We start from the raw sequence: 229129 nt of genomic DNA, 5'->3' as shown, positions 1-229129 counted from the left end.
GACCGTGGAAGGCAAGTTCAAGGACGAGATCATCCCGATGCAGGGTTATGACGAGGCCGGCTTCCTGAAGGTCTTCGACTACGACGAGACCATTCGCCCGGAAACCAACCTGGAAAGCCTGGCGGCGTTGAAGCCGGCGTTCAACCCCAAGGGCGGTACCGTGACTGCGGGTACGTCGTCGCAGATCACCGATGGTGCCTCGTGCATGATCGTGATGTCGGCGCAGCGCGCCCAGGACCTCGGTATCCAGCCACTGGCGGTGATCCGTTCGATGGCGGTGGCCGGTGTCGATCCGGCGATCATGGGTTATGGTCCGGTGCCGGCGACCCAGAAGGCGCTCAAGCGTGCCGGTCTGTCGATCACCGACATCGACTTCATCGAGCTCAACGAAGCCTTCGCCGCACAGGCCCTGCCAGTGCTGAAGGACCTGAAAGTGCTCGACAAGATGGACGAGAAGGTTAACCTGCACGGCGGTGCCATCGCCCTGGGTCACCCGTTCGGTTGCTCCGGTGCACGGATTTCCGGCACCCTGCTGAACGTGATGAAACAGAACGGCGGGACTTTCGGGGTGTCCACCATGTGCATCGGCCTCGGCCAGGGCATTGCCACCGTCTTCGAACGCGTCTAAGCGTTTCGATGACGGAAACCGGGGCCTGGTGCCCCGGTTTTTGTTTTTCCGATTTTTTTTATTTTATTTTGTAAGAGGGCCGATACATGACTTTGCAACCCGGGCTCTATCAGCACTACAAGGGACCGCAGTACCGCGTTTTCAGTGTGGCACGGCATTCCGAGACCGAGGAGGAAGTGGTGTTCTACCAGGCGCTGTATGGCGAATACGGTTTCTGGGTACGCCCCTTGAGCATGTTCCTGGAGTCGGTCGAGGTTGACGGCGAACGGGTACCACGCTTTGCTTTGGTGCAGGCCGAGCCGAGTATTTTTTCCAGGGCTTGAGGGCTGGTCGCGCAGCACCCTGTGCTTGACCTCACCTTGTTGCCACTATATATAGCGGTGCCGCGCCAGGCGCGGGCTGCGCTCTCACTTCTAGCATTCAGGAATTTTCCGATCCATGGGCAAATCGCTGGTCATTGTGGAATCCCCGGCTAAGGCCAAGACCATCAACAAGTATCTGGGAACCCAGTACGTGGTGAAGTCGAGTATCGGCCATATCCGAGACCTGCCCACCAGCGGTTCGGCCAGTGCCGTCAAGGAGCCTGCCGCCAAGCGCGGCAAGGCCGCTGCCGGCGAGGCGCCTGCGCTCTCGGCGAAAGAGAAGGCGCGCAAGCAACTGGTGGCGCGCATGGGCGTCGACCCGGACCACGGCTGGAAGGCCCGCTACGAGATCCTTCCCGGCAAGGAGAAGGTGATCGAGGAACTGCGCCGCCTCGCCAAGGATGCCGACACCATCTATCTCGCAACCGACTTGGACCGCGAGGGGGAAGCCATTGCCTGGCACCTGCGCGAAGCCATCGGTGGTGATGACAGCCGCTACAAGCGCGTGGTGTTCAACGAAATCACCAAGAAGGCGATCCAGGAGGCCTTCTCGGCGCCGGGCGAGCTGGATATCGACCGCGTCAACGCCCAGCAGGCGCGACGCTTCCTCGACCGCGTGGTCGGCTACATGGTCTCGCCGCTGCTGTGGGCGAAGATCGCCCGTGGCCTGTCCGCCGGCCGTGTGCAATCGGTGGCGGTGAAGCTGGTGGTCGAGCGCGAGCGCGAGATCCGTGCGTTCATCCCCGAAGAGTACTGGGAAGTGCATGCCGACCTCGGCACGGGCAAGGGTGCCAAGGTGCGCTTCGAAGTGGCTCGCGAGAACGGCGAGGCCTTCAAGCCGCTGAACGAAGCCCAGGCCATGGCCGCGTTGGAGAAGCTCAAGGCGTCGGCCTACACAATCGCCAAGCGCGAGGACAAGCCGACCAGCAGCAAGCCGTCGGCACCGTTCATTACGTCCACCCTGCAGCAGGCGGCGAGCAACCGCCTGGGCTTCGGGGTGAAGAAGACCATGATGATGGCCCAGCGTCTCTACGAAGCCGGCTACATCACCTATATGCGTACCGACTCGACCAATCTCTCGGCCGACGCCGTGGCGATGGCGCGGACCTATATCGAGAGCGAATTCGGCGCGAAATACCTGCCGTCCGCCCCCAACGTCTACAGCAGCAAGGAAGGCGCCCAGGAGGCGCACGAGGCGATCCGGCCTTCCGACGTCAATACCGATCCAAGCAAGCTGTCGGGCATGGAGCGTGACGCCGAGCGCCTGTACGAGCTGATCTGGCGCCAGTTCGTGGCCTGTCAGATGCTGCCGGCGCAGTACCTGTCGACCACCGTCAGCGTCGCCGCCGGCGACTTCGAGCTGCGTGCCAAGGGCCGTATCCTCAAGTTCGACGGCTACACCCGGGTCCTGCCACAATTGAGCAAGCCGGGCGACGACGACGTCCTGCCGGACATGGCCCAGGGCGAGGTGCTGAAGCTGATCCAGCTCGATCCGAGCCAGCACTTCACCAAGCCGCCGGCGCGTTATTCCGAGGCCAGCCTGGTCAAGGAAATGGAAAAGCGCGGCATCGGTCGTCCTTCGACCTATGCGGCGATCATTTCCACCATCCAGGACCGCGGCTACGTGGCGCTGCACAACCGTCGCTTCTATTCCGAGAAGATGGGCGACATCGTCACCGAGCGCCTGGCCGAAAGCTTTGCGAACCTGATGGACTACGGTTTCACCGCGGACATGGAGGAGAACCTCGATGACGTGGCCCAGGGCGAGCGCGACTGGAAAAACGTGCTCGACGAGTTCTACGGCGACTTCAAGAAGAAGCTCGAAGTGGCCGAGGGCGCGGAAAACGGCATGCGCGCCAACCAGCCGGTGATGACCGATATCCCATGCCAGACCTGCGGTCGGCCAATGCAGATCCGTACCGCCTCGACCGGCGTGTTCCTCGGTTGCTCGGGCTACAGTCTGCCGCCGAAAGAGCGTTGCAAGGCCACCGTGAACCTGGTCCCGGGTGACGAGATCGCCGCGGACGACGAGGGCGAGTCGGAGTCCCTGGTGCTGCGCGGCAAGCATCGCTGCCCGATCTGCAGCACGGCGATGGATGCCTACCTGCTGGACGAGAAGCGCAAGCTGCACATTTGTGGCAACAACCCGGATTGCGCCGGCTACGAGATCGAGGAGGGCAACTACCGGATCAAGGGCTACGAAGGGCCGAGCCTGGAGTGCGACAAGTGCGGCAGCGAGATGCAGCTCAAGACCGGCCGTTTCGGCAAGTTCTTCGGTTGCACCAACCCGACCTGCAAGAACACCCGCAAGTTGCTCAGGAGCGGCGATGCGGCGCCGCCGAAGATGGACCCGGTGAAGATGCCGGAGCTCAAGTGCGAGAAGGTCGACGACACCTATATCCTGCGTGATGGTGCTTCGGGCCTGTTCCTGGCGGCGAGCCAGTTCCCGAAAAACCGCGAGACCCGTGCGCCGCTGGTGCTCGAGATCGTCCCGCACAAGGCTGAGATCGATCCGAAGTACCACTTCCTCTGCGAAGCGCCGCAGAAGGACCCGGACGGTCGTCCGGCGGTCATCCGCTACAGCCGCAAGACCAAGGAGCAGTACGTGCAGAGCGAGGTCGACGGCAAGCCGACCGGCTGGAAGGCGTTCTACGACAGTGGCAAGTGGAAGGTGGAAGACAAGCGTCAGGGCGCCTGACCCGGTTGTCGGTTGAGGCCCTGGCCCGCGCAGGGCCGGGCCTGATGCAAAACCCGGTGCTCCCTCCCTGTAGGAGCCGGGCTTGCCCGCGAAGCTTCTGGCGTCCTTGAAGGCGCATTCGCGGGCAAGCCCGGCTCCTGCCGGAAGGGCCTGTGTGATCTCTTTTTGGGAGTGCGCCATCATGGCCAACGAACTCTATACCCGTACCAACCAGAAGATCTTCTACGCCGGCCTCGCTCTGGAAGCCCTGGGCAAGGCCGAGGAGAGCCGGGCGATGAACGCGCTGGCGCTGACCCAGGCCGAGCGCGAAGCCGCGGTATTCCATCTCTACGGCGCCTTGCTCGGGCTGTGCCATGAGATCGCCGGCTTCTACCGCCTGCCCCAGGCCAGTGCCCCGCGCGCCGAGCTGTTGCTGACCCGGGAGGTGCTGGAATCCATCGCCATTCCGGAAATGGCCGAGCTGGTGGAGCTGGCCCACAGCCCGCAAAGCTGGCTGGCACGACTGATCGCTGCCCACTCTGCGCTCTACCTGCCGCCCCAGGCGCCAAGAAAGCCCAAGGGTGACGTGTTGCAGCCGTTGATCGAGGCGGTCAGTCTGGACGAGGAGGCCGCGCCGGAGTTGGGACGCGAGGAGCTGGAAAGCTGGCGGCAGAACCTCAAGGCCCTGGCGATTCGCTTCCGTGACGGGCTGAGCGAGTGCTGATTCGCACGCTCAGGATGTAGGTTCCGTCTGTCAGTTGTTCATCAGGCGGTAACGAAAGCTGTTGAGATCTTGAGCGAGTTGCCATGAATGACTGGTATGATATTAGTGGCCTATTGGCTGAATTCGCGTGCATCCATCCGAATTGACCCTACAGGCCACCAGCCTTTCGTGGAGAACAGACTTTTATGCCTACGTCCTTTCTAGAAATTGTCGAGCTGCCGGACGGCCGTATCGAGCTGCGCCGCGCCGAGGACGAAGGTTCTCTGGTCACTCTGAACTTCTCCGAAGACGCCAAGGCTTTCCTGCAGGGCCAGCATGTCGAAGTGGCCAAGGCCATGCTGAGTGTTGGCGTGCAGATGGCGGGGCGTCTGGTGGAAGGCGAACTCGAGAAAGAAGACGACGGCCCGCGGGTTCTTCACTGAGTAGCGCTCATGCCTGGCTCGGGCACCTATCGGTAACGAGTCGTTGGTCCTGATTGGCTTCTCTGCCCTGGAGAAGCCTTGTGGGTAGGTACAAAGAGCCTGCCTGGCTTTCCTGGCTGTCCCTGGCCCCGCTTCAAGTCCACTTCAACCCAGGCGAATATTCAGGCTCTGTGCGTCGCCCTTGCGCGCGGCGTTGATCAGTTGCTGACGAGCGCTGCTGTTCAGCGGGTTCAACCAACTCACCACGGTGTGGCTGCGCCCCAGGCGCAAGGCTTCGCAAGCCAGTTGCTGGGCGTTCTGTGCGCTGCCGGGCTGCAGCAGCAGAATCCGCTCGCGGTTCAGCCCGGCTTCCCGCAGCCAGGCCTGGGTGACACTGGCGGGCGGGGCGATCAGGGTGAGCCAGCGGGCATCCTGGTCCTGGCTCAGTTCGCGCAGGATAGGAGCCAGCAGGCTCAGGCAATTCCCACCGCGCAGCGATAATTCGCTGAAGGCCTCGGGCTCGGTGCTCCAGGGTGTTTCGACCACGTCCTTCAGGGCGGGGGCCAGCGGCTGCATCATGAACGCTTCGAACAGGGGCAACTGGGCGTGTTGTGGAGTCTGGAATTGCATGACGCCTCCTTCAGCGGCGAATGACGCCGACGCTCAAACCTTCGATGACGAAGTCCTGCTCTTTCAGGTTGACTTCGATAGGGGCGAATTCGGGGTTTTCCGCCAGCAGCCAGACCTTGCTGCCTTCGCGCTTGAAGCGTTTGACGGTGACTTCCTCGCCGATGCGCGCCACCACGATCTGGCCGTTGCGGGCCTCGCGGCAGGTGTGTACGGCCAGCAGATCGCCGTCGAAGATGCCGACGTCCTTCATGCTCATGCCGTGAACGCGCAGCAGGTAGTCGGCCCGGGGGTGGAAGAAGGTCGGGTTGATGTTGCAGGATTCCTCGACATGCTGCTCGGCGAGGATGGGCGCACCGGCGGCGACGCGACCGATGATCGGCAGGGTGGATTCGTCGACCTTGGCTTCGAAGCCGGGAATGCGAATGCCCCGTGAGGCGCCCGGCGTCATTTCGATCGCGCCCTTGCGGGCCAGGGCCTTGAGGTGCTCCTCGGCCGCGTTCGGCGACTTGAAGCCCAGTTCCTGGGCGATTTCCGCACGGGTGGGCGGATAGCCGTTGTCATCCAGGCAGCGTTTGATAAAAGCCAGAATCTCAGCTTGGCGGGGCGTCAGTTTTAGCATTTTGATGGCTCTGTCTTTTTATACAGTGACTGGAATTATATACAGTGGGAGGCGCTTGGCAATCCTCCTTTTCACGGTGGCCGCCGGACGGTTGTCGGGGAGGGTGTCGGCCGCCATCGTGAGCGTGCTGCTACAGGTGGCCGGTTCTATGATTTAATACCTGACTGACTGGCCGGAAATGGACCGGCAGACTTGACATTCCGTGGGCTGAAACGTATGTTTCAAACAAGTGTTTGTCAGGCGGAGTAGCCATGGCCCAGTCGGAAACCGTTGAACGCATTCTCGATGCTGCCGAGCAATTGTTCGCGGAAAAAGGTTTCGCCGAGACCTCGTTGCGATTGATCACCAGCAAGGCAGGGGTCAACCTGGCGGCGGTGAACTACCATTTCGGCTCGAAAAAGGCCCTGATCCAGGCGGTCTTCTCGCGTTTCCTCGGGCCGTTCTGTGTCAGCCTCGATCGCGAGCTGGAGCGCCGCCAGGCCAAGCCGGAGGTCAAGCCGACCCTGGAAGAACTGCTGGAAATCCTCGTTGAACAGGCCCTGGTGGTTCAGCCGCGCAGCGGTAACGACCTGTCGATCTTCATGCGCCTGCTGGGCCTGGCCTTCAGCCAGAGCCAGGGGCACCTGCGACGTTACCTGGAAGACATGTACGGCAAGGTGTTTCGCCGCTACATGCTGCTGGTCAATGAAGCGGCCCCTCGTATTCCACCGATCGAGCTGTTCTGGCGCGTGCACTTCATGCTCGGTGCGGCCGCCTTCAGCATGTCCGGGATCAAGGCGTTGCGGGCGATCGCCGAGACCGACTTCGGCGTCAACACCTCGATCGAGACGGTGATGCGCCTGATGGTGCCCTTTCTGGCGGCCGGCATGCGTGCCGACAGCGGCGTGACCGACGAGGCCATGGCTGCGGCACAATTGCGTCCACGCAGCAAGTCGGCGGCACCTGTCGTCAAGGCCTGACGCATTCGGGTGGGCGCGCTGGCCTTGATCGGCTAAGCTTGCCGCCCATGCGCGATTCCTTTCCTCCCCCTCTTTTCCTTTTTCCCGTTCATCTGCCGGATGCCCTCCGCGGCAGGGCGTTCACGCGCCTGGCTTTTCTTCACAAGGATTTCCTATGAGTACTGCCCTGCAAGGCTCCCTGATGGTCGATATCGCCGGCACCTGGCTGACGGCCGAAGATCGCCAGTTGTTGCGCCAGCCGCAAGTGGGCGGGCTGATCATTTTCGCGCGCAACATCGAGAGCCCGCGCCAGGTTCGTGAGCTGAGCACGGCGATCCGCGCGATTCGCCCGGACCTGCTGCTCGCCGTCGACCAGGAGGGTGGGCGGGTGCAGCGTTTGCGCCAGGGCTTCGTGCGCCTGCCGGCGATGCGGGCGATTGCCGATAACCCGAATGCCGAGCGCCTGGCCGAGCACTGTGGCTGGCTGATGGCGACGGAGGTGCTGGCGGTTGGGCTCGATCTGAGTTTTGCCCCGGTGCTCGACCTGGATCATCAGCGCAGTGCGGTGGTCGGCAGCCGTTCCTTCGAGGGCGATCCCGAGCGTGCGGCCCAACTCGCCGGGGCGTTCATTCGCGGGATGAAGGCAGCCGGCATGGCGGCGACCGGCAAGCATTTCCCCGGGCACGGTTGGGCCGAGGCGGATTCCCATGTGGCGATTCCGGTCGACGAGCGCAGCCTGGAGACCATTCGCGCCCGTGACCTGGTGCCTTTCGCCCGCCTGGGCCAGCAACTGGCCGCGGTGATGCCGGCCCATGTGATCTATCCACAGGTCGATGCGCAACCCGCCGGTTTCTCGCGGCGCTGGTTGCAGGAGATTCTGCGCGGTGAGCTGAAGTTCGACGGGGTGATCTTCAGTGACGACCTGTCCATGGCCGGTGCCCATGTGGTGGGGGATGCGGCGAGCCGTATCGAGGCGGCCTTGTCGGCTGGCTGCGACATGGGGCTGGTGTGCAATGACCGGGCGGCGGCGGAGCTGGCCCTGAGCGCGGCGCAGCGTCTTAAGGTGACGCCATCGTCGCGGATTGCGCGGATGCGTGGACAGGGGTTTGCGCGGACCGATTATCGCCAGGAACCGCGGTGGCTGGAGGCGCTTGGGGCGCTGCGCGAGGCTCAGCTCATCGATTGAGTGGCGTCATAGTCGAGGGGCCATTCGCGGGCAAGCCCGGCTCCTACAGGGTATGTGTCGTACATCGGATAGGTGTAGGGCACGAATCTGTAGGAGCCGGGCTTGCCCGCGAAGCTTTTAAAGGACGTCAACGCCCGGCTTTCTTGTCCGGCAACGGCGCGAACAGCGCCTCGATATCCTCGTTCTGCAACTGCCAGTCGCCGGCCTGGCGCCCGTCGAGCACGCCGGCGGCCAGGTCGGATTTTTCCTGTTGCAGGTGCTGGATCTTTTCCTCGACCGTACCCCGGGCAATCATCTTGTAGACGAACACCGGCTTTTCCTGGCCGATCCGGTACGCCCGATCGGTCGCCTGGTTTTCCGCCGCCGGATTCCACCACGGGTCGTAGTGGATCACGGTGTCGGCTTCGGTCAGGTTCAGGCCGACGCCACCGGCCTTGAGGCTGATGAGAAAGATCTGCAGTTTGCCGCTCTGGAAGTCCTTCACCGGCGCGCGTCGGTCCCGCGTCTGGCCGGTCAGCAGGCCGTAGGCGATATGGCGTTTCTTCAGCTCGGCCTCGATCAGTGACAGCATCGAGGTGAACTGCGAGAACAGCAGGATCCGTCGGCCCTCGGCGAACAGTTCCTCGAGCATTTCCATCAGGCTGTCGAGCTTGCCGGATGCGCTGCCGCGGGTCGGTGGCGTGGCGTCGCTGACCAGGCGCAGGTCGCAGCAGACCTGGCGTAGCTTGAGCAGCGCCTCGAGGATGATGATCTGGCTGCGCGCCACACCCTTGCGGGTGATTTCGTCGCGGACCTTCTTGTCCATGGCCAGGCGCATGGTCTCGTAGACGTCGCGTTGCGCCTCGTTGAGTTCGACCCAGTGGATGATCTCGGTCTTGGGCGGCAGTTCGGTGGCCACCTGTTCCTTGGTGCGGCGCAGCAGGAACGGTTTGATCCGTCCGTTCAGGTGTTGCAGGCGAACTTCGCTGGCATGTTTCTCGATGGGCACGCGGTAGTCGCGATTGAAGCTTTTGGCATCGCCCAGCCAGCCCGGCAGCAGGAAGTGGAACAGTGACCAGAGTTCGCCCAGGTGGTTCTCCAGCGGCGTGCCGCTCAGGCACAGGCGTTGCCGCGCCTCGAGTTCGCGGGTCGCCTGGGCGGCCTTGCTCCCGGGGTTCTTGATGTATTGCGCTTCATCGAGCACCAGCACGTGCAGTGGCTGGGCCTTGAGCGTGTCGATGTCCTTGGGCAGCAGGGCGTAGGTGGTGAGAATCAGGTCGTACTCACCCAGCCGTTCGAAATGCTTCTTGCGCGCTGCACCATAGAGCGCCAGGACCTTGAGCTGCGGCGTGAAATGCGCGGCCTCGTCGAGCCAGTTGGGGATCAGGCTGGTGGGCATCACCACCATGCACGGACGGTCGAGGCGACCGGCGTTCTTTTCGCTGAGGATGTGGGCCAGGGTCTGCAGGGTCTTGCCCAGGCCCATGTCGTCGGCAAGGATTCCGCCGACCTCCAGTTGCCGCAGCGACTGCATCCAGCTCAGGCCCTCGTGCTGGTACGGGCGCAGGGTGGCGTTGAGGCCTTCGGGAATGCTCGCGCTGTATTCGCGGATATCACGCAGTCGTTCGGCCAGGCTGCGGATCTGGGCACCGCCCTCCCACAACAGCGGCAGGCCGTCGAGCGGGTTGAGCCGGGTGGCATCGGCGTTGCTCAGGCGCAGTGTGGTGGTGCCGGGTTCTTCCAGGTAGAACTCGCCGAGGGTGTTCAGTACCGGCTTGAGGCGCCCGTAGGGCAGGGCCACCTGCAGCGGGCCATGGCTGCCGCTGGGCGAGGCGGGAATGTTCACCAGGATCAGTTCGTCGTCCCGGCGTCGGGCCAGTCGCTCGGGGTTGAGCAGTTCGGTGTGCGAACGCATCAGGTTGAGCAGGATCGGCAGCAGGCTCAGGCGCTCGCCATTGACGATGATCCCCAGTTCGAGGTCGAACCAGTCGCGTTCCGGGGCTTCGTCGACGGTGGCGTACCAGTCGTCGACGGGGCTGAGGTCGAAGCCGAAGTCTTCGTCGATCTGCAATTCCCAGCCCTGTTCGCGCAGGTTTGGCAGTTCATTGAGGGTAAAGGTCAGCCAGGCGCTGTCGTTGACCATCTCGTACAGCTCGCCGGCGCTTTCCGGCAGGGCCTTGCTTTGCCGGGTGGCGACCTTGAAGCCGAGCAGGCGCAGCTGTTCGCGAAAGGCTTTTTCCGCCTCGGGCTGGCGTCGGATGCGCAGGTTCCGATGTTCCTGGCGCAGGAGGATGTCGGCGTTCTTCTGGCCGCTGGCGTACTCGCCCAGGTAGTTGAAGGACAGCGCCGCGCGGTGCTGGATGTAGCGCTGCATGCGTCCATTGCGTGGCTCGAAGGCGCTGAATTCGACACTGGCCAGCCATAGCCGTGGTACCGGCTGCACGTCCTCGAGCAGCTCCTGGGGCGGGGGTGGCGGGCGCGAGTCGAGCACCGCCTGGAGCTTTTCCAGCAGTTCGGCGTCTTTCTCCGCGGCCGGATAGGCCAGGGTCTGCTGCACCTTCAGCAGGACCGCCGCCGTATGCTTGCAGTTGCTGCGCACCGGGCAGGTGCAGGTCGCGTCGACGATCAGCAGGGTGCCCTTGGCCGACTCGCGAAGATGGATGGTCTGCCGGTAGATGTTGCCGCCAGAGCCTTCGCAACTGGCGGTGATGGTGCTGTCGGCCGCCTCGACGATCCTCACCCGGTTTTCGATCGCGTAGCGGCGACCGCGCTCCAGACTCTGTTCCTTGAAGCGGCTGGCCCATGAAGGGGCGAGCGGCTTGGTCATGGCAGGCGTCACGGGCGACGGCATAGGACGGTCACTGGTCGAGGTTCTGGGACGGCGCTTCGCGGCGTGAGGCGTTCAGCGAGGTCACCTTGAGCAGCAGGCCGAGGTGGCCGGCGTCGAGGAAATTGAGCTGGCCGTTCTTGGTCTGGCTGGTCTGGTTCAGGCGTTCGCTGGCATTGACCACGCCGTTGCTGTCGAAGCCGTTGACCCAGAACTGCGCCTGCACCTCGGTGAAGCGCTTGAGGGTCAGGCTCAGGGTGCCTTCCACCGGGAACTGGCCGAACTGCTCCTGGCCTGCGGTGATCGACACGACGCTCGGCTGGTCGCCGAGGTTCTGTTGCCAGGCCTTGTGCAGCAGCACCTCGTAGTTGCCGCTGGCGCTGAGCTTGGCCGCCATGTCGTTCAGGCTGGGGGTGCGCTCGTCACTGGCGGTGATGGCTTTCGCCCCCCGCGCCCAGTCTTCCGGTGCCGGCTGGCTCTGGAAGGGTTGTTCGAGGTTCTGCCGTACCAGGATCATTTCGACCTGGTACGGCTCGTCGGCGAAGGCGGCCGGGGTGAGCAGGGCCAACAACACGGCCAGCGATGGGATCAGGCGCATACGGCGTCCTTATCAGGCAGATTTCGGGGTGAGGCGCTCGAACAGCGCCTCCAGTGTATTAAAGCGGTCTTCCGCACGCTCCATCGGCACCATGAACCTGAAGATCGTGGCGCCTTCGAATTTGTAACGGTTGGGTTGCCCCTGGATCAGCTTGATCAGTGCCAGCGGATCGACCGGTGTGTCCGCGGTGAACTCGATGCGTCCGCCTTGCGGGCCGCCATCGATCTTCCTGATCCCCAGTTGCTCGGCTTGCAGCTTGAGCAGGGTCAGGCGCACCAGGTTCTTGGTGGGCTCGGGCAACAGGCCGAAGCGGTCGATCATCTCCACCTGCAGGTCCTTGAGGCCCTCCTCGTCGGTCGCCGAGGCGATGCGCTTGTAGAGGATCAGGCGCGCGTGCACATCCGGCAGGTAGTCCTCGGGGATCAGCGCCGGCAGGCGCAGGTTGATCTCCGGGCCGCCACCGAGCGGCTGGTCGAGGTTCGGCTGTTCGCCCTTGCGGATGGCCTTCACCGCGCGCTCGAGCATTTCCATGTACAGCGTGAAACCCACCGCCTGGATCTGCCCGCTCTGGCCGTCGCCCAGCAGTTCGCCGGCGCCGCGGATTTCCAGGTCGTTGGTGGCGAGGACGAAGCCGGCCCCCAGGTCCTGGGTGTTGGCGATCGCCTCCAGGCGCTTCTCCGCGTCGGCGGTGATCTGCTGGCGACCCGGCGTCAGCAGGTAGGCATAGGCCTGGTGGTGGCTGCGTCCGACCCGGCCGCGCAACTGGTGCAACTGGGCCAGGCCGAACTTGTCGGCCCGTTCGATGATGATGGTGTTGGCGCTCGGCACGTCGATACCGGTCTCGATGATGGTCGAGGCGATCAGCACGTTGAAGCGCTTGTGGTAGAAGTCGCTCATCACCTGTTCGAGTTCGCGCTCGCGCATCTGCCCGTGGCCGATGCCGATGCGCGCTTCCGGCACCAGCTCGGCGAGGTCGGCGGCGCACTTCTCGATGGTCTTCACGTCGTTGTGCAGGTAGTAGACCTGGCCGCCGCGCAGCAGCTCGCGCAGCAGCGCTTCCTTGACCGTGCTCTTGTTCTGCTCCATGACGAAGGTGCGCACCGACAGCCGGCGCGCCGGCGGCGTGGCGATGATCGACAGGTCGCGCATGCCCGACACGGCCATGTTCAGCGTGCGCGGAATCGGCGTGGCGGTCAGGGTGAGGATGTCGACCTCGCTGCGCAGGGCCTTGAGCTGTTCCTTCTGGCGTACGCCGAAACGGTGCTCCTCGTCGATGATCACCAGGCCGAGGTTCTTGATCTTCACGTCGTCCTGCAACAGCTTGTGGGTGCCGATGACGATGTCGATCTTGCCTTCGGCGAGGTCGGCGACGGCAGCGCTGACTTCCTTGGCGGACTTGAAGCGGCTCATCACCTCGACGGTCACCGGCCAGTCGGCGAAGCGGTCGCGGAAGCTGTTGTAATGCTGCTGGGCGAGCAGGGTGGTCGGCACCAGGATAGCCACCTGCCTGCCGCCGTGCACGGCGATGAACGCCGCGCGCATGGCCACTTCGGTCTTGCCGAAGCCGACGTCGCCGCAGACCAGACGATCCATCGGCTTGGCCGCCAGCATGTCGGCGCGTACCGCCTCGATGGCGCTCTGCTGGTCCGGCGTCTCTTCGAACGGGAAACCGGCGCTGAAGGTCGCATAGTCGGCCTTCGGATCGTTGAACGCATAGCCTTCGCGGGCGGCACGGCGGGCATAGATGTCGAGCAGTTCGGCCGCCACGTCGCGAACCTGTTCGGCGGCCTTGCGCTTGGCTTTCTGCCAGGTTTCCGAGCCCAGGCGGTGCAGCGGGGCGAGGGCATCGTCGCTGCCGGTATAGCGGGCGATCAGGTGCAGGTTGGCCACCGGCACGTAGAGTTTGGCGCCCTCGGCGTACTCCAGGGTGAGGAATTCGGCGGCCTGGTTTTCGATTTCCAGGGTCGCCAGCCCCAGATAGCGGCCGACGCCATGGTCGATGTGCACCACCGGTGCGCCTTCGCGCAGTTCGGTGAGGTTCTTGATCACCGCGTCGTTGTTGGCGTCGGCGCGTTTTTCCCGGCGGCGGCGCTGCATCACGCGCTGGCCGAACAGCGGGCTTTCGGCGATCAGGGCCAGGGCCGGGTCGTCGAGGACCAGGCCCTCGTCCAGCGGGGCGATGGTGATCGCCAGGCGTTCCTTGCCGGCGGCGAATTCCGGCCAGCTGTCGACGGTTTTCGGCCGCAGCTTGAGGCGTTCGAGCAGTTCCAGCAGGACTTCCCGGCGACCGGCGGATTCGGCGGTGAACAACACGCGGCCGGGGAACTGCTCGAGGAAGCCGGAGAGCGCCGCCAGCGGCTGGTTGGCCTTGGCTTCGATCGCCAGGTTCGGCAGCTCGCGGGCGGCGAAGCGCTCGCGGCCGACACCGGTTTCCACGTCCTGCTGGCTGGCGACGACCCGTGGCCAGCTCTTCAGGCGGGCGAAGCAGTCTTCCACCGGCAGGAACAGTTCGGCCGGCGGCAGCAGTGGCCGGGTCGGGTCGATACGGCGTTCCTCGTAGCGGTTGCGCACGTCGTTCCAGAAGTTCTCCGCGGCCTGCTCGATGCCCGGCAGGGAGAATACCTGGGTGTCCTGGGGCAGATAGTCGAACAGCGTCGAGGTTTCCTCGAAGAACAGCGGCAGGTAGTACTCGATGCCGGCGGGGGTGATCCCGCTGTTGAGGTCCTGGAAGATCGAGCAGCGGCGGAAGTCGACGTCGAAGCGTTCGCGAAAGCGCGCCTTGAAGCGGATCAGTGCTTCCTTCTGCAGCGGGAATTCCTTGGCCGGCAGCAGGCGTACCGAATCGACCTTGTCGATGGAGCGCTGGTTTTCCGGGTCGAAGGTGCGCAGCGTCTCGATCTCGTCATCGAACAGGTCGATGCGATAGGGCAGTTTGCTGCCCATCGGGAACAGGTCGACCAGGGCGCCGCGCACGGCGAATTCGCCGTGTTCGTAGACGGTGTCGACGCAGCGGTAGCCGGCCGCCTCCAGGCGGGTGCGCATCTGCTCCACGTCCAGCTTCTGGCCGACATCCAGCACCAGGCTGCTGCCGAGCAGGAATTTGGTCGGCGCCAGGCGGTGCAGGGCGGTGGTGATCGGCACCACCAGCACGCCATGCTCCAGTTCCGGCAGCCGGTAGAGGCTGGCGATACGCTGGGAGATGATGTCCTGGTGCGGCGAGAACAGGTCGTAGGGCAGGGTTTCCCAGTCCGGGAAATGCAGCACCGGCAGATCGGGGGCGAAGAAACTCAGCTCCTGCTCCAGCCGTTCGGCGCTCTGGCTGTCGGCGGTCAGGAGCAGGGTGAAGCGCCCGGCGGCGCTGGCAGCCTCGGCAATGGCCAGGCTCAGGGCGGCACCGGGGAGGTTGCCCCAGTGTTGTTTGCCTGTCGCGGCAGGCAGTAGCGGTAGACGCAGAACGGGCACGGAAGGTTGAGCTCCAAGCGTTGCGGCAAATTCATCAATTGTAACGGCCCCGGGTGCCGCCTGTCAGTCGCAGACTGTGTCTATTGCGTGGCGAGGAAAATGTAGTGGCTATGACAAAAAAAGGTGGTTTTTTCCTGAATATGTAGTGCGGTATTGCCGCTGTGTTTCGGAGGGTTACAGACAAGCCATGTCCTTCGCCCCAAAATAGGGCGCTCTGAAAGCCGCGTGTTTACTGGCCTGCGTGAGGGTCGTGATTTTTTCGAGGGAATTTTGTGTGACGAAGGGCGACAGTCGCGCATTGCTCGCAGAGCGACTCGGCGGCATAATGTAGCCCCTTTTTTAAGCCCCTACATGTGGAAGGTTCCCGTGACTCAGAAGCCCGACCAGTGTCTTGGTGAGTGGATTGATCGTGAAGCACTTGCAGAAGCGATGATTCCGCTGATCGGTCAGCTCTACCGCAACAACAATGTGGTGAGCTCGATCTATGGCCGCAGCCTGATCAACCAGTCTGTCATCGCGATTCTCAAGGCTCACCGCTTTGCTCGTCATCGTCAGAGCGACGATGCCGAACTGTCCGTCCACGAGACTTTCCCGCTGCTCAAGGCCATGAGCGAGCTCAAGCTGGGCGCCGCTTCGGTGGACCTGGGCAAGCTGGCGGTGAAATTCAAGGAACAAGGCAACGGCCGTAGCGCCGAGCAGTTCGTCCGTGAAGAACTGGCCGACGTGGTTGGCCAGCAGAACGCGGCCGCCCGCAAGGGTACCGACGTGGTGCTGTACGGCTTCGGTCGTATCGGTCGCCTGCTGGCCCGTATCCTGATCGAGAAGACCGGTGGCGGCGACGGCCTGCGCCTGCGTGCCATCGTCGTACGCAAGGGTGCCAACAACGACCTGACCAAGCGCGCCAGCCTGCTGCGTCGTGACTCGGTGCATGGTTCGTTCAACGGCACCATCGTCATCGACGAGGAAAACAACACCATCACCGCCAACGGCAACCTGATCCAGGTTATCTACGCGAAGAACCCGACCGAGGTGGACTACACCCAGTACGGCATCAAGGACGCCCTGCTGGTGGACAACACCGGTGTATGGCGTGACGCCGACGGCCTGGGCCAGCACCTGGCCTGCCCGGGTATCGACCGCGTGGTCCTGACCGCGCCGGGCAAGGGCAAGCTGAAGAACATCGTGCATGGTATCAACCATGCCGAGATCACGGCCGAGGACAAGATCGTTTCGGCGGCGTCCTGCACCACCAACGCCATCGTTCCGGTACTGAAGGCGGTCAACGACAAGTTCGGTATCGTCAACGGTCACGTTGAAACCGTTCACTCGTACACCAACGACCAGAACCTGATCGACAACTTCCACAAGGGCGATCGCCGTGGCCGCAGCGCCGCGCTGAACATGGTCATCACCGAAACCGGCGCTGCCACCGCTGCCGCCAAGGCCCTGCCTGAGCTGGCCGGCAAGCTGACCGGTAACGCGATCCGCGTTCCGACGCCGAACGTGTCGATGGCGATCCTGAACCTGAACCTGGGTACCGCCACCACTCGCGAAGAGATCAACGAGTACCTGCGCTACATGGCGCTGCACTCGGACCTGCACAAGCAGATCGACTTCGTGAACTCGCAGGAAGTGGTTTCCACCGACTTCGTCGGTTCGCGCCACGCCGGTGTGGTCGACGCCGAAGCGACCATCTGCAACGACAACCGTGTTGTTCTGTACGTCTGGTACGACAACGAATTCGGTTACAGCTGCCAGGTGGTCCGCGTGATGGAAGACATGGCCGGGGTCAACCCGCCAGCGTTCCCACGCTAAGCGACTGCAAATGAAAACGCCCCGACTTGTCGGGGCGTTTTTTTTGAGGCGCATTCAAGGATGGTTTGCAGGACATCTTTCGCGGGCAAGCCCTGCTCCTACAGTCCGAAGTCGTACCTGAATCCAATGTACGACCCAAACCTGTAGGAGCAGGGCTTGCCCGCGAAGCTTCTCTTATCTTACGCCGCGGTCTGCGCGGTGCGCAGCGCATGCTTGTTGCCACGGAACAGTACCAGCGTCGCGATCAGCCCCAGCACCGCTGCGCCGCTGAGCCAGATGCCCGGTGCCGCCTTGTTGTCCAGTACATGGATCAGGTAGGTGCAGGCCGCCGGCGTGAAACCGCCGAAGGTCGCGGTCGCCAGGCTGTAGGCCAGGGAGAAGCCGGTGGTACGCACTTCGGTCGGCATGATTTCGGTCAGGGCCACCACCATCGCACCGTTATACGAACCGTAGAGGAACGACAGCCACAGTTCGGCGATCAGCAGGCGGCTGAAGCTCGGGTCGGCCACCAGCCAGGACAGCACCGGGTAAGCGGTGAGGATGGCCAGGATGGTCGCCGCCAGCAGCAGTGGCTTGCGGCCGATCTTGTCGGAAACGCTGCCCATCACCGGCAACCAGAAGAAGTTCGACAGGCCGATGCACACGGTCACCAGCAGGGCATCGAAATCCGACAGGTGCAGTTCGGCCTTGCCGAAGGTCGGGGTGTAGGCGGTGATCAGGTAGAAGGACACCGTGGTCATCACTACCATGGCCATGCCTGCCAGCACCAGGCCGAAGTTCTGGCCGATCGAGCGCATCACTTCCGACAGGGTTGGGCGATGCTTGCGTGCCTGGAATTCGGGCGTTTCCTCCAGCGAGCGACGGATGATGAAGATCGCCGGAACGATCAGGCAGCCGACCAGGAACGGTACGCGCCAGCCCCATTCCCCCATCTGCTCGGGGCTCAGCCAGTGGTTCAGGCCCACGCCCAGCAGGCCGGCGAAGACCACCGCGGCCTGTTGGCTGGCGGACTGCCAACTGACGAAGAAGCCCTTGCGGCCCGGTGTCGAGATCTCGGCCAGGTAGACCGAGACGCCGCCCAGTTCCACGCCCGCGGAAAAGCCTTGCAGCAGGCGGCCCAGCAGCACCAGCAGGGGAGCGGCGACGCCGAGGGTCGAGTAGCCCGGTACGCAGGCGATCAGCACCGTACCGGCGGCCATCAGGGCCAGGGTGATGATCAGGCCCTGGCGGCGACCGTGGCGGTCGATGTAGGCACCGAGGAAAATCGCCCCCAATGGACGCATCAGGAAGCCGGCGCCAAAGGTGGCCAGCGAGAGCATCAGGGAAGCGAAGGCGCTGTCGGAGGGGAAGAAGGTTTTAGCGATGGCCGTGGCGTAGAAGCCATAGACCATGAAGTCGAACATCTCAAGGAAGTTGCCGCTGACAACGCGAAAGATCGCCTTGCCCTTGCCCGTATTCGAGGCCATTTTTATTCACTCACTTTGGCTGTCTTATAAGCAATCCTTCGTTTTGCTCGTCCTTACTGACTCTTTCAAGCATGCACACGCTGGCAGAACAGTTTTGTAACGATATGTGTATTAAGGTTGTCGGGCAACAAAAAAACGAGCTTGCTGGCTAAATGGCATAAGCCACGGGGTAGAGCGTTCGCTGTGGATCTTAGGGGAGTGGGAAGCATGCATTGCCCTGATGAATACTGGGCCTGCTTTAATTTGGCGCATAATGCGTAGCTCTGAATTGTGCCGACTGCGAGCCTATGCCCTCTCTTCAGTTCTTCAGGATGGTTCTGCGATCACCCGGCCCATGGCTGGCGGGTGCGGTCCTGGCGCTATCAAGCGGTTGCGACGGGCAGGGCGCGCTGGAGCGTTTTGGCGGCCCGACCATGGGCAGCAGCTACTCGCTCCAGTATGTGCGCCGTGCTGGCGGGCCAGCGCCTGCCAGGGTCAAGGACGAGGTCGAGGCGATCCTGGCCCAGGTCGACCGGCAGATGTCGACCTATCGCGGCGACTCGGACATCGTCCGCTTCAATGCTCTGCCGGCCAACCGTTGCCAGGTCATGCCGGCGTCGATTCTCGAACTGGTGCGCACGGGGGAGGCGCTGTCCGTTGCGAGTGACGGTGCCTACGACCTGACGGTCGAACCGCTGATGAATCTCTGGGGCTTCGGCCCGCAGGGGCGTGTGGAAAAGGTCCCGGATGCCGCGCAACTGGCGGCGGCCCGCCAGCGGGTCGGCCATTCCCATCTGCATGTCGATGGCGAACGCTTGTGCAAGGACGCCGCGGTGGAGGTCGATTTCGACAGCATTGCCGCAGGCTACACTGTGGACCGGATTGCCACGCGGCTGGTGCAGATGGGGATCGACAGTTTTCTCGTCGAGGTCACGGGCGAGCTCAAGGCCGTGGGGCGCAAGCCCGATGGCGGTTCCTGGCGGGTTGCCCTGGAGGCGCCGCGGGACGATCGGCAGGTCGCGCAACGGATCGTCGACATCGACGGTTATGGGGTGTCCACTTCAGGTGACTATCGCAATTATTTCGAGCAGGATGGCAAGCGCTATTCCCATACCTTCGATGCGTTGACCGGCGCGCCGGTCACCCATGACCTTGCGGCGGTCACGGTGATTCATCCCTCGACGCTGATGGCCGATGGCTTGTCGACGCTGTTGCTGATCCTCGGCCCGGAGCGGGGTTGGGACTATGCGGAAAAACACGATATCGCTGCTTTTTTTGTGATCCGTGCCGATAAAGCTTTCGTCACACGAACGAATTCGGCGTTTGACAGATTGCCGAAGGCTGCTGCGCATTAACATGTAGTGCAGGCAAAGCTGGCTTACGACGCGACCAAGGGTTAATGTGCGCGGCGTTCACGCATCTATAGACTGCACACCGAGATTTGATCCTTCATGTCGCTGCCGCGACGTGATTTAGCCGCAGGTGCCAGAGGGGTGCCTCGGCCTGTTCTGAGGAGTACGCATGGCTGTCTACAACTACGACGTAGTGGTACTGGGTTCCGGCCCCGCTGGAGAGGGTGCGGCAATGAACGCCGCCAAGGCAGGGCGCAAGGTCGCGATGGTCGACAGCCGCCGTCAGGTCGGTGGCAACTGCACCCACCTGGGGACCATCCCGTCCAAGGCCTTGCGTCACTCCGTGCGGCAGATCATGCAGTTCAACACCAACCCGATGTTCCGGGCCATCGGCGAGCCGCGCTGGTTCTCCTTCCCGGACGTGCTCAAGAGCGCCGAGAAGGTGATCGCCAAGCAGGTCGCCTCGCGCACCGGCTACTACGCCCGCAACCGGGTCGACCTGTTCTTCGGTACCGGCAGCTTCGCCGACGAACAGACCGTCGAAGTGGTCTGCCCCAACGGCGTGGTCGAAAAACTGGTGGCCAAGCACATCATCATCGCCACCGGCTCGCGCCCCTATCGCCCGGCCGACATCGATTTCAACCACCCGCGTATCTACGATAGCGACACCATCCTCAGCCTGGGCCACACTCCGCGCAAGCTGATCATCTATGGTGCCGGGGTGATCGGTTGCGAATACGCGTCGATCTTCAGTGGCCTGGGGGTACTGGTCGAACTGGTGGACAACCGTGACCAGTTGCTGAGCTTCCTCGATTCGGAAATTTCCCAGGCGTTGAGCTACCACTTCAGCAACAACAACATCACCGTGCGCCACAACGAGGAGTACGACCGGGTCGAGGGCCTGGACAACGGGGTGATCCTGCACCTGAAGTCGGGCAAGAAGATCAAGGCCGACGCCTTGCTCTGGTGTAACGGCCGTACCGGCAACACCGACAAGCTGGGCATGGAGAACATCGGCGTCAAGGTCAACGGCCGTGGCCAGATCGAGGTGGACGAGAACTACCGTACCTGCCAGCCGAATATCTACGGTGCCGGCGACGTGATCGGCTGGCCGAGTCTGGCCAGTGCCGCCCACGACCAGGGCCGCTCGGCTGCGGGCAGCATCGTCGACAACGGCAGCTGGCGCTATGTCAACGATGTGCCGACCGGTATCTACACCATTCCGGAGATCAGTTCGATCGGCAAGAACGAGCATGAGCTGACCAAGGCCAAGGTGCCGTACGAAGTGGGCAAGGCATTCTTCAAGAGCATGGCCCGCGCCCAGATCGCCGGCGAGCCGCAAGGCATGCTGAAGATCCTGTTCCACCGCGAGACCCTGGAAGTGCTCGGTGTGCACTGCTTCGGCTACCAGGCTTCGGAGATCGTCCACATCGGCCAGGCGATCATGAACCAGCCGGGTGAGAACAACACCCTGAAGTACTTCGTCAACACCACCTTCAACTACCCGACCATGGCCGAAGCCTATCGGGTAGCTGCCTACGATGGCCTGAACCGGCTTTTTTGAGCGGCTCCGGCCGGTGGCCTGAGCCGGCCGGGGAGACCGATTTCAGCCTTTCCCAAGTGTGGCCGTGGCCAAACCGGGAAAGTCTGTAATCAGGCTATCGACGCCGAAGTCGGCGAGCCTGCGCATCAGCGCCGGCTCGTTGACTGTCCACACCGACACGTGCAGACCCTGACGCTGGGCCTTGAGCAGGCGTTCCGGGGTGCAGAGTGTCCAGTTCAGTGCCAGGAACTCGCAGCCATAGCTCTGGGCGACCTTCAGTGGGTCGAGCCAGGCATATTCGGCCACCAGGCCGCGTGACAGGTCCGGGGTCAGCTCCAGGGCGGCCTTGAGCACTTCGCGGGAGCTGGAGGTGATGGTGACCTTGTCCAGCAGGCCGAAGCGCTGTGCCAGTTCTCGAATCGCCAGTACCGTGGTCGCCGCGCGGGTGCGCGAGGCGCTCTTGACCTCCAGTTGCCAGTGCTCGAAATCGCACTGCTCGAACAGTTCCTCCAGGCGCGGGATCGGGCAGGCGGTGAGCCAGCCGGGGCCACCCTTGCGCGCATCGTAGGTCACCAGCTCGGCGGCGGTGTGCTCGACCACCTTGCCACGCCGGTCGGTGGTGCGTTTGAGGGTCGGGTCATGGATGACCATCAGTTCGCCATCCATGGACAGGTGCAAGTCCAACTCGCAGCGGCGGACGCCGTGTTTGAGGCATTCCTGGAAACTGGTCAGGGTGTTTTCCGGCGCTTCGCCTTTGGCGCCACGATGGCCATAAATCAGAGTCACGACTGCTCCTTACAAGGGAAAAATGATTCGGCAAGTAATCGGGGGCGCACGATGAACCCGAGGCTCAATGGGCCTCGGGGTCGTTCTGCTCGCGGGCCAGGCGCCGTTGCTGCGCCTGTTTCTGCAAGATATAGCGGGCCAGCAACTGGCGCTGGGCATCGGTCAATGATTCGAACTCGGTGCCGATTTCGAACGAGCCCAGGCTCTGCGGTTCGCAATGGGTGACCTTGGCCCGCAGCAACAGGCCCAGTGCCTGCGGCATCAGCACCAGCTTGATCGCCAGTCGGGTGCCGGCCGGGTAGGCCACGTCATGGCCGAACTCGATACCGCCTTCGGAGAGGACCACCGACTGCGGCTCGCCGATTTCGCCGAGGATGGTCATGGCCATCACCTGGCTCAGCAGATCGATGCGCTTGTTCTGGGATTTCAGGTAGGCTGAGAGGGCGCGGTCGCGCTCGGTGACCTGGCGCAGCAGGTGCTGCGACTCGAACTCGCTCAGGTGCAGTTCGCTCAACAGGTTGAAGAGCGGCGACGCATCCTGCAACACATCCTTGCCCGCTGCGTCGGCGGCGGACAGGGGGCGGATTTCCAGTGCGATCGTGTCCTCGATACGGTAGTATTCGCGGCGATCTTCTTCATCTAATGTCGACATGGCGAACCCAAGGCAGAGGCAATGGTCTGAGTGTAAAGCTGCTGACCCGCCCTCGCCACATGGACGTCTTCTTTTCCTTCGAACCAGCCCCCGACATGTTCAGACCACTCTTCGTATTTATCGGTACGCGTTATACCCGTGCAAAGCGTCGCAACCATTTTGTCTCCTTCATCTCCCTGACTTCGATCATCGGCCTCGCCCTGGGCGTGGTGGTGATGATCGTGGTGCTGTCGGTGATGAACGGCTTCGACCGGGAAATGCGCGATCGCGTGCTGGGCATGGTGCCCCACGCCACCATCGAATCGGGCGAGCCGATCAGCGACTGGCAGAGCCTGGCGGACAAGGTCCGGCAGAACCCGCAGGTGGCCGCCGTGGCACCCTTCACCCAGATGCAGGGGCTGCTGACCAACAACGGCCAGGTGCAGAAGGTGCTGCTCAACGCCATCGACCCGGCGCAGGAGCGCAAGGTGTCGATCATCGACCGCTTCATGCAGCAGGGCCAGCTCGATGCCCTGGCGCCGGGCAGCTTCGGCATCGTCATCGGTGACAAGGCCGCGACCAAGCTTGGCGTCGGCCTTGGCGACAAGCTGACCTTCGTCGCCCCGGAGGTTTCGGTGACGCCGGCGGGCATGTTCCCGCGGATGAAGCGCTTCACCGTGGTCGGGATCTTTCATGTCGGTGCCGGCGAGCTGGATGGCTACCTGGGCCTGACCAACCTCGACGACCTGGCGCGCCTGCACCGCTGGAAGCCGGACCAGGTCCAGGGGCTGCGGCTGAAGTTCGACGACCTGTTCCAGGCGCCGCGCACGGCCTGGGAGATCGCCCAGCAGTTGGGCGAAAACCATTACTACGCCCGTGACTGGACCCGTACCCACGGCAACCTGTACCAGGCGATCAAGATGGAAAAGGCCATGATCGGCCTGCTATTGCTGCTGATCGTCGCGGTTGCCGCGTTCAACATCATTTCGACGCTGGTGATGGTGGTGAACGACAAGAAGGGCGATATCGCGATCCTGCGCACCCTGGGCGCCACGCCCGGGCAGATCATGGCGATCTTCATGGTCCAGGGCAGTGTGATCGGCGTGGTCGGCACACTCATTGGTGCGGCGGTGGGGATCTTCGCCGCGCTGAATGTCAGTGCCGCGATCTCCGCCCTCGAAGGCCTGATCGGCCACAAGTTCCTCAATGCCGACGTGTATTTCATCGACTACCTGCCGTCCCAACTGATGGCCGAGGACGTGTTGATGGTCTGTGGCGCGGCATTGGTCCTGAGTTTCCTCGCCACCCTGTATCCAGCCTGGCGTGCGGCGCGCACCCAGCCTGCGGAGGCGCTACGTTATGAGTGAGTTGGGCATGAGTGATAAAGCAGTGCTGAGTTGCCGCAACCTGGGCAAATCCTACGAGGAGGGCCCGGAGTCGGTGGTGGTGCTGTCCGGTCTGCAGCTTGAGCTGTACGCGGGCGAGCGGGTGGCGATCGTCGGCAGTTCCGGTTCGGGCAAGAGTACCTTGCTCAACCTGCTGGGCGGGCTGGATACGCCGTCCAAGGGGAGTGTCTGGCTGGCCGGCGAGGAGTTGTCGGCGCTGGGCGAAAAGGCCCGTGGATTGCTGCGCAACCGTGCGCTGGGCTTCGTCTACCAGTTCCACCACCTGCTGCCGGAATTCACCGCCCTGGAGAACGTCTGCATGCCGCTGCTGATCGGCCGTACGGCGATCCCCGAGGCGCGTCAGCGCGCCACGGCTTTGCTGGAGCGGGTAGGGCTGGGGCATCGCCTGGAGCACAAGCCGGCCGAGTTGTCCGGCGGTGAGCGCCAGCGCGTGGCGATCGCCCGGGCACTGGTGAACAAGCCCGGCCTGGTGATGCTCGACGAGCCGACCGGCAACCTCGACCACCATACCGCCCAGGGTATCCAGGACCTGATGCTGGAGCTCAGCACTTCGATGCAGACCGCGTTCCTGGTGGTGACCCATGACATGAACCTGGCGCGCCAGATGGACCGTGTGCTGCACCTGACCGACGGCAAGCTGGTCGCAATCTGATTCGCCCTGGCCGGCCCTGTGGGTGTCCTCGGTGGCCGGCTCGATTATTTTCTACGGTGGCCTGCGAATGTTCAGACCGTTATCGATTTTCATCGGCACGCGCTACACCCGTGCCAAACGCCGCAACCGTTTTGTCTCGTTCATCTCGATGACCTCGATGATTGGCCTCGCCCTGGGCGTGCTGGCGATGATCGTGGTGCTGTCGGTGATGAACGGCTTCCAGAAGGAAATGCAGTCGCGGATTCTCGGCATGGTGCCCCACGCGACCATCGTCGGGGTCAAGCCCATCGACGACTGGCAGCCGGTGGCTGCCGCGGCGATGCGCAATCCCCAGGTCACCGCGGCGGTGCCGTTCACCGAGATGGACGGCATGCTGTCGTACAAGGGGGCGATGCAGCCGATCCAGATCAGCGGGGTCGACCCGGCCCAGGAAGGCAAGGTCTCGATCGTTGCCCAGCATATCGTCCAGGGCAGGCTGGAAGACCTGAAGCCGGGCGAGTTCGGCGTGGTGATCGGTGAGATCACCGCCCGGCGTTTCCGCCTCAATGTCGGCGACAAGCTGACCCTGATCGTCCCGGAAGTGAGCCCCGATCCGGGTGGCATCACCCCACGCATGCAGCGCCTGAACGTGGTGGGCGTGTTCAAGGTCGGTGCCGAACTGGATGGTTCCATGGCGTTGATCCACATGGCCGACGCGGCGCAGATCCAGCACTGGCAGCCGAACCAGGTGCAGAGCGTGCGCCTGGCGGTCAAGGACCTGTATGCCGCGCCGCAGGTCTCCACCGCCATCGCCGGCGACCTGGGCGCCGGCTACAAGGCCGATGACTGGACTCACACCCAGGGGAGCCTGTTCAGCGCGATGAAGATGGAAAAGACCATGATCGGCCTGTTGCTGCTGATGATCGTCGCGGTGGCGGCGTTCAACATCATCGCGACGCTGATCATGGTGGTGAACGACAAGGGCGCGGACATCGCCATCCTGCGTACCATCGGCGCCACGCCGCGGCAGATCATGGCGATCTTCATGGTCCAGGGCACGGTGATCGGTATCGTCGGCACCCTGATCGGCGGTGTGCTCGGCGTGATCGCGGCGTTGAACGTCAGTGAGCTGGTGGGCTGGATCGAGCGGATCAGCGGGCAGCACATCTTCAGTTCCGACGTCTACTTCGTCAGCAACCTGCCGTCGCAGTTGCAGGGGGGAGATGTGGTGTTGATCTGTTCGGCCGGGTTCATCATGAGCTTTCTCGCGACGCTCTATCCGGCGTATCGCGCGGCGAAGACCGAGCCGGCGCAGGCGTTGCGCTACTCGTAAGCCGGGATACCGTTTTCGCGGGCAAGCCCGGCTCCTACAGATCGGTGTCGTATGCATCATGGGTGAACGACGCCGGACTGTAGGAGCCGGGCTTGCCCGCGAAGAGGCCCTCAAGCCTGGCACGGCAATTCGATGATGAACCGTGTCCAGCCTCCCTCCGATTCACAATGAATCCGCCCACCATGGGCCCGCACGATCGATTGGGTAATCGCCAGTCCCAGGCCGGCATGCTCGTTGCTCCCTTCATGGCGGGCCGGATCCGCCCTATAGAACCGGTCGAACAGCCGCGGCAGCGCTTGCGCCGCGATCCCTTCACCGCTGTTCTGCACACTGACACGCAGGCCTGCTGCCGTCGTCTCCAGATTGATCCGGATTTCACCACCCATCGGCGTGAAGCGCAGCGCGTTGTCCAGCAGATTGGACAGCGCCCGGCGCAACATGCTGCGATCGCCCAGCAGTTTCGCCGTGCCGCTGCGGCTCACGCGGACCTGGTTGTCTTCGGCCAGTGGTGCGAAGAACTCCAGCAGCACATCGGCCTCGTCGGCCAGTTCCAGCTGCTCGAACCTCGGGTTCAGCAGGCCATGGTCGGCCTTGGCCAGGTACAGCATGTCGTTGACCAGTTGCGCCATCCATTGCAGTTCCTCGAGGTTGCTGTGCAGCGCCTCGCGATAGTCCTCGAGTGGGCGTGGTCGGGTCAGGGTGACCTGGGTGTGGGTGAGCAGGTTCGACAGCGGCGTGCGCAGTTCGTGGGCGATATCGGCGGAGAACGCCGAGAGTCGCTGGAACGAGTCCTCCAGGCGCCCGAGCATGGCGTTGAAGGCCTGCCCCAGCTCGGCCAGCTCCGCCGGCATCTGCCCGATGCCTAGGCGTTGGGTCAGCGAGTGGGCGCAGATGCCGCCCGCCACTTCGCTCATGCGTCGCAGGGGGCGCAGGCCGCTGCGGGCGGCCCAGGCGCCGAGCAGGGCGGTGGCCAGGGCCGAAAGGCCGACCGTCAGCCAGATCAACTGCTGCATGCGCTGCAGGAAATGCTGGTGATGGGTGATGTCGAGGATCAGCGTCAGTTGGGCGGAGTCCGCCCGGCCCGGCGTCAGCGGTACATTGAAGATCCGGTAGGCGCTGGTGCCGCTCAGCAGGCTGTTCAGTCCGGCTTGGGCGGGCAGTTTCTCGGGCAGGGCGCGGGCGCTGTCGAACCAGAGCTGGCCGTCGGCGCCGTGGATTCTCAGGGCCAGGTCGGGGCGCAGGTTGATTTCGCCTTGCAGGCGCTCGTGCAGCGGCTGGAAGTCGCCGAGGTCGGCCACCTGGCCCAGCAGGCTGCGCAGTTCGGCCAGGCGCCCATCCAGCAACTGCTGGTCGAGTTCGACGAAGTGCGACTCGCTGGCCCGGCTGAACAGCACGCCGGCCACCAGCGACACCGTTGCGGTACAGGCGGCGAACAGCAGCGCCAGGCGCCCGGCGAGAGACAGACGCCGCATCACAGGGCCCGTTCTTCGAGTACGTAGCCCATGCCGCGCACGGTATGGATCAGCTTGTTGGAGTGGGCATCATCGATTTTCAGGCGCAGGCGGCGGATGGCGACCTCGATGACATTGGTGTCGCTGTCGAAATTCATGTCCCAGACCTGGGAAGCGATCAGCGATTTGGGCAGCACTTCGCCCTGGCGGCGCAGGAGCATTTCCAGCAGGGCGAATTCCTTGGCGGTCAGGTCGACGCGCTGGCCGGCCCGTTCGACCCGGCGGCGGATCAGGTCCAGGCGCAGGTCGGCAACCTGCAGGCTGGTGTCCTGGGTATTGCCGCCACCACGGCGCAGCAGGCTGCGGACCCGGGCCAGCAGTTCGGAAAAGGCGAAGGGCTTGACCAGGTAGTCGTCGGCACCCAGTTCCAGGCCGTGGACCCGGTCTTCTACCGCGTCGCGGGCAGTGAGGAACAGCACCGGGATTTCCAGGCCGGCGGCGCGCACCGTCTGGAGGATCTGCCAGCCGTCGCGGCCGGGCAGCATGACGTCGAGGATCAGCAGGTCGTAGTCGCCGGTCAGCGCCAGGTGCTGGCCGCTGGTGCCATCCGCCACCAGCTCGCAGTTGAAGCCGGCCTCGTTGAGGCCCTGGCGCAGGTATTGGCCGGTTTTCGCTTGGTCTTCGACGATCAGCAGTTTCATGGATGACTCGTGGCAAATGGAACGGTAACGTTATACAGGTCGTCCGGCGCTTCGGGCCCAAGCTGACAAAGTTGTAATCTGCCGGTCAGGCTGGTGGCAGCGCTCTGGTTCTACAGTCTTGCACAGAGTGAAACCTATTCCATTGGAGTGTGACCATGTTTGTGCGCAACAGCCTCGTGTTTGCCGGCCTGCTGCTGAGTTCCGCGGCCCTGGCCTCGCCCGCCGGGCATTATGACTTCGGTCAGCCGGCACCGGCCTCGAAGGCGACCCGTACCATCGAAGTGACCATGACCGATATCGCTTTCGATGCCAAGGAGCTGGAGGTCAAGGCCGGCGAGACCGTGCGTTTCGTGCTGGTCAACAAGGGTCAATTGCTGCATGAGTTCAACCTGGGCGAGGCGGCGATGCATGCCGCGCACCAGCAGGAAATGCTCAAGATGCAGCAGAGCGGCATGTTGACGCCGACCGGCATGAAGATGCCGGCGATGGATCATTCCAGCATGGCGGGCGGTGCCATGGATCACGGCATGATGAAGCATGACGACCCCAACAGCGTGCTGGTCGAGCCAGGCAAGACCGCCGAACTGACCTGGACCTTCAGCAAGGCCGGCAGCCTGGAGTTCGCCTGCAATATCCCCGGTCACTACCAGGCGGGCATGGTTGGCCGGCTGAAAATTGACCGCTGAGGCAGGTCGTCTGCCTTTGCACGCTGAAAGCCGGGCGTAAACCCGATAGACTTGTCGGGTTCATTCTTTCAGGTTTTCGTTATGCATCCCGCAGCCGAACATTCGCCGCTGGGCAAGTCCAGTGAATACATCGCCACTTATACGCCATCCTTGCTGTTCCCGATTCCGCGCGCCGCGAAATGGGCCGAGCTGGGGTTGAGTGCCGAGACCTTGCCCTATCACGGCGTGGACTTCTGGAACTGCTTCGAGCTGTCCTGGCTGCTGCCGTCCGGCAAGCCGGTGGTGGCCATCGGCGAGTTCAGCATTCCGGCCGACTCGCCGAACATCATCGAGTCCAAGTCGTTCAAGCTGTATCTCAACTCCCTGAACCAGACGCCGTTTGCCGATATCCCGAGCCTGGAGGCGGTGCTGCGCGCCGATCTGTCGGCGGCGGCGGGCAAGCCGGTGGGGGTGCGTATTCGTCGGCTGGGCGACGTACAGGCAGAAGGTGTGGTGGCCTTGCCGGGCACCTGTATCGATGACCTGGATATCAGTGTCAGTGACTACGCCCATCCGCGTCCTGAGCTGCTGCGTTGCGATCCGTCGCGCGTGGTCGAGGAAAGCGTGCACAGCCATCTGCTCAAGTCCAACTGCCCGGTGACCAGCCAGCCGGACTGGGGCAGCGTGGTGGTGGAATATCGTGGGGCCGCGCTGGACCATGCCAGCCTGCTGGCGTACCTGGTGAGTTTCCGTCAGCACTCGGACTTCCACGAGCAGTGCGTGGAGCGGATCTTCCTCGACCTGCAGCGGTTGCTCAAGCCGGAAAAACTGACGGTGTATGCGCGCTATGTGCGCCGGGGCGGGCTGGATATCAACCCGTATCGCAGTACCGAGGTGGTGGCGTTCCAGAACCGGCGGCTGGTACGCCAGTAACCCATCTGGTACGCCTCTGTGGGAGGCGGTTCCCCTCAGAGCTGACGGCTTCTGCGCAGCGGGTCAGGCCAAGTGAGCAGGCATGAAAAAGCCCCGACGAGTCGGGGCTTTTTCCATTGCGCTGTCGCTTAGGCCTGAACGACCGGGATCTTCGCGTTGGCCGCGGCTTCGCGGAACTCGGCGATCTGGTCGAAGCTCAGGTAGCGATAGATGTCGGCAGCCATGCTGTCGATGTTCTTCGCGTACTCCATGTACTCCTCGACGGTCGGCAGCTTGCCGAGAATCGAAGAGACCGCCGCCAGCTCGGCCGAAGCCAGGTAGACGTTGGTGGAGTCACCCAGGCGGTTCGGGAAGTTACGGGTCGAGGTGGAGACCACGGTCGAACCGGTCTGCACACGTGCCTGGTTACCCATGCACAGCGAGCAGCCCGGCATTTCCATGCGCGCACCGGCCTTGCCGTAGATGCCGTAGTAGCCTTCCTCGGTCAGCTGGTGAGCGTCCATCTTGGTCGGCGGAGCCAGCCACAGACGGGTCGGGATGCCGCCCTTGACCTTGTCCAGCAGCTTGCCGGCAGCGCGGAAGTGACCGATGTTGGTCATGCACGAACCGATGAACACTTCGTCGATCTTGTCACCGGCAACGGTGGACAGCAGACGGGCGTCGTCCGGGTCGTTCGGCGCGCAGAGCACAGGCTCCTTGACGTCGGCCAGGTCGATCTCGATGACCGCGGCGTACTCGGCGTCCTTGTCGGCTTCCAGCAGTTCGGGCTTGGCCAGCCAGGCTTCCATCGCCTGGGCGCGACGCTCCATGGTGCGGGCATCGCCGTAGCCTTCGCCGATCATCCAGCGCAGCAGGGTGATGTTCGACTTCAGGTATTCGGCGATCGCCTCTTCCGGCAGCTTGATGGTGCAGCCGGCAGCGGAACGCTCGGCCGAGGCGTCGGACAGTTCGAAGGCTTGTTCGACGGTCAGGTCGTTCAGGCCTTCGATCTCCAGGATGCGGCCGGAGAAGATGTTCTTCTTGCCTTTCTTCTCTACGGTCAGCAGGCCCTGCTGGATCGCGTAGTAAGGGATGGCGTGAACCAGGTCGCGCAGGGTGATGCCAGGCTGCAGCTTGCCCTTGAAGCGAACCAGTACCGACTCGGGCATGTCCAGCGGCATGACGCCGGTGGCGGCCGCGAAGGCCACCAGGCCGGAACCGGCCGGGAAGGAGATACCGATCGGGAAGCGGGTGTGGGAGTCGCCACCGGTGCCGACGGTGTCAGGCAGCAGCATGCGGTTCAGCCAGCTGTGGATGATGCCGTCGCCTGGACGCAGGGACACGCCGCCACGAGTCATGATGAAGTCGGGCAGGGTGTGGTGGGTCTTGACGTCGATCGGCTTCGGATACGCCGCGGTGTGGCAGAAGGACTGCATCACCAGGTCGGCGGAGAAGCCCAGGCAGGCCAGGTCCTTCAGTTCGTCACGGGTCATTGGACCGGTGGTGTCCTGGGAGCCGACGGTGGTCATCTTCGGTTCGCAGTAGGTGCCCGGGCGGATGCCCTCGACGCCGCAAGCCTTGCCGACCATCTTCTGCGCCAGGGTGAAGCCCTTGGTGCTGGCCGCCGGTGCTTCAGGTGCCTTGAACAGGTCCGATGGTGGCAGGCCCAGCTCGGCGCGAGCCTTGCCGGTCAGGCCGCGACCGACGATCAGCGGAATACGGCCGCCGGCGCGGACTTCGTCCAGCAGTACTTCGGTTTTCAGTTCGAAGCTGGTGACCAGCTCGTCGCTGCCGTGGCGGCGCACTTCGCCCTTGAACGGATAGACGTCGATGACGTCGCCCATGGCCAGGTTGGTGCAGTCGAACTCGATCGGCAGGGCGCCGGCGTCTTCCATGGTGTTGTAGAAGATCGGGGCGATCTTGGTGCCGAAGCAGAAGCCACCGGCGCGCTTGTTCGGTACGTACGGAATGTCGTCGCCGAAGAACCACAGCACCGAGTTGGTGGCGGATTTGCGCGAGGAACCGGTACCGACCACGTCACCGACGTAGGCAACCGGGAAGCCCTTGGCCTTGACCGCTTCGATCTGTGCCAGTGGGCCGACCGAACCTGGCTGGGAAGGCTCGATGCCGTCGCGGGCCATTTTCAGCATGGCCAGGGCGTGCAGCGGAATGTCGGGGCGCGACCAGGCGTCCGGGGCAGGGGACAGGTCGTCGGTGTTGGTTTCGCCAGGCACCTTGAACACGGTCAGGGTGTATTTCTCGGCGATGGCCGGACGGGCGGTGAACCATTCACCGGCGGCCCAGGATTCCAGGACGGCCTTGGCGTGGGCGTTGCCAGCCTTGGCTTTTTCAGCCACGTCGTGGAAAGCGTCGAACATCAGCAGGGTGTACTTGAGTTGCTCGGCGGCAACCGGCGCCAGCTCGGCGTCGTCCAGCAGGGCAACCAGGGTCTCGATGTTGTAGCCGCCCTGCATGGTGCCGAGCAGTTCAACCGCGCGCTTCTTGTCCAGCAGCGGGGACTTGGCTTCGCCCTTGGCCAGGGCGGAAAGGAAGCCGGCCTTTACGTAGGCGGCTTCGTCCACTCCAGGCGGAACGCGGTTGGTGATCAAGTCTACGAGGAAAGCTTCTTCGCCAGCCGGGGGGTTCTTCAGCAGCTCGACCAGGCCTGCGGTTTGTTCGGCGTTAAGCGGCTGGGGCACGATACCCAGGGCTGCGCGCTCTTCGATATGTTTGCGGTAGGCTTCAAGCACAGTTATTACCCTCATCAGTGGTCCCAAATGGGTGTCCGGGACGCTCATCCAGAAATGCACGGCACTCATGCGCTGTAGGGGCTTTTTGGGCCGCTTGGCCAGAGTTTCCGCGATTTCCAACAGAAGCTGTTTTCAAAGTTTTACGCCTTCGGAACGGAGCAGATGAGGGTCGGCGCGGGAACTTCCGGGCGGAAATTCCCGAGCCAACGTCGTTCTTCAGGATGAGGGTGACTGACACCCGGCGGATGAAGCGCCCTGGGACGGCTCCACCCTAAACTGTGCTCGTGACGCTTTGAAAACAGCTTCCAACGGACATTGGCGCCTAAAAAGGCAGAACGATTCTACGGCATATTCCAAAGAAAGGTAAGGTAAGCCCTACAGGTTCGGGGGTGACCCTTGTTAGACAAAGGGCTAACATGCGGGCCTGTTTTGCTTCCGCGCGTTTGTCCTGCCCATGCCCAATCAGACTATCAAGACCCCCTGCGTCGGCCTCTGCTCCACGGTTTACGGTGACCTGGTGTGTCGCGGCTGCAAACGCTTCCACCATGAAGTGATCCACTGGAATGGCTACAGCGAGGAGCAGAAGCGTGCGGTGTGGCTGCGTCTGGAACAGTTGCTGGTGCAGGTGATGGTGGCCAAGCTGGAGGTGTTCGACCCGCTCAGGCTGCGCCAGCAACTGGAGGCGCGCAAGATCCGCTTCGTGCCCCATCAGTCGGAGTATTGCTGGGCCTATCAGCTGATTGCGCGAGGAGCGCGGGTGATCAACCAGCTGGAGGCCTATGGCATGGTGCTGCTGCCGGAGTTTCGTGACTGGGGGCTGCCGGAGTTGCGCGATGCCATCGATCGCGAGTTCTTCCTGCTGTCCGAGGCGCACTACGAGCGCTATATCGCGCCGGGGTTTCTCAAGGAGGCGCTGGGCCCCTGAACCGGACGCCGGCAGGCCTCAGCCCCTGGCCAGTTCCTCCAGGTGGTCGGTGATCTCCTGGGTCTTGAGCACCAGCACATCACTTTCCAGTGAGTCCAGCACCACTTCCGCGGTATTGCCGATCAGTGCCCCGGAAATCCCGGTCCGCGCCACCGTGCCGATCACCGTGACCACTGCGCCCAGCTTGTGGGCCGTGTGCGGAATCAAGACGTCCGCCGGCCCCTCGGCAATGTGCAGGTGTTCGTCATCGACGTCGAATTCCGCCTGGAAGGCCCGGCATTGCTCGCGATAGCGCGCCTCGATGGTTTCCCGCAACTGGTACACCGGATCGGCGGCCGAGAGCATCGGCGAGGGATGGGCGCTGATCACGTGAAGGTGGCCCTTGGCCAGGCTGGCTATGTCATAGCCATGATCGATGATGTTCGCATGCAGGTGTCGATGGCCCTCGTCGGCGTTGCCGACATCCACCGCGGCGAGAATCACCCCGCCGGCCCAGGGCGTCTCGGTCTTGACCATCAGCACCGCGCAGGGGCAGAAACGCAGCAGTTTCCAGTCCGAAGGGGTCAGCAGGGCCCTTTTCAGCGGGCTGTCGGGGCGGTGCTGCTTGATCACCAGGCCGCAGCCTTCGGCCTGTTGCACGCCGATGATGGTGTCGTGCAGGGTCTTGTCCCAGGACTGTTCCGCCGTGGCGCTGTAGCCGTCGTCATGCAACTGGCTCTTGAGCAGCGAGAGCAGGGCGCTATGGTCGTGCCGCGGGTCGCACATCAGCAGATGCAGGTGGGCATCCGTGACCTTGGCGATCAGTTTGGCGCGGTTGAGCGCCAGGCTGTGGGCGTGATCGGGGTCGAGTATCACCAGAATGCTGCGAATGGCTTGCATGGTCAGCGTGCTCCCAGAGGTTCGAAGGCGGCATGACCTAACTATAGTTGCCCTGCGTTCGCCCCGAACTTGATGCATATCAAGGACGATGGCTGGTGGTCCGCCCCGGGACCCGTATAATCGGCGGCCTTGAGTTGCCTGACCCCTTGTGAGCCCCATGTTGCCGATTCTTTCGTTGTTCGACCCCCTTCGCTGCGCACTGCCGGGAGCCTTCCTGTGAACCTGCCGGAAATTCATGAGTTTCTCGGCTGTCGCACGCCGGACGCCTGGGTGCAGGCGGCGCTGGCCGATCAGGAAACCCTGCTGATCGACCACAAGAACTGCGAGTTCAAGGCGGCGAGCACGGCCCTGAGCCTGATCGCCAAGTACCATTCGCATGTCGACCTGATCAACATGATGTCGCGGCTGGCGCGGGAGGAACTGGTGCACCACGAGCAGGTGATGCGCCTGATGAAGCGTCGTCGGATCGACTTGCGCCAGCTTTCCGCCGGCCGCTACGCCTCGGGCCTGCGCAAGGTGGTGCGCAACCACGAGCCGGTGAAACTGGTGGACACGCTGGTGGTCGGGGCCTTTATCGAGGCCCGCAGTTGTGAGCGTTTCGAGGCCCTGGTGCCGCACCTGGATGAAGAGTTGGGCAAGTTCTATTTCGGCCTGCTCAAGAGCGAGGCCCGGCATTTCCAGGGTTATCTGAAGCTGGCCTACCAGTATGGCGACGCTGCGGATATCGCCCGGGTGATCGACAAGGTCCGGCTGGTGGAGCAGGAGCTGATCGAGTCGCCGGACGTCGAGTTTCGCTTCCACAGCGGTGTCCCGGCTGTCTAGTGGCCTGTGTGGCTAATTCGCGCACTCAACGCCGGGTCCAGGGCTTCGCCAGACTGCGTTGCCATTCCTCGCCGTAGCTCGGCTACGACTCGTCATGGCGCCTTGCCTGGCAAACCCCTGGACCCGAATTTGAGTATTCGAATTAACCGTACAGGCCACTAGGCGCGAACCAGCTTTTCCAGTGCCGCCTCGGCCAGGAACGACGAGCGGCTCTTGATCCGGTGGTCGCGCACGTAGCGGTCGATGCGCTGGATCACGAAGCCGGGAAGGGTCACGTTGACCTTCTCGGTCTTGCCCAGGTAGGGCGAAATATCGATTTCCAGCAGGCCCCAACCCATTTCGGCAAAGTCGGGGTTTTGCCGGTGGGCCAGCAATGGCGACGGCATCGGTACCCGCTCGCCGCTCGAGGCGATTTCCTCCAGGCGGATGTGGGCGATCTCGATGGCGGCGTCATAGGCTTCCTCGAAGCTGTCGCCGGCGGTCACGGCGCCTGGAATGTCCGGGATCTGTACGCCGGTGGCGGTGTGTTCATCACCCCATTCAATGGCAATGGGATATTGCATGATGTCCTCCTGGGTGAGCCGGTTCATGGCAGGTCCGCCCGTTTCCTTGTTTTTCAACCCTTGAAGCCCTGACCACCTGGTTCAGGAAAGCCTGACTGTCCTTCCATCAGACAGCGATTTCGAAGGTGTTCCCAGAGTTATTTCTCGAAAGTCGGCGCCACTCGTCCCCCGGCAGGTGAGGCGAGGTGGCAGGGCCGGTGTTCAGTGCGCTTTCGTCCAAGCCGGAGGCTGCCTATTTCCGCCGGCTATCAGCCGGTGCCTTCCATCGGTTGTTTGAAAAGCTTGCTAACAATTTCTTTGACATTAACTGCCTAGGCAGTAATATCTGAGCAACTCTCTGCCTAGGCAGCTTTCTGGTGACTCTATGAAGCATTTCCTTCCGGAAGACTTTCACAACTGCCATCTCGGCCTGCTCCTGGGGCGCGCGGCGTTGCTCAAGGACCGGATCATCGATACCCACATGGTGCCGTACGGCATTACCGCGGCGCAGTTCAAGGTGCTGATCATCATGGCCCAGTTCGGCGTCGATTCGCCGGCCGAGCTGTGCCGCCACCTGTCCATCGACAGCGGCTCGATGACGCGGATGCTCGATCGCCTGGAGCAGAAGGAACTGCTGGTGCGCCAGCGTTCGGAGGGCGATCGGCGTCAGGTCCGTCTGGTACTGACCGAACAGGGCCAGGCCCTGGCGGACCGCCTGCCGGAAATCGGCGCCGACGCCATGAACGAATTGGCGGGTGCGATCACCCGGGACGAGCTGCAGACGCTGGAAGACATTCTCAAGAAGATTTTGCTGGCAGCCGGGGACTCGATCACCCAGTTGCGGCTGGGTGAAAAAAATGAACGGTAAAACCTTGCGCAGCGGTTTCAGTCTGATGTTCCTGGCGATGGCCCTGGCGGGCTGTGCCAGCTACCAGGGGCTGACGACGTCTGGAGTGAGCCTGGAGGCGAAGGATCTCAAGGCCGAACAGTCGCTCAAGGGTATCCGGCTGTCGCCGGCGGCCTGGCCGTCGAATGACTGGTGGAAAAGCCTGGGCGACCCGCAGCTCGACGGGCTGATCCAGGAAGCGCTGCGCGACAGCCCGGACATGCAGGTCGCCAGTGCGCGGACCCACCAGGCCAGCGCCGCGGCCTATGCCGCCGATGCCGCCCGCCTGCCGGCTCTCGATGCCAGCGCCGGGGTGACCCGTTCCCGCCTGCCTCGTGACCAGGACCCGAGCGGGCAGGGTGGCAACTACGACACCGTGCGCAAGCTGGGCCTGGACTTCAACTACACCTTCGACCTCTGGGGCGGCCAGCGTGACGCCTGGGAGGCCGCGCTCGGTCAGGAGCGGGCCGCCGAGGTCGACCAGCAGGCGGCACGCCTGACCCTGGCCGGCGATGTGGCGCGGGCCTACAGCAACCTGGGCGAGGCGCATATCGTCTATGACCTGGCCAACGATGATCTCAAGCGCACCCGGCAGATGCTCGAACTGGGCCAGCGCCGCCTGAGTGCCGGAATCGACAGCCACTACCAGTATCAGCAGACCGAAAGCCTGGCCGCCAGCTCCGAGGAGCAGGTGATCGATGCACGCAAGAAACTGCAGAGCGCCAAGGTCGCCCTGGCCGTCTTGCTGGGCAAGGGGCCGGACCGCGGCAACGAGCTGGCCCGGCCGAAAATCCTCCAGCCCGCGGTGGTCGCCCTGCCTTCGAGCCTGCCGGCCGAGCTGCTGGGCCGGCGTCCGGACCTCGTGGCCGCGCGTTGGCGGGTCGAGGCCGCGAGCAAGGATATCGCCGCCGGCAAGACGCGTTTCTACCCCAATCTCAACCTGAGTGCCGCGGCCGGCACCGAGGCCTTGCTGGGCGACGCCCTGTTCGGTTCGGCCAGCCGTTTCTTCAGCATCGCGCCGACCGTTTCGCTGCCGATCTTCGACGGCGGCCGCCTGCGCGCCGGGCTCGATGCGAAGGATGCCGACTACGACCTGGCGGTGGCGCAGTACAACAAGAGCCTGGTCAAGGCGCTTGGGGATGTCAGCGACACGATCCAGCAGTTGCGCGAGATCGCCCGGCAGATCGCTGTCCAGCAGCATGCGGCGGATATCGCCCAGCAGTCCTATGACACCGTGGTCCAGCGTTATGGCGCCGGCATCGGCAACTACCTGGACGTGCTGACCATCGAGCAGACCCTGTTGCAGGCCCAGCGCCAGCTGGCGGAACTGAATGCCCAGCAGATCGACCTTTCCATTCAACTGATGCAGGCCCTGGGCGGCGGATTCCACGCCGAGAACATCGCCCTGGGCGATTCGAGCCCGGCTGCACGGACCCACTAATTCAAGGTACTTGTCATGGCTAACCCTGCCCAAAACAACTCCGTTGAAAACAACCCCGGTGCCGCCAACTCCGGCAAACGCAAGATCATGCTCCTGGCCCTCGCCCTGGTGGTCGCCGTCGGCGGCGCGGCGGTCTGGGGCTGGCACGAACTCTACGGGCGCTGGAGCGAAAGCACCGACGACGCCTACGTCAATGGCAACGTGGTGGAGATCACGCCGCAGATCACCGGTACGGTGGTCAGCATCGGTGCCGATGACGGTGACCTGGTCCATGAGGGGCAGGTGCTGGTGAACTTCGACCCGAGCGATGCCGAAGTCGGCCTGCAGAGCGCCGAGGCCAATCTGGCCAAGACCGTGCGCCAGGTGCGCGGCCTGTACAGCAACGTCGACGGCATGAAGGCCCAGGTGGTGGCGCAGAAGGCGGCCGTGCAGAAGGCCCAGGAAAACTACACCCGCCGCAGGAATCTCGCCGCCAGCGGTGCGATCTCCCAGGAGGAACTGTCCCACGCCCGTGACGACCTGACCTCGGCCCAGAGCGCCTTGAGCAACGCCGAGCAGCAACTCAACAGCAGCAATGCACTGGTCGACGACACGGTGGTGTCCAACCATCCCGATGTGAAGGCGGCCGCTGCCCAGTTGCGCCAGGCGTACCTGGCTCATGCCCGGAGCACGCTGGTCGCGCCGGTGACCGGTTATGTCGCCAAGCGCACCGTGCAGCTCGGTCAGCGTGTACAGCCGGGGGCCGCATTGATGGCGGTGATTCCGCTGGACCAGTTGTGGATCGATGCCAACTTCAAGGAAACCCAGCTGCGCCAGATGCGGATCGGCCAGGCGGTGGACATCGAGGCCGATCTGTACGGCAGCGACGTGAAATACAGCGGTACCATCGACAGCCTCGGCGCCGGTACCGGCAGCGCCTTCGCCCTGTTGCCGACGCAGAACGCCACCGGTAACTGGATCAAGATCGTCCAGCGGGTGCCGGTGCGTGTGCACATCAACGCCGAGGATCTGGTCAAGCATCCGCTGCGGATCGGCTTGTCGACCCAGGTCGAGGTCGACCTGCACGACCAGAGTGGTCCGGTGCTGGCACAGCAGCCGCCCCAGAAGGCTTCGTTCAGCACCAACGTCTATCAGCAGCAGTTGGCTGACGCCGATGCGGTGATCAACCGCCTGATCCATGAGAACAGCGCAACGGCGGCCAAGACCGCGCAGCGCTGAGTCGCCAGTCCCCCGCTGCGGCCCTCGCGGTCGCAGCGCCTGCCCCGTTCCAAAGGATTCGCGATGAGTTCGAACGCATCATTTTCCCCGCCGAGCCTGTTGCTCAGCACCATCGGTCTGTCGCTGGCGACCTTCATGCAGGTGCTCGACACCACCATCGCCAACGTGGCGCTGCCGACCATTTCCGGCAACCTGGGGGTGAGTTCGGAGCAGGGCACCTGGGTCATCACTTCCTTTGCCGTCAGCAACGCCATCGCCCTGCCGTTGACCGGCTGGCTGAGCCGGCGCTTCGGCGAGGTGAAGCTGTTCATCTGGGCCACGTTGCTGTTCGTGCTGGCCTCGTTTCTCTGCGGTATTTCCACCTCGATGCCCGAACTGGTGGGCTTCCGGGTGCTCCAGGGGCTGGTGGCCGGCCCGCTGTATCCGATGACCCAGACGCTGCTGATCGCCGTCTATCCGCCGGCGAGGCGAGGCATGGCCCTGGCGTTGCTGGCGATGGTCACGGTGGTCGCGCCGATTGCCGGGCCGATCCTCGGTGGCTGGATCACCGACAGCTACAGCTGGCCGTGGATCTTCTTCATCAATGTGCCGATCGGCATTTTCGCCGCCGCCGTGGTGCGCCAGCAGCTCAAGGCGCGGCCGGTGGTGATCAGTCGGCAGCCGATGGATTATGTCGGCCTGCTGACCCTGATCATCGGTGTCGGCGCGCTGCAGGTGATCCTAGACAAGGGTAACGACCTGGACTGGTTCGAATCGAATTTCATCGTCATCGGTGCGGTGATTTCGGCGATCGCCCTGGCGGTGTTCGTCATCTGGGAAATGACCGACGCGCATCCGGTGGTCAACCTGCGGCTGTTCGCCTACCGCAACTTCCGCATCGGCACCATCGTGCTGATCCTCGGTTACGCCGGGTTCTTCGGCATCAACCTGATCCTGCCGCAGTGGTTGCAGACCCAGATGGGCTACACCGCGACCTGGGCGGGGCTGGCGGTGGCGCCGATTGGCATCCTGCCGGTGCTGATGTCGCCCTTCGTCGGCAAGTACGCCAACCGGGTCGACCTGCGCCTGCTGGCCGGGATCGCCTTCCTGGCCATCGGCCTGAGTTGCTTCATGCGTGCCGGCTTCACCAATGAGGTGGACTTCGAGCACGTGGCGCTGGTGCAACTGTTCATGGGGATCGGCGTGGCGCTGTTCTTCATGCCGACCTTGAGCATCCTGATGTCGGACCTGCCGCCACAGCAGATCGCCGATGGCGCCGGCCTGGCGACCTTCCTGCGTACGCTGGGCGGCAGTTTTGCCGCATCCCTGACCACCTGGATCTGGATTCGCCGGGCGGACCAGCATCATGCCTACCTGAGCGAAAGCATCACGCCGTTCGACCCGGCGACGCGCGAGGCGCTGAACAATCTCGGTGGCGCGGGGAGCCAGGCCTACAGCCAGCTGGATCAGATTCTCAACAGCCAGGCCTACATGCTGTCGACCGTGGACTACTTTACGCTGCTCGGGTGGGGCTTCATGGGCTTGATGCTGCTGGTCTGGCTGGCCAAGCCGCCGTTCGCGGCGAAGGCCGGGCCAGCGTCGGCCGGGCATTGATCCGAGTCAGGCCCATTCGCGGGCAAGCCCTGCTCCTACGGTTCGGTGTCGTGTACGACATGAGTCTGTAGGAGCAGGGCTTGCCCGCGAAGCTTTTTACTGGAGCAGGGGTAACGCCGGCGGTGGCGGAAACTCGAACTCGCCCAGGTGGAATCCCTGCTCGTCCACCTGCAATGCCCAGCCCTGGCGATCCCAGTCACCCAGCACGATTCGCTTCGCCGCCTGGCTGCCGAGCTGCAGCTTGTGAATCGCCGGCCTGTGGGTGTGGCCGTGGACCAGGGTGTGCACGCCATACTGCTGCATGATCCGCGGGATCTCTTCCGGGGTCACATCAACGATGTCGTTGGCTTTCATCCGGGTTTGCGCCCGGCTTTCGCTGCGCAGCTTGCGCGCCAGCTTGTGCCGGGTACGCAACGGCAGGTGCCGCAGGATGAACAGGCTGATGGGGTTGCGCAGGTAGCGACGCAGGCGCATGTAGGCCTCGTCGCGGGTGCACAGGCTGTCGCCGTGCATCAACAGCACCGGCTCGCCATTGATTTGCACCACGCTCGGGTCCTTGAGCAGCGTGGCTCCGGCTGCCTTGCAGAAGGCCTTGCCGAGCAGGAAATCGCGGTTGCCGTGCATCAGGAAAATCGGGGTGCCGCCCTCGCTGACCTCGCGCAGTGCCGCGCAGATCGAGCGTTGGAAAGGGGTCATGGCATCGTCGCCGATCCAGGCTTCGAAGAAGTCGCCAAGGATATATAACGCTTGTGCCGAACGGGCTCGTCCGGCGAGGAAATCCAGAAACGCCCGGGTGATGTCCGGGCGCTCCTCTTCCAGATGCAAGTCTGAAATCAGCAGTATCACTCAACGATCTCGGCTTTCTCGATGATCACGTCTTCTGCCGGTACGTCCTGGTGGCCTGCCTTCATGGTGGTGGCAACGCCCTTGATGCTGTCGACCACTTCAGTGCCGGCGATCACCTTGCCGAATACCGCGTAGCCCCAGCCCTGAACGGTCTTGGCGCTGTGGTTGAGGAAACCGTTGTCGGTGACGTTGATGAAGAACTGCGCGGAAGCCGAATGCGGCTCCATGGTACGGGCCATGGCGATGGTGTACTTGTCGTTCGACAGGCCGTTGTCCGCTTCGTTCTGGATGCTTGGGCGCTTGTCTTTCTTTTCCTTCATGCCTGGCTCGAAACCGCCGCCCTGGATCATGAAGTTGCCGATGACGCGGTGGAACACGGTGTTGCTGTAATGGCCGGCCTTGACGTATTCAACGAAGTTGGCAACGGTCAGCGGGGCTTTTTCGGCGTTCAGCTCGAGAACGATCTCGCCGTGGTTGGTGGTCAGTTTGACTTGAGTCATGGTAGCTATCGCTCTGTTCAGGAAATTCGTGGGACGTGGCCGGCCCCTTCAAGGGGCTGCGCCACAACCTGGGCGGGGAGTTTAACGTGCTTGCCGGGCATTTCGAGGGTTTTTATACCGCCGGTATTAAAAGCAGCGGTTTTCCGGCTGGCCCTGTCAGGGGCTTGACAGGTTCGGCTATGATAGGAGTTTTGATTGACCCGGCCTATCCGGGCCACGCACTTGTTACGTCCAAGGATCTTATGAGCAAGCCCACTGTCGACCCTACTTCGAACGCCAAGACCGGCCCGGCTGTCCCGGTCAACTTCCTGCGCCCGATCATTCAGGCCGACCTGGATTCGGGCAAGCACACCCAGATCGTCACGCGTTTTCCGCCTGAGCCCAACGGCTACCTGCACATCGGTCACGCCAAGTCGATCTGCGTGAACTTCGGTTTGGCCCAGGAGTTCGGTGGCGTCACGCACCTGCGTTTCGACGACACCAACCCGGCCAAGGAAGATCAGGAGTACATCGACGCCATCGAGCGTGACGTCAAGTGGCTGGGTTTCGAGTGGGCCGGCGAAGTGCGCTACGCCTCGCAGTATTTCGATCAACTGCATGACTGGGCGGTTGAACTGATCAAGGCCGGCAAGGCCTATGTCGACGACCTGACTCCAGAGCAGGCCAAGGAATACCGCGGCAGCCTGACCGAGCCGGGCAAGAACAGCCCGTTCCGCGAGCGTTCCGTCGAGGAGAACCTCGACTTGTTCGCGCGCATGAAGGCCGGTGAGTTCAAGGACGGCGAGCGTGTATTGCGGGCCAAGATCGACATGGCCTCGCCGAACATGAACCTGCGTGACCCGATCCTCTACCGCATCCGCCATGCCCATCACCACCAGACCGGTGACAAGTGGTGCATCTACCCGAACTATGACTTCACTCACGGTCAGTCGGATGCCATCGAGGGTATCACCCATTCGATCTGCACCCTGGAATTCGAAGGCCATCGTCCGCTGTACGAATGGTTCCTGGACAACCTGTCGGTGCCGTGCAAGCCGCGCCAGTACGAGTTCTCGCGGCTGAACCTGAACTACACCATCACCAGCAAGCGCAAGCTCAAGCAACTGGTGGACGAGAAGCACGTCAATGGTTGGGACGACCCGCGCATGTCGACCCTGTCAGGCTTCCGTCGTCGCGGCTACACGCCCAAATCCATCCGCAACTTCTGCGAGATGGTGGGCACCAACCGTTCCGACGGTGTGGTGGACTTCGGCATGCTGGAATTCAGCATCCGTGACGACCTCGACCAGAGCGCGCCACGTGCCATGTGCGTGCTGCGTCCGCTGAAGGTGGTGATCACCAACTACCCGCAAGGCCAGGTCGAGAACCTCGAACTGCCCTGCCATCCGAAGGAAGACATGGGGGTGCGCCAGTTGCCGTTCGCCCGTGAGATCTACATCGATCGCGACGATTTCATGGAAGAGCCGCCCAAGGGCTACAAGCGCCTGGAACCGGCGGGTGAGGTGCGTCTGCGCGGCAGCTACGTGATCCGTGCCGACGAGGCGATCAGGGATGCCGATGGCAACATCGTCGAGCTGCGCTGCTCCTATGACCCGGACACCCTGGGCAAGAACCCCGAGGGTCGCAAGGTCAAGGGCGTGATCCACTGGGTGCCGGCGGCTGCCAGCGTCGAGTGCGAGGTGCGCCTGTACGATCGTCTGTTCCGCTCGCCGAACCCGGAGAAGGCCGAAGACGGCGCAAGTTTCCTGGACAACATCAACCCTGATTCCCTGCAGGTCCTCACCGGTTGTCGTGCCGAACCCTCGTTGGGCAACGCACAGCCGGAAGACCGTTTCCAGTTCGAGCGCGAAGGCTACTTCTGCGCGGATATCAAGGACTCGAAACCAGGAGCCCCGGTATTCAACCGTACCGTGACCCTGCGCGACTCCTGGGGTCAGTGATTCAGTCAAGGAATTAACGTGCTTACGATCTACAACACGCTCACCAAGAGCAAAGAAGTCTTCAAGCCGCTGGACGGCAACAAGGTGCGCATGTACGTCTGCGGGATGACCGTGTACGACTTCTGCCACCTGGGCCACGGCCGCAGCATGGTCGCCTTCGACCTGGTGACCCGCTGGCTGCGCTTCAGCGGTTATGACCTGACCTATGTGCGCAACATCACCGACATCGACGACAAGATCATCAACCGGGCCAACGAGAACGGCGAGTCGTTCGAAGCGCTGACCGAGCGCATGATCGCGGCAATGCACGAGGATGAGGCGCGCCTGAATATCAGGAAGCCGGACATGGAGCCGCGGGCCACCGACCATATCGCCGGCATGCACGCGATGATCCAGACCCTGATCGACAAGGGCTATGCCTACGCCCCGGGCAACGGCGACGTGTACTACCGTGTCGGCAAGTTCATGGGCTACGGCAAGCTGTCGCGCAAGAAGATCGAAGACCTGCGCATCGGTGCGCGGATCGAGGTTGGCGAGTCCAAGCAGGACCCGCTGGACTTCGTCCTGTGGAAAGCGGCCAAGCCGGGTGAGCCGAGTTGGGAATCGCCCTGGGGCGCCGGGCGTCCGGGCTGGCACATCGAATGCTCGGTGATGTCGACCTGCTGCCTGGGCGAGACCTTCGACATTCATGGTGGCGGCAGCGACCTGGAGTTCCCGCACCACGAGAACGAGATCGCCCAGAGCGAGGCGGCCACCGGCAAGACCTACGCCAATGCCTGGATGCATTGCGGCATGATCCGCATCAATGGCGAGAAGATGTCCAAGTCCCTGAACAACTTCTTCACCATTCGCGACGTGCTGGACAAGTACCATCCGGAAGTCGTGCGTTACCTGCTGGTGGCGAGCCACTATCGCAGTGCCATCAACTATTCGGAAGATAACCTCAAGGACGCCAAGGGCGCCCTGGAGCGTTTCTACCATGCATTGAAGGGCCTGCCGAACGTGCCGGCTTCCGGTGGCGAGGCGTTCGTCGAGCGTTTCACCCAGGCAATGAACGACGACTTCGGTACCCCCGAGGCCTGTGCGGTGCTGTTCGAGATGGTGCGCGAGATCAACCGCTTGCGCGAGATCGATGTCGACGCGGCGGCGGGGCTGGCGGCGCGTCTCAAGCAACTGGCCGACGTGCTGGGCGTGTTGCAGCTGGAGGCGGACGAGTTCCTGCAGGCCGGTGCCGAAGGTCGTGTCGATGCGGCACAGGTCGAGGCACTGATCCAGGCGCGCCTGGCTGCGCGGGCCAACAAGGACTGGGCCGAGTCCGACCGTATCCGCGACCAGATCACCGCCATGGGGGTGGTGCTGGAAGACGGCAAGGGCGGTACGACCTGGCGGTTGGCTGACTGAGCCTTGCGCTGAGTGAACAGAAACCCGCCTTGTGCGGGTTTTTGTGTTTTGGGGTGTCTGGTAGGGCCCTGTTCTCGGATGAATCCTGCTCCCACTGAACACAAGCCCTTTGTGCGTCGCGTTCATCCGCGAACAGGGCCGCCACAAACAACAAGGGCACCCGAAGGTGCCCTGTCTTGACTGCTATCACCTGTCAGGCATGCAGCGATTCGGCCGCATACAAGGTATTTTCCAGCAGGCAGGCGCGGGTCATCGGGCCAACGCCGCCCGGAACCGGAGTGATCCAGCCGGCGCGGGGCAGGGCGGTCTCGTAGACCACGTCGCCCACCAGCTTGCCGTCTTCCTGGCGGTTGATGCCGACGTCGATGACGATGGCGCCTTCCTTGACCCACTCCCCCTTGACCAGGCCCGGCTTGCCGGCGGCCACCACCAGCAGGTCGGCGCGGCCGACGTGGCCGGCCAGATCCTTGGTGAAGCGGTGGGTCACGGTCACGGTGCAGCCGGCCAGCAGCAGTTCCATGGCCATCGGGCGGCCGACGATGTTGGAAGCGCCAACGATTACCGCATTCATTCCGTACAGGTCGGCACCGGTGCTTTCCAGCAGGGTCATGATGCCTTTCGGGGTGCAGGGGCGCAGCAGCGGGATACGCTGGGCCAGGCGGCCGACGTTATAAGGATGGAAACCGTCCACATCCTTGTCCGGGCGAATGCGTTCCAGCAGTCTGGATGCATCCAGGTGCTCGGGCAGCGGCAACTGAAGCAGGATGCCGTCGATGCCAGGATCGTCATTCAGGCGGTCGATCAACTCGGTCAGTGCCTGTTGCGTGGTTTCGCTAGGCAGGTCATAGGCTTGTGAAATGAAGCCGACTTCTTCGCAATCCTTGCGCTTGTGCGAGACATATACCTGGGAGGCAGGATCGCTGCCGACCAGAATCACTGCGAGGCCTGGCGTACGCAGACCCTGCTGGCGACGCTCGGCGACACGTTGAGCGATCTGCTGGCGCAGACGAGCGGCGATCGCCTTGCCGTCGATTAGTTGTGCAGTCATGACGCGTGATTAACCATCGAAAGGGGTGGAAAAAGAGTGCACATTCTCGCACGCCAGGGCGCGAGGGCAAAGGCGCTTGGTCTGGATATTCCCCTAACTCCTTTATATTTCTAAATTTTTTTCAAAAAAGAGTTGACGACCTTCCGACTCGTCTATAACATTCGTCGCACTTGTCGGGCACAGCCTAGCACTGGTTGAGAAGGTCGAGCTGAATAGGCGGATGTTACAGTCTGGCTCAGCAAGATTGAAAGCTCTTAGTTTGTAGTCATTGTAGAGTACAAATTAATAAGGCGCCCGTAGCTCAGCTGGATAGAGCATCCGCCTTCTAAGCGGATGGTCGCAGGTTCGAGTCCTGCCGGGTGCGCCATTCAGGCAGCTTTGGCACAAGTAACGCAATATGGTGGGCGTAGCTCAGTTGGTAGAGCACAGGATTGTGACTCCTGTTGTCGTGGGTTCGATCCCCATCGTCCACCCCATATTCGAATAAAGACGCCAGATTAATCATCTGGCGTCTTTGCTTTAACGGTTTGATCCGCGGACGTGGTGGAATTGGTAGACACACTGGATTTAGGTTCCAGCGCCGCGAGGCGTAAGAGTTCGAGTCTCTTCGTCCGCACCAGATTGGCTTCAAATACAAAAGACGGCGCAGCACCTGAACAAGGGCTGCGCCGTTTTTGTTTCAGCGCTCGGCAGGTCCGCAAGGCTGCCGGCCCGGGTGTCGGCCGGTTGCTTCTTCCATCGGGGAGAAGGGCGGCGACGGCTCTGGCACGAGTGATTGCGTGTTGTCGGAAAAGGATGCCAACAGCCTGTTCCGACGAATAATTACCGGCTGTTTCCTGCTCGTTTTCAGCGGGGTGACTTCTTGAGTATGACCCACTAGAATGCATGCCCTTGCTTCTGAGGTCGGAAACGGCCGGCTAACGTCTGTGCAACGAGGAATATCCATGCAAGTTTCTGTTGAAAATACATCGGCTCTTGAGCGCCGCATGAGCATCACCGTGCCAGCTGAGCGCATCGAGACCCAGGTCAACAAGCGTCTGCAGCAGACTGCCCAAAAGGCCAAGATTGCAGGCTTCCGCCCTGGCAAGGTGCCAATGAGCGTGATCCGTCAGCGTTTCGAAGCTGATGCCCGTCAGGAAGCGGTAGGTGACGTGATCCAGGCTTCCTTCTATGAAGCCGTGGTCGAGCAGAAGCTGAACCCTGCTGGCCAGCCTTCGGTCGAGCCGAAGGTGCTGGAAAAAGGCAAGGATCTGGAATACGTCGCTACCTTCGAAGTGTTCCCGGAGTTCACCGTTGCCGGTTTCGACTCCATCGCCGTCGAGCGCCTGAGCGCCGAAGTGGCTGATGCCGACCTGGACAACATGCTGGAAATCCTGCGCAAGCAGAACACCCGTTTCGAAGTAGCCGAGCGCGCTGCCCAGAACGAAGACCAACTGAACATCGATTTCGTCGGCAAGGTCGACGGCGAGGCCTTCGCTGGCGGTTCCGCCAAGGGCACCCAGCTGGTTCTGGGTTCCAACCGCATGATCCCGGGCTTCGAAGACGGCCTGGTCGGTGCCAAGGCCGGTGAAGAGCGCGTTCTGAACCTGACCTTCCCCGAGGACTACCAGAACCTGGACCTGGCTGGCAAGGCCGCCGAGTTCACCGTCACCGTGAACACTGTTTCCGCGCCAACCCTGCCTGAGCTGAACGAAGCCTTCTTCGCCCAGTTCGGTATCAAGGAAAGCGGCCTGGACGGCTTCCGCACCGAAGTTCGCAAGAACATGGAGCGGGAACTGCGTCAGGCGATCAAGTCCAAGGTCAAGAACCAGGTAATGGACGGCCTGCTGGCTGCCAACCCGATCGAAGTGCCAAAGGCTCTGCTGGTCAACGAAGTCAACCGTCTGCGCGTGCAGGCTGTTCAGCAGTTCGGTGGCAACATCAAGCCTGACCAACTGCCGGCCGAACTGTTCGAAGAGCAGGCCAAGCGCCGTGTGGTTCTGGGCCTGATCGTGGCTGAAGTGGTCAAGCAATTCGACCTCAAGCCTGACGAAGAGCGCGTTCGCGAACTGATCCAGGAAATGGCTTCGGCCTATCAGGAACCCGAGCAAGTTGTGTCCTGGTACTACAAGAACGAGCAGCAGCTGAACGAAGTTCGTTCGGTTGTGCTGGAAGAACAAGTTGTGGATACTGTTCTGCAGAAGGCGAAAGTGACCGATAAATCGGTCTCCTACGAAGAAGCAGTCAAGCCGGCGGAAGCTCCAAAAGCCGACTGATTTTCTGACTCGTTGGAAATACACACCATAAGCCAGCCTCGTGCTGGCTTATGCGTATTCAAGACATGACTATTTGGGTGCAGAGCATGTTCCGTAATTCTTATATTCAGCAGAACTCTGATATCCAGGCCGCCGGCGGCCTGGTCCCGATGGTTGTCGAGCAGTCTGCTCGTGGCGAACGCGCCTATGACATCTACTCGCGTCTGCTCAAGGAGCGAGTGATTTTCCTGGTGGGTCCTGTGGAAGACTACATGGCCAACCTGATCTGTGCGCAACTGCTGTTCCTTGAAGCGGAAAACCCGGACAAGGACATCCATCTGTACATCAACTCCCCAGGCGGTTCGGTGACTGCGGGCATGTCGATCTACGACACCATGCAGTTCATCAAGCCGAACGTATCGACCACCTGCATCGGCCAGGCCTGCAGCATGGGTGCGTTCCTGCTGACCGCGGGTGCCGAGGGCAAGCGTTTCTGCCTGCCGAACTCGCGTGTGATGATTCACCAGCCACTGGGCGGTTTCCAGGGCCAGGCATCGGACATCGAAATCCATGCCAAGGAAATCCTGTTCATCCGCGAACGCCTCAACACGCTGATGGCCAAGCACAGCGGGCGTACGCTCGAAGAAATCGAGCGCGACACCAACCGCGACAACTTCATGAGCGCCACCGCCGCACGTGAATACGGCCTGATCGACGAAGTGATCGAAAAGCGTCCCGCGTGAAATAAGCGGCACAAAACAGGGGTGGTCGGCCGGTCCGATCACCTGCGGGCTTGAAAAAGCCCGCAATAGCCTTCATCTTGTGTTGCAAGCCTATCGGATTTGGATCGAACGAATGACTGACACCCGCAACGGCGAGGACAACGGCAAGCTGCTTTATTGCTCCTTCTGTGGCAAAAGCCAGCATGAAGTGCGCAAATTGATTGCCGGCCCCTCGGTCTTTATCTGCGACGAGTGCGTCGACCTGTGCAATGACATCATCCGTGAGGAGGTGCAGGAGGCACAGGCCGAGAGCAGCGCGCATAAATTGCCTTCGCCTAAAGAAATCAGCGGCATCCTTGATCAGTACGTCATTGGTCAGGAGCGTGCCAAGAAGGTTCTGGCCGTAGCGGTATACAACCACTACAAGCGCCTGAACCAGCGCGACAAGAAGAGTGACGACGTCGAACTCGGCAAGAGCAACATCCTGCTGATCGGCCCGACCGGCTCGGGCAAGACCCTGCTGGCCGAAACCCTGGCACGCCTGCTGAATGTGCCGTTCACCATCGCTGACGCAACCACCCTCACCGAGGCGGGCTATGTGGGCGAGGACGTGGAAAACATCATTCAGAAGCTGCTGCAGAAGTGTGATTACGACGTGGAAAAGGCCCAGATGGGCATTGTCTACATCGACGAAATCGACAAGATTTCCCGCAAGTCCGACAACCCGTCGATTACCCGCGACGTTTCTGGCGAAGGGGTGCAGCAGGCCCTGCTGAAGCTGATCGAAGGTACCGTGGCTTCCGTGCCGCCGCAGGGCGGTCGCAAGCACCCGCAGCAGGAATTCCTGCAGGTCGACACCCGTAACATCCTGTTCATCTGCGGTGGTGCGTTCTCAGGCCTGGAAAAGGTCATCCAGAACCGTTCGACCAAGGGCGGCATCGGTTTCAGCGCCGAAGTCCGCAGCAAGGAAGAGGGCAAGAAGGTCGGCGAGTCCCTGCGTGAAGTCGAGCCTGACGATCTGGTCAAGTTCGGTCTGATCCCCGAGTTCGTTGGCCGTCTGCCGGTGCTGGCGACCCTGGACGAGCTGGATGAGGCCGCGCTGATGCAGATCCTCACCGAACCGAAGAACGCCCTGACCAAGCAGTATGCCAAGCTGTTCGAAATGGAAGGCGTCGACCTCGAGTTCCGTGCCGATGCGCTGAAATCCGTGGCCCGACGTGCCCTGGAGCGCAAGACCGGTGCCCGTGGCCTGCGTTCCATCCTCGAAGGCATCCTGCTCGACACCATGTACGAGATCCCGTCGCAGTCCGACGTGAGTAAAGTGGTGATCGACGAAAGCGTCATAGAAGGCAAGTCCCAGCCGCTGTACATCTATGAAAACAGCGAGCCGACCGCCAAGGCCGCACCTGACGCCTGAGTGCTGAAGTGCGTGACCCGAAAAAGGGGGCCTCAGGGCCCCCTTTTGCTTTTGCGCGGGCTTTTGCGAAGAGGGGCGCTTGTTTTTTTTCCGGGTAGCCCCCATCTTGGTCCCAAGCTTTCTTTCCACCTGTTTCCGGCCTCAGGGCCGCCGTAGAGGCGAAATCATGAAGACGACCATCGAATTGCCTCTCCTGCCATTGCGCGATGTCGTGGTGTATCCGCACATGGTTATCCCGCTGTTCGTGGGGCGCGAGAAGTCTATCGAAGCCCTCGAGGCCGCGATGACGGGCGACAAGCAGATCCTGCTGCTGGCCCAACGTAATCCTGCCGATGATGACCCGGGCGAAGACGCGCTGTATCGGGTCGGCACCGTGGCGACCGTGCTGCAACTGCTCAAGCTGCCTGATGGCACCGTCAAGGTGCTGGTCGAGGGCGAGCAGCGCGGTACTGTCGAGCATTTCAGCGAAATCGACGGCCATTGCCGTGCACAGGTGGCTCTGATCGAGGAAACCGAGGCGCCGGACCGTGAATCCGAAGTGTTCGTGCGCAGCCTTCTCTCGCAGTTCGAGCAGTATGTGCAACTGGGCAAGAAGGTTCCGGCCGAAGTCCTGTCCTCGCTCAACAGCATCGATGAGCCCAGCCGCCTGGTCGACACCATGGCCGCGCACATGGCGCTGAAGATCGAGCAGAAGCAGGAAATCCTCGAGATCATCGAACTGCCGGCCCGTGTCGAGCACGTGCTGGCGCTATTGGACGCGGAAATCGACCTGCTGCAGGTCGAAAAACGTATCCGTGGCCGCGTCAAGAAACAAATGGAGCGCAGCCAGCGCGAGTACTACCTGAATGAGCAGATGAAGGCCATTCAGAAGGAACTGGGCGATGGCGACGAGGGCCACAACGAAATCGAGGAGCTGAAGAAGCGCATCGATGACGCCGGCCTGCCCAAGGACGCCCTGGCCAAGGCCCAGGCCGAGCTGAACAAGCTCAAGCAGATGTCGCCGATGTCCGCCGAGGCCACCGTGGTGCGTTCCTACCTCGACTGGCTGGTACAGGTCCCATGGAAGGCCCAGAGCAAGGTGCGCCTGGACCTCAAGCGGGCCGAGGACATCCTCGATGCCGATCACTACGGCCTGGAAGAGGTCAAGGAGCGGATCCTCGAGTACCTCGCCGTGCAGAAGCGCGTGAAGAAGATTCGCGGGCCGGTGCTGTGCCTGGTCGGTCCTCCGGGGGTCGGCAAGACTTCCCTGGCGGAGTCGATCGCCAACGCGACCAACCGCAAGTTCGTCCGCATGGCCCTCGGTGGCGTGCGCGACGAAGCGGAAATCCGTGGTCACCGTCGGACCTACATCGGTTCGATGCCGGGAAGATTGATACAAAAAATGACCAAGGTGGGGGTACGCAACCCGCTGTTCCTGCTCGATGAAATCGACAAGATGGGCAGCGACATGCGTGGCGACCCGGCCTCGGCACTGCTGGAGGTCCTGGACCCCGAGCAGAACCACAATTTCAACGACCATTACCTGGAAGTCGACTACGACCTGTCCGACGTGATGTTCCTGTGCACCTCCAACTCGATGAACATCCCGCCGGCGCTGCTGGACCGGATGGAAGTGATCCGCCTGCCGGGTTACACCGAGGACGAGAAGATCAACATCGCGACCAAGTACCTGTCGCCCAAGCAGATCCAGGCCAACGGCCTGAAGAAGGGCGAGCTGGAGTTCGAAGAGGACGCGATCCGCGACATCATCCGCTATTACACCCGCGAAGCCGGTGTGCGTGGCCTGGAGCGGCAGATCGCCAAGGTCTGCCGCAAGGCGGTGAAAGAGCATGCCGTGGAAAAACGCTTCTCGGTGAAGGTCACTTCCGACCTGCTGGAGCACTTCCTGGGCGTGCGCAAGTTCCGCTATGGCCTGGCCGAGCAGCAGGACCAGGTGGGGCAGGTGACCGGTCTGGCCTGGACCCAGGTCGGTGGCGAGCTGCTGACCATCGAGGCGGCAGTGGTACCGGGCAAGGGGCAACTGATCAAGACCGGTTCCCTGGGCGATGTAATGGTCGAGTCGATCACCGCCGCCCAGACCGTGGTGCGCAGCCGGGCCAAGAGCCTGGGTATTCCGCTGGACTTCCACGAGAAGCGCGACACCCACATCCACATGCCGGAAGGGGCCACGCCTAAGGATGGTCCGAGCGCCGGTGTAGGAATGTGTACCGCATTGGTGTCGGCTCTGACCGGTATTCCCGTGCGTGCGGATGTCGCCATGACCGGCGAGATCACCCTGCGTGGCCAGGTGCTGGCGATCGGTGGGCTGAAGGAGAAATTGTTGGCCGCTCACCGTGGCGGGATCAAGACCGTGATCATTCCGGAAGAGAACGTGCGCGATCTGAAGGAAATTCCTGACAATATTAAGCAGGATCTTCAGATTAAACCGGTTAAATGGATTGACGAAGTCCTGCAAATTGCGCTGCAATACGCCCCGGAGCCCTTGCCAGATGTGGTTCCGGAGATCGTCGCGAAGGATGAGAAACGCGATTCGGATTCCAAGGAAAGAATCAGTACCCATTAGTAGAGATCTTGCCTGGGGGGCTTCCTTGACAGCTTTTTAGAGCCCTTGTTATAAAGCGGCTCTTATAAGTGGCTGTAGGCCATTCAGCACCTGTTTTAGCTTTCACCAAAAACTTAGAAACATACTCAATAGATATAAGGGGACTTAGAGTGAACAAGTCGGAACTGATTGATGCTATCGCCGCATCTGCTGATCTCCCGAAAGCCGCTGCTGGCCGTGCGCTGGACGCAGTAATCGAATCCGTCACTGGCGCTCTGAAGGCCGGCGACTCCGTTGTACTGGTTGGCTTCGGTACTTTCTCCGTGACCGATCGCCCTGCTCGCACTGGTCGTAACCCACAGACCGGTAAGACGCTGGAAATCCCGGCTGCCAAGAAGCCAGGTTTCAAGGCTGGTAAAGCACTGAAAGAAGCGGTCAACTGAGTTTCTTCAACGCCTTTGCCTGTACCAGGTCGGGCTCGCTCCCGACCTGGCAGCGGAGCGGTAAAGCGGTTGGCCAGGCCCAGCAGGGCTGCTGACCTGTCACACCGGGGTTCGATCCTCGTCCGCTCCGCCAGTTACGAGAAGGCGCATCCTCGGATGCGCCTTTCTTCTATCCGGACTCTACCCACGCTCCACGGTTGTCCATTCTTGAGGTTCAACCGTTTCTGGGGGACGCATGCTGCAAAATATCAGGGACAATTCACAAGGCTGGATTGCCAAGACCATTATCGGGGTCATCGTTCTGTTGATGGCGCTGACCGGTTTCGATGCCATTTTCCGGGCCACCTCCACCAGTCAGGACGCGGCCAAGGTCAATGGTGAGGAAATCACCCAGAACGAGCTGAGCCAGGCCGTCGACATGCAACGTCGCCAGCTGATGCAGCAACTGGGCAAGGATTTCGACCCATCGCTGCTGGATGAAAAAATGCTCCGCGAATCGGCTCTCAAGGGGCTGATCGATCGCAAGCTGCTGTTGCAAGGCGCCGAGAAATCGAAATTCGCCTTCTCCGAAGCGGCGCTGGACCAGGTCATCCTGCTGACGCCTGAATTCCAGGTGGATGGCAAATTCAATTCCGATCGTTTCGACCAGGTGATTCGCCAACTGGGCTACAGCCGGATGCAGTTCCGCCAGATGCTGGCTCAGGAAATGCTCATTGGCCAGGTACGCGCCGGTCTGGCGGGCAGCGGTTTCGTGACTGACAACCAGGTGCTGGCGTTCGCCCGCCTGGAGAAGCAGACCCGTGATTTCTCCTCCCTGACCGTCAAGAGCGACCCGGCTGCAGTCAAGCTGACCGATGACGAGGTCAAGGCCTACTACGACAAGCACGCCAAGGAATTCATGACGCCGGACCAGGTGGTCGTGGACTATCTGGAGCTGAAGAAGTCTTCCTTCTTCGACCAGGTCAGCGTCAAGGACGAGGACCTGCAGGCCCTGTACAAGAAGGAAACCTCGAACCTGGCCGAACAGCGTCGTGCGGCGCACATCCTGATCGAAGTGAACGACAAGGTCACCGATGCCCAGGCCAAGGCGAAGATCGAGGAGATTCAGCAGCGCCTGGCCAAGGGTGAGGACTTCGCGGCCCTGGCCAAGCAGTTCTCCCAGGACCCGGGTTCGGCCAACAATGGCGGTGACCTCGGTTTCGCCGGCCCTGACGTCTACGATCCGGCTTTCGAAAAGGCGCTGTATGCCTTGAACAAGGGGCAGGTATCGGGCCCGGTACGCAGCGAGTTCGGCTACCACCTGATCAAGCTGCTGGGCGTCGAGGCACCTGAAGTGCCGACCTTCGCCAGCCTCAAGGACAAGCTGACCCGCGAGCTGAAGGCCCAGCAGGTCGAGCAGCGTTTCGTCGAGGCGACCAAGCAGCTCGAGGACTCGTCGTTCGAGGCTTCCGACCTGGCCCAGCCAGCCCAGGACCTGAACCTGAAGGTACAGACCACCGCGCCGTTCGGTCGTGAAGGCGGCGAAGGCATTGCGGCCAACCGTGCCGTGGTGACCGCCGCGTTCAGCCCGGAGGTTCTGGATGAGGGTGCCAACAGCAGCGCCATCGACCTGGACCCGGACACTGTCATCGTCCTGCGCGCCAAGGAGCACCGCAAGCCGGAGCAACTGCCGCTGGAAAGTGTCGATGCGAGCATTCGCAAGCAACTGACCAAGGAGCACGCCACCGCGGCGGCGAAGGTCAAGGCCGACGAACTGATCGCCAGCCTGCGTGAAGGCAAGGCGGTGCCGGCCGGTCAGTCCTGGAAGGTCCAGGAAGCCGTCACCCGTGGCCAGGAAGGTGTCGATCCTGCGGTGCTGCAGGCCCTGTTCCGCATGCCAAAGCCTGCGGCCAAGGACAAGCCGACCTTCGACACCGTGACCCTCGCTGATGGCAACCTGGTCATCGTGCGCCTGAGCGGCGTCAACGAAGGTGCTGCGCCGACCGATCAGGAGAAGGCATCCTACCGTCGCTTCCTCGCTTCGCGTATCGGCCAGCAGGACTTCGCCGCGTATCGCAAGCAGTTGGAAAGCGAAGCGGAAATCAAGCGCTTCTGAAGTCGCTGATACCGTTCTGCCGTAAACAGGAAGGCCGCTCAATCGAGCGGCCTTCCTGTTTCTGTCAATCCAGATGCTGTGGCGCGGTGTCCGGCCTCTTCGCGGGCAAGCCCTGCTCCTACAGTTTTGTGTCGTATGTGGAAACTGAGAGCGACACTGATCCTGTAGGAGCAGGGCTTGCCCGCGAAGGGGCCCGAGCAGGCCTACGAGGCCTTCTCGGGTGTAAGAAACGCAGCCTTCAGCAATTGCCGGGTATAGGGGTGTTGCGGCGCCTCGAAGATCTCCCGTGCATCCCCTTGCTCCACCACCTGTCCGTGCTTGACCACCATCAACTGGTGGCTCAGTGCCTTGACCACCGCCAGGTCATGGCTGATGAACAGGTAGGTCAGGTTGTACTTGACCTGCAGCGAACGCAGCAGCTCGACCACCTGGCGCTGTACGGTGCGATCCAGGGCCGAGGTTGGCTCGTCGAGCAGGATCAGCGCCGGCTTGAGCACCAGGGCCCGGGCGATGGCGATCCGCTGCCGCTGGCCTCCGGAGAACTCGTGGGGATAGCGGTGGCGGGTCTGCGGGTCGAGGCCGACTTCCTTCAGGGCGGCGATGATCGCCTGTTCCTGTTCGGCCGGGGTGCCGATCTTGTGGATGCGCAGGCCCTCACCGACGATCTCGCTGACGCACATGCGCGGGCTGAGGCTGCCGAACGGGTCCTGGAACACCACCTGCATCTCCCGCCGCAACGGCCGTACCTGTTGCTGGGACAGGCTGTCCAGCGCCTGGCCCTCGAAGCGGATGGCGCCCTGGCTGCCGATCAGCCGCAGGATGGCCAGGCCCAGAGTCGACTTGCCCGAACCGCTCTCGCCGACGATCCCCAGGGTCTGGCCCTGGGGCAGGCTGAAGTTGATGCCGTCCACCGCCTTGACGTGATCGACGGTACGCCGCAGCAGACCCTTGCGGATGGGGAACCAGACCTTCAGGTCCTCGATTTCCAGCAGCGGTGCACCCACCGGATTGGCCGCGGGTGCGCCGCTCGGTTCGGCGCTGAGCAGTTCGCAGGTATACGGATGCTGCGGTTGGCTGAACAACGCTTCGCAGTCGGCCTGCTCGACGATGCGCCCCTGCTGCATCACGCACACCCGGTGGGCGATCCGCCGCACCAGGTTGAGGTCATGGCTGATCAGCAGCAGGGCCATGCCCAGGCGCGCCTGCAGTTCCTTGAGCAGGTCGAGGATCTTCAGTTGCACGGTGACGTCCAGCGCCGTGGTCGGCTCATCGGCAATCAGCAGCTCCGGCTCGTTGGCCAGGGCCATGGCGATCATCACCCGCTGCCGCTGGCCGCCGGAGAGCTCGTGTGGCAGCGCCTTGAGGCGTTTGTGCGGTTCGGGTATGCCGACCAGTTCCAGCAGCTCCAGGGTGCGTTGGGTGGCGACCTTGCCGGTCAGGCCCTTGTGGATGGCGAGGACTTCGTTGATCTGCTTCTCGATCGAGTGCAGCGGGTTCAGCGAGGTCATCGGCTCCTGGAAGATCATCGCGATACGGTTGCCGCGAATGTGCCGCAGGGTCTTTTCCTTGAGTGTCAGCATGTCCTGGCCGGCGTACTGGATGCTGCCGCTGGGGTGGTGCGCGAGCGGGTAGGGCAGCAGGCGCAGGATCGAGTGTGCGGTCACCGACTTGCCGGAGCCGCTCTCGCCGACCAGGGCCAGGGTCTCGCCGCGACGGATATCGAAGCTGACGTTTTCGACCACCCGTTGGCGCTGTTCGCCAACGACGAACTCCACGGCGAGGTCGCGTATTTCGATCAGATTGTCCTGATTCATCTCATTTCCTCGGATCGAAGGCATCGCGGGCGGACTCGCCGATGAACACCAGCAGGCTGAGCATGATCGCCAGCACGGCGAACGCACTGATACCCAGCCAGGGCGCCTGCAGGTTGGATTTGCCCTGGGCCACCAGCTCGCCGAGCGATGGCGCCCCCGGTGGCAGGCCGAAGCCGAGGAAGTCCAGGGCGGTTAGGGTACCGATGGCGCCGGTGAGAATGAACGGCATGAAGGTCATGGTCGAGACCATGGCATTGGGCAGGATATGGCGGAACATGATCGCGCCGTTCTGCATGCCCAGCGCCCGGGCCGCCCTTACGTACTCGAGGTTGCGGCCACGGAGGAACTCGGCGCGGACCACATCCACCAGGCTCATCCAGGAAAACAGCAGCATGATCCCCAGCAGCCACCAGAAGTTGGGCTGGACGAAACTGGCGAGGATGATCAGCAGGTAGAGCACCGGCAGGCCGGACCAGATTTCCAGGAAGCGCTGGCCGGCCAGGTCGACCCAGCCGCCGTAGAAGCCCTGCAGGGCGCCGGCGACCACGCCGATGATCGAACTGAGGACCGTCAGGGTCAGGGCGAACAGCACCGAGATGCGGAAGCCGTAGATCACCCGCGCCAGCACGTCGCGGCCCTGGTCATCGGTGCCCAGCAGGTTGTCGGCCGAGGGCGGGGCGGGGGCCGGCACCCTGAGGTCGTAGTTGATGCTCTGGTAGCTGAAGGGGATCGGCGCCCACAGCACCCAGGCGTCCTTGGCCTTGAGCAGTTCGCGGATGTACGGGCTCTTGTAGTTGGCCTCCAGCGGGAACTCGCCGCCGAAGGTGGTTTCCGGGTAGCGCTTGAGGGCGGGGAAATACCAGCCGCCGTCATAGTGCACCACCAGCGGCTTGTCGTTGGCGATCAGCTCGGCGCCGAGGCTGATGACGAACAGCCCGAGGAACAGCCACAGGGACCACCAGCCGCGCTTGTTGGCCTTGAAACGCTCGAAGCGTCGGCGATTGAGGGGGGAAAGCTGCATCTCAATGCTCCCGATGTTCGAAGTCGATACGTGGGTCGACCAGGGTATAGGTCAGGTCGCCGATCAGTTTCATCACCAGGCCCAGCAGGGTGAAGATGAACAGCGTGCCGAAGACCACCGGGTAGTCGCGGTTGATCGCCGCCTCGAAGCTCATCAGGCCCAGGCCGTCGAGGGAGAAGATCACTTCCACCAGCAGCGAGCCGGTGAAGAAGATGCCGATGAAGGCCGCGGGAAAGCCGGCGATCACCAGCAGCATGGCGTTGCGGAACACGTGGCCGTAGAGCACGCGACGTTGCGTCAGGCCCTTGGCCCTGGCGGTGATCACGTACTGCTTGTTGATCTCGTCGAGGAAGCTGTTCTTGGTCAATAGCGTCATGGTCGCGAAGTTGCCGATCACCAGGGCGGTGACGGGCAGGGCCAGGTGCCAGAAGTAGTCGCAGACCTTGCCGAACAGGCTCAACTGGTCGAAGTTGCCCGAGGTCAGCCCGCGCAGGGGGAACCAGTTCAGGTAGCTGCCGCCGGCAAACACCACGATCAGCAGGATGGCGAACAGGAACGCCGGGATCGCGTAACCGACGATGATCGCCGAACTGGTCCAGACGTCGAAGTGGCTGCCATGCCGGGTCGCCTTGGCGATGCCCAGGGGAATCGACACCAGGTACATGATCAGCGTGCTCCACAGGCCAAGGGAGATCGATACCGGCATTTTCTCCTTGATCAGGTCGATGACCTTGGCGTCGCGAAAGAAGCTGTCGCCGAAATCCAGGGTCGCGTAGTTTCTGATCATGATCCACAAGCGTTCCGGCGCCGACTTGTCGAAGCCGTACATGTGCTCGATTTCCTTGATCAGTGCCGGGTCCAGGCCCTGCGCCCCGCGATAGCTGGAACCGGCCACCGAGACCTCCGAGCCGCCGCCGGCGATCCGGCTGGTGGCACCGTCGAAACCTTCGAGCTTGGCGATCATCTGCTCTACCGGGCCACCCGGGGCGGCCTGGATGATCACGAAGTTGATCAGGAGGATGCCGAACAGGGTCGGGATGATCAGCAGCAGTCGCCGTAGAATGTAAGCCAGCATCTTATGGTTGCCCCGCGCCGGTGCCGTTGGTGTTTTCCGGCGAAGCCACCGGTTTTGCGTCCGGCTTGATCCACCAGGTGGAGGTGCCGACATCGTAGGTCGGCGAGACTCTCGGATGGGCGACATGATCCCAGTAGGCAATACGCCAGGTCTTGATGTGCCAGTTCGGGATCACGTAGAAGCCCCACTGCAGCACCCGGTCCAGCGCCCGGGCGTGGTCGACCAGGCTCTGCCTTGAGTCGGCATTGATCAACTGTTCCACCAGGGTGTCCACGGCCGGGTCCTTGAGCCCCATGAAGTTGCGGCTGCCGGGCTTGTCGGCACTGGCTGACATCCAGAATTCGCGCTGTTCGTTACCGGGCGAGCTCGACTGCGGGAAGCTGCCGACGACCATGTCGAAGTCCCGCGAGCGCAGGCGGTTGATGTACTGGGAGACATCGACCCGGCGAATCACCAGGTCGATCCCCAGGTCGCCGAGGTTGCGCTTGAACGGCAGCAGCACCCGTTCGAAATCGGTCTGGGCCAGCAGGAACTCGATGCGCACCGGCTTGCCCTCGGTATCGACCATCCGATCGTCGACGATATGCCAGCCGGCGTCGAGCAGCAGTTGGTAGGCGCGGCGTTGCTGGTCGCGGATCATCCCGCTGCCGTCGCACACCGGCGGCTGGTAGGCCTGGTTGAATACCTGGTCGGGAATCCTGCCGCGCAGCGGTTCGAGGATTGCCAGTTGCGCCTTGTCCGGCAGGCCGGTGGCGGCCATCTCCGAGTTCTCGAAATAGCTGCGGGTGCGGGTATAGGCACCGTTGAACAACTGCTTGTTGCTCCACTCGAAGTCGAACAGCAGGCTCAACGCCTCGCGCACGCGCACGTCCTGGAACATCGGCTTGCGCAGGTTGTAGACGAAACCCTGCATGCCGGTCGGGTTGCCGTTGGGAATCTGTTCCTTGATCAGCCGTCCCTGGGCCACGGCCGGGGTGTTGTAGGCATTGGCCCAGTTCTTCGCGCTCATTTCCAGCCAGTAGTCGAACTGCCCGGCCTTGAGAGCTTCGAGGGCGACGCTGCTGTCGCGGTAGTAGTCGGTGGTCATCACATCGAAGTTGTAGAACCCGCGGTTGATCGGCAGGTCCTTGGCCCAGTAGTCCTTGACCCGCTCGTAGCGTACCGAGCGTCCGGCCTTGACCTCGGCGAGCTTGTACGGCCCGCTGCCGAGGGGGAATTCCAGGTTGCCCTTGTTGAAGTCGCGGGTGGCCCACCAGTGCTTGGGCAATACCGGCAACTGGCCGAGAATCAGTGGCAGCTCGCGGTTGTTGGTGTGCTTGAACTTGAACAGCACCCGCAGCGGGTCCTCGGCGACCACCTCGGCGACATCGGCATAGTAGGCTCGGTAGAGCGGGGCGCCGTCCTTGATCAGGGTTTCGAAGCTGAACACCACGTCCTCGGCGCGCATCGGGTGGCCATCGTGGAAACGCGCCTCGGGCCGCAGGTAGAAGCGTACCCAGCTATTGTCGGGGGCTTTCTCGATCTTGCCGGCGACCAGTCCGTACTCGGTAAAGGGTTCGTCCAGGCCCTGGCGGGCCAGGGTGTCGTAGATCATGCCGATGCCGTCGGCCGGCACGCCCTTATTGATGAACGGGTTGAGGCTGTCGAAGCTGCCGGAGGCCGACTCGCGGAAGGTACCGCCCTTGGGCGCATCGGGGTTGACGAAGTCGACGTGCTTGAAGTCGGCGGGGTATTTCGGCGGTTCGTCGTAAAGGGTCAGGGCATGTTGTGGTGCGGCGCCGGCGAAACCGGTCATACCGATCGACAGCAGGCCACCGGCACAGAGCAGTAGGGCGCGCAAGGGCATCATTGGGCTTTCTCCGAAGCTTTCATCCACCAGGCGCTCAGGCCCAGGGTGTATGGCGGCGTGGTGACGAAGGCGAACCGGTTGCGGTAGGCCAGGCGGTGATAGTTGAGGTACCAGTTGGGAATCATGTAGTGCTGCCACAGCAGCACCCGGTCCAGGGCGCGGCCGGCGGCCAGTTGCTCGTCCCGTGACTGTGCGGCCAGCAGGGCTTCGAGCAGGCGGTCGACCACCGGGTTGGCGACGCCGGCGTAGTTCTTGCTGCCCTTGACGGTTGCCTGGCTGGAGTGGAAGTACTGCCATTGTTCCAGGCCGGGGCTGAGCGTCTGGTCGAGGGTCATCAGGATCATGTCGAAATCGAACTGATCCAGGCGCTGTTTGTACTGGGCACGATCCACGGTTCTCAGGTGGGCGTCCACGCCAATACTGGCAAGGTTTTCGACATAAGGCTGGAGAATCCGCTCGAGGTTCGGGTTGACCAGCAGGATTTCGAAGTGCAGCGGCTGCCCGGCACCGTTAACCAGGCGTTGACCGTCCAGCTTCCAGCCGGCCTGCGCGAGCAGCCCCAGGGCGCGGCGCATGGTTTCGCGGGGAATGCCGCGGCCATCGGTGCGCGGCAGGCTGAAGGGTTGGGTGAACAGGGCGGCGGGCAACTGCTCGCGATAGGGCGAGAGCAGCAGCCACTCCTTCCCGACCGGCAGCCCGCTGGCGGAAAACTCGCTGTTGGGGTAGTAGCTCATGGCCCGCTGATAGGCATTGTTGAACAGCGTGCGGTTGGTCCACTCGAAATCGAACATCAGGCCGATGGCCTCGCGCACCTTGTCCTCGGCGAAGGCGCTGCGGCGGCTGTTCATGAACAGGCCCTGGGTCTGAGTCGGGATCTGGTGGGCGATCTGTGCCTTGATCACGTCGCCGCGCAGCACGGCGGGAAAGCTGTAGCCACTGGCCCAGTTCTTGGCCTGATGCTCGATGTAGATATCGAATTCACCGGCCTTGAAGGCCTCGAAGGCGACATCGCTGTCCCGGTAGAACTCGACCTCGACCCGGTCGAAGTTGTACTTGCCGCGATTGACCGGCAGGTTCTCGCCCCACCAGTTTTTCACCCGTTCGAATACCAGTTGCCGGCCCGGCTGGACCCGAGTGATGCGATAGGGGCCGCTGCCCAGTGGCGGCTCGAAGGTGGTGGCCTTGAAGTCGCGGCCTTGCCAGTAGTGTTGCGGCAGCACCGGCAGCTCACCCAGGCGCAGGATCAGCAGCGGGTTGCCTGAACGCTTGAAGACGAAGCGGATCCGCTGCGGCCCGAGCACATCGACCCGCGACACTTCCTGCAGGCTGGTGCGGTATTGCGGGTGCCCCTCCTTGAGCAGGAGTCGATAGGAAAACGCCACGTCATAGGCGGTGATCGGCGTTCCGTCGTGAAAACGCGCCTCGGGGCGCAGGTTGAACACCACCCAACTGCGATCCTCGCTGTACTCCACCGTTTGCGCGATCAGCCCGTAGCTGGACGTCGGCTCGTCGCCGGACGGCGCATACTGGCCGGTGCCGACCATCAGGGTTTCGTTCAGTTCGTTGACGCCATACTGCAGGAAGTTCGGCGTCGACACCGGGCTGGTGCCCTTGAAGGTGTAGGGGTTGAGCGTGTCGAAGGTACCGAAGGCCATGACCCGCAAGGTGCCACCCTTGGGCGCATCGGCGTTGACCCAGTCGAAGTGGGTGAACCTGGCGGGGTACTTGAGCGTACCGAACTGCGCATAACCGTGGCTTTCGCTGATTGTCGCGCTTGCGGGGAAGCTCAAGGCCAGGCTGATGAAGAACGGGAGGAGGGGACGCATCAGCTCAGGGATCCGGTCCAGACTGCTTGGGCTCTATGGATCTTACCTTAACAGCTTGTATCGGCAGGAAAAAGGCCGCTACTTTTGTCGGAACGGACTTGCTGGCTATCCGCCATGGTTGACTCTTCACAAACCCCTGTGGGAGCCGCCGGTCCGGCGCCCCGGTTTATCCGCGAATGGCCCTTGAGGCCCCTAAAAGCTTCGCGGATGAATCCGGCTCCCCCAGCCTACAGTTCACTCATACACAGGTGCCTTGGTGATGGGTGATCAGCGCGGCTGGGAAACCGTGAGGATCTGCCCTGGCTTGAGGGCCTGGCCGGTACGCGGGTTGAGGCGCTTGAGGTGCTGCATTTCAACGTTGAAACGCTTGGCGACAATATAAAGGGAGTCGCCTTTCTGCACCTTGTAGGTCGTGGGGGTCGCTGGCTTCCTGCTGACCGAGGCGCGGACGTTGTCCTCCATCACCAGGGTCTGGCCGACCTTCAGCTTGTGCCCGGACAGCTTGTTCCAGCGCTGCAGTTCCTTGACATCGACCTTGTTGGCCTTGGCGATCGACGACAGGCTGTCGCCGTTCCTGACCTTGTAGCGACGGTTCAGGCGAGCCGGGCCATTGCTGGCGACGTTCTCGAAAACCGGCTTCTTCGGCCGCATGCTCACCAGTTCCTCGGGCTTGAGGTTCGACAGGCTGGCGGTCAGCAACTGCGCCTTGGAGCTCGGCACCAGCAGGTGCTGCGGCCCGTCGAGGGTCGCCTTCTGCTTGTAGGCCGGGTTCAGCTGGATCATTTCGTCCTCGTCGATCTCGGCCAGTGCCGCGACCCGGGAAAGGTCCAGCGGCTGGTTGACCTCGACGCTGGCGAAGTAGGGTTCGTTGGCGATCGGGTTGAGGTTCACACCATAGGCTTCCGGCGACATCACCACCTGGGACAGGGCCAGCAGCTTGGGCACGTAGTCACGGGTTTCCTGGGGCAGCGGCAGGTTCCAGTAGTCGGTGGGCAGGCCGAGCTTTTCGTTACGCTCGATGGCCCGGCTGACCGTGCCTTCGCCGGCATTGTAGGCGGCCATGGCCAACAGCCAGTCACCGTTGAACATGTCGTGCAGGCGGGTCAGGTAGTTCAGCGCCGCGATGGTCGAGGCGGTGATATCGCGGCGCCCATCATAGAAACGGTCCTGGCGCAGGTTGAAGTTGCGCCCGGTGGAGGGAATGAACTGCCAGAGGCCGACCGCATCGGCTCGGGAATAGGCCATCGGGTTGTAGGCACTCTCGATGACCGGCAGCAGCGCCAGCTCCAGCGGCATGTTGCGTTCTTCGAGACGTTCGACGATGTAATGGATATAGAGTGTGCCGCGTTCGCTGGCGTTTTCCAGGAACGACGGGTTGCTGGCGAACCACAGCCGCTGCTGCTCGATGCGTGGGTTCACGCCCAGGCCGTCCTGCAGCTTGAAGCCCTGGCGCATGCGCTCCCAGACATCCTGTGGCGGCGTCGGGTTGGCTTTCTCGCCGGCCCATATCGGTTTCTGCTTGAGCCGGACGTTGAGATTCGGCGTCGGTTCGTTGCCGTTGTCCGAGGGATGATGAAAGCCCTGGCAACCCGCCAAAGTGGCGGACACAGCCACGGCGACCGCCTGAGCCAATTGCGTCAATGTGCCTGAATTGATGGGTTTGCGGTTAGGTGACGACATTGGCTGGAAGGTAGTTCCGGGCAAAAATGTCGGGCGATTCTAGAAAGCGCTCAGGGTCCGGTCAACTATCGAGCCTGCCCGAACCGCCCACCGCCGTGCCTCAGAACTGGTCTTTCCAGGCCCGCAGGGCAGCAAAAACCTCACTCGGCGACCGGTTGTCGCGGCCGTTCCGTTCGTCCGCTTTTTCTTTAACAGATGTTTCGCCGACCCGCAGGAATGGGTTGGTGCGCAGTTCCAGGGCCAGGTTCGACGGCAGGCTGATCCGCCCTTCGGCACGCCACTGGCCGACCTGTTCCAGTCGCGCGGCGATATCCGGATTTTGCGGCTCGACGGCCTGGGCGAAGCGCAGGTTGCCCAGGGTATATTCATGGGTACAGTGCACCGCAGTGTTGGCCGGCAGGGCCGCCAGCCGGCTCAGGGACGCGTGCATCTGCTCGGCCGTGCCCTCGAACAGGCGTCCACAGCCGGCGGCGAACAGCGTGTCGCCGCAGAACAGCAGCGGCGTTTCCTCATTCGCCTGATAGAAGGCGATATGCCCCAGGGTGTGGCCGGGCACGGCCAGCACCTGGAATGGCCGATCGAGTACGCTGATCCGGTCGTTGTCCTGCAGCGCCACGTCCCGGCCCGGGATGTTCTCGTGGGCCGGGCCGAGCACGCGGGCACCGGTGGCCTGCTTCAGGCGTTCGATACCGCCGACATGGTCATGGTGGTGGTGAGTGATCAGGATGTCGTCCAGTCGCCAGCCCGGATGCGCTTCCAGCCAGGCCAGCACCGGTGCCGCGTCACCCGGGTCGACCACCGAGCAGCGCCGTTGCGCATCGTCGCGCAGCAGCCAGATATAGTTGTCGGTGAAGGCGGGCAGTGCATCGATCTGTATCATGTTGGAGGTCGCCAAGCGGAAAACATTGGCGCATCTTAGAGGCTGGTATGGCTCATGGCGAGTTGGAGCAGACAATGACCGATAAAGCGTTCGCTCAGGCCGATCCTGACTGGCTGGCACTGGTCAGCGCGGCCCGTGACTGGTTGTCCGGGCCGCTGGGGCAACTGCTGCTCGATGAAGAGCGGCGCATGCTCGACGAGGAACTCGGGCGTTACTTCGGCGGTTACCTGGTCCATTACGGGCCATCGGCCGAGAACCCGCCGCAAGCGCAGCAGGTGCGCCGCAACGTGCGCCTGGGGGCGCCGTTGCCGGGTGTGGAGATCGTTTGCGACGAACGGGCGTGGCCGCTGAGCGAGCACGCGGCGGATGTCGTGGTGCTGCAGCATGGCCTGGATTTCTGCCTGTCGCCCCATGGCCTGCTGCGCGAAGCGGCGGCCAGCGTGCGGCCCGGCGGGCACCTGCTGATCGTCGGGATCAACCCCTGGAGCGCCTGGGGGCTGCGGCATGTGTTCGCCCACGATGCCCTGCGCCAGGCCCGCTGCATTTCGCCCTCGCGGGTCGCCGACTGGCTCAACCTGCTGGGCTTCGCGCTGGAGAAACGTCGCTTCGGGTGCTATCGTCCGCCGCTGGCTTCACCTGCCTGGCAGGCGCGGCTGGCGGGCTGGGAACGTGTCGCCGGTCGCTGGCAACTGGCCGGTGGCGGCTTCTATCTATTGGTCGCCCGCAAGATCATGATCGGCCTGCGGCCGGTCCAGCAGGTGCGACGCGAACCGGTCGGCAAACTGGTGCCGCTGCCGCTGGCCAAGGTCAACCGGCGGCCCAGCGAGCCCTGATACCGCGGGCCTTCACCTGCAACCCGGGCAGTTTTCTTTCGCGGGCCGGTCTTGCCGGTCCGGGCGCCATCGGCCAGTCGCCGATGGCCCACAGGGCATTTTTCGATGGAAAGGTTGTATGAGCGATACCGTTGAACTCTTCACCGATGGCGCCTGCAAGGGCAACCCCGGCCCGGGCGGCTGGGGCGCACTGCTGGTCTTCAAGGGGGTAGAGAAAGAACTCTGGGGCGGCGAGGCCAATACCACCAACAACCGCATGGAACTGCTGGGCGCGATTCGTGGGCTGGAAGAGCTCAAGCGGCCGTGTGAAGTGCTGTTGGTGACCGACTCCCAGTACGTGATGAAAGGCATCACCGAGTGGATGACCAACTGGAAGAAGCGCGGCTGGAAAACCGCGGCCAAGGAGCCGGTGAAAAATGCCGACCTGTGGCAGCAGCTCGACGAGCAGGTCAACCGCCACAACGTGAAATGGAAATGGGTACGCGGGCACGTCGGCCACCCGGGCAACGAACGCGCCGACCAACTGGCCAACCGCGGTGTGGATGAAGTGCGAGGAGTCAAGCATGCGTAGTGTGGTACTCGATACCGAAACCACCGGTATGCCGGTGACCGACGGCCACCGGATCATCGAGATCGGTTGCGTCGAGATCATCGGCCGCCGCCTGACCGGGCGGCATTTCCACGTCTATCTGCAACCGGACCGCGAAAGCGACGAGGGGGCGATCGGCGTCCACGGTATCACCGACCAGTTCCTGATCGGCAAGCCGCGCTTTGCCGAGGTGGCCGACGAGTTCTTCGAGTTCATCAAGGGCTCGCAACTGATCATCCACAACGCGGCGTTCGACGTTGGCTTCATCAACAACGAGTTCGCCCTGCTGGGGCAGCACGACCGCGCCGATATCAGCCAGCATTGCAGCATTCTCGACACCCTGCTGATGGCCCGGGAGCGCCATCCGGGACAGCGCAACAGCCTCGATGCCTTGTGCAAGCGCTACGGCGTCGACAACTCCGGCCGTGAACTGCACGGCGCCTTGCTCGACTCGGAGATTCTCGCCGACGTCTACCTGACCATGACCGGTGGCCAGACCAGCCTGTCCCTGGCCGGCAACAGCGGCGACGGTGCCGAAGGTGGAGCTGGCCAGGCCAGTGAAATCCGTCGGCTGTCGGCCGAGCGCAAGCCGGGCCGGATCATCCGTGCCAGCGAGAGCGAACTGGCCGAGCACCAGGCGCGCCTGGAGATCATTGCCAAGTCCGCCGGCGCACCGGCGCTCTGGACACAACTGGCGGAAGCTGCAGCGCAGTAGGGGTTGTTTGTTACAAGAGATCTCCTTTCTCTTGTTTCACTTCACATGTAGGACAAACAGCTTCTACCCTGAAGGAACAGACGGGCGGTGTCCCGTCGCTTCAGGATTGAAAAACCCATGTACAAGGATTTGAAGTTTCCGATCCTGATCGTGCACCGCGACATCAAGGCGGACACGGTCGCCGGGGATCGGGTACGGGGAATCGCCAAAGAGCTCGAACAGGACGGTTTCAGCGTTTTCTGCGCTGTCGATTACGCCGAGGGCCGCCTGGTCGCCTCGACCCATCATGGCCTGGCCTGCCTGCTGATCGCCGCCGAGGGCGCCGGGGAAAACACCCACCTGCTGCAGAACATGGTCGAGTTGATCCGCCTGGCGCGGGTCCGCGCTCCCGACCTGCCGATCTTCGCCCTGGGCGAGCAGGTCACCCTTGAAAATGCACCGGCCGATGCCATGAGCGAGCTCAACCAGCTGCGCGGCATTCTCTACCTGTTCGAAGACACCGTACCGTTCCTGTCCCGGCAAGTCGCCCGGGCGGCGCGCAACTACCTGGATGGCCTGCTGCCACCGTTTTTCCGGGCGCTGGTGCAGCACACCGCCGATTCCAACTATTCCTGGCACACGCCCGGCCACGGCGGGGGTGTGGCCTACCGCAAGAGTCCGGTGGGGCAGGCGTTTCACCAGTTCTTCGGAGAGAACACCCTGCGTTCCGACCTGTCGGTCTCCGTGCCGGAGCTGGGTTCGCTGCTGGACCATACCGGCCCGCTGGCCGAGGCCGAAGCCCGTGCCGCACGCAACTTCGGTGCCGACCACACGTTCTTCGTGATCAATGGCACCTCCACCGCGAACAAGATCGTCTGGCATTCGATGGTCGGCCGGGATGACCTGGTGCTGGTGGACCGCAACTGCCACAAGTCGGTGCTGCATTCGATCATCATGACCGGCGCGATTCCGCTGTACCTGTGTCCGGAGCGCAATGAGCTGGGGATCATCGGCCCGATTCCCCTGAGCGAATTCAGCCACGAGTCGATCCAGGCAAAGATCGACGCCAGCCCGCTCACCCGTGGGCGCCTACCCCGGGTGAAGCTGGCGGTGGTGACCAACTCGACCTACGACGGCCTCTGCTACAACGCCGAACTGATCAAGCAGAGCCTGGGCAGCAGCGTCGAGGTCCTGCATTTCGACGAAGCCTGGTATGCCTATGCGGCTTTCCATGAATTCTTTGCCGGGCGCTATGGCATGGGCACCACGCGCACTGCGGACAGCCCGCTGGTGTTCACCACCCACTCGACCCACAAGCTGCTCGCGGCCTTCAGCCAGGCCTCGATGATCCATGTCCAGGATGGCGGGGCGCGACAGCTGGACCGCGACCGTTTCAACGAAGCGTTCATGATGCACATCTCCACTTCGCCGCAATACAGCATCATCGCTTCCCTGGACGTGGCCTCGGCCATGATGGAAGGGCCGGCGGGACGCTCGCTGCTCCAGGAAATGTTCGATGAAGCGCTGAGTTTTCGCCGCGCCCTGGCCAATCTGCGCCAGCACATTGCCGCCGATGACTGGTGGTTCAGCATCTGGCAGGCGCCGCGGGTGGAAGGCATCGACAGGGTCGAGACCGCCGACTGGCTGCTCGAACCGCAGGCCGACTGGCATGGTTTCGGTGACGTTGCCGAGGACTATGTGTTGCTCGATCCGATCAAGGTCACCCTGGTGATGCCGGGGCTCACCGCCGGCGGTGCCCTGGGCGAGCATGGCATTCCGGCGGCGGTGGTCAGCAAGTTTCTCTGGGAGCGCGGGCTGGTGGTGGAGAAGACCGGTCTCTATTCGTTCCTGGTGCTGTTCTCGATGGGGATCACCAAGGGCAAATGGAGCACGCTGCTTACGGAGTTGCTGGAGTTCAAGCGCAACTACGACGCCAATGTCAGCCTGGCCAGTTGCCTGCCCTCGGTGGCCCGGCAGGGGCCGCAACGTTACCAGGGCATGGGCCTGCGCGACCTATGCGACCAACTGCATGGCTGTTATCGCAGCAATGCCACGGCCAGGCATCTCAAGCGCATGTACACGGTACTGCCCGAGGTCGCCATGAAACCCGCCGATGCCTATGATCGGCTGGTCCGTGGCGAGGTCGAGGCGGTGTCGATCGATGCGTTGCAGGGGCGGGTCGCGGCGGTCATGCTGGTACCCTATCCGCCGGGTATTCCGCTGATCATGCCGGGCGAACGTTTTACCGAGGCGACCCGTTCGATCATCGACTACCTGGCCTTTGCCCGGGCGTTCGACAGCGGTTTCCCCGGTTTCGTCGCGGATGTGCACGGCCTGCAACATGAAGACAACGGTGATGGCCGCTGCTATACCGTCGATTGCATCAAGGAATGAGGACAGGACAGTTCGCCCTATGCATTTAGTCATGAACCCGAAAGACCCTGAAGTCTCGGTCCGGGTGGCCGACGAGGGCTTCTCCGAGTACATCTGGGGCAGCGATTTCAGCTTCGAGGTCAGGGCCTATGGCCGCGCCGAGATGGGCCGCAAGGTCGAGCAGTGGCCCCTGAGCACCGTGGCTCCCTACCGCAAGTGCTATGGCATCGATCCCGAGGAATTCGCCAGCTACCGCGGCAAGGCGGACAGTGCGATCTTCATGGCCTACCTCGATGGCCGGCCTGCCGGACATGTGGTGGTCAGCACCAACTGGAACGGCTTTGCCCATGTCGACGAACTGGCGGTGGATGCCCGTGCGCGGCGTCACGGCGTGGCCAGGGCCCTGCTCGACGAGGTGCGCTTCTGGAGCCAGAGGAAGAACCTGTCGGGGGTGATGCTGGAAACCCAGAACAACAACCTGGGCGCCTGTCGCCTGTACGAGCGTTGCGGCTACGTGCTGGGTGGGATGGACCACCTGCGTTACCGCGGGATCGACGCCCAGACCCGCGAAGTGGCGCTGTTCTGGTACCTGCTGTTCGCGCCGCAGATCTGACGGTCAGGTCGGCGCCAGCATGGCCGCGGCCTTTTCGCCGATGATTTCCAGCAGGGCCTTCTGCGCGGGTGATGGCTCGCGCTCCCCGAGGGTCAGGGCATACAGGGTGATGGGGATGGCCGGCGATAGCGGGCAGACATCCAGCCCGCCATCCCTGGCCCCCACCGCCGTGAACGGGTCGACGATCGCCAGGCCTTCGCCGGCCTCGACCATGCTGCGCATCATCTGGTAGGTCTGTACCCGCGTCTGCACCTGGGGGGGCGGGCGCAGGCCCTGCAGCTTGCTGTCGAGCAGCAGGCTGAGGGTGTCCTGCTGTTCCAGGCCGATCATCGATTGACCCGCCAGATCCTGCAGGGAGATGTACTTCTGCCTGGGTTGCAACCAGCCGTGGGGGGCGAGCAGTTGCAGCTTGCCCTGGGCCAGCGCCTCGCAGCGGATCTGCGGATGTTCGGGATCGTGCAGGCTCAGGCCCAGTTCGATCTCGCGCAACAGCAGGCTGCGGACGATGTCGCGGGTGTGCTGGCTGGCCAGGGTGCAAGGGGTGTCGTGAAAGCGTCGGCGCAGGGCGGCGATGCCTTGCGGCAGCAGATGCTGGGCGAGCGTCGGGGTGCAGGTCACCCGCAGGGGCGGCGCCTGATGCTGGCGCAACTCCGCGGCCAGGCGCCGCAACGGTTCCAGTTCCCGGTACAGGTGGCTGATCTGCGGTTGCAGCTCGCGGGTTTCACGCGTCGCCTGCATACGCCCGCGCACCGTGGCGAACAACAGGAAGCCCAGTTGCTGCTCGGCCTCCTGCAGGGTGGCACTGAGCGTGGACGCCGGCAGTTGCAGCAACTCGGCGGCGGGGCCGAGGTTGCCGGTCTGCAGGATGGCCTGGATTGCTTCGATATGGCGTAGACGCATGCTTGAAGTCCATGTCCCGCACGGAGGAGGTCAGTGGACTGATCCTACCCCAAGTTGGCCTGCAAGACTGCAGGTCACCGTGCGTTCAGCCATGCGCCATCAAGGGGTGGGAAGTGTATCGGGCTCGCGAATCAGGGTGATGCCCGACTGGACCAGCAGGAACTCGTTGTCGTCGAGTTTATTGACCCGATCGCCAATGGCCAGTTTGTAGGTGGTGACGGGCTCCGTGCCGGCCAGGCCTCCCTCCGAAGGCATGGATTCCTGGAACTCATGCACGGAGTACACGCGTCCTTCCGCGTCCCGTGCATGAAATTGTCCGACGAGTACTGCAGCCATCTGTATTGAACCTCTGGAAATTAACTGCCGATTTGCGGTTCTGTAGACCTTGCCCGGCTCCGGGAAGTTTTGTCCCGGGAAAAAAATAGTCGGCCGATCCTGCCGGTTACAGCGTTGGCAAGGGGCCATATCCTGCGTTGTGCTGGGAAAAAATCTGACATTGGTCGCGGCTGATCATCTATACCTAAAGCTCCCTTGTCCCACGTATCAGGAGTGCCCATGAGTAATGTCCATACCGTCGCTGTGCTGGTTGGCAGCCTGAGAAAAGAGTCGATCAACCGCAAGGTGGCCCTGGCCCTGGCCGAGTTGGCACCGGCCAATCTGAAGCTGAGGATTGTCGAGATCGGCGACCTTCCGCTGTATAACGAGGATATCGATGGCACGCCGCCGGCGGCCTACACCACTTTCCGCGAGCAGGTTGCCGCGGCCGATGCGGTGTTGTTCGTGACCCCGGAGTACAACCGTTCGGTGCCCGCCCCGCTGAAGAATGCCATCGACGTCGGTTCGCGGCCTTACGGCAAAAGCGCCTGGAGCGGCAAGCCGGGGGCGGTGATCAGCGTATCGCCGGGGGCGATTGGCGGCTTCGGCGCCAACCACCATTTGCGCCAGTCGCTGGTGTTTCTCAACGTGCCTTGCATGCAGCAGCCGGAGGCCTATTTCGGCGGGGCGGGCAGTGCGTTCGATAAGACGGGCAAGTTGTCGGAGCAGAGCAGGCCGTTCCTGCAGGGCTTCATCAATGCCTATGGGCAGTGGGTGGAGCAGCACCAGAAGGCCTGATGGCTCAAGGGCCCTTTCGCGGATAAATCGGAGCGCCGGATCGCCGGCTCCCGCGGGGTATTGGGGGGAGCGCAAACCTGGTGAACGCCACAAGTCCCGATGGGGCCAGCGAAGGCGGTCTTGAATGCGCCAGAAGCTTCGCGGGCAACCGAGCGTCGGCCGGCCGCTCCTACCACACGGGTGTAACCCTCTGGGTGTCGGCGGTCCGGTTCATCCGCGAAGCGTTTAGCGATTCAGGCCGTTACTGGAAATCAGCAGGCCTGTGGCATCTCCCCGTTCGCCAACCGCTGGTTGATCTGCGCAATCACCTGCGGCAACTCGTTGATGGTGTCGATCAGGTAGTGGGGGCGGGAGCCTTCGAACAAGCCATGGATGCGCTGGCGCTCGGCCGCCAGGCTGGCGCTGTCCAGTGCCTGGTAGGCCTCGTAGTCCAGCCCCAGGGCGTTGCCGGAGCAGACCAGGGCCACCGTCCACATGCCCGCGCGGCGGCCTTCGAGAATGCCCGGAACCGTATCGTCCACCTTCACGCAAGCGGCGACGTCATCGATGCCCAGGGCAATCACGTTCGCCAATGCCTGGGCCGGCCAGGGGCGGCCGTTGGGCACTTCATCGGTGGCCACCACATGGTCGGCCACATAGCCCTTGCTGGCCGCCAGCTCGACCACCTTGGCCATCACCTGGGCCGGGTAGCCGGAACACGAACCGATCCTCAGCCCCTGTCGGCGCAGTTCGGCGATGGTCTCGAGTGCGCCGGGAATCAGCGCCGAATGCTCGGCGATCTTTTCGATCTGCAAGGGCATGAAGCGCTGGTAGATCTGCGTCACATCCACATCCCTGGGCGTACGGCCGAACACCTTGCGGTAGCGCTCGGCGATCTGTGGCTGGTTGCACAGGGTGCGGATGTGATCCCACTTGCCCATGCCCATCGGTCCGCGCGCCTCGTCGATGGAGACCTGCACGTCGAACTCGGCGAAGGCTTCGACGAAGATCTGGGTGGGGGCGAACGAGCCGAAGTCGACGACGGTGCCGGCCCAGTCGAGGATGGCCGCTTGCAGCCGGGTTGGTCGGGTGTAGTTCATGGTGGTTGCCTCAAGCACGGAAGTGGCTGTTCAGGGTGGGCGTGGCAACGCCCGGCACGCGCAAGGTCGCCACGCCCATCTCGTGCAGGGCCTCGCCGATGGCCTGGACCGCGGCCTGCAGGTGGTGGCGGGTGATGTCGCCAATGCAGCCGACGCGGAAGGTGTCGACCTCGGTCAGCTTGCCCGGATAAAGGATGAAGCCCTTGGCCTTGACCCGCTCATAAAGCGCCTTGAACTCATAGTGCGGGTCCTGTGGTGCATGCACGGTGACGATGATCGGTGCCTGGATCGCTTCCGGCAGGAAACTGCGCAGGCCGAGCTTGCCGAGTTCCTCGAGCAGCACCTGGCAGTTGTCGGCATAGCGTCGCAGGCGCGCCGGCTGGCCGCCCTGCTCGGCATATTGCTGCAAGGCCTCATGCAGGGCGGCGACCACATGGGTCGGCGGCGTGAAGCGCCACTGGCCGGTGCGTGCCAGGTAGGTCTGCTGGTCATGCAGATCCAGCGCCAGCGAATGCGAGTTGCCACCGGCCTCGGCCAGGCTGGCCTTGTGGGCCAATACGAAGCCCATGCCCGGCACGCCTTCCAGGCATTTGCCGGAGGCGGCGATCAGGGCATCGAACGGCACCAGCCGGGCGTCGATGGGCAAGGCGCCGAAGGAACTCATGGCGTCGATGATCAGGCGTTTGGCATGGCGGGCGACGACCTCGGCGATCGGCTCCAGCGGGTTGAGGATGCCGGTGCCGGTTTCGCAGTGGATCAGCGCGACATGGGTGATCGCCGGGTCGGCGAGCAGTCGCTGTTCGACCTCGGCCGCGTCGCTCGGCTGGTCCTCGGCGCTTTCGAGGGTGCAGAAGGCCCGGCCCAGCACCGAGCAGATGCTCGCCAGGCGCTTGCCGTAGGCGCCATTGACCAGCACCAGCACTTTGCCGTCGCGGGGCACCAGGGTACCGATGGCGGCCTCCACGGCAAAGGTCCCGCTGCCCTGTAACGGCACGCAGTGATGGCTGTCGGCAGCGTTGACAATGGCCAGCAGGCGTTCGCAGACGCTGGCGGTCAGCCGGTTGAAGCGCTCGTCCCACGAGCCCCAGTCCAGCAACAGCGCCTGGCGGGTACGGGCCGAGGTGGTGAGCGGGCCGGGAGTCAGCAGGAGGGGGGCGGTACTCATGGGGATTTCCTTGCAGCGCTGATCATTGACGGGATACACGGCATACGTTGCGGTTTGCCTTGTCATCAATCAAATTGTTTGTTGTTATGCGAGCTATCAGTGAGGCCGATGACAATGAACCTGTTCCAACTCCGTGCATTCGATGCCGTGGCCCGCGAGGGCAGTTTTACCCGTGCCGCCGCCCGGCTGTTCATCAGCCAGCCGGCGGTCACCGGGCATATCAAGGCCCTGGAGGAGCATTACCAGGTCACGTTGCTGCGCCGGACGGCACGGCGGGTGGAGTTGACGGAGCAGGGCACCCGGCTGGCGGCGATCACCCGGGCAATGTTCGGCCTGGCCGAAGAGGCGCGGGTCATGCTCGAAGCCAACCGCCAGTTGCTGACCGGGCGCCTGGAGGTCGCGGCGGATGGCCCGCACCTGGTGATGCCGATGCTCGCCCGGCTGCGCGAGCGTTATCCGGGGGTCACCGTCAACCTGCGGCTGGGCAATGCCCAGGAAACCCTGGCGGCGTTGCTCGCCGAACATGCCGATGTCGCGGTGCTGACCGAAGTCGAGCCGCGCAAGGGCCTGCATCTGCAGGCCTTGAACGAATCGCGGATCTGTGTGCTGGTGCCGGCCGGTCATCCCTGGCAGGACGAACCCGAGGGTATCGCGCTGCAACGCCTGGACCAGATGATCATGGTGCTGCGCGAACCTTCGTCGATCACCCGGCGGACCTTCGACCAGGCGTGTGGCCTGGCCGGGGTGCATCCGCGGGTGCTGCTGGAGCTGGACAGTCGTGAAGCGGTGACCGAAGCGGTGGCCGCCGACCTGGGGCTGGGGATCGTTTCCTCGCTGGAGGTCAGCCACGACCCGAGGGTCAGGGCCGTGCCGCTGATCGGCGACGGCCTGCGCAACCGGCACATGGTCGGTTGCCTGGAGCGGCGTACCGAGTTGCGCCTGATCCAGGCGTTTCTCGGGCTGCTGGCGTGATCCCCGGTTCGACTCTTCAGTCCGGTGCCGAGGGCCTGATCAGCCATTCGTAGACGCTGTTCAGTTCTGCCCCACAACTGCCGGAGAGGCTGTTCAGGCTTGCCTGGAGAAACGCCCGGCGCTGCGCGGGGCTCCAGTGCTGGCGCAGGTATTCGTGCACGGCCAGGCACTGGCCGGGGTAGAGCAGCCAGAGCTGTTCCGGCGTGTCGGCCAGTTCCAGTGCCAGCCGATGTCGCTGGCAAGGGCTCAGCATGGCCATGCCGCGGGCATCGCTGCTGCCTTCGAGCAGGATGTCTTCGCGGTTCAGGCGTGCCAGTTCCCCGAGCCCGGGCCGCGGCATGCGCACGATGTACCAGACGCTGTTGCCCAGGCAGGTGCCGGGCTGCCGTGGCTGTTCGTAGAGGTAGATTTCCCCGGGCATTTCGTCCTCGCTCCGCGGTTCGGGCGGCGCCTGGAGTTTCGGCTGCCGATCGCTCAGGAAACCGCAGATCACCAACTGTTCGGGGTCGTGGTCGACACACCCGATCAGCACCTGGCTGCCTACCATCGGGGCCCTGCCTTCGGCGACCCCGAGAGGAATCCAGCAGCCGGGAGCGGCGTCCGGCGCGTGCAGGGCATCCTGCAACTGCACATGCAGCCGTCCCTGGGCATCGGGCCGGGCCGACTGTCCCGCGGGGCCGAGGACGGTTCCCAACTGGTAGCCCCGTGGTTGCAGGCGGGGCTGGCGCAGAGGCGGGCGGAAGGGGGTGGCCCAGGGGATCGCCCGAAAGTGGTTGCGATAGCCAGGGGGGCCGAGGCCTGCGTCGTGTGGGAGGGTCTGGGGCAGCTCGCCGTCGACGTGTTGTTCACCCCAGTGCCGGACTTCGGTGATCAGCCACTGGTCGTTGAATGCCTGGCGGGGATGGTTGCCCAGATGGCGCACATCGGCGCTGTGCAGTTCGCCCAGGTCGCTGCTGCCCTGGATCAGTCGGCTGTCACAGCGCAGGCGTTCCAGGGCGCGACGGCTGCATTGCCGTTCGTGGCGCTGCCGTGGATCGCCGGGCGTCGAGTGCAGGCCGTAGGGCCCGGCCTGGTTGGCTGCGCCATGAGGGTCCGATGGCCCGTGGCAGACCGGGGACGGCCAGGGCGAGCAGCCGCTCCCGGGCGATCGCCGGCTGTCGAGCGGACGAGGCATCGCATGCCGCTCATGCAACCGGTGGACCGCCGGCTGGCCATTGAACGGCGTTTCGCTGTAGCGCAGCAGGCCCGGCCGTTCGGGGAAGGCCTGGGGATCCTCGGCGAAGACCACGACATGCTGCCGGGGGCTGTGCTCGAAGTGATAGTGGATACCTTCTTCCTCGCAGAGCCGGTTCAGCCACTGCAGGTCGTCCTGCTCATGCTGCTGGCAATACGGGCGGGGCGGGTAGGTCCCCTGGCCGAGTTCGAGGCGATAGTCGACGGGTTTCAGGCCATGGCTGTCGAGCAGTCGCGCGAGGATCTCGGGGACACTCAGGTCATGGAACACCCGACGCCTGGCGCTGTTTTCGAGCAACGCCAGGCGTGGCCCCAGCACCACCTGGTAGTGGCAGCGGCTGGCGCTGAGGTAGCAACTGCCGATTTCATGGATCAGCCCATGGATACCTGCCCCTGGCTGGCCGAAACCGAGGAACGCCGGTTGATGCAGCAAGGTCTGCAGGTCCCGCTCGGGGTCATCGCCCAGCAGCTCGATGTCGAAGCGATAGGGCTGGTTCAGGGCTTCGTGCCCACTGAAGCGAATCACCTGCAGAGGGGCGGGAAGGGAAGCGACTACCAGTGAGATCTGTCGTGCCTTGTCCTGAGCCATTTCATCTCTTTTTGTCGGGGACGTTGTGGCAGAGGGTACGAAATGACGGAGATATCGGGACCCAGCAAAACAGCTTTTGGGAAATTGCCTACGATCATCTGCGCAGAGTCGTAGCGATTGTCAGGTTTTGGTCGATCCGTGACTTTTTGCCGTATAAACTGCGCGCAAAGCGTCGGCCAATAAATGTCACGACGCCATTGATCGAGAGAGTGAGTAATGGGCGCACAGTGGAAGGTTAAACACAAAGAGGCGGCAGCCAACGCCAAGGGCAAGCTGTTCGGCAAGCTGGTCAAGGAAATCACCATCGCTGCGCGCAATGGTGCGGACGTTGCCACCAACGCGCACCTGCGCCTGGTGGTCGAGCAGGCGAAGAAGGCCTCGATGCCTCGCGACACCCTGGAGCGCGCCATCAAGAAAGGTTCCGGCCAACTGGGCGAAACCGTGCAGTACCACCGTGTGACCTATGAAGGGTTTGCTCCGCACCAGGTGCCGCTGATCGTCGAGTGCGTCACCGACAACGTTAACCGCACCGTGGCGGAAATCCGCGTGGCGTTCCGCAAGGGCCAACTGGGTGCTTCCGGTTCGGTGTCCTGGGATTTCAACCACGTCGGCCTGATCGAGGCTTCGCCGGACAGCCCGGACGCCGATCCGGAAGTGGCGGCCATCGAAGCCGGCGCCCAGGATTTCGAGCCGGGTGAAGACGGCGCGACCCTGTTCATCACCGAGACCACCGACCTCGACGCGGTGCAGAAGGCCTTGCCGGAGCAGGGTTTCACCGTGCTGTCGGCGAAGCTGGGCTACCAGCCGAAGAACCCGGTCAGCGGCCTGAGCGACGAGCAGATGGCTGAAGTCGAAGCCTTCCTCGAAGGCCTGGACAACCATGACGACGTGCAGGACATGTTCGTCGGCCTGGCGGGCTGATTCCTGTTGCGGCCCGTTCGCGGATAAATCCTGCTCCCACCCTGTATCGCGGTGACCACAAATCTTGTGGACGCCGCAAAGCTTGTGGGAGCAGGATTTATCCGCGCCAGGGGCCCGCACTACTTAGAGCTGCGCGCAAATCTCTTCGAAACCCGGCCGCGCCAAGACATCCGGCTGAATGCAACGCTCTTGCAGACCCTGCAGTGATTCCAACACTCCAGATTCGAAATCCCCGTCGACCCGTTCCAGCAATTCCCCCAGCAGAATCCCGAACGCCCGCACCTCGATCCGCTGCAACGCACGGCTTTCCAGGCTATCGGTCGGCGAATGGAACGACGCTGCGCCAAAATCCCCCAGCAGGCAATCGCCGTCGCTGTTGTAGAGGATGTTGTGTCCATACAGGTCGCCATGGCACAGCCCCAGGCGATGCAGGTGTGCACCCACCGAGGCTATGCCGCGCGCCATGCGCAGCGCCTGCGCGGGACTGAAGCGGGTGTCGTCGCGATACACGTCGCGGCTGCATGAGTCGAGGCTGGGCAGGGCGGCGAGGTTGGCGAACCGTGGATCGATCAGTTCCATCACCAGCCCGGCCTGCTCATCGGGATGACCGCTGATGCGGCCTTCGACCCGGATCAGGTTGGGGTGCAGGCCGGCGGCGATACAGGCGTTCATTTCATTCAGGGGCGAGCCGTCGCTGGTCATGCTGCCCTTGTACAGCTTGACCGCCACCGCCTTGGCCGCAGCCGAAGGACGGTTCCACAGGGCCTGGCTGATCACCCCCGAGGCGCCTTCGCCCAGCCGCTGTTCGAGCTGCAGTTGCGCCCAGTCGATATTCGGCGTGGTATCACCGGCCAGTACCTCGCCGGTGTGGTCGAGGCGCGGATTGCCGGCATAGGCGATCCAGGCCAGGCTCGGCAGGGTCAGCAGCCATGGCGGCAACTCGTCCAGCTGGTTGGCGGCGATCCGGATCAGTTCCAGGTTGTGGCAGTCGGCCAGGGTGGCCGGCAGTTGTCGCAGCCGGTTGCCGGCGAGCATGAGCTTCTGCAACCGAGGGCGGCGTCCCAGCTCGTCGGGCAGTTCGGCGATGCGGTTGTCGGTCAGGATCAGCCAGCGCAGCAACGGCGGCAACGCCGCCGCCGGCACGTGTTCGATCCGGTTGGCCTTGAACGCGACCATGCTCAGTTGGGCGCATTGGCCCAGGCAACCGGGCAGTTCAGTGAACAGGTTGTCGGAACAGAACAGGATACGCAGGTGCGGCAGGCGATGCAGGTCGTCCGGCAGGCTGCTCAGGCGGTTGCCGCTCAGGTTGAGAATTTCCAGGGAGTCGGCCAGCTGGAAGATCTCCCGGGGAAACTCGGTCAGCCCGCAGGACAGGTCGAGTCGCCGGATACCGGCCAATTGGCCGGCGCGCAGTTGATCAAGGGTGTGCATGAGCGGGCGTTCCGTACGGGTCACGATCATCGAAAAAGGCCGCCATCATAGCCGTCCGGGCGCGACCTTGCTCGTTGTCGCGCTCAGGGGCCGACTTCCACCAGTTGCCCCAGTCGGCTGCGGGTGCGCGCCAGGTCGATGGCGTTGCCACCCAGGCTGTCGCGCAGGGGCCGGGCGCCGATCAGTTGCAGGCGCTTGTCCTGGTCGTAGAGCACGTCGATCAGGTTGATGAAGCGTTGCTGGCTGGCGATCGGGCAGTCTTCCAGGCTGGGCAGTTCGTCGATGATCCAGTTGTCGAAACGTCGGCACAGTTCCAGATAGTCCATCACCGCTGTCGGCTCTTCGCACAGGTCGGCAAACTCGAAGCGCACGCAGCGGTCGTGGGTCTGGCGCACCTTGAGTTGCCGCGCACCGACCGTCAGCGGGCTGGCCGGCACACCCCGTTCCGGCAAGCACAAAGCCTGGCGCTGCTCGGCGCTGCCGGGCCAGATGTACTGGCCATGGGTGAACTGCTGCTGCGTGTGGCTGCGCGACTGGCTGCGATAGTCGTGGGGGCCGCCAACCTCCATCACCTCCATGCGTGCGTTGATCAGGTCGATGACCGGCTTGAACCGCGCGTGATAGAGCGGATTGGGCAGCAGCCCCTCGGGCGGGTAATTGGACGTCACCACCAGCAGCACCTGGCGTTGGAACAGGGCCTTGAACAGCCGGGTGATCAGCATGGCGTCGCCGATGTCATGGACATGGAACTCGTCGAAGCACAGCAGTCGGCAGTCGACGAGCAGGTCATCCAGGGTGGCGCCCAGGGCATCCGGGTTTTCGCGATGGCTGAACATGCCCTGGTGCAGGCGGGCGAAGAAATCATGGAAGTGCAGCCGCTGTTTCTCGGCGACCGGCACTGCCTGGAAAAAACCGTCCAGCAGCCAACTCTTGCCCCGGCCAACGGCACCGTGCAGGTACAGGCTGCGCAACTGCGAGGGGGCCCCCTGTAGCAGGGTCGTGGCCTGTTGCGCCATGCGTTCGATGACCCGCTGCTGGCTGTGGCTCAGGGTATAGCCCTGGTGGCTGGCCTTGCGCCGGAAGTATTCATGGACATCGTGGTGTGGCTTGGCAACGCCAGCCTTGCCCGACGCCGTCTTGCCGAAGAGACGGCGCAGTGCCGGCCAGCGTGATTTGCTGCCTGGGCGGTGAGGGGGTGTGGCGGCCAACGGAGAAAGTCCCCTTGCGTGAAGATTCCGAGCGTTGCGGTGCTGGTCTCCCGGGCAACGCTGCAACTTGGGTGGTGCAGTGCCATGTTGCCGGGGACTGCCGCGATTCTACCAATAGAAAATGAGGCGGCCAGCAATCTCTAAAGGGAATGGCTGCCGGGGCGACGAATGCCCTGTGCCGGCGCGCGCGAAAAACAGCGCCGGCATATGGCTATCTCGTTTGTTCTGCACGTTACGCGGTGAACGCGGGGCCCGGCACGATATTGCCCGCCCCGGCATCCCCGACCTGCCGGGGCGGCATCGGCGGGCCCCGACGATTCTAGCGTTCGATGCTGCGGTTCCAGCGGGCGTTCCACTCCGGACGCAGCAGGTTGACCTGATCCCAGTCGATCGCCACGGCGGTTTCCAGGTACTGCTTCATCGCCTCGACCTGGCCACGGGTGCGCTCGCTGGTCGGGGTATTGGGGTTGGACGGGATCTGGTCGCCATCCTCCAGCGCCGCCGCCTGGGCCTCGGGCGTCAGCAGGAACTCGGCGAGCTTCTGCGCCAGCTCCGGCTGGTTGTTGTTGGCAATCGCACATTCGGCGACGTTCAGCACCACCGCGCCTTCCTTGGGCTGCGCGTACTCCACCGGGATGCCCTTGAGCTTGAGCGCGGTGACCTGGGTCGGCGTCAGCGGGAACAGCGCGGCCTCGTCGGTCTGGACCATCTCCGACAGCTTGGCCGAGCTGGGAATGTACTCCAGCACGTTGCGCCCCACGCTCGTCGGCCAGGCCTTGAAGCCCGGGTCGACATTGGTCTCGTTGCCGCCCTGGAGCCGGTTGAACATCAGGAAACCGTGCAGGCCGAACGTCGAGGAGGACATCGACTGGAACACCAGCTTGTCCTTGTATCTGCTGTCGGCCATGTCCATCCACGAGGTGGGGGCGGCCCAGCCCTTTGCCTTGAACAGGCGGGTGTTGTAGGCCAGCCCCGTCACGCCCAGGCTGACCGCCACCGCTTCGTCCTTGATCCGGCCCTTGGCCGGAATCTGCGCCAGGGTCGGGTTGTCCTGCAGCTTGCTGCACAGGCCCATGGAGATCGCCCGGTACATGATCCCGTCATCGAGAAAGATCACGTGCAGTTGCGGGTTGTCCTTGCTCGCCTGGACCTTGGCGAGGATGTCGGCGGAGGTGCCGGGCACGATCACCACCTTGACGTTGTTGGCCTTTTCGAAGGGCGGCAGTACCTTGTCGGCGTACAGCCGTTCCATGGTCCCGCCGTTCATGCCCAGGTATAGCGTCGGCTCCGCCTGGGCCGGCGTGGCGAGGAGCAGGGCGGCGAGCGGCAGGCAGGACAAACCGATCAGGGCATTACGTGGGGCATGGTTCATGGCGCGATCTTCCTCTGGGTTCTGACGGCCCGCTCAAGCGGCGGGAATGGCGTGGAAACGGTGGATGGAAAAGGCCTCGATCGGCGTCGAGGACTGGCCCTGGCAGACCAGTTCGGCGAGCACTTCGCCCACCGCCGGGCCGATCTGGAAGCCCGCCCCGGCAAAACCGAAGGCGTGCAGCAGACCGGGCTGGGTCGAACTCGGGCCGATCACCGGCTGGCGATCGGGCAGGTAGCCCTCGGTGCCGCTCCAGGTGCGGATCGCCTGGGCACCTTCGAGAAACGGGTAGAGTTCGACGGCCTGGCGGAGTATTTCCAGGACCGCCTGCTGGCCCGGTCGGGCCCGGGCGCTGTCGAGGGCAAAACCCTGGCCGCCGCCCAGCACGCAGTTGCCGCGGCTGACCTGGCGGGCATAGATGCCGCCACCCTCGACGCCGGTGCTGGCATCCATCACCAGCGGCAACGGTTCGGTCACCAGCATGGCCGGGTGGCCGGCGTGAATCGGCACCGGCTCGCCAAACTGCGCGGCGAGGCTGCCGGCCCAGGCGCCGGCGCAGTTGAGCAGCCAGGCGCAGCGGATTTCCTGGCCATGGCCGGTGTGCAGGATAAAGCGCCGGCCATCGTGTTCGACCCGGCTGACCTCGCTCTGCTCCAGCACGGTCGCCCCGAGCTGGCGTGCGGCCCGGGCGAAGGCCGGCGACACCAGGCGCGGGTTGGCGTGACCGTCGTCGGGGCAGAACGAGGCGCCCTCGGCGATCTGCCCGACCCAGGGAAAACGCCGATGCAGTTGCGCACGATCGAGTATCTGCAGGTCGAGGCCGAAACCCTGGCTGCTGTCGGCGTAGGCCTGCAGGGCGGCCAGGTCGGCCGTGCTGCGGGCCAGCTTGAGATGGCCGGAGCGCTGGTATTCGCCATCGATGCCGATCAGTTCGGGCAGGCGGCTCCAGATCTCGTGGGCGCGCTGGGACAAGGGCAACTGCGACAGCGGGCGGCCCTGGCGACGTACCCCGCCATAGTTCACGCCGCTGGAATGACTGCCGCAGAAATCCCGCTCCAGCAGGGCCACGCTGCGCCCCTGGCGCCTGAGCGCCAGCGCGGCCGAGGAACCGACGATACCACCGCCCAGGATGGCCACCTCGACTTCGATCATGGCGCCACCTCCAGCCCGAACGGCAGTGGCTTGATCGGTGCCTGGGCCCGCAGACGGCCGATGGCCTCCAGGGGCCGGCCGCTCTCGCAGGCAATGATCTCCGCCGCCGCCGCACCGCAGATGCGGCCCTGGCAGCGGCCCATGCCGACCCGGCAGTGGGCCTTGACCCGGTTGATCTCCCAGTGCCCTTCGCGAACCACCGTGCGCACCTCGCCGACCCGCACTTCCTCGCAGCGGCAGAGCATCAGCTCGTCCGGCGCCTGGCGGGCCCAGTGTTCGGGAAAGGGGAAGGCATTCTCCAGGCCTGTACGGAACTGGCCGATGCGTTCCAGGCGGTTTTCCAGGTCGGCGGTACGGTCGGGGTCGACGCTGTAGCCCTGGTCTTCCAGCAGTGCCAGGGCGGCCCGTTCGCCGGCGATTTCCGCGGCGTCGGCGCCCATGATGCCGGCACCGTCGCCAGCCAGGTAGATCCCGGCCACGCTGCTGCGCCCGGCGAGGTCGCGTTCCGGCAGCCAACTGCGGTTCAGGGGGTTCCAACTGAACTGGCACCCCAGCAGGTCGGCCAGTTGGGTTTCGCTGCGCAGGCCATGGGCGAAGGCCACGGCGTCGCAGTCGAGGGCGTGCGACTGCTCGCCCTGGCGCCAGCTCAGCCCGCCTACCCGCTGTTCGCCATCGATCCGTTGCAGTTGCGCGGCCTGGTGCACGGCAATGCCGTGGGCGCTCAGCCAGCTCCGGTAGTACAGGCCCTTGGCGAGGGTCAGTGGTTGCCTGAGCAGCCCCGGCAGGGCCTGGCATTGTGCGGCGAAGGGTGAGCTGTCGAGCACCGCGACGACCTTCGCCCCGGCCTTGGCGTATTGATAGGCCACCAGGTAGAGCAGGGGGCCGCTGCCGGCGAAGACCACCCGTTCGCCGATGGCGCAGCCCTGGAATTTCAGGGCGATCTGCGCCGCGCCCAGGCTGTAGACGCCCGGCAAGGTCCAGCCGGGTGCCGGCAGCACGCGGTCGGTGGCACCGGTGGCAACGATCACCGCCGCGTATTCGAGGTGTTCGGCGCGGCCTTGGTGCAGCGTGTCGAGACCGCCGTGTTCGGCGTTCCACACCAGGGTGTCGGGGCGATAGTCGAGCTGTTCGCGCAGCTCATCGAGGGCCTGGTGGATGGCTTCGGCCTTGCCGGCCTCGAAGCCATACAGTTGTGCGGGCGAACGGCGGAAGTTTTCCGGCTGGCGCCGGTAGATCTGCCCGCCACCCCGTGGCGATTCATCCAGCAGAATCGGTCGCAGGCCATGTTCGACCAGGGTCTGGGCGGCGCGAATCCCGGCCGGACCGGCACCGACGATCAGCACGGGTTTCATGCTTTCGACCTCCCTTCGCGATTCACCTGTTGCCCGGCTTCGAGCATCGTCGAGCAGGCGCGGACCCGGCGCCCATCGGCCAGCCTGACCCAGCAGTCCTGGCAGGCGCCCATCAGGCAGAAGCCGGCCCGGGGTTCGCCGCCGAAGTCGCTGTGGCGCAGGTGCTCGCCGGCGGTGAGCAGCGCGGTCAGCAGGGTATCGCCCTGCAGGCCGCGGGCCGGCTGGCCGTCGAGGGTGAAGTCCAGGGCCGGGCGTTGTGCCTCGGCCAGTCGTTTCAGCAGCGCCATAGCGGCCTCATTGTTTGCCTACCAGGACCCGATCGAGGCCGTAGACCCGGTCGAGCAGAATCATCGTCAATGCCGTGAGCGCGATCACCAGGGCCGACACCGCCGCCATCATCGGGTCGATGGATTCGGTGGCGTACACGTACATGCGCACCGGCAGGGTCTGGGTCGCAGGGGAGGTGACGAAGATCGACAGGGTCACCTCGTCGAAACTGTTGATGAACGCCAGCAGCCAGCCGCCGGCGACGCCGGGCAGGATCATCGGCAGGGTGATCTGGCGAAACAGCGTGAAGCGCCCGGCACCGAGGGATTCGGCGGCCTGCTCGGCGCTGCGGTCCAGGCCGATGGCGGCGGCCAGCACCAGGCGCAGCACATAGGGGGTGATCACCAGCACGTGGGCCAGGATCAGCCAGCTGAAGCTGCCATTGACCCCCATCAGGGCGAACAGCCGCAGCAGCGCCACGCCGAGCACCAGGTGCGGAATGATGATCGGCGAGAGCAACAGGCCATTGAGAAAGTCCCGCCCGGGGAACTGATGACGGGTCATCGCCAGGGCGGCCGGCACCGCGATCACCGTCGCCAGGCTGGCGGCGCTGAAGGCCAGCAGCAGGCTGTTGTAGAACGCCTGGACGAAGTCCGCACGCTCGAACACGGCGCGGAACCAGCGCAGGGAAAAATCCGTGGTTGGCAGGCTCAGGGTGTTTTCCGGGGTGAAGGCCACCAGGCACACCACCACCAGCGGAGCGAGCATGAACACCACGATCAGGCTGTGGAACAGCAGGGCCAACGGGCCGTTTCTGGACATTTACGCGGCCCCCAGGGATTTCTTGTAGCGACGTTCGATCATGCGGTTCCACGACAGCATGATCAGCAGGTTGAGCAGCAGCAGCGTCACCGCGATCGCCGCGCCCATCGGCCAGTTGAGTTCCGACAGGTACTGGTCGTAGACCAGCGTCGCGACCATCTTCAGCCGACGTCCGCCGAGCAGGCCGGGAATCGCGAAGGAGCTGGCGGACAGGCCGAACACGATCAGCGTGCCGGACAGCACGCCGGGCATGACCTGCGGCAGCACCACCAGGCGCATCACCTTGGCGTGGCTGGCGCCGAGGGACAGCGCGGCCTGTTCGGCGGACGGGTCGAGCTTCTGCAACGAGGTCCAGACCGGGATGATCATGAACGGCAGCATCACATGGACCAGCGCGATCACCACCGCGAACGGCGTGTAGAGCAGCTTCATCGGGGCCAGGCCAATGGCCTGCAGGCTCTGGTTGACCAGGCCGTCGGCGCCCAGCAGCAGGCTCCAGCCGAAGGCCCGCACCACCACCGAGATCAGCAGTGGCGTGAGGATCAGGATCAGGAAGATCGAGCGCCACGGACGGCCCATGCGGCTGAGGATGTAGGCTTCGGGGACGCCGATCAGCACGCAGAGCAGGGTGGTCAGGCCGCTGATCCAGAAGGTGCGCAGGAAGATCTCGTAGAAGTAGGGATCGCTGAACAGCGCGCCGTAGTGCTCCAGGGTGTAGGCGTCGCTGCGCACGCCGCTCTGGTAGTCGAAGACGTTGAGCGACAGCACGGCGGTCAATCCCAGCGGCAGAACCAGCAGGCCGACATACAGGGCCAGGGCCGGTGCCGACAGCAGGTAGCCATGCCGGCCCTGGCGCATCCGCGCCAGCAGGCTCATGCCGACACCTCGTCGGTGTCCAGGACCCGCAGCAGTTCGCCGGGCCAATCCAGGCCGACCGGGCCGCCTTCCTCCAGGGGGGGCGAGCCGTCGTTGCGGCGAACCACGCTGAGCTCGCCCAGGGCGGTCTCGACCCGGTACAGCCACTGGCTGCCAAGGAAAAAGCGCGTGCGGATCCGCCCCTGCAGGCGTCCGCAGCCGGCGGCCAGCAGGTCGATCTTTTCCGGCCGCAGGCTGAGGGTCAGCGTGCCTTCTCCGGATAGTTGCCGGACCTGCGGACAGCCGCTGGCGTCACGGTCGCCCGGCAACAGGTTGGCCTTGCCGACGAAGCCGGAGATGAAGCGGGTACGCGGGTGTTCATAGAGGCGGTAGGGCTCGTCGACCTGGGTGATACGGCCGGCCTGCATCACCACCACGCGGTCGCTGATCGACAGCGCCTCGGCCTGATCGTGGGTGACCATCAGGGTGGTGATACCGACCTCGCGCTGGATACGGCGAATCTCGAACTGCATTTCCTCGCGCAGGTTGGCGTCGAGGTTCGACAGGGGTTCGTCGAGCAACAGCACCGGCGGTTCGATCACCAGTGCGCGGGCCAGGGCGACGCGCTGGCGTTGGCCGCCGGACAACTCGCGGGGGTAGCGTTCGGCATGCCGGTGAAGGCGCACCAGTTGCAGCACCGTCGCCACTCGCCGTTGCACGTCGGCGGCCGCTACCTTGCGCATGCGCAGGCCGAAGGCGACGTTGTCCTGGACGGTCATGTGGGGAAACAGCGCATAGCTCTGGAACACCACGCCCAGGCCGCGGCTGCTGGGCTTGGCATGGGTGATGTCGCGGTCGTCGAGCAGGATCCGCCCGGCGCTGACCTCGACGAAGCCGGCGACCATCTGCAAGGTCGTGGTCTTGCCGCAACCGGAGGGGCCCAGCAGCGAGACGAACTCGCCCTTTTCCACCGCCAGGTTGGTGGCGACCACCGCTTCGAGGGCGCCATAGCGCTTGCAAACGCCTTCAAGTCGTAGAAAGGCCATAACTGCGTTCCACCTTTGGTTGGTGTGCGCGGCGAGGCGCACGTTTCTTGTCATGGGCAGAGACGAAAGGGCATTGCGTGGGTGCGTGGTGCTCGACGTCTGTCGGCTACCGATGTTGTTCGAATCGCCCCTTGTGGACGCAGAGTAGGACGAAGCCTAGGATGTGGGAAAGAGTGAATTTCACTGAAAGAATGACTATTTTCAGTTTCATTCATTCAGTAGATTTTTAGGTGAGAAATATCCATATGAATTCCACTGATCGGAATGAAAAATCGAATGAAGTCGGAGTCGGTGCGGTCTCCCGACTGTTTGCGGTGTTGCGCAGCCTGGGTGACTCGCCGGAAGAGGGCGAGCGGGTCACGCAACTGGCCGAACGCATCGGCCTGTCCCAGCCGACCACCCATCGGCTGCTGCGCAGCCTGATGGACGAGGGCATGGTCGAGCAGGACGCGCGCAGCAAGCGCTATCGCCTGAGCCTGGAGTTCTTTGCCCTGGCGGCCCGTGCCGGGCGCAGTGGCAACCTGCGCGAACTGGTGCGCCCGGCGCTGTTGCGGCTGTCCGCTTCGCTCGGCGATTCGCTGTTCCTGCTGGCGCGCAGCGGTTTCGATGCGATCTGCCTGGATCGCAGCGAGGGGCCGTTCCCGATCCGTACCTTCACCGGCGACATCGGTGGCCGGGTGGCCCTGGGCGTGGGGCAGGGCAGCCTGGCGATCCTGGCGTTCCTGCCGGAAGACGAGCGGGAAACGGTGATCCGCTACAACCTGCCGCGGCTGCGGGATTTTCACCTGTACGACGAAGTGTTCCTGCGCTCGGAAGTCGAGAGCGTGCGCAAGCTCGGCTATGCCGGGCGCAACACCGGTGTCTTGCAGGGCATGGCGGGGGTGGCGGTGCCGATTCTCGATCGCGATGGGCGGGCGGTCGCGGCGTTGAGCGTGGCGACCATCAGCGACCGTCTCGGGCCGGACCGTTTGCCGACGGTGGTGGAGCTGCTCAAGCGCGAGGCGGCGGCGATCGGACCGCGGATCAATCCGTTCGACCCGCTGTTGCGCAGGCCTTCGCAGATTTTCGGTACCCCGGAATAGCGGCTTCCGCTGGTTTCTGTGCTGACTTCAAGAGCGTTTCGCGGCGGTCCGACGCATCGGTGAATCCGGCTCCCACAAGTGCTTGCGCCGTGCATGAATCCTGCGAAAGACGCTGGCCCTGTGGGAGCAGGATTTATCCGCGAACGGTTCACCCCGGAGCACGACTTTCTAGAACGGCGTGGCCTGCCGCAACACCTGTGCCACCGGCGTATCGGCCGGTGCCACCATGGCGTAGTTGTAGCCGGGTCCGGACCAGTACTCGGCCTGCAATTCGCCGTCCCGGCGGTGACCCCGTTCGAGCAGGTGATTCTGCGGCCCTGGCGGGCGCATGTAGTAGGTGATCCGCCGGCCTTGCGGGTCTTGGTAGAGGACCATCGCCGCCGCGCCCTGCTCGGTGCTCAGCAGCCGTGCGCTGACCGGCTTGAATCCGGCGTCGGCCAGGTTCGGCAGGCGATTGGCTCGGCTGAAGTAGCGGTCGAGCCAGCCCTGCAGGTCGCCGTTGCCGTCGACCTTGAAGTCCGCCGGCAGGATGTCCTGGGTGGCGAACATCCGGTAGGCCTGCATCGCGTCGGCCATGGGCAACGGGGTCGGCAAGGTCAGTTGGCGGGCCTGCCAGCCACTCACGCCACCGAGGCTCACCGCGATCAGCAGCACCGCGGCGCTGGCCAGGTGGCGCCGGGAGCGGTCACGGCGGCGCTGGCGGATGGCGACCGGGTCCAGGTCGGGGTTGGCCGGCATCCGCAGGGTCGCCCCCAGGGCGGCGCGCAGGTGCTGGGCATCGCGCTGCCAGTCGCGGACCTGGCGGGCCAGGTCCGGGTGGCTGGCGAGGTAGGTGTCCATCCGTTGCCGGTCGGCATCGCTGAGCTGATGGTCGACATAGGCGTGCAGGTCGCGTTCGCTGGGAGGCATGCTGATCATTTGAGTACCCGCAGGGAAGGGCTGGCGATTTCGCCGTCGCTGAGCTGGCGCAGCGCCTGGCGGGCGCGGGACAGACGCGACATCACGGTGCCGATGGGCACGTCGAGGATCTCGGCGACTTCCTTGTAGCTCAAGCCCTCCACCGAGACCCAGAGCAGCAGTGCACGCTGCTCCACCGACAGGCGTTCGAAGGAGGCCAGGGTCGATTGTGCCATCACCGTGCGTTCCGCCGAAGGTTCGCTGTCGTCGCGGCCGGTGAAGAATTCCAGCATTCGCGCATAACGGCGCTGGCGCCGGTGGGCGTCGAGGAACTGCCGGTAGAGGATCGAGAACAGCCAGGCGCGCAGGTCGCCGTCCGGGCGTTTCCTGCCCCAGCTGGACAGGGCCCGCTCCAGGCTGGCCTGGACCAGGTCGTCGGCGCTGCTCGGGTTGCCGGTCAGGGACACGGCGAAGCGCCGCATGCGCGGGATCAGTTCACGTAGCTGTTCGTCGAGATCGTTCATGGAAACCTGCAGGGTTCTGGTCAGTCACTACGCTGGATGCAGGAAGACGTCCGTGCCTGAAGGTTATTCCAGCCAGCGGAAAAATATTGATCGAAATAAATTATCGGCGCCCGGGAATAACCCCTGACGACCTGCGTCCTACTCGCTCCCCAACCGTGTGGCCGCCCAGGGCCCTGGAGTTTTTCATGGTAGATCACACCCCGCCGCCACTGAGCGGTACGAGCAAGGTCTTGCGTCTGGCCGGTATCGCCGTGGTCGTGGCGGCGCTGGCCGGCGCCCTCGGCTATGTCGGTGGCCGGCTCGATCCGCAACGCCTGACGCCCGCGCGCATCGTCGATACGCTGGAGAACAACAGCGGCCACTATCCGGGGCTGCGGCGCAACCACGCCAAGGGCGTCTGCGTCGCGGGCTACTTCGAAAGCAGCGCTGAAGCCCGTCCGTACTCCATCGCCAAGGTCTTCGCCGAAGGCAGCGTGCCGGTGGAAGGGCGTTTCGCCCTGCCGGGGGGCAACCCCTACGCCGCGGACAGCAGCGTGCCGATCCGCAGCCTGGGGCTGCGCTTCATTCTCGCCAACGGCCAGCAATGGCGCAGCGGGATGAACAGCATGCCGGTATTCCCGGTGAGTACGCCGCAAGCCTTCTACGAGCAGCTCAAGGCTTCCGCGCCGGACCCGGCGACCGGCAAGCCGAACCCGGCGGCGCTGGCGGCGTTCTTTGCCGCGCATCCGGAAACCGGTCCGTTCCTGCAATGGGTCAAGACCGCCAAGCCTTCGGCCAGCTATGCCACCGAGAGTTACAACGCGCTGAACGCCTTCTACCTGGTCAATGCCGCGGGCCAGCGCCAGGCGGTACGCTGGGGCTATGTGCCGTTGAGTCAGGACACCCCCGGCGCGGTGGCGCCGGCCGCTGCCGACTTCCTGGAAAAGGATCTGGTACAGCGTCTGGCGGCCGGTCCGCTGAAATGGGAGCTGCGCATCACCCTGGCCAACCCCGGCGACCCGATCGACGATGCGAGCAAGGCCTGGACCGGCGAGCACAAGGTGCTCAACGCCGGCACCCTGGTGCTGGAGAGCACGCAACCGCAGGACAGCGGCGATTGCCGTGACATCAACTACGACCCGCTGGTCCTGCCCAGCGGTATCGAGGCCTCGGCCGACCCGCTGCTGGCGGCGCGTTCGGCGGCGTATTCCAGTTCCTACCTGCGTCGCACCAGCGAAGTCGGCCAGTTGCCCGCCACTCACGCCCAACAGGAGTCCCGTCCATGAGCGCCCCGTTGAAACATTTCGTTCCCCTGGCGCGCCTGCTGCACTGGCTGATGGCGCTGATGATCCTGGCGATGCTGTTCATCGGCGCCGGGATGGTGGCCTCGGTGTCGGCACGGCACGAGTGGCTGATCCACCTGCACAAGCCGTTGGGGATTGCGATCCTGGTACTGGCGATCGTACGGCTTGCCGTGCGCTTCGGCACGCGGCAGCCGGCGCTGCCGGCGGATCTGCCGGGTTGGCAGGTGCTGGCGGCGAAGCTCTCCCATGTGCTGCTGTATGCGCTGATGCTGGTGCTGCCGTTGCTGGGCTGGGCGATGATTGGCGCGGCGGGTGATCCGGTGATGCTGAGCAGTTCGATCCGCCTGCCGGCACTGTTGTCGGCGGATGCCGCGACCTTTGCCTGGTTGCGCAAGGCCCACGGCTACCTGGCCTACCTGCTGTTCCTGACGGTGCTGATGCACCTGGCGGCGGCACTGTTCCATGGCTGGATCCGCCGGGATGGGGTACTGGAGAGCATGCTGCGGGGCAAGGACTGAGTTCACCCCCTCACGGACCACCCCCAATACACCAGGGCCGTGGCACTGATCGCGGCCCCCAACAGGCAGACGCCCAGCCACCCGCCCCAGGCATACATCGCCGTGGCCCCCACGGCACCGCTGGCACTTCCCACCGAATAGAACAGCATGTAGCCCGCCGCCAGCCGACTCTGCGCCTGGGGTCGGACGCTGTAGATCAGCGCCTGGCTGGTCACATGCACCGCCTGCAGGCCCAGGTCGAGGGTGACTACGCCGAGCAGCAGGGCCCAGAGCGACGATTGGGTAAAGGCGATCGGCAACCAGGACAGCAGCATCATCGTCAGCGCCAGGCCGCTGACCCACTGCGCCCGGCCACGATCCGCCCAATGCCCGGCGCGCGCCGCCCCCAGCGCGCTGGCCGCACCGGCCAGGCCGAACAGGCCGATCCCGGTATGCGATAACGATAGCGGCGGTGCACTCAGGGGCAGTACCAACGGAGTCCACAGCACGGTTCCGGCGGCAAAGATCAGCATGGCCAGCACCGCCCGGTCGCGCAGGACCTTTTCCTCGCGGAACAGCCCGAGCAGCGAGACGATCAGCGCGCCGTAGCCCTGGCGCGGCTTGGGTGGCTCATGCCGGGGCAGCACCTGCCAGAGTGCCACGGCCATCAGCAGGGTCAGCAGCGCCGACAACAGGTAGACCGAACGCCAGCCGGCCAGGTCGGCCATGCCCCCGGCGACGGTGCGGGCCAGCAGCAGGCCGACGACGATGCCACTGGTGACGCTGCCGACGACCTGGCCGCGCTCGCCTGGCGCCGCCAGTTGTGCCGCATAGGCCACCAGGGTCTGGGTCACCACCGCCAGCAGGCCGATCAGGCTCATGCCCAGCAACAGCCAGGCACTGTCGGGGGCCAGGGCCGCGAGCAGCAGGGCCAGCACCGACAGCAGCATCTGGCCGACGATCAGCCGTCGGCGGTTCAACAGGTCGCCCAGTGGCACCAGCAACAGCAGGCCCAGGCCGTAGCCGACCTGGCTCAGGCTGACCACGATGCCGACCGTGGCGTGATCCATGGCGAAGGTATCGGCCATGGCATCCAGCAGGGGCTGGGCGTAGTACACATTGCCTACCGACAGTCCGCAGGCGACGGCGAACAGCAGCACTGTGACCCTGGACAGTCGGCTGCCGGTCTGCGCGATATCGGTGCTGGCCGGGGCTTCAAGCGTCATGGCAAGGCTCCTCGAGTAGGTGGTTTCAATTTAAAACTACTTGTACCCTAGAGAGGCTGGTTTTACATTGCAACCACATTTTTCTGCCGGAGTCCCTTGCCATGGTCAAACGTTCCAGCCTGGAAGCCGCCGAATGCCCGGTGGCCCGCTCGGTGGCGGCCATTGGCGATGGCTGGTCGTTGCTGATCATTCGGGATGCGTTCGACGGCCTTCGCCGCTTCGGCGAGTTTCAGCGCAACCTCGGGCTGGCGCGCAACATTCTTGCCACGCGCTTGAAGAGCCTGGTCGGGCAGGGGGTGCTGGACATCGTTCCGGCGTCGGATGGCAGCGCGTACCAGGAGTACGTGTTGACGGAAAAGGGCCGGGGTCTGTTCAACCTGATCATCGGTTTGCGCCAGTGGGGCGAGGCGCATTGCTATGGGCCGCAGGAGCCGCACTCGGTCATGGTCGACCGCGAGCAGGGGTTGCCGCTCAGGCCGCTGGAACTGCGCGCCGAGGACGGTCGCCTGCTCGGGCCGGACGACTGCCGGCGAATCCCGGCCGTCTGACCGTCTAATCGCCGGCGAAACGCTCCTGGCTGTTGCTCAGGTGCGTCCACATCGCCGCCCGTGCCGCATCGGCATCCTGGCGGCGAATCGCGGCGAGAATCGCCTCGTGTTCCTGATTGGCCAAGCGGCCCAGGGCCTGCAGGTCGGCATTGCCGCGTTCGGCTGCGTGCACCCGGGTCCGCGGGATCATCGAGTTGCCCAGATGCAGCAGGATCTCGACGAAATACGGGTTGCCGGTGGCTTCGGCGATCAGCAGGTGGAAGCGCTGGTCGGCGGGTACGCAACTGTCGTTGTTGGCCAGCAGGCTCTGGTACTCGTCCAGCGCCGCGCGCATCTGCCGCAGCTGTTCATCGGTGCGTCGGCGGGCCGCCAGGGCGACGGCCTGGGTTTCCAGGCCCAGGCGCAATTCGAGAAGGCCCCGCACGCTCATGGCCGTGTCGGCGCTCAGGCGCAGGCCGTGGCCCTCCTCGCGTTCCAGCACGAAACTGCCGACGCCGTGGTGGGTCTCGACCCAGCCCGCGGCCTGCAGCTTGGAGATCGCCTCGCGCACCACTGTGCGACTGACCTTGTGCTCGCGAATGATCGCGCTTTCCGACGGCAGCTTTTCGCCCGGTTTCAACTCGCCCAGGCGTATCCGCTGAGTCAGGTGATTGACCAGGTCGGTGGCCAGGTTGGGCGTGCGCTTGCGGCGCGCGGTGGGGAGATCGCTGTCAGTGCTCATGGTCGTATCGTGGGGGTGTGAGGGGGAAAGCTTAACACTCGTACGACAAGTGGTGTGAGTGGGGGCGATACATGTATGACAAGTTCAGTTTTTCAGGTGTTTTTCCCGTGAAGGCCGGGTCAGTCCCGTCCGGTTCAAATGAAAAGGCTCACCAGAGAAAATATATTTATTGGAAATTAGTTGTTATAAAACAACTAATTAGATTTTTATTCCGAGCGTTTTCCTGAGCGTTGAGGGCGTGCCACAACATCGAAGTGCTTGTTAGCAGATTTTTCTACTCGTATGATGACTGTCGACTGGCTTGAGTTGGCCAGCACCCCGCACACAACAATAATCCGTGGGAGACCGTCGTGAACCACACCCTCGATCCGTCCGCGTCAGCGGCACACGATTCACTGCTGGCCGTCGCCGTGGCGAAGGTCAAGCGCCATGTCCTGCCGCTGTTCGTCATCATGTTCATCGTCAACTACATCGACCGGGTCAACATCGGCTTCGTGCGCACGCATCTGGAGCATGACCTGGGCATCGGTGCCGCCGCCTATGGCTTCGGTGCCGGGCTGTTCTTCATCGGTTACGCGCTGTTCGAGGTGCCTTCCAACCTGCTCCTGCAGAAGGTCGGCGCACGGCTCTGGCTGACCCGCATCATGTTCAGCTGGGGCGTGGTCGCCACGGCCATGGCCTTCGTCCAGAACGAAACCCATTTCTACATCCTGCGTTTCCTGCTCGGGATCGCCGAGGCCGGGTTCTTTCCCGGGGTGATCTACTACTTCACCCGCTGGCTGCCGGGGGTGGAGCGGGGCAAGGCCATCGCAATCTTTCTCAGCGGCTCGGCGCTGGCCTCGCTGATCTCCGGTCCGCTGTCCGGCGCCCTGCTGCAGATCGAAGGCCTGGGCTGGCACGGCTGGCAGTGGATGTTCATCATCGAGGGAATGGCCTCGGTGGTGCTCTGTGGTTTCACCTGGTTCTGGCTCGACTCCGCGCCACGCGACGCCAGATGGCTGGGCCGTGCCGAGCAGGAGGCGCTGGTGCAGGCGATCGACGAGGAGCAGCGGGCCCGCGAGGCGTCGATGCCGATCAGGCCGTCGACCTGGAGCCTGCTCAAGGACCGGCAGATCCTGCTGTTCTGCCTGCTGTACTTCTGCATTCAACTGACCATTTACGCGGCGACCTTCTGGCTGCCGAGCATCATCAAGAAAATGGGTGCGCTCAGCGATTTGCAGGTGGGGCTGCTCAACTCCATTCCGTGGCTGATCTCGATCATCGCCATGTATGCCTTCGCGGCGGCCTCGGGCAAGTGGAAGCACCAGCAGGCCTGGGTTGCCACGGCGCTGCTGGTGGCGGCGGCCGGGATGTTCATGTCGACCACCGGCGGGCCGGTGTTCGCCTTCGTCGCGGTGTGTTTCGCCGCCATCGGCTTCAAGTCCGCCTCGTCGCTGTTCTGGCCGATCCCCCAGGCCTACCTGGATGCGCGGATCGCGGCGGCGGTGATTGCCCTGATCAATTCCACCGGCAACCTCGGCGGCTTCGTCGCACCGGCCACCTTCGGCCTGCTGGAGCAGAACACAGGTTCGATCCAGGGCGGCCTCTACGGCCTGGCGGCGACCTCGGTGATCGCGGCGATCCTGGTGTTCTTTGCCCGCACTCGGCCCAAACCCGGGCAGGGCGTGCCGGGCAGCATCGGCCCGGCTCTGAACGAATCTCACTGAACGACACTTTTTTCGAAACGACAGTTTCGCCAGACAGGTACCCATCATGAATGCACAGATGCTCGGCACTGCCGGCCAGACCCCGGTCATCAGCGGCTTCCAGGTCATCCCGGTGGCCGGCCACGACAGCATGCTGCTCAACCTCAGTGGCGCCCACGGCCCGTTCTTCACCCGCAATCTCGTCATCATCACCGACAGCAGCGGCCGCACCGGCGTCGGCGAGGTGCCCGGCGGCGAGCGGATCCGCGCGACCCTGGAGGACGCCCGCGGCCTGCTGCTGGGCCAGTCCATCGGCAACTACCAGAAGCTGCTCAACCAGGTCCGCCAGACTTTTGCCGAGCGTGATGCCGGTGGCCGCGGGCTGCAGACCTTCGACCTGCGCATCACCATCCATGCGGTCACCGCCCTGGAGGCGGCGCTGCTCGACCTGCTCGGCCAGTTCCTCGGCGTACCGGTGGCGGCGCTGCTCGGCGAGGGGCAGCAGCGGGAAGCGGTCAAGGTGCTCGGCTACCTGTTCTACATCGGCGACCGGCAGCGCACCAACCTGGCCTACCGCAATGAGGCCGAGGCCGAGGACGCCTGGTTCCGCCTGCGCCACGAGCAGGCGATGACCCCGGAGGCGATCGTCCGCCTGGCCGAGGCTGCCCAGGCGCGCTACGGTTTCAACGACTTCAAGCTCAAGGGCGGCGTGCTCGAGGGCGCTCGCGAGATGGAAGCGGTGACGGCCCTGGCCGAGCGCTTCCCCGAGGCCCGCATCACCCTCGATCCGAATGGCGCCTGGTCGCTCAGGGAGGCGATTGCCCTGTGTCGCGACCAGCATCGGGTACTGGCCTATGCCGAGGACCCTTGCGGTGCGGAAAACGGCTATTCGGGGCGCGAAGTCATGGCCGAGTTCCGCCGGGCCACCGGCCTGCCGACGGCGACCAACATGATCGCCACCGACTGGCGGGAAATGGGCCATGCGATCCAGTTGCACGCCGTCGACATCCCGCTGGCCGACCCGCATTTCTGGACCCTGCAGGGCTCGGTACGGGTCGCACAGATGTGTCATGAGTGGGGCCTGACCTGGGGCTCGCACTCCAACAACCACTTCGACATTTCCCTGGCGATGTTCACCCATGTCGCCGCGGCGGCGCCGGGCGAGATCACCGCCATCGACACCCACTGGATCTGGCAGGACGGCCAGGGCCTGACCCGCGAGCCGTTGCAGATCGTCGACGGCTTCATCCAGGTGCCGCAGAAGCCGGGGTTGGGGATCGAGCTGGACATGGACGCGGTGGCCCGCGCCCATGAGTGTTACCGCCACATGGGCCTTGGCGCCCGGGACGACAGCGTGGCCATGCAGTGCCTGATCCCCGGCTGGTCGTTCGACAACAAGCGTCCCTGCCTGGTGCGCTGACTGCTAGTGGCCACACAGGCCCCTATACGGGGTCGAACAGCGTCACGGCGACGATCCGCTCGCCGTCGACGCGCACCAGCAAGAGCCCCCTCGGCAACGGATGACCTTTCTGATAACTCTCCACCAGCACCTGGTCCGCCGCCGTGGCGGTGACCTGCAACTGGTGGGGCGGGCGCAGTAGCGCGCGTATCTGTGGCGAGACCGGAAAGTGCTCGCGGTTGTCCCGCACCGCGTCGCAGAATTCCAGCACCACCGCGCGTGGCGCCGGCGCGGGTGGTGAAGTCATGCCTTCCTCGGCGAACAGCTGGTTGAGCCGGTCGGCGGTGGCCACGGCCCTGGGAAAGCCGGTGAAGGCCGAGGCCTGCAACAGCAGTTCGGTGTATTCGCCCGGGGCCAGCCCCGAGGCCAGGCCGGTCTTGAAGTGTACACTCAGGGGCGGGCCGACCATCCCCGCCGCGACGATGGCGGCGAAGGTCGCGGCCTCCCGCAGTCGGGGATCGAGGCCGGGGCGCTGGTGCAGGTGGCCGTAGACCACGCCGACCGCCAGCTCGCCGAGAGCGGGCGTGGTGTGGAACAGCGCATCCAGGCGGGCGCCGCCGTTGGGCACCAGGTCGATGAATTGCTTGCGGCCTTCGCAGTAGAGCTCGGCCATGGGGGCTTTGTCGTTCATGCTGTCTCCTATTGGCGATCCGGGGAATCCTTCGCGCGTCGACGACAGCAGGACATCGACAGCTGGCAGCCTAGCCAATCCGCTGGAAAATGCTAACGCCCGGGTGTTTTTCCCCACGGGGATCGCGGCTAAAGTGAGGGTTTTGCCGGAGCGGGACCATGGCGACGTTTTATGATGCACGCGGGAACATCTATGCGGTGGCGAGCCCTGAGGAGTTGCGCGCACTGGGGCTCGACGTACCGGCGGATGCCGCCCGGGCGGCGTTGCATCGGCGCGACTGGTCGGTTGCGGCGGTGCAAGCGCTGTGCGGCTGGGCGGGGCAGGAGCCGGGACGGGGAGGCAAGCACCATCGCTCCGACGGTTTGCTGGTCGGGCCGTTCCAGTGCGCGGCGCCGTTCGATCTGCTGATCGTCAATACCGACGGCACCCTGGCCGAGCGCAGTGGCAACGGCCTGACGATCTTTTCCCAGGCATTGAGCGAGCAGGGTCTGCTGGCGGCCGAAGGCAGCAGCCTGTTGCGGGTCCATCACGATCAGCCGGGCGGTTCGTCTCCTGTCGCGACGGCGGTGGAACCGGCGCAGGTGGAGGGCCAGTCGGGCTTCTGGCTGGCGCTGGGCAAACCGGAATTCGGCCCCGCGGCAGTCGCTGCCTGCGGCACCGGGGAGGCCGGGTTGAATGGCCGTCAGCTGAGCCATGTCGCGCCCCTGGCGCGCTTGAACGAGGCCTGGCAGCGCAGCCAGTTCGTGCGGGTCGGCAATCCCCATTGCGTGACCCTGGTGGAGCAGCTCTCGGCATTGCCGAGCAACCCACAGATGCTGGAGGCGGCGCTGGAGCAGGGCTTGACCGCGATTGCCTTTGCGCCACCGGTGGGGGCGGGCGAGCCGTGCCCGGCCGGGGTCAACCTGCAGTGGGCGATGCTCGTGGCGCCGGGGCACCTGCAGGCGCGGGTGTTCGAGCGCGGCGAGGGGCCGACCGCGTCCTCGGGCACCAGCGCCAGTGCGGTGGCCTGTGCGGCCTGGCGGGTCGGTTGGGTCGCCGCGGGCGAGGTCCGGGTCGAAATGCCGGGCGGTACCGCGCCGATCCGCCTGCTGGAACAGGGCGGCGAACTGCAGGGCGTGCACCTGTTCGGCACGGCCCGGCGCCAGGTCTGATCGTCCCGACCAAACACCGCTGACGTGTTGTTCGGATTCCCCTCTCTCGCCACCGGGGCGTTGCACCCTTGTCCGCCCCGGGCGCTTTTTGGCTTGATGAATCGACGGGATCGCCGGCCGATAACGGCCGTTCCCGGACCGGGTCACAAGAACGGGCCCGGATTCTCAACCCGATCAAATGGAATTTGCGATGAAAGCGCTCAGAGGTTTATGCGGTACGTTGTTGTGTGCGGGGCTGATGTTTGCGGCGGTGGCCCAGGGTGGGCAGGCGAACGGCGAGCAACTGGCGGCGTCCTCCACCGCCCCCGACGGTGTCGAGCCGAGTCCGGCGGAGATGCTGGGCGGGACCCGCACCGACTATTTCTCCTGCTCTGTCGGGCGTTTCCGGGGCGAGCTGGAGGCCAGGGTGGCCTTCGCCTCCGCCGGCAGTTCGGCCTATTTCGATGTCAGTACGGTGAGATACCGCATCGTGCGCAGCGGGGGCGAGGGCGGCGGCAACAAGGCCAATATCAATTTCCATCTGGACACGCTCAATCGCCAGGGCGTGGTCAGGGGCAACGACGTCTATCACTCGCCGGATTCGCTCAAGCAGGACGGCAACTGGCATCTGCTGGACGTCAACCGCATCGTGCGCACCGACTACCAGGGGGCGGTGACCTTCGAGTTCATCTTCGACCGCTCCAAGGCCAGCGACAGCCGTTGCGCGGCCCACAAGACCTACCAGTGGGCCGGTGCCACGGTCACCCGGGCCACGGCGGCCGAGTGATCCGGTCAAGGCGTATCGAGGGCTGACGCTTCGCGAATCAGGAAGTGATCCAGGTTCTCGATTTCACAGCTGAACACGCTGAAGGTCTGCTCCGGGTTCTTCTTGCTCGGCACCTGTTTCAGCTCCGGCGTCACCCCGTAGAAAAAGCAGTACAGGTCATCGGCCTGGTCGATCACGCTCTTGATCTCCTCGAGGAACGCCGTGCGCTGGCGGTAGTTTTCGATCAGGCTCTTGCTCAGGTAGACGTTCACCGAATAGCGCTTGCGGTCGGCCCAGACCGGCTTGTCGAAGACCACGCTGAAGCTGCTCCTGTAGTCCTTGATCTCCTTGATCCTGCCCCAGTAGATCAGCCCCTTGCGATCCTGGCAGTACTCGACCCGCTTGAAGAAGGCGTTGTAGTTCAGGCTCAGCTCGCCAATGGTCAGCGGCATGCGCTTGAGCAGATCCTTGTTGGCGAAGTTGGAGACGAAGCATTCCACCGGGTGGGCGAACACGCTGGTGCGATTCGGTGTCGCCCTGGGCGTGCTGGTGGCGCTGCTGTCGCCCGCCGGGCGGGTTGCCTCCTTCGGCTCCGGGTGGGCGGAGTCGGCTGGCGTGGTGGGCTTGCGGGTGTAGACGCGACGGCTCAGCAGCAACTCCACCGGGAAATTCTGCTCGCCTTCGATCCCGTCCGGCGCCTGGTCCGGGTCGAGCAGGTCGGGTGCGGTTTCCGGGCTGAGGTAGGGGCAGTCCGCCAGGTGCCGGGTACTGGGCGTGTTCTTGAAGTGCGGGGTGCGCTTGAAGCGGACCCGACGGGCATTGAAGGTGGTCAGGTGGTTACTGCGGTCGAAGGCGTTGCGGCAGGCATCGTTGGGGCACTGGAAGATTTCCGTGTCCGAATCGAAGGGTACGGTCTCGTCGAAGTTCAGGTCGCGGACATCGTAGATTGTCAGTTTCTCGTCGAGGCTGACGCAGTAGGCTTTGTCGAATTTCATGCTCGGTCCATCGGCGGCGCGGTAGGTCATTAATATCACAGGCATTCTGGCGTCGTGTACGTGTCGGTCGTGCCCGTTGCCGTTTCAGTAGTCGGTGGGCGCCCGGCCCAGGGTGCGACGAAACATGGTCGAGAACGCTGCCGGGCTCTGGTAGCCGAAATCCAGGGCAATGCGCGTCACCGCTTCACCTTCGGCCAGTCGCGCCAGGGCCAGGACCACGCAGACCCGCTGGCGCCACTGGGAAAAGCTCAGGGCGGTCTGGCCGTGGAACAGCCGGCCGAAACTGCGCAGGCTCATATGCAACCGCGCCGCCCAGGCCTCGGGCGACTGGCGGATATCCGGCTGTTCGACGAAGGCCTGGCACAGCGGCAGCAGGCGCGGGTCCTGGGGCAGGGGGATATGCAGCGGCAGGCTGCCGGCGGCGGCCAGTTCATGCAGCAACAGGCTGACCAGGGCCCCGTCGCGGCCCTGTTCGGCGTACTCCACCGGCATCTCGACGGCGGCCAGCAGCAGTTGGCGCAGCAGCGGCGAGACCTCCAGCACCTGGCAACTGGCACTCATCGTCGCGACCGCAGCGGGCTCGATGTACAGGCTGCGGGTGCTGACGCCGAGCATCAGCACCTGGTGCGGCACCTGCGGAGGAATCCAGACCGCCCGCTGCGGTGGCACGATCCAGTTGCCGTCGTCGGTCAGCACATGCATCACCCCGCTGGCGCCGTAGAGCAATTGCGCTCGCCGGTGCTGATGGCGGGCCAGCAGGTGGCCCCGGGGGTAGTCGGTGCCGATGGCGATCACCGCCCGGGGCAGGTGGTCGTACAGGGCGAGTGGGCTATTGAGCATGGGGATGGCGGTCTGGCCGAATCACGAATGATATTGGCTGACTTGCGCAGGCGCGCCAAGCCCTGGCGGAGCAATATGCGGGCTTCGTTCCTCAAAGGACCTGACATGATGCTTTACGGGCTGTTGGCGTTGTTGGGCGGGCTGGCCGGCGTGACCAGCGTGCTGTTCGGTTTCGGTGGTGGTTTCGTGGTGGTACCGCTGGTGTACCGGGCCCTGCGTGACAGCCCGGACCCGGCTGTCAGCGGGGCGGCGATGCAGATCGCGGTGGCGACCTCGACCTGCGTGATGATCGTCAATGCGCTGATCGCCACCGGCAAGCACCGGCGTGCCGGCAATCTGCGCGGGGAGTGGATCTGGCCGTTCGCCGGCTTCATCGGCCTGGGCGCGGTACTGGGGGCGGTGCTGGCCAGTTGGCTCAGCAGTGAGGTGCTGCGCTGGGCCTTCATCGTCTACCTGGGATTGACCTTGCTTGACTGCCTGGCGCGGCAAGGTTTCATCCGGGCGGAGGCGACCCGTCCGGTTAGGCCATTGACGCCTGGCGTGACGGTGCTGGGTGGCGTCTTGATCGGTAGCGTGGCGACCTTGCTCGGGGTGGGCGGCAGCGTCATGACCGTGCCGTTGCTGAGGCGCAGCGGCCTGAGCATGACGCTGGCCACGGCCATGGCCAATCCGTTGAGCGTGCCGGTGGCGGTGGTCGGGACGTTGACCTACGTGCTCCTGGCCGGGGTCCATCCCCTGGGGTTGGGGCCCTGGTTCGCCGGGTACGTGAACCTTCCGGCATTCGCCCTGCTGATCCTCGGCTCGCTGCTCGGCATGTGCCTGGCGACGCCCCTGATCGGGCGTATCCCGGACCGGCTGCATGCAGGGTTCTACATCGGTCTGCTGGGGCTGGTGCTGCTGGCGATGGTGCTCGGCTGACGAGGCGCCGAGCGTGAGGCTGTTCGCGGGCAAGCCCCTGCGGGTCGCTCCGCATCCGCTCTGGTGACGCAGAGCGTCACGGGCTGTGCTCCCACGCAGAGCGTGGGAGCGATCAGGGATCGAGGGCTACACGTTCAACAGGCGCTCACGCAGCTTGGCGATTTCGTCGCGCATCTGCGCCGCCGCCTCGAACTCCAGGTCGCGGGCCAGTTGGTACATCTTTTCTTCCAGCTGGCGAATGCGCTTGCTGATCTCGCTCGGCGAACGCAGTTCGTTTTCGTAGCGGGCGTTTTCCTCGGCAGCCTTGGCCATGCCCTTGCGCTTCTTGCTGCGCGAGCCGGGCACGGTGGCGCCTTCCATGATATCGGCGACGTCCTTGACCACGCCCTTGGGGGTGATGCCGTTGGCCTCGTTGAAGGCGATCTGCTTGTCACGACGCCGTTCGGTCTCGCCGATCGCCCGCTGCATGGAGCCGGTGACGTTGTCGGCGTAGAGAATCGCCTTGCCATTGAGGTTGCGCGCGGCGCGGCCGATGGTCTGGATCAGCGACCGCTCGGAGCGCAGGAAGCCTTCCTTGTCCGCGTCGAGAATCGCCACCAGCGACACTTCCGGCATGTCCAGGCCTTCGCGCAGCAGGTTGATACCCACCAGCACGTCGAAGGTGCCCAGGCGCAGGTCGCGGATGATTTCCACCCGCTCCACGGTGTCGATGTCCGAGTGCAGGTAGCGCACCCGGATACCGTGGTCGGCGAGGTAGTCGGTGAGGTCCTCGGCCATGCGCTTGGTCAGGGTGGTGACCAGCACGCGCTCTTCCAGGGCCACGCGCTTGTTGATCTCCGAGAGCAGGTCGTCGACCTGGGTCAGTGCCGGGCGCACCTCCACCTGTGGGTCCACCAGCCCGGTGGGGCGTACCACCTGCTCGACCACCTGGCCGGCGTGCTCGGCCTCGTAGTTGCCGGGGGTGGCGGAGACGAAAATGGTCTGCGGGCTTACCGCCTCCCACTCGTCGAAGCGCATCGGCCGGTTGTCCAGCGCCGACGGCAGGCGGAAGCCGTATTCCACCAGGGTTTCCTTGCGTGAGCGGTCGCCCTTGTACATGGCGCCGACCTGCGGAACGCTGACGTGGGATTCGTCGATCACCAGCAGCGCATCCGGCGGCAGGTAGTCGTAGAGGGTCGGCGGCGGGGCGCCGGCTTCGCGTCCGGAGAGGTAGCGCGAGTAGTTTTCGATGCCGTTGCAGTAGCCCAGTTCGAGGATCATCTCCAGGTCGAAGCGGGTGCGCTGCTCCAGGCGCTGGGCCTCCACCAGCTTGTTGCTGTTGCGCAGGTATTCGAGGCGTTCCTGCAGTTCCTGCTTGATCCCCTCGACGGCTTCGAGCAGGGTTTCCCGCGGCGTCACATAGTGGCTCTTGGGGTAGAAGGTGAAGCGCGGCAGCTTGCGGATCACCTCGCCGGTCAGCGGGTCGAAGGCCGACAGGCTTTCCACCTCGTCGTCGAACAGCTCGACGCGGATCGCCTCCAGGTCGGATTCGGCCGGGTAGATGTCGATCACGTCGCCGCGCACGCGGAAGGTCGCCCGGGCGAAGTCCATGTCGTTGCGGGTGTATTGCAGGTCGGCCAGGCGGCGCAGCAGGGCGCGCTGGTCGAGCTTGTCGCCGCGGTCCACGTGCAGGACCATCTTCAGGTAGGTTTCCGGGCTGCCCAGGCCGTAGATGCAGGACACCGTGGTGACGATGATGGCGTCCTTGCGTTCGAGCAGGGCCTTGGTCGCCGACAGGCGCATCTGCTCGATATGGTCGTTGATCGACGCATCCTTCTCGATGAAGGTATCGGAGGAGGGGACGTAGGCTTCCGGCTGGTAGTAGTCGTAGTAGGAAACGAAGTATTCGACGGCGTTGTTCGGGAAGAATGTCTTGAATTCGCCGTACAACTGCGCGGCCAGGGTCTTGTTCGGTGCCAGCACCAGGGTGGGGCGCTGGACCTGGGCGATCACGTTGGCGATGCTGAAGGTCTTGCCCGAGCCGGTCACCCCGAGCAGGGTCTGGTGGGCCAGGCCGGCCTCGATGCCCTGGACCATCTGGCGGATCGCCTCGGGCTGGTCGCCGGCGGGCTGGAAGCGGGTGACGAGCTGGAATTGGGACATAACGTACCTCTTGATGTGCCGCGCCGGCACTGCTGCCCGGCAGGCCGCGCAGCGACGAAAAGGATCGTCCACGACGGCATGTCGCGGAAAAAGGCATCATAAGCCTGGAAATGGTGTTTCGTCCGATCGCTTTCAAGGCAGGCGTCTGTCGGACGTCGGGTTACATTTCGACTGTCGGGCGTAAAATAAATCCAAAAAACTTGTCGGAATCCGACAATAGCCGGTCGCCGTCGCCCGTGATGGCCTCTATACTAGCTCCCCGTTTGTGCACCGCTCTAGTGCAATCGGCTGGAGCGTTGTCACCCCCGATCACCCTCCATTCAGAGCCGCCGCAATAATGAGCCTGTTCTCCGCTGTCGAAATGGCACCCCGCGATCCTATCCTGGGCCTCAACGAAGCATTCAATGCCGACACCCGTACCGACAAGGTCAACCTCGGTGTGGGTGTCTACTGTGACGAAAGTGGCAAGATCCCACTGTTGCGTGCCGTTGTCGAAGCCGAGACCCAGCGCGCGGCTCAGCATGCTTCCCGTGGCTACCTGCCGATCGACGGCATCGCCGCCTACGACAAGGCCGTGCAAACCCTGCTGTTCGGCGAGGATTCGCCGCTGATCGCCGCCGGTCGCGTGCTCACCACCCAGGCGGTCGGTGGTACCGGCGCACTGAAGATCGGGGCCGATTTCCTCAAGCAACTGCTGCCGGACGCCACCGTCGCCATCAGCGACCCGAGCTGGGAAAACCACCGCGCGCTGTTCGAAACCGCCGGTTTCCCGGTGCAGAACTATCGTTACTACGATGCCGCCAGCAACGGCGTGAACCGTGCCGGCCTGCTGGAAGACCTCAACGCGCTGCCAGCCAAGTCCATCGTCGTGCTGCACGCCTGCTGCCACAACCCGACCGGCGTCGACCTGAGCCCCTCCGACTGGCAGGACGTGCTGAACGTGATCAAGTCCCGGGACCTGGTGCCGTTCCTCGACATGGCCTACCAGGGCTTTGGTGCCGGCATCCACGAGGACGCCGCCGCCGTGCGCCTGTTCGCCGAGTCGGGCCTGACCTTCTTCGTTTCCAGCTCGTTCTCCAAGTCGTTCTCGCTGTACGGCGAGCGCGTCGGGGCGCTGTCGATCGTCAGCGAATCGAAGGAAGAGACTGCCCGCGTCCTGTCCCAGGTCAAGCGCGTGATCCGTACCAACTACTCCAACCCGCCGACCCACGGTGCGACCATCGTCGCGACCGTGCTGAACAACCCTGAGCTGCGTGCCCAGTGGGAAGCGGAACTGGCCGAGATGCGCGATCGCATCCGTGACATGCGCATGCAGATGGTCGATCTGCTGGCCCAGCATGGCGCCAAGCGTGACTTCAGCTTCGTCGGTCGTCAGCGCGGCATGTTCTCCTACTCCGGTCTGACCGTGGAGCAGGTGGCACGCCTGAAGAGCGAGTTCGGCATCTATGCCCTGGATACCGGCCGTATCTGTGTGGCGTCGTTGAACCAGCGCAACATCGAGACCGTGGTCAAGGCCATCGTCCAGGTGATCTGATCGCGGGGCGGGGCCGTTCCCGCCATGCTCTTCGGATGCAGGAAAGGCCCGCAGCGATGCGGGCTTTTCTGTTTGCGTTTCCCGCCCGGCCGGCCCCTTCGCGGGCAAGCCTTACCGGCAAACTCCCAGGTATCAGCCTCTCTGCCGCACCTTCGGTGGATTCATAAATTGTTACAAGTTTGGTAAAGCACTTTTATCAAATCCTTGTTTGTCAGGCTCCAGAGCCCGGACATAAGCTTCCCCAAGCTTCGATAGTCAACCTGAGCGCCTGCGTCCACGGTTTGAACAATGGCCTCGTTGTCCACTTCCGGTGCAAGTTGAGAAGTAAGGATTCCCGATGCAGTCAAAGTGCGAAGATTCTTTAGCCTCCCGGCCCTGTGATACTCCCGATATTTCCCCTGACCGTACCCCGCCCAGCAGCTCCCATCGACTGGCCGAAGCGCTGCTCGACAAGGCCGGCTTGCGCCTGGACGGTCGGGCACCCTGGGACATGCGCCTGAATCGACCGGGTGTGCCGGAGCGGGCCTTGTCCGAAGGCAGCCTGGGGCTGGGCGAGGCCTACATGGACGGCGACTGGGACGCCGACCAGTTGGATGAGTTCTTTGCCCGGCTGCTGCGCTCGGGGCTGGCGGATGGAGTCAACCCGATGGCGATGCTGTTGCACGCCGCCCGGGTCAGGCTGCTCAACCTGCAGAACCGCAAGCGGGCCTGGCAGGTCGGTGAACAGCACTATGACCTGGGCAGCGAATTCTACGCGAGCATGCTCGACCCGCGGATGACCTACACCTGCGGCTACTGGCGCGAAGCCGAAGACCTGGTCGAGGCGCAGAATGCCAAGCTCGACCTGATCTGCCGCAAGCTGCGCCTGGAGCCGGGCATGCGCGTGCTGGACATCGGTTGCGGTTGGGGCAGCTTCATGTCCTATGCGGCGCAGAACTATGGTGTGGAGTGCGTCGGCGTGACCATTTCCCGGGACCAGGCCGCCTGGGCGCAGCAGCGTTATGCCGGGTTGCCGCTGGAATTCCGCCTGCAGGACTACCGTGATGTCGACGAGCAGTTCGACCATATCGTCAGCATCGGCATGTTCGAGCATGTCGGGCGCAAGAACCACCGGGTCTACATGGAAACCGCCGCGCGCTGCCTCAAGGACGATGGGTTGTTCCTGTTGCATACCATCGGCAAGAACCGCCGCCATTCCACCACCGACCGCTGGATCGACAAGTACATCTTCCCCAACGGCGACCTGCCTTCCATCGGCCAGATCGGCGATGCCGTCGATGGCCTGTTCGTCGTCGAGGACCTGCACAACTTCGGCGCCGATTACGACAAGACCCTGATGGCCTGGTACGAGAACTTCGAAGCGGCCTGGCCACGCTTCGCTGCACAGATGGGCGAGCGTTTCCGTCGCATGTGGCGCTACTACCTGTTGTCCTGCGCCGGGGCGTTCCGCGCCAGGGACATCCAGCTATGGCAGTGGGTACTGTCGAAACAGGGCGTGATCGGCGGTTATCAGCGCGTGTCCTGAGTTCCGTGCAGCGTCGAGTTAATGATCGATGAATAATCTTTCATGGCTAATTAACGCCTCGAACATGGTTCGAATCAATGGAAAAATATATATAGAAACCGGCAGTGAAAAATAACAACAGAGGCCTCTGGTCGGCACTCTGAAATGTTCCGGTTCCTGTCCAGGACGCCCCAGCGGCGTGCTTCGGAGCGCGACAGACAAAGCCCGGCCAGATCCCCCGCTTGCTTACTTTTGAAAATTGTCCTTGGCCTTCGGGCCTCTCTGCCATTTTCCATGTTTCGCGTTTCCACTCTCCGCGCGGATGACGGCGTGCGCGCTGCCGTTCGCTTCAACAAAAGAGTGAAACTTCATTGACCAGGGGATAATAACGATGTCGGTAAAGATCAACTTGCTTACGCTGGCGGTATCGCTGGGCCTGGCCCAGGTCGCGATGGCCGATGCCATCGCCGACCAGAGTGACGCCAAGGGCTTCGTCGAAGACAGCAGCCTCAACCTGCACCTGAAGAACCAGTATTTCGACCGTGACCGCAAGGATGGCAAATCCGATCTCAAGGACTGGACCCAGGGGATCTTCGGCAACTACAGCTCCGGCTTCACCCAGGGCACCGTCGGTTTCGGCGTGGATGCCTTCGGCTACTGGGGCATCAAGCTCGATGGCGGCCCGGGTACCGCAGGCACCGGCAACCTGCCGATCGGCCGCGATGGTTCTCCCGAGGATGACTATGCCAAGGCCGGCGGTGCGCTCAAGCTGCGGGTTTCCAAGACCGAACTGCGCTATGGCGACATGCAGCCGACCGCGCCGGTGTTCGCCGCCGGCGGCACCCGGCTGATCCCGGAAACCGCTACCGGCTTCGACCTGCAGAGCAGCGAGATCAAGGGGCTGGACCTGGAGGCCGGCCACTTCACCAGCGGCACCGGGGTGGTCACCACCAGCCGCGACCATGATCTGTATGCCACCTACGCCAACGTCCCGACCAACGCGGTCAGCTTCCTGGGCGGCAAGTACAGCGTCAGCGACAACCTGAACTTCACCCTCTACGGCTCCGAGTTCGAAGACATCTGGCGCCAGTACTACACCAACGCCAACTACACCCTGCCGCTCTCGCCGGGGCAGTCGCTGAACTTCGACTTCAACCTCTACCGTACCCTCGACGAGGGCCAGGCCAAGGCCGGCGCGATCAACAACACCACGTTCTCCTTCGCTACCGCCTACACCTTCCTGACCGCTCACACGGTGACCCTGGCCTACCAGAAAGTGCATGGTGACACGCCATTCGACTATGCCGGCTTCGGCACCAACGGCCCCGGCGACGGCGGCGACTCGATCCTGCTGGCCAACTCGGTGCAGTACTCGGACTTCAACGGTCCGGGGGAGAAGTCCTGGCAGGCGCGCTATGACCTGAACATGCAGAGCTATGGCGTGCCGGGCCTGAGCTTCATGACCCGTTATGTCCACGGTGATGACATCGATGGCACCAAAATGGCGGCGGACAGCCCCTACCGGGCCTATGGCTATGGCGCCGACGGCGAGCACCATGAAACCGATGTCGAGGCCAAGTACGTGGTGCAGGGCGGTCCGGCCAAGGACCTGTCCCTGCGCCTGCGCCAGTCGTTCCATCGCGGCAACGCCGACCAGGCCGAGGGCAACAACAACGAGCTGCGGCTGATCGCCGATTACCCGATCTCGGTGTTCTGATCAGGCGGCGGGGGAGGAGGGCGTTGCTCCGGCCGGTGGCGGCGTGTCCGCCCGCGCCGCTTCCACACGGTTCCTGCCGGTGCGCTTGGCCTGGTACAGGGCGGCATCCGCCCGGCCATAGGCGCAATCGAAGCGGGTGCCCATGGGGCTGGCGCTGACGCCGAAACTGGCGGTGATCTGCCGGTTCACCGGCGCCCCGAAGACGTGCGTGGCAACCGTCTGGCGCAGGCTTTCGGCCAGTTCCAGGCCGGCTTCGAGCGTCCCGCCGGGAATCAGCACGGTGAACTCCTCGCCACCCACCCGGCCAATGAACCCGGCATTGCCGACGATCTGTCGCAGGCAACCGACGATGCCCTGGATCACCGCATCGCCGGCGGGGTGGCCGAACTCGTCGTTGATCTGCTTGAAGTGATCGATGTCCAGCACCACCATCACCGCTCCGGTTTTCTGCAGGGCTTGCACGGTCAGGTCGATGACCGCGCCGCGGTTCAGCACACCGGTGAGGGCATCGTGGGTGGCGCGGTACTCGAGCTGGCGTGCCAGGGTCTGCAACTGCGCGTTGAGCGTGTTCATCTCGCGCTCGGCACGGTCGCTGCGGCGGATCAGCCGGCGCGTCTCGCGCATCAGGCGCTCGAAGTGGACAGTGAGGTCGGCGAGCGCCTGCCGGTACACCGGGGCGTCGGCCTCAGTCAGGGCGAGGATCGAACGGGCGTGTTCGAGGGCGTCAGTTTCGCTGCGGAACAGGTCGGGTTCGGCTTCGTCCTGTGCCTGTGCGCCTGCGCGAGTGACTGAAGCGGTCATGCTCATCATCCTTGTCGGAGAATCATTGGGGGGACGTGGCGTGGTCGTTGAAGACAATCGCGGTGAAGTCGGCCTTCAATTCTTCGCCGAACTCGAAAATGGTCTCGTCTTCCTCGTCGTGGTACCAGTGCACCTGCATCTCGTTACCCGATTGAGCCGCCTGGTCCAGGGCATCGAAGATGCTGAACAGCATCTTGGTGCTGGAGCTGTTGAAGTAGGCCAGGGCAATGTGCGTGGTGATCACGGTGTCCTCGCGGGAGGCGAGGTAGCTGCGCAGTTGCTGGAGGACAGGGGCATAGAAGGCGGCGGCATTTTCCGGGTAGGACTCGCCTTTGATCGTCAGCAGGTTCTGATCGAAACGAAAGTCGACTTCCGGTGAGGTGGCGGTTGCTTCGATGTAGAAATTGTCCATGGTGATGGTGTCACTCTGATCAGATAGTTGCTTTGAGGCAGAACAGCGTGGTGCCAGGCTCGTCTGCCCTTGGGTAGAAGTCGAACTCCAGCGGTGCGCTCGAGTCACGCGCCATGGTCAGGAAACCCAGGCCCGCGCCCTTGCTTTCCAGCGGGGTTTCCGCGCGCAGGGTGACCTTGTAGGCCTGCTTGATCTCTTCCAGGGACATGTTGCGCAGCGGCTCGAGTTTTTCCCGCAGGCGCTCGACGTCGCCGGTGGCGATGGGGTTGGCACAGAGCATCAGGTGGCGGTCACCTTCGCTGCTGATGCACACCGCACCCTGGCGCAGCGCGGACTCCTCGCCGGGCTCGCCGGGCAGCGAGTCGGAGGAGTAGTGAATGATGTTCTGCGACAGTTCGACGAAGGACGAGAACAGCTTGCGCCGCGTCGGCCCGTTCACCCCGGAGATCTCCAACTGCAGCCGGACCACCTCGGCCATCGCGCTGACGATGGTGTGGGAGAAATAGCCCATGTGATAGAAGATCACGTTGCGCTGTTGGGCCAGATCGAAGAAGTGGTAGTCGGGATGGGCAGCATTCGAATTGATCATGGTTCGTTTCCAAGACGCGCACAGAAAAGGGTGAGGTCGTCACGCCGGGCCTGCTCTCCCTGCCAATCGGCCAGCGTGCGTTGCAGGGCTTCGCCGATCACGGTCGCCGGCTGATTGCGCTGCTCCAGTATCGTGTTGAAGGCCTTGCTCCTGCCGAAGGCGATGTGGCGCGGGCCGCCGATCTGGTCGGTGAGGCCGTCGGTGGCGATGAACACCAGGCTGGCCGGCGCCAGCGCGATGCGGTTCACCGGCCACTGGTAGTCGATGGCACTGTCCACGTAGCCGACGCCGACCCGTTGCCCGGCCAGGGTTTCCATCTGTTCGGCCGCCGGCGGCAGCACGTGCAGCGCCATGCGCGCGCCGGCGAAGCTCAGGGTCTGGCTGGCGTTGTCGAACCATAGGAACGCGGCATCGAGGCCATCATCGGATTCCGGTGTGCCATCGCTGCTGTGCACCTGGCCGAGCAGTTCCTTGACGCTGCGGTTCACCGCCGCCAGCAGTGCGCCGGGGTCGCGGGGGCCGAGCCGGGCCAGCGCCTGGGTCAGCGACGAGGAAGCGATCAGGGTCATGAAGGCGCCGGGCACGCCGTGGCCGGTGCAGTCGGCGATCGCGCCGAACCAGCCATCGGGGTAGGCGCAGAAATGATAGAAATCGCCACCGACCACATCCCGGGGTTCCCAGAGCAGGACAGCGTCGTCCAGGGTCGCCTTGAGGGTGTCCCGCGAGGCGCGCAGCATGGAGCGCTGGATGACGCTGGCGTACTCGATGCTCTGCATGATCTGGCGGTTCTTCTCGGCCTGCATGGCCGCCACCACCGCCATCAGTTGCAGGCCGCTGCCGAGCCCGGCGAAGCGTCCGTCGCGGGTGACGATGAAGCCGTCGGAGAGGGCCTTTTCCCCGGATTCCACGGTCTTGAAGGTCAGTTCCTCGATGCTCATGCCGGCGTCGACGATCAGCGGCTCCTTGTCCATGAAGGCGATGCAGCTCTTCTTGTCGTACAGCTCGCGGTGGAACGGCTTGCTCATCATCGACAGGAAGATGTTGCGATTGATCAGGCCGATGGGTCGTGCCTCTTCCACCACTGCCAGGCAGGCCACCTCCTTCTGCGAACTGAAGGTTTCCATCACCAGGGCGTTGGTGCTGCTGGCGTCTATCGCCGGCATCTGCAGGCAGAGATCTCCGGCACAACGGTGATCTCGGGAGCGTTGTGGACGCATGAAGGAGAAGCTTTCTGCACGCATGCTGGGAATCGCCGGGCAAAGTGAAGGCACAACGCTATCGCTCCAATATGACGCTTGTATGACGATCTCTCGTCTGCTCTCCCGAACCCGCTGATTCGCCAACGAATGATCCGGCTGCCGCGCGGCTGTGTATCACAGTGTGTACGCACTGCTGACTGATACATCCGGCGACGCCCTGGCCGGTTGTGCGACACAGAGGGGATACACGCCCGCGATTAACTTTGCCTGTCGAACAGCGCAGCCGCTTGAGCCGCTGATTCGCTCACCCCATCGTTGATCAAGGAGAACACCATGAAGAGCAAATACGCCGCCCTCGCCGCCACCCTCGCCATTTCCCTCAGCGCCTTCGCGGTCGGGGCCCATGCCGCCGATGACCAGGCCCCCAAGGAAAAATGCTACGGCGTGTCCAAGGCCGGTCAGAACGATTGCGCCGCCGGTGCCGGTACGTCCTGCGCGGGCACCGCCAAGACCGACTACCAGGGCAACGCCTGGGTCCTGGTGGACAAGGGCACCTGCACCCAGATCAAGACACCCAAGGGCTTCGGTTCCCTGACGGAGCAACCATGAGCCGCAGTGCCGGCGCGGTGACCGCCGGCCTCGGCCGGCTGTTGCCCGAGTCCCTGTTGCTGCTGGTGGCCCGGGTCGGGATCGCTTCGGTGTTCTTCCTGTCGGGACGAACCAAGGTCGAAGGCCTGCTGACGATCAAACCGACGACCTACGTGCTGTTCCGTTCGGAGTATGCGTTGCCGCTGATTTCGCCCGAGTTGGCGGCTCACCTGGCGACCTATGCCGAGCACCTGTTCCCGATCCTGCTGGTGCTGGGGTTGCTGACCCGGCCGGCGGCGCTGGCCCTGCTGGGCATGACGGCGGTGATCGAGGTGTTCGTCTACCCCGACGCGTGGCCGACGCACCTGACCTGGGCCGGATTGTTGTTGCCCCTGATCGCCTACGGCGGCGGCAAGTGGTCGCTGGATGGGCTGTTGCGCCGCGGCTCGAACTGACCCGCCGTCCGACGCCCTCTCGAACTGAAGATTTTCAACCACAACATCAAGCCATGACGGCTTGAGGAGATGCAGCATGCGCAAGTTACCCATCCTGGCCTTCAGCGCCCTGGCCCTGGCGGCACCGATGTTCGCCAGTGCCGCCGCCGAGCCGGCCGCACCGGCGGGTGCCAGGAACATCGTCATCGTCCATGGCTCGTTCGTCGACGGCTCCGGCTGGCGGGTGGTGCACGACATCCTGATCCACAAGGGCTACCACGTCACCGTGGTGCACCAGCCGGCCACCAGCCTGGATGCCGATGTCGCCGCCACCCGGGAGATCCTCGACCAGCAGGTCGGTCCGGTGGTGCTGGTCGGCCACAGTTCCGGCGGTGCGGTGATCGGTATCGCCGGCGACCGGGACAAGGTCAAGGCACTGGTCTATGTCGCCGGGTTGCAACCGGAGGTCGGCGAGACCCTGGGCCAGTTGCTCGGCTCCATGCCGTCGCCGAGCAATGACATCCACGCCACCCGTGACGGCCTGCTGTTCGTCGACCGGGCCAAGTTCGGCGAGGACTTCGCCGCCGACCAGACCACCAACCGCACCGACTTCCTGGCGGCCTCGCAGGTACCGGCCGCTGCCGCGACCTTCGGTACGCAGAACTGGGCGGCCGCCTGGCACAAGAAACCGAGCTACGGAATCGTCGCCACCGACGACAAGGCCCTGAACCCCGACCTGCAGCGCTGGATGTACAAGCGTGCCGGTTCCAAGGTCACCGAGATCAAGGCCAGCCACACCGTGTACATCTCGCAGCCTGAGGCGGTGGCGAAAGTCATTGAGCAAGCCGCGTTGAACGCCAAGTAAGTCCACTGACCCCCATTGCTTCACCCACAACCCTGTTTATCTGGAGAGACACCATGACCACTACCGCTTCCCGCCTGAGCCTCGCCACTGCCGCCGCCCTGATCGCCCTGGCGTCCGCTTCCTTCACCGTTTCGGCCAGCGCCGCCGACAAGGAGCAGCCGGGCCGCTGCTACGGCGTCAACAGCTGCAAGGGCGAAAGCCTCTGCGCCACCGCCAAGAACGACTGCAAGGGCCTGAACGGCTGCAAGGGGCAGGGCGTCGTGGTGAAAACCCCGAGCGAGTGCCTGAAGGCCGGCGGCACCCTGACCGAGCCGAAGTAAGCGCAAGCCGGTGGTGGGGCTACTCCTGTGGCCCCACGCATCCACACGGATACCCAAGCTTCCCTCTCAAGCGAGTACCTGCGATGTCGGTTTCCACTTCTGTTTTCTCGGGCTTCGGCCTGGGCCTGCGCAAGGAACACTATCGGGACTTCCTGGAGACCGAGGTTCCGGTCGATTTCGTCGAAGTCATCTCCGAGAACTTCATGGTCGAAGGCGGCCAGCCCCGGCACATCCTGCGCCAGGTCCGCGAGCGGCATCCGGTGGTGCTGCACGGCGTGTCGATGTCCATCGGCTCGGCGGACGGCCTGAACCCGGACTACCTGCGTCGTTTGCGGCAACTGGTCGACGAGATCGACCCGCTGTTCGTTTCCGACCACCTGAGCTGGTCGCGTATCGGCCACTTCAACGCCCACGATCTGCTGCCGGTGCCGTACACCGAGGAGGCGCTGGAGATCGTCTGCCGCAATATTTCCATGGCCCAGGATGCCCTCGGCCGTTCCATGCTGTTCGAAAATCCGTCGAGCTACCTGGCCTTCGACGGTGCCTCGATGACCGAATGGGAGTTCATCGGCGCGATGGCCGAGCGCACCGGCTGCGGCCTGCTGCTCGACGTCAACAATGTTTTCGTCAGTGCCAGCAACCATGGTTTCGATGCCCTGGCCTTTCTCGACGGCTTGCCCGCCGACCGCGTGCGCCAGATGCACCTGGCCGGGCACAGCCAGGGCGAGCACCTGCTGATCGACACCCATGACAGCCCGGTCTGTGAGGCGGTCTGGGCGCTGTATGCCGAGGCGGTGGCGCGCTTCGGCACCGCCGCGACCATGATCGAGCGCGACGACCATATCCCGCCGTTGGCCGAGCTGCTGGCGGAACTGGATATCGCCCGTGCCATCGGCGCGGCGAATGCCCGTGGCGGCCTGCGGAGGGCGGTATGAACCTGGCGCAATTGCAACAGCAGTTCCGGCAATGGCTGGTGACCGGGTCCGACGAAGCCGCAGGACGTCTCGGCGAGGGCCTGGAAGCCGGCCTGGCGGTGTACCAGAACAACTACCGGGCGCAATTGGTGGGTTGCCTGGAGCAGTCATTTCCCCAGGTGCGCCGGTGGATCGGTGACGAGGCGTTTCTCGCTGCGGCGATCACCCATATCGACCGGCAGCCACCCCATGCCTGGACGCTGGATGCCTACCCGCAGGGCTTCCATGCCAGCCTGGTCGAGCTGTTTCCAAACAATCCCGATGTGCATGAGCTGGCCTGGATCGAGTCGGCGCTCAACGATGCCTTCGTCGCCGAGGATGCCCAGGCCCTGCCACTGGAGGCGCTGGCGAGCATCGACTGGGACACGGCGCGGCTGTGCCTGACGCCGTCTTTCAGGAGCCATGCGCTGACCACCAATGCCGAACCGATCTGGGCGGCGCTGTGCGAGGAGACGCCGCCGCCTGCGAGCGAAATGCTCGCCGAGCCGGGCGGGGTGATCGTCTGGCGTCGGCAATTCACCTCGCGCCTGCGTCCGCTGGAATCCCTGGAGTACCAGGCGCTGCTGCGAGTGCAGGAAAACGGCAGTTTCGCCGGCCTGTGCCAGTGGCTGGTCGAGCGTCTCGGCGAGTCCGAGGGCGTGGCCCGGGCGGGTGCGCTGCTGGCCGGCTGGCTCGCCAGCGAACTGATCGTCGCGATCGACTGACCCCATTCTCTTTGCCAAGGAACTGCCTCATGTCCGAGTCTCTGTTCAATCGCCGTCGCTTCCTGCTGTCCGCCGCCGCCGGTGCGGCCGCCATCGGCCTGGCCGACATGGCCCCGGCGCTGGCGTCGACCGGGCAGGCCGCGCCTCGTGCCGGAGCGTCGAGCAAGCCGCTGGCGCGCCTGCCCATTCGCCAGGTGCGTACCGACCTGCTGGATATCGGTTACCACGAGACCGGGCCGGAAAACGGTCGGCCGGTAATCCTGCTGCACGGATTTCCCTACGACATCCACAGCTATGCCGAAGTCGCGCCGCTGCTCGCGGCCCAGGGTTTCCGGGTGATCGTGCCGCACCTGCGCGGGCACGGCAGCACCCGTTTCCTCGACAGCGCGACGCCGCGTTCCGGCCAGCAGGCGGCCCTCGGCCAGGATGTGCTGGACCTGATGAACGAACTGCACATCCCCGAGGCAGTACTGGCCGGCTACGGCTGGGGCGGTCGTGCGGCCTGCGTCGCGGCGGCGCTGCGGCCGAGCCGCTGCGTGGGGCTGGTGTCGACCAGTGGCTACCTGATCCAGGACATCGCCAGGGCTGCCAGCCCGTTGTCGGCCGAAGTCGAATGGGGCCTGTGGTACCAGCACTACTTCCAGACCGAACGCGGCCGCGCCGGGTTGGCCGCCCATCGTCGCGATATCGCCCGAATTCTCTGGCGCAACCATTCGCCGACCTGGCATTTCGACGAGCCGAGCTTCGAACGGGCAGCCGAGGCTTTCGACAACCCGGATTATGTCGATGTGGTCATCCATTCCTATCGGCATCGCATGGGCCTGGCCGAGGGTGATCCGAGCTACGCCGAGGCCGAGCGGAAACTCGCGCTGCTGCCGGCGCTCAGTGTGCCGACCATCACCCTCGACGGCACCGATGGCCAGGCATCCGCAGCACGTTTAAGCGGCCCGCGCAGTCACCGGCAGGTTCCCGGTGTCGGCCATAACCTGCCCCAGGAGGCGCCCGGGGTCTTTGCCGAGGCGGTGGCCGACCTGGTGCATGGCGGCAAGTGGCGCACCTGATCCCGCCAGCCGGACAATGTCGCCGTCATCGCCCTCGAGTGGGCGATGGCGGCGTTTGCCTGGAGTCGACCGCGTGCTCGATCAATGGGCGATGCGGGCGGCTTGCCTGAACCGATCCTGAACACTGACGATCCGCTGCACAAGGCGCTTGGCTCGGCCCGGGGCCGGGTGCTACAAGAACCTCTGCAACGTCATCCTGTTCAGAGGTCGCCATGAAACGCTGGATCGTCAATAACCGTGGGCTGCTGATCTTTCTCCTGTGTTTCGGCATCTTCCGCACATCCATGGCGGACTGGAATCCGATTCCCTCGGGCTCGATGCGCCCGACCCTGCTGGAAGGCGATGTGGTGCTGGTCAATCGGCTGGCCTACGACCTCAAGCTGCCCCTGAGCGATATCTCCCTGGCCCCGCTGGGCAATCCGCAGCGCGGCGACGTGGTGACGTTCACCTCGCCCAAGGACGGCATACGGCTGATCAAGCGGCTGGTCGGCGTGCCGGGCGATGTGCTGGAGATGCGCAACGAGGTGCTGTACGTCAATGGCGTGGCAGCGCACTACAGTGATAGCCGGGAGATCGCCGAGCCGAGCGGTCAGGGTGTGGACATTCCTGGCGTGTCGGTGACCGAGGCGTCGGACAACAGCGTGCGTCGGGTGCAGTTCCTGCACGGCGTCGCGGCAGCCCGGGATTTCGGCCCGATCACCGTGCCGGCGGACAGTTATTTCATGCTGGGGGACAATCGCGACAACAGTGCCGACTCGCGCTACATCGGCTTCGTGCCACGCCGCCTGCTGATCGGCCGGGCCCACCACATCGTGGTCTCGGCCGACATCCTCGACCACTGGATGCCGCGCCTGGACCGTACCGGCAAGCGGATTCTCTGAAAGGACAGGAGTGTGGGAAGGGGGAAATCCGGGGGGGGGGCAAGGCTTGAGGGCCTGTTCGCTGGCAAGCCAGGCTCCTGCAGGCGTTGTGTCGTAGATCGGTCAGGTGTTCCACCCGGCCTCCGGGCGGGAGATGGCCGGACGGCGCTCCGCTTGCCGGCGATAGGCGCTGGAACGGCGGGCCCACTCAAGAGGCTTGCTCCTTGAGCGGGCCCGGCGCAGGAGTCAGGGCTGGGTGGCCTGGAAGCTCGGCAGCGCCTGGACCTGCTCCCACCACTGGGCAAAGCCCTCGATATCGAACAGCCGCGCGGCGTCCGGGGTCTGCGAGATGTAGCTGCAGAACGGCACCAGGTAGAAGTCCGCCAGGGAGGCGTTCGGTCCGGCAATGAAGCGGTCCCGGCCCCTGATCTTCATCAGCTCGCGCAGCACCTGGCGCCCTTTCTCGATACCGGCCTCGCGAGCCGCTTCGTTCCTGCCGCCGATGAAGTCGGGGAACAGGTGGTAACCGGCCACCGCCACCAGGGCGTTGTAACCGTAGGCGTCGTAGATACCGATCGCCATGTTGGCGCGGGCGCGCCCCTGGGCGGTGTCCGGCAGCAGCGACGGGCCGGGCAGGACCTCGTTCAGGTAGTGGGTGATGGCGCCGGTTTCGATCACCTTGAAGCCCTCATGCTCGATCACCGGCACCTTGCCGAACGGGTGGCGCAGCAGGTGCTCGGGGTGATGGGGCTCGCCCTGGATGACGTCCACCGGGACCTGCCGATAGTCCGCGCCTTTTTCGGCGAGAAGCATTCTGACGGTACGGACGTAGGTGCTGCCGCTGAAGCCGTAAAGGGTGATGCTCATGATGATGACCTCCTGGATGAATCGGTGTTGTGGTAGCCAGGCCGCCCGCGGTGGGTGACTGGGGACCGGCATAGTTCATCGCATCGATGTATCCGGGATGTGTTCGGCATTCGCTGGATGCTTGAGGACGTGTGTCGCCACGCCGTGGAGACACACTGTGATACACGGCCGTCGCGGGGCAGGGGCCGGCCGTTGTCGACCAGGGGTTGACTTCTCTTTTTATATCAGTAACATAGGCGCCATTCCGCAATAGCTCAGTTGGTAGAGCAAATGACTGTTAATCATTGGGTCCCTGGTTCGAGTCCAGGTTGTGGAGCCAGATAGAAGAAAAAACCTGCAGCGATGCAGGTTTTTTTTTGCCCGAAATTCAGGCGGCTGCGATTGGCGGTCGCCCACAGTCGAGGAAATCAGCATGGCGGACATGGCCCAGCAGGACGATCTGTTTCAGGTGGACAAGCGGCTTTCCCTCAAGCCGGTGATGGACTTCAACGCCTTCCTGCTCCAGGCGTTCGCCGACGGTCCGTGCCGGTGCCTGCGCTGCCTGGAGAATTCGGGCGTCGAGACCGGCTATGCTTTCCAGCACACCTTTGAGCTGGGCAAGGTGGTCAACCGCCAGTTCGCCAGGACCACCCCGAGCGACGTACTGCTGGCGCTGAAGAAAGCCTGGCTGTCGTTCTTCAAGGCCGAGCTGGAAGTGCCGGGCCTGCTGGACCTGTCCCGGGTGCGGGAATTCGTCAAGCCCGAATTGCATATCCGCCTGCGCCCGTTGCTGCTGGCCAGCGGCCTGATCGTGGAGCGCGATGGCGAGTGGTTGCTTCAGGCGGTCGCCGAGTAATACTCAAGCCGCTTTGATACCTCGACTGCCGTCTCTGCAAGCGGCAGTCGCGTGCCAACCCTGCTTGTGGCACTGACTTGCTGTGGACTGCAATCCTCTGTGCAGCCCTGACGGCCGGTAGGGTTTTCCCCACCTTTACTGGCCTGGATCAAGGTTTTGTCTCGGACAACCCCTTAACGTGATGGACATCGGTTCCCCGCGCAGCGGCGAACCACCACTCTGTGGCCGCGATGCGCCATATGTGTGTCGTGGCCGGGCCAGGAAGTGCCGGGCTCAGGGTGGCAGTCCACTCACGTCAATCATGGATGATGCAGAACATGCAGAACCTGGATCGAAAATACGATATTCAGCCGCTTCCCCGGGCGGATATGACCCTCCACCTCAATGGCCAGGATGTGCCCGCGGCAGAAGGCGAGACCGTGCTTTCGGTGCTGCAGTCGGTCGGCCTGCGTCAGGTTTCGCGCAATGACCACGGGCAAGTGGCCGGTGCCTTCTGCGGCATGGGGGTGTGCCAGAGCTGCCTGGTGTCGATCGATGGCCGGCTCAAGCGCCGAGCCTGCCAGACCCTGGTCAAACCCGGCATGCGTATCGAAACCGGCGTCAGCCGCTTTGCCGCGCTGGAGGTGCTATGAGCCAGCTTCCAGTCATCGTCGGCGGTGGCCCGGCGGGCATGTCGGCCGCCATCGAACTGGCACGCCATGGGGTGTCCAGCGTACTGTTCGAAGAAGCCTCGCGCCTGGGTGGGGTGGTCTATCGCGGGCCCCTGCGCAGTGGCGTCGATCTCGACTACCTGGGGGCGCGCTACAGTTCGACCCTGGAAAAACTGCACGGTGAATTCGCCACCTGTGCCGACCGGGTCGATGTGCGCCTCAACACCCGCATCGTCGGCGGCGAGGGCGCGCGGACGCTGATGGCACTGGATGCCGATGAATGCCTGTATCCGGTCGAATATCCGCAACTGCTGCTGGCCTCCGGCTGCCATGAGCGCAACGTGCCGTTTCCCGGCTGGACCCTGCCTGGGGTGATGCTGCTTGGCGGTCTGCAGTTGCAGATCAAGAGTGGCGTGGTCAAGCCGTTGGGCGCGACCGTGATTGCCGGCACCGGGCCGTTGCTGCCACTGGTGGCCTGCCAGCTGCATGCCGCGGGTGTGCCGGTGGCGGGTATCTACGAAGCCAGCGCCTTTGGCCGCATTGCCCGGGAAAGCCTGGTGCTGTTGAACAAGCCGCAGATGTTCCTCGATGGCCTGAGCATGCTGGCCTACCTGAAGCTGCACGGCATCCCCATGCACTACGGCTGGGGCGTGGTCGAGGCACGGGGCCAGGACGAACTGACCCACGTGACCCTGGCGCCGTATTCCGAGGATTGGCAACCGGACCTGGCACGGGCGCATCAGCTCGAAGCCCAGACCCTGGCCGTCGGCTACGGCTTCATCCCACGCACCCAGCTCAGCCAGCAGATGGGCCTGGCCCACGCCTTCAATGCCGACGGCTACCTGTGCGCCGAGACCAATGTCTGGCAGCAGAGCAGTGAGCCGCACATTCACCTGGCCGGCGACATGGGCGGCATTCGCGGCGGCGAAGCGGCCATGCTGGCCGGACGGATCGCCGCGGTGTCCATCCTGATGCAGCGGGATGTGCTCGGTGCCGACGCGGCCCTGGCGTTGCGCCAGGGTTATCTCGAACGGCTGGCGAAGATCCGCAAGTTCCGTTCCGGTATCGACCGCTACACCCGGCGCGGCACCCGGCAGATCGACCTGGCCAGGCCCGACACGGTGATCTGCCGGTGTGAACACGCCACCCGTGCCGACATCGACCTGGCACTGTCCCAGGGCGTGCAGGACATGGCCGCGCTGAAGATGCGTACCCGCGTGAGCATGGGCGATTGCCAGGGACGGATGTGTGTCGGCTACTGCAGCGACCGCCTGCGTGATGCCACTGGTCGTGCCGACGTCGGCTGGTTGCGACCACGTTTTCCTATCGAGCCGATTCCTTTTTCCGCTTTCGAGCAACTGGGCAAGGACGCCTGAACCATGAACAGAACCTACGATGTCGTGATTGCCGGTGGTGGGGTGATCGGTGCTTCCTGCGCCTATCACCTGTCCCGTGAGAAGAACCTGCGGATCGCCCTGATCGATGCCAAGCGTCCGGGCAACGCGACCCGCGCATCAGCCGGCGGCCTGTGGGCCATCGGCGAATCGGTGGGACTGGGCTGCGGGGTGATCTTCTTTCGCATGATGTCCGCCCGGCGCCGTCGCGAGGCCCATGGTGCGGCGGTGGCGGTGGACTCCAGCACCCCGCATATCCTGCCGCAGTCGTTCTTCGACTTCGCCCTGCAGTCCAATGCGCTGTACCCGCAGTTGCATCGCGAACTGCTCGAACGTCACGGCATGGACTGCAAGTTCGAACGCACCGGCCTTAAGTATGTGATCTATGACGAGGAGGATCGGCTCTATGCCGAACATATCGTCTCGCACATCCCGCACCTGGCCGACCAGTTGCGCTGGCTGGACCGTGACGCCCTGCGCGAAGCCGAGCCGGCGGTGAGTGGCGAGGCGCAAGGCGCGCTGGAGTTTCTCTGCGACCATCAGGTCAGCCCGTTCCGCCTGGCCGATGCCTACACCGAGGGCGCCCGGCAGAATGGTGTCGATCTGTTTTTCAACACCAACGTCACCGACGTGCTGCACCACGGCGGCCGCGTGAGTGGTGTAAGGACGGCGGAGGAGGGCGAGTTCCATTGCTCCACGCTGATCAATGCCGCCGGGGCCTGGGCCGCCGAACTGAGCCGGCAGGCCACCGGGATCGCAATTCCGGTCAAGCCGGTCAAGGGGCAGATCCTCCTGACCGAACGCATGCCCGGCCTGTTGCGTGGCTGCCTGACCACCAGCGATTGCTACATGGCGCAGAAGGACAACGGCGAGATCCTGATCGGCAGCACCACCGAGGACAAGGGCTTCGACGTGACCACCACCTTCCCGGAAGTGGCCGGGCTGGTGCAGGGGGCCGTGCGCTGCGTACCGCAACTGCAGGGCATCAACCTCAAGCGCTGCTGGGCCGGCCTGCGTCCGGGTTCGCCCGATGAACTGCCGATCCTCGGACCGATGGCGGGTGTCGAGGGCTACCTCAATGCCTGCGGCCATTTCCGTACCGGGATCCTGACCTCGGCGATTACCGGGGTGATGCTCGAACGCCTGGTCAATGAGCAGCCACTGCCGCTGGATATCACGCCGTTCCTGGCGGATCGCTTCGACGCTGCCGCGACCCTGGGAGCAGTGCCGCACAAGGATCTCGCACCCGCCTGAAACCTGTGGGAGCGTTGACGCGGGGAGGCCTGCGCAAGAGGGGCTCATCCAGAGCGTGCTCGCCAGGCACGGGCGACGTGCCAGTGTCAGCCCGGCCTGAGGTTCAGGTCGTCGGGTCCCAGCGCTGGGACCAGTCGGTATCGGCCCTGACGATTTCGCGCAGCAGCTCGAAGGCCTTCTGCAGAGCGGCCGAGTCCCGTTCGCGGGCATACACCAGGTAGGTCGGGTAGCTGAACTCCGGCGCCTTGGGCACCCGCTCCATCACGCCGCTGTCCAGGTAGCTCTGGACCACGCGGGTGCGGAAATAGCCGGAGCCGCCATTGCCCAGGATGAACTGCAGGGCCACCGGGCCCAGGTTGAAGCTGGCGGCGGCCCGGGCCTTGTCCGGCAGGGCGGCGTCATGCTGGCGACGGAAGCTCTCGCCCCAGTCGATGTACACGTAAGGGTCGGGCTGTTCCACCAGACGCACCAGGATCAGCTTTTCCTCCAGCAACTGTTCCACCTGCAGCCCCGGCCAGTAGGTGGGCTGATAGACCAGCGCGGCATCGAGCACCCCCAGTTCGAGCTGGCGCAGCAACTGCTCGCCGTCGCGGATTTCCGTGCGCAGGGCGTGGGTGGGGATGTGCTCGCGCAGGGCCTTCGCCCAACTGAGAATCAGCGGGTTGCACAGGCTGACTTCGCCACCGATGTGCAGCATGTTGTTGAACCCTTCCGGCAGCGGCAGATTGCGGCGGGCGGCATCCCAGGTCTGCACCAGCTGGTTGGCGTAGACCACGAAGGCCTCGCCGTCGGCGGTCAGCCGGGCGCCGGCGCGGTTGCGCACGAACAGTCTGGCATCGAGCTGACTTTCGAGTTTCTGCACCCGGGCGGTGATCGCGGTCTGGGTCACGTGCAGCTTCTCGGCGGCAGCCACCAGGCTGCCGCAGCGGGCGATTTCGAGAAAGGTGCGGGCGAGGTCGATATCCATGGATCGTCCCGGGAGCAAGGGAAGCACAGTGTAACCGCTAGCGACCCGACCAGGTCTGCGCGCCGTTCGGTCAGTCGCTGAACACCTGGGCGATCAGCCACACGTTCGCCGCGCTGATCGCCACGAACAGCAGCCAGGCCAGGCCCCGGGTGTACCAGCGGTTGACGAATTCGCCCATCAGGCGTTCGTCGCCGGTCATGCGGATCAGCGGGTACAGGGCGAACGGCAGTTGCAGGCTCAGCACCACCTGGCTCAGCACCAGCAACTTGCCGACGGCGCCTTCGCCCATCAGCCAGACGCCGATGAACGCCGGGATCAGGGCCAGGCCGCGGGTGATCAGGCGGCGCTGCCAGCAGGGAATCTTCAGGTTCAGGTAGCCTTCCATGATCACCTGCCCGGCAATGGTGCCGGTGAAGGTCGAGCTTTGCCCCGAAGCCAGCAGCGCGATCCCGAACAGGATACTGGCGAAGGCGCCGCCCACCAGCGGATCGAGCAGGTGGTAGGCGTCCTGGATCTCCACCACCTCGGTGTGTCCGGACTGGTGGAAGGCTGCCGCCGCGAGGATCAGGATCGCCGCGTTCACCAGCAGTGCCAGGGCCAGCGAGCCGATGGTGTCGAAGCGCGCCAGGCGCACCGCATCGCGGCGGCTGGCGAGGTCCTGGCCGACCAGGCGGGTCTGCACGATGGAGGTGTGCAGGTAGAGGTTATGCGGCATCACGGTCGCCCCGAGGATGCCGATGGCCAGGTACAGCGGAGCGGCTTCGCTCAGGGCCGAGACCGAGGGCTTGAAGCCGTCGAACACCTGCGGCCAGTAGGGCTTGATCAGCACCAGTTCAATGAAGAAGCACACGCCGATGGTTGCCACCAGCACCAGCATGATCGCTTCCAGGCGGCGGAAACCGCGGTTCTGCAAGGCCAGGATCAGCAGTGTGTCGAAAGCCGTCAGGACGATGCCGAAGGTCAGCGAGCAGCCCAGCAGCAGGTGGAAGGCCAGGGCGCAGCCGAGCACCTCGGCCAGGTCCGTGGCGATGATGGAAATTTCCGCGAGCAACCATTGGGCCTTGGCCGAGCGCGGGCTGTAGCGGTCCCGACACAGTTGCGCCAGGTCCCGGCCGGTGGCGATCCCCAGGCGCGAGCACAGGCACTGCACCGCCATGCCCGCCAGACTCGCCAGCAGCACCACGAACAGCAGGCTGTAGCCATAGCGCGAGCCGGCCTCGATGGCCGTGGCCCAGTTGCCCGGGTCCATGTAGCCGATGGAGACCAGCAAACCGGGGCCGGCGAAGCGCAGCACGCGCTTGAAGAACGGCGCGCCGCTGTCGACTGCGATCGAGCCGTTCACTTCAGAAGGGCAGAAGGGGGCGGTGGCAACTTTCGGCAGGCTGAATTTCACACGGCGATCCAAGGCTGAAGGAATGGGGTCCCCAGCTTAGACGCTTGCAGGCTCCGGCCCAAGCCCGGTTGATTGTGCTTGGCATCTTGCGGGTGCTCCAGTTTGCGCGAATCGGTCGGATTTCAATCTACATAATAATCATTTGCATTGATAGATAAAGATCATTTGCGCTTCAGGCGCGGCGCGAGAAGGCAGACGGGTACACGAAAGCTGCGGGGGATTGTCGGCAGGCAACCCGTGGCGCCTGGCGCCACGGATGGAGACAAGGCCCTCAGGCCTTGGTGTCGATGGAGAGGCTGGCGCCGGAGTTGGCGAACTGTTGCAGGTTGAGCATCACGCTGATCGCCCGCTTGTACTCGGGGATCATGACGTTGGCGAACGGCTCGTTCTTGCTCGGGCCGCTCTGCAGCGTGCTGATCTGGTTGGCGAAATAGTCCAGGGCGTTGAACTTCTCGTTCGGCTTTTTCTGCGTGCCGGCGCTGGACAGCAGGTTCGCCTTGGAGGCACTGATCAGGCCCTGTTCCTTGAGAATGTCGCTGTATTTGGACAACTGCTCGGGGGTGACCGCTTTCGGGTCGAAGCCCTGGAATTTCGACTGCAACTTGTCCTTGGCCATCTTGGCCGTGTCGAGTGCCTTCGGGTCCGGCTTGATGTCCTTGAGCACCTCGTCGGTCTTGACCTTCTGCTTGGCGGCCTTTTCCGCCGCCGCGGTACCCTGCTTGAGGACCCGCGAGCGCATCTCGGTGGCCCACGCGGTGATCGAACCTACGCTCATACCCGACCCCCAGCGTTAAGGTGGCTGGCGGCCTTGGCGTCCTGCCCGGTTTCTGGTGAGAAAACCATGGGAAATGTCCTGTCGAATGTCGGGTGATTGAAAGAATTCCAACCCAGTGTATCGACGGGCCATGAACTATATTCAGTTTCGTTACAAACTTCATACAAATGCCCCCAGCCTTGCCGCTCAAGGCTGCCACGGCGTGACGTCGCCGCTGAGCTTGCGGTCGAGAAAGCACGCCGCGCTGATCAGTGCCAGGTGGGTCAGGGCCTGTGGCGTATTGCCCAGGTGCCGGGCCTGGGGATCGAATTCCTCGGCATACAGTCCCAGCGGGTTGGCGTAGCGCAGCAACTGTTCGAACTCCAGGTGCGCCTGCTCCACGCGGCCGGCGCGGGCCAGGCACTCGACGTACCAGAACGAGCAGGCGGCGAAGGCGCCTTCGTTGCCCGGCAGGCCGTCGATGGGGTGGTCGTCGTTGCGGTAGCGGTACACCAGGCCGTCGCGTACCAGGCTTTTCTCGATGGCGTCCAGGGTTGCCAGCCAGTGCGGGTCAGTGGCGCCGACGAAGCGTACCAGCGGCATCAGCAGCATCGAGCCGTCCAGGCCGGTGCCGCCGATGTGCTGGACGAAATGTCCGCGTTCGGCATTCCAGAAGTTGTTCCAGATATCGTTGTGGATGGCCTGGCGGGCCTGGTCCCAGCGGGCGAACGGCGCCGGCAGCGAACGCTTGGAGGCCAGGCGGATGGCGCGGTCCAGGGCCACCCAGCACATCAGTCGCGAATGGAGGAAGTGGTGCGGGCCGCCCCGCATCTCCCAGATGCCGACATCGGGCTTGTTCCAGTTGGCGCAGACGTGGTCGATGAGCTGGCCGACACGCAGCCAGTCCTGGTGGGAAATCGCTTCGCCGTACTTGTTGGTCAGGTACACCGCATCCATCAGCTCGCCGAAGATATCCAGCTGGACCTGCTCCCAGGCCTGGTTGCCGATGCGTACCGGGCGCGCGTCGCCGTAGCCGGACAGGTGCGTCAGCTCGATTTCGGGCAACTGCCGGGTGCCGTCGATGGCGTAAAGGATATTGAGTTTGATGGCTTGCTCGCAGCCGTCGCCGACACGCCCGCGCAACCAGCGCATGAAGTCGTTGGCCTCCTCGACATAGCCCAGGCGCATGAAGGCGTAGATGGTGAACGAGGCATCGCGGATCCAGGTGTAGCGATAGTCCCAGTTGCGTTGGCCGCCGCGGCTTTCCGGCAGGCCGAAGGTCGCGGCGGCGAGGATCGCGCCGTGCTTGCGCGAGGTCAGCAGCTTGAGGGCCAGGGCCGAACGGTTGACCGCTTCGCGCCAACGGCCACGGTAGGTGGAGCGGCCGATCCAGTGCTGCCAGAACGTCAGGGTGTGCTGCAGGGCCAGTTGGCTGTCGCCGAGCCGGACCCGTGGGTCGTCGAGGGCGCCGAGAAGGAATTCGGCTTCCTGGCCCTGGCCCAGTTGGAAGCTGGCGACGGCGGCATTGCGTTCCACCTGCAAGGGTTGGTCGGCGCACAGGCGCAGGCTCGGCTGGCCCGGTGCATCGAAGCAGACATCGTTGCCGTCGGGGCGGGCGGTGGTGGCGGCGCGGGCGTAGTCATGGCGGACCGCGCAGCGCAGGTGGAACGTCGCCTGGCCGCTGACCACCCGCACACAGCGGATCAGCAGCGGCAGGTCGTCCTGGTCATCGCTGACCGGCAGCAGGTCGGTGATCTCCACCACCGCCTGGGCGCTCAGCCAGCGGGTACGCAGGATATTGGTGTCGGGCAGGTAAATTTGCTCGCGGCGTGCGTCGGGCAGGTCCGGGGCCAGTTGGAAGATCCCGGCGTCGGGCGTGTCCAGCAGGGCACAGAAGATCGCCGGGCTGTCGAAGGCCGGCCAGCAGAAGAAATCGACGCTGCCACGGTCGTTGACCAGCGCGGCGCTGCCCCTGTCGCCGATGATGCCGTGGGCTTCGATTGGGCTCTGGGGTTCGTTGGAACGCTCGGTCATGGCCGCGGGACTCCGGGTCGAGGAACAGGCTTGGTTGACTGCGCAGCGTGGCGGCACTCACTGAGCTGACCGGTATGGCTCGACGGAAGTTCAGACCGAGGGCAGACTTACTGCTCAAGGGCGTCATCCGGCTCCAGGTTGCCACCCAGGTGATCGCCGAGCTTGAGGCGGTCTTCCTCGATCCAGCCGGTAAAATCCTCACCGTTCCGGGCAACGTACATGACTTGGGCCCAGCCGTCCTCGGTGCTGGCATGGACGGTGACACCATCGCCGGGAATGATCTTGGGGCGTTGGGAAAGGGGGGGCGATCACTCGGGCAGGGCAACGGGTGTAAGGACCGGCTGGCCAGAGAAATAGGCCAGCAGATTCTGCGCCACCAGGCTGACCGTCGCCTGCGAAGCCTCCGGCGACAGGCCGGCGACGTGGGGTGTCAACACCACATTGGGCAAGCCCTTGAGCACGTCCGGCACGTTCGGCTCGTCGTCGAAGACATCCAGCGCTGCACCGGCGATCCGCTCCTGCTGCAGGGCGGCGACCAGTTCGTCGGTGAGCACCACGCTGGCGCGGGCGATGTTGACGAGGAAACCGTCCGGCCCGAGGGCATCGAGTTCCTTTCGGCCGATCAGGCCGTTGGTCGCGGCACCGCCCGGCGTGGCGACGATCAGGAAGTCCGAGGCGGCAGCCAGCTCGACTGGCGTTGCACAGTAGGCATATTCGATAGCCTCGCGCTGACGACGATTGTGGTAGCTCACCGCCATGCCGAAACCCCGTGCGGCCCGCTGGGCAATTTCCAGGCCCACGGCGCCCATGCCGAGGATACCCAGGCGCTTGCCGGCCAGTGACGGGCGCATCAGCTTGCGCCATTCGCCGCGACGTACCGAGGCGTCGGCCCTGGGTATATCACGGACCAGCGACAGCAGCAGGGCCAGGGCGTGATCGGCCACCGACGAGGCATTGGCGCCGGCGCCGTTGGTCACGACGATGCCGCGTTGCCTGGCCGCGTGCAGGTCGACCTTTTCATAGCCGGCGCCGATCACGCAGATGATCTCCAGCCGTGGCAGGGCGGCGATTTCATCGGCGAACAGGCCGAGCGGGCCGCGGGTCAGCACGGCGTTGATGCGTGCGCCCTGGGTGGCGATGGCTTCGGCGCGCAGGGCGCTGGTGGGCGCGAGGATCAGTTCGAAGCCATGGCGCTCGATGATCGGCAGGTATTCGGTGACGGTCTCCGTCAACACCAGTACGACGTTGGACATGCGGCTCTCCGCCCGTTGGCCAGTGAATGTCGGCCAACCTAACGCCGAGGGACCGCCGGGGCAAGCCTGTCAGTTGATTCTGATTGCCACCTGGTCCTTGTGGGCGATTCCCGGGTGTTGCGCAAGGCTTGAGTACCTGTTCGCGGGCAAGCCACGCTCCCGCAGGGATCGCATTTCAGGCAGGCAGCCCGAGCAGCGCCTTGGGTTCGAGAAAGGCTTCCATTCCATAGGTACCGTACTCGCGGCCAATCCCCGATTGCTTGAACCCACCGAACGGAGCCTTCGGCTCGTGGGCCAGGGTATTGATCAGCACGCGCCCGGCCTCGATCCGTTCGGCAACCTTGCGGGCCCGTTCGATATCGTGGCCCAGCACATAGGCCTGCAGGCCGTAGGGCGTGTCGTTGGCGATACGAAGGGCATCCTCCTCGTCACGGTAAGTGATGATCGACAGCACCGGCCCGAAGATTTCCTCGCGGGCAATGGTCATGTCGTTGGTCACCGCGCTGAACACCGTCGGCCGGACGAACCAGCCGGCTTCCAGACCTTCGGGCAGGCCTTCGCCACCGCTCAGCAGGCGCGCGCCGCTGTCGAGGCCGATGCGGATGTAACGCTGCACCCGCTGCCACTGCTTCTCGCTGACCATCGGCCCGATGCTGGTGTCCGCCGACCGCGGATCGCCGCTACGGATCCCGGCAATGGCCTTGAGCACGGCCGCCTCGGCCTCGGCCAGGCGTTGCTCCGGTACCAGGATCCGGGTGCCGGCGATGCAGGCCTGGCCGCTGTTCATGAAGCCGGCCTGCAGGGCCAGGGGGATGGCCTGGTCGAAGTCGGCATCGTCGAGGATCAGCACCGGTGACTTGCCGCCCAGCTCCAGGGTGACCCGTTTCAGGCTGTCGGCGGCCGAGCGCAGGATGTGCTTGCCGACGGCGGTCGAGCCGGTAAAGGAAATCTTCGCCACGTCCGGGTGGCTGCTGAGCCGCGCACCAACGGTTTCGCCGCGCCCGGTGACGATGTTGAAGACTCCGGGCGGTAGGCCGGCCTCATGCAGCGCCTCGCTGACGATGCGGGTCTGCAGGGCACTCATTTCACTGGGCTTGATCACCGCCGTGCAGCCGGCGGCGATGGCGGCGGCGAGCTTGCCGCAGATGAAGCCGGCGTTGCTGTTCCACGGGGTGATCAGGCCGGCGACCCCGAGCGGTTGCATGCTCACCTGGGCACTGCCGGCCTGGCGGATGAAGTCATAGTCCTGCAGGACCCGGGCCGCCTCCTGCAGCACGCTCGCCGCGTGCCGGGCCATCCACAGCGAGCGCGAGGCAGGGGCACCGTACTCTTCGATGATCGCCTCGTTGAGTTGTTCTTCACGGGCGGCGATGGCGGCATGCATGCGCAGCAGCAGGGCGACACGCTCGGTCCTGCCGGTGCGGGAGAAGGCCGGAAAGGCCGCCTTGGCGGCCGCGATGGCGGCATCGGCGTCGTGCTCGTCGGCGAGACGGACCTGGCCGATGACCCGGGCGGTGCTCGGGTTGAACAGGTCGAACCATTCCTGGCCATGGGGGGTGACAAACGTGCCGTTGATGTAGATCTGGTCAATGCGTTGCATGGCGGCTCCAAAGCGTGTTCGGGTGGTGTCGAATACGGTAAGCGACTAGCATTGGCCTGATAAATGGGATAAATCGGCATGACTTGGTGAGTGATTTGGGATAATGCGCACATCAGGGCTCAGTGAACTGGAAGCGGTGCTGGCGGTGGCCCGGCACCGCAGTTTTCGCGCGGCGGCCGCCGACCTGGACGTGTCGACCTCGGCATTGAGCCATGCGGTGTCGGCGCTGGAGGGGCGGCTCGGCACCCGCCTGTTCAACCGCACGACCCGCAGCGTGGCCTTGTCCGAGGCCGGGACGCAGTTCGTCGAGCGCATCTCGCCGGCACTGTCGGCCATCCGTCAGGCCATGGAGCAGGCCGGCAGCCATGCCGGTGTGCCCAGCGGGACGTTGCGCATCAACACGTCGGTGGGGGCGGCGAACCAGGCGATGGCGTTGTTCATCGAATACATGCGGCGTTATCCGCAGATGAATGTGGATATCGTCACCGAGAGCAAGCTGATCGATATCGTGGCGCAAGGTTTCGATGCCGGCATTCGCCTGCACGAGAGTGTGCCCCAGGACATGATCGCCGTTCCCCTGGGTCTGCCGTTGCGCCTGCTGGTGCTGGGCAGCCCGGACTATCTGGCGCGGCATCCGCTGCCGCAGACACCGACCGATCTGTACCAGCATCGTTGCATTCGCCTGCGCATGCCGAGCGGCCGGATCTACCATTGGGAATTCTCGCGCCACGGCCAGAGCCTGGAGGTGGATGTGCCGGGCGTGCTGACCCTGGATGAGCCGGGCCTGGTCCTGGAGGCCGCGCGGGCCGGGCTGGGACTGGCCTTTATCTCGCAGTGGAACGCGGCGGCCGATGTGGCGGCGGGGACTCTGGTCCCGGTCCTGCAGGACTGGACACCAGCGCTCGATGGCCTGTCGCTGTACTACCCGGGCCGCCGACACGTGCCGGCGGGGTTGCGGGCGTTGATCGAGCTGATCCGCGAGCGCGGCGGGGCGCTTCTGTAGTTACTGCGGGATTGTGTTGGCTTCTTCGCGGGCAAGCCCGGCTCCTACAGTGATGAGGTGTCCGCCAATGGTGTGTACGACGCTCCCCCTGTAGGAGCCGGGCTTGCCCGCGAAGGGGCCCTTGAACTCAATGCGCCTCCCCGGCCTTGACGCCCGCCGGCAGCGCCCGGGTCAGCAGCACCGCGAGCATGCTGATGCCCAGTGCCAGCCCGACGTAATGGAAGGCGTCGTTGTAGGCCATGATCAGCGCCTGCTGGTGGGTGATTTCACTGAGCTTGCCCAGTGCCGCGGCATCGCTGCCCAGCTTCTGCGCCAGCAGTGCCAGGCGCTCGGCCACTTGCGGGTTGGCCGGGACGATGGCTTCGCGCAGGTAGTCGAAGTATTCCCGGGTTCGTGCATCCAGCAGGGTGGCGAGCAGGGCGATGCCGATGGCGCCGCCGAGGTTGCGCAGGATGTTGAACAGGCTGGAGGCCGAGCCGGCATCCTGGGGCTGGATGTAGGCGGTGGCGATCAGCGAGATGGTCACCATGATCAGCGGCTGGCCCAGGGCGCGGATGATCTGGATCTGGTTGAACTGCGGGCCGGCGAAGTCCGGGTTGAGTACCCCCGAGGAAAAACTCGCCAGCCCGAACAGGCCGAAACCCACGGCGCAGAGCATCTTCGGTGACACGAATTTCATCAGTTTGGGCACCAGCGGAATCAGGAACAGCTGCGGCACGCCCATCCACATGATCACCTCGCCGATCTGCAGGGCGTTGTAGTTCTGGATCTGCGCCAGGTACAGCGGCAACAGGTAGATCGAGCCGTACAGACCGACCCCCATGCCCAGGCTGGAAATGCTCGACAGGCCGAAGTTGCGATTGCGCAGAATGCGCAGGTTGATCAGCGGGTTGGGCCTGGACAGTTGCAGGATGACGAAGGTTATCAGGCTCAGCAGGGCGATGCTGCCCAGGGCCAGGATCAACTCCGATTCCAGCCAGTCCTTGCGATGCCCTTCCTCCAGGAACACCTGCAGGCAGCCCAGGCCGACGCCCAGTGTGACGATCCCTGCGTAGTCGGTGCTCTTGAGCAGTTCCCAGTGCGCGTCCTTCTTCTCCAGACCGTAGAGCAGGCCGGCGATCATGATCAGGCCGGGCGGGATGTTGATGTAGAAGATGTATTCCCAGCCCCAGTTCTCGGTCAGCCAGCCACCCAGGGTCGGGCCGATCGACGGGGCGAAGGTGGCGGTCATGGCAAACATCGCCATGCCCTTGGCGCGGTGGTGTTCCGGCAGCTTGATCAGGGTCAGGGTGAAGGCCAGCGGGATCAGCGCGCCGCCGGTAAAGCCCTGCATGGCACGGAACACGATCATGCTCTCCAGGTTCCAGGCCATCGAGCACAACAGCGACGAGGCGAGGAAGCCCAGCGATACCCAGGTCGCCAGGCGCCGGGCCGAGAGCAGTTGCACCAGCCAGGCGGTGAGCGGGATCATGATGATTTCCGCCACCAGGTAGGAGGTGGAGATCCACGAGCCTTCCTCCAGGGTCGCCGACAGGGCGCCCTGGATGTCCTTGAGCGAGGAGTTGGTGATCTGGATGTCGAGCACCGCCATGAAGGCACCGAGCATCACGCTCATCACCGCGATCCAGTCGCGCCGGGTCGGTTCGCCGACCGGGCGGATCAGGGCATCACCGGCCATTGCCGTTATCGCGGATATCGACCTTGACGGTGACCGACATGCCCGGACGGATCAGGCCGTGCAGCGGGTTGTCGGCGGCGAACACCAGCTTGACCGGAATGCGCTGCACCACCTTGGTGAAGTTGCCGGTGGCATTGTCTGGCGGCAGCAGGCTGAACTGCGCGCCGGAAGCGGCGAACAGGCTGTCGACCCGGCCCTGGATCGGCGTGTCCTCATAGGCATCGAACCGCAGCGTGGCGTTCTGCCCGGGGTGCATGTGGCCGATCTGGGTTTCCTTGAAGTTGGCCTGGACCCAGATGGCCTGGTCCGGAACGATGGACAGCAGGTAGGCACCGGTCTGCACGTACTGGCCGTTGCGTGCCGCGCGCTGGCCGACCAGGCCGCTGATCGGCGCGCGGATTTCGCTGCGGCTCAGGTTCAGTTCGGCCTGGGCCAGTTCGGTGCGGGCGCTGGCGATTTGGCCGTCGAGACGCTTGAGTTCGGCGGTCAGGGCGTTGACCTGCTGGCGCTGGCTCTGCAGGTCGGCCTGGGCCTTGGCGACCTGGGAGCGGGCGATGTGGTTGTCGGCGGACAGGGTGGTGACCCGCTCCTCGGAAACGTAGCCGGGCTTGCGCAGGGTCTGGGCCCGCGACAGGTCGAGCTGCGAGCGTCCCAGGCTGGCCTGGCTGGCGGCGACCTGGGCATCGGCCGCGGCAATCAGGCTGGCCTGCTGGGTCAGCTTGCTCTGCGCCTGCAGCCGTTCGGCCTCGCGGGTGGCGAGGGTGGCGTTGGCGCGCTCGACCGCCAGCTGGAAGTCGGCCACTTCGAGCCGGACCAGCAACTGGCCTTGCTCGACAGGCTGGTTGTCGGCCACCAGCACCTGGTCGATGCGCGCCGCGAGCTGGCTGGAAACCCGGGTGATCTCGCCCTGGACGTAGGCATTGTCGGTGCTTTCATAAAAGCGCCCGCGCCAGAACCACTCGGCGAAGAAGCCCAGGGCGATCAGCAGGACGAGCAGCAGGAACACGAACAGGCGGCGTTTGAGTTGGGCGGGCATGGGCAGGCAACGGTCGGAATAATTAGTGAACTTCTCGGTAGATAAATCTGGCACAGCGCCCTTAGTGGGTAAATGCCACCAATTGAGAAACCCCCGGTTTTAGTGGCCTGAGACCCTTTTTCGACCGAAGCTTGGCTTATATGCCCTCTGCCTGCCGCCCATGCTGGAGGCGAGGGCGGTCGGCCTGTTACCATTCGCCCTTTGTTTTATCTCTATTTCGAGACCATCCATGACCACTGTCCGCACTCGCATCGCGCCATCGCCCACTGGCGATCCCCACGTTGGTACCGCCTACATCGCCCTGTTCAACTACTGCTTTGCCAAGCAGCATGGTGGCGAGTTCATCCTGCGGATCGAAGATACCGATCAGTTGCGCTCGACCCGCGAGTCCGAACAGCAGATTTTCGATGCGTTGAACTGGCTGGGCATTACTTGGGCCGAAGGCCCGGACGTCGGTGGCCCGCACGGTCCGTACCGGCAGAGCGAGCGTAGCGAGATCTACAGGAAGTACACCCAGCAACTGGTCGACATGGGCCATGCCTTCCCGTGCTTCTGCACCGCCGAAGAGCTGGACCAGATGCGTGCCGAGCAGATTGCCCGCGGCGAAACCCCACGCTACGACGGTCGTGCGCTGCTGCTGTCGAAAGAGGAGGTGGCCCGTCGCCTGGCCGCCGGCGAACCCCATGTGATCCGCATGAAGGTGCCGACCGAAGGCGTCTGCGTGGTGCCGGACATGCTGCGTGGCGATGTCGAGATCCCGTGGGATCGCATGGACATGCAGGTGCTGATGAAGACCGACGGTTTGCCCACCTACTTCCTGGCCAACGTGGTCGACGACCACCTGATGGGCATCACCCACGTGCTGCGCGGTGAAGAGTGGCTGCCATCGGCACCCAAGCTGATCCTGCTCTACGAGTACTTCGGCTGGGAACAACCGAAGCTGTGCTACATGCCGCTGCTGCGCAACCCGGACAAGAGCAAGCTGTCCAAGCGCAAGAACCCGACCTCGGTGACCTTCTACGAGCGCATGGGCTTCATGCCCGAGGCAATGCTCAACTACCTGGGCCGCATGGGCTGGTCGATGCCGGACGAGCGCGAGAAGTTCTCGCTGCAGGAAATGGTCGACCACTTCGACCTGTCCCGCGTCTCCCTCGGCGGGCCGATCTTCGATATCGAGAAGCTGTCCTGGCTCAACGGCCAGTGGCTGCGCGACCTGCCGGTGGAAGAGTTCGCCCGCCGCGTGCAGAACTGGGCGTTCAACCCCGAGTACCTGATGAAGATCGCGCCGCTGGTGCAGAGCCGCGTCGAGACCTTCAGCCAGGTCGCGCCCCTGGCGAATTTCTTCTTCGCCGGCAGCCTGCCGCTGGATGCCAAGCTGTTCGAGCACAAGAAACTCTCGCCGGAGGATGTGCGCAAGCTGATGCAACTGATCCTGTGGAAACTGGAAAGCCTGCGCCAGTGGGAGAAGGACAGCATCACCGCGACCATCCAGGCGGTGGTCGATGCCCTGGAGCTGAAGCTGCGTGATGCCATGCCGCTGATCTTCGCCTCGATCACCGGGCAGGCGAGTTCGGTGTCGGTGCTCGACGCGATGGAAATCCTCGGCCCGGACCTGACGCGCTTCCGTCTGCGCCAGGCCCTGGAACTGCTGGGTGGCGTGTCGAAGAAGGAAAACAAGGAATGGGAAAAGCTGCTGGGCACTATTGCCTGAATCGGCGCCTGAGCCGGTAGTGGCCACGTCATAGCCGTCTTTGCCGGTTGTGGACGTGGCCGACAACCCCCGGTTTTCCGGGGGATTGCGGTAAGTGATTGTTATCGCGGAAAAAATTTTTGAAAAATGTTCAAAAAAAGTTTGACAGGGGAGTGGGTCGCACTTAATATGCGCCCCGTCCACAAGACAACACGGAAACACAGCGACAACGCTGAGATGATGTGAAGTCTGACACTGTGGGGCTATAGCTCAGCTGGGAGAGCGCTTGCATGGCATGCAAGAGGTCAGCGGTTCGATCCCGCTTAGCTCCACCAAATTAGAAGCTTCAGGTTACGCTACACTGATCTGGAGTTTGTGCCGCGAATCGGAACCAGCGCCGATAGGGTACACAAGGGTTACGTCCCCTTCGTCTAGTGGCCTAGGACACCGCCCTTTCACGGCGGTAACAGGGGTTCGAGTCCCCTAGGGGACGCCAGTTTCACACAAGTGACATTGCAGCTTGATGTCGCTGCGCCGAGAGGCGAAAAATCCGGGGCTATAGCTCAGCTGGGAGAGCGCTTGCATGGCATGCAAGAGGTCAGCGGTTCGATCCCGCTTAGCTCCACCAATTTACGGTTCAGTACCTGGCCACACCGGTACTGTACTGATGTTGCAGGATGCTGCAGGTGCATCGAGTCACCGGGCAGCAAAAGTCGCCAACAAGCCGACTCCTGCAATGAAAGAAGGGTTTGCGTCCCCTTCGTCTAGTGGCCTAGGACACCGCCCTTTCACGGCGGTAACAGGGGTTCGAGTCCCCTAGGGGACGCCACGATTAGCCGCTCTGCGGGATTTTTAAGGGTCATTCATCTTTGAATGACCCTTTTGTTTTTTCCGAAATTTTTATTTTCCGCACTGAATTCCTTTTCGCATTTTTCAGTCAGACCAGCGGTCATGCGAAGACCTTGCGAAAAAATATTATGAGAATAATATTTCCGATGTAATATCTGGAGATGGCAATGAACGACAAAAAGGCCCAGACCCGTGAGCGCATCCTGCAGGCTGCCAGTGCCGCGTTGATCCAGCGTGGCCCGGCCGAGCCGAGTGTCAGTGAGGTGATGGCCGCCGCCGGTCTGACCGTGGGTGGCTTCTACGCGCATTTCGAGAGCAAGGACGCCTTGATGCTCGAGGCATTCAAGCAATTGCTGGCGCAGCGTCGGGCGAAAATGGATGAAGTCGACGACGCGCTGAGCGGCGAAGAACGGCGGGCCCTGTTTGCCGCGTTCTACCTGTCGCGCAAGCATCGCGATGCGGTCGACCATGCCTGCCCGCTGCCGGCGGTGGTGGGAGAGATCGGCAGCCTGCCGGAGTGCTTTCGCGAGGCGCTCAACGAACATGTGGAATTGATGGTCGCGCAACTGGCGGCCAGTCCCGAGGACACCGACAAGGCCCTGGCCGATATCGCCCTGATGATCGGTGGCCTGGCCGTGGCCCGGGCGCTGGGCCCGGGAGAGTTGTCCGACAGATTGCTGCGTGCCGCCAAGTCGGCGGTGCGCTGAAGGTTTCGACCTGGCCTGAGGTAATACCCGATGAACACTTTGCGCTGGATACGTGGCATCAATGGCACCTTGGGACGAGTGGCACCGCGGGTGGCCGCGAGCCGGATGCGTCAGGTTTTCATGACGCCCCGCGAGCGTTCGCCGCGGGATTGGGAGTTGCCGTTGCTGGCGACGGCCGAAAGGATCACCCTGCGTTTCGGTCTTTCCGCGCTGCGCTGGGGGCAAGGCCCCACCGTGCTGCTTATGCATGGCTGGGAAGGGCGACCCACGCAGTTCGCGAGCCTGATCGAGGCGCTGGTGGCTGCCGGTTACACCGCCGTGGCCCTCGACGGCCCGGCTCATGGCCAGTCGCCCGGGCACGAAGCGAATGTGGTGGCGTTTGCCCGCGCGCTGCTCGAGGCCGCCGCCGAGCTGCCGCCGCTCAAGGCGGTGATCGGCCATTCCATGGGCGGTGCCAGCGCGATGCTCGCCACCCAGCTCGGGCTGCGTACCGAGGCGCTGGTCAGCATTGCCGCTCCGGCACGGGTGCTGGGCGTATTGCGGGGCTTCGCCCAGCATGTCGGCTTGCCGCCACGGGCGCGTTCGGCGTTTATCCGGGAAGTCGAACGGGATGTCGGGATGCGTGCCGAGCACCTGGATATCGGGCATTACCAGATGGACATGCCCGGCCTGATCGTGCATGCCGAAGACGATCAACTGGTGGCGGTGGATGAATCGCGACGTATTCACGAAGCCTGGTTCGACAGCCGCCTGTTGCGCCTGGAAAGCGGCGGCCATCAGCGGGTGCTGGCCGATCCGCGGCTGATCGATGGCGTGCTCGCGCTGCTGGCCGGGCGTAGCATGGCGCAGCGCCAGTCGGCCTGATCCGTTACACTGGCCCGGTCTTTGAATCGACCGGGAGCGGTACATGAGCTGGGATCTGGCGACACCCTTCATCCTCGACCTGCAGGTGGCCGCCGAGGACATCGACGGCCTCGGGCACGCCAACAACGCGGTGTACGTCACCTGGCTGGAGCGCTGTGCCTGGCGGCATTCCCAGCGCCTGGGGCTGGACCTGAGCGAGTACCGCCGACTGGACCGGGCGATGGCCGTGGTGCGTCATGAAATCGACTACCTGGCTGCCGCCTACGAAGGTGATGAACTGCAATTGGCGACCTGGATCGTCGATTGGGACCAGCGCCTGAAAATGACCCGACGCTTCCAGCTGGTACGCCCCAGCGACAACCTGACCCTATTGCGTGCGCAGACCACCTTCGTCTGCATCGAGCTGTCCAGCGGCAAGCCCAGGCGCATGCCTGAGGAGTTTCTCCAGGGATACGGGCCGGCGCTGCAGTCGGCCTGAGGGTGTACCGGTTTGCTGCGGAACCCCGTAAACTGCCGCGCCTTTCGATATCCGCCTTTTTCAATGAGAGTCACCCATGCAAATTGCCCTGGCGCCCATGGAGGGGTTGGTCGATAACATCCTGCGCGATGTCCTGACTCGCGTCGGCGGCATCGACTGGTGCGTCACGGAGTTCATCCGTATCAACGATTCGCTGCTGACGCCGGCCTACTACCACAAGTTCGCCCCCGAACTGCTCACCGACGCCCGCACCGCCGCCGGCGTGCCGCTGCGCGTGCAACTGCTCGGTTCCGATCCGGTGTGCCTGGCCGAAAACGCGGCGCTGGCCTGCGAGCTGGGCTCGCAGGTGATCGACCTGAACTTCGGTTGCCCGGCCAAGACCGTGAACAAGTCCCGGGGCGGGGCGGTGCTGCTCAAGGAGCCGGAACTGCTCAACAGCATCGTCGAGCATGTGCGCCGGGCGGTACCGGCGCACATTCCGGTGACGGCGAAGATGCGCCTGGGTTTCGACAGCCCGGATGGCGCGCTGGTCTGTGGTACGGCCCTGGCCGAAGGCGGTGCCGCGCAGATCGTCGTGCATGCGCGCACCAAGGTCGATGGCTACAAGCCGCCGGCCCATTGGGAGTGGGTGGCGCGGGTGCAGGACGTGGTCAAGGTGCCGGTGTTCGCCAACGGTGACATCTGGTCGCTGGAAGACTGGCGGCGCTGTCGCGAGGTCAGTGGCGCCAAGGATTTCATGCTCGGTCGCGGTCTGGTGTCGCGCCCGGACCTGGCCCGGCAGATCGCGGCCGAGAGCGCCGGTGAAGAAGTGGTCGAGATGAGCTGGGGCGAATTGTTGCCGCTGCTCCAGGACTTCTGGCTGCAGGCCCGGGCGCAGCTCACGCCGCGCCAGGCGCCGGGTCGCCTGAAGCAGTGGCTGGCGATGTTGACGCGCAACTACCCGGAGGCGGTTGAGCTGTTCAGCCATGTGCGCCGCGAGACCGACTGCGACACGGTCAGCCGTCTGCTGCAGGTGCCGCTGTCCGAAGCGGCCTGACGCGGGCGCCAGAAAAATTTTTCGACAATCTCTTGAAATGCGTTTGGGCGTTCCTATCTAAGGGGTACGCGATGCCGAATTCGGGTCGCGAATCAAACCACTCGCTGAATTTCAGGAGATTGACATGACTACCGCATTTTCCCTGGCTCCACTGTTCCGTTCCTCCGTTGGCTTCGACCGTTTCAACGATCTGTTCGAAACCGCGCTGCGCAACGAGCCGGGCAGCAGCTACCCTCCTTACAACGTTGAAAAACACGGCGAAGACCAGTACCGCATCGTCGTCGCGGCCGCCGGTTTCCAGGAAGAAGACCTGGAGTTGCAAGTCGAGAAGGGCGTATTGACCGTCAGTGGCGGCAAGCGCGAAGCCAAGGCTGAACACGTCAGCTACCTGCACCAGGGCATAGCCCAGCGTGCCTTCAAGTTGTCCTTCCGCCTGGCCGACCATATCGAGGTCAAGGCTGCCGGCCTGAGCAACGGTCTGTTGAACATCGACCTGCTGCGGGTCGTACCGGAAGAGGCGAAAGCCAAGCGCATCCCGATCGGTGGGACGCAGCAACCGGCCCTGCAGCACTAAGCTCGAGTCTGCAGGACAGAGCCCCGCTTCGGCGGGGCTTTTTGTTGGCGGCCCGGCCGTCTCCCGCAAGGGGGCTGCGGGGTTCACAAAAGTCTTTTGAAGTCTTCCAGCGGCAACGGCCGGCTGTGCAGGTAACCCTGGTACAGATGGCAGCCCAGGCCTTCGAGGAACATCAACTGTTCCGGCAGTTCCACCCCTTCGGCAATCACCATCAGCCCCAGGCTGCGGGCCATGGCGACGATCGCGCGGATGATCTCCGCATCGTTGGGGTCGTGGGTGGCGTCACGCACGAACGACTGGTCGATCTTCAGCGCATCCACCGGCAGGCGCTTGAGGTAGGTCAGCGACGAATAGCCGGTGCCGAAGTCATCCATGGCGAAACTGACGCCGAGCTTGTTCAGGCGGCGCATCTTGTTGATGGTGTCCTCCATGTTCTGGATCACGATGCCTTCGGTGATTTCCAGCTTGAGCATCGAGGACGGCACGTTGTGCAGCAGCAGGCAGCGCTCCACCCGTTCGACGAAATCGGCCTGGCGGAACTGCCGCGGGCTGATGTTCACGCACAGGCTGAAGGAGTGGGCGATCAACCCTTCGCGCAACAGCACGCCAAAGGCCTCGCAGGCGTGGTCGAGAATCCAGGTGCCGACTTCGAGGATCAGCCCGCTGTCCTCCAGGACCTTGATGAATTCGGTGGGCGATTGTGCGCCGAGTTCCGGGTGGTGCCAGCGCACCAGCGCCTCGGCACCGACGATGCTGTTGTCGCGGGCGTCCACCTGGGGTTGGAAGTGCACGCTGAACTCGCCCCGGGAAAGCGCCTGGCGCAAGTCGTTCTCCATGCGCAGGCGTTCGCTGGCGGCCTTCTGCATGGTGCTGTGGAACATCTGGGTGATGTTGCGGCCGGAGTCCTTGGCCCGGTACAGCGCGATATCCGCGCGCTTGAGCAGGTCGGCGGGGGTCGAGCCATGGTCCGGGATCAGTGCCACGCCGATGCTCGGGGTCACCTGCAGGCGCTGGCCGTCGAGGAACATCGGTTCGGCCAGCAGCTCGCGGATGGTGTCCGCCAGGTCGCGAACCTTTTGCGTCACTTCACTGCGTGAGCCTTCCAGGCCGCTGAGCAGCACCACGAATTCGTCACCGCCGAGCCGCGCCACGGTGTCTTCGATGCGCACGCTGGCCTCCAGGCGGGCGGTGACCACCTTGAGCACGGTATCGCCCACCGGGTGGCCGAGTGAATCGTTGATGTGCTTGAAGTGGTCGAGGTCGAGAAACAGCAGGGCGCCGCGCAGGTTGTGGCGCTTGAGCAGGGCGATCTGCTGACTCAGGCGGTCGGTCAGCATGGCCCGGTTGGGCAGGTTGGTCAGCGGGTCGTGGTAGGCCAGGTGACGGATCTGTGCCTGGGCGTTCTTCAGCAGGCTGATGTCCCGGGCGGTCAGCAGCAGGCAGGCGGTTTCGTTGAGGGTGATCGGCTCGACCGAGATCTCCACCGTCAGCACGTCGCCGCGCTTGTTGCGCCCGAGCATGTCGCGATGGGGAACGTGGCCGCGTTCCTTGAGCTCCTCCAGGAGTGAGGTGCGCTCCTTGTGGTCGGCCCAGATGCCGAGTTCATACACGGTGCGGCCGATGACCTCGGCGTTGGAATAGCCGGTCAGCCGGCAGAAGCCATCGTTGACCTCCAGATAGCGGCCGCTCTGGCGTTCGATGATGGTGATGGCGTCGGGGCTGGAGTGGAAGGCCTTGGCGAATTTCTCCTCGCTGGCCTTGAGTGCGGCTTCGGCCCGTTGCTGCTGGGTGATGTCGCGCAGGGTGGTGACGATGCAGGGACGCTGCTCGACCTCGATCTGCCGGCTGCTGATCACGCAGGTCAGGGCCTGGCCGCTCTTGTGGTGCACGACCACCGCGACATTGTTCAGCGCCTGGTCGCGGATCACCTGCTGGATGCGTTGCAGACGCTTGGCCGAGTCTTCCCAGAGGCCGATCTGGTCGGCGCTGCGGTGGCGGATCTCGTCCAGGCTCCAGCCGAAGGTCTGGGTGAAGGCCGGGTTGATCTCGATGAACTGGCCGGTGTCCTGCAGGGTCACGCAGATCGGGTCGGGGCTGGCCTGGAACAGGCTGGCGAACTTTTCTTCCGAAGCCTGCAGGCGCTGCTCGCGCTCTACCTGCTCGGTGATGTCGAGCAGGGTTCCGGCCATGCGCAGCGGTTTGCCTTCGCTGTCGCGGTAGAGCCTGGCGCGGCTTTCCAGATAGCGCGAGGTGCCATTTTCCAGTTGCACCCGGTAGGTGACCTGGTAGCTGCCTGCCGGGCCTTCGCGCAGGCTGCGATAGGCATCGCGCATGTTTTCGCGCTCTTCGGGAGGGACGCCGTCAAAAAAGGCATCGAAGGACTCATGGAAGGGGTGTGGTTCCAGGCCGTGCAATTGCGCCGCGCGTGCCGAGCCATAGAGCATGCCGCTGGGGATGTGCCAGTCCCAGGTACCCAGTTGGGCCGAGTCCAGGGCCAGGTCGAGGCGCTCCTGGCTGTCCTTGAGGGCCTGGGCGGCGTTGTTGCGCTCGGTGGTATCGAGAAAGGTGCTGAGCAGGTAGGCCTGGCCCTCCAGTTCGACCCGCTGGGCGCTCAGAATGCCGTCGTGGATCTGGCCGTTGCTGGCGCGGAACTGCACCTCCTGGCTGACCGGGTCGGTTCTGCCGCGCAAGGACCTGACCAGCCTTGCCCGTTCTTCCGGGTGCACCCACAGACCCAGTTCCAGGGTGGTCATGCCGATCACCTGCAGCGCCGGCCAGCCGAACAGGCTTTCGAAATACTGGTTGGCCTCGCTGATCAGGCCGTCTTCCTCACGGGTCAGCAGCACCATGTTGGGGCTCAGGTGAAACAGGGTGGCAAAGCGTTTTTCCGAGCTGCTGAGGGCCTGCTCGCGCTGGCGCTGCTGGGTGACCTCGCGGATCACCCCGATCATCCGCTGCTTGCCGTTCTTGTCCGGCAGCAGGCTGCCGCTGATTTCCAGCCAGTGCAGGCTGCCGTCCGGCCAGCGGATGCGGTGGTGCATGGCCTGTTCCACCGGCTCGCCGGCGAGTACCGCATGAAAGGCGCGCAGCGTGCGGGCGCGGTCCTCGGGCGGCAGCAGGTCGAGATAGTCGATATCCTTGGGCAGCGGCTGGTGCGGGTCGAAGCCGAACAGCGCCTGGGTGCCGCGGGACCAACTGACCTGGCCGTTCTCGATGTCCCAGGACCAGGCTCCCAGGCGCGCACCGTTGAGGGCGGCCAGCAGCTGCGGGGCGCTTTCCCAGCTCTTTTCCGACTCGTGAGGGTCGAGGGCATGGATGCGCGGCAAGGGCGGAATACGGCTAGCGTTCTTGGGCATCAACGGCAGTCCTTGGGTGAAAGGCACGTTATTGCTGCAAGAGGCCTGGGCTGAGACAGAGCCGGCTTATGCCGTAAGAGTCGGCAAATCCGTCTGCGCATCCAATAAAGCCATAAAGGCCCGTGCGGCATTCGACAGCGTCCGTTCGGTATGCAGGATATAGCCTAGCTGGCGACTGAGCTGTATGCCCGGTAAAGGTATGCGCGCGACCTGATCGTCGAGCATGGTGCGTGGCAGCACGCTCCAGGCCAGGCCGATGGACACCATCATCTTGATGGTTTCCAGGTAGTTGGTGCTCATGGCGATGTTCGGCGTCAGGCCCTGGGCCTCGAACAGGCGCTGGACGATGTGGTGGGTGAAGGTGTTGCCGCCGGGGAAGACCGCCGGTCGGTGGGCGATGTCCCGCAGGCTGACCTGGTCGTTGCTGGCCAACGGGTGCTCGGGGGCGACGACGAAATCCAGTGGGTCGTCCCACACCGGCACGGCACGGACCAGGTGATGGGGCTCCGGCGCCAGGGTGATGACCGCCAGTTCGGCGCGGCCGTGGAGAATTTCCTCGTAGGCGACTTCCGAATCGAGGAACTGAATGTCCAGCGCCACCTTGGGGTACTGCCGGGTGTAGGCCCGCAGCAGCGGAGGCAGGCGGTGCAGGCCGATGTGATGGCTGGTGGCCAGCGTCAGGCGGCCGCTGACTTCGCCGGTGAGGTTGGTCAGGGCCCGGCGGGTGTCGTCGAGCACGTTGAGGATCTGGTAGGCGCGCGGCAGCAGGGCGCGACCGGCCTCGGTCAGGCCGACCTCACGGCCCAGCCGGTCGAACAGGCGCACGTTGAGTTGCTGCTCCAGGCCGGCGATCCGTTTGCTGATGGCTGGCTGGGTCAGGTGCAGGCGTTCGCCGGCCCCGGAGAAGCTGCCGGTTTCGGCGATGGCGATAAAGGCGTTGAGGTTGGCCAGGTCCATGATCGGTATTCCAGATGGCTATCCGAAGCATAAAAATTATGAATTTGAGTTATTCACTCTAACCTCATAGCATCGACCTCACAAGCCAAAGGGTTATTGAGAACAGTCATCAATAAGCCCGGGGCATAGAAACAAGCTGATGAGGAAACGTCTGATGGCCGGCAAAACGCTTTACGACAAGCTTTGGGAATCCCATGAAGTGAAACGGCGCGATGATGGGTCGTCGCTGATCTACATCGACCGTCACATCATCCACGAAGTGACCTCGCCCCAAGCGTTCGAAGGCCTCAAGCTGGCCGGGCGCAAGCCATGGCGGGTCGATTCGATCGTCGCCACGCCGGACCACAACGTGCCGACCACCCCCGAGCGCAAGGGCGGCATCGAGGCGATCGCCGACCAGGTGTCGCGTATCCAGGTACAGACCCTCGACGACTACTGCGACGAGTTCGGCATCACCGAATTCAAGATGAACGACGTGCGCCAGGGCATCGTCCACGTGATCGGCCCGGAGCAGGGCGCGACCCTGCCGGGCATGACCGTGGTCTGCGGTGACTCGCATACCTCGACCCACGGCGCCTTCGGGGCCCTGGCCCACGGTATCGGCACCTCCGAGGTCGAGCACGTATTCGCCACCCAGTGCCTGGTCGCGAAGAAGATGAAGAACATGCTGGTCCGCGTCGAGGGGCAGTTGCCGCTCGGCGTGACCGCCAAGGACATCGTGCTGGCCGTCATCGGCAAGATCGGCACCGCTGGCGGTAACGGCCATGCCATCGAGTTTGCCGGCAGCGCCATCCGCGACCTGTCCATCGAAGGCCGCATGACCATCTGCAACATGTCCATCGAGGCCGGTGCCCGCGTGGGCCTGGTGGCGGCCGACGAAAAGACCGTCGCCTACGTCAAGGACCGTCCGTTCGCTCCGAAAGGCGCGGAGTGGGAGCGTGCCGTCGAGGCCTGGAAGGACCTGGTGTCCGATGCCGATGCGGTGTTCGACACCGTGGTCGAGCTCGATGCCGCCCAGATCAAGCCGCAGGTCAGCTGGGGCACCTCGCCGGAAATGGTGCTCGCCGTCGACCAGAACGTACCGGACCCGGCCCAGGAGCCGGACCTGGTCAAGCGCGGTTCCATCGAGCGCGCGCTCAAGTACATGGGCCTGACCGCCAACCAGGCGATCACCGACATCCAGCTGGACCGGGTATTCATCGGTTCCTGCACCAACTCGCGGATCGAGGACCTGCGGGCGGCGGCGGCGATCGCCAAGGGCCGCAAGGTGGCCTCGACCATCAAGCAGGCGCTGGTGGTGCCGGGCTCCGGCCTGGTCAAGGCCCAGGCCGAAGCGGAAGGCCTGGACAAGATTTTCCTCGAAGCCGGTTTCGAGTGGCGTGAACCGGGCTGCTCGATGTGCCTGGCGATGAACCCGGACCGCCTGGAAAGCGGCGAGCACTGCGCCTCGACGTCCAACCGCAACTTCGAAGGGCGCCAGGGTGCCGGTGGGCGTACCCACCTGGTCAGCCCGGCCATGGCCGCGGCGGCTGCCATCAATGGCCGTTTCATCGACGTTCGCGAATTGATCTGAGGAAAAACACATGAAAGCCTTTACCCAGCACACCGGTCTCGTCGCGCCGTTGGACCGTGCCAACGTCGATACCGATCAGATCATTCCCAAGCAGTTCCTCAAGTCGATCAAGCGTACCGGCTTCGGTCCCAACCTGTTCGACGAGTGGCGCTACCTGGACGTCGGTTATGCCTACCAGGACAACTCCAAGCGTCCGCTGAACAAGGACTTCGTGCTCAACGCCGAGCGCTACCAGGGTGCCAGTGTGCTGCTGGCCCGGGAGAACTTCGGTTGCGGCTCCAGCCGCGAGCACGCGCCGTGGGCCCTGGACGAGTACGGTTTCCGCAGCATCATCGCGCCGAGCTATGCCGACATCTTCTTCAACAACAGCTTCAAGAACGGCCTGTTGCCGATCATTCTCAGCGACAGCGAAGTCGACGAGCTGTTCCAGCAGGTCGAGGCCACCCCGGGTTACCAACTGACCGTCGATCTCGCGGCCCAGACCGTGACCCGTCCGGATGGCAAGGTCTATCACTTCGAAGTCGATGCGTTCCGCAAGCATTGCCTGCTCAACGGCCTGGATGACATCGGCCTGACCCTGCAGGACGGCGACGCGATCGCGGCGTTCGAGGCCAGGCATCGTGCCAGCCAGCCTTGGCTGTTTCGCGACGCCTGATCCGATGTAGGCGGGGCGGGCCTCTTCGCGGGCAAGCCCGGCGCCTACAGAGTTGTGCCGAATATACGCACCCAACCTGTAGGCGCCGGGCTTGCCCGCGAAGAGGCCCTCAAACCCCTGCAACGCCCTGGCAACCCGACAGAAGGACCACCCCATGACCAGCAATGCCCACAGCCAAGTGGTACAAAAGCAGTTCGGTGAACAGGCGGCTGCCTACCTGAGCAGCGCCGTACACGCCCAGGGCGCCGAGTTCGCGCTGCTCCAGGCCGAACTGGCCGGGCGCGCCGACGCGCGGGTGCTGGATCTGGGCTGCGGCGCCGGCCATGTGAGCTTCCACGTTGCGCCGCTGGTGGCCAAGGTGGCGGCCTATGACCTGTCGCAGCAGATGCTCGACGTGGTCGCCGCGGCCGCCACGGAGCGTGGCCTGGACAACATCGTGACGGTGCGCGGCGCGGCCGAGAGCCTGCCGTTCGCCGATGGCGAATTCGATTTCGTCTTCAGCCGCTACTCGGCGCATCACTGGAGCGATCTCGGCCTGGCCCTGCGGGAAGTGCGGCGGGTTTTGAAACCCGGTGGCGTCGCAGCCTTTATCGACGTCATGTCGCCTGGCAGCCCGTTGTTCGACACCTACCTGCAGGCCGTCGAGGTGCTGCGCGACACCAGCCACGTGCGCGATTATTCGGCCGCCGAGTGGGCGCGCCAGGTCAGCGAGGCGGGTCTGCACGTGCGCAGCACCAGCCGCCAGCGCTTGCGTCTGGAGTACACCTCCTGGGTCGAGCGCATGCGCACCCCGGCGGCGTTGCGGGTGGCGATTCGCGAGCTGCAGCAGGCGATGGGCGCCGAAGTGCGGGAATATTTTGAGATTGAGGCCGATGGTTCGTTCAGTACAGATGTACTGGTGCTGTGGGCCGAGCGATAGACTTTTTTCCAGGTCGCCCGGTATCACCGGTGCGCCGACAGATGACATGAGGAAAGCATGAGCAAGCAGATTCTGATTCTCCCAGGCGACGGTATTGGTCCGGAAATCATGGCCGAAGCGGTCAAGGTGCTGGAACTGGCCAACGAGAAGTACGACCTGGGCTTCGAACTGAGTCACGACGTGATCGGTGGCGCGGCCATCGACAAGCACGGCGTGCCCCTGGCCGACGAGACCCTGGAACGTGCCCGCGCTGCCGATGCGGTGCTGCTGGGCGCCGTTGGCGGGCCGAAGTGGGACAAGATCGAGCGGGACATCCGCCCGGAGCGCGGCCTGCTGAAGATCCGTGCGCAACTGGGCCTGTTCGGCAACCTGCGTCCGGCGATCCTCTACCCGCAACTGGCCGATGCCTCGAGCCTCAAGCGCGAAATCGTCGCCGGCCTGGATATCCTGATCGTGCGCGAACTGACCGGCGGCATCTACTTCGGCGCACCGCGTGGTACCCGCGAGCTGGAGAATGGCGAGCGCCAGTCCTACGACACCCTGCCGTACAGCGAAAGCGAAATCCGCCGTATCGCCCGGGTCGGTTTCGACATGGCCCGCGTGCGTGGCAAGAAGCTCTGCTCGGTGGACAAGGCCAACGTCCTGGCATCCAGCCAGCTGTGGCGTGAAGTGGTCGAGGAGGTCGCCAAGGACTACCCGGACGTCGAACTGAGCCACATGTACGTCGACAACGCGGCGATGCAACTGGTGCGTGCGCCGAAGCAGTTCGACGTGATCGTCACCGACAACATGTTCGGCGACATCCTCTCCGACGAGGCGTCGATGCTCACCGGTTCGATCGGCATGCTGCCGTCGGCGTCCCTGGATGCCAACAACAAGGGCATGTACGAGCCTTGCCACGGTTCGGCTCCGGACATCGCCGGGCAGGGCATTGCCAACCCGCTGGCAACCATCCTGTCGGTATCGATGATGCTGCGCTACAGCTTCAACCTGCACGAAGCGGCCGCCGCCATCGAGCAGGCGGTAAGCCTGGTGCTGGACCGCGGCTTGCGCACCGGCGATATCTGGTCCGAGGGTTGTACCCGGGTCGGAACGCAGGAAATGGGTAACGCAGTAGCCGAGGCGCTGCGGAATCTGTAATCTCTCGGGCCCACCGCCTCTTTCATCCCCGGAAGCGGTGACCCACTTTTGTAAAAGGTGTAGTTGCGATGAAACGTGTAGGTCTGATCGGTTGGCGCGGTATGGTCGGTTCCGTGCTCATGCAGCGGATGCTGGAAGAGCGGGACTTCGATCTTATTGAGCCGGTGTTCTTCACCACTTCCAATGTCGGTGGCCAGGGCCCTGCCGTGGGCAAGGATATTGCTCCGCTGAAGGACGCCTACAGCATTGAAGAGCTGAAAACCCTCGACGTGATTCTGACCTGCCAGGGTGGCGACTACACCAGCGAGGTCTTCCCCAAGCTGCGCGAAGCCGGCTGGCAGGGCTACTGGATCGATGCCGCGTCCAGCCTGCGGATGCAGGATGACGCGGTGATCGTCCTCGACCCGGTCAACCGCAAGGTCATCGACCAGCAACTGGATACCGGTACCCGCAACTTCATCGGCGGCAACTGCACCGTCAGCCTGATGCTGATGGGCCTGGGCGGCCTGTTCGAGGCTGGCCTGGTGGAGTGGATGAGCGCCATGACCTATCAGGCCGCTTCCGGTGCCGGTGCACAGAACATGCGTGAGCTGATCCGCCAGATGGGCGCGACCCACGCGGCGGTCGCCGATGACCTGGCCAACCCGGCCAGCGCCATCCTCGACATCGACCGCAAGGTCGCCGAGACCATGCGCAGCGATGCCTATCCGACCGAGAACTTCGGTGTGCCGCTGGCCGGCAGCCTGATTCCGTGGATCGACAAGGAACTGCCGAACGGCCAGAGCCGCGAAGAGTGGAAGGCCCAGGCCGAGACCAACAAGATCCTCGGTCGCTTCAAGAACCCGATCCCGGTGGACGGCATCTGCGTGCGCATCGGCGCCATGCGTTGCCACAGTCAGGCGCTGACCATCAAGCTGAACAAGGATGTGCCGATGGCCGACATCGAAGGCCTGATCAGCCAGCACAACCCCTGGGTCAAGCTGGTGCCGAACCAGCGCGAGATCAGCATGCAGGAGCTGAGCCCGACCAAGGTCACCGGTACCCTGAACATCCCGGTGGGCCGTCTGCGCAAGCTGAACATGGGCTCGCAGTTCCTCGGCGCGTTCACCGTCGGCGACCAGCTGCTGTGGGGCGCTGCCGAACCGCTGCGCCGCATGCTGCGGATCCTGCTGGAGCGTTGATTCGCTGAAGGCGTGAAGACAGCCCGCGACTCGCAAGAGCCGCGGGCTTTTTATTTCCTGTGGTGCGCTCACGGTCGCGTGGTCCCTGTGGGAGCGGGCGTGCCCGCGAAGCTTCCGGTATTTCAGGGGCGTATTCGCGGGCACGCCCACTCCTACAGAGGTACCGGCAAATTGCCTGACCGCGCGGTCACGGGTAAAGTGCGCACCCCCCCGTTTTGCCTGAGGAGAATCCCATGAGCCAGTCCCTTGATGTTGCCGTGATCGGTGCCACCGGCACGGTCGGCGAAACCCTGGTGCAGATCCTCGAAGAGCGGGATTTTCCGGTGGCCAACCTGCATCTGCTGGCCAGCAGCGAGTCGGCCGGGCAATCGGTGCCATTCCGGGGCAAGAACGTGCGTGTTCGCGAAGTCGATGAGTTCGACTTCGCCAAGGCCCGACTGGTGTTTTTTGCCGCGGGGCCGGCGGTCACCCTCAGTTTTGCGCCACGGGCGACGGCGGCTGGCTGCACGGTGATCGACCTGTCGGGCGCCTTGCCGGCGCCGCAGGTGGTGCCGGAAGCCAATGCCGAGGTGCTGTCGGGCCTGGGCAGGCCGCTGCAGGTCGGCAGCCCGAGCGCTTCGGCCGCCGCGCTGGCCGTGGCCCTGGCACCGCTCAAGGGTTTGCTGGAGATTCGCCAGGTGAGCCTGACCGCCTGCCTGGCAATGTCCACCCAGGGGCGTGAAGCGGTCAGCGAGCTGGCCCGGCAGACCACCGAACTGCTGAACATGCGCCCGCTGGAACCCCGGGTTTTCGACCGTCAGGTGGCCTTCAACCTGCTGGCCCAGGTCGGCAAGCCGGATGCCCGGGGCCATGTTCCCCTGGAAAAACGCCTGGTCAACGAGTTGCGCGAACTGCTGCAAGCACCTTTACTAAAAATTTCAGTCACTTGCGTTCAAGCCCCGGTGTTTTTTGGCGATAGCTATAGTGTGTCCCTGCAGGCCGCTGCCGACGTCGATCTGCAAGCGGTGAACGCGGCGCTCGAGGCCGCCGAGGGTATCGAGCTGGTCGATGGCGACGATTATCCGACCGCGGTCGGTGACGCCGTGGGCCAGGATGTGGTCTATGTCGGACGGGTTCGTCATGGCGTGGATGATCCGGCACAGCTCAACCTGTGGCTGACCACGGACAACGTGCGCAAGGGCGCCGCGCTGAACGCCGTGCAACTGGCCGAGCTGTTGATAAAAGACCCGCTGTAAAAGATACTTGGCGACAATTTGCAGAATGATTCTGGCCTGACGCTATGCTCAGGTTGGTTGCTGAAGGTGAGCTGCCCCACGGGCACTTGCAGGGGCATCGGCGACAACAGGGTGATGCGCTCGTATTTCCACGGCCGCACACCATGCCGCAAGGCAGCTACACCACCTTCTCGCTGGCCGAGGAACGCACAAACAAAGGAAGAGGCTGATGGTTCAAGTTCGCAAACTGGTGTTAGCAATAGCGGCCGCTTCGGCGCTGTCTTCCGGTATGGCGCATGCCCTCGGGCTTGGGGAGATGACCCTCAAGTCGACCCTGAACCAGCCGCTGCTGGTGGAAATCGAATTGCAGGATGTCGGTGGTCTCAGCGCTTCCGATATCGTGCCCAGCCTGGCTTCTCCCCAGGCGTTCAGCGATGCCGGCGTCAACCGCCAGGATTTCCTGAATGACCTGACCTTCACGCCCGTCGTCAATCCCAACGGTCGCAGCGTGGTTCGAGTGACCTCCAGCAAGCCGCTGTCCGAGGCCTACGTACGCTTCCTGGTCCAGGTGCAGTGGCCCCAGGGCCGGCTGATGCGCGACTACAGCGTGTTGCTCGATCCATCCAGATACGCACCGGCAGGCGAGGCCGCCAAGCCGGCTGTCGCGCCGAACGCGCCGGTCACCGCACCGACCCGGGCCAAGCAGTACACCACCGGGGCCAAGGATACCCTCTGGGAAATCGCTGCCAGGGAGCGTAATGGCGCTTCCGTGCAGCAGACCATGCTGGCGATCCAGGCGTTGAATCCGGGGGCCTTCGTCGATGGCAACATCAACCGCCTCAAGACCGGCCAGGTGCTGCGTCTGCCGGATACCGTACAAAGCACTGCGCTGCCGCAGTCCAAGGCGATCGCCGAGGTGGCCGCGCAGAACGCCGCCTGGCGCCAGGGACGTCGTGCCGGCCATGCCGCTGGCAAGCAGCAGCTCGACGCCACCCGGCACAAGGGCGGGGAGGGCGCGCCTGTCGCGGGCGAGCGCAAGGACAAGCTGAGCCTGGTTTCCGCCGAGAACGGCAAGAAGGGCGGCAAGGGGGCGGCCGGCGATAGCAAGGCCCTGAGCGACAAGCTGGCGGTGACCCAGGAGAGCCTCGACGCGACCCGTCGCGACAACGCCGAACTGAAAAGCCGCATGGAAGACCTGCAGAGCCAGCTGGACAAGCTGCAGCGCCTCATCGATCTGAAGAACGACCAGTTGGCCAAGCTGCAGGCCGAAGGGGCGGCCGCCGCTGCCGCTCCGGCACCTGCGCCGACCCAGCCGGCGGTGTCGGCCGAACTGGTGGCCAAGCCTGAGCCCGCTCCGGTCGTCGCCACCCCTGCACCGGCTCCCGCCGAGGCGGCCAAGCCGGTCGAGCCAGCGGTCCAGCCGGCACCGAGCGAAGAGCGCAAGCTCGACGACCTGCTGTCCAGCCCGATCCTGATGGGGCTGATTGCCGGTTCCGTGGTGCTGGTGGCGCTGCTGCTCCTGCTGTTGCTGGTCCGTCGTCGAAAGGCCCAGCAGGAAGCCGAGAAGCATCAGCGCATGGCCAAGGCGTTGTCGGAAGAGACCGACTTCGCGGCCGACCTGGACATGCCGGAAAGCAGCTTCGAGGGCCTGGAGGTACCCGCGCCCAATGTAAAGTTGGCGCCGGCCCCGGCGCCGGCTCCCGTCGCTGAACGTCCGACCGATGTCCTGGGTCAGGCTGAGCTGCACATCGAACGCGGTCATCTGAACCAGGCCGCCGATCTGCTGGAGGAGGCGGTCAAGTTCGAGCCGCAGCGCAGCGATCTGCGCCTGAAACTGATGGAAGTCTACGGTCGCCAGGGTGACCGCGATGCCTTTGTGCGCCAGGAGCGGCAACTGCCGGCCAATGGCGATAACCAGGCTCGGGTCGAACAGCTCAAGAGCCGCTTCCCTGCCATGGTGGCCGTGGCCGCCGCTGCTGCGGCAGGCCTGGGCGCAGCCGCTGCCGCCGCCGAACTGGACGAGCAGTTCGTCCAGGAGCTGCTGCAGGATGACGAGCCGGCCCCGGTCGCTGCACCGGAGCCTGTGGTTGCCGCGGCACCCGAGCCGGTTGTGGATGAATTCGACAACGACTTCGACCTCAGCCTGGATGACCTGGAAGCCGTCTCTCCGTCGGTGGCGCCAGTCGCCGCTCCGACTGTCGAGGAAAGCCTGGATGACCTGCAGCTCGACGACGATCTGAGCTTCGAGTCGGTACTGGCGCAGCAGACCGAAGCCAAGGATGATCTGAGCGGTCTGGACGATCTCTCCGACTTCGACCTGGATCTGGGCGGTGACGAACCGGTGGCTGCGGCCCAGGCCGATGACGACTTCCTGCTCGGGCTGGCCGATGATCCCAAGGCACCGGAGGGTGAGGTGCCGACCCTCGACGCGCTGGATGATCTGGGGCTGCCGGCGGACTTCGATCTTTCGCTGGCCGATGACCTGGCGACTGACGACCTGGCGGCGGATGATCTGCTGGCTGACGAGTTGTTGGCCGACACCGGGCCGAACGCCTTCACCGACGAGCTCGACGATGTCAACGCCGAGCTGGATCGCCTGTCCCAGAGCCTGGAGCAGCCGCCGCTGGCGACGCCGAGCTTTACCGAGCAGGACGCCGCCCTGGGGGATGATGAGCCGGAGTTCGATTTCCTGGCCGGAACCGACGAGGCGGCGACCAAGCTCGATCTGGCCCAGGCCTACATCGACATGGATGACAAGGATGGCGCCCGCGATATTCTGGCCGAGGTCATCAGCGAAGGCAGCGATGCGCAGAAGAGCGAAGCCAGGGAGATGCTCAAGCGCCTGGCTTGAGTCGAACCGATAGCGGTAAAAACAGCGGCAGCCCACGGGCTGCCGTTGTCGTTATGGGCGCGCGCCTTATAATGCACGCCTTTGCGTTAATCATCAGGCTGCAAGTTCTTGGCAAATATAGATAACCCGGCTGCCGAAATGGCGGCCGAAGGCTTTTTCCGCATCGCCCTGGGCGTGGAATACAAAGGCTCGCGCTACCGTGGCTGGCAGCGCCAGGCCTCGGGCGTGCTGTCGGTCCAGGAAACCCTGGAGGATGCGCTGTCGAAGGTGGCGGACTCGCCGGTCTCGCTGATGTGCGCCGGGCGCACCGACGCCGGTGTGCATGCGTGCGGGCAGGTGGTGCATTTCGATACCCGCGCCGAGCGTTCGATGAAGGCCTGGACCATGGGCGCCAATATCAATCTGCCCCATGACATCAGTGTCACCTGGGCCAAGGTCATGCCGGCGCATTTCCATGCCCGCTTCAAGGCCATCGCCCGGCGCTACCGCTACGTGATCTACAACGACCAGATCCGTCCGGCGCACCTCAATGAGGAAATCACCTGGAACCATCGGCCGCTGGATGAGCAGCGTATGGCCGAGGCCGCACGCTACCTGGTCGGTACCCACGATTTCAGCGCCTTCCGCGCCGGGCAATGCCAGGCCAAGTCGCCGATCAAGGAAGTGCACCACCTGCGGGTCACCCGGCACGGCAAGATGATCGTCATCGACATCCGTGCCGGCGCCTTCCTGCACCACATGGTGCGCAATATCGCCGGTGTGCTGATGACTATCGGTGCCGGTGAACGCCCGGTCGAATGGGCGCGCGAGGTGCTGGAGAGTCGCATCCGTCGTACGGGTGGGGTGACGGCGCATCCGTTCGGGTTGTACCTGGTGCAGGTGGAGTACCGCGACGAGTTCGAGTTGCCCGAACGTTATATCGGGCCACACTTCCTCACCGGTTTCTCGGAGCTTGCCGGCTGACGCCTGGAAAAGCATTTGCTACCATCCGGGCCTTTATCCGGAAAACCTTGGGGTTCTGACGACATGTCCGCCGTTCGCAGCAAAATTTGCGGAATCACCCGCATTGAAGATGCGTTGGCCGCGGTCGAGGCCGGAGCCGATGCCATCGGTTTCGTGTTCTATGCCAAGAGCCCGCGGGCGGTGACGTTCCAGCAGGCGCGGGCGATCATTGCCGCACTGCCGCCGTTCGTCACCACCGTGGGCCTGTTCGTCAACGCCAGTCGTTGCGAGCTGGGCGAGATTCTCGATGCGGTGCCGCTGGACCTGTTGCAGTTCCATGGCGATGAGACCGGCGCGCAGTGCGAGGGCTTCAACCGGCCGTACATCAAGGCGCTGCGGGTCAAGGCCGGTGACGACATCGCCGCGGCCTGCCGGGCCTATCCCGGTGCCAGCGGCATCCTGCTCGACACCTATGTCGAAGGCGTGCCGGGTGGAACCGGCGAGGCCTTCGACTGGTCTCTGGTGCCGCAGGGCCTGAGCAAGCCGATCATCCTGGCCGGTGGCCTGACTGCGGACAACGTGGCGCAGGCCATTGCCCAGGTCAAGCCGTATGCCGTGGATACCAGCGGCGGGGTCGAGCAGAGCAAGGGCATCAAGGACCCCGCGAAGATCAAGGCGTTCATCCAGGCGGTGCGCGCCAGTTGATTGCCGATGTGACGGGCGGCAATCTGCCGCCGTCCATGCTTACCGCCACAGAAAACAGGCGGGCCCGGTTGTCCGACGGGCCGAAAACGAATTGGAGAAAGAAAGCATGAGCAACTGGTTAGTAGACAAACTGATCCCTTCGATCATGCGTTCCGAGGTGAAGAAGAGCTCGGTGCCCGAGGGCCTGTGGCACAAGTGCCCGTCGTGCGACGCGGTGCTCTATCGTCCGGAGCTGGAAAAGACCCTGGACGTCTGCCCCAAGTGCAACCACCACATGCGTATTGGCGCCCGCGCCCGCATCGATATCTTCCTGGACGCCGAAGGCCGCGTCGAGCTGGGGGCTGACCTGGAGCCGGTCGACCGCCTGAAGTTCCGCGATGGCAAGAAGTACAAGGACCGCCTGAGCGCGGCACAGAAGCAGACCGGCGAAAAAGACGCTCTGGTTTCGATGAGCGGTACCCTGCTGGGCATGCCGATCGTGGTATCGGCGTTCGAATTCTCGTTCATGGGTGGCTCCATGGGCGCCATCGTCGGCGAGCGCTTCGTTCGTGCGGCCAACTACGCCCTGGAAAAACGTTGCCCGATGGTCTGCTTCTCGGCTTCCGGCGGTGCGCGGATGCAGGAAGCGCTGATCTCGCTGATGCAGATGGCCAAGACCTCGGCCGTGCTGGCACGCCTGCGCGAAGAAGGCCTGCCGTTCATCTCCGTGCTGACCGACCCGGTCTACGGTGGGGTTTCCGCCAGCCTGGCGATGCTCGGCGACGTGATCGTCGGTGAGCCGAAGGCGCTGATCGGTTTCGCCGGCCCGCGCGTGATCGAGCAGACCGTACGGGAAAAACTGCCGGAAGGCTTCCAGCGCAGCGAGTTCCTGCTGGAACACGGTGCCATCGACATGATCATCCCACGCCAGGAGCTGCGTCCGCGCCTGGGTAGCCTGCTGGCGCAGATGATGGGCCTGCCGACGCCTGTGTACGTGGCGGCACCTGTCGAGCCTGTCGTTGTTCCACCGGCACCGGCAAAAGTATGACCGAACGTACCCTGGGCGACTGGCTCGCCTACCTGGAGCAACTGCATCCATCGGCCATCGACATGGGGTTGGAGCGCTCGCAAGAGGTAGCGAACCGCATGGGGCTGGGCAAGCCGGCGCCCCGGGTAGTGACCGTTACGGGCACCAACGGCAAGGGCTCGACCTGCGCCTTCGTCGCCTCGCTGTTGATGGCGCAAGGTCTCAAGGTCGGCGTCTACAGTTCGCCACACCTGCTGCGCTACAACGAGCGCGTGCAGATCAACGGTGTCGAGGCCAGCGATGCCGAGCTGTGCGAGGCCTTCGTCGCGCTGGAAGCCGGCCGTGGCGATACCTCGCTGACCTACTTCGAGATGGGCACCCTGGCGGCGTTCTGGCTGTTCGAGCGTGAACAGCTGGATGCCGTGGTGCTGGAAGTCGGTCTTGGCGGGCGCCTGGATACGGTCAATGTGGTCGACGCCGACTTCGCCCTGGTGACCAGTATCGGCGTCGATCATGCCGAGTACCTGGGCAACACCCGCGAGTCGGTGGCCTACGAGAAGGCCGGGATCTTCCGTGCGGGCCGGCCGGCGCTGTGCGGTGACCTGAATCCGCCCCAGCCGCTGCTGGACAAGGCGCGTGAGCTGAACAGCCCGCTGTTGCTGCGCGGCCGCGATTTCGACCTCGCGTCCACCGACCGTCATTGGCAGTGGCGCGGTGTCGACGGCCAGGGCCTGCCGCTCGAACTGCACGACCTGCCGTTGCTGGACCTGCCGATGGAGAATGCCGCATTGGCACTCCAGGCCTATGCGCTGATGGGGTTGCCCTGGCAGCCCGAGCGCATCGGTGCCGCCCTGCAGGCGACGCGGATCGTGGGTCGACTGGACCGGCGGACCGTCAACTGGCAGGGTAGGCAGGTCAGGCTGATGCTGGATGTCGGGCATAACCCGCATGCCGCCGAGTACCTGGCCCAGCGTCTGGCACGCCAGCCGCTGGCCGGACGACGCCTGGCGGTGTTCGGCCTGCTGGCGGACAAGGATCTCGACGGCGTGGTGGCGCAGCTGGATGGCCATGTGCAGCATTGGGCGGTCACGCCGCTGCAGTCGCCGCGCAGCCGCCCGGCTGCGGACCTGCAGGTTGCCTTGCAGGCCCGCGGCGCGGCGGTGACGGTGTATGAAAGCGTGGCCACGGCGCTGGAAGGGCAGTGTGCCCAGGCCACGGTCGATGATGAGATTCTGTTGTTCGGATCGTTCTTTTGCGTAGCCGAGGCGCTGGAATGGCTGGCCCGGCGCGCCACGGAGGAAGCTGCAGATGGCATTGCTGGATAGGGCGTACAAGCAGCGGATGGTCGGCGCGCTGGTATTGGTGGCGCTGGCGGTGATCTTTCTGCCGATGCTGTTTTCCCGTCAGGATGAACAGCGCCAGGTGCGTGTCGACCCGCCAGCGGCGCCACAGGCCCCCGTGGTGCCCCAGGTGCATGTCGAGCCGGTGGCCGTGCCGGAGCCGCAAAACCTGCCCCAGGACCCCTTGCCGCCAGAGGACGACGAGGTCGTGGCCGTTCCGGCAGCGCCTGCGGCCAAGCCGGCCACTGCGACGCCGGTCGCTCCAGCCGTCCCTGCGACCAAGCCGGTGGCTCCGGTAGCGACGACCAAACCGGCGACCCCCGCGTCCGTGCCTGCTTCGGCGGCCAAGCCCGCCGCGGTACCCGCGCAGACGCCGGCCCAGGTGGTGGCGCAGGCTCCGGCGAAGCTCGATACCACGCAGAATCGCGTCGACCCCAACGGTCTGCCGATCAGTTGGTCGGTACAACTGGCCAGCCTGTCGAGCCGGGAGGGTGCCGAGAGCCTGCAGAAGAGCTTGCGCAGCCAGGGCTACAACGCCTATATCCGTTCCGCCGATGGCAAGAACCGGGTCTTCGTCGGTCCCCTGATCGAGCGTGCGGAGGCTGATCGCCTGCGCGACCTGCTCGGTCGCCAGCAGAACCTGAAGGGTTTTGTCGTTCGTTTCCAGCCCGAGCGCGGTTAAGCGCCGGGTTGTACGAAATCCACCGAACAACTGCCTTACCAGCAAGGCGGCGCTCTGCTAAAATGCGCCGCCTTATCCGTCTGTAGGCTGCACTGTGCCATTTACCTGGGTTGACTGGGCGATTATCGCGGTAATCGTCGTTTCTGCTTTGATCAGCTTGAGTCGCGGCTTCGTCAAGGAAGCCTTGTCCTTGCTCACCTGGATCATCGCCGGTGTGGTCGCCTGGATGTTCGGTGGCTCGCTGTCCGTGTACCTCACCGACTACATCCAGACACCTTCGGCTCGCGTGATCGCGGGCTGTGCAATCATGTTCGTCGCGACCCTGCTGGTCGGCGCCATGATCAATTACCTTATCGGCGAGTTGATTCGCGTCACCGGCCTGTCCGGGACCGATCGCTTTCTCGGCATGGCCTTCGGCGCCGCGCGTGGCGCGCTGCTGGTGGTCGTCGCGGTCGGGCTGCTCAGCCTCGGGCCGGTACAGCAGGATCCGTGGTGGCAGGAGTCCCGGCTCGTGCCACAATTTTTAATGGTTGCAGATTGGTCAAAGAACCTCATATTGGGGTGGAGCAGTCAGTGGCTGGCCAGCGGAATCAGCGTACCCGCTGATATTCCGTTCAAGGAGCATCTCTTGCCGGGCAAACCCGCCCAGTAAGAGTCGTTCAGTTCAGATTCATTAAGTAGGGGTTGCGTCGCATGTGTGGCATCGTCGGTATCGTCGGTAAGTCGAACGTCAATCAGGCGCTGTATGACGCGCTAACCGTGCTCCAGCACCGCGGCCAGGACGCTGCCGGTATCGTGACCAGCCATGACGGCCGGTTATTCCTGCGCAAGGACAACGGACTGGTCCGTGACGTATTCCAGCAGCGCCATATGCAGCGCCTGGTGGGCCACATGGGCATCGGCCATGTGCGCTACCCGACTGCCGGCAGCTCGACTTCGGCTGAGGCCCAGCCGTTCTACGTCAACTCGCCTTACGGCATCACCCTGGCGCACAACGGCAACCTGACCAACGTCGAACAGTTGGCCAAGGAGATCTACGAGTCCGACCTGCGTCACGTCAACACCAACTCCGACTCGGAAGTGCTGCTCAACGTGTTCGCCCACGAGCTGGCCCTGCGCGGCAAGCTGCAGCCGACCGAGGAAGACGTGTTCGCCGCAGTGACCGACGTGCACAACCGTTGCGTCGGCGGCTACGCGGTGGTGGCGATGATCACCGGCTACGGTATCGTCGGCTTCCGCGACCCCCATGGCATTCGTCCGATCGTGTTCGGCCAGCGTCACACCGATGAAGGCGTCGAGTACATGATCGCCTCCGAGAGCGTGTCCCTGGACGTGCTCGGCTTCACCCTCATCCGTGACCTGGCTCCGGGCGAAGCGGTCTACATCACCGAAGACGGCAAGTTGCACACCCGTCAGTGCGCGACCAACCCGAGCCTGACCCCGTGCATCTTCGAACACGTCTACCTGGCGCGTCCGGACTCGATCATCGACGGCGTGTCGGTGTACAAGGCGCGCCTGCGCATGGGCGAGAAACTGGCCGAGAAGATCCTGCGCGAGCGTCCCGACCATGGCATCGACGTGGTCATCCCGATTCCGGACACCAGCCGTACCGCGGCCCTGGAGCTGGCGAACCACCTGGGCGTGAAATTCCGCGAAGGTTTCGTGAAGAACCGCTATATCGGCCGGACCTTCATCATGCCGGGCCAGGCGGCGCGCAAGAAATCCGTACGGCAGAAGCTCAACGCCATCGAGCTGGAATTCCGCGGCAAGAACGTGATGCTGGTGGACGACTCCATCGTTCGCGGCACCACCTGCAAGCAGATCATCCAGATGGCCCGTGAAGCCGGGGCGAAGAACGTCTACTTCTGCTCGGCGGCCCCGGCTGTGCGTTACCCCAACGTCTACGGCATCGACATGCCGAGTGCCCACGAACTGATCGCCCACAACCGTACCACCCAGGACGTTGCCGACCTCATCGGTGCCGACTGGCTGGTCTATCAGGACCTGCCGGACCTGATCGAAGCCGTGGGCGGTGGCAAGATCAAGATCGAACAGTTCGACTGCGCGGTATTCGACGGCAAGTACGTCACCGGCGATATCGACGAGCACTACCTGAACCGGATCGAGCAGGCGCGCAACGACGCGGCCAAGGCCAAGACCCAGGCGGTCAGCGCGATTATCGATCTGTACAACAACTGATTGGAACCCGGCCCTGTGGCGCGGCGTCTGGTATGCCGCGTTCCTTGAGCAGGCCGCGATCCCTGTAGGAGCGCGGCTTGCCCGCGAAGCTTTTGGCGGCCTTGGGCGGCCTCTTCGCGGGCAAGCCCTGCTCCTACAGTCATATGCGTCTCTCCAGGGGCCGGTTCCGTATCTTCCAAAGATTGAGAGCAAGGAGTGGCAGCATGAGTCAGGAATGGGATGCCGGTCGGCTGGACAGCGATCTCGACGGCGTAGCCTTCGACACCCTGGCCGTCCGTGCCGGTCAACACCGCACCCCGGAAGGCGAGCACAGCGATCCGCTGTTCTTCACCTCCAGCTACGTTTTCCGCACCGCCGCCGACGCGGCCGCGCGCTTTGCCGGCGATGTGCCGGGTAACGTCTATTCGCGCTACACCAACCCGACCGTACGTGCCTTCGAAGAGCGCATTGCCGCGCTGGAAGGTGCCGAGCAGGCCGTGGCGACCTCGACCGGCATGTCGGCGATCATGGCCGTGGTCATGAGTCTGTGCAGCGCCGGCGACCATGTGCTGGTATCGCGCAGCGTGTTCGGTTCCACCATCAGCCTGTTCGAGAAGTACTTCAAGCGCTTTGGCGTGGAGGTCGACTACGTGCCGCTGGCGGAACTGTCCGGCTGGGAGGCGGCGATCAGGCCCAACACCAGGCTGCTGTTCGTCGAATCGCCGTCGAACCCGCTGGCCGAGCTGGTGGACATCGCCGCCCTGGCGGAAATCGCCCACGCCAAGGGCGCGCTGCTGGTGGTCGACAACTGCTTCTGCACGCCAGCGGTACAGCAGCCGCTGAAGCTGGGTGCGGACGTGGTGGTGCATTCGGCGACCAAGTACATCGACGGCCAGGGCCGTTGCATGGGGGGCGTGGTCTGCGGTCGCAACGAGCAGATGAAGGAAGTCGTCGGCTTCCTGCGCACCGCTGGCCCGAGCCTCAGCCCGTTCAACGCCTGGATCTTCCTCAAGAGCCTGGAAACCCTCAACCTGCGCATGCGTGCCCACTGTGCCAATGCCCTGGCCCTGGCCGAATGGCTGGAGCAGCAGGACGGCATCGAGAAAGTCCACTACGCCGGCCTCAAGAGTCATCCGCAGCACGAACTGGCCCAGCGCCAGCAGCGTGGTTTCGGCGGGGTGGTGAGCTTCGAGGTCAAGGGGGGCAAGGAGGGCGCCTGGCGCTTCATCGACGCCACCCGGATGATCTCGATCACCGCCAACCTGGGTGACAGCAAGACCACCATCACCCACCCGAGCACCACTTCCCACGGCCGTCTGTCGCCGCAGGAGCGTGAAGCGGCGGGGATCCGCGACAGCCTGATCCGCGTTGCGGTCGGCCTGGAAGACGTGGCTGACCTGCAGGCCGACCTGGCGCGCGGCCTGGCTGCACTGTGATCGAGTTGGGTTTCGAGGTGGGCGTTGGCAACAACGGCCGCGTCGCGCTGGTGACCGGCGCGGCACGGGGCATCGGCCTGGGGATCGCGGCCTGGCTGATCAGCGAGGGCTGGCAGGTGGTGCTGGCGGACCTGGATCCGGTGCGCGGTGGCAAGGTGGCCGAGGTGTTTGGCGAGAACGCCTGCTTCATCGCCATGGACGTCTCCGACGAGGCGCAAGTGGCCCGGGGCGTGGCCGAGGTGCTCGGGCGCTTCGGCCGGCTCGATGCGCTGGTCTGTAACGCGGCGATTGCCGATCCGCACAACATCACCCTCGAAAGCCTCGACCTGGCGCACTGGAATCGGGTGCTGGCGGTCAACCTCAGCGGGCCGATGCTGCTGGCCAAGCATTGTGCGCCGTATCTGCGCGCCCATTGCGGGGCCATCGTCAATATCGCCTCGACCCGGGCCACGCAGTCGGAGCCGGATACCGAGGCGTATGCGGCGAGCAAGGGTGGCCTGCTGGCATTGACCCATGCGCTGGCGATGAGCCTCGGGCCGGAGATCCGGGTGAACGTGGTCAGCCCGGGCTGGATCGATGCTCGTGACCCGGCGCAGCGTCGGGCCGAGCCGTTGAGCGAGAGCGACCATGCCCAGCACCCGGTGGGCCGGGTCGGCACGGTCGAGGATGTGGCGGCAATGGTGGCATGGCTGTTGTCCAAGGGCGCGGGTTTTGTCACCGGCCAGGAATTCGTGGTCGATGGCGGCATGAGCCGGAAGATGATTTACGCCGAGTAGGGCGCTGCAGCCCGCTTGGCATGAGGTTTTCGTGGTACCGGAACTGACATGAATGTGTCTTTTTCAGAAAAACTTCAAGCAGGCTATTGACTTAGGTTCTCTACCTGCGTAAATTTCGCGGCCTCGACGAAGCAAAGGGTGATTAGCTCAGCCGGGAGAGCATCTGCCTTACAAGCAGAGGGTCGGCGGTTCGATCCCGTCATCACCCACCACTTCTCGAGTCTTTCGCAAGAAAGCATCTCGCAAGAGAATCGGAAGTTCTGTGAAGAACCTCCAACCGACGCGCAGCGGTAGTTCAGTCGGTTAGAATACCGGCCTGTCACGCCGGGGGTCGCGGGTTCGAGTCCCGTCCGCTGCGCCATATTTTGTACAGATCGATTGTTTGGTAAGCAAACGAACGATCTGCGACAGGGAAGGTACCGAAGCTTTCCTTGTCACGGGTTTGAAAGTTTCAAACGGACGCAAGTCCGAGCGATACGCAGCGGTAGTTCAGTCGGTTAGAATACCGGCCTGTCACGCCGGGGGTCGCGGGTTCGAGTCCCGTCCGCTGCGCCATACAAGGCTTCGAGGCCCTTGAACTCCTCGAAGCGAAAGAAGAAGCCCCGATTTATCGGGGCTTTTTTTTGCCTGCGAGAACGCCTTCGACGCTTCAGCCACTGGCGGGGAAGCCACTGCGCCGGGCCTGGGCGGTCGTCAGTAACGCCACGGCCAGCAAGCCGGCCACTATCCACGGCAGGGCCTGCACGCCCAGTCCATTGAGCGCCAGCGCGCCACTCATGGCGCCACCGGCAATTGCCAGGTTCCACACCGTGACCAGCATCGATTGCGCGATGTCGGCGGCTTCTGCGGCTGTTTTCGCCAGGGCGGTCTGCAGCAGCGCCGGCAAGCCACCGAAGGACAACCCCCAGACCGCGACAGCGACATGAATCGGGATGGCCGAGGCATTCCATAATCCCAGTGCCACGGCCGAGCCGCCGAACAGAATGCAACTGATCAGCGTCAGTTGCCGCAGCCAGCGATCGATCAGCAGGCCGGTCCCCCAGATGCCGAACAGGGCGGCGAGGCCGAATACCAGCAGCACCTGATCAACCCGTTCGACCAGGCCAGCCGGTGCCAGGAACGGCGCGATGTAGGTGTACAGGATGTTGTGCCCCAGCACGTAGAGGAAGGTCACCAGCAACACCGCCTGCACGCCGGGCAGGCTGGCCACCTTCAGCAGCGGCAGGCGTCGGTTGGCGCTCTGCCCGGCGAAGTCCGGCACCTGCCAGCGGACCCAGCCGATCAGCAGCAGGGTCATCGCGCTCATGATCGCGAAGCTCAGGCGCCAGCCGAAGCTGTTGCCGAGGAAGGTGCCGAGGGGAATGCCCAGGGACAGGGCCAAGGGCGCTCCGAGCATGGCGATGGCGATTGCCCGGCCTTGCAGGTGGCTGGCCACCATGCGGCTGGCATAACCGGCCAGCAATGCCCACAGCAGCCCGGCAAACACTCCGGCCAGCCACCGGGCGAGCAGCGTCAGCCAGTAGTGGCTCGACACCGCGGTGACCGCATTGACCAGCGCAAAGCCGGCGACAGCGCCGAGCAACAGCGGCCGACGCCGCCAACCCTGGGTCAGCAGGGTCAGGGGAATGGCGGCGAGCAGCGAGCCGAGGGCGTAGGCGGTGATCAATTGTCCGACCAGCGCCTGGCTGACGCCCAGGTCAGTGCTCATCTGCGGCAGCAGTCCGGCCGGCAGCGCCTCGGTGAGGATGGTGATGAAACCGGCCGCGGCCAGGGCCAGCAGCCCGGAAAGCGGCAGGCGGTCGGTTTCTGCCGAAGAGGTGGCGCTACAGCGCTGTGTGTTCATGGGAGTCCTTGTCGGTGATGGGCGAGACAAGGCTGCGAGGTTAGAGAACGGCGCCAGGGAGAAAAACAGGCTAGAGTTCCAAACTTATCGGACGTTGATGTCCGTAATCCTGGAGAGCCAGACGATGGATAGCCTGGGCAGTATTTCGGTGTTCGTGCAGGTTGCCGACACCCGCAGTTTCACCGAGGCGGGCCGAGTGCTCGGGGTGTCCTCCTCGGCGGTGGGCAAAAGCATTGCCCGTCTTGAAGCCCGGCTCGGTGTGCGGCTGTTTCACCGCAGTACCCGCAGTATCACGCTCACTGCCGAGGGCGCACTGTTCCTGGAACGCAGCCGGCGCATCCTGGCCGAGGCCGAGGCCGCCGAGCAGGAACTGATCGACACCACCCGCGAGCCCCATGGCAAGCTGCGCATCAGCCTGCCGCAGTCGCGCGGGCTGGTGATGCCGGTGCTGGTGGCATTCATGCGGCGTTACCCGCAGATCGAGCTGGAAGTCGACCTGTCCGATCGCATGGTGGACGTGATCGAGGAGGGCTTCGATGCCGTGGTGCGCACCGGCCAGCCCCAGGACTCGCGATTGATGTCCCGCGCCCTGGGGCGCTACCAACTGACACTGGTGGGGGCGCCCGACTATTTTCGCCAGTACGGCACGCCACGGGTGCCGGCCGACCTGGCCGGGCATGCCAGCCTGCGGCACAAGTTCTGCGCCACCGGCAAGCTGGAACCCTGGCCGCTGCGCCTGGCTCCGGGCGAGGCGGAGCCGGCGATGAAGACGCTGATGATCTCCTCGCCGATCGAGGTGCTGGGTTACGTGGCCCAGCAAGGATTGGGGATCGCCTGCCTGCCGGACTACATGATCCACGAGGCGGTGGCCGAGGGACGATTGGTGCGGGTGCTCGACGATTACCTGGAGCACAGCGGAACTTTCTGGATGCTCTGGCCGTCAAGTCGTCATGCCTCTGCAAAACTGCGGGTACTGATCGACCACCTGAGCGAAGGTCTTTTTCCTGAAAAATCGCTGTCGTAAGGTATTTAAGACACTAAAAGCGCGCGCTCTGGAATGGCGATCTGATGCACAATACGCCCCGGACCGTTTTACTCAGGATTATCAATGTCGACATCATTCCACTTGCGTACCCTGGCATTGGCCCTGGTGCTGGTGGGCGCCGCAGGTTGCTCCTCGCCCAAGACCGCCGTTTATGAACATGAGAATTTCGACGATTCCGGAACCTTCTCGCGCAACTACTCGGTGAACGAGAAGGCCTCCTGCGAGGCGGCCCGACGCGCCTTGCTCAGCCAGGGCTATATCATCACCAGCACCGACCCCAAGCTGATCACCGGCAACAAGAGTTTCCAGCAGACCGGCGATACCCACCTGCAGATCAGTTTCAGCATCGTCTGTGCGGCCGATGGCAGCAGTGGCAAGCGTTCGACGGTGTTCGCCAATGCCCTGCAGGACCGTTACGCGCTGAAGAAGCTCAACAACTCGGCGAGCCTGGGTGTGGGCGTGCTGGGTTCGGTGTCGATGCCGATCGGTTCGACGGATGATTCGATGGTCAAGGTGGCCAGTGAGACGGTGTCCTCGGCGACCTTCTATGACCGCTTCTTCAACCTGGTGGAGCTGTTCCTGCCGCCCGAGGTGAAGAAGGAGCAGCACACCGACGAGAAACCCAAGGCCGATCTCGGCGTGCCGGAGAGTGCCGCGGCGACCCGGCCTGAAGCGGCGCCGGAACCGGCCAAGGCGGCCGAGCCGGCCCATGCGGCACCGGCTCAAGCGGCACCGGCTCATGCAGAACCTGCCCATGTAGAGCCAAGCCCCGCCGCGCCTGCCTTGACCGCTCCAGCCGTTCCAGAACAGATCAAGCCGCTGCCGGAAGCCGCGCCTGCCACACCGGCAGCCCCAGCCGAATCTGCACCGGCCAATGAAAAACCGGTCCTGCCGGCAACGACGCCGCCGGCCACTGAGTCCGCTCCGGCCACCACCGAGCCGGCTGCGCCGGCCCAGTGAGGCGTCGCTTCAGATCGCCGCGGGATCGGGTTTGTCGACCTCGATTCCGTAGCGGCTGATAGCCTGCGCCACGCTGCTGCGCGGAACCTGCCCGTCATCGGCCAGGGCCTTGAGCGCAGCGAGAACGATGAAGTGGCGATCCACCTCGAAGAACTGCCGCAGGGCCTCGCGGGTATCCGACTGGCCGAAACCGTCGGTGCCCAGGGCGACGAAACGCCGGTCGTTGACGAACGGGCGAATCTGGTCGGCGAAGATCTTCATGTAGTCCGTCGCCACCACCAGCGGTCCCTCGTGCCCGCCCAGGCAGCTTTCCACGTAGCTGCTGCGCGGTTCCTCCTGCGGGTGCAGCAGGTTCCAGCGTTCCACCGCATGCCCTTCGCGTCGTAGCTCGGTCAGGCTGGTGGCGCTCCATACATCGCAGGTCACGCCGAAATCGCTGCGCAGCAACTGGGCCGCGGCGAGCACTTCGCGCAGGATCGAACCGCTGCCCATCAACTGCACGCGGGGCTGCCCGTCGACCGGTTCGGCGCCACGTTCGAGCAGGTAGAGCCCCTTGAGAATGCCGTCCTCGATGCCCTCGGGCATCGCCGGGTGCGGGTAGTTCTCGTTGAGCAGGGTGATGTAGTAGTAGATATCTTCCTGCTCGACGTACATGCGCCGCATGCCTTCGCGGATGATCACCGCCAGCTCGAAGGCGAAGGTCGGGTCATAGGAGACGCAGCAGGGGATCGTCGCGGACAGCACGTGGCTGTGGCCGTCGTCGTGCTGCAGGCCTTCGCCCATCAGCGTGGTGCGGCCCGAGGTGGCGCCGAGCAGGAAACCGCGCGCCCGGGCATCACCGGCGGCCCAGGCCAGGTCACCGACCCGCTGGAAACCGAACATCGAGTAGTAGATGTAGAACGGCACGGTCATCAGGCCGTGGTTGCTGTAGGACGTGCTGGCGGCGATCCACGAGGAAATGCCGCCGGACTCGTTGAGGCCTTCCTGGAGAATCTGGCCGTCGCGACTTTCCTTGTAATAGCTCAACTGCCCGGCATCCTGCGGGGTGTAGAGCTGGCCTACGGCCGAGTGGATGCCGATCTGGCGGAACAGGCTTTCCATGCCGAAGGTGCGTGACTCGTCCGGCACGATCGGTACCACCAGCCTGCCGATCTGCCGGTCCTTGAGCAGGGTGCCGAGGATGCGCACGAAGGCCATGGTGGTGGAGATCGCGCGTTCGCCGGTGCCTTTCAACTGCGCCTCGAAACTGTCCAGCGGCGGAATCGGCAGGCTTTCGCACCGCGAACTGCGGGCCGGCAGGTAACCGCCGAGCTGCTGCCGGCGGGCGGCGAAGTAGCGGGCTTCCTCGCTGTCGACCGGCGGCTTGAGGTAGGGGATTTCCTCGGCCAGTTGTTCGTCCGAGACCTCCAGGCCAAAGCGGTCGCGAAAGGCCTTGACCGCGTCCAGGTCCATTTTCTTCAACTGATGGTTGATGTTCTGGCCTTCACCGGCTTCACCCATGCCGAAGCCCTTGACCGTCTTGGCGAGGATCACCGTCGGCTGGCCGCTGTGGCGCATCGCGGCGGCGTAGGCGTTGTAGACTTTCTCCGGGTCGTGGCCGCCACGGGAGAGTTTCCAGATCTCGTCGTCGCTCAGGTCGGCCACCAGTTCCAGCAGTGCCGGGTACTTGCCGAAGAAGTGTTCGCGCACATAGGCGCCGTCCTGCGACTTGTAGTTCTGGTACTCGCCGTCCACGCATTCCATCATGCGCTGGCGCAGCAGGCCGCTGCGGTCCTTCTCCAGCAGTGCATCCCAGCCGCTGCCCCAGATCACCTTGATCACGTTCCAGCCGGCGGCGCGGTACAGGCTTTCGAATTCCTGGATCACCTTGGCGTTGCCGCGTACCGGGCCGTCCAGGCGCTGCAGGTTGCAGTTGACGACGAAAATCAGGTTGTCGAGCTTTTCCCGCCCGGCCAGGGAGATCGCCGCCAGGGATTCCGGCTGGTCCATCTCGCCATCGCCGAGGAAGGCCCAGACCTTGCGCCCCTGGTGCGGCTTGAGGTCGCGATATTCCAGGTAGCGCATGAAACGCGCCTGGTAGGCCGCAGTGATCGGGCCGAGGCCCATGGACACGGTGGGGAACTGCCAGAAGTCCGGCATCAGCCGCGGGTGCGGATAGCTCGACAGGCCGTCGCCACCGACTTCGCGGCGGAAGTTGTCGAGCTGGGCTTCGCTGATCCGGCCTTCGAGGTAGGCACGGCCATAGATGCCTGGCGAAGAGTGGCCCTGGATATAGATCAGGTCGCCGTCGAAGCTGTCGGTGCGGCCACGGAAGAAGTGATCGAAGCCGACGTCGTATAGCACCGCCGCCGAAGCGTAGGTGGCGATATGGCCGCCTACGCCCGAATGCTTGCCGGCGCGCAGCACCATGGCCATCGCGTTCCAGCGGATGTAGGCATTCAGCCGGCGCTCGATGGCCAGGTTGCCGGGGTAGGGTTTCTGCCGCTCGGGGCTGATGGTGTTGACGTAGGGGGTGGTGACCCGGCCGTGGAAGTCGCCATGACGGGCGACATCGAAATCCAGCAACTGGTCGATCAGGTAGTGCGCGCGAGGGCGACCCTCGGTGGACAGGACGGACTCGATCGATTCGAGCCACTCGCGGGTTTCCTGTGGGTCGTCGTCGAGAATCAGGGCGTTGGGGTGAGTCATGCCGGGCTCCTGGAGGCTGCCGATGGGCAGCGTGATGGCGGCGCGCAGGTGACGCTCGAACCGGGTGGGTGGTGTCGCGCTGTCGCCGTAAATGATTGCAATTGCAACTACATGTCCGAATTTATCCCGCCATGCGCTACCATTGCAACCTTCCTGATCTCCCCGGAGGGTATTCATGGCTTCCAACGAGCCCGATGTATGGTTTCGCTTTGTCCGGGCTCACCGCACGGTCATCCGTGAGATAGAGCGGCGCCTGGCCGAGGCCGGGCTGCCGCCCTATGCCTGGTACGACGCCCTGTGGGGGCTGGAGAGCGGCCCGGATGGCAGCCGGCGGATGCATGAGCTGGCGGATGTCATGGCCATCGAGCGCTACAACCTCACGCGGCTGGTCGACCGGCTGGAGAAGGATGGCCTGGTGCAGCGCTCGCGTTCCGAGGGCGATGGGCGTGGGGCCCTGGCATCGATTACCGAGTCGGGGCGGGTGCTGCGCAAACGCATGTGGGCGATCTACGAGGAGGCAGTGGCCGAGTTGTTTCTGTCGCAACTCGACGATGGTCAGCGCCGTGGCTTTGCCGATGCGCTGGAGCGTACCGCCGAGCTGGCGCGCAGTGCCGGTAGCGCGTCGCGCAAGCGCGGCAAGGCCTGAGCATCGGCTTGCTGGCGATAGCGGCTCCCACAGTCAACCCAACCCATAACGCCCATGCGCCTGCCTGACGATCTGCGCCGTCACCTGGTGCTCATCCGCCAGCGCCCCGAGGGCCAGGGCGGTGATCCAGTATCGATCCGGCGCCCCCGGCCCGACCGATCCCGCGCCGAGCCCAACGAAGCGCACGCCGATAGGCCCGGCCAACGGCGCAACCACGGTCTGCGGATAACCGGTCACCGCAATCACCGGAGCCTTGCTGTCTCCCAGGCAGTCCGCCAGGTGCGAGCGCCGCTTCCGGGCGCTCGGGTGCAGGCGGTTCCAGCGCTCGGCACGACTGGCATCGCGAGCCAGGCGGGTATAGCTGGGGCAACTCCAGACCTGTGCCGTCACGCCCCAGTCCTGCTCCAGCAGGCGGGCGGCCGCCAACACTTCTTCAAGTGCGCGACCCGCGCCAAGCAGGCGGATCTGCGCAGAATGCCGTTCGCCCAGGCAATACATGCCGTTGAACGCATCCCGTGCCTGCTCTGGTGTCAGCGCCGACCCCTGTTCGCGATCATGCAATGCCAGGTAGTAGAAACCCGGATCCCCCTCGACATACAGCCGTTGCAGGGCGCCGAGCACGATCGCCCTGGCCTCGGCCGCAGACGCCGGATCGAACGGCTGGCAGCGCGGATTGCCCGCCAGCCACAACGCCAGCGAAGGCTGCGCGCCCTTGGGCCAGCGCGAGGGCAGGGTCTCGATATCGTTGCAGAAGATGCCGCGCTGCCGGGTTTCCTCGGTCACCGCGCAGAGCCCGGCGGAATGCTCCACACTGAGCAGGTACAGCAGGGGCCTTTCAGCGTGCTGGCGGGAAAAGCGGATCGACCAGGCGCTGATCCGGGACGACGGTGTCGCCGCGGGGTGTCGGTGGTTGCGGATCACCCAGGCCCGCTGCGGTACGGCGAGGTCATGCTCCAGCCGGTCGGCGATCTCCAGCACGCTGGACAGCGGTGAGCCGCCGACCTGGGGCAGGGTCTGCAATGCCTCGATACAGGCACGGGCGGTCTCGGTGGTGCTGGGTAGTGCATTCATGTTCGGGGCTGCCTGGAGGAGGGCCTTCTACCCTAAGGCAGTTGTGCATTTGATTGCAAATGCAATCAAGTGTGTCATGAATGAAAAATGACTGGAAAAAAACCTGACCCATCTGCTAGTTTTTTCAGGGAGGAGTTCGTCTGGTAAGGGAGCGCTTCATTTTTTCTTCATACGGGCAACTTATGCTGGCCCGGCGGGTCGGTAATACAAGCGCTTTTACCTGCGAATACAAGGAGCTTCACAATGGATGACTATCAAGAAGAACTGCTGGAATTCCACGCTTTCGAGATGGACCCTGTCGAACCGGCAGACGACGCTACCGAGCTGTAAACGGTGGCGTTTTTTTTGCTCAGGCGGAATGTCGCTGGCTGCGGCGGAACTCGCCGGGCGTCTGGCCGTTCCAGCGCTTGAAGGCACGCTGAAAGGCTTCGGCCGAGGCAAAGCCGAGCAGGTAGGCGATTTCGCCAAAGGCCAGTTCCGTATCGCGGATGTAGGTCATCGCCAGGTCGCGGCGGGTATCGTTGAGAATCGCGCGAAATTGCGTGCCTTCCTCGGCCAGCTTGCGCCGCAAGGTCCAGGTCGGCAGCTTCAGGCGTGCCGCCACTTCTTCCAGGTCGGGTTCCCGGCCACCATTGAGCAACGGCCCCAGCAACCGGGCGATGCGTTCACGCAGGCTGCGGGTGCGGGTCAATTGCTCCAGTTCCCGTTCGCACAGTTGCAGCAGCTGTCGCCAGGTGCTCGGGCAATGTTCCGGATTGCGCAGGCCGAGGCTGGCCTGGTCCAGGCGTAGCTGGTTGATGTCGGCGCCGAACTGCAGCGGGCACTCGCCGAGCAGGTGGTACTCGGCGGCGTAGTCGGGGGCGCCGAATTCAATGTCGATCCGTGCGGCCCGCAAGGGCTGGCCGGCGACGCTGGACAGCTGTTTCAGCCAGCCGGCGATGATCGAGTCGACCACGAAGCGGTTATAGGCGTTGTACGGGCTGATGGAATAGAAACGCAGCCAGGCACCCTCGGCATCCTCGTGGAAACTCGACTGGCCGCGGTAGTTGGAACCGTAGAGTGGTTCGAAACGGGTGAGGGTGCGGGCCGCCTCGCGCACGGTCGGCGCCTGGGCCGCGGTGATGCCGGCCAGGCCGGCCTGGCTCAGGCGGCTCAGGCGACCCATGTGCAGGCCCAGTGCCGGGTTGCCGGTGAGCTGGATGGCGGCGTGACCCAGACGCATGTAGCGCGGGATCGACAGCCGGGCACCGGGCTCGGCCAGGCGGGCCGGGTCCAGGCCATATTGTTCCAGCAACTCGCCGGGGTCGCGACCCAGCTCGCGCACCGCGTCGGCGAGGCTGTGGACGAAGCCCACCGACAGGTCGCCGAGGCGCATGGCGACCGGCTTCATGGCAACCACAGGTTGATCAGGCGGGCGCCGCGACCGGCAGCGTCGTCCTGGGTGAAGGTCTGTCCGTTATAGCTGATGAAACTCTGCCCCGAGCTGCGCTGGTCCCAGAGCTGCCCACGCAGGAACACACTGATGCCGGCGATGGACTGGCTGGCCGCGGGCCGACCGATCAGGGTCAGGCGGTGCCAGGCCTCGCCCTCGCTGAGTTCACCGGGGCGCAGGCTGATCTCGGGCGGGGTGACGGCACTTCTGAAACCACGCCAGGGCCGGTCCCAGCTACCCTTGCCGGCGACATAGGCCGGTACCGCGATCAGCTTGACCCCCAGGGCGTCGAGCTGGCTGTAGGCGTTCGGGTACCAGCTGTCGCTGCCGATGAGAATGCCCAGGCGGCCGGCCGGGGTGTCGACGACGTTCATCCCCTGGTCGGCGGCGCCCAGCACGTAGCCGCGCTGTTCGAAGGTCGGGTACAGCTGGCGTTGTGGCTGGCCGAGGGGCAGGCCATCGGCGCCGAAGGTCAGGCTGGCGTTGTACAGCGAGCCGCGACCGAATTTCAGCGTGCCCTGCTCGACGAACGGAGTGGGCAGCAGGATGGTGCCGGCCACCAGGGTCACCCCGAATTCCTTCGCCAGGCCGCCGAACAGCGCCTGGTAGTCGCTGGCCATGGCCTTGGCCTTCATGCGCAGCCGGGCATCGTCCGGGCGGCTGCGGCCCTTGGCCTTGAACAGCGTGCCAGTGAATTTTAGCGGGTTGCTGACCATCAGCCAGTTCATGGCTTCCTGCTGGTCGAGGGCCTGGAACAGGTCGTCCTTTTCTCCACGCAGCACCAGCCAGGTACCGACATGCTCGGGCAATACCACCACGGTCCTGGCGTTGAGCAGGCCCAGGCTGCGCGCCTGTTGCAGGTAGGCGGCGAGCTTGCGGTGCAGGCGAGGCAGGCTCTGGTAGTCGCTGGGGAACAGTTCCGGCTGGATGCCCAGCAGGTTGCCATGCTCGCCGGGCACGCCCTGGTTCAGCGTGAGCCGGATACGCAGGTCGGACAGGTAGTGGCCGCTGCTGCGTTGCCTGGTCCAGAGGCCGTAGCTGGTCAGTGCGGCGATCAGGGCCACGAGAAGGGTACCGACGAAAAATTTGCGCATGGGGTAAAGCTGGCGGCCGTGGGCGGAATTCATCGACTAGGGTAGGGCTGATGGCGGCAGTTGCCAAGCAGGACTGCGCATTTGGATCAATAACTTGTCAGTTTCGATCATTGAGCCGCCCTCGGCGGCTCTTTAATGTGCCAGTCATACATCAGACGGGAGCCGCAGAGCCCCCGCATTCCGTGATCTAGCCTGTCCTGGAGTTTGCCATGACCGCCACTTCGTACCCGCACCTGCTGGCCCCGCTCGACCTGGGTTTCACCACCCTGCGCAACCGCACCCTGATGGGTTCCATGCACACCGGCCTTGAGGAAAAACCCGGTGGTTTCGAGCGCATGGCGGCCTATTTCGCCGAACGCGCCCGTGGCGGTGTCGGCCTGATGGTCACCGGCGGCATCGCGCCGAACGAGGAGGGTGGGGTCTACTCCGGGGCGGCCCGGCTGACCACCCGCGAGGAGGCGGAGCAGCACCGCATCGTCACCCGCGCGGTGCACGAGGCGGGCGGCAAGATCTGCATGCAGATCCTTCACGCCGGGCGTTATGCCTACAGCCCGAAACAGGTGGCGCCGAGCGCGATCCAGGCACCGATCAACCCGTTCAAGCCCAGGGAACTGGATGAGGCGGGCATCGAGAAGCAGATTGCCGATTTCGTCACCTGCTCGAGCCTGGCCCAGTCCGCCGGTTACGACGGCGTCGAGATCATGGGGTCGGAAGGCTACTTCATCAACCAGTTCCTGGCGGCCCATACCAACCACCGCACCGACCGCTGGGGCGGCAGCTACGAGAACCGCATGCGCCTGCCGGTGGAAATCGTGCGGCGGGTGCGCGAGGCGGTCGGTACCGATTTCATCATCATCTTCCGCCTGTCGATGCTCGACCTGGTGGAAGGCGGCAGCACCTGGGACGAGATCGTGCAACTGGCCAAGGCCATCGAAGGTGCCGGTGCGACGCTCATCAATACCGGGATCGGCTGGCACGAGGCGCGGATCCCGACCATTGCCACCAAGGTCCCGCGTGCCGCGTTCACCAAGGTCACGGCCAAGCTGCGCGGCTCGGTGTCGATCCCGCTGATCACCACCAACCGCATCAATACCCCGGAAGTCGCCGAGCAGGTGCTGGCCGAGGGCGATGCCGACATGGTGTCGATGGCCCGGCCATTTCTGGCCGACCCGGACTTCGTCAACAAGGCCGCCGCCGGGCGTGCCGACGAGATCAACACCTGCATCGGCTGCAACCAGGCCTGCCTGGACCACACCTTTGGCGGCAAACTGACCTCGTGCCTGGTCAATCCGCGGGCCTGCCATGAGACCGAGCTGAACTACCTGCCGGTCAGGCAGATCAAGAAGATCGCCGTGGTCGGCGCCGGCCCGGCCGGCCTGGCGGCGGCCACCGTGGCGGCCGAACGTGGGCACCAGGTGACGCTGTTCGATGCGGCCGGCGAAATCGGCGGCCAGTTCAACGTCGCCAAGCGCGTGCCCGGCAAGGAGGAATTCTACGAAACCCTGCGCTACTTCAAGCGCAAGCTGCAGACCACCCATGTCGAACTGTGCCTGGACACCCGCGTGGACGTCGCGCAACTGGTGGCCGGCGGTTATGACGAGATCATCCTCGCGACCGGCATCAGCCCGCGGGTGCCGGCCATTCCGGGCGTCGAGCATGCCAAGGTGCTGAGCTACCTGGACGTGCTGCTCGGGCGCAAGCCGGTGGGCGACAAGGTGGCGGTGATCGGTGCCGGTGGCATCGGCTTCGACGTCTCGGAGTTCCTCGTGCACCAGGGCGTTGCCACCAGCCAGGATCGCCAGGCGTTCTGGCACGAGTGGGGGATCGACACCGGGCTCGAGGCACGGGGCGGCATCGCCGGGATCAAGCCCGAGGTCCATGCGCCGGCGCGCCAGGTGTTCCTGTTGCAGCGCAAGGCTTCCAAGGTCGGTGATGGCCTGGGCAAGACCACCGGCTGGATTCATCGCACCGGGCTGAAGAACAAGCGGGTGCAGATGCTCAACAGCGTCGAGTACCTGAAGATCGATGACGAAGGCCTGCATATCCGTATCGGCGAGGGCGAGCCGCAGGTGCTGCCGGTGGACAACGTGGTCATCTGTGCCGGTCAGGACCCGCTGCGCGAGCTGCAGGAAGGCCTGGTGGCAGCAGGGCAGAACGTGCATCTGGTCGGTGGTGCGGATGTTGCGGCCGAGCTGGATGCCAAGCGGGCGATCAACCAGGGTTCGCGCCTGGCCGCCGAACTCTGATCCCGGCCGTGTCCCGCAGTTGACTTCAGAGGGGGGGGACAGTTTGATAGACTGGGCGCCGTTTTCCAGGTTGCGGTCCCCCGATGTTGCCTCCGCCCGACTGGCGTCCCCACGCGCCACTTGAACCCCTTCACCTCGACTGGCTCGCCCGGGCCGGCGTCGAGGTGGCGGTCCTGCGCCTGGACCTGATCGATCCCCTGATCAGCGGCAACAAGTGGTTCAAGCTCACCGAGCACATTGCCGCCGCCCGCCAGGTCAATGCCACAGGCCTGATCAGCCTGGGGGGCGCCCACTCCAACCACCTGCACGCCCTGGCCGCCGCCGGCAAGCGCTTGGGCTTTGCCACCGTCGGGCTGCTGCGTGGTCATCCAGTCGAAACCCCGACGGTGCTCGATCTCCAGGTCTTTGGCATGGAGTTGCACTGGCTCGGCTACGAGGGTTATCGCAAGCGCCATGCGCCGGACTTCTGGACGACCTGGCGCAGCCGTTACCCGCACCTGCATGGGGTGCCCGAGGGCGGCGGCGGACTGGCGGGCGCGCGCGGTTGCACGGTGCTGCCCGCCATGGTCGAGGCACAACTGCCAAGGCTCGGCTGGGATGACTTCCACGGCTGGTGGCTGGCGGCCGGAACCGGCACCACCGCCGCCGGACTGGTGCTGGCCGAGGCGGGCCGGCGAGGGGTCCATGCCGCACTGGCGGTACCGGCAGACCACGGTGTCGCGCCCTCGATGACGAAGATCCTCGACGAGGCCGGTGTGACGGACAGCGGCTACGAACTGGTCGATGCCTGCCGTGGCGGTTTCGCCAGGGTCGATCCGCACCTGCAGGCCTTTGTCGCCGAGAGCGAGCGACAAGGCGGCGTGCCGCTGGAGTGCCTGTATACAGGCAAGGCCCTGCTGGCCTTGCGGGAACAGGTGGAGGCCGCACGCTTCGCTGCGGGTACGCGATTGGTCTTCGTACATACCGGTGGCCTGCAGGGCCGCCGGAGTCTGATCCTGTAGCGGCACGCCCTCCACGGGCCCTGCGAACCCGCAGGCGCCTGGCTTGCCAGCCTTCTGGCGATCCAAGGGCCCCTTCGCCGGCAATCCGGGCTCCCACAGGTGCGTGTGGGCCATGAATTTGGTGTGGAGCCGTTCAGGGCGGGCCATGCAGGGCCCACTTTCGGCCGCCGGCGCGGTACCTCAGGATGGGCGGCCGGGGATGATCCGCACCAGGGTGTTATCGCGCACCACATAGTGGTGATAGAGCCCGGCCAGGGCGTGCAAACCGATCAACCAGTAGCCCAGGGTGCCGGCCAGTTCGTGCCAGCCCTTGATTTCCTTGGCCAGCGGGCGGTTTTCGGCGATCAGGGTCGGCAGGTCGATGCCATAGAACATCACCTGGTGACCCAGGCCGCTGACCACCAGCCAGCCGAGCAGCGGCGTGGCGATCATGAACAGGTACAGCGCGATGTGCATCAGCTTCGACAGCAGCCTCTGCCAGGTCGGCGGGTTCGGTACGATCTTCGGCGCCACGCCGATGGCCCGGGCCACCAGCCGCAGCCAGACCAGGGCGAACACGGTCAGCCCGAGCATGTAGTGGAATTCGACGATCAGCGCCCGGCCACCACTGCCTTTGGGAAACTGGCCGCGAAACTCGATGCAGCCATAGACAATGACCAGTAGCACCAGCATCAACCAGTGCAGGGCGATCGACATGCTGCTGTAGCGGCTGTCGGTGTTCTTCCAGGGCATGGATTGTTCCTCACTCATCAGGGCGTGACGCTCCGTTCTTGAGCGGCGGAGTCGTTCCTACACTCTAATACGCTTTCGTGCCCTTTGCCTGAGGCAGATTGGCAGGGGCGTTGCGAAGTTTCGTGAATGAAAATGACTTTTTCCCTGCGGCTCCCTTCACGGGCTTGCCCGTGAAGAGGCGATGGTGTTTTATCGCCTGCCTGCGGAATTATCTCCCCGGTCCGGCACTCTGTTTGCTGAACCGTCCTCCACGAATCTCCCGCCGAACCCACGGACCCTGTTTTCATGCTGATAGCCGTACTGATTTTCCTGCTGACCATTACCCTGGTGATCTGGCAGCCCAAGGGGCTCGGCGTGGGCTGGAGCGCCATGCTCGGTGCGCTGCTGGCCCTGCTCAGTGGAGTGGTCCAACTCAGCGATATCCCGCTGGTCTGGCAAATCATCTGGAATGCCACCGCGACCTTCATCGCCCTGATCATCATCAGCCTGCTGCTCGACGAGGCCGGCTTTTTCGCCTGGGCGGCGCTGCATGTCGCCCGCTGGGGGCAGGGCAGCGGACGCCGCCTGTTCGCCGCCTTCGTCCTGCTGGGGGCGCTGGTCTCGGCGTTGTTCGCCAACGATGGCGCGGCGTTGATCCTCACCCCGATCGTCATCGCCATGCTGCTGGCGTTGCGTTTCTCCAAGGCGGCGACCCTGGCCTTCGTCATGGCCGCCGGCTTCATCGCCGACACCGCCAGCCTGCCGCTGGTGGTGTCGAACCTGGTGAATATCGTTTCGGCGGACTATTTCCACATCGGTTTCAACGCCTATGCGGCGGTCATGGTGCCGGTGAACCTGGTCAGCGTGGCGGCGACGCTGCTGGTGCTGATGGTGTTTTTCCGCCGTGACATTCCGGCGCGATACGACCCCGAGCAACTGGAGGCTCCGACCAGCGCGATCCACGATCGGGCAACCTTCATTGCCGGTTGGTGGGTGCTGGGTATCCTGCTGGTCGGCTGTTTCGCCCTCGAGCCGCTGGGCATTCCCATCAGCGCCATTTCGGCGGTCTGCGCCGCGCTGCTGCTGGGGATCGCCGCCCGTGGCCACCGGATCTCCACGCGCAAGGTGTTGCGCGAGGCTCCGTGGCAGATCGTGATTTTCTCCCTGGGCATGTACCTGGTGGTGTATGGCCTGCGCAATGCCGGGTTGACCGGCTATCTCGCCGGCTGGCTCGACCGTTTCGCCGAGCACGGGGTCTGGGGCGCGGCCATGGGGACCGGGCTGCTGACCGCGTTTCTGTCGTCGATCATGAACAACCTGCCGACCGTGCTGATCGGCGCGCTGTCCATCGACGCCAGCCATGCCGGCGGGGTGGTCAAGGATGCGATGATCTATGCCAACGTCATCGGCAGCGACCTGGGGCCGAAGATCACCCCGATCGGCAGCCTGGCGACCCTGCTCTGGCTGCATGTGCTGGAGCGCAAGGATATTCGCATCGGCTGGGGGTACTACTTCAGGGTCGGGATCGTGCTGACCTTGCCGGTGCTGCTGGTGACCCTGGCGGCGCTGGCCCTGCGCTTGTCCGTGTAGATCGCCGCGAGGGCCCTCAAACCGACCCCGGCACGTTCGGCCACAGATCGGCCACCAGGAACAGCCGCTCGGCTTCCTCCCAGTCCCCCGCGCCATTGCGGGTCAGGCGTACCAGCAGTTGCGCCGGCGCCTGGGGGGCGAGTTGGTCCAGCCAGTCATCCAGCCGCTCTTCGGTCCAGGCCTGCTCCTCGCCGTAGTGCGCCGGAGCCAGCCAGGCGTGGCGCGGCAGCGGCTGCCAGCGCCCTGGCGGGCTCTGCACGCGAAAGTCCGCCCAGTCGCGCTGATGCAGCCAGCGCCCGTGCAGATGCTGTGGGTGCACCCCGCGCGGCGGACACGAATTGCCGGGCCACGGATACAGCAGATAACCGCCGAGCCACAGCTGTGCACTGAAGTGCCCGACTCCCAGCGCCGCCAGCGCTTCGCGGCTTTCCGGGCGGGCGGAGATCGGCAACTGGTGCTCGCTCAGGTGCGCCAGCTTGCGGTCCAGGCGGTCATGGCAGCCGGGGCCGAGCCAGCGCTCCGGCGCTTCGCCACGACCTTGTTGCGGCCCCAGGTAGAGCTTGATCGCCAGCTCCAGATGATGCACGCCGTCGCGGTCGCGCAGCAGCAGGTCGAGTTCGCCCAGGGTATGGCCTTCGCGGCGGATCGGCAGGTTGGCACCGATCAGTTCGATACCCGGCGCGTGGCGCACGGCGAACTGCCAGAGCCGCTCGTAGTACAGCCCCAGTCGCCGGGTGGTGGCCTGGGCCAGCCAGTGCTGCAGCCCGGCACTGTCGCGATCCAGTTCGCGCAGCCAGTGTTCCAGCTGTGCGGGCGACTGCACCCAGTCGCTGCCGGCCAGCGGGTGGCGCTGGGGCCAGGGCGTGTCGAGGAGCATCGGCGGCGCCAGGATGACCCAGGCCAGGTCGCGCACTTCGGGGTGGCGCAACTGCCGGGGAAGGTTGAGCAAGCCGGGAAACAGGATCATTCTGCGAGCATAGCCGTTTGCTTCGAGGCTGAAAGGATTTTGTCTCGGACCGGGTTTCGCCCATAATCGTTCTTTTGCCTGCCGCAGAACCTTTTTCAGGAGCCCCATGGAGCAATTTCGCAATATCGGCATCATTGGCCGCCTGGGCAGTTCGCAGGTGCTGGATACCGTTCGCCGTCTCAAGCGTTTCCTGCTCGAGCGGCACATGCATGTGATCCTCGAGGACACCATCGCCGAAGTGCTGCCGGGCCACGGCCTGCAGACGTCTTCCCGGAAGATGCTCGGCGAGGTCTGCGACATGGTCATCGTCGTCGGCGGCGACGGCAGCCTGCTGGGGGCCGCCCGCGCGCTGGCGCGGCACAACGTGCCGGTGCTGGGGATCAACCGCGGCAACCTGGGCTTTCTCACCGATATCCGTCCGGACGACCTCGAGGTCGAGGTGGCCAAGGTCCTCGACGGCCACTATCTGGTGGAGAACCGCTTCCTGCTGCAAGCCGAGGTGCGCCGCCACGCGGAAGCCATCGGCCAGGGCGATGCGCTCAACGATGTGGTGCTGCACCCCGGCAAGTCGACGCGGATGATCGAGTTCGAGCTGTACATCGACGGCCAGTTCGTCTGCAGCCAGAAGGCCGACGGCCTGATCGTCGCCACCCCCACCGGTTCCACCGCCTACGCGCTGTCGGCCGGCGGCCCGATCATGCATCCCAAGCTCGATGCCATTGTGATCGTGCCGATGTACCCCCATACCTTGTCCAGCCGCCCCATCGTGGTGGATGGCAACAGCGAACTGAAAATCGTGGTATCCCGGGACATGCAGATCTACCCACAAGTCTCCTGCGACGGCCAGAACCATTTCACCTGCGCGCCGGGTGATACGGTGACCATCAGCAAGAAGCCGCAGAAACTGCGCCTGATCCACCCGCTGGATCACAACTATTACGAAGTCTGCAGGACCAAGCTCGGCTGGGGCAGCCGGTTGGGTGGTGGAGGCGACTGATGCTCGATCCCGCACGTGGCTACGATCTGATCGGTGATGTGCACGGTTGCGCTCATACTCTCGAACATCTGCTGGACATGCTCGGCTATCACAAGCTGGGCGGTGTCTGGCGGCATGCCTCGCGCATGGCGGTGTTCCTCGGCGATATCATCGACCGCGGCCCGCGCATTCGCGAGGCGTTGCACATCGTCCACGACATGGTCGAGGCCGGGCAGGCGCTGTGCATCATGGGCAACCACGAGTTCAACGCCCTGGGCTGGACCACGCCGGCGCCGCCGGAGAGTGGCAAGCAGTTCGTCCGTGAGCACACGCCGCGCCACGCGCGCCTGCTGCACGAGACCCTGACCCAGTTCGAGGGGCACCCGGCCGACTGGCACGATTTCCTCGGCTGGTTCTATGAGTTGCCGCTGTTTCTCGATGCCGGACGTTTCCGCGTCGTCCATGCCTGCTGGGATGGCGGGCTGATCGAGCCGCTGCGCGCGCAGTATCCGCACGGCCGCATCGATGAGCACTTCGTCCAGGCGTCGGCGGTGTCCGGCAGCTTTGCCTGCACCGTGTTCGATCGCCTGCTGCGCGGCACCGACATGCGCCTGCCGGACGGCCTGACCCTGACCGGTGGCGACGGCCTGACCCGCGCGTTCTTCCGCACCAAATTCTGGGAGGACGATCCGCAGACCTACGGCGACATCGTCTTCCAGCCCGACGCCCTGCCCGAGCAGGTGGCGCGCAAGCCGCTGTCGCCGCGGGAGAAGAGCGCCTTGCTGCGCTACGGCCTGGAGGAACCGATGCTGTTCGTCGGTCACTACTGGCGCAGTGGCCGGCCGATGCCGATCCGTCCCAACCTGGCCTGCCTGGACTACAGCGCGGTGCTCTACGGCAAGCTGGCGGCCTATCGGCTGGACCAGGAAACCCGACTCGACCCGAACAAGTTCGTCTGGGTCGACGTCGAACGCCCCGAGGTTCCGAAATGACCGCCACCGCTGTCCTGCGCCTGCCACTGGGCACCGACCTCAGCGGCTTCGTGCAATTGCTGCAGCGCCTGCAGGTGCCGCATCGGGTCAACGAGGAACGTGGGGAGCAGGTGCTGTGGGTGCCGGAGTCGGTCAGTGCCGATGTGCTGGCGCTTTATCAGCGCTTCCCCGACGGCGATCCGCACAATCAGCTGGAGGTGCCGTCACTGCCCGTGGCGCAGACGCCCGTTCGGCCGAGCCTGGCCCAACAGGTGCGCCACAGCCCGGTCACCGCACTGGTGCTGTTGCTGACCCTGGTGGTCGGCGCGATCACCTGGCTGGGCGACAGCCTGGCGACGCTGCACTGGTTCACCTTTCTGGATTTTCGCGTGAACGGCGAATACATCCAGTTCACCCCCCTGGACGATGGCCTGGCGGCGGGGCAGTGGTGGCGCCTGGTGACGCCGATGCTGCTGCACTTCGGTTTCCTGCACATCGCCATGAACGGTATGTGGTACTGGGAACTGGGCAAGCGCATCGAACTGCGCCAGGGCGGCATCAACCTGCTGGGGTTGACCCTGCTGTTCAGCCTGGTGTCGAACTTCGCCCAATACTACGTCAGTGGCCCGACCCTGTTCGGCGGCCTGTCCGGTGTGCTCTACGGCCTGCTCGGGCATTGCTGGATCTACCAGTGGCTGGCGCCCAACCCGGTCTACCGGCTGCCCCGCGGGGTGCTGGCGATGATGCTGATCTGGTTGCTGGTGTGCCTGTCCGGAGTGATCTCTCTCATCGGTTTCGGCGAGATCGCCAACGGCGCCCACGTCGGTGGACTGCTCATCGGATGTTTCACCGGTCTGTTGGGTGGGCTGTGGTCCCGGCGTAAACTGGCCGCCTGATTCGAATGTCTTGAAAAAGTCTGGAGACTTTCAATGTCCTCTTTCATCGAAATGATTGAAAACATCACCCCCGATATCTACCAGAGCCTGAAACTGGCGGTGGAAATCGGCAAATGGTCCGACGGCCGCAAGCTCACCACCGAACAGCGGGAGCTGTCGTTGCAGGCGATGATCGCCTGGGAGACCCAGAACCTGCCGGAAGAGGAACGCACCGGCTACATGGGCCCGCAGGAGTGCGCGTCGAAGTCGGCGCCGATTCCGAACATCCTGTTCAAGTCGGATGCCATCCATTGATCGAGCTCGGCCGTGGTGCAGTCAGCAAGATGGCGACGCGTCTGGACGCGTCGACCGTGCAATATACATTCCGCCTGGGCGACAGCGAGGTGCCGGTCAATCCGCTGATCGGCCAGAAGCTGCGTCTGGAGTTCCTCGGCGCCATCCACTGCAGCCATTGCGGGCGCAAGACCAAGACCAGCTTCAGCCAGGGCTACTGCTACCCGTGCATGACCCAACTGGCGCAGTGCGACACCTGCATCATGAGCCCGGAACGCTGCCACTACGACGCCGGCACCTGCCGCGAGCCGGCCTGGGGCGAGCAGTTCTGCATGACCGACCACGTGGTCTACCTGGCCAACTCGTCGGGGATCAAGGTCGGCATCACCCGGGCCACCCAGTTGCCGACCCGCTGGCTCGACCAGGGCGCCAGCCAGGCGTTGCCGATCATGCGCGTGGCGACCCGCCAGCAGTCCGGCTTCGTCGAGGACCTGTTTCGCAGTCAGGTGGCCGACAAGACCAACTGGCGCGCCTTGCTCAAGGGCGATGCGCCGGCGGTGGACCTGCGCCTGGTGCGCGACCAGCTCTTCGAGTCCTGCGCCGAGGGCCTGCTGGCCCTGCAGGAGCGTTTCGGCCTGCAGGCGATCCAGCCGGTGCGGGACGTCGAACCACTGGAAATCCGTTACCCGATCGAGGCCTACCCGACCAAGATCGTCAGCTTCAACCTGGACAAGAACCCGATTGCCGAAGGCACGCTGATGGGGATCAAGGGCCAATACCTGATCTTCGACACCGGCGTGATCAATATCCGTAAATACACGGCCTACCAGCTCGCCGTGCATCAGTAAAAGGACGCACCCATGCGCACCGAACAGCCGAAGATGATCTATCTGAAGGACTATCAGGCCCCCGAGTACCTGATCGACGAGACGCACCTGACCTTCGAGTTGTTCGAGGACCATACCCTGGTCCATGCGCAACTGCTGATGCGCCGCAACCCGGTACGCGGGGCGGGCCTGCCGCCGCTGGTGCTTGATGGCCAGTTGCTCGAACTGCTGTCGGTCAGCCTGGACGACCGCGAGCTGGGCGCCGCGGACTACCAGCTGGACGAGAATCACCTGACCCTGCAACCGGCGAATGAGCGTTTCACCGTCGATACCAGCGTGAAGATCCACCCGGAGAGCAACACCGCCCTGGAAGGCCTGTACAAGTCCAGCGGCATGTTCTGCACCCAGTGCGAAGCCGAGGGTTTCCGCAAGATCACCTACTACCTCGATCGCCCGGACGTGATGAGCAAATTCACCACCACGGTGATTGCCGAGCAGCACCAGTACCCGGTGCTGCTGTCCAACGGCAACCCGGTCGGCAGCGGCCCGCAGGAAGACGGACGGCACTGGGCGACCTGGGAAGACCCCTTCATGAAGCCGGCCTACCTGTTCGCGCTGGTGGCCGGTGACCTGTGGTGCGTCGAGGACAGCTTCACCACCATGACCGGGCGCAATGTCGCGCTGCGCATCTATGTCGAACCGGAAAACATCGACAAGTGCCAGCACGCCATGAACAGCCTGAAGAAGTCCATGCGCTGGGACGAGGAGGTCTATGGCCGCGAGTACGACCTGGACATCTTCATGATCGTCGCGGTCAACGACTTCAACATGGGCGCGATGGAGAACAAGGGCCTCAACATCTTCAACTCCAGCGCCGTGCTGGCCCGTGCCGAAACCGCCACCGACGCCGCGCACCAGCGGGTCGAGGCGATCGTCGCCCACGAATACTTCCACAACTGGTCGGGCAACCGCGTGACCTGCCGCGACTGGTTCCAGCTGTCGCTCAAGGAAGGTTTCACCGTGTTCCGCGATGCCGGGTTCTCCTCGGACATGAACTCGCGCACGGTCAAGCGCATCCAGGACGTCGCCTATCTGCGCACCCACCAGTTCGCCGAGGACGCCGGCCCCATGGCCCACGCGGTGCGGCCGGACAGCTTCATCGAAATCTCCAACTTCTACACCCTGACCGTCTACGAGAAGGGCTCGGAAGTGGTCGGCATGATCCACACCCTGCTCGGTGCCGAAGGCTTCCGCAAGGGCAGCGACCTGTACTTCGAGCGCCACGACGGCCAGGCGGTGACCTGCGACGACTTCGTCAAGGCCATGGAGGACGCCAACGGTGTCGACCTGACCCAGTTCAAGCGCTGGTACAGCCAGGCCGGCACCCCGCGCCTGGCGGTCAGCGACAGCTACGATGCGCAGGCGCAGACCTACAGCCTGACCTTCCGCCAGAGCTGCCCGCAGACACCGGACAAGCAGGAAAAACTGCCGTTCGTGATACCCGTGGAGCTGGGCCTGCTGGATGCCCAGGGCGCCGAGATCGCCCTGCAACTGGCGGGCGAGGCGGTGCCGGGGGCCGCCAGTCGCGTGCTCTCGGTGAGCGAAGCCGAGCAGACCTTCACCTTCGTCGGCATTGCCGCCAAGCCGTTGCCGTCGCTGCTGCGCGGCTTCTCGGCCCCGGTCAGGCTGAGCTTCCCCTACGACCGCGATCAGTTGATGTTCCTGATGCAGCACGACAGCGACGGTTTCAACCGCTGGGATGCCGGCCAGCAACTGTCGGTGCAGGTGCTGCAGGACCTGATCGGGCAGCACCGCAAGGGCGAGGAACTGGTGCTCGACCAGCGCCTGGTCGTGGCCCTGCGCAGCGTACTGGCCAACGAACAACTGGACCCGGCGATGGTCGCGGAGATGCTGTCGCTACCGAGCGAAGCCTACCTCACCGAGATCAGCGAAGTGGCCGAGGTCGACTCGATTCACGCGGCCCGCGAATTTGCCCGCCGGCAACTGGCCGAGCAACTGTTCGACGGCCTGTGGCAGCGTTACCAGGCCAACCGCGAGGTATCGAGGAACACCGCCTACATCGCCGAGAACGAGCATTTCGCCCGCCGTGCGCTGCAGAACATCGCGCTGTCCTACCTGATGCTCAGTGGCCAGCCGCAGGTACTGGCCGCGACCCTGGAGCAGTTCGACGCCGCCGACAACATGACCGAACGCCTGACCGCCCTGGCGGTGCTGGTGAATTCGCCGTTCGAGGCGGAGAAAGCCAAGGCCCTGGCGGTGTTCGCCGAGCACTTCAAGGACAACCCGCTGGTCATGGACCAGTGGTTCAGCGTGCAGGCCGGCAGCACGCTGCCCGGTGGCCTGGAGCGGGTCAGGGCACTGATGGAGCACCCGGCGTTCACCCTGCGCAACCCGAACAAGGTGCGTGCGCTGATCGGTGCGTTCGCCGGGCAGAACCTGGTCAACTTCCATGCGGCGGACGGTTCCGGCTATCGCTTCCTGGCGGACATCGTGATCCAGCTCAACGCGCTGAACCCGCAGATCGCCTCGCGCCAGCTGGCGCCGCTGACCCGCTGGCGCAAATACGACAAGGCCCGCCAGGCGTTGATGAAGGCCGAGCTGGAGCGTATCCGTGCTTCGGGCGAGCTGTCGGCGGACGTCTTCGAGGTGGTCAGCAAGAGCCTGGCCTAACCCGTACCGGGTGGGAGCAGGATTTATCCGCGAAGCCTTTAGCGCTCGGAAGGCCCCTTCGCGGATGAATCCTGTTCCCCTGGCCTGTGATCGTTCCCGCGCTCCGCGTGGGAATGCCTCCCCGGACGCTCGGCGTCCGCTCTTGTGACGCACAGCATCACGGCTGTGCTCCCAGGCAGAGCGTGTGAAGCATCATCCGTAGTCCTTGTTCATCATCCCTCCTGATGCCCCGATATTCATGTCCCCCCGCGATACCCCCGGGTTAACAAAAGATAACGTGGCGTCGATTGTCAGACGATTCCAAAGCCCGATAGGATAGTTCCAGCCTTGGAAGGGGCTCTAGATTGCCGGTTTCAGACGATCGGCAGTGCTGAAAACGCCCTCGAAGGCGCCCTGAAGGGTTGGATGACCTAACAATAATAAGGGGGAAAAGGTCTATGAATGAGCCTGTGAAGAGTACGGGTTCCCGTCGTCCGCCGAGCTGGCGGCGTGCGGTCTTGCTGACCTCGATGCTCTCTCTGTCCGGGCTGGGGCTGCCGGCCGGTTCGCTTTGCGCCGCCGAGGCCGGCACGGCCGACGGCGTCTACTCCATCGAATCCTCCAAGGCCGCCAAGGGCCTGTTGCTCGACGTGGTCCACGCCGGTGCCCGCCTGGTCGCCGTGGGGGATCGCGGGCATATCCTGTTTTCCGATGACCAGGGCACGACCTGGACCCAGGCCCGGGTGCCGACCCGACAACTGCTCACGGCGGTCTATTTCGTCGACGACAAGCACGGCTGGGCCGTCGGCCACGATGCGCAGATCCTCGCCAGCAACGACGGCGGTGCCACCTGGAGCAAGCAGTTCGAAGACCTCAAGCGCGAAGCGCCATTGCTGGACGTCTGGTTCAAGGATGCCAACACCGGTTTCGCCGTCGGCGCCTATGGGGCCCTGCTCGAAACCACCGATGGCGGCCAGCACTGGGAAGATGCCAGCGACCGCCTCGACAACGAAGACCAGTACCACCTCAACGCCATCGCCGCGGTCAAGGACTCCGGCCTGTTCATCGTCGGCGAGCAGGGCAGCATGTTCCGCTCGGCCGACTGGGGCCAGACCTGGGAACGCCTCGACGGTCCCTACCAGGGCTCGCTGTTCGGCGTGCTCGGTACCTCCGAGCCGAGCACCCTGCTGGCCTACGGCCTGCGCGGCAACCTCTATCGTTCCAGCGATTTCGGCTCCAACTGGGAGCCGGTCGAACTCAAGGCCGCCCGCGGGGCGCTGGAGTTCGGTCTGTCCGGCGGCGCCCTGCTGGCCGACGGTTCGCTGGTGATCGTCGGCAATGGTGGCAGTGTGATCCGCAGCACCGATGACGGCGTGACCTTCAGTGTCTTCAATCGTCCCGACCGCATTTCCCTATCGGCGGTCACCACGGCCGGCAACGGCAACCTGATCCTGGTCGGCCAGGGGGGCGCCCATGTCGCCTCGCCAACCGGCAGCGAGCAGGGCAAATAACAAGAAGGCGGGGAGTTTCACATGAGCAGTCATCATCAGGACAAGGCGACGTTTCTCGAACGCCTGATTTTCAACAACCGCCCGGCAGTGATCGTGATCTGCCTGCTGGTCAGCATCTTCCTGTTCTGGCAGGCGACGCTGATCCGTCCGTCCACCAGCTTCGAGAAAATGATTCCGCTCAAGCATCCGTTCATTGAAAAGATGATGGAGCACCGCAACGACCTGGCCAACCTCGGCAACACCGTGCGCATTTCGGTGGAGGCCCGGGACGGTGACATCTTCAGCAAGGCATACATGGACACCCTGCGCCAGATCCACGACGAGGTGTTCTACATCCCCGGTGTCGATCGCTCCGGCCTCAAGTCGCTGTGGAGCCCCAGCGTGCGCTGGACCGAAGTGACGGAGGAGGGCTTCGCCGGCGGCGAGGTGATCCCGCAGAGCTACAACGGCTCGGCCGACAGTCTCGACCAGCTGCGCAACAACGTGCTCAAGTCCGGCCAGGTCGGGCGCCTGGTGGCCAACGACTTCAAGTCGAGCATCGTCGATATCCCGCTGCTGGAGTCCTACCCGGACCCGCAGGACCAGGGCAGGCTGCTCAAACTGGACTACCAGAAGTTTTCCCACCAGCTCGAAGAGAAGATCCGCAACAAGTTCGAGGCGCAGAACCCCAACGTGAAGATCCACATCGTCGGTTTCGCCAAGAAGGTCGGCGACCTGATCGACGGCCTGATCATGGTGGTGATGTTCTTCGGCGTGGCCTTCGTCATCACCCTGGTGCTGCTGTACTGGTTCACCTGGTGTATCCGCAGCACCATCGCGGTGCTGATCACCACTCTGGTGGCGGTGATCTGGCAACTGGGGCTGATGCATGCCGCCGGTTTCGGCCTGGATCCGTACTCGATGCTGGTGCCGTTCCTGATCTTCGCCATCGGCATCTCCCACGGCGTGCAGAAAATCAACGGTATCGCCTTGCAGTCCAGTGAGGCCGACAATGCCCTGACGGCGGCGCGGCGAACCTTCCGGCAACTGTTCCTGCCGGGGATGATCGCGATCCTGGCCGATGCCGTGGGCTTCATCACGCTGCTGATCATCGATATCGGGGTGATCCGCGAACTGGCGATCGGCGCGTCGATCGGCGTGGCGGTGATCGTGTTCACCAACCTGATCCTGTTGCCGGTGGCGATTTCCTATGTCGGCATCAGCGGCAAGGCGGTCGAGCGCAGCAAGAAGGACGCGACCCGCGAACACCCGTTCTGGCGCCTGCTGTCGAACTTCGCCAGCCCCCGGGTGGCCCCGGTGTCGATTTTCCTGGCCCTGCTGGCCTTCGGTGGCGGCCTCTGGTACAGCCAGAACCTGAAGATCGGCGACCTCGACCAGGGTGCGCCGGAGCTGCGTCCCGACTCGCGCTACAACAAGGACAACAGCTTCATCATCAACAACTACTCCACCAGCTCCGACGTGCTGGTGGTGATGGTCAAGACCACGTCCGAGGGTTGCTCGCGCTACGCGGCCATGGCCCCGATCGACGAACTGATGTGGAAGATGCAGAACACCGAGGGCGTGCAGTCGGCGATCTCCCTGGTGACCGTGTCCAAGCAGATGATCAAGGGCATGAACGAGGGCAACCTGAAGTGGGAGACCCTGTCGCGCAACCCGGATGTGCTGAACAACTCCATCTCCCGCGCCGATGGCCTGTACAACGCCGACTGCTCGTTGGCGCCGGTGCTGGTGTTCCTCAACGACCACAAGGCTGCCACGCTGGACCGGGCGGTTCATGCGGTGCAGGACTTTGCCAAGGAGAACAGCAGGGAGGGCCTGGAATTCCTGCTTGCGGCCGGTAACGCCGGGATCGAGGCGGCGACCAACGAGGTGATCAAACAGGCGGAACTGACCATTCTGATCCTGGTGTACATCTGCGTCGCGGCCATGTGCATGATCACCTTCCGCTCCTGGGCGGCGACCCTGTGCATCGTCCTGCCGCTGGTGCTGACCTCGGTGCTGGGCAACGCGCTGATGGCCTTCATGGGGATCGGCGTGAAGGTCGCGACCCTGCCGGTGGTGGCGCTGGGCGTGGGCATCGGCGTGGACTACGGGATCTACATCTACAGCCGCCTGGAGAGTTTCCTGCGTGCCGGGCTGTCGTTGCAGGAGGCCTACTACCAGACCCTGCGTTCCACCGGCAAGGCGGTGCTGTTCACCGGCCTGTGCCTGGCGATCGGTGTCTGCACCTGGATCTTCTCGGCGATCAAGTTCCAGGCCGACATGGGCCTGATGCTGACCTTCATGCTCCTGTGGAACATGTTCGGGGCGCTGTGGCTGCTGCCGGCGCTGGCGCGGTTCCTGATCAAGCCGCAGAAGCTGGCGGGCAAGGTAGGGGGATCCTTGCTGGCCCATTGAGACCGTCAGAAAAGCTTCGCGGGCAAGTCGGATCGCCGCACCGCCGGCTCCTACAGGGCGGTGTGCATCTCGGTCTTGTGCCTGGCACGGACCTGTAGGCGCCGGGCCTGCCCGCGAACCGCCCCTGGCGGGCACCCGCTGCGATGCAATATCGCCTATCATTGCCCCTTTCCCGAAAAATGATAGAAACCGCCATGACCGACACCTTGCCCACTGCCCTTGAAGCCTGCGACATGCTGGAAATCGACGGCCTGCACGCCTTCGATTTCACCCTCGACGATGCCGGCCTGCTGATCGAGTGCATGGACGGGCGCGCCGCCAAGCGTTGGAGCTTCAGCCTGGCCCAGGTGCAGGCGGCCACCTTCGACGAGACCCTGCAGAGCTGGGTCGTGGTCGGCGACTCCGGCGAGCATCGCCTGGTGTGCCTGAGTGCGTTCAGTGCCCGGGAGCAAGCGGAGGATGAACAGGATGATGCGTAAGTTCTGGCCCCTGCTGATGGCCGGCAGCATCGGCTCGATGCCGGTCCTGGCGGCCCCAGGCGACACCGTCCAGTTGCTGGTCGGCTCCTACACCGCCGGCAGGAGCGAAGGCATCTACCGCCTGCAGTTCGACAGCCGCACCGGCAAGCTCGACCCCAAGCCGCTGCAGGTGATCAAGACCGCCAATCCTTCCTGGCTGACCCTCTCCGGCGACCAGCGTCGGCTGTACGCGGTCAATGAAAACGGCCCCGGCCAGAAGGACCCGGTCGGCCGGGTCAGCAGCTACTCGATCGACCCCAGGAGCCACCAGCTCAAGCCGATCAACCAGGTGCAGAGCCTGGGCAGCGAGCCGACCCATGCCAGCCTGAGCGGCGACCAGCGCTACCTGTTCGTCGCCAACTATTCGGTACTGGAAGATCCGGGCGGCAGCCTGGCGGTACTGCCGGTGGATGCCAAGGGCAAGCTGTCGCCGCCGGTCCAGCTCAGCAGCCACCCGGCTAGCCTGGTCAACCTGGAGCGGCAGGCTTCGGCCCATGTGCATTCGGTGGTGTCGTCGCCGGACGGGCGTTTCGTCTTCGCCAGCGACCTGGGTGCGGACAGGATTTTCGTCTACCGGTATGACCCCAAGGCCAACCCGGAACGGCCGCTGACCCCGGCCAACCCGGCCTACGTGCAATTGCCGCCGGGCAGTGGTCCACGACACCTGCTGTTCAGCGCCGATGGCAAGCATGCCTGGCTGAGCACCGAAATGAGCGCGCAGATCACCGTGTTCGACTACCAGGACGGCAAGCTCACCCAGAAGCAGCGGGTGGAACTGGCTGACCAGCAGCCGCTGTCGGACAAGGCCGCCGCGGCCCTGCATGCCTCGAAGGACGGCAAGTTCCTCTATGCCAGCAACCGTGGCACCGCCAACCAGTTGCTGGTGTTCGCCATCGACCCGGCCAGCGGCGAGCTCAAGGAACTGCAACGGCGTTCGGTGGAAGGCGATCACCCGCGTGAGTTCACCCTCGATCCGAGCGGCAGGTTCCTGCTGGTGGCCAACCAGAAGAGCAACCAGATCGTGGTCATCGAGCGCGATGCCGACACCGGCCTGTTGGGCAAAACCGTGCAGACCTTGCCCTTCGAGGCGCCGAGCTACCTCGGCTTCCTGCCGCGACAATAGACCGCAGGCCCCGGTTTACAAGGGGCTTGCACTTCTATTAATCACGCTGATATCCGCTACTGCTGCAATGAATTTCAACCCGAACAGCTCTCGGATGTACTTTGGACTCACGGCCTGAAAGGGCAAGCCAGCCAACTGACATTCGAGGGTTTTCGACATGAACTTCAATCTCTTCTCCATCATCGCCGCTTCCGCCATCTCTGCCAGCGTTGCCCTGCCAGCCAGTGCCAGCGTCGAGATCAGCGAGAAAAAATCCCATACCCAGAGCTACACCCCCAAGTACCTGCAACAAAGCGCCAACTTCTACGCCGCCCTGGATCACAAGGCTCAACACTGAGCGCTGAACCAGCCCGCAACGCCGGAGCGAATGCACTCATTCGGCAGTTGGTCCATTGACCGCCTGCCATGAGAGTGAATTCGCCCCGGCGTTGTCGTTTCTGCCGTTTTTGTTTCAACCCGATAACAGGATTCATATAAGCCGGGATTAAATTTGACGCTGGCTTATTGACTCTTGGCGATTAATATTGCTGATAACGACTATTTAAATAGTTGCCTACTTAGTTATGCGGTTATGATGGATCCTATAGGCATGACATTCGCCTGTGGAGAAAGAACACCATGGCCAGCAACCTCCTGACATCTGCCCGACACGGCGCCTACCTGGCTATTGGCCTGTATGTGGCGCTGGTGCTCGTCATCAGTCTGTCGAGCCTGCTGCACGGCTCGGACGATGCGGCGATCCAGTTGGCGACGCCGAGCATTCCGCTCGAACACAAGACCCAGTCCGCCGGCGTGCTCGCGCACAACGCCGACGCCGGGGCCTGATTCACGGCTGACGCTAGCGGGTCAGTCGGCAGCTGTAGCCGGCTTGGCCATTACCGCGATAAACAGCGGTGAGGCGAGAAACCGCTCCAGCCAGTCCCGCAGTCGCCGATAGGGTGTCTGCGCGAACCACTCCCGATCGACATGGGCGAACTGCCGGACAAAGGGGGCCAGGGCCATGTCAGCCAGGCTGCGATGCTCGGCCAGCAACCAGTCGCGCTGTTGCAGCAGATCTTCCAGTTTGCGCAGGAACGGCTCGGCCTCGGCCCGGTAGTGCTCCATCGGAAACGCCGGGTAGCGCACCGCGTATTTGTAGCGGTCCAGCCGCCGCTTGAAGTCGCCGTCGTTTTCCTCGATCAGGGCCATTGCGGCCCGGGCGGCCAGCGGGTCGCCCTGTAGCAGCCAATCTTCAGGGTCATGCCGGGCCAGCGCCCAGTGCATGATCTCCAGGCTCTGTTCGATCACCTGCCCATCGCCGCAGGCCAGCACCGGCACCGTACCCTTGGCTGACAGCGCGAGCATCGCCGCCGGCTTGGCCTTGAGGCTGACTTCCTCGATGTGCACCGCCACGCCCGAGTAGCGCAGCGCCAGGCGCGCACGCATGGCGTAGGGGCAGCGGCGGAAGGAGTAGAGCAGCGCCGTTTTCATTTCACCTCCAGGGTACTCAGGCCGTTGCCCTGGCGTTGCACCTGGATCTGCACCGGGATGCGTTCGTGCATTTCCTGCACGTGGGAAATCACTGCGACCTTGCGCCCCTGGGCCTGCAGACCGTCGAGGGCGTCCATCGCCAGTTGCAGCGATTGCGGATCGAGGCTGCCGAAGCCCTCGTCGATGAACAGCGATTCGATCTTCAGCGTGCTCGAAGCCATCGAGGCAAGCCCGAGGGCCAGGGCCAGCGACACCAGGAACGTCTCGCCGCCGGACAACGAATGCACCGAGCGCAGTTCGTCGCCCATTTCGGTGTCCAGCACCAGCAGCCCGAGCATGCTGCCGCCGCGCTTGAGGCGGTAGCGCCGCACCAACTGACGCAGTTGCACGTTGGCATGGTGGACCAGCAGGTCGAGGTTGTAGGCCTGGGCCAGCTTGCGGAAGCGGTCGCCGGTCGCCGAGCCGATCAGCGCATCCAGGCGCGCCCAGCGCTGGTACTCGGCATAGGCATGGGCAATGCGCTGCGCCAGCGCCTGGTTGGCATCCTGCCGACGTTGGTCGTCGACCTGTTCGGCCCGCAGCTCGGCGCAGTGCTGTTCGCTGGCGGCGAACTGCTGCTGACAGTCGGCCAAGGCGCTGGCCAACTGCTCGGCGTCGGGGTTGCCGTTGTGCTGGGCCTGGTGTGCCTGCAGGCGCTGTTCGCGCTCCTGCAGCAGAACCTGGGCCTGTTCGACGGCCTTTTCGTTGCGCAGCAGGTGCTGGCGCAGCTCGGCGACCTGGCTGTCGTCCAGTGCCAGCAAACTCTGCAGGGCGCTGTCGTCCAGTTCCGGGTGGCCGGTGCGCCATTCGGCGATCTTCCCCGCCAGCGCGTTGGCCTCCTGTTCCAGGGCCTGCTGATGCTCCTCCCGGGCCTTGAGCTCGGTCGCGATTTGTACCCGTTGCGTGCGCGTGTCCTGCAACGCCTGGGTGGTGCTGCTCTCGGCCTGGCGCGCCTGTTCCACCGCCTGCTCGAGTTGCTGCTGCCAGTGATCGGCACTGTCGTGTCCACCGAGCAGTTGGCTCAGTTGCTGCTGGCTGGCCTGCTGCTGCGCGGCCAGTGCCTCGAACTGTTGCCTTGCGCCTTGCCACTGCTGTTCGCGGCTTTGCTGGCGCTCCAGTTCCAGCTCCAGGGCCTGTTGGCGCTGTTGCTGTTCGGCCAGTTCATCGCGTTGCTGTTCCCGTTGCTGCAGGCGCTCGGCGAGCTGCCGGTCCAGTTGCAGGAAGGTCGCCGCCGGTTCGTTGCGCAGGGCCTCCAGGGTCGGGGCCGGCAGCAGGGTGGCGAAGGCCGCCAGTTCATCGTCCAGGCGCTGGCGGTCGCCGGCCAGTTCGCGCTGCTGCTGCTCCAGTTGCCGGGCGGCCTGCTGGTGCGCGGCTTCGGCCTGGCGCAGTTGCTGGGTCAGTCGCGCGGCGTCCTGTTGCAGGGTGAGCAGGGCGTTCTGGCGCTGCTCGTCGCGTGTCAGGTTCTGGTTCAACTGGCTGGTTTGCCGCTCCAGCCAGGCATCGCGCTGGTCGGCGTGCTGGTCCAGCAGTTGGGCCGCCAGCGGATGCGCTTCCAGGCTGGGCGCCAGGGCCTGCTGCTGGCTCGTCAAGTGCTCCTGCTGGGCCAGCAGTTCCTTCTGCTGGGCGATCAGCCCACCCACCTCGGCACGCAGTTCGGTAAGCCGTTCCTTGAGCCGGTCCACGGCAGCCTGGGCATTGGCCTGTTCACTTTCATCGTGGCGGCCAAGGCTCTGCAGTAGTGCCTCGGGCTGATGGTAGGGATGTTCGTGGCTGCCGCAGACCGGGCAGGGCTGGTCATCCTGCAACTGTGCGCGCAGTTCCTCGACGCTGGCATTGCGGGCCAGGCGTTGACGTTCGAGCAGTTCGCGGGTGACGTTGAGCGTCTGTTCGGCCACCTCCAGTTCGGCCTTGGCCCTGACTCCGTCCTGGGTCAGGCGCTCACGCTCCTGCTGGGCGCTGCTCAGGCGTTGCTGCAATTGGGCGGCGCGTTGGTCCAGGTCCTTTTGGCTGGACCATAGCCGGGCCAGGTCCTCGACGGCCCGCAACTGCTTGCGGTTGTCCTGCAGCAGGCTGCCGAGAATGCCGATCTGCTCGGCCACGGCGTCCGGTTCAGCGGCAGCCTCCTGATAGAGGACTTCCAGTTGCTGTTTCTGGGTGCCCAGCGCCTGCGCGGTTTCGCCGGCGGTGCGTTCGAGGCCGGCCAGCTCGGCCTGGCCCTGGTTGAGCCGGTTGCCGATCAGCATCAACTGCTGCAGGCGGTCGCGGTAGGCGGTCCAGGCCTCGCTCAAGGGCGCGAGATCGCTGCTGTGCTCCAGTTGCGTGGCAATCTGTTGCAGGCGCTCGGCAATCTGCTGCTGCCGCTCCTGCAGGGCCTGGATGGTCGCCTGGCCCTGGTCCCGGGCCTGCTGCGCAGTGTCTTGTGCCTGGGCGGCGAGTGCCGCATCCCTGGCCAGTCGGGCGAGGTTGCCTTGCTCGTCGAAGGCCTGGCGCAGCAGCGGGGCGCTGCCGCTCTGCTGCTGTTGCGCGCTGTTCAGTGCGGCCTGGGCGGTGGTCAGAGCCTGTTCCAGCTGTGCCTGGCGTTCGCTCAGCGCCTCATGCTGCTGGCGCTGCTGCGTGATCTGCTCGGCCAGGGGCGGCAGTTGCCCATCGATTTCCAGCTTGCGGGCAAACTGGTGCCGTTGCGGGGCCAACTGCTCCAGCCGTGTCAGCTTCAGGCGCTCGTCGGCCAGTGCCTGCTCTTGTTGCCGGAGGCTTTCCAGTTGTTCGGCAGCCGCCTGGCGGGCGTCCTGCAACTGCTGCAATTCCTTGAGCCAGCCGTGCTGCTGTTCGAGCTGGCGCAGTCGGGCCTTGTGCAGTTCCAACTGTCGCTGCGCGCTGTCGAAGCGTTCGTCGAGTTCGGCGCGGGCTTCGGGGCTCATCGGGGTGAGGCCCACCGCCTGGTCCTGCAACAGCTTGTGGGCTTCGCGGGCTTCCTTGGCCTTGTCGAAGGCGCGGCGACCGAGGCGAGTGTAGAGCGCGGTGTCGGTGAGCTTTTCCAGCAGTTCACTGCGTTCGTTGTCATCGGCCTTGAGGAAGGCGCTGAACTCGCTCTGGGCCAGCAGCACGGCGCGGGTGAACTGCTCGAAGTTCAGGCCGAGGCAGGCTTCCAGCTGGGCCTTGTATTCGCCTTTCTGGCTGGCCAGCAACTGGTCGCTGTCGAGGTCGCGCAAGCTCTGGCGGCTGGCCTGCAGCTTGCCATTGGTCTTGTCCCGGGCGCGGTTGGCTTCCCAGCGGGCGCGGTAGCGGCGACCGTCGATCCCGACGAAATCGACTTCGGCGAAGCCGGCACCGGTACCGCGGCGCAACAGGGTGCGGGGATCGCCGGTGCTGATTTCGCCATCGGCATCCGGCACCTTGGCATCGCGCGAGGCAGTGTTCAGCCGGGGGACGGCGCCGAACAGTGCCAGGCAGAGGGCGTCGAGCAGGGTGCTCTTGCCGGCGCCGGTCGGTCCGGTGATGGCGAACAGGCCGGTGCTGGCCAGCGGCTCGGCGGTGAAGTCCAGTTCGAACGGGCCGGCCAGGGAGGCGAGGTTCTTCAGGCGAATGGCAAGAATCTTCATGGCTGCTCGTCCTCCAGCTGCACTTCCTGCAACAGCAGGGCGAAGTCATCGAGGGTCTGCGCGTCCACTTCGTTGCCGTAGTGGTCCTGCCAGGCGCGGCTGAACAGGTCCTGGGGGCTGAGCTGGTCGAGCTCGACCAGGCGTGCGTTATCTTCCTCGTCTTCGCGTGCACCGCGGCCGGCGTATTCGGCGGCGATGCGCACCAGGCGCACGGCCTTGCCCTGCAGGGCACTTTCGATCTGCTGGCGCAGGTCCGGCTGCGGTTCGTCGAGGCGTACCCGCACCTCCAGCCAGGGTTGGCGTTGCAGGTCGGCCAGCAGGTCGACATCGGGCAGCTCGGCGAGCCTTTCCAGGATTTCGGCGAAGGGCAGCGGGCCCAGGCGTTGCAGGTCGACGGCGCGTGGTACCAGGCGTGGTTCGACGCTGACCAGGGTTTCGCCGTCGAGCACGATATCGAGGATCTGGTGTTTGTAGCCGATCTCCGAGAACGACAGCGGGATGGGTGAGCCGCTGTAGCGGATACGTTCTTCGCCGTTGACCTTCTGCGGCTTGTGCAGGTGACCCAGGGCGACGTAGCTGACGCTGGCATCGAACAGGCTGGCGGGCAGGGCCTCGGCGCTGCCGATGATCAGGCTGCGTTCGGAGTCTTCGGAAACCGAGCCGCCGGCCATGTGCGCGTGGCTGATGGCGACCAGTGCCTGGCCGGGCTGGCGCCTGGCCTTGGCCGCCTCGATCAGCCAGCGGTGGACCTGGCCGATGCCACGCAGGTAATCGTCGCCCAGCAGCGCGCCGGTGACTTCGGCCGGGCGCAGGAAGGGCAGGGCCAGGCACCAGCCGGCGATCTCGCCGTTGGCGGCGGGCAGCGGGATCAGCAGGCGCTCGCTGTCGAGCTGGCCGTCCTCTAGCCAGAGCACCCGGCCCAGGGCGTGGGTGCGCAGGCGGCGCATCAACGGCGCTGGCAGTTCGATGCGCGAGCCGGAATCATGGTTGCCGGCGATCATCACGATGGTCAGTTGCGGCTGTTGCTCGTGGGCGCTGACGATGAAGTCGTAGAGGCGCTCCTGGGCTTTGACCGGCGGGTTGACGGTGTCGAAGATATCGCCGGCGATCAGCAGTACGTCCGGTCGTTGGCTGGCCAACTGGGCGAGCAGCCAGGTCAGGAAGCAGGCATGTTCGAAATCCCGTTCCTGGCCATGAAGGTTCTGGCCCAGGTGCCAGTCGGAGGTATGAAACAGGCGCAAGGCAAACTCCGCGAAGACGGTGGCGACCGCTCAGGACAAGGTGGCGGTGCGAAAGACCGACAAGTCTACTGGTAAATCCGTGGGGAGTGGCGATACGGGTTTTGAGGCATCAGGAAATTTCGCATTGGCGCCCCTTTACGCGTTGCCCCCTGTAGGAGCCGGGCTTACTTGGGGTACAGCGGCGGCAGCCCGCTGTCGCCGACCGGGGCCTGGACCCGTTCGGCCGCCGGGATGGCGCGAACCACCCGCCACAGTTCCTCGCCTTGCCAGTACTGGCCGGTCTCGCTGTACAACGCGCCATTCAGGCCGTCCAGGGCATCGGACAGCGGTACGAAGCGCGCGGCCATCTCGGCCAGGGTCTCCGGCTGCTGCCGGGCCCAGGCATCGAGCGCCTGGCGCGTGGCCTGGGGATCGTTGGCCAGGCAGGTGCGCTTGAGGTCGTCGAGCAGGGTCCGCGGGCTCGGTCCGGCCTGGGCGGCGCGGTGCACCGCCGGCTGCGAGCGGGCGCGCCACCACAGGCCGAAGCCGAGCAGGGTGGTGCAGGCCAGCAGCAGCGTGCTGAGCTTCCAGATCCACAGGCTCGCCGCGTCGGCGGCGATGTTCGCCGGTACGCTGTTGACCGGCGTATCCACTGCCAGGCTCGGGTTGTTCGTGACCTGCAGGCTGCGCGCCGGCAGGGTGGTGCGCTCCACGTGCTCTTCGTGGGTGTTCCACCAGACCACGCTGATCGCCGGCAGCTCAAAGGTGCCGCTGTGGGTCGGGACCAGGGCTTCACGTTCTTCGCGACTGCCGATCAGGCCGCGTTCGCTGTTCTGGTTGCTCAGTTGCGGCTGGTCCGGGTAGCGGCGCAGGCCGCTGATACTGGTGGCCGGCAGCGGTGGCAACTGGGCGCTGGACAGGCCTTCGGCCTTGAGGGTGAGGCTGCGGGTCAGCGAGTCGCCGACCTGGCTGTGGTCCGGCTCCGGGCTCCAGCTTTCGCCCAGGCTCAGGCTGCGCGCCGGCAGCCACGGTGCATCGGCGGGCCAGGCCGCCGGTTGCGGTTTGACGTCGAGGGTCATCTCGGCCGAGCTGACGTGAATCAGCTTGCCGGGCTTGGGGCCGGCCGGTGTCTGGCCCTGATTCTGGCCCTGGCCGGTCTCCGCCAGGGTGGCGCTGAACACCAGCGCCGGAATCGCCAGCTTGCCGCTGTGCTGCGGGTAGATGGCATAGCGCAGCTCGATCACGCCATGGCGCACGCCGTTGATCAGCTTCTCGTAGGTGCGCGATTCGCCCAACTGCTCGATACGTGCATCGCCCAGTTGCAGCGGGCTGAGGTTGCTGTCGTCATACAGCGACACCGAATGGTAGATGCGCAGGGTCAGCACCGCCTGGGCCTGGACATAGACGCTGTCCTGGTCAAGGCTGGTTTCGATGAACACCGAGGCCAGGCTGTTGGCCGGTTCCTGCTGGTCGCTCTGCACCACCTGCAGGGTGATCGGCTGGCTCTGCAGTTCGCCCAGTTGCAAGGCGGGAATCACCACGTCGCCGCTGTGTCGTGGCAGCAGGGTGATGATCCAGCGGGTCGTCGCCTGCTTGTCGCCGCCCAGGGTGGTCAACTGGTTGACCTGGCGCGTGCCGCGCACTTCGAACTCGCCGGCCAGCGGCTCCAGGTCCGGCTTGCCGAACTGCGTGACATCCCGCGATTCCAGGGTCAGTTCCACCGATTCACCGGAATTCACGCGCGTGCGGTCGACGCTGGCGAGCAGCCCGTCGGCATGGGCCGGCAGGCTCCAGCAGAGCAGCCACAGCAAGAGGGCGGAAAAGCGGTTGATCATCGGGTCTTGTCCTGATGGAGCTGTTGTTCGTACCAGAATTTGCGCCTGAGCAGCTCGCCCGGATCGTCGGGGATCTGCCGCAGCCATTGTTCGAGGGCCTGGCGCTGTTCGCCCTCGATATTCTGCGCGGCGCTGCGCAGCGGTGGGCGGGTGGTCCGTTCGTCGTCCAGCTCGCTGCCCGGTACCTCATTATCACCTGTTGGCGCGGCCGAGGCATCGGTCGATGCAGTGTTCGGCGGCGGGTCCTGGGTCTGTGGCACGGCCTCGGCTGCCTGTGGCTGCGCGGGTGTGGCGCTGCTGGAGGAGGCGTCGTGCAGAGTGGAGGACGGCTCGCCGGTGGCGGCGGTTTCGTCGGGCTTGACCGGCTGGGGTTCGGAGCGGCTGCGTTGCTCTTCCAGTATCTGCTCCACCAGGGCCTTGTTTCTCAGCGCCGGGCGCAGGTCGGGCTGGCGTTCCAGGGCCTGTTCATAGGCGTCCAGGGCGGCCTCCAGCTCGCCGCCCTGGGCCAGGGCATTGCCGCGGTTGTAATGGGCGTTGGCATCGTCGCCTTCGGCGAACTTGCGGGCCGCTGCCGTATAGTCGCCGGCTTCGTAGAGCGCCAGGCCCTGCCATTGCGGGTCGTCGAAATGCCTGGCCGCCTCCAGCGGGCGCTGCTGCTCCAGTAGCCGCATGCCTTGTTGATCCGGACGCAGCCACAGGTCGGTGAATTCGAAGGCCTGGCTCGGTGGCGGGAACATCAGCAACAGCGGCAGGCAGAACAGCCAGCCGCGCCGGCCGGCACAGGCGGCCAGCACCAGCAAGGGCAGCAGCAGCCAGTAGCCCTGGTCTTCCCAACTGTCGAGCTGGACGAACTGGCCATCGTCGCGCAGATGCCGTGGCCCGTCGAGCAGGCCGAGGCCGCGCAGGTCGCTTTCGTCGACACGGCTCTGGCGATAGCGGCCGCCGACTTCCGTGGCGAAGGCCTTGAGGCCCGGGCTGTCGAGGCGCGGTACGCGGATCGCGCCCTGGGCATCCTTGAGGAAACCGCCATTCTCCTCGGCGACCGGGGCACCGTCGCGCGTACCGACACCGAGGATCAGCAGGCTGTGGGGCTGTTGCGCCAGGGCCTGGCGGATGCCTTCGCGTTCCTGTTCACTGAGGGACGAGCCGATCAGCAGCAGTCGTCCCTGGCCCTGGGCGCCGCGTTCGAGCAGGGTCAGCGCCTTGGCGACCGCGAGGTCGGCGCGATGGCCCGGTTCGGGCATGATCGATGGCTTCAGCGCATCCAGCAGGTTGCGGCTGGTGCCCATGTCATCGGACAGCGGCACCAGGGTGTGGGCGCTGCCGGCATAGACGATGATCGCCGTCTGCGCATCGCTGCGCGCGCGCATCAGGTCGAACAGCTTGCGCCGGGCCTGTTCCAGGCGGTTTGGTGCGATATCGGTGGCGAGCATGTCCGGGGTCAGCTCCAGCAGCACCACCAGCGGGTCCTGGGGCTTCTGGGTCGATTGCTCGATGCGCTGCCAGCTCGGGCCGAGCAGGGCCAGCAGGGCCAGGGCCCAGCCCAGGCCGAGGACCACCCACGGCAGCCGGCTCTCGCGACCGCTGCCGCCACCGAGCAGTACGCGATGGAAGGCCGGCGGCAGGATCATCTGCCAGCGTCCGGCCCGTTTCTGCCGATGCCAGAGCCGCCACAGCAACCAGCCGAGCAGGGGCAACAGCACCAGCCAGGCGGGGCGGAACCAGTGTGGCCAGAGGCCTGAGAGGAATTCGCCGCTCATCGGCGCCTCCGCAGGCGCAGGCGCTTGAGGCGTTCACGCCACTCGGGGTGCTGCGGGAGGAACTGGCGACGCGCCAGCCAGCGTTGCAGCAGGTTGTCCGGCCACTGCTCGCGGGCCACCAGCAGCAGGCTCAGGGCCAATGCCAGGGCCAGCGGCCAGTGATAGAGGGCGCGGGCGGGGCGGGCCTGGGTCGGTTGCTGGGCCACCGGTTCGAGTTTGTCCAGGGTGCTGCGGATGCTTTGCAGTTCCTGGCCGTCGCGGGCGCGGAAATACTGGCCACCGGTGACCTGGGCGATTTCCTTGAGGGCCGGTTCGTCGAGGTCCATGCTCGGGTTCAGTCCGAGCATCGACAGGCTGCCGCTCTGTTCCGGGTCGGCCCCGATGCCGATCGGGTAGATTTTCACCTGCTCCTCGGCCGCCAGACGGGCCGCGGTGATCGGGTCGATCTGGCCGCCGTTGTTGGCGCCATCGGTCACCAGGATCAGCACCCGGCTTTGGGCCGGCCGCTGGCGCAGGCGCTTGAGGGCCAGGCCGATGGCATCGCCGATGGCGGTGTTCTTGCCGGCGATGCCGATCTTCGCTTCATCCAGCCAGACCCGCACGGTGCGCCGGTCGAAAGTCAGCGGCGCCTGGACGTAGGCCTTGCTGCCGAACAGGATCAGCCCGACCCGATCGCCTTCGCGGCTTTCGAGAAAGTCGCCCAGCAGGTGCTGGACCAGGCTCAGGCGGCTGACGTCTTCACCTTGCCAGCGCATGTCGGGATATTCCATGGAGCCGGAGACGTCCACCGCGACCAGCAGGTCGCGGCCGCTGGCGGCGATCGGCAAGGGTTCGCCCAGCCACTGCGGTCGGGCGGCGGCGATCAACAGCAGCAGCCAGAGCAGCACGAAGCGCGCCTGCTGGCGCCAGCCGGGCAGGTTGAGGCGGGCACGACGGCGGGCCAGGGTTTCGAGATCGGCAAGAAAACTGACCTTCAGCGCCGCCTCGCCGCTGTCGGCCACCGGCAGCACCAGCCGCAGCAGCCAGGGCAGCGGGAACAGGGCGAAGATCCACGGCCAGGCGAACTCAAACATGCTTGCGGATCCAGGTGTCGATGGCCTGGTTCAGGCCGGCGATGGCCTTGTCGTCGAGTTTGCACTCGGGCTTGTAGGCGCCCTCCACCAGCACCATCCAGCGCGTCAGGCCGGCGGCCGGGCAGCGGTTGTCGAGGAAGGCCAGCCACTGGCGGCCATTGAGGGTATGACTCTGGCTGCCCGGATAGTGGTTGCGGCACAGGCGCTTGAGCAGCCCGTTGAGTTGCTGCAGCCAGGCACCGGCGGGTGCGCCGTCATAGGGCTTGGGCAGGCGCGCGAGTTCCTCCAGCGCGGCCAGCCGTAACGGGTCCAGCGGCTGTTCGGCACGCGGCAGCGGACGTCGGGCCAGCAGCCAGCGCCGCAGGTACCAGAGGCCGACGCCCAGCAGCGGCATCGCCAGCATCAGCAGCCACCAGCCCGGTGCTGGCGGCCAGAAACCCTGTACCGGTGGGGTGATCAGCGGTTGCAACTGGTCCAGGCCGCTCATGACGGTTTTCCCGGCCGTTGCGGGTTGAGGTACTCGCGCAACTGCTCGACCATTTCGCCCTGGGTGCTCAGGGGCATCAACAGCACCCGCAGCTTCTGCGCCAGCAGTTCCCAGCGGGCGGCCCGCGCGTCGCCCTGGGCACGATAGGCCTGGCGCAGTTCCGGGTTCAGCGTGTCGAGCTCCAGCAGCGCGCCACGGTCGGCGAAGCGCAGCAGGCCGGCGGCGGGCAGGGCGTGGTCGAGCGGGTCGGACACCGGCAGCAGCAACAGGTCGCAATGACGCGACAGCAGGCTCAACTGACGTTCGGCGGCATCGGTCAGCGCGCGCTCGTCGCAGATCACGATCACCAGGCTGCCCGGGCGCAGCACTTCCCGCGCACGGATCAGCGCCTGGCCCAGGGTATCCTGGCCGGCGGCGACGTCGGTGTGCAGCGAATGGTTGACCCGCACCAGCCGGTTGAGCAGTTGCAACAGGCTCTGCTTGCTGCGCCGCGGCTTGATTTCATAGTGCTCGTTGTCGCCGTAGACCAGCCCGCCGACCCGGTCGTTATGACCCAGCGCGGCCCAGCCGATCAGGCTGGCGGCCTGGGCGGCGAGCACCGATTTGAACATCTGCCCGGAGCCGAAGAACAATTGCCGGCTCTGCTCGACGAGGATGAAAATCGGTCGCTCGCGCTCCTCGTGGAACAGCTTGGTATGCGGTTCCTGGGTTCGCGCGGTGACCCGCCAGTCGATGGTGCGCACGTCGTCGCCGGCCTGGTAGACCCGCACCTGGTCGAAGTCCACACCACGGCCGCGCAGTTTCGAATGGTGCAGGCCGATCAGCGGGCTGCGCTGGCTCGGCGTCGAGAACAGCCGTACTTCGCGCACGCGATGACGCATCTCGATCAACTCGGCGAGAGTGGTACGGATGCCGGGCTCGGCGGGTAGCGGGGTGATCATTGTCGGGGTCAGGCGACGGCGACGACGTCGAGAATCCGCTGGACGACCCGATCCTGGTCGATCCCCGCCGCCTCGGCTTCGAACGACAGGATGATGCGGTGGCGCAGTACATCGAACAGCACCGCCTGGATATCTTCCGGGCTGACGAAGTCGCGTCCGGCCATCCAGGCGTGGGCGCGGGCGCAGCGGTCGAGGGCGATCGAACCGCGGGGGCTGGCGCCGTAGGCGATCCACTCGGCCATTTCCGCGTCGAACTTGGCGGGACTGCGGGTCGCCATCACCAGTTGGACCAGGTATTCCTCCACGGCGTCGGCCATGTACAGGCCGAGGATTTCCTTGCGCGCGGCAAAGATCGCCTGCTGGCTGACCCGGCGTTCGGGCTTGGCCTCGCCGTTGAGCGCTTCACCGCGGGCCTGCTGCAGGATCCGCCGTTCGACGGCGGCATCCGGGAAGCCGATCTTGACGTGCATCAGGAAACGGTCGAGCTGGGCTTCCGGCAATGGATAGGTGCCCTCCTGCTCGATCGGGTTCTGGGTGGCCATCACCAGGAACAGTGGCGACAGGTCATAGGTGCTGCGTCCAACGCTGACCTGGCGCTCGGCCATGGCTTCGAGCAGCGCCGACTGGACCTTGGCCGGGGCCCGGTTGATCTCGTCGGCCAGCACCAGGTTGTGGAAGATCGGCCCCTGCTGGAACACGAAGCTGCCGGTTTCGGGCCGATAGATCTCGGTACCGGTGATGTCGGCGGGCAGCAGGTCGGGCGTGAACTGGATGCGATGGAACTGCGCTTCGATGCCTTCGGCCAGCTCCTTGATGGCCTTGGTCTTGGCCAGGCCGGGGGCGCCCTCGACCAGCATGTGGCCGTCGGCCAGCAGGGCGATCAGCAGGCGCTCGATGAGCTTTTCCTGGCCGAGAATCTGCGCTGAGAGAAAGGTTCGCAGCGCCAGCAGCGCTTCACGATGTTCCATCGATGAGTGTTCCTGGAGAGGGGGGCGACGGCATGCGGATAAATGTCGTCGCCGGGGGCGTTACTTTAATCCATCGAGGGTCGTGGCGACTAACGGACAACGGGATTTTTCTGATTTTTCGGGAAAAATCCTGCGTTGTTGAGAGTCATTTCTCACGGATGCAGTGCACCTGCGCTTTTCAGCCCAGTTCGCTGACGTAGGTGCCGGTACCTTCCAGGATGTTCCTGAGGGTCTGCTCGATCTCGGCCAGTTCCGCAGCGTCGGTGCGGTGCAGGATTTCCAGGTGCTCTGCGCCATTGAGCGCATCGGCGTCACCCGGTGCGACTTCGATCAGCAGGCGGGTGGCGCCGAAGGTGACCTTGACCCCGTCCAGGGTCGACGGTTCGCCGTCCAGGGTGATTTCCAGCTCGTCCTCGTCCGGGTAGCGGGTCATCAGGAACATCTCGCCCTTGTCACTGTGGCAGCAGAGCATGGCCATGTTGTCTTCTTCATCGTCGCAGGGGTTGGCGATGAGGTGGGCGGTACTGAACGGCATGGGCTGGTGTCCTGTGGGGAGCGGGGGAGAGGCGATATTTTGCCTGTATCCGCAATATTTTTCAGGAACCGATGGCGACGGCCCGGCAATCGGCTCGCGGTTTCGCTTCGCCGACCGCCAGGAGACATTATGTAGGAAGTGTCTTGGTTCTAACTTCACTCATTCCATTTTGTGTTCAGAGTTCTCGTATAGACCTGTCATTTCTGACAGTAGACGATGTGCGACGAAGTCTTGATAATCATCGCCAAGCCGAGTTCCTGCGTTGTCCGGTTCAAGATTTTCCTGGAAATCTTCTAACGGAGGAATAAGGCCTTGAAAGTCTCGATCCTGATGTGTACCTACAATGGCCAACGATTTCTGGCCGAGCAGATCAACTCCTTTGAACGCCAGAGTCATTGCAACTGGAGCTTGGCGGTATCCGATGATGGCTCCAGTGATGCCACACTGGAAATAGTCGACAGTTGTACCGGTGATTGGCCAGCAGGACGGCTGAAGGTCTTTTCCGGTCCGCGCAAGGGCTTTGTCGCCAACTTCCTGTCATTGACCTTTCGTCCCGAAGTTCAGGCGGATTTCTATGCCTGGTCGGATCAGGACGATATCTGGAACGAAGACAAGCTCGAAACCGCGCTGATGTGGTTGCAGAGTGTTCCCGGGCATGTGCCGGCCTTGTATTGCGGGCGTACCCGGTTGATCTCGGAATTGGGCATCGACGCCGGTCGGTCTCCCTGTTTCTCCCAGCCTCCGGACTTTGCCAATGCGCTGGTCCAGAACATCGGGGGTGGCAACACCATGGTGTTCAACCATGCCGCCCGCGAACTGCTGCGCGAAGCCGGGCCCGATGTCTGCATTCCCTCCCATGACTGGTGGGCCTACCAGTTGGTGTCCGGGGCCCGGGACGGGGTGGTCTTCTATGACCCGCAACCCAAGACACTCTACCGCCAGCACAAGGCCAACCTGGTCGGCAGCAATGCCGGATGGCTGGCCCGTCTCCATCGGATCCGCATGCTGATCCATGGTCGTTTTCACGAGTGGAATCGGCAGAACATCCGCGCCCTGGAATTGATGGGACATCGCCTGGATAGAAGCAATGTCGAAATATTGTCGCTCTTCAAAACCGCCCGTGAGCAACCGCTGTTTCACCGGATCTCGGGTATCAGGCGTTCCGGAGTGCACAGGCAGACGCCTGTTGGAAACCTGGGGCTGATGTTCGCGGCGCTGATCAGGAAAATCTGAACAGCCGTATCTGATGTTCATTGGCTATTTGTCTGGCCTGGTTACAAGCCAGGTGTTTTTTTATTGTCAGGGGTTCGACTGCATGCTCCCACTCGCGAATAGAACGAGAGATACTTCCAGAGGGTTGTGGCGCCAGCGAAGTCTTATCCTGATGTTGGTTCGGCATGAACTTTCCAGGCGTTGCCATGGTTCGTTCGGGAAACTGTTGCGGTCATTGGCCAATCTGCTGTTCATGTGGGCTATCTATGTTTTTGTCTTTGGGGTGGTGCTCCAGTCTCATTGGCGAACGGATGGCAGTTTATTTCTGCCGTTCTCCCTGACGATCTTCATCGGTTTGATCGTTTTCAGTCTTTTTGCCGAATGCCTGGGGCGGTCACCCCATCTGGTGCTTGCCCACGGCTACTACGTGAAGAAAATCGCATTCCCTTTCGAGGTATTGCCGCTGGCATTGCTGGCGGGGGCGGTTCTCCAGTTCCTGATCAATCTCTGCGTCTGGTTGATCCTGTGCGGGCTGTTTTTTCAGATACCGCCCCTGACCTCTCTGCTGTTGCCGCTGGTGGTGCTGCCACTGGCGCTCTTCGCCCTCGGGCTGTCCTGGATCCTGGCATCGTTGGGGACCTATCTGCGCAATCTCGGGGCGTCGGTCGGCGTATTGCTGACCGCGCTGCTGTTTCTGTCGCCGGTCTTCTATCCGATCGAGGCGCTGCCCGAATCCCTGCGCCCCCTCATGGGCCTCAACCCACTCGCCCAGGTGATCGAGAACGCCCGACTGGTGATGCTTTCGGGGCGATGGCCAGATCTTTCCGCCTGGTCGCTATCGGTACTGGCCGGTGGTGGGGTGGCGTGGTGCGGGCTGGCGTTTTTTCGGATAACCCGCGGAGGGTTTGCCGATGTCCTCTGAGATCGTCCTGCGGGTCGAGGAGGTGGGCAAGTGCTATCGGCGCTATGGGCGGCCCCGCGACCGCCTGCTGCAGATGCTGCCATTGGTACGTGACTGTCCCTGTCGTGAGTTTCGGGCACTGGAGCAGGTTTCGTTCGACATGCACAGGGGCGAGGCTATCGGTATCGTCGGCCGCAACGGCGCCGGCAAGTCAACGCTGTTGCAGCTCATCGACGCGACCCTGAGTCCCAGCTCGGGACACATTTTCGTCACGGGGCGTGTTGCGGCGTTGCTGGAGTCGGGGAGCGGATTCGATCCTCGGCTCAGCGGGCGCGAAAACGTCTATCTGGTCGCTACCCTGCATGGTCTGGGCAAGGAGGAGATCGACCAGCGGTTTTCCGCGATTGCCGCCTTTGCCGATATCGGCGGCTTCATGGAGCAGCCGGCGAGTACCTATTCGAGCGCCATGCATGTGCGCCTGGCGTTTGCAGTGATCGCTCATGTCGACGCCGATATCCTGCTGATTGACGAGGCGCTGGCGGCTGCTGAGGACGGCTTTGTCGAACGATGCCTGCGCTTTCTTCGTGAGTTCAAGCAGCGGCATTCGGTGATTCTTGTCAGTCACGATATCGCGGCGATCACCGGCCTGTGTGATCGGGTGATCTGGTTGGACCGTGGCACCCAGCGACAGCTCGGAGAACCCGGCCCGGTCTGTGCAGCCTATCTGGATGACCTGCGGGCCTCGACGGCGGTCGGTCGGCGGGCTGATGCGGATGGATATGGGCGTCTTTTCAAACCAACCGGTCCTTGGTTTTCGCCGGCCCCGGCCCGGCGTATCGGCGAGATCAATGCCTGTGGTCTGGCGGGCGATCTGCAGGTGTTCCGTTTTGATCCCGAGGCCCCGGGAACCTTTGGTGGGCGGGAGGCACGCATCGTTCATGTCGGGCTCAATGATCGTGCCGGTGTCGCTTTGAGTTGGGTGGCCGGCGGCGAACGGGTCACCCTCACGATCGAAGCCGAGGTGCATGTCCACATAGAACAGCCCGTCATCGGGTTTTCCGTCAGGGATGCCCTGGGCCAGACACTATTCGGCGATAACGCCTGCACCGGTCCCCAGGGCAGGCCGGGTGCCGCTGCGGCGGGTGCCTGCCTGTCGGTGGCGTTCGAGTTTCCCATGCCGAGGCTGGCCCGGGGCGACTATGTCGTCCAGGTCGCCATCGCCGATGGCGAGCGCAACGATCATCGGCCGTTGCACTGGTGTGACGAAGCCTTGCTGATCAGATCCACCCATGACCCTCTGGCGCAGGAGCCCCACAACACGGCCCTCGTGGGCAGCGGCCTGAATAGGAGTGGCTTGTGAAGAGTTCCATGCATTCGACAAAGATAGGGAGCCACCCATGACGGAGGGACTCAGGGATCTGCTTGCGGCAGTCTCCAGGCGGGATATCTGGTTGAGTTTTGCCCTCAGTGACACTCGGGCGCGTTATGCGAGAAGTACGTTGGGGCCCTGGTGGATCACTCTGGGTACCGGGCTCGGCGTCATTGGGTTGGGGTTGGTATGGAGCGCGGTCATGGGCCTGGAGCTGCGGGCGATGCTGCCCAATCTCGCCGTGGGCCTGGTCCTGTGGTTCATGATTTCCGGGATCATTGCCGAATCGTCGAATTGCTTTGTCAATCAGTCGGCCATCATTCGAAATTATTCGTTGCCACTGTCACTGCATACCTTGCGTTTGCTTTCCAAACATCTGATCAACTTCTCACACAATATATCGATTGTTCTAATCGTGTTCTGCCTGTATGGCTTTCCAACCGTTGCGAATGTGGGCTGGGCGTTGCTCGGTCTTCTGCTGGTTATCGTGAATCTTTGGTGGATCGCCTTGTTGATCGCCACCCTGGGGGCCAGGTTTCGGGATCTTGGGCCTTGTATCGAGGCGTTGATGCCGATCCTGTTCTTCATGACGCCCATCCTCTACAAGAAGTCCGATGTCGTTTCCAGTCTTTCCTGGTTCGCCTTGAATCCCATCGCCACGCTGTTTTCCCTGGTCAAGAATCCATTGTTGTCATTGCCGATCGAGACCTTCGATTACTGCAGCATGGCTGTTCTCAGCCTGGCTGGCTGGATTTTGGCCGTCGTGGTTTTTGGGCGGTATAAAAAAAACATCGTCTTTTGGGTCTGATATGGCATTCATACAGTTGAAGAATCTTGCGCTGAGTTTTCCCGTCATTACCGAAGCGGGCGCCTCTCTCAGGACGCAATTGGTCAGGATGAGTACCGGAGGCATTATTTCCAGGGATGACTCCCATACGGTTCACATCCAGGCACTGAAAGATATCAACCTCACGCTGGTCGATGGCGACCGGGTGGGGCTGATTGGTCACAACGGTTCGGGCAAGAGCAGTCTGCTGCGGACATTGGCCGGGATCTACATGCCCTCCAGTGGCACCCGTCATCTGCAGGGCAGCGTGCGTGCCCTGTTCGAACTCGGCGTCGGCACGGACCATGAATTGTCGGGGCGGGCGAACATCGATCGCCTGGCGCGACTGTACGGTTATCCGTTGCGCCAGGTGCAGGCGGATATTGCCGAGATCGAGGCGTTTTCTGGATTGGGCGGCTATCTGGATCTGCCGATCCGCTCCTATTCCTCGGGTATGCAACTGCGGCTGATCTTTGCCATCTCGACACTTTATTCCAGCGACATCCTGCTGATCGATGAAGTCTTCGGAGTGGGCGACGAATCCTTCCAGGAGAAAGCCAGGCAGCGAATGGAAAGCATGATGCACCGCTCGAAGATCGTGGTCATGGCCTCTCACTCGAAGGAGTTGCTCAACAAGTTCTGCAATAAAACCATCAGGCTCGAATCCGGCAGCATCGTGGCGATTGAGTCGATCAAGGAGAGCGTATGAGCAAGGCCGCAATTTTCAGGATAGCCAAGGCGACCGCATTCGAGCTGTTGGGGCCCTATGCCTGCCGTCTCGCCCTGGCGAGCCTGCGCGAAGGCAAGTCGCTGTCCGGTCTCCCGTCACGGGTCAGGCTGGCTTACTACCTATTGAAAGTGGCGAATGTATTCCTTCCATTGCCCGCCTTGATGCGCGAGCAGGAAAAGTCGGAACTCGAACGACCACAACTCTATGACGAGCACTTGCTCAACCTGATGGTCAACAGGGCTTATGACCTGCCCGATGTGATCGTCGATCAGCAGGCGCCCGTGCGCATAAATGTGCTGGTGCCGGCATTTACGATCAATACCATTTCCGCAGGGTTCTTTGGGGTCTTCAATGTGGCGATGTTTATCGCCCAACAGGGTTATCGCGTGCGACTGGTACTGTTCGACAATTTCTATTATGTCGAAGACGAGTTCCGCAAGGCATTGCAAAAATTTCCCTCCATGGAGCGTCTGTTCGAATTGATGGAGGTCGAGTACATCGGTTCGCGTCTCGTGCCGTTGAGGGTGTCGCCAAGAGACAACTGTGTCGCTACGGTCTGGTATAGCGCTTACTTTGCCAACAGGATTGCCCAGTTGACGGGCGCGCGTCCATTCCTTTATCTGATTCAGGATTTTGAAGCGGCCTTTCATCCATTCAATAGTCAGTATTGTATTTCCAGGAACTCCTACGACTTCAACTATCACACCTTGTCGTCGTCGAGTGCCCTTTTAAACTATCTCAAGAGCAATGCCATCATTCCTGAGCGGCAGCCCCTGCGATCGATGAGTTTCGACAATGCCTGCTCCTCCTCGATTTACGCGCAGGAAGAGTTTTATGAGCAAAAGAGCAAAGGCCGTAAGCGGTTCGTATTCTACAGTCGCCCGGCGGTGAACCGGAACATGTTCGAAATGGCGGCGCTGGCCTTGATCGAGGCGTTCAAGAAGGGCGCGTTCGACGAGGGCGACTGGGAGTTCTACGGGATGGGCATCGGCAATGCCTCTGTCCGGTTGGCCGAAGGCGTGGAGGTGGTGCAGTTGCCCAGGATGCCCCTGGATGAATATGAGGCCGTCACCAAGACCTTCGACCTGTGCCTGACCCTGATGTCCTCGCCACACCCCAGCCTGATCCCGATGGACCTTGCCGCTTCCGGTGCCATCGTCGTCACCAACACGTTTGCGACCAAGACGCCGGACTACCTCGCCGCCATATCGAGGAACATCATTGCGGTCCCGCCCGATCTGCATCGATTGTCTTCAGCCATTATCGAGGGCGTCAAACGGACGGATGATATCCAGTCACGCTATGAGAATGCCGTCGTGAACTGGCCTAGGTCGTGGGCAGAAACCTGGACCGAAAAACATCGAACATTCATTCGCGAGGTTTTTGCCGATGCCAGGTAAAAAGGACCTTGAAGAGCGTCTCCAGGCCGTAGGGAGCCGATATGGTTGTGACAAGGTGGTCACGCACCATTACCACCGGTTTTACGCGAATCACTTGCTGGATTACGTGGGACGCCCTTTCAAACTGCTGGAAATAGGCGTGGGAGGCGAGGGCGCCGACCCGGGCGGTGCCTCGCTGAAGCTCTGGGCCGAGGTTTTTCCCCTGGCGACCATCCATGGTCTGGACATCTACGACAAGCGTGAACTTGACAGCGACAGAATCCAAACCTTTGTGGTCGACCAAGGCGACCCGCTCGCACTGGATCGTTTCATGAAGCGATACGGCCCGTTCGACATCATCATCGATGATGGCAGTCACCGGCGCAGCGACCAGTTGACCAGCCTGTTCAATCTGATCACGGGGGTGGTGGCTGGAGGGTATTACATTCTTGAGGATTACTTCACGTCCTACTGGCCGGTTTATGACGGCTCAACGCTGGCTAAGGATTTCCTCGACACGCCCGTGCGCTGGCTCAAGCAGACCATCGATATCATCAACCGGAACAATCTGCTTTCCCAGGAGATGAAAGCACTGATCCCGAGCTGGGAGATCGAGGCGCTGCATGTCTATCCCGGTGTGGCCTTCATCAGGAAAGGGGTGGGGCCCAACCGCAGTGTATTGCCCGGCGGTGATTTTGTCGAAAACCAGTTGCAGTTGGATGAGCTCAGGTATGGCCGCTACAAGACCTGGTTTTTCGACCATGCCCGTGATCCGATGAACTACCTGGCGCTGTTGCACAAGTTCAGGCAGGCACTGGACGCTGAGATTGCCGGCCTTCAGGGGGCCGGCAAACGCGACGGCTGAAGGCGGCCGGTCCCTTTCCTGGCCTGGTGAGGCGCATGGGTGGGCGTCGTCGGCTGAAAGTCTCCCGTAGCCGTTCGGTGCTGCCTGTCAATGTCCGAATATGTCGCAGCGTCGCAAGAACGCCTGTCGGCCCTCTCGTTAAGCTTCGCAACGGATAGTTTTTCCCCGGCCCCGGCCTGTAAAACCGGCGGCGGCCGTGGAAGAGGCTAATCTTCGAACGTGGATGTGACCCCTGGGTCGCGATCAGCATCATCAACCTGTCACTGTGCACTGCCCAAGCTACACCTGCCCAGTGATGAAGGCCCCCCTTTTGCGGGGGAAACTCGCGACGCTTCTCTCTATATAAAACAAAGCCCAAGCGGAGTACCACAGATGGCGTTCTTCACCGCAGCCAGCAAGGCCGACTTCCAGCATCAACTGCAAGCGGCACTGGCGCAGCACATCAGCGAGCAGGCACTGCCACAAGTGGCGCTGTTTGCTGAACAGTTCTTCGGCATCATTTCCCTGGACGAACTGACCCAGCGTCGACTCTCCGATCTCGCCGGCTGCACCCTCTCAGCCTGGCGCCTGCTCGAGCGCTTCGACCACGCCCAGTCCCAAGTACGGGTCTACAACCCGGACTATGAACGCCATGGCTGGCAATCGACCCACACCGCCGTGGAAGTCCTGCACCACGACCTGCCGTTCCTGGTGGACTCGGTGCGCACCGAACTCAACCGCCGCGGCTACAGCATCCATACCCTGCAGACCACCGTGCTCAGCGTGCGTCGTGGCAGCAAGGGCGAATTGCTGGAGATTCTGCCAAAGGGTACCCAGGGCGAAGGGATTCTCAACGAATCGCTGATGTACCTGGAGATCGACCGTTGCGCCAACGCCGCCGAGCTGAACGTGCTGTCCAAGGAGCTGGAGCAGGTGCTGGCGGAAGTCCGGGTCGCGGTCGCCGACTTCGAGCCGATGAAGGCCAAGGTCCAGGAGCTGATCCAGGGCATCGACAACAGCCAGTTCGCCATCGCCGCCGATGAGAAGGCCGAAATCAAGAGCTTCCTCGAATGGCTGGTGAACAACCACTTCACCTTCCTCGGCTACGAGGAGTTCGTGGTCCACGGCGACCAGGACGGCGGTCACATCGAGTATGACCCCAATTCCTTCCTCGGCCTGACCAAGCTGCTGCGCGCCGGCCTCACCGCCGAAGACCTGCGCATCGAGGACTACGCCGTCGCCTACCTGGCCGAACCGACCCCGCTGTCGTTCGCCAAGGCCGCGCACCCAAGCCGTGTACACCGTCCGGCCTATCCGGATTTCGTCTCCGTGCGGATGATCGACGCCAACGGCAAGGTGATCAAGGAATGCCGCTTCCTCGGTCTCTACACCTCCTCGGTCTATGGCGAGAGCGTGCGGGTGATCCCGTACATCCGTCGCAAGGTCGAGGAAATCGAACGCCGTTCCGGCTTCCAGTCCAAGGCCCACCTGGGCAAGGAACTGGCCCAGGTACTCGAAGTGCTGCCGCGCGACGACCTGTTCCAGACCCCGGTGGACGAGCTGTTCAGCACCGTGATGTCGATCGTGCAGATCCAGGAGCGCAACAAGATCCGCGTGTTCCTGCGCAAGGACCCGTACGGCCGCTTCTGCTACTGCCTGGCCTATGTGCCGCGTGACATCTATTCCACCGAAGTGCGCCAGAAGATCCAGCAGGTGCTGATGGATCGCCTGAAGGCCAGCGACTGCGAGTTCTGGACCTTCTTCTCCGAATCCGTGCTGGCCCGTGTGCAACTGATCCTGCGGGTCGACCCGAAGAACCGCCTGGACATCGATCCGGTGCTGCTGGAGAAGGAAGTGATCCAGGCCTGCCGCAGCTGGCAGGACGATTACGCCAGCCTGGTGGTCGAGAGCTTCGGCGAGGCCCATGGCACCAACGTGCTGACCGACTTCCCGAAAGGCTTCCCGGCCGGTTATCGCGAGCGTTTCGCCGCGCACTCGGCGGTGGTCGACATGCAGCACCTGCTGAGCCTGACCGAAGCCAATCCGCTGGTCATGAGCTTCTACCAGCCGCTGGGCCAGGTCGGTCAGCGTGAGCTGCATTGCAAGCTCTACCACGCCGATACCCCGCTGGCGCTGTCCGACGTGCTGCCGATCCTGGAGAACCTCGGCCTGCGCGTGCTGGGCGAGTTCCCCTACCGCCTGCGCCACAGCAACGGTCGCGAGTTCTGGATCCATGACTTCGCCTTCAGCGCCGCCGAAGGCCTGGACCTGGATATCCAGCAGCTCAATGACACCCTGCAGGACGCCTTCGTCCACATCGTTCGTGGCGATGCCGAGAACGACGCGTTCAACCGCCTGGTGCTGACCGCCGGCCTGCCATGGCGCGATGTGGCGCTGCTGCGTGCCTACGCCCGCTACCTCAAGCAGATCCGCCTCGGCTTCGACCTCGGCTACATCGCCAGCACCCTGAACAACCACACCGATATCGCCCGCGAGCTGACCCGGTTGTTCAAGACCCGTTTCTACCTGGCCCGCAAGCTCAGCGCCGAAGACCTCGACGACAAGCAGCAGCGCCTGGAGCAGGCGATCCTGACCGCGCTGGACGACGTCCAGGTGCTGAACGAAGACCGCATCCTGCGTCGCTACCTCGACCTGATCAAGGCGACCCTGCGGACCAACTTCTACCAGACCGACGCCAACGGCCAGAACAAGTCGTACTTCAGCTTCAAGTTCAACCCGCACGCGATCCCCGAGCTGCCCAAGCCGGTGCCGAAATTCGAGATCTTCGTCTATTCGCCACGGGTCGAGGGTGTGCACCTGCGTTTCGGCAACGTCGCCCGCGGCGGCCTGCGCTGGTCGGACCGCGAGGAAGACTTCCGTACCGAAGTACTGGGCCTGGTAAAAGCCCAGCAGGTGAAGAACTCGGTGATCGTGCCGGTGGGCGCCAAGGGCGGCTTCCTGCCACGTCGCCTGCCGCTGGGCGGCAGCCGTGACGAGATCGCGGCCGAAGGCATCGCCTGCTACCGCATCTTCATCTCCGGCCTGCTGGACATCACCGACAACCTGAAGGACGGCGCGCTGGTGCCGCCGGCCAACGTCGTGCGGCATGACGACGATGACCCGTACCTGGTGGTGGCGGCGGACAAGGGCACCGCGACCTTCTCCGACATTGCCAACGGCATCGCCATCGACTACGGCTTCTGGCTGGGCGATGCCTTCGCTTCCGGTGGCTCGGCCGGTTACGACCACAAGAAGATGGGCATCACCGCCAAGGGCGCGTGGGTCGGCGTGCAGCGTCACTTCCGCGAGCGTGGCATCAACGTCCAGGAAGACAGCGTGACCGTGGTCGGCATCGGCGACATGGCCGGCGACGTGTTCGGCAACGGCCTGCTGATGTCCGACAAGCTCAAGCTGGTCGCGGCGTTCAACCACCTGCACATCTTCATCGACCCGAACCCGGAGCCGGCGGCCAGCTTCGCCGAGCGCAAGCGCCTGTTCGACCTGCCGCGTTCGGCCTGGTCGGACTACGACACCAGCATCATGTCCGAGGGCGGCGGTATCTTCTCGCGTAGCGCGAAGAGCATCACCATCACCCCGCAGATGAAAGAGCGCTTCGACATCAGCGCCGACAAGCTGACCCCGACCGAACTGCTCAACGCCTTGCTCAAGGCGCCGGTGGACCTGTTGTGGAACGGCGGTATCGGCACCTACGTCAAGGCCAGCAGCGAAAGCCATGCCGATGTCGGCGACAAGGCCAACGACGCCCTGCGGGTGAACGGCAACGAACTGCGCTGCAAGGTGGTGGGCGAGGGCGGCAACCTGGGCATGACCCAGCTCGGTCGCGTCGAGTTCGGCCTCAACGGCGGCGGCTCCAACACCGACTTCATCGACAACGCCGGTGGCGTGGACTGCTCCGACCACGAGGTGAATATCAAGATCCTGCTCAACGAAGTGGTGCAGGCCGGCGATATGACCGAGAAGCAGCGCAATCAACTGCTGGGCAGCATGACCGACGAAGTCGGCGGCCTGGTGCTGGGCAACAACTACAAGCAGACCCAGGCCCTGTCCCTGGCAGCGCGGCGTGCCTACGACCGCATCGCCGAGTACAAGCGCCTGATGAGCGACCTGGAAGGCCGTGGCAAGCTGGACCGTGCCATCGAGTTCCTGCCGTCGGAAGAGCAGATGGCCGAACGCGTTGCCGCCGGCCAGGGCCTGACTCGTGCCGAGCTGTCGGTACTGATTTCCTACAGTAAGATCGACCTCAAGGCCGCGCTGCTCGACTCCAAGGTGCCGGATGACGACTACCTGACCCGCGACATGGAAACCGCGTTCCCACCGATGCTGGTGAGCAAGTTCGCCGATGCCATGCGCCGTCACCGCCTCAAGCGCGAGATCGTCAGCACCCAGATCGCCAACGACCTGGTCAACCACATGGGCATCACCTTCGTGCAGCGCCTGAAGGAGTCCACCGGCATGAGCCCGGCGAACGTCGCCGGTGCCTACGTGATCGTGCGGGACATCTTCCACCTGCCGCACTGGTTCCGTCAGATCGAGGCCCTGGACTACAAGGTCGCGGCCGAGACCCAACTGGAACTGATGGACGAGCTGATGCGCCTGGGCCGTCGTGCCACCCGCTGGTTCCTGCGTAGCCGTCGCAACGAGCAGGACGCCGCCCGTGACGTCGCGCACTTTGGTCCGCACCTGGCGGCGTTGGGCCTCAAGCTCGACGAACTGCTGGAAGGTCCGACCCGTGAAGTCTGGCAGACCCGCTACCAGGCCTACGTCAAGGCTGGCGTACCGGAACTGCTGGCACGCATGGTGGCCGGCACCACGCACCTGTACACCCTGTTGCCGATCATCGAAGCCGCCGACGTCACCGGTCACGACGCTGCCGAAGTGGCCAAGGCCTACTTCGCGGTGGGCAGTGCCCTGGACCTGACCTGGTACTCCCAGCAGATCAGCGACCTGCGCGTGGCCAACAACTGGCAGGCCCAGGCCCGCGAGGCGTTCCGCGACGATGTCGACTGGCAGCAGCGTGCGATCACCATCTCGGTGCTCAAGCTGGCCGATGCGCCGCAGGACATGGAGGCCCGTGTGGCCCTGTGGCTGGAGCAGAACGCGAGCATGGCCGATCGCTGGCGTGCGATGCTGGTGGAGATCCGTGCCGCCAGCGGCACCGACTACGCCATGTACGCGGTCGCCAACCGTGAGCTGATGGACCTGGCCCTGAGTGGTCAATCAGGGCTGTGATAGCCTGAAACAAGCTGTCATCAAAAAAAGCCCCGGCTCGTGAGAGTCGGGGTTTTTTTCGGGTTCGGGTGGAGGGTCAGATACCGATATCGCCCAGGGTCCGCACGATATTGCGCAGGGTGCCGGCAATGGTCGGGTGTTCGAGTTCGAAGCGCTCGACCGCCAGGTTCACCCCGTCGGCCAGGTTGGTGTCCTGGGTTGCGCTTTCCAGTTGCAACTGCAGTGCGATCTGCTGCATCAGGTCCTGCAGATGGGCGCGCTCGGCCTCGGACAGCGGCGGGTTCTGTTCAAGTTGCTCGCGCAGGGTGTCGAGTTGTTCTTGCAGTTCGCGGGCAGGCATGGTGGTTTCCTTCTATGGATAGTCTCTGGCATAGACCTTCGTGACGCGATAAAGGTCGGTGCCTGACTTTCAGCGTAATCCACCGCGGCGATTCGTGCCTGATCCCCATCAATGCCACCTATCAGGGCTTCTCGCCCTTGAGGCGACGCAGGGCGATGTCGGCGAGGCAAGTGGACAGTTCGCCGAGGTGGTCGATCACCGAATGCACGCCGAGGCTGAACAGTTCCACGGTCGCCTTGCCGCGCTTGCTTTCCCGCTCCTGGCGGCTCAGTGCCTGCCATTCCACCGGGGTCAGGCCGCACAGCGGGCCGCAGGAGGCCAGGCCGATGGTCCACAGCCCGGCATTGAGCCCCGACTGCAGCAGGCGCGGCTCGCCGCTGACCAGCACGCAGCCCTCCAGTTGCGGCACGCCAAGGCCCATCAATGCCTGCCAGCAGGCGTTGGGCGATGGCCAACGGGCATCAGGGCAGGCGCCAGCCGGTTTCACCCAGGCCGGCAGGGTCGCGGCCAGGGGCGTGCTGACCTCATGGGGCAATTCATCCATCCAGGCGCAGGGTACGCCGAGCTGCTGCATATCCTGCAACACTTCCAGTGCGCCAGGGGTGGCGTGGCTGTGTTCATCCGGGCGTTGGCCATGTCGGGCGCGGGCACCGAAATCCACCAGGCAGCCAGTCAGGCCGAACAGCAGGGCAGTGGGGTTGGGCAGTGGTGCGGCGGCGGTGAGTGGCATGGCAACGTCCTTGAAATAACTTCGCAGAATAAGGCGTTGCCATGACAGTTGAGTGACTCCTTGCTGTCGGTCCTACTTGTAATTCTTTGTAGGACTTGTCTGGGTCATACTGCCTAAATGCAGGTATCCGCTTTATACTGACCCCAATTGTCAGGGCATGGCGCCCGCATCCCGTCTCGTCCAAGGAGTTTCTTTTTATGCGCTGGATCGATCGTCTAGCTCAAGTGTCTTTGTGTGCCAGCATGGCGCTGGTGCCATTCGCCGCGCACGCGGCCGACGAAGATCCGTGGGAAAGCGTCAACCGTCCAATCTTCAAGTTCAACGATACGCTGGACACCTACGCCCTGAAACCCTTGGCCCAGGGCTATCAGGCCGTGACCCCGCAGTTCCTGGAAGACGGCATCCACAACATCTTCCGCAACTTCGGCGACGTCGGCAACCTGGTCAACGACGTCCTGCAATTCAAGCCCCAGGCGGCGGGTGTCGATACCGCGCGCCTGCTGTTCAACACCACCCTGGGTGTGGGCGGCTTCTTCGATGTCGGCACCAAAATGGGGCTGCAGCGCAACGATGAAGACTTCGGCCAGACCCTCGGCCATTGGGGCCTGGACAGCGGCCCTTACGTGGTCATTCCATTCTTCGGCCCGAGCACCCTGCGCGATGCACCGGCCAAGGTGGTCGACAGCTACACCGAACCCTACCGCTATATCCACGACGTGCCAGCGCGCAACATCACCATGGGCCTGGACGTGATCGACACCCGTGCCAGCCTGCTGTCGAGCGAGAAGCTGATCAGCGGCGACAAGTACATCTTCATCCGCAACGCCTACCTGCAGAACCGCGAGTTCAAGGTGAAGGACGGCAAGGTCGTCGACGACTTCTAGTTGTCGGCCGGCCAACAAAAAGGCGACTCCTGGAGTCGCCTTTTCATTTCACACCCGCTTCGCAAGCGCCGCTGGCCCTTGCGGGCGCCGGGTTTGCCGGCGAACCGCCAAGATCCCGGGGATCTGCCTCAACTCATCTTGAGAATGTGCAACCCCAACCGCTGCCCACCATCCTGATCCCGCACCCAAACCACCTCGGTCTCCGCCTCCAGCCCCCTCAGCGACGGATGATCGGAGTCGATCCTCACCAGCAACTGATCGCCGGCCTTGAACGCCCGCGGCGCCGCCACCTGCATCCCGCTGCTGGACAGGTCCACGCACACCGCCGAAATCTCCAGCCCGGCATGGATCAGCGTCACGTCGGCATCGACGCGCATCCGGATGTAATCACGCTTTTCCTCGTAGTCACGATCGGTTTGGCTCATCGACTCCATCCTTCGATTCCGTTGTGGTTTTCACACTTCTTATAACTCCCGGTGATTTGAGGTGTAAAGACCTCAAGCGACCATCGGCATGAGCTTGAAACGCCCGGTGGATGAGAGTACCGTCTGCGCCTTAGAAGGGCACCTCTGATACCGATGCACCGGACCTGATCGTTCGGTCGGCTCGAACCGGAGAGGCTAGAAAGCGAATCCAGTAGTACGAGCGGGGTCCAGGCCCTGCTGTCTACGCCAACCTAATTCTGGCGCCGTTTGCCCACATGCAGAAAACCAGTGCCACGCTGCTGATAATAGATGACGACGAAGTAGTGCGCGCAAGCCTTGCGGCCTATTTGGAAGACAGCGGATTCAGCGTCCTGCAAGCCGGCAACGGTCTGCAGGGACTTCAGGTATTCGAGCAAGCAAGGCCCGACCTGGTGATCTGTGACCTGCGCATGCCCCAGATGGGCGGCCTGGAACTGATCCGCCAGGTCTCCGACCTTTCGCCGCAGACACCGGTGATCGTGGTCTCGGGCGCTGGCGTCATGAACGATGCCGTCGAGGCCCTGCGCCTGGGCGCGGCAGACTACCTGATCAAGCCCCTCGAAGACCTCGCCGTGCTGGAGCACTCCGTGCGCCGGGCCCTCGATCGGGCGCGCCTGCTGCTGGAGAACCAGCGCTACCGCGAAAAGCTCGAAGCCGCCAACCGCGAGCTCGAAGCCAGCCTTCACCTGCTGCAGGAAGACCAGAACGCCGGGCGCCAGGTGCAGATGAACATGCTGCCGGTCAGCCCGTGGAGCATCGACGATTTCCACTTCGCCCACCAGATCATCCCGTCCCTGTACCTGTCCGGCGACTTCGTCGACTACTTCCGGGTCGACGAGCGGCGGGTGGCGTTCTACCTGGCGGATGTCTCGGGGCATGGTGCTTCGTCGGCGTTCGTTACCGTCCTGTTGAAGTTCATGACCACGCGCCTGCTGTTCGAGTCCAAGCGCAATGGCACGCTGCCGGAGTTCAAGCCCTCGCAGGTGCTGGGCCATATCAACCGCGGGTTGATCAACTGCAAGCTGGGCAAGCACGTGACCATGGTCGGTGGCGTGATCGACGAGGAAACCGGACTGCTGACCTACAGCATCGGTGGCCACCTGCCGCTGCCGGTGCTCTACACCCCGGACAGCGTGCGTTACCTGGAGGGGCGTGGTCTGCCGGTCGGCCTGTTCAACGAGGCCGCCTACGAGGATCACATTCTGGAGCTGCCGCCGACATTCAGTCTTACACTGATGTCTGATGGCATTCTGGACCTTTTGCAACAAGATACACTCAAAGAGAAAGAGGCTGCCTTGCCTGAACTGGTGAGAACAGCCGGGGGCAGCCTGGATGGCTTGCGCCAGGTTTTTGGATTGGCCACGCTAGGGGAGATGCCGGATGATATCGCCCTGTTAGTGTTGAGCAGGAACCTTTGATGAGTACCGGTAGAATCCAATTCGCCGAGCAGGATGGCACCTTCGTTCTGAAGTTCGTGGGTGAAGTGCGCCTGACCCTGTGTTCGGCGTTGGATGCCACGATCGAGAAGATCTTCACGGCGCTGAACTTCACCGCGATCGTGATCGACCTGACCGAAACCCGCAGCATCGACAGTACCACGCTGGGCTTGCTGGCCAAGCTTTCGATCCTGTCGCGGCAGAAAGTCGGCCTGTTGCCGACGCTGGTGACTGTCCACGACGACATTACCCGCCTGCTGCAGTCCATGGGCTTCGACCAGGTGTTCAACATCGTGAACCGCCCGATTCCGTGCCCGGAATGCCTGACCGACCTGCCCTCGCAGGACCAGTCGGAAGAAGTGGTGCGGGTAAAGGTGCTGGAAGCGCACAAGATCCTGATGGGGCTGAACGACTCCAACCGCGAAGCGTTTCACGACCTGGTGAACGCGCTGGAGCGCAGTTGAGCCACTGACGCCTCAGGGCGTACAAAAAAGGGCGACATCCCCACGGATGTCGCCCTTTTTGCGCTGGCCATGTCAAAGGCTAGTCCGTGCTTTCCAGGGGGATGATCTGCTGTGGGAGGAGGATTCACCGAGGAGTCGGGAACGATAACACCGCTCCAGCTGACTCCCGGGGCAGCATCACCGTCCCTCCAGCAACGCCCCCGCCTGATCCAGCAACGCCAGCGGGTCCTGCGCCTTGTGAATATCCACCGACAGCAACTGGCGGAACCGCCGCGCCCCCGGAAAGCCGGTGCCCAGCCCCAGCACATGGCGGGTCACATGATGCATGGCCCCGCCACTGGCAATATGTTCGGCCACATACGGCCGCAACTGCGCCAGCGCCTCGGCCCGGGAAATCACCGGTGCCGTGCTGCCGAACAGCCGCTGATCCACTTCAGCCAGCAGGTACGGGTTGTGATAGGCCTCGCGCCCCAGCATCACCCCGTCGAAGGTCTGCAGGTGCTCCTGGCACTGCTCCAGCGTCTTGATCCCGCCGTTGAGCACGATCTCCAGCTGCGGGAAGTCCTGCTTCAGGCGCGCCGCCACGTCATAGCGCAGCGGTGGAATCTCGCGGTTCTCCTTGGGTGACAGCCCCTCCAGGATCGCGATCCGCGCATGCACGGTAAAACTGCCGCAACCGGCCTCGCGCACCGTGCCGACGAAATCGCAGAGTTCTTCATAACTGTCGCGGCCATTGATGCCGATACGGTGCTTGACCGTCACCGGAACCGACACCGCATCGCGCATGGCTTTCACGCAATCGGCCACCAACTGTGGATGGCCCATGAGGCAGGCACCGATCATGTTGTTCTGCACCCGGTCGCTGGGGCAGCCGACATTGAGGTTGACCTCGTCGTAGCCGGCGTCCTCGGCCAGCCGCGCGCAGGCGGCCAGGTCGGCCGGTACGCTGCCGCCCAGTTGCAGTGCCAGCGGGTGCTCGGAAGCGTTGTAGCGCAGGAAGCGTTCACGATCGCCATGGAGAATGGCACCGGTGGTGACCATCTCGGTGTAGAGCAGGGTGTGCCTGGAAAGCAGGCGCAGAAAGTACCGACAATGGCGGTCAGTCCAGTCCATCATCGGCGCAACAGAAAACCTCCTAACTACCGTATCTACTGGTTTACCTGGGGTTAGGGTCTGATTCTGCTGCATTTTTGCATCTCTCATTTAATGCCGTTTAATACTGTTTTTGCTTATTTGTTGATGCTCGTTGCTACAATGTAGCAACTTCAATCAGTCATGTAGCAAATCCATGGGAACGATCACGCAGCGCAAGCGCAAGGACGGGTCATCGGGCTTTACCGCCCAGATCCGGATCATGAAGGAAGGGAAGGCAGTCTATCAGGAAAGCCAAACATTCGACCGCAAGTCGAACGCCCAGGCCTGGATCAGGAAGCGCGAGGCCGAACTTTACGAGCCGGGGGCTATCGAGAAAGCGAACCGGAAAGGGGTGACGGTCAAGCAGATGATCGACCAGTACCTGGTCGAGTACGAGAAGCTGCGGCCACTGGGTAAGACCAAGCGTGCCACCCTGGCCGCAATTGCAAAGACCTGGCTGGGCGACCTGATGGACCGCGATGTCACCAGCCAGAAGCTGGTGGAGTACGCCACCGACCGTATCGAGAAGGACGGCATCCAGGCGCAGACAGTCGGCAATGACCTTGCGCACTTGGGCGCTGTGTTGTCCGTGGCCAGGCCCGCGTGGGGCTACGATATCGACCCGCACGCCATGCCAGACGCCCGCCGGGTTCTGCGCAAGATGGGCGCCGTGACTCGCAGCAACGAGCGCAACCGTCGGCCAACACTCGACGAGCTTGAACGCATCATCAGGTACTTTGCCGAGATGCGGGATCGCAGAAAGCAGGAGATCGATATGGTGCGCGTCGTGGTGTTTGCTCTGTTCTCGACCCGCCGACAGGAAGAAATTACCCGCATTCGCTGGGACCGGCTGAACGATGCTGAGCAGTCGGCCCTGATCACCGACATGAAGAACCCCGGCCAGAAGATTGGCAACGATGTGTGGTGCCATCTGCCGGACGAGGCCTGGCGCGTTCTACAGTCGATGCCGCGTGGTGCTGATGAGGTGTTCCCGTACAACCACAGGTCAATCTCTGCGGCATTCACCAGGGCTTGCCACTTCCTCGAAATTGAGGATCTGCACTTTCACGATCTGCGCCACGACGGCGTCAGTCGTTTATTCGAAAAGGGATGGGATATTCCGCGCGTAGCCAGCGTGTCGGGCCACCGGGATTGGAACTCGATGCGGCGCTATACGCACCTGCGGGGGAAAGGGGATCCCTATGAGGGCTGGCCCTTGCTGGAGGAGGTGATAACGGGCCCCGTGATCGAGGCCCGGAGGCGGGTCAAGAGACGCGTCGTAGACCACGCCCCATAAGCTTGTCGTGCTCGCTTTTGGCCTTGGCGTGCTGTGCGTCAAGGTATGCGGCCAGGTCATTCAGGTGTACGCCGCGGGCCGACTTCTGGCTGGCCTCCATGCAGACCAGTGTCAGGTTGATCTCGCCCTTGGCCACCTTGAGTTTCAGTTTCTCCGGCGTCAGGTGGCTGAAGTAATCAGCGCACACGCGCTCGATCGGGATGATTGCCTGGCCGCCGTATTGGGCCATGAGCAGGAATGCAGTGTTCATGGGTAACCTCATGATTTAGGGAGACTTTGGGGAAGTGCTGCCGGAAGCGGGGTCAATCGACCCCGTTGTCGCTGCCGTCGTAGTTGCCCAGGCCGGGCGGGATGGTGATGGTGGGGGTGTGGTCTGGTTCGGCAGATTCCTGTGCCGCGGCGTCCTTGATCCTGACCAGAGCTGCGACTTCCTTCAGCAGGCCGTACTGCTCAAGCGTGCCGCCCAGGTTGGTGGCGATCTTCAGCAGCATCGCTTCCAGAGTGTCGACGCGCTCGTCGCGCTGGGTCAGGTCGGCCTGCAACTGGTCGCGCTCGGAACGCAGCTGCTCGACCTCGCCGCTGTCTGCGTGGGCATACACCTCGGCGCTCCCGTCTTCCTGGCAAAGGTCCGGCGCGTTGTCCGCAATCAGCAGGGTCATGCCGGCGAAAAGCTCGGCGGTTCCACCTTCAAGAATCCAGAGCGGCTCAAGGCCGCCGTCGCCGTCATCAACGAGCTCTGCAACTGCTGTGAGCATGATCGGCTCGCCTTGGTGCTGCTCGGCTGGCTGGCCGTAACTGAGCACGCATAAGTGATCGGGCAGGCCATAGTGCTTTTGCACGTGGGTGATAGTCCGACGTGCGACTGTGCCGGTGTATTCGCGGCCATCGTCGATCTCGCGGAGCAGAACTGTATCGCCTACGGCGAACTCACGATCTGAGCAATCCCTGATTTCGCCGGTCTTGAGGCCGCTGAGCAGGTCAGCCAGCGGGGTCTGTCGGATCTTCAGTTCGTGCTGACGCGGCACGCTGACCATCTTCTGTTCGTTGCTGGATTGGTTTTCTGTGGGCATGGGGATACCTCGCGGT

Annotated in this window: 197 protein-coding genes and 11 tRNA genes (1 of these 208 cut by a window edge); 125 read left to right on the top strand and 83 right to left on the bottom strand. The window is 64.0% G+C overall.

Going from position 1 to position 229129, the window contains the following annotated elements:
• The 5 genes from fadA to PF66_RS22645 all read left to right on the top strand — a co-directional run.
• Nucleotides 1-628: the 3' portion of an acetyl-CoA C-acyltransferase FadA gene (fadA, locus tag PF66_RS22665; protein ID WP_054057085.1), read on the top strand. Its footprint begins 548 nt before the window's first position; 628 of the gene's 1176 nt are visible here — the last part of the coding sequence; its start codon lies beyond the left edge, outside the window; the stop codon is at nt 626-628.
• 86 nt (nt 629-714) lie between these two features.
• The gene (locus PF66_RS22660; protein ID WP_054057086.1) at nt 715-951 is read left to right on the top strand and encodes a DUF1653 domain-containing protein; all 237 of its coding nucleotides are present in this window, start codon (nt 715-717) and stop codon (nt 949-951) included.
• Between the two features lie 115 nt (nt 952-1066).
• A complete protein-coding gene (topA, locus tag PF66_RS22655) occupies nt 1067-3688 on the top strand; it encodes a type I DNA topoisomerase (RefSeq protein WP_054057087.1) in 2622 nt (873 codons plus the stop codon).
• Between the two features lie 181 nt (nt 3689-3869).
• Nucleotides 3870-4391, top strand: a complete 522-nt coding sequence (locus PF66_RS22650) for a DUF6586 family protein (RefSeq protein WP_054063880.1) — start codon at nt 3870-3872, stop codon at nt 4389-4391.
• Nucleotides 4392-4576: 185 nt separating this feature from the next.
• On the top strand, nt 4577-4813 hold the full coding sequence (locus tag PF66_RS22645; protein ID WP_054057089.1) for a hypothetical protein: 237 nt from the start codon (nt 4577-4579) through the stop codon (nt 4811-4813).
• Between the two features lie 144 nt (nt 4814-4957).
• Here PF66_RS22645 and sulA read toward each other — a convergent pair whose 3' ends face one another.
• Nucleotides 4958-5422, bottom strand: coding sequence for an SOS-induced cell division inhibitor SulA (gene sulA, locus PF66_RS22640; protein WP_054063879.1), 465 nt, complete (start codon nt 5420-5422; stop codon nt 4958-4960).
• Between the two features lie 10 nt (nt 5423-5432).
• Nucleotides 5433-6041, bottom strand: coding sequence for a transcriptional repressor LexA (gene lexA / locus PF66_RS22635; RefSeq protein ID WP_026145583.1), 609 nt, complete (start codon nt 6039-6041; stop codon nt 5433-5435).
• A gap of 251 nt (nt 6042-6292) precedes the next feature.
• Between lexA and psrA the strand changes: the two genes are divergently transcribed.
• Complete coding sequence (psrA, locus tag PF66_RS22630) at nt 6293-7000, top strand: transcriptional regulator PsrA (RefSeq protein WP_054057091.1); 708 nt, start codon at nt 6293-6295, stop codon at nt 6998-7000.
• 166 nt (nt 7001-7166) lie between these two features.
• Nucleotides 7167-8165, top strand: coding sequence for a beta-N-acetylhexosaminidase (gene nagZ / locus PF66_RS22625; RefSeq protein WP_193394224.1), 999 nt, complete (start codon nt 7167-7169; stop codon nt 8163-8165).
• 127 nt (nt 8166-8292) lie between these two features.
• On the opposite strand, the gene PF66_RS22620 is transcribed toward nagZ, so the two are convergent.
• Genes PF66_RS22620 through mfd form a run of 3 tightly spaced genes read right to left on the bottom strand, consistent with a single transcriptional unit; the run spans nt 8293 to nt 15031 of the window.
• The gene (locus tag PF66_RS22620; protein ID WP_416772508.1) at nt 8293-10971 is read right to left on the bottom strand and encodes a DEAD/DEAH box helicase; all 2679 of its coding nucleotides are present in this window, start codon (nt 10969-10971) and stop codon (nt 8293-8295) included.
• Between the two features lie 31 nt (nt 10972-11002).
• Nucleotides 11003-11569, bottom strand: a complete 567-nt coding sequence (locus tag PF66_RS22615; RefSeq protein ID WP_054057093.1) for a CsiV family protein — start codon at nt 11567-11569, stop codon at nt 11003-11005.
• 12 nt (nt 11570-11581) lie between these two features.
• Complete coding sequence (gene mfd, locus PF66_RS22610; RefSeq protein ID WP_054063877.1) at nt 11582-15031, bottom strand: transcription-repair coupling factor; 3450 nt, start codon at nt 15029-15031, stop codon at nt 11582-11584.
• A gap of 351 nt (nt 15032-15382) precedes the next feature.
• On the opposite strand from mfd, the gene PF66_RS22605 reads away from it, so the two are divergent.
• Nucleotides 15383-16846 (top strand): glyceraldehyde-3-phosphate dehydrogenase, encoded by a 1464-nt coding sequence (locus PF66_RS22605; RefSeq protein WP_054057095.1) that lies wholly within the window; start codon nt 15383-15385, stop codon nt 16844-16846.
• A gap of 179 nt (nt 16847-17025) precedes the next feature.
• Here PF66_RS22605 and PF66_RS22600 read toward each other — a convergent pair whose 3' ends face one another.
• Nucleotides 17026-18312 carry an MFS transporter gene (locus tag PF66_RS22600; RefSeq protein ID WP_017906674.1) on the bottom strand — a complete coding sequence of 429 codons (1287 nt, stop codon included), beginning with the start codon at nt 18310-18312 and terminating at the stop codon, nt 17026-17028.
• A gap of 311 nt (nt 18313-18623) precedes the next feature.
• Here PF66_RS22600 and PF66_RS22595 point away from each other — a divergent pair, with 311 nt between their 5' ends.
• On the top strand, nt 18624-19646 hold the full coding sequence (locus tag PF66_RS22595; RefSeq protein ID WP_152973071.1) for an FAD:protein FMN transferase: 1023 nt from the start codon (nt 18624-18626) through the stop codon (nt 19644-19646).
• 166 nt (nt 19647-19812) lie between these two features.
• Nucleotides 19813-21207 (top strand): Si-specific NAD(P)(+) transhydrogenase, encoded by a 1395-nt coding sequence (sthA, locus tag PF66_RS22590; protein WP_054060446.1) that lies wholly within the window; start codon nt 19813-19815, stop codon nt 21205-21207.
• 42 nt (nt 21208-21249) lie between these two features.
• Here the strand turns inward: sthA and PF66_RS22585 are convergent, their stop codons facing one another.
• Nucleotides 21250-21972 (bottom strand): glycerophosphodiester phosphodiesterase, encoded by a 723-nt coding sequence (locus PF66_RS22585; RefSeq protein WP_054060447.1) that lies wholly within the window; start codon nt 21970-21972, stop codon nt 21250-21252.
• Nucleotides 21973-22036: 64 nt separating this feature from the next.
• Nucleotides 22037-22624 carry a PilZ domain-containing protein gene (locus PF66_RS22580; RefSeq protein WP_054060448.1) on the bottom strand — a complete coding sequence of 196 codons (588 nt, stop codon included), beginning with the start codon at nt 22622-22624 and terminating at the stop codon, nt 22037-22039.
• Nucleotides 22625-22719: 95 nt separating this feature from the next.
• On the opposite strand from PF66_RS22580, the gene PF66_RS22575 reads away from it, so the two are divergent.
• The 3 genes from PF66_RS22575 (at nt 22720) to PF66_RS22565 (ending at nt 25973) form a co-directional block, all read left to right on the top strand.
• Entirely contained in the window at nt 22720-23970 is a 1251-nt protein-coding gene (locus tag PF66_RS22575; RefSeq protein ID WP_054060452.1) for a lipoprotein-releasing ABC transporter permease subunit, read from the top strand.
• A gap of 7 nt (nt 23971-23977) precedes the next feature.
• Complete coding sequence (lolD, locus tag PF66_RS22570) at nt 23978-24661, top strand: lipoprotein-releasing ABC transporter ATP-binding protein LolD (RefSeq protein ID WP_162491352.1); 684 nt, start codon at nt 23978-23980, stop codon at nt 24659-24661.
• 67 nt (nt 24662-24728) lie between these two features.
• The gene (locus PF66_RS22565; protein ID WP_054060450.1) at nt 24729-25973 is read left to right on the top strand and encodes a lipoprotein-releasing ABC transporter permease subunit; all 1245 of its coding nucleotides are present in this window, start codon (nt 24729-24731) and stop codon (nt 25971-25973) included.
• Nucleotides 25974-26083: 110 nt separating this feature from the next.
• On the opposite strand, the gene PF66_RS22560 is transcribed toward PF66_RS22565, so the two are convergent.
• Entirely contained in the window at nt 26084-27445 is a 1362-nt protein-coding gene (locus tag PF66_RS22560) for a heavy metal sensor histidine kinase (RefSeq protein WP_054063876.1), read from the bottom strand.
• Entirely contained in the window at nt 27445-28125 is a 681-nt protein-coding gene (locus tag PF66_RS22555; protein WP_054063875.1) for a heavy metal response regulator transcription factor, read from the bottom strand. Before PF66_RS22555 ends, PF66_RS22560 begins: the two co-directional genes overlap by 1 nt.
• Before the next feature lie 155 nt (nt 28126-28280).
• On the opposite strand from PF66_RS22555, the gene PF66_RS22550 reads away from it, so the two are divergent.
• Together PF66_RS22550 and queF are read left to right on the top strand one after the other, a co-directional pair.
• On the top strand, nt 28281-28811 hold the full coding sequence (locus tag PF66_RS22550) for a cupredoxin domain-containing protein (protein ID WP_054060716.1): 531 nt from the start codon (nt 28281-28283) through the stop codon (nt 28809-28811).
• Between the two features lie 81 nt (nt 28812-28892).
• Nucleotides 28893-29723 carry an NADPH-dependent 7-cyano-7-deazaguanine reductase QueF gene (gene queF / locus PF66_RS22545; protein WP_054060715.1) on the top strand — a complete coding sequence of 277 codons (831 nt, stop codon included), beginning with the start codon at nt 28893-28895 and terminating at the stop codon, nt 29721-29723.
• 128 nt (nt 29724-29851) lie between these two features.
• Here queF and acnB read toward each other — a convergent pair whose 3' ends face one another.
• The gene (gene acnB / locus PF66_RS22540; protein ID WP_054060714.1) at nt 29852-32452 is read right to left on the bottom strand and encodes a bifunctional aconitate hydratase 2/2-methylisocitrate dehydratase; all 2601 of its coding nucleotides are present in this window, start codon (nt 32450-32452) and stop codon (nt 29852-29854) included.
• Nucleotides 32453-32906: 454 nt separating this feature from the next.
• On the opposite strand from acnB, the gene PF66_RS22535 reads away from it, so the two are divergent.
• Nucleotides 32907-33377: a DUF1289 domain-containing protein gene (locus PF66_RS22535; RefSeq protein ID WP_054060713.1), complete on the top strand. Its 471-nt coding sequence runs from the start codon at nt 32907-32909 to the stop codon at nt 33375-33377.
• Nucleotides 33378-33395: 18 nt separating this feature from the next.
• On the opposite strand, the gene PF66_RS22530 is transcribed toward PF66_RS22535, so the two are convergent.
• Complete coding sequence (locus PF66_RS22530) at nt 33396-34256, bottom strand: universal stress protein (protein WP_054060712.1); 861 nt, start codon at nt 34254-34256, stop codon at nt 33396-33398.
• A 216-nt stretch (nt 34257-34472) separates the two neighbouring features.
• Here PF66_RS22530 and PF66_RS22525 point away from each other — a divergent pair, with 216 nt between their 5' ends.
• A complete protein-coding gene (locus PF66_RS22525; protein WP_054063874.1) occupies nt 34473-35078 on the top strand; it encodes a tRNA-(ms[2]io[6]A)-hydroxylase in 606 nt (201 codons plus the stop codon).
• A gap of 158 nt (nt 35079-35236) precedes the next feature.
• Here the strand turns inward: PF66_RS22525 and PF66_RS22520 are convergent, their stop codons facing one another.
• Entirely contained in the window at nt 35237-35641 is a 405-nt protein-coding gene (locus PF66_RS22520; protein WP_054060717.1) for a type II toxin-antitoxin system HicB family antitoxin, read from the bottom strand.
• Nucleotides 35642-36005: 364 nt separating this feature from the next.
• Here PF66_RS22520 and PF66_RS22515 point away from each other — a divergent pair, with 364 nt between their 5' ends.
• The 4 genes from PF66_RS22515 (at nt 36006) to PF66_RS22500 (ending at nt 40758) form a co-directional block, all read left to right on the top strand.
• Nucleotides 36006-36488, top strand: coding sequence for a MarR family winged helix-turn-helix transcriptional regulator (locus PF66_RS22515; protein ID WP_054060710.1), 483 nt, complete (start codon nt 36006-36008; stop codon nt 36486-36488).
• The gene (locus tag PF66_RS22510; RefSeq protein WP_054063873.1) at nt 36478-37947 is read left to right on the top strand and encodes an efflux transporter outer membrane subunit; all 1470 of its coding nucleotides are present in this window, start codon (nt 36478-36480) and stop codon (nt 37945-37947) included. The genes PF66_RS22515 and PF66_RS22510 overlap by 11 nt, the downstream gene beginning before the upstream one ends.
• A 15-nt stretch (nt 37948-37962) precedes the next feature.
• Entirely contained in the window at nt 37963-39165 is a 1203-nt protein-coding gene (locus tag PF66_RS22505; protein WP_054063872.1) for an efflux RND transporter periplasmic adaptor subunit, read from the top strand.
• 63 nt (nt 39166-39228) lie between these two features.
• On the top strand, nt 39229-40758 hold the full coding sequence (locus tag PF66_RS22500; RefSeq protein ID WP_054059620.1) for a DHA2 family efflux MFS transporter permease subunit: 1530 nt from the start codon (nt 39229-39231) through the stop codon (nt 40756-40758).
• A gap of 96 nt (nt 40759-40854) precedes the next feature.
• Here PF66_RS22500 and lpxH read toward each other — a convergent pair whose 3' ends face one another.
• Nucleotides 40855-41604, bottom strand: coding sequence for a UDP-2,3-diacylglucosamine diphosphatase (gene lpxH, locus PF66_RS22495; RefSeq protein ID WP_054059619.1), 750 nt, complete (start codon nt 41602-41604; stop codon nt 40855-40857).
• A complete protein-coding gene (locus PF66_RS22490; RefSeq protein ID WP_054059618.1) occupies nt 41601-42104 on the bottom strand; it encodes a peptidylprolyl isomerase in 504 nt (167 codons plus the stop codon). The genes lpxH and PF66_RS22490 overlap by 4 nt, the downstream gene beginning before the upstream one ends.
• 242 nt (nt 42105-42346) lie before the next feature.
• On the opposite strand from PF66_RS22490, the gene PF66_RS22485 reads away from it, so the two are divergent.
• A complete protein-coding gene (locus PF66_RS22485) occupies nt 42347-44044 on the top strand; it encodes a glutamine--tRNA ligase/YqeY domain fusion protein (protein ID WP_054063871.1) in 1698 nt (565 codons plus the stop codon).
• Nucleotides 44045-44062: 18 nt separating this feature from the next.
• Entirely contained in the window at nt 44063-45445 is a 1383-nt protein-coding gene (gene cysS, locus PF66_RS22480) for a cysteine--tRNA ligase (protein ID WP_054063870.1), read from the top strand.
• Between the two features lie 193 nt (nt 45446-45638).
• Here the strand turns inward: cysS and folD are convergent, their stop codons facing one another.
• Nucleotides 45639-46493: a bifunctional methylenetetrahydrofolate dehydrogenase/methenyltetrahydrofolate cyclohydrolase FolD gene (gene folD, locus PF66_RS22475; protein WP_017906647.1), complete on the bottom strand. Its 855-nt coding sequence runs from the start codon at nt 46491-46493 to the stop codon at nt 45639-45641.
• 290 nt (nt 46494-46783) lie between these two features.
• Here folD and PF66_RS22470 point away from each other — a divergent pair.
• The 9 genes from PF66_RS22470 (at nt 46784) to PF66_RS22430 (ending at nt 55946) form a co-directional block, all read left to right on the top strand.
• Nucleotides 46784-46860 (top strand) — tRNA-Arg (locus PF66_RS22470).
• 33 nt (nt 46861-46893) lie between these two features.
• Nucleotides 46894-46969, top strand: a tRNA-His gene (locus PF66_RS22465).
• A 58-nt stretch (nt 46970-47027) separates the two neighbouring features.
• Nucleotides 47028-47112 (top strand) — tRNA-Leu (locus PF66_RS22460).
• Nucleotides 47113-47437: 325 nt separating this feature from the next.
• Nucleotides 47438-48748, top strand: coding sequence for a trigger factor (tig, locus tag PF66_RS22455; protein ID WP_054057854.1), 1311 nt, complete (start codon nt 47438-47440; stop codon nt 48746-48748).
• A gap of 86 nt (nt 48749-48834) precedes the next feature.
• Nucleotides 48835-49470: an ATP-dependent Clp endopeptidase proteolytic subunit ClpP gene (gene clpP, locus PF66_RS22450; protein ID WP_010445788.1), complete on the top strand. Its 636-nt coding sequence runs from the start codon at nt 48835-48837 to the stop codon at nt 49468-49470.
• Nucleotides 49471-49582: 112 nt separating this feature from the next.
• Entirely contained in the window at nt 49583-50866 is a 1284-nt protein-coding gene (gene clpX / locus PF66_RS22445) for an ATP-dependent Clp protease ATP-binding subunit ClpX (RefSeq protein ID WP_017906644.1), read from the top strand.
• A gap of 166 nt (nt 50867-51032) precedes the next feature.
• Entirely contained in the window at nt 51033-53429 is a 2397-nt protein-coding gene (gene lon, locus PF66_RS22440) for an endopeptidase La (RefSeq protein WP_054057853.1), read from the top strand.
• 149 nt (nt 53430-53578) lie between these two features.
• Complete coding sequence (locus PF66_RS32215; protein ID WP_017906642.1) at nt 53579-53851, top strand: HU family DNA-binding protein; 273 nt, start codon at nt 53579-53581, stop codon at nt 53849-53851.
• A 235-nt stretch (nt 53852-54086) separates the two neighbouring features.
• Nucleotides 54087-55946, top strand: a complete 1860-nt coding sequence (locus tag PF66_RS22430) for a SurA N-terminal domain-containing protein (RefSeq protein ID WP_054063869.1) — start codon at nt 54087-54089, stop codon at nt 55944-55946.
• 203 nt (nt 55947-56149) lie between these two features.
• Here the strand turns inward: PF66_RS22430 and PF66_RS22425 are convergent, their stop codons facing one another.
• The 7 genes from PF66_RS22425 to gloB all read right to left on the bottom strand — a co-directional run bounded on the left by PF66_RS22425 (nt 56150) and on the right by gloB (nt 66091).
• Nucleotides 56150-57760: an ABC transporter ATP-binding protein gene (locus PF66_RS22425; protein WP_054057851.1), complete on the bottom strand. Its 1611-nt coding sequence runs from the start codon at nt 57758-57760 to the stop codon at nt 56150-56152.
• A gap of 1 nt (nt 57761) precedes the next feature.
• Entirely contained in the window at nt 57762-58781 is a 1020-nt protein-coding gene (locus PF66_RS22420; protein WP_054057850.1) for an ABC transporter permease, read from the bottom strand.
• 1 nt (nt 58782) lies between these two features.
• On the bottom strand, nt 58783-59856 hold the full coding sequence (locus PF66_RS22415) for a microcin C ABC transporter permease YejB (protein ID WP_054057849.1): 1074 nt from the start codon (nt 59854-59856) through the stop codon (nt 58783-58785).
• A 1-nt stretch (nt 59857) separates the two neighbouring features.
• Nucleotides 59858-61705: an extracellular solute-binding protein gene (locus PF66_RS22410; RefSeq protein WP_054063868.1), complete on the bottom strand. Its 1848-nt coding sequence runs from the start codon at nt 61703-61705 to the stop codon at nt 59858-59860.
• Nucleotides 61702-63531 carry an extracellular solute-binding protein gene (locus PF66_RS22405; RefSeq protein WP_054057847.1) on the bottom strand — a complete coding sequence of 610 codons (1830 nt, stop codon included), beginning with the start codon at nt 63529-63531 and terminating at the stop codon, nt 61702-61704. The genes PF66_RS22410 and PF66_RS22405 overlap by 4 nt, the downstream gene beginning before the upstream one ends.
• A gap of 267 nt (nt 63532-63798) precedes the next feature.
• Nucleotides 63799-65211, bottom strand: a complete 1413-nt coding sequence (locus tag PF66_RS22400; RefSeq protein ID WP_054063867.1) for a LysM peptidoglycan-binding domain-containing protein — start codon at nt 65209-65211, stop codon at nt 63799-63801.
• Between the two features lie 100 nt (nt 65212-65311).
• Complete coding sequence (gene gloB / locus PF66_RS22395; protein WP_054057889.1) at nt 65312-66091, bottom strand: hydroxyacylglutathione hydrolase; 780 nt, start codon at nt 66089-66091, stop codon at nt 65312-65314.
• Between the two features lie 74 nt (nt 66092-66165).
• On the opposite strand from gloB, the gene PF66_RS22390 reads away from it, so the two are divergent.
• The 5 genes from PF66_RS22390 to PF66_RS22370 all read left to right on the top strand — a co-directional run bounded on the left by PF66_RS22390 (nt 66166) and on the right by PF66_RS22370 (nt 71193).
• Nucleotides 66166-66924, top strand: a complete 759-nt coding sequence (locus tag PF66_RS22390) for a class I SAM-dependent methyltransferase (RefSeq protein WP_054063866.1) — start codon at nt 66166-66168, stop codon at nt 66922-66924.
• A gap of 118 nt (nt 66925-67042) precedes the next feature.
• Nucleotides 67043-67495, top strand: a complete 453-nt coding sequence (rnhA, locus tag PF66_RS22385) for a ribonuclease HI (protein ID WP_054057389.1) — start codon at nt 67043-67045, stop codon at nt 67493-67495.
• Entirely contained in the window at nt 67488-68228 is a 741-nt protein-coding gene (dnaQ, locus tag PF66_RS22380) for a DNA polymerase III subunit epsilon (protein WP_054057390.1), read from the top strand. Before rnhA ends, dnaQ begins: the two co-directional genes overlap by 8 nt.
• Before the next feature lie 117 nt (nt 68229-68345).
• The gene (locus tag PF66_RS22375; protein ID WP_054063865.1) at nt 68346-70601 is read left to right on the top strand and encodes an Orn/Lys/Arg decarboxylase N-terminal domain-containing protein; all 2256 of its coding nucleotides are present in this window, start codon (nt 68346-68348) and stop codon (nt 70599-70601) included.
• Nucleotides 70602-70620: 19 nt separating this feature from the next.
• A complete protein-coding gene (locus PF66_RS22370) occupies nt 70621-71193 on the top strand; it encodes a GNAT family N-acetyltransferase (RefSeq protein WP_054063864.1) in 573 nt (190 codons plus the stop codon).
• 3 nt (nt 71194-71196) lie between these two features.
• Here PF66_RS22370 and PF66_RS22365 read toward each other — a convergent pair whose 3' ends face one another.
• Together PF66_RS22365 and PF66_RS22360 are read right to left on the bottom strand one after the other, a co-directional pair.
• Nucleotides 71197-72093, bottom strand: a complete 897-nt coding sequence (locus tag PF66_RS22365; RefSeq protein ID WP_054063863.1) for a LysR substrate-binding domain-containing protein — start codon at nt 72091-72093, stop codon at nt 71197-71199.
• Between the two features lie 99 nt (nt 72094-72192).
• Nucleotides 72193-72429 (bottom strand): hypothetical protein, encoded by a 237-nt coding sequence (locus PF66_RS22360; protein ID WP_054057394.1) that lies wholly within the window; start codon nt 72427-72429, stop codon nt 72193-72195.
• Between the two features lie 219 nt (nt 72430-72648).
• Here PF66_RS22360 and PF66_RS22355 point away from each other — a divergent pair, with 219 nt between their 5' ends.
• Entirely contained in the window at nt 72649-73206 is a 558-nt protein-coding gene (locus tag PF66_RS22355; RefSeq protein WP_054063862.1) for an NADPH-dependent FMN reductase, read from the top strand.
• A 251-nt stretch (nt 73207-73457) separates the two neighbouring features.
• On the opposite strand, the gene phnX is transcribed toward PF66_RS22355, so the two are convergent.
• A complete protein-coding gene (gene phnX / locus PF66_RS22350; RefSeq protein WP_054057396.1) occupies nt 73458-74285 on the bottom strand; it encodes a phosphonoacetaldehyde hydrolase in 828 nt (275 codons plus the stop codon).
• Between the two features lie 10 nt (nt 74286-74295).
• Nucleotides 74296-75450, bottom strand: a complete 1155-nt coding sequence (locus PF66_RS22345) for a 2-aminoethylphosphonate--pyruvate transaminase (protein WP_054063861.1) — start codon at nt 75448-75450, stop codon at nt 74296-74298.
• A gap of 114 nt (nt 75451-75564) precedes the next feature.
• Between PF66_RS22345 and PF66_RS22340 the strand changes: the two genes are divergently transcribed.
• Nucleotides 75565-76422 (top strand): LysR substrate-binding domain-containing protein, encoded by an 858-nt coding sequence (locus PF66_RS22340; protein WP_054063860.1) that lies wholly within the window; start codon nt 75565-75567, stop codon nt 76420-76422.
• 16 nt (nt 76423-76438) lie between these two features.
• On the opposite strand, the gene PF66_RS22335 is transcribed toward PF66_RS22340, so the two are convergent.
• Nucleotides 76439-78244, bottom strand: coding sequence for a type VI secretion system Vgr family protein (locus tag PF66_RS22335; protein WP_054063859.1), 1806 nt, complete (start codon nt 78242-78244; stop codon nt 76439-76441).
• A 216-nt stretch (nt 78245-78460) separates the two neighbouring features.
• Here PF66_RS22335 and PF66_RS22330 point away from each other — a divergent pair, with 216 nt between their 5' ends.
• Nucleotides 78461-79165, top strand: a complete 705-nt coding sequence (locus tag PF66_RS22330; RefSeq protein WP_054057399.1) for a YebC/PmpR family DNA-binding transcriptional regulator — start codon at nt 78461-78463, stop codon at nt 79163-79165.
• A gap of 123 nt (nt 79166-79288) precedes the next feature.
• On the opposite strand, the gene PF66_RS22325 is transcribed toward PF66_RS22330, so the two are convergent.
• The 9 genes from PF66_RS22325 to PF66_RS22285 all read right to left on the bottom strand — a co-directional run bounded on the left by PF66_RS22325 (nt 79289) and on the right by PF66_RS22285 (nt 88667).
• Nucleotides 79289-80596: a leucine-rich repeat-containing protein kinase family protein gene (locus tag PF66_RS22325; protein ID WP_054063946.1), complete on the bottom strand. Its 1308-nt coding sequence runs from the start codon at nt 80594-80596 to the stop codon at nt 79289-79291.
• An 83-nt stretch (nt 80597-80679) separates the two neighbouring features.
• The gene (zapE, locus tag PF66_RS22320; RefSeq protein WP_054063858.1) at nt 80680-81804 is read right to left on the bottom strand and encodes a cell division protein ZapE; all 1125 of its coding nucleotides are present in this window, start codon (nt 81802-81804) and stop codon (nt 80680-80682) included.
• A gap of 319 nt (nt 81805-82123) precedes the next feature.
• A complete protein-coding gene (locus PF66_RS22315) occupies nt 82124-83176 on the bottom strand; it encodes an ABC transporter substrate-binding protein (protein WP_054057401.1) in 1053 nt (350 codons plus the stop codon).
• 33 nt (nt 83177-83209) lie between these two features.
• Nucleotides 83210-84325 carry an NAD(P)/FAD-dependent oxidoreductase gene (locus tag PF66_RS22310; RefSeq protein ID WP_054063857.1) on the bottom strand — a complete coding sequence of 372 codons (1116 nt, stop codon included), beginning with the start codon at nt 84323-84325 and terminating at the stop codon, nt 83210-83212.
• Entirely contained in the window at nt 84322-85677 is a 1356-nt protein-coding gene (locus PF66_RS22305; protein WP_054063856.1) for an NAD(P)/FAD-dependent oxidoreductase, read from the bottom strand. Before PF66_RS22305 ends, PF66_RS22310 begins: the two co-directional genes overlap by 4 nt.
• On the bottom strand, nt 85674-85964 hold the full coding sequence (locus PF66_RS22300) for a (2Fe-2S)-binding protein (RefSeq protein ID WP_054063855.1): 291 nt from the start codon (nt 85962-85964) through the stop codon (nt 85674-85676). The genes PF66_RS22305 and PF66_RS22300 overlap by 4 nt, the downstream gene beginning before the upstream one ends.
• A 7-nt stretch (nt 85965-85971) precedes the next feature.
• On the bottom strand, nt 85972-86766 hold the full coding sequence (locus tag PF66_RS22295) for an ABC transporter permease (RefSeq protein ID WP_054063854.1): 795 nt from the start codon (nt 86764-86766) through the stop codon (nt 85972-85974).
• The gene (locus PF66_RS22290; RefSeq protein ID WP_054061316.1) at nt 86767-87642 is read right to left on the bottom strand and encodes an ABC transporter permease; all 876 of its coding nucleotides are present in this window, start codon (nt 87640-87642) and stop codon (nt 86767-86769) included. It abuts the gene before it with no gap.
• Entirely contained in the window at nt 87639-88667 is a 1029-nt protein-coding gene (locus PF66_RS22285; protein ID WP_054063853.1) for an ABC transporter ATP-binding protein, read from the bottom strand. Before PF66_RS22285 ends, PF66_RS22290 begins: the two co-directional genes overlap by 4 nt.
• A gap of 245 nt (nt 88668-88912) precedes the next feature.
• On the opposite strand from PF66_RS22285, the gene PF66_RS22280 reads away from it, so the two are divergent.
• A complete protein-coding gene (locus PF66_RS22280; RefSeq protein ID WP_054061314.1) occupies nt 88913-89749 on the top strand; it encodes an IclR family transcriptional regulator in 837 nt (278 codons plus the stop codon).
• A gap of 168 nt (nt 89750-89917) precedes the next feature.
• On the opposite strand, the gene PF66_RS22275 is transcribed toward PF66_RS22280, so the two are convergent.
• Both PF66_RS22275 and PF66_RS22270 read right to left on the bottom strand, forming a co-directional pair.
• Nucleotides 89918-90667, bottom strand: coding sequence for an anti-sigma factor family protein (locus PF66_RS22275; RefSeq protein WP_054063852.1), 750 nt, complete (start codon nt 90665-90667; stop codon nt 89918-89920).
• On the bottom strand, nt 90664-91170 hold the full coding sequence (locus tag PF66_RS22270; protein ID WP_054063851.1) for an RNA polymerase sigma factor: 507 nt from the start codon (nt 91168-91170) through the stop codon (nt 90664-90666). The genes PF66_RS22275 and PF66_RS22270 overlap by 4 nt, the downstream gene beginning before the upstream one ends.
• Before the next feature lie 185 nt (nt 91171-91355).
• Between PF66_RS22270 and PF66_RS22265 the strand changes: the two genes are divergently transcribed.
• The gene (locus PF66_RS22265; protein ID WP_054061564.1) at nt 91356-92435 is read left to right on the top strand and encodes a catalase family peroxidase; all 1080 of its coding nucleotides are present in this window, start codon (nt 91356-91358) and stop codon (nt 92433-92435) included.
• Nucleotides 92432-92971 carry a cytochrome b gene (locus tag PF66_RS22260; protein WP_054061563.1) on the top strand — a complete coding sequence of 180 codons (540 nt, stop codon included), beginning with the start codon at nt 92432-92434 and terminating at the stop codon, nt 92969-92971. Before PF66_RS22265 ends, PF66_RS22260 begins: the two co-directional genes overlap by 4 nt.
• Before the next feature lie 2 nt (nt 92972-92973).
• Here the strand turns inward: PF66_RS22260 and PF66_RS22255 are convergent, their stop codons facing one another.
• Entirely contained in the window at nt 92974-94176 is a 1203-nt protein-coding gene (locus tag PF66_RS22255; RefSeq protein WP_054063850.1) for an MFS transporter, read from the bottom strand.
• 101 nt (nt 94177-94277) lie between these two features.
• Here PF66_RS22255 and PF66_RS22250 point away from each other — a divergent pair, with 101 nt between their 5' ends.
• The gene (locus tag PF66_RS22250) at nt 94278-94724 is read left to right on the top strand and encodes a winged helix-turn-helix transcriptional regulator (RefSeq protein WP_054063849.1); all 447 of its coding nucleotides are present in this window, start codon (nt 94278-94280) and stop codon (nt 94722-94724) included.
• A gap of 4 nt (nt 94725-94728) precedes the next feature.
• Here PF66_RS22250 and PF66_RS22245 read toward each other — a convergent pair whose 3' ends face one another.
• Nucleotides 94729-95445 (bottom strand): FadR/GntR family transcriptional regulator, encoded by a 717-nt coding sequence (locus PF66_RS22245; protein WP_054063848.1) that lies wholly within the window; start codon nt 95443-95445, stop codon nt 94729-94731.
• Between the two features lie 350 nt (nt 95446-95795).
• Between PF66_RS22245 and PF66_RS22240 the strand changes: the two genes are divergently transcribed.
• Both PF66_RS22240 and gudD read left to right on the top strand, forming a co-directional pair.
• Complete coding sequence (locus PF66_RS22240; protein WP_054061552.1) at nt 95796-97151, top strand: MFS transporter; 1356 nt, start codon at nt 95796-95798, stop codon at nt 97149-97151.
• Nucleotides 97152-97197: 46 nt separating this feature from the next.
• Complete coding sequence (gene gudD / locus PF66_RS22235; RefSeq protein ID WP_054063847.1) at nt 97198-98550, top strand: glucarate dehydratase; 1353 nt, start codon at nt 97198-97200, stop codon at nt 98548-98550.
• 22 nt (nt 98551-98572) lie between these two features.
• Here the strand turns inward: gudD and PF66_RS22230 are convergent, their stop codons facing one another.
• A complete protein-coding gene (locus PF66_RS22230; protein WP_054063846.1) occupies nt 98573-99220 on the bottom strand; it encodes a carboxymuconolactone decarboxylase family protein in 648 nt (215 codons plus the stop codon).
• 158 nt (nt 99221-99378) lie between these two features.
• Between PF66_RS22230 and PF66_RS22225 the strand changes: the two genes are divergently transcribed.
• The gene (locus PF66_RS22225) at nt 99379-100371 is read left to right on the top strand and encodes a diaminopimelate epimerase (protein ID WP_054063845.1); all 993 of its coding nucleotides are present in this window, start codon (nt 99379-99381) and stop codon (nt 100369-100371) included.
• Nucleotides 100372-100561: 190 nt separating this feature from the next.
• Complete coding sequence (locus PF66_RS22220) at nt 100562-101137, top strand: hypothetical protein (RefSeq protein WP_054057665.1); 576 nt, start codon at nt 100562-100564, stop codon at nt 101135-101137.
• Nucleotides 101138-101142: 5 nt separating this feature from the next.
• Here PF66_RS22220 and PF66_RS22215 read toward each other — a convergent pair whose 3' ends face one another.
• Both PF66_RS22215 and PF66_RS22210 read right to left on the bottom strand, forming a co-directional pair.
• Nucleotides 101143-102111, bottom strand: a complete 969-nt coding sequence (locus PF66_RS22215; RefSeq protein WP_054057669.1) for a hypothetical protein — start codon at nt 102109-102111, stop codon at nt 101143-101145.
• Between the two features lie 84 nt (nt 102112-102195).
• Complete coding sequence (locus PF66_RS22210; RefSeq protein WP_054063844.1) at nt 102196-102951, bottom strand: AraC family transcriptional regulator; 756 nt, start codon at nt 102949-102951, stop codon at nt 102196-102198.
• 108 nt (nt 102952-103059) lie between these two features.
• Between PF66_RS22210 and PF66_RS22205 the strand changes: the two genes are divergently transcribed.
• Nucleotides 103060-103869 (top strand): sulfite exporter TauE/SafE family protein, encoded by an 810-nt coding sequence (locus PF66_RS22205; RefSeq protein ID WP_054063945.1) that lies wholly within the window; start codon nt 103060-103062, stop codon nt 103867-103869.
• A gap of 126 nt (nt 103870-103995) precedes the next feature.
• Here the strand turns inward: PF66_RS22205 and uvrB are convergent, their stop codons facing one another.
• Nucleotides 103996-106011, bottom strand: coding sequence for an excinuclease ABC subunit UvrB (uvrB, locus tag PF66_RS22200; protein WP_054057663.1), 2016 nt, complete (start codon nt 106009-106011; stop codon nt 103996-103998).
• A gap of 337 nt (nt 106012-106348) precedes the next feature.
• On the opposite strand from uvrB, the gene PF66_RS22195 reads away from it, so the two are divergent.
• From PF66_RS22195 to PF66_RS22185, 3 genes are all read left to right on the top strand, one after another.
• Nucleotides 106349-107545, top strand: coding sequence for an amino acid aminotransferase (locus PF66_RS22195; protein WP_054057662.1), 1197 nt, complete (start codon nt 106349-106351; stop codon nt 107543-107545).
• Nucleotides 107546-107882: 337 nt separating this feature from the next.
• The gene (cfa, locus tag PF66_RS22190) at nt 107883-109070 is read left to right on the top strand and encodes a cyclopropane fatty acyl phospholipid synthase (RefSeq protein WP_275044512.1); all 1188 of its coding nucleotides are present in this window, start codon (nt 107883-107885) and stop codon (nt 109068-109070) included.
• A 370-nt stretch (nt 109071-109440) separates the two neighbouring features.
• Nucleotides 109441-110766, top strand: coding sequence for an OprD family porin (locus tag PF66_RS22185; RefSeq protein ID WP_054063843.1), 1326 nt, complete (start codon nt 109441-109443; stop codon nt 110764-110766).
• Here the strand turns inward: PF66_RS22185 and PF66_RS22180 are convergent, their stop codons facing one another.
• Genes PF66_RS22180 through PF66_RS22165 form a run of 4 tightly spaced genes read right to left on the bottom strand, consistent with a single transcriptional unit; the run spans nt 110767 to nt 113785 of the window.
• A complete protein-coding gene (locus tag PF66_RS22180) occupies nt 110767-111567 on the bottom strand; it encodes a GGDEF domain-containing protein (RefSeq protein WP_054057660.1) in 801 nt (266 codons plus the stop codon).
• A 22-nt stretch (nt 111568-111589) separates the two neighbouring features.
• Nucleotides 111590-111979 (bottom strand): DUF1987 domain-containing protein, encoded by a 390-nt coding sequence (locus PF66_RS22175; protein WP_054063842.1) that lies wholly within the window; start codon nt 111977-111979, stop codon nt 111590-111592.
• A 19-nt stretch (nt 111980-111998) separates the two neighbouring features.
• On the bottom strand, nt 111999-112568 hold the full coding sequence (locus tag PF66_RS22170) for a SiaB family protein kinase (protein WP_054063841.1): 570 nt from the start codon (nt 112566-112568) through the stop codon (nt 111999-112001).
• Nucleotides 112565-113785 carry a SpoIIE family protein phosphatase gene (locus PF66_RS22165; protein WP_054063943.1) on the bottom strand — a complete coding sequence of 407 codons (1221 nt, stop codon included), beginning with the start codon at nt 113783-113785 and terminating at the stop codon, nt 112565-112567. Before PF66_RS22165 ends, PF66_RS22170 begins: the two co-directional genes overlap by 4 nt.
• Before the next feature lie 315 nt (nt 113786-114100).
• On the opposite strand from PF66_RS22165, the gene PF66_RS22160 reads away from it, so the two are divergent.
• The 8 genes from PF66_RS22160 (at nt 114101) to lepB (ending at nt 119594) form a co-directional block, all read left to right on the top strand.
• Nucleotides 114101-114376, top strand: a complete 276-nt coding sequence (locus tag PF66_RS22160) for a DUF2282 domain-containing protein (protein ID WP_017906588.1) — start codon at nt 114101-114103, stop codon at nt 114374-114376.
• Entirely contained in the window at nt 114373-114810 is a 438-nt protein-coding gene (locus PF66_RS22155; protein WP_054057657.1) for a DoxX family protein, read from the top strand. The genes PF66_RS22160 and PF66_RS22155 overlap by 4 nt, the downstream gene beginning before the upstream one ends.
• 76 nt (nt 114811-114886) lie before the next feature.
• Entirely contained in the window at nt 114887-115654 is a 768-nt protein-coding gene (locus PF66_RS22150) for an alpha/beta fold hydrolase (protein ID WP_054057656.1), read from the top strand.
• A 53-nt stretch (nt 115655-115707) separates the two neighbouring features.
• Nucleotides 115708-115974, top strand: a complete 267-nt coding sequence (locus PF66_RS22145; protein ID WP_054057655.1) for a hypothetical protein — start codon at nt 115708-115710, stop codon at nt 115972-115974.
• 83 nt (nt 115975-116057) lie between these two features.
• Entirely contained in the window at nt 116058-116909 is an 852-nt protein-coding gene (locus PF66_RS22140) for a DUF692 domain-containing protein (protein WP_054057654.1), read from the top strand.
• A complete protein-coding gene (locus tag PF66_RS22135; protein WP_054057653.1) occupies nt 116906-117652 on the top strand; it encodes a DNA-binding domain-containing protein in 747 nt (248 codons plus the stop codon). The genes PF66_RS22140 and PF66_RS22135 overlap by 4 nt, the downstream gene beginning before the upstream one ends.
• Before the next feature lie 29 nt (nt 117653-117681).
• Nucleotides 117682-118713, top strand: coding sequence for an alpha/beta fold hydrolase (locus PF66_RS22130; protein ID WP_193394223.1), 1032 nt, complete (start codon nt 117682-117684; stop codon nt 118711-118713).
• 212 nt (nt 118714-118925) lie between these two features.
• Nucleotides 118926-119594 (top strand): signal peptidase I, encoded by a 669-nt coding sequence (gene lepB / locus PF66_RS22125; protein WP_054063840.1) that lies wholly within the window; start codon nt 118926-118928, stop codon nt 119592-119594.
• Nucleotides 119595-119819: 225 nt separating this feature from the next.
• On the opposite strand, the gene PF66_RS22120 is transcribed toward lepB, so the two are convergent.
• On the bottom strand, nt 119820-120440 hold the full coding sequence (locus PF66_RS22120) for a glutathione S-transferase family protein (protein ID WP_054059839.1): 621 nt from the start codon (nt 120438-120440) through the stop codon (nt 119820-119822).
• Between the two features lie 243 nt (nt 120441-120683).
• Between PF66_RS22120 and PF66_RS22115 the strand changes: the two genes are divergently transcribed.
• From PF66_RS22115 to hcnC, 5 genes are all read left to right on the top strand, one after another.
• A tRNA-Asn gene (locus PF66_RS22115) sits at nt 120684-120759 on the top strand.
• A gap of 93 nt (nt 120760-120852) precedes the next feature.
• Entirely contained in the window at nt 120853-121275 is a 423-nt protein-coding gene (locus tag PF66_RS22110) for a hypothetical protein (protein ID WP_054059838.1), read from the top strand.
• A gap of 317 nt (nt 121276-121592) precedes the next feature.
• A complete protein-coding gene (gene hcnA, locus PF66_RS22105) occupies nt 121593-121907 on the top strand; it encodes a cyanide-forming glycine dehydrogenase subunit HcnA (RefSeq protein WP_054059842.1) in 315 nt (104 codons plus the stop codon).
• A complete protein-coding gene (gene hcnB, locus PF66_RS22100) occupies nt 121904-123301 on the top strand; it encodes a cyanide-forming glycine dehydrogenase subunit HcnB (protein WP_054063839.1) in 1398 nt (465 codons plus the stop codon). The genes hcnA and hcnB overlap by 4 nt, the downstream gene beginning before the upstream one ends.
• A gap of 3 nt (nt 123302-123304) precedes the next feature.
• On the top strand, nt 123305-124573 hold the full coding sequence (hcnC, locus tag PF66_RS22095) for a cyanide-forming glycine dehydrogenase subunit HcnC (protein WP_054059836.1): 1269 nt from the start codon (nt 123305-123307) through the stop codon (nt 124571-124573).
• Between the two features lie 103 nt (nt 124574-124676).
• On the opposite strand, the gene PF66_RS22090 is transcribed toward hcnC, so the two are convergent.
• The 6 genes from PF66_RS22090 to PF66_RS22065 form a co-directional block, all read right to left on the bottom strand.
• Entirely contained in the window at nt 124677-125540 is an 864-nt protein-coding gene (locus tag PF66_RS22090; RefSeq protein WP_054059835.1) for a LysR family transcriptional regulator, read from the bottom strand.
• A 70-nt stretch (nt 125541-125610) separates the two neighbouring features.
• Complete coding sequence (locus tag PF66_RS22085) at nt 125611-126870, bottom strand: Nramp family divalent metal transporter (RefSeq protein WP_416773459.1); 1260 nt, start codon at nt 126868-126870, stop codon at nt 125611-125613.
• A gap of 334 nt (nt 126871-127204) precedes the next feature.
• Nucleotides 127205-127708, bottom strand: a complete 504-nt coding sequence (locus tag PF66_RS22080; protein ID WP_054063838.1) for a hypothetical protein — start codon at nt 127706-127708, stop codon at nt 127205-127207.
• A 186-nt stretch (nt 127709-127894) separates the two neighbouring features.
• Complete coding sequence (locus tag PF66_RS22075) at nt 127895-129721, bottom strand: glycoside hydrolase family 15 protein (protein ID WP_054063837.1); 1827 nt, start codon at nt 129719-129721, stop codon at nt 127895-127897.
• A gap of 308 nt (nt 129722-130029) precedes the next feature.
• A complete protein-coding gene (locus tag PF66_RS22070; RefSeq protein WP_054063836.1) occupies nt 130030-130974 on the bottom strand; it encodes a 2-hydroxyacid dehydrogenase in 945 nt (314 codons plus the stop codon).
• A gap of 175 nt (nt 130975-131149) precedes the next feature.
• On the bottom strand, nt 131150-132574 hold the full coding sequence (locus PF66_RS22065; RefSeq protein WP_054063835.1) for an aldehyde dehydrogenase family protein: 1425 nt from the start codon (nt 132572-132574) through the stop codon (nt 131150-131152).
• A gap of 103 nt (nt 132575-132677) precedes the next feature.
• On the opposite strand from PF66_RS22065, the gene PF66_RS22060 reads away from it, so the two are divergent.
• A complete protein-coding gene (locus PF66_RS22060; protein ID WP_054063834.1) occupies nt 132678-133577 on the top strand; it encodes a LysR family transcriptional regulator in 900 nt (299 codons plus the stop codon).
• A 127-nt stretch (nt 133578-133704) separates the two neighbouring features.
• On the opposite strand, the gene PF66_RS22055 is transcribed toward PF66_RS22060, so the two are convergent.
• Nucleotides 133705-135195: an MDR family MFS transporter gene (locus PF66_RS22055; RefSeq protein ID WP_192842754.1), complete on the bottom strand. Its 1491-nt coding sequence runs from the start codon at nt 135193-135195 to the stop codon at nt 133705-133707.
• A 49-nt stretch (nt 135196-135244) separates the two neighbouring features.
• Complete coding sequence (locus tag PF66_RS22050) at nt 135245-136291, bottom strand: HlyD family secretion protein (protein ID WP_054063833.1); 1047 nt, start codon at nt 136289-136291, stop codon at nt 135245-135247.
• Between the two features lie 229 nt (nt 136292-136520).
• Between PF66_RS22050 and gltX the strand changes: the two genes are divergently transcribed.
• The 10 genes from gltX to PF66_RS22000 all read left to right on the top strand — a co-directional run bounded on the left by gltX (nt 136521) and on the right by PF66_RS22000 (nt 142489).
• On the top strand, nt 136521-138002 hold the full coding sequence (gene gltX / locus PF66_RS22045; RefSeq protein ID WP_054057981.1) for a glutamate--tRNA ligase: 1482 nt from the start codon (nt 136521-136523) through the stop codon (nt 138000-138002).
• Between the two features lie 238 nt (nt 138003-138240).
• A tRNA-Ala gene (locus PF66_RS22040) sits at nt 138241-138316 on the top strand.
• 85 nt (nt 138317-138401) lie between these two features.
• Nucleotides 138402-138477, top strand: a tRNA-Glu gene (locus PF66_RS22035).
• A gap of 56 nt (nt 138478-138533) precedes the next feature.
• A tRNA-Ala gene (locus tag PF66_RS22030) sits at nt 138534-138609 on the top strand.
• A gap of 125 nt (nt 138610-138734) precedes the next feature.
• Nucleotides 138735-138810: transfer RNA gene (locus tag PF66_RS22025), tRNA-Glu, on the top strand.
• 187 nt (nt 138811-138997) lie between these two features.
• Complete coding sequence (locus PF66_RS22020) at nt 138998-139537, top strand: TetR/AcrR family transcriptional regulator (RefSeq protein WP_054057980.1); 540 nt, start codon at nt 138998-139000, stop codon at nt 139535-139537.
• Between the two features lie 30 nt (nt 139538-139567).
• Entirely contained in the window at nt 139568-140401 is an 834-nt protein-coding gene (locus PF66_RS22015) for an alpha/beta fold hydrolase (protein ID WP_054063832.1), read from the top strand.
• A 43-nt stretch (nt 140402-140444) separates the two neighbouring features.
• The gene (locus PF66_RS22010) at nt 140445-140879 is read left to right on the top strand and encodes an acyl-CoA thioesterase (protein ID WP_054063831.1); all 435 of its coding nucleotides are present in this window, start codon (nt 140445-140447) and stop codon (nt 140877-140879) included.
• Nucleotides 140880-140955: 76 nt separating this feature from the next.
• On the top strand, nt 140956-141915 hold the full coding sequence (locus PF66_RS22005; RefSeq protein WP_054059675.1) for a tRNA dihydrouridine synthase: 960 nt from the start codon (nt 140956-140958) through the stop codon (nt 141913-141915).
• 124 nt (nt 141916-142039) lie between these two features.
• Nucleotides 142040-142489, top strand: a complete 450-nt coding sequence (locus PF66_RS22000) for an Hsp20 family protein (RefSeq protein WP_054059674.1) — start codon at nt 142040-142042, stop codon at nt 142487-142489.
• Nucleotides 142490-142572: 83 nt separating this feature from the next.
• Here the strand turns inward: PF66_RS22000 and PF66_RS21995 are convergent, their stop codons facing one another.
• Both PF66_RS21995 and PF66_RS21990 read right to left on the bottom strand, forming a co-directional pair.
• Nucleotides 142573-145845: a sensor domain-containing protein gene (locus PF66_RS21995; protein WP_054063830.1), complete on the bottom strand. Its 3273-nt coding sequence runs from the start codon at nt 145843-145845 to the stop codon at nt 142573-142575.
• 66 nt (nt 145846-145911) lie between these two features.
• A complete protein-coding gene (locus tag PF66_RS21990; RefSeq protein WP_054063829.1) occupies nt 145912-146802 on the bottom strand; it encodes a LysR family transcriptional regulator in 891 nt (296 codons plus the stop codon).
• A 154-nt stretch (nt 146803-146956) separates the two neighbouring features.
• Here PF66_RS21990 and leuC point away from each other — a divergent pair, with 154 nt between their 5' ends.
• From leuC to PF66_RS21895, 19 genes are all read left to right on the top strand, one after another.
• Nucleotides 146957-148375, top strand: a complete 1419-nt coding sequence (gene leuC / locus PF66_RS21985) for a 3-isopropylmalate dehydratase large subunit (protein ID WP_054063828.1) — start codon at nt 146957-146959, stop codon at nt 148373-148375.
• 10 nt (nt 148376-148385) lie between these two features.
• Complete coding sequence (gene leuD / locus PF66_RS21980) at nt 148386-149030, top strand: 3-isopropylmalate dehydratase small subunit (RefSeq protein WP_017906554.1); 645 nt, start codon at nt 148386-148388, stop codon at nt 149028-149030.
• Nucleotides 149031-149184: 154 nt separating this feature from the next.
• Complete coding sequence (locus PF66_RS21975; protein WP_054063827.1) at nt 149185-149949, top strand: class I SAM-dependent methyltransferase; 765 nt, start codon at nt 149185-149187, stop codon at nt 149947-149949.
• A 57-nt stretch (nt 149950-150006) separates the two neighbouring features.
• Nucleotides 150007-151089, top strand: coding sequence for a 3-isopropylmalate dehydrogenase (gene leuB, locus PF66_RS21970; protein WP_054063826.1), 1083 nt, complete (start codon nt 150007-150009; stop codon nt 151087-151089).
• Nucleotides 151090-151157: 68 nt separating this feature from the next.
• A complete protein-coding gene (asd, locus tag PF66_RS21965; RefSeq protein WP_054059667.1) occupies nt 151158-152270 on the top strand; it encodes an aspartate-semialdehyde dehydrogenase in 1113 nt (370 codons plus the stop codon).
• A gap of 233 nt (nt 152271-152503) precedes the next feature.
• Nucleotides 152504-153505: an aspartate-semialdehyde dehydrogenase gene (locus PF66_RS21960; protein ID WP_054063825.1), complete on the top strand. Its 1002-nt coding sequence runs from the start codon at nt 152504-152506 to the stop codon at nt 153503-153505.
• Nucleotides 153506-153713: 208 nt separating this feature from the next.
• Complete coding sequence (locus PF66_RS21955; protein ID WP_054063824.1) at nt 153714-156335, top strand: FimV/HubP family polar landmark protein; 2622 nt, start codon at nt 153714-153716, stop codon at nt 156333-156335.
• 138 nt (nt 156336-156473) lie between these two features.
• Nucleotides 156474-157298: a tRNA pseudouridine(38-40) synthase TruA gene (gene truA, locus PF66_RS21950; protein ID WP_054058349.1), complete on the top strand. Its 825-nt coding sequence runs from the start codon at nt 156474-156476 to the stop codon at nt 157296-157298.
• Nucleotides 157299-157361: 63 nt separating this feature from the next.
• Complete coding sequence (locus PF66_RS21945; protein ID WP_054058350.1) at nt 157362-157982, top strand: phosphoribosylanthranilate isomerase; 621 nt, start codon at nt 157362-157364, stop codon at nt 157980-157982.
• A 106-nt stretch (nt 157983-158088) separates the two neighbouring features.
• Nucleotides 158089-159009, top strand: coding sequence for an acetyl-CoA carboxylase, carboxyltransferase subunit beta (accD, locus tag PF66_RS21940; protein ID WP_054058351.1), 921 nt, complete (start codon nt 158089-158091; stop codon nt 159007-159009).
• On the top strand, nt 159006-160313 hold the full coding sequence (gene folC, locus PF66_RS21935; protein ID WP_054063823.1) for a bifunctional tetrahydrofolate synthase/dihydrofolate synthase: 1308 nt from the start codon (nt 159006-159008) through the stop codon (nt 160311-160313). Before accD ends, folC begins: the two co-directional genes overlap by 4 nt.
• Nucleotides 160297-161010: an SPOR domain-containing protein gene (locus PF66_RS21930; protein WP_054063822.1), complete on the top strand. Its 714-nt coding sequence runs from the start codon at nt 160297-160299 to the stop codon at nt 161008-161010. The genes folC and PF66_RS21930 overlap by 17 nt, the downstream gene beginning before the upstream one ends.
• A 94-nt stretch (nt 161011-161104) precedes the next feature.
• Complete coding sequence (locus PF66_RS21925; protein ID WP_054058661.1) at nt 161105-161662, top strand: CvpA family protein; 558 nt, start codon at nt 161105-161107, stop codon at nt 161660-161662.
• A gap of 41 nt (nt 161663-161703) precedes the next feature.
• On the top strand, nt 161704-163209 hold the full coding sequence (gene purF / locus PF66_RS21920) for an amidophosphoribosyltransferase (protein ID WP_017904424.1): 1506 nt from the start codon (nt 161704-161706) through the stop codon (nt 163207-163209).
• A gap of 203 nt (nt 163210-163412) precedes the next feature.
• Nucleotides 163413-164624, top strand: coding sequence for an O-succinylhomoserine sulfhydrylase (locus PF66_RS21915; RefSeq protein WP_054063821.1), 1212 nt, complete (start codon nt 163413-163415; stop codon nt 164622-164624).
• A gap of 17 nt (nt 164625-164641) precedes the next feature.
• Nucleotides 164642-165400, top strand: coding sequence for an SDR family oxidoreductase (locus PF66_RS21910; protein ID WP_192842717.1), 759 nt, complete (start codon nt 164642-164644; stop codon nt 165398-165400).
• 136 nt (nt 165401-165536) lie between these two features.
• Nucleotides 165537-165612, top strand: a tRNA-Val gene (locus PF66_RS21905).
• 72 nt (nt 165613-165684) lie between these two features.
• Nucleotides 165685-165761: transfer RNA gene (locus PF66_RS21900), tRNA-Asp, on the top strand.
• 117 nt (nt 165762-165878) lie between these two features.
• Nucleotides 165879-165955 (top strand) — tRNA-Asp (locus tag PF66_RS21895).
• Nucleotides 165956-166049: 94 nt separating this feature from the next.
• Here the strand turns inward: PF66_RS21895 and PF66_RS21890 are convergent.
• On the bottom strand, nt 166050-167243 hold the full coding sequence (locus PF66_RS21890; protein WP_054063820.1) for an MFS transporter: 1194 nt from the start codon (nt 167241-167243) through the stop codon (nt 166050-166052).
• A 124-nt stretch (nt 167244-167367) separates the two neighbouring features.
• Here PF66_RS21890 and PF66_RS21885 point away from each other — a divergent pair, with 124 nt between their 5' ends.
• Together PF66_RS21885 and PF66_RS21880 are read left to right on the top strand one after the other, a co-directional pair.
• The gene (locus tag PF66_RS21885) at nt 167368-168267 is read left to right on the top strand and encodes a LysR family transcriptional regulator (RefSeq protein ID WP_054063819.1); all 900 of its coding nucleotides are present in this window, start codon (nt 167368-167370) and stop codon (nt 168265-168267) included.
• 84 nt (nt 168268-168351) lie between these two features.
• The gene (locus PF66_RS21880) at nt 168352-169248 is read left to right on the top strand and encodes a DUF2242 domain-containing protein (protein ID WP_054063818.1); all 897 of its coding nucleotides are present in this window, start codon (nt 168352-168354) and stop codon (nt 169246-169248) included.
• Between the two features lie 9 nt (nt 169249-169257).
• On the opposite strand, the gene aceE is transcribed toward PF66_RS21880, so the two are convergent.
• On the bottom strand, nt 169258-171936 hold the full coding sequence (gene aceE / locus PF66_RS21875) for a pyruvate dehydrogenase (acetyl-transferring), homodimeric type (protein WP_054063817.1): 2679 nt from the start codon (nt 171934-171936) through the stop codon (nt 169258-169260).
• A gap of 175 nt (nt 171937-172111) precedes the next feature.
• On the opposite strand from aceE, the gene PF66_RS21870 reads away from it, so the two are divergent.
• The gene (locus PF66_RS21870) at nt 172112-172582 is read left to right on the top strand and encodes a MarR family winged helix-turn-helix transcriptional regulator (protein WP_054061442.1); all 471 of its coding nucleotides are present in this window, start codon (nt 172112-172114) and stop codon (nt 172580-172582) included.
• A gap of 33 nt (nt 172583-172615) precedes the next feature.
• Here the strand turns inward: PF66_RS21870 and PF66_RS21865 are convergent, their stop codons facing one another.
• The 3 genes from PF66_RS21865 to PF66_RS21855 all read right to left on the bottom strand — a co-directional run bounded on the left by PF66_RS21865 (nt 172616) and on the right by PF66_RS21855 (nt 176179).
• Nucleotides 172616-173653, bottom strand: a complete 1038-nt coding sequence (locus PF66_RS21865; RefSeq protein WP_054063816.1) for a transketolase-like TK C-terminal-containing protein — start codon at nt 173651-173653, stop codon at nt 172616-172618.
• A 349-nt stretch (nt 173654-174002) separates the two neighbouring features.
• Nucleotides 174003-175043, bottom strand: coding sequence for an AraC family transcriptional regulator (locus PF66_RS21860; protein WP_054063815.1), 1041 nt, complete (start codon nt 175041-175043; stop codon nt 174003-174005).
• Nucleotides 175040-176179 (bottom strand): nitrilase-related carbon-nitrogen hydrolase, encoded by a 1140-nt coding sequence (locus PF66_RS21855; RefSeq protein WP_054061328.1) that lies wholly within the window; start codon nt 176177-176179, stop codon nt 175040-175042. Before PF66_RS21855 ends, PF66_RS21860 begins: the two co-directional genes overlap by 4 nt.
• A gap of 209 nt (nt 176180-176388) precedes the next feature.
• Between PF66_RS21855 and PF66_RS21850 the strand changes: the two genes are divergently transcribed.
• Together PF66_RS21850 and PF66_RS21845 are read left to right on the top strand one after the other, a co-directional pair.
• Nucleotides 176389-178425, top strand: coding sequence for an NADPH-dependent 2,4-dienoyl-CoA reductase (locus tag PF66_RS21850; RefSeq protein WP_054061327.1), 2037 nt, complete (start codon nt 176389-176391; stop codon nt 178423-178425).
• An 83-nt stretch (nt 178426-178508) separates the two neighbouring features.
• Entirely contained in the window at nt 178509-179426 is a 918-nt protein-coding gene (locus PF66_RS21845; protein ID WP_054063814.1) for a 1-aminocyclopropane-1-carboxylate deaminase/D-cysteine desulfhydrase, read from the top strand.
• Between the two features lie 180 nt (nt 179427-179606).
• Here the strand turns inward: PF66_RS21845 and PF66_RS21840 are convergent, their stop codons facing one another.
• Nucleotides 179607-180158, bottom strand: coding sequence for a cytochrome b (locus PF66_RS21840; protein ID WP_054061559.1), 552 nt, complete (start codon nt 180156-180158; stop codon nt 179607-179609).
• Nucleotides 180159-180443: 285 nt separating this feature from the next.
• Between PF66_RS21840 and PF66_RS21835 the strand changes: the two genes are divergently transcribed.
• On the top strand, nt 180444-181727 hold the full coding sequence (locus PF66_RS21835; RefSeq protein WP_054061558.1) for an arsenic transporter: 1284 nt from the start codon (nt 180444-180446) through the stop codon (nt 181725-181727).
• A 16-nt stretch (nt 181728-181743) separates the two neighbouring features.
• Here the strand turns inward: PF66_RS21835 and PF66_RS21830 are convergent, their stop codons facing one another.
• Entirely contained in the window at nt 181744-182694 is a 951-nt protein-coding gene (locus tag PF66_RS21830; protein ID WP_054063813.1) for a DUF1853 family protein, read from the bottom strand.
• A gap of 106 nt (nt 182695-182800) precedes the next feature.
• Between PF66_RS21830 and PF66_RS21825 the strand changes: the two genes are divergently transcribed.
• The 12 genes from PF66_RS21825 (at nt 182801) to PF66_RS21770 (ending at nt 195681) form a co-directional block, all read left to right on the top strand.
• The gene (locus PF66_RS21825; protein WP_054063812.1) at nt 182801-183691 is read left to right on the top strand and encodes an NAD(+) kinase; all 891 of its coding nucleotides are present in this window, start codon (nt 182801-182803) and stop codon (nt 183689-183691) included.
• Nucleotides 183688-184662, top strand: a complete 975-nt coding sequence (locus PF66_RS21820) for a metallophosphoesterase (RefSeq protein ID WP_192842730.1) — start codon at nt 183688-183690, stop codon at nt 184660-184662. Before PF66_RS21825 ends, PF66_RS21820 begins: the two co-directional genes overlap by 4 nt.
• A complete protein-coding gene (locus tag PF66_RS21815) occupies nt 184659-185537 on the top strand; it encodes a rhomboid family intramembrane serine protease (protein WP_054059176.1) in 879 nt (292 codons plus the stop codon). Before PF66_RS21820 ends, PF66_RS21815 begins: the two co-directional genes overlap by 4 nt.
• A 33-nt stretch (nt 185538-185570) precedes the next feature.
• Entirely contained in the window at nt 185571-185831 is a 261-nt protein-coding gene (locus PF66_RS21810; RefSeq protein WP_054059175.1) for a YeaC family protein, read from the top strand.
• Nucleotides 185828-186658 carry a DUF2797 domain-containing protein gene (locus PF66_RS21805; RefSeq protein ID WP_054063811.1) on the top strand — a complete coding sequence of 277 codons (831 nt, stop codon included), beginning with the start codon at nt 185828-185830 and terminating at the stop codon, nt 186656-186658. The genes PF66_RS21810 and PF66_RS21805 overlap by 4 nt, the downstream gene beginning before the upstream one ends.
• A gap of 12 nt (nt 186659-186670) precedes the next feature.
• A complete protein-coding gene (gene pepN, locus PF66_RS21800; protein WP_054063810.1) occupies nt 186671-189328 on the top strand; it encodes an aminopeptidase N in 2658 nt (885 codons plus the stop codon).
• A gap of 437 nt (nt 189329-189765) precedes the next feature.
• The gene (locus PF66_RS21795) at nt 189766-190818 is read left to right on the top strand and encodes a WD40/YVTN/BNR-like repeat-containing protein (RefSeq protein ID WP_054063809.1); all 1053 of its coding nucleotides are present in this window, start codon (nt 189766-189768) and stop codon (nt 190816-190818) included.
• Between the two features lie 21 nt (nt 190819-190839).
• Nucleotides 190840-193215, top strand: a complete 2376-nt coding sequence (locus PF66_RS21790; RefSeq protein WP_054063808.1) for an efflux RND transporter permease subunit — start codon at nt 190840-190842, stop codon at nt 193213-193215.
• A 194-nt stretch (nt 193216-193409) separates the two neighbouring features.
• On the top strand, nt 193410-193694 hold the full coding sequence (locus tag PF66_RS21785; protein WP_054059170.1) for a DUF5629 family protein: 285 nt from the start codon (nt 193410-193412) through the stop codon (nt 193692-193694).
• Nucleotides 193684-194856 (top strand): lactonase family protein, encoded by a 1173-nt coding sequence (locus PF66_RS21780; RefSeq protein WP_054059169.1) that lies wholly within the window; start codon nt 193684-193686, stop codon nt 194854-194856. The genes PF66_RS21785 and PF66_RS21780 overlap by 11 nt, the downstream gene beginning before the upstream one ends.
• A 157-nt stretch (nt 194857-195013) precedes the next feature.
• Entirely contained in the window at nt 195014-195193 is a 180-nt protein-coding gene (locus PF66_RS21775; protein WP_054059168.1) for a hypothetical protein, read from the top strand.
• A 281-nt stretch (nt 195194-195474) separates the two neighbouring features.
• Nucleotides 195475-195681: a hypothetical protein gene (locus tag PF66_RS21770; RefSeq protein WP_054059167.1), complete on the top strand. Its 207-nt coding sequence runs from the start codon at nt 195475-195477 to the stop codon at nt 195679-195681.
• Nucleotides 195682-195702: 21 nt separating this feature from the next.
• On the opposite strand, the gene PF66_RS21765 is transcribed toward PF66_RS21770, so the two are convergent.
• The 10 genes from PF66_RS21765 to PF66_RS21720 form a co-directional block, all read right to left on the bottom strand.
• Nucleotides 195703-196326, bottom strand: coding sequence for a glutathione S-transferase (locus tag PF66_RS21765; protein ID WP_054063807.1), 624 nt, complete (start codon nt 196324-196326; stop codon nt 195703-195705).
• Nucleotides 196323-199964, bottom strand: coding sequence for an AAA family ATPase (locus PF66_RS21760; RefSeq protein ID WP_054063806.1), 3642 nt, complete (start codon nt 199962-199964; stop codon nt 196323-196325). The genes PF66_RS21765 and PF66_RS21760 overlap by 4 nt, the downstream gene beginning before the upstream one ends.
• Nucleotides 199961-201205, bottom strand: a complete 1245-nt coding sequence (locus PF66_RS21755; RefSeq protein ID WP_054063805.1) for an exonuclease SbcCD subunit D C-terminal domain-containing protein — start codon at nt 201203-201205, stop codon at nt 199961-199963. Before PF66_RS21755 ends, PF66_RS21760 begins: the two co-directional genes overlap by 4 nt.
• A gap of 164 nt (nt 201206-201369) precedes the next feature.
• Entirely contained in the window at nt 201370-203016 is a 1647-nt protein-coding gene (locus PF66_RS21750; RefSeq protein ID WP_054063941.1) for a BatD family protein, read from the bottom strand.
• The gene (locus PF66_RS21745) at nt 203016-204779 is read right to left on the bottom strand and encodes a tetratricopeptide repeat protein (protein ID WP_054063804.1); all 1764 of its coding nucleotides are present in this window, start codon (nt 204777-204779) and stop codon (nt 203016-203018) included. The genes PF66_RS21750 and PF66_RS21745 overlap by 1 nt, the downstream gene beginning before the upstream one ends.
• Nucleotides 204776-205852 (bottom strand): vWA domain-containing protein, encoded by a 1077-nt coding sequence (locus tag PF66_RS21740; protein ID WP_054063803.1) that lies wholly within the window; start codon nt 205850-205852, stop codon nt 204776-204778. The genes PF66_RS21745 and PF66_RS21740 overlap by 4 nt, the downstream gene beginning before the upstream one ends.
• The gene (locus tag PF66_RS21735) at nt 205845-206339 is read right to left on the bottom strand and encodes a DUF4381 domain-containing protein (protein WP_054063802.1); all 495 of its coding nucleotides are present in this window, start codon (nt 206337-206339) and stop codon (nt 205845-205847) included. Before PF66_RS21735 ends, PF66_RS21740 begins: the two co-directional genes overlap by 8 nt.
• Nucleotides 206336-207280 carry a DUF58 domain-containing protein gene (locus PF66_RS21730; RefSeq protein ID WP_054063801.1) on the bottom strand — a complete coding sequence of 315 codons (945 nt, stop codon included), beginning with the start codon at nt 207278-207280 and terminating at the stop codon, nt 206336-206338. Before PF66_RS21730 ends, PF66_RS21735 begins: the two co-directional genes overlap by 4 nt.
• 8 nt (nt 207281-207288) lie before the next feature.
• Nucleotides 207289-208248 (bottom strand): AAA family ATPase, encoded by a 960-nt coding sequence (locus tag PF66_RS21725; RefSeq protein WP_054056598.1) that lies wholly within the window; start codon nt 208246-208248, stop codon nt 207289-207291.
• 178 nt (nt 208249-208426) lie between these two features.
• Entirely contained in the window at nt 208427-208783 is a 357-nt protein-coding gene (locus PF66_RS21720) for a hypothetical protein (RefSeq protein ID WP_054063800.1), read from the bottom strand.
• A gap of 312 nt (nt 208784-209095) precedes the next feature.
• Between PF66_RS21720 and PF66_RS21715 the strand changes: the two genes are divergently transcribed.
• From PF66_RS21715 to PF66_RS21680, 8 genes are all read left to right on the top strand, one after another.
• Nucleotides 209096-210016 (top strand): glycosyltransferase family 2 protein, encoded by a 921-nt coding sequence (locus tag PF66_RS21715; protein WP_342633328.1) that lies wholly within the window; start codon nt 209096-209098, stop codon nt 210014-210016.
• Between the two features lie 151 nt (nt 210017-210167).
• A complete protein-coding gene (locus PF66_RS21710) occupies nt 210168-210917 on the top strand; it encodes an ABC transporter permease (protein ID WP_054063939.1) in 750 nt (249 codons plus the stop codon).
• Nucleotides 210907-212256 carry an ABC transporter ATP-binding protein gene (locus PF66_RS21705; protein WP_054063799.1) on the top strand — a complete coding sequence of 450 codons (1350 nt, stop codon included), beginning with the start codon at nt 210907-210909 and terminating at the stop codon, nt 212254-212256. Before PF66_RS21710 ends, PF66_RS21705 begins: the two co-directional genes overlap by 11 nt.
• Nucleotides 212257-212293: 37 nt before the next feature.
• The gene (locus PF66_RS21700) at nt 212294-213073 is read left to right on the top strand and encodes an ABC transporter permease (RefSeq protein WP_054063798.1); all 780 of its coding nucleotides are present in this window, start codon (nt 212294-212296) and stop codon (nt 213071-213073) included.
• 88 nt (nt 213074-213161) lie between these two features.
• Nucleotides 213162-213800, top strand: a complete 639-nt coding sequence (locus PF66_RS21695) for an ABC transporter ATP-binding protein (RefSeq protein ID WP_054063797.1) — start codon at nt 213162-213164, stop codon at nt 213798-213800.
• A complete protein-coding gene (locus tag PF66_RS21690) occupies nt 213797-215221 on the top strand; it encodes a hypothetical protein (RefSeq protein WP_054063796.1) in 1425 nt (474 codons plus the stop codon). The genes PF66_RS21695 and PF66_RS21690 overlap by 4 nt, the downstream gene beginning before the upstream one ends.
• Nucleotides 215211-216065 carry a hypothetical protein gene (locus PF66_RS21685; RefSeq protein ID WP_241494417.1) on the top strand — a complete coding sequence of 285 codons (855 nt, stop codon included), beginning with the start codon at nt 215211-215213 and terminating at the stop codon, nt 216063-216065. The genes PF66_RS21690 and PF66_RS21685 overlap by 11 nt, the downstream gene beginning before the upstream one ends.
• A 372-nt stretch (nt 216066-216437) precedes the next feature.
• A complete protein-coding gene (locus PF66_RS21680) occupies nt 216438-221294 on the top strand; it encodes an NAD-glutamate dehydrogenase (protein WP_054056594.1) in 4857 nt (1618 codons plus the stop codon).
• A gap of 76 nt (nt 221295-221370) precedes the next feature.
• Here the strand turns inward: PF66_RS21680 and PF66_RS21675 are convergent, their stop codons facing one another.
• Together PF66_RS21675 and PF66_RS21670 are read right to left on the bottom strand one after the other, a co-directional pair.
• A complete protein-coding gene (locus tag PF66_RS21675; RefSeq protein WP_054056593.1) occupies nt 221371-221634 on the bottom strand; it encodes a DUF4404 family protein in 264 nt (87 codons plus the stop codon).
• A gap of 121 nt (nt 221635-221755) precedes the next feature.
• Nucleotides 221756-222364 carry a hypothetical protein gene (locus tag PF66_RS21670; RefSeq protein ID WP_054056592.1) on the bottom strand — a complete coding sequence of 203 codons (609 nt, stop codon included), beginning with the start codon at nt 222362-222364 and terminating at the stop codon, nt 221756-221758.
• Between the two features lie 197 nt (nt 222365-222561).
• Here PF66_RS21670 and PF66_RS21665 point away from each other — a divergent pair, with 197 nt between their 5' ends.
• On the top strand, nt 222562-223248 hold the full coding sequence (locus PF66_RS21665; RefSeq protein ID WP_054056591.1) for an MlaA family lipoprotein: 687 nt from the start codon (nt 222562-222564) through the stop codon (nt 223246-223248).
• 128 nt (nt 223249-223376) lie between these two features.
• Here the strand turns inward: PF66_RS21665 and PF66_RS21660 are convergent, their stop codons facing one another.
• Entirely contained in the window at nt 223377-223673 is a 297-nt protein-coding gene (locus PF66_RS21660; RefSeq protein WP_054056590.1) for a PilZ domain-containing protein, read from the bottom strand.
• A gap of 275 nt (nt 223674-223948) precedes the next feature.
• On the opposite strand from PF66_RS21660, the gene rssB reads away from it, so the two are divergent.
• Nucleotides 223949-225130: a two-component system response regulator RssB gene (gene rssB / locus PF66_RS21655; protein ID WP_054056589.1), complete on the top strand. Its 1182-nt coding sequence runs from the start codon at nt 223949-223951 to the stop codon at nt 225128-225130.
• Nucleotides 225130-225612 (top strand): anti-sigma factor antagonist RssC, encoded by a 483-nt coding sequence (gene rssC / locus PF66_RS21650; protein WP_054056588.1) that lies wholly within the window; start codon nt 225130-225132, stop codon nt 225610-225612. Before rssB ends, rssC begins: the two co-directional genes overlap by 1 nt.
• 177 nt (nt 225613-225789) lie before the next feature.
• On the opposite strand, the gene dusA is transcribed toward rssC, so the two are convergent.
• Nucleotides 225790-226800, bottom strand: a complete 1011-nt coding sequence (dusA, locus tag PF66_RS21645) for a tRNA dihydrouridine(20/20a) synthase DusA (RefSeq protein WP_054063794.1) — start codon at nt 226798-226800, stop codon at nt 225790-225792.
• 100 nt (nt 226801-226900) lie between these two features.
• On the opposite strand from dusA, the gene PF66_RS21640 reads away from it, so the two are divergent.
• Nucleotides 226901-228043, top strand: coding sequence for a site-specific integrase (locus PF66_RS21640; protein WP_054063793.1), 1143 nt, complete (start codon nt 226901-226903; stop codon nt 228041-228043).
• Here the strand turns inward: PF66_RS21640 and PF66_RS21635 are convergent.
• Together PF66_RS21635 and PF66_RS21630 are read right to left on the bottom strand one after the other, a co-directional pair.
• Nucleotides 228012-228293 carry a pyocin activator PrtN family protein gene (locus PF66_RS21635; RefSeq protein ID WP_054063792.1) on the bottom strand — a complete coding sequence of 94 codons (282 nt, stop codon included), beginning with the start codon at nt 228291-228293 and terminating at the stop codon, nt 228012-228014. The genes PF66_RS21640 and PF66_RS21635 overlap by 32 nt on opposite strands.
• 52 nt (nt 228294-228345) lie before the next feature.
• On the bottom strand, nt 228346-229129 hold a 784-nt coding region (locus PF66_RS21630), incomplete at its 5' end, for a DUF3850 domain-containing protein (protein ID WP_206542431.1).

It is taken from the genome of Pseudomonas asplenii, assembly GCF_001293465.1.
GTDB classification, from domain to species: domain Bacteria; phylum Pseudomonadota; class Gammaproteobacteria; order Pseudomonadales; family Pseudomonadaceae; genus Aquipseudomonas; species Aquipseudomonas fuscovaginae_B.
Note: the sequence above shows the minus strand (reverse complement) of the source record. Positions and strands in the feature narration are given on the sequence as shown.

Excerpts from the sequence above, each read along its gene's own strand:
- PF66_RS21745 (WP_054063804.1), bottom strand. The coding sequence starts at position 204,779 with ATGAGCGGCGAATTCCTCTCAGGCCTCTGGCCACACTGGTTCCGCCCC.
- PF66_RS21735 (WP_054063802.1), bottom strand. The coding sequence starts at position 206,339 with ATGAGCGGCCTGGACCAGTTGCAACCGCTGATCACCCCACCGGTACAG.
- PF66_RS21835 (WP_054061558.1), top strand. The coding sequence starts at position 180,444 with ATGCTGATAGCCGTACTGATTTTCCTGCTGACCATTACCCTGGTGATC.
- gltX (WP_054057981.1), top strand. The coding sequence starts at position 136,521 with ATGACCACTGTCCGCACTCGCATCGCGCCATCGCCCACTGGCGATCCC.
- PF66_RS22370 (WP_054063864.1), top strand. The coding sequence starts at position 70,621 with ATGCATTTAGTCATGAACCCGAAAGACCCTGAAGTCTCGGTCCGGGTG.
- hcnA (WP_054059842.1), top strand. The coding sequence starts at position 121,593 with ATGCAGAACCTGGATCGAAAATACGATATTCAGCCGCTTCCCCGGGCG.
- PF66_RS21720 (WP_054063800.1), bottom strand. The coding sequence starts at position 208,783 with ATGCCGTTCAGTACCGCCCACCTCATCGCCAACCCCTGCGACGATGAA.
- hcnB (WP_054063839.1), top strand. The coding sequence starts at position 121,904 with ATGAGCCAGCTTCCAGTCATCGTCGGCGGTGGCCCGGCGGGCATGTCG.
- PF66_RS21665 (WP_054056591.1), top strand. The coding sequence starts at position 222,562 with ATGCGCTGGATCGATCGTCTAGCTCAAGTGTCTTTGTGTGCCAGCATG.
- dnaQ (WP_054057390.1), top strand. The coding sequence starts at position 67,488 with ATGCGTAGTGTGGTACTCGATACCGAAACCACCGGTATGCCGGTGACC.
- PF66_RS22345 (WP_054063861.1), bottom strand. The coding sequence starts at position 75,450 with ATGAGTACCGCCCCCCTCCTGCTGACTCCCGGCCCGCTCACCACCTCG.
- PF66_RS22270 (WP_054063851.1), bottom strand. The coding sequence starts at position 91,170 with ATGAACGATCTCGACGAACAGCTACGTGAACTGATCCCGCGCATGCGG.
- PF66_RS22060 (WP_054063834.1), top strand. The coding sequence starts at position 132,678 with ATGCGCACATCAGGGCTCAGTGAACTGGAAGCGGTGCTGGCGGTGGCC.
- PF66_RS21770 (WP_054059167.1), top strand. The coding sequence starts at position 195,475 with ATGGCCAGCAACCTCCTGACATCTGCCCGACACGGCGCCTACCTGGCT.
- PF66_RS22410 (WP_054063868.1), bottom strand. The coding sequence starts at position 61,705 with ATGATGCCCTTGCGCGCCCTACTGCTCTGTGCCGGTGGCCTGCTGTCG.
- PF66_RS21760 (WP_054063806.1), bottom strand. The coding sequence starts at position 199,964 with ATGAAGATTCTTGCCATTCGCCTGAAGAACCTCGCCTCCCTGGCCGGC.
- queF (WP_054060715.1), top strand. The coding sequence starts at position 28,893 with ATGCATCCCGCAGCCGAACATTCGCCGCTGGGCAAGTCCAGTGAATAC.
- PF66_RS22580 (WP_054060448.1), bottom strand. The coding sequence starts at position 22,624 with ATGTCGACATTAGATGAAGAAGATCGCCGCGAATACTACCGTATCGAG.
- PF66_RS21795 (WP_054063809.1), top strand. The coding sequence starts at position 189,766 with ATGAATGAGCCTGTGAAGAGTACGGGTTCCCGTCGTCCGCCGAGCTGG.
- PF66_RS21915 (WP_054063821.1), top strand. The coding sequence starts at position 163,413 with ATGAGTCAGGAATGGGATGCCGGTCGGCTGGACAGCGATCTCGACGGC.
- aceE (WP_054063817.1), bottom strand. The coding sequence starts at position 171,936 with ATGACTCACCCCAACGCCCTGATTCTCGACGACGACCCACAGGAAACC.
- PF66_RS22165 (WP_054063943.1), bottom strand. The coding sequence starts at position 113,785 with ATGCGTCCACAACGCTCCCGAGATCACCGTTGTGCCGGAGATCTCTGC.
- PF66_RS22550 (WP_054060716.1), top strand. The coding sequence starts at position 28,281 with ATGTTTGTGCGCAACAGCCTCGTGTTTGCCGGCCTGCTGCTGAGTTCC.
- topA (WP_054057087.1), top strand. The coding sequence starts at position 1,067 with ATGGGCAAATCGCTGGTCATTGTGGAATCCCCGGCTAAGGCCAAGACC.
- PF66_RS21860 (WP_054063815.1), bottom strand. The coding sequence starts at position 175,043 with ATGAAGCCGGTCGCCATGCGCCTCGGCGACCTGTCGGTGGGCTTCGTC.
- PF66_RS22515 (WP_054060710.1), top strand. The coding sequence starts at position 36,006 with ATGAAGCATTTCCTTCCGGAAGACTTTCACAACTGCCATCTCGGCCTG.
- gloB (WP_054057889.1), bottom strand. The coding sequence starts at position 66,091 with ATGATACAGATCGATGCACTGCCCGCCTTCACCGACAACTATATCTGG.
- PF66_RS22160 (WP_017906588.1), top strand. The coding sequence starts at position 114,101 with ATGAAGAGCAAATACGCCGCCCTCGCCGCCACCCTCGCCATTTCCCTC.
- PF66_RS21780 (WP_054059169.1), top strand. The coding sequence starts at position 193,684 with ATGATGCGTAAGTTCTGGCCCCTGCTGATGGCCGGCAGCATCGGCTCG.
- tig (WP_054057854.1), top strand. The coding sequence starts at position 47,438 with ATGCAAGTTTCTGTTGAAAATACATCGGCTCTTGAGCGCCGCATGAGC.
- PF66_RS21885 (WP_054063819.1), top strand. The coding sequence starts at position 167,368 with ATGGATAGCCTGGGCAGTATTTCGGTGTTCGTGCAGGTTGCCGACACC.
- PF66_RS22520 (WP_054060717.1), bottom strand. The coding sequence starts at position 35,641 with ATGCAATATCCCATTGCCATTGAATGGGGTGATGAACACACCGCCACC.
- PF66_RS22280 (WP_054061314.1), top strand. The coding sequence starts at position 88,913 with ATGAATTCCACTGATCGGAATGAAAAATCGAATGAAGTCGGAGTCGGT.
- folC (WP_054063823.1), top strand. The coding sequence starts at position 159,006 with ATGACCGAACGTACCCTGGGCGACTGGCTCGCCTACCTGGAGCAACTG.
- cfa (WP_275044512.1), top strand. The coding sequence starts at position 107,883 with ATGCAGTCAAAGTGCGAAGATTCTTTAGCCTCCCGGCCCTGTGATACT.
- PF66_RS22295 (WP_054063854.1), bottom strand. The coding sequence starts at position 86,766 with ATGTCCAGAAACGGCCCGTTGGCCCTGCTGTTCCACAGCCTGATCGTG.
- PF66_RS22110 (WP_054059838.1), top strand. The coding sequence starts at position 120,853 with ATGGCGGACATGGCCCAGCAGGACGATCTGTTTCAGGTGGACAAGCGG.
- PF66_RS21710 (WP_054063939.1), top strand. The coding sequence starts at position 210,168 with ATGTTGGTTCGGCATGAACTTTCCAGGCGTTGCCATGGTTCGTTCGGG.
- PF66_RS22265 (WP_054061564.1), top strand. The coding sequence starts at position 91,356 with ATGGTAGATCACACCCCGCCGCCACTGAGCGGTACGAGCAAGGTCTTG.
- PF66_RS22195 (WP_054057662.1), top strand. The coding sequence starts at position 106,349 with ATGAGCCTGTTCTCCGCTGTCGAAATGGCACCCCGCGATCCTATCCTG.
- truA (WP_054058349.1), top strand. The coding sequence starts at position 156,474 with ATGGCGGCCGAAGGCTTTTTCCGCATCGCCCTGGGCGTGGAATACAAA.
- pepN (WP_054063810.1), top strand. The coding sequence starts at position 186,671 with ATGCGCACCGAACAGCCGAAGATGATCTATCTGAAGGACTATCAGGCC.
- PF66_RS22210 (WP_054063844.1), bottom strand. The coding sequence starts at position 102,951 with ATGCTCAATAGCCCACTCGCCCTGTACGACCACCTGCCCCGGGCGGTG.
- PF66_RS22010 (WP_054063831.1), top strand. The coding sequence starts at position 140,445 with ATGAGCTGGGATCTGGCGACACCCTTCATCCTCGACCTGCAGGTGGCC.
- PF66_RS22260 (WP_054061563.1), top strand. The coding sequence starts at position 92,432 with ATGAGCGCCCCGTTGAAACATTTCGTTCCCCTGGCGCGCCTGCTGCAC.
- psrA (WP_054057091.1), top strand. The coding sequence starts at position 6,293 with ATGGCCCAGTCGGAAACCGTTGAACGCATTCTCGATGCTGCCGAGCAA.
- PF66_RS22405 (WP_054057847.1), bottom strand. The coding sequence starts at position 63,531 with ATGCGTCCCCTCCTCCCGTTCTTCATCAGCCTGGCCTTGAGCTTCCCC.
- PF66_RS21775 (WP_054059168.1), top strand. The coding sequence starts at position 195,014 with ATGAACTTCAATCTCTTCTCCATCATCGCCGCTTCCGCCATCTCTGCC.
- PF66_RS22070 (WP_054063836.1), bottom strand. The coding sequence starts at position 130,974 with ATGTCCAACGTCGTACTGGTGTTGACGGAGACCGTCACCGAATACCTG.
- PF66_RS22065 (WP_054063835.1), bottom strand. The coding sequence starts at position 132,574 with ATGCAACGCATTGACCAGATCTACATCAACGGCACGTTTGTCACCCCC.
- PF66_RS22645 (WP_054057089.1), top strand. The coding sequence starts at position 4,577 with ATGCCTACGTCCTTTCTAGAAATTGTCGAGCTGCCGGACGGCCGTATC.
- PF66_RS22175 (WP_054063842.1), bottom strand. The coding sequence starts at position 111,979 with ATGGACAATTTCTACATCGAAGCAACCGCCACCTCACCGGAAGTCGAC.
- PF66_RS22150 (WP_054057656.1), top strand. The coding sequence starts at position 114,887 with ATGCGCAAGTTACCCATCCTGGCCTTCAGCGCCCTGGCCCTGGCGGCA.
- PF66_RS21810 (WP_054059175.1), top strand. The coding sequence starts at position 185,571 with ATGTCCTCTTTCATCGAAATGATTGAAAACATCACCCCCGATATCTAC.
- PF66_RS22365 (WP_054063863.1), bottom strand. The coding sequence starts at position 72,093 with ATGCGTCTACGCCATATCGAAGCAATCCAGGCCATCCTGCAGACCGGC.
- clpP (WP_010445788.1), top strand. The coding sequence starts at position 48,835 with ATGTTCCGTAATTCTTATATTCAGCAGAACTCTGATATCCAGGCCGCC.
- PF66_RS22315 (WP_054057401.1), bottom strand. The coding sequence starts at position 83,176 with ATGAACCATGCCCCACGTAATGCCCTGATCGGTTTGTCCTGCCTGCCG.
- PF66_RS21975 (WP_054063827.1), top strand. The coding sequence starts at position 149,185 with ATGACCAGCAATGCCCACAGCCAAGTGGTACAAAAGCAGTTCGGTGAA.
- PF66_RS22600 (WP_017906674.1), bottom strand. The coding sequence starts at position 18,312 with ATGGCCTCGAATACGGGCAAGGGCAAGGCGATCTTTCGCGTTGTCAGC.
- PF66_RS21865 (WP_054063816.1), bottom strand. The coding sequence starts at position 173,653 with ATGAATGCACTACCCAGCACCACCGAGACCGCCCGTGCCTGTATCGAG.
- PF66_RS22575 (WP_054060452.1), top strand. The coding sequence starts at position 22,720 with ATGTTCAGACCACTCTTCGTATTTATCGGTACGCGTTATACCCGTGCA.
- PF66_RS21945 (WP_054058350.1), top strand. The coding sequence starts at position 157,362 with ATGTCCGCCGTTCGCAGCAAAATTTGCGGAATCACCCGCATTGAAGAT.
- PF66_RS22245 (WP_054063848.1), bottom strand. The coding sequence starts at position 95,445 with ATGAGCACTGACAGCGATCTCCCCACCGCGCGCCGCAAGCGCACGCCC.
- PF66_RS21740 (WP_054063803.1), bottom strand. The coding sequence starts at position 205,852 with ATGTTTGAGTTCGCCTGGCCGTGGATCTTCGCCCTGTTCCCGCTGCCC.
- PF66_RS21685 (WP_241494417.1), top strand. The coding sequence starts at position 215,211 with ATGCCAGGTAAAAAGGACCTTGAAGAGCGTCTCCAGGCCGTAGGGAGC.
- sulA (WP_054063879.1), bottom strand. The coding sequence starts at position 5,422 with ATGCAATTCCAGACTCCACAACACGCCCAGTTGCCCCTGTTCGAAGCG.
- PF66_RS22000 (WP_054059674.1), top strand. The coding sequence starts at position 142,040 with ATGACTACCGCATTTTCCCTGGCTCCACTGTTCCGTTCCTCCGTTGGC.
- PF66_RS22430 (WP_054063869.1), top strand. The coding sequence starts at position 54,087 with ATGCTGCAAAATATCAGGGACAATTCACAAGGCTGGATTGCCAAGACC.
- PF66_RS22230 (WP_054063846.1), bottom strand. The coding sequence starts at position 99,220 with ATGAACGACAAAGCCCCCATGGCCGAGCTCTACTGCGAAGGCCGCAAG.
- PF66_RS22130 (WP_193394223.1), top strand. The coding sequence starts at position 117,682 with ATGTCCGAGTCTCTGTTCAATCGCCGTCGCTTCCTGCTGTCCGCCGCC.
- leuD (WP_017906554.1), top strand. The coding sequence starts at position 148,386 with ATGAAAGCCTTTACCCAGCACACCGGTCTCGTCGCGCCGTTGGACCGT.
- PF66_RS22355 (WP_054063862.1), top strand. The coding sequence starts at position 72,649 with ATGAGTAATGTCCATACCGTCGCTGTGCTGGTTGGCAGCCTGAGAAAA.
- PF66_RS21930 (WP_054063822.1), top strand. The coding sequence starts at position 160,297 with ATGGCATTGCTGGATAGGGCGTACAAGCAGCGGATGGTCGGCGCGCTG.
- PF66_RS22185 (WP_054063843.1), top strand. The coding sequence starts at position 109,441 with ATGTCGGTAAAGATCAACTTGCTTACGCTGGCGGTATCGCTGGGCCTG.
- PF66_RS22225 (WP_054063845.1), top strand. The coding sequence starts at position 99,379 with ATGGCGACGTTTTATGATGCACGCGGGAACATCTATGCGGTGGCGAGC.
- PF66_RS22075 (WP_054063837.1), bottom strand. The coding sequence starts at position 129,721 with ATGACCGAGCGTTCCAACGAACCCCAGAGCCCAATCGAAGCCCACGGC.
- PF66_RS22605 (WP_054057095.1), top strand. The coding sequence starts at position 15,383 with ATGTGGAAGGTTCCCGTGACTCAGAAGCCCGACCAGTGTCTTGGTGAG.
- PF66_RS21695 (WP_054063797.1), top strand. The coding sequence starts at position 213,162 with ATGAGTACCGGAGGCATTATTTCCAGGGATGACTCCCATACGGTTCAC.
- PF66_RS22290 (WP_054061316.1), bottom strand. The coding sequence starts at position 87,642 with ATGAGCCTGCTGGCGCGGATGCGCCAGGGCCGGCATGGCTACCTGCTG.
- PF66_RS21855 (WP_054061328.1), bottom strand. The coding sequence starts at position 176,179 with ATGCGCAAATTTTTCGTCGGTACCCTTCTCGTGGCCCTGATCGCCGCA.
- PF66_RS21880 (WP_054063818.1), top strand. The coding sequence starts at position 168,352 with ATGTCGACATCATTCCACTTGCGTACCCTGGCATTGGCCCTGGTGCTG.
- PF66_RS22145 (WP_054057655.1), top strand. The coding sequence starts at position 115,708 with ATGACCACTACCGCTTCCCGCCTGAGCCTCGCCACTGCCGCCGCCCTG.
- PF66_RS22490 (WP_054059618.1), bottom strand. The coding sequence starts at position 42,104 with ATGACTCAAGTCAAACTGACCACCAACCACGGCGAGATCGTTCTCGAG.
- PF66_RS21845 (WP_054063814.1), top strand. The coding sequence starts at position 178,509 with ATGTTGCCTCCGCCCGACTGGCGTCCCCACGCGCCACTTGAACCCCTT.
- PF66_RS21705 (WP_054063799.1), top strand. The coding sequence starts at position 210,907 with ATGTCCTCTGAGATCGTCCTGCGGGTCGAGGAGGTGGGCAAGTGCTAT.
- PF66_RS22275 (WP_054063852.1), bottom strand. The coding sequence starts at position 90,667 with ATGATCAGCATGCCTCCCAGCGAACGCGACCTGCACGCCTATGTCGAC.
- PF66_RS22305 (WP_054063856.1), bottom strand. The coding sequence starts at position 85,677 with ATGAAACCCGTGCTGATCGTCGGTGCCGGTCCGGCCGGGATTCGCGCC.
- PF66_RS21635 (WP_054063792.1), bottom strand. The coding sequence starts at position 228,293 with ATGAACACTGCATTCCTGCTCATGGCCCAATACGGCGGCCAGGCAATC.
- PF66_RS21840 (WP_054061559.1), bottom strand. The coding sequence starts at position 180,158 with ATGCCCTGGAAGAACACCGACAGCCGCTACAGCAGCATGTCGATCGCC.
- PF66_RS22080 (WP_054063838.1), bottom strand. The coding sequence starts at position 127,708 with ATGAGCGTAGGTTCGATCACCGCGTGGGCCACCGAGATGCGCTCGCGG.
- PF66_RS22420 (WP_054057850.1), bottom strand. The coding sequence starts at position 58,781 with ATGCAGCTTTCCCCCCTCAATCGCCGACGCTTCGAGCGTTTCAAGGCC.
- PF66_RS22300 (WP_054063855.1), bottom strand. The coding sequence starts at position 85,964 with ATGGCGCTGCTGAAACGACTGGCCGAGGCACAACGCCCGGCCCTGGAC.
- PF66_RS21955 (WP_054063824.1), top strand. The coding sequence starts at position 153,714 with ATGGTTCAAGTTCGCAAACTGGTGTTAGCAATAGCGGCCGCTTCGGCG.
- PF66_RS22390 (WP_054063866.1), top strand. The coding sequence starts at position 66,166 with ATGACCGATAAAGCGTTCGCTCAGGCCGATCCTGACTGGCTGGCACTG.
- PF66_RS21690 (WP_054063796.1), top strand. The coding sequence starts at position 213,797 with ATGAGCAAGGCCGCAATTTTCAGGATAGCCAAGGCGACCGCATTCGAG.
- PF66_RS22020 (WP_054057980.1), top strand. The coding sequence starts at position 138,998 with ATGAACGACAAAAAGGCCCAGACCCGTGAGCGCATCCTGCAGGCTGCC.
- PF66_RS22180 (WP_054057660.1), bottom strand. The coding sequence starts at position 111,567 with ATGACCGCTTCAGTCACTCGCGCAGGCGCACAGGCACAGGACGAAGCC.
- PF66_RS22050 (WP_054063833.1), bottom strand. The coding sequence starts at position 136,291 with ATGCCCGCCCAACTCAAACGCCGCCTGTTCGTGTTCCTGCTGCTCGTC.
- lepB (WP_054063840.1), top strand. The coding sequence starts at position 118,926 with ATGAAACGCTGGATCGTCAATAACCGTGGGCTGCTGATCTTTCTCCTG.
- accD (WP_054058351.1), top strand. The coding sequence starts at position 158,089 with ATGAGCAACTGGTTAGTAGACAAACTGATCCCTTCGATCATGCGTTCC.
- PF66_RS22155 (WP_054057657.1), top strand. The coding sequence starts at position 114,373 with ATGAGCCGCAGTGCCGGCGCGGTGACCGCCGGCCTCGGCCGGCTGTTG.
- PF66_RS22425 (WP_054057851.1), bottom strand. The coding sequence starts at position 57,760 with ATGAATCAGGACAATCTGATCGAAATACGCGACCTCGCCGTGGAGTTC.
- PF66_RS22220 (WP_054057665.1), top strand. The coding sequence starts at position 100,562 with ATGAAAGCGCTCAGAGGTTTATGCGGTACGTTGTTGTGTGCGGGGCTG.
- lexA (WP_026145583.1), bottom strand. The coding sequence starts at position 6,041 with ATGCTAAAACTGACGCCCCGCCAAGCTGAGATTCTGGCTTTTATCAAA.
- PF66_RS22620 (WP_416772508.1), bottom strand. The coding sequence starts at position 10,971 with ATGACCAAGCCGCTCGCCCCTTCATGGGCCAGCCGCTTCAAGGAACAG.
- sthA (WP_054060446.1), top strand. The coding sequence starts at position 19,813 with ATGGCTGTCTACAACTACGACGTAGTGGTACTGGGTTCCGGCCCCGCT.
- PF66_RS21725 (WP_054056598.1), bottom strand. The coding sequence starts at position 208,248 with ATGGAACATCGTGAAGCGCTGCTGGCGCTGCGAACCTTTCTCTCAGCG.
- PF66_RS21990 (WP_054063829.1), bottom strand. The coding sequence starts at position 146,802 with ATGGACCTGGCCAACCTCAACGCCTTTATCGCCATCGCCGAAACCGGC.
- PF66_RS22615 (WP_054057093.1), bottom strand. The coding sequence starts at position 11,569 with ATGCGCCTGATCCCATCGCTGGCCGTGTTGTTGGCCCTGCTCACCCCG.
- PF66_RS21675 (WP_054056593.1), bottom strand. The coding sequence starts at position 221,634 with ATGCCTGCCCGCGAACTGCAAGAACAACTCGACACCCTGCGCGAGCAA.
- PF66_RS22650 (WP_054063880.1), top strand. The coding sequence starts at position 3,870 with ATGGCCAACGAACTCTATACCCGTACCAACCAGAAGATCTTCTACGCC.
- PF66_RS21700 (WP_054063798.1), top strand. The coding sequence starts at position 212,294 with ATGACGGAGGGACTCAGGGATCTGCTTGCGGCAGTCTCCAGGCGGGAT.
- rssB (WP_054056589.1), top strand. The coding sequence starts at position 223,949 with ATGCAGAAAACCAGTGCCACGCTGCTGATAATAGATGACGACGAAGTA.
- PF66_RS22340 (WP_054063860.1), top strand. The coding sequence starts at position 75,565 with ATGAACCTGTTCCAACTCCGTGCATTCGATGCCGTGGCCCGCGAGGGC.
- PF66_RS22560 (WP_054063876.1), bottom strand. The coding sequence starts at position 27,445 with ATGCGGCGTCTGTCTCTCGCCGGGCGCCTGGCGCTGCTGTTCGCCGCC.
- PF66_RS22330 (WP_054057399.1), top strand. The coding sequence starts at position 78,461 with ATGGGCGCACAGTGGAAGGTTAAACACAAAGAGGCGGCAGCCAACGCC.
- PF66_RS21815 (WP_054059176.1), top strand. The coding sequence starts at position 184,659 with ATGACCGCCACCGCTGTCCTGCGCCTGCCACTGGGCACCGACCTCAGC.
- PF66_RS21850 (WP_054061327.1), top strand. The coding sequence starts at position 176,389 with ATGACCGCCACTTCGTACCCGCACCTGCTGGCCCCGCTCGACCTGGGT.
- asd (WP_054059667.1), top strand. The coding sequence starts at position 151,158 with ATGAAACGTGTAGGTCTGATCGGTTGGCGCGGTATGGTCGGTTCCGTG.
- PF66_RS21680 (WP_054056594.1), top strand. The coding sequence starts at position 216,438 with ATGGCGTTCTTCACCGCAGCCAGCAAGGCCGACTTCCAGCATCAACTG.
- rssC (WP_054056588.1), top strand. The coding sequence starts at position 225,130 with ATGAGTACCGGTAGAATCCAATTCGCCGAGCAGGATGGCACCTTCGTT.
- PF66_RS21785 (WP_054059170.1), top strand. The coding sequence starts at position 193,410 with ATGACCGACACCTTGCCCACTGCCCTTGAAGCCTGCGACATGCTGGAA.
- hcnC (WP_054059836.1), top strand. The coding sequence starts at position 123,305 with ATGAACAGAACCTACGATGTCGTGATTGCCGGTGGTGGGGTGATCGGT.
- PF66_RS22135 (WP_054057653.1), top strand. The coding sequence starts at position 116,906 with ATGAACCTGGCGCAATTGCAACAGCAGTTCCGGCAATGGCTGGTGACC.
- PF66_RS22015 (WP_054063832.1), top strand. The coding sequence starts at position 139,568 with ATGAACACTTTGCGCTGGATACGTGGCATCAATGGCACCTTGGGACGA.
- PF66_RS22090 (WP_054059835.1), bottom strand. The coding sequence starts at position 125,540 with ATGGATATCGACCTCGCCCGCACCTTTCTCGAAATCGCCCGCTGCGGC.
- PF66_RS22595 (WP_152973071.1), top strand. The coding sequence starts at position 18,624 with ATGGTTCTGCGATCACCCGGCCCATGGCTGGCGGGTGCGGTCCTGGCG.
- PF66_RS21870 (WP_054061442.1), top strand. The coding sequence starts at position 172,112 with ATGGCTTCCAACGAGCCCGATGTATGGTTTCGCTTTGTCCGGGCTCAC.
- PF66_RS22485 (WP_054063871.1), top strand. The coding sequence starts at position 42,347 with ATGAGCAAGCCCACTGTCGACCCTACTTCGAACGCCAAGACCGGCCCG.
- PF66_RS22140 (WP_054057654.1), top strand. The coding sequence starts at position 116,058 with ATGTCGGTTTCCACTTCTGTTTTCTCGGGCTTCGGCCTGGGCCTGCGC.
- dusA (WP_054063794.1), bottom strand. The coding sequence starts at position 226,800 with ATGCAGCAGAATCAGACCCTAACCCCAGGTAAACCAGTAGATACGGTA.
- PF66_RS21830 (WP_054063813.1), bottom strand. The coding sequence starts at position 182,694 with ATGATCCTGTTTCCCGGCTTGCTCAACCTTCCCCGGCAGTTGCGCCAC.
- PF66_RS21670 (WP_054056592.1), bottom strand. The coding sequence starts at position 222,364 with ATGCCACTCACCGCCGCCGCACCACTGCCCAACCCCACTGCCCTGCTG.
- rnhA (WP_054057389.1), top strand. The coding sequence starts at position 67,043 with ATGAGCGATACCGTTGAACTCTTCACCGATGGCGCCTGCAAGGGCAAC.
- PF66_RS22565 (WP_054060450.1), top strand. The coding sequence starts at position 24,729 with ATGTTCAGACCGTTATCGATTTTCATCGGCACGCGCTACACCCGTGCC.
- PF66_RS22005 (WP_054059675.1), top strand. The coding sequence starts at position 140,956 with ATGCAAATTGCCCTGGCGCCCATGGAGGGGTTGGTCGATAACATCCTG.
- PF66_RS22530 (WP_054060712.1), bottom strand. The coding sequence starts at position 34,256 with ATGCAAGCCATTCGCAGCATTCTGGTGATACTCGACCCCGATCACGCC.
- PF66_RS22120 (WP_054059839.1), bottom strand. The coding sequence starts at position 120,440 with ATGAGCATCACCCTTTACGGCTTCAGCGGCAGCACCTACGTCCGTACC.
- lolD (WP_162491352.1), top strand. The coding sequence starts at position 23,978 with ATGAGTGATAAAGCAGTGCTGAGTTGCCGCAACCTGGGCAAATCCTAC.
- PF66_RS21640 (WP_054063793.1), top strand. The coding sequence starts at position 226,901 with ATGGGAACGATCACGCAGCGCAAGCGCAAGGACGGGTCATCGGGCTTT.
- purF (WP_017904424.1), top strand. The coding sequence starts at position 161,704 with ATGTGTGGCATCGTCGGTATCGTCGGTAAGTCGAACGTCAATCAGGCG.
- PF66_RS22335 (WP_054063859.1), bottom strand. The coding sequence starts at position 78,244 with ATGGCTCAGGACAAGGCACGACAGATCTCACTGGTAGTCGCTTCCCTT.
- PF66_RS21660 (WP_054056590.1), bottom strand. The coding sequence starts at position 223,673 with ATGAGCCAAACCGATCGTGACTACGAGGAAAAGCGTGATTACATCCGG.
- PF66_RS21825 (WP_054063812.1), top strand. The coding sequence starts at position 182,801 with ATGGAGCAATTTCGCAATATCGGCATCATTGGCCGCCTGGGCAGTTCG.
- phnX (WP_054057396.1), bottom strand. The coding sequence starts at position 74,285 with ATGAACTACACCCGACCAACCCGGCTGCAAGCGGCCATCCTCGACTGG.
- PF66_RS22400 (WP_054063867.1), bottom strand. The coding sequence starts at position 65,211 with ATGTCGTCACCTAACCGCAAACCCATCAATTCAGGCACATTGACGCAA.
- PF66_RS22285 (WP_054063853.1), bottom strand. The coding sequence starts at position 88,667 with ATGGCCTTTCTACGACTTGAAGGCGTTTGCAAGCGCTATGGCGCCCTC.
- PF66_RS22360 (WP_054057394.1), bottom strand. The coding sequence starts at position 72,429 with ATGGCTGCAGTACTCGTCGGACAATTTCATGCACGGGACGCGGAAGGA.
- uvrB (WP_054057663.1), bottom strand. The coding sequence starts at position 106,011 with ATGTCCCAATTCCAGCTCGTCACCCGCTTCCAGCCCGCCGGCGACCAG.
- PF66_RS22505 (WP_054063872.1), top strand. The coding sequence starts at position 37,963 with ATGGCTAACCCTGCCCAAAACAACTCCGTTGAAAACAACCCCGGTGCC.
- PF66_RS22375 (WP_054063865.1), top strand. The coding sequence starts at position 68,346 with ATGTACAAGGATTTGAAGTTTCCGATCCTGATCGTGCACCGCGACATC.
- PF66_RS21765 (WP_054063807.1), bottom strand. The coding sequence starts at position 196,326 with ATGAAAACGGCGCTGCTCTACTCCTTCCGCCGCTGCCCCTACGCCATG.
- PF66_RS21960 (WP_054063825.1), top strand. The coding sequence starts at position 152,504 with ATGAGCCAGTCCCTTGATGTTGCCGTGATCGGTGCCACCGGCACGGTC.
- PF66_RS22255 (WP_054063850.1), bottom strand. The coding sequence starts at position 94,176 with ATGACGCTTGAAGCCCCGGCCAGCACCGATATCGCGCAGACCGGCAGC.
- leuB (WP_054063826.1), top strand. The coding sequence starts at position 150,007 with ATGAGCAAGCAGATTCTGATTCTCCCAGGCGACGGTATTGGTCCGGAA.
- PF66_RS21790 (WP_054063808.1), top strand. The coding sequence starts at position 190,840 with ATGAGCAGTCATCATCAGGACAAGGCGACGTTTCTCGAACGCCTGATT.
- PF66_RS22310 (WP_054063857.1), bottom strand. The coding sequence starts at position 84,325 with ATGATCGAAGTCGAGGTGGCCATCCTGGGCGGTGGTATCGTCGGTTCC.
- PF66_RS21730 (WP_054063801.1), bottom strand. The coding sequence starts at position 207,280 with ATGATCACCCCGCTACCCGCCGAGCCCGGCATCCGTACCACTCTCGCC.
- PF66_RS22415 (WP_054057849.1), bottom strand. The coding sequence starts at position 59,856 with ATGCTGGCTTACATTCTACGGCGACTGCTGCTGATCATCCCGACCCTG.
- PF66_RS21890 (WP_054063820.1), bottom strand. The coding sequence starts at position 167,243 with ATGAACACACAGCGCTGTAGCGCCACCTCTTCGGCAGAAACCGACCGC.
- PF66_RS22535 (WP_054060713.1), top strand. The coding sequence starts at position 32,907 with ATGCCCAATCAGACTATCAAGACCCCCTGCGTCGGCCTCTGCTCCACG.
- PF66_RS22660 (WP_054057086.1), top strand. The coding sequence starts at position 715 with ATGACTTTGCAACCCGGGCTCTATCAGCACTACAAGGGACCGCAGTAC.
- PF66_RS22325 (WP_054063946.1), bottom strand. The coding sequence starts at position 80,596 with ATGCACACCCTTGATCAACTGCGCGCCGGCCAATTGGCCGGTATCCGG.
- PF66_RS21995 (WP_054063830.1), bottom strand. The coding sequence starts at position 145,845 with ATGCCCAAGAACGCTAGCCGTATTCCGCCCTTGCCGCGCATCCATGCC.
- lon (WP_054057853.1), top strand. The coding sequence starts at position 51,033 with ATGAAGACGACCATCGAATTGCCTCTCCTGCCATTGCGCGATGTCGTG.
- PF66_RS22170 (WP_054063841.1), bottom strand. The coding sequence starts at position 112,568 with ATGATCAATTCGAATGCTGCCCATCCCGACTACCACTTCTTCGATCTG.
- PF66_RS22510 (WP_054063873.1), top strand. The coding sequence starts at position 36,478 with ATGAACGGTAAAACCTTGCGCAGCGGTTTCAGTCTGATGTTCCTGGCG.
- folD (WP_017906647.1), bottom strand. The coding sequence starts at position 46,493 with ATGACTGCACAACTAATCGACGGCAAGGCGATCGCCGCTCGTCTGCGC.
- PF66_RS22500 (WP_054059620.1), top strand. The coding sequence starts at position 39,229 with ATGAGTTCGAACGCATCATTTTCCCCGCCGAGCCTGTTGCTCAGCACC.
- PF66_RS22215 (WP_054057669.1), bottom strand. The coding sequence starts at position 102,111 with ATGAAATTCGACAAAGCCTACTGCGTCAGCCTCGACGAGAAACTGACA.
- clpX (WP_017906644.1), top strand. The coding sequence starts at position 49,583 with ATGACTGACACCCGCAACGGCGAGGACAACGGCAAGCTGCTTTATTGC.
- PF66_RS22205 (WP_054063945.1), top strand. The coding sequence starts at position 103,060 with ATGCTTTACGGGCTGTTGGCGTTGTTGGGCGGGCTGGCCGGCGTGACC.
- PF66_RS22250 (WP_054063849.1), top strand. The coding sequence starts at position 94,278 with ATGGTCAAACGTTCCAGCCTGGAAGCCGCCGAATGCCCGGTGGCCCGC.
- gudD (WP_054063847.1), top strand. The coding sequence starts at position 97,198 with ATGAATGCACAGATGCTCGGCACTGCCGGCCAGACCCCGGTCATCAGC.
- PF66_RS22555 (WP_054063875.1), bottom strand. The coding sequence starts at position 28,125 with ATGAAACTGCTGATCGTCGAAGACCAAGCGAAAACCGGCCAATACCTG.
- leuC (WP_054063828.1), top strand. The coding sequence starts at position 146,957 with ATGGCCGGCAAAACGCTTTACGACAAGCTTTGGGAATCCCATGAAGTG.